Here is a 223824-nt window from a genome sequence, read left to right as displayed (position 1 = left end):
GGCAGGTTGCACTGGAGGAAGGGTTGGAGAACGCCTTTGCCTTTCCCGGCTTTGTCCCCGCCTACATCCGCCCGCTGTTCTGCCGTGGCATCGGACCGTTCCGCTGGTGCGCATTATCCGGCGACCCCGAGGATATCTATAAAACAGATCAGAAGATGAAGGAGCTATTCCCGGACAACACCCACTTGCACAATTGGCTGGATATGGCGCGTGACCGTATTGCCTTTCAGGGTTTACCCGCGCGCATTTGCTGGATCGGTTTGGGTGATCGCCACCGCGCCGGGCTTGCCTTCAATGAAATGGTGGCAAGCGGCGAACTGAAGGCGCCTGTGGTGATCGGACGGGACCATCTTGATTCAGGGTCGGTCGCCTCTCCCAATCGCGAAACAGAGGCGATGAAAGACGGCTCTGATGCGGTGTCGGACTGGCCGCTTCTGAACGCGCTGGTGAATACCGCAAGCGGGGCCACATGGGTCAGCATCCACCACGGCGGCGGCGTAGGTATGGGGTTCTCCCAGCACTCGGGCGTTGTAATTTGCGCTGATGGCACCCCCGAGGCCGCCAAGCGGATCGAACGTGTGTTGTGGAACGATCCGGCCAGCGGCGTCTGGCGGCACGCTGACGCTGGCTATGAAGACGCAATCGCCTGCGCGCGCGAAAATGGCCTCCGACTGCCGCGCATTCTGGGAAACTAAGCCCGCGCAAAGCGTGATCCCAACATTCAGGACCAACCAAAAGAAAAATCAATAATTCAAACCCAACAAGGAGAAATGACATGGACAGACGGAAATTTCTGGCAACAGCAAGCATTGGTGCAGCGGCAACAACGCTCGCGGCCCCCGCCACCGCGCAGGACGTGCGTGAGTGGAAACTGGTATCTGCCTGGCCTAAGAACCTGCCCGGACCGGGTGTAGCGGCGCAAACGCTGGCTGATCGCATCACAACGCTTTCGGGTGGGCGGATCAATGTGACGCTTTATGCAGCGGGCGAAATCGTCCCGGGCAATGGGGTTTTTGATGCGGTTTCTGAAGGCACAGCCGAACTTTATCACGCGGTACCTGCCTATTGGGGCTCAAAATCCAAAGGCATTTTGCTGTTCGGCTCACAACCCTTTGGCCTGCGCGCTGATGAGCAATTTGGCTGGATGTATCATGGCGGCGGTCAGGCGCTGTATGATGAAATGTACGGACGTTTCGGGATCAAGCCGTTCTTGTGCGGCAACTCCGGCCCACAGTGGGCAGGCTGGTTCAAGAACGAGATCACCTCTGTCGAGGACCTTAAAGGGCTGAAATTCCGCACCACAGGGATCGCGTCGCAAATGGCGGCTAAACTGGGTATGGCAGCCGAAGCCATGAGCGGCCCCGCAATGTTCCAAGCACTCCAGACCGGCGCGTTGGATGCAGGAGAATTCATTGGCCCGTGGACAGATTCCGCGCTCGGTTATTATCAAGTTGCGCCCTACTACTACTGGCCCGGCGTGGGCGAGCCTTCCTCCGCAGAGGAATGCGGCGTGAATTCAGACGTGTTCGCGGAGCTGCCGGATGACCTGAAAGAAGTCGTCACGCAGGCATGTCAAGGTCTCTATAACCCTGTCTGGACCGAGTACATGACGAAGCATGCGCAATCCCTGCAAACTCTGGTTTCAGAGCACAATGTGAAGGTTCGTAAGCTACCTGACGATGTGATCGCAGCCATGGGTGTGGCGGCAGAAGAGATTATGCAGGAATATCTTGCCGATGACGATGAACTAGTGGTGCGCATCACCGAAAGCTTCATCGCCTACCGCGATCTGGTCGGCGGTTATATGAGCTATGCCGACAATGGGCAGATGAATGCCCGCGCGGGTGTGTTCGGCTATTAAGCCTCTTGCGATGCGCAGCGATTGTGCTGCGCATCGCTACCTAAAACACTGGGGGCGAAGATGCTTTTGATCGCAGATGCAATTGACCTAATGAACCGCGTTGTCGCCAGCCTTGTTCGATGGCTTGCCCTGATTATGGTGCTGGTACAGTTTTGCATTGTAATCGGGCGCTATGTCTTCGGCTTCAATTCGATCGCGGCCCAAGAAAGCGTGCTGTACATGCATGCCACCCTGTTCATGCTTGGCGCCGGTTACACCTTACTGGTGGACAAACATGTCCGCGTTGACGTTTTCTATGCCAAGGTTGGCGATGCCGCCCGCAGGCGCATTGATGTGATGGGCCACCTGTTTCTGCTGATCCCCTCAATGACAGCCCTCCTGTATTGGTCCTGGCCCTCTGTTCGAAACTCATGGCGGATACTTGAGGGGCCGATATCTGTCGGCGGGATCGAGGCCGTCTTCCTGCTCAAATCTCTCATTCCTGCCTTTTGCATCCTGATCCTGCTACAGTCAGTGTCTTCGCTGGTGCGCTTGTTTCATGGAGAACGCACCGCATGATCGAATATCTTGACCTGATTATGTTTGCGGCTCTGATGGTCGCCGTACTTTCAGGTTTTCCCGTTTCGTTCAGCATTGCCGGTGTTGCCATCGGCTTTGCCTATTTAGGCTGGATGCTGGGGGTTATGGATGTTTCGCTGCTGGGCGCATTGGGCCAGCGTGCATACGGCCTGATTGGCAACCAGGTGTTGATTGCCATTCCTGTCTTTGTGCTGATGGGCGCGATCCTTGAAAAAAGCAAAATCGCCGAAGACCTTCTGGACACGATGGGACGCTGTTTCGGACAGCTGCGCGGGGGCTTGGGAATTTCCGTGGTGCTGGTTGGCACGCTACTTGCTGCCTCCACCGGCATCGTCGGCGCAACTGTTGTCGCTATGGGGATGATCGCCCTGCCCTCAATGCTGCGCGCTGGCTACAACCCTGCCTTGTCTGCCGGCATCGTGTGTACAGCCGGTACGTTGGGGCAGATCATCCCTCCCTCCACTCTGCTGATCATTTTGGCGGACGTGATGTCGAATGCCTACCAACAGGCGCAATACGAGCAGGGAAAATTCGCCGTCGAAGCCCTGTCAGTTGGCCAGTTCTTTGCCGCGGCGATGCTTCCGGGGCTGCTGCTGGTCGTGTTGTATCTTCTGTATATCCTGATCCGAGGCGCACTACGCCCCACTGACATGCCCCCCGCAGACTTCGGCCTTGCCCGCCCCGACCGTCATGAGATTGTCGCGGCAATTGTTCCGCCAGTATTGCTGATCTTCGCGGTGCTCGGCGCGATTTTGGGCGGCGTCGCCACCCCGACCGAGGCAGCCTCCGTTGGAGCGGTCGGTGCCTTGCTGATGGCGGGACGCCGGATAGGCATAAACCCCAGGCTGATCTTGATCGGGGCTGTGGCGCTGGTTCTTCTGGGCTTGCTCGCAGGGGCATATCCGGTACGGCTGCAACGCAGCGACAACGGTGTGCTAGAATGGGTGATCGGGGCTGTCTATGCGTTATTGGCAATCATCGGCCTTGGTGCTGTTGTGCTTGCTCTACGCGCCGCCATCCGAACCAAGATCATACATGAGGCCGCTACCTCGACCTTGACGATGACCGCGATGATCTTTGCGACCATCCTTGCTGCCGGCTTTTTCTCACTGGTTTTTATCGGGCTGGGTGGAGAGGAGCGCGTGGCACATCTGCTTGAAAACCTGCCCGGCGGACCAAATGGCGCGCTACTGTTTGTGATGCTCTTTGTCTTCGTGCTTGGCTTTTTTCTGGATTTCGTCGAAATTTCCGTGATCGTTTTGCCAATGGTGGCCCCGTCCCTCATTATCATGGGGCATGATCCGATCTGGCTGGGCGTGCTTCTGGCAATCAATTTGCAAACCAGCTTTCTGACGCCTCCGTTCGGCTTTTCGCTGTTTTACCTGCGTGCCGTTGCCCCCGAAGAGATAACCACAGGCCATATCTATCGCGGTGTCGTACCTTTCATTGCGCTGCAAGCCATCGGTATTTTGCTGATCTGGGTGCTCCCTTCCATCGCCACATGGCTGCCATCCGTGCTTTTCTAATCGGGTTCATTCGTTGGCGAATAACCTGACCTGCCCAAAAGCGTGCTACAATCCAGATATCACATGCACATCGACGCACACAAAAGTGAACTAAACAGTTTGCTTTTTCCGGCCGGAGATATAAGTCGAAGAAAGCATTTAATCTACGACATAGGAACAACACATGCGCAGCCATTGGTTTGTAACAGGGGCTCTAGCCTTGATTATTCCGTTTGCAGCAATGGCACAGGAAGACCCAGTGCAGCCCGCGCCCAAACCAGTCAAGTTGATGGAGCTGTCCAGCCAATCGCGCGTTCTGCAACGGCAGTTCTTTGGACAAGTGGCTGCGAAACAAACCGTGGACCTTGCCTTTCAGGTCGGTGGACAATTGCTGGAACTAAGTGCCGAAGAAGGCACCACAATGCCAAAAGGCGCGCTGATCGCACAGCTTGACCTGGCGGGCTACGAACGCGCGGTCGCACAGGCGCAGCTAAATTACGACAAAGCACAACGTGATGCACAACGGCTGGAAAGCTTGCGCGGACAGGCTGTTTCGGCTGTTCAGGTCAGGGACGCGGAGACGCAATTGAGACTGGCGGCAATTGCGCTGGAGAATGCACAAGACGATTTAGGTCACGCCACCCTGCGCGCGCCGTTTGATGCATTGATCGCGCGGCGGCTGATTGCAAATTATCAGACAGTTACAGCAGGCACGCCCGTTGTGCGCCTGCACGACATTTCGGAACTGCGGGTAGACATCGAGGTCCCCGAAGTTCTGTTTCGGCAGGCCGGCGCGGGTGATCGCGTCGCATTCACCGCAGTCTTTCCAGGTGATCCGCGGCGCTTTGCCCTGAGCATGCGGGAATTTGAAACAGAGACTTCCAGCATTGGTCAATCCTATACCATCACGCTGGCTTTTGCCGAAAACCCGGGCGCTTTTGTATTCCCGGGCGCATCGGCAACAGTCTATGCCAGCGCCGAGGGCAAAGCCCCCGATGGCATTGTCCTGCCAGAAACAGCGCTTGTTTACGGACCTGACGGCGCCGCCTTTGTGATGGTGTTTGAGGGAGACACAGTTCGCCAAACGCCGGTAGAGATCGAAATGCGCGAGGACGGGCAGATTTATCTGGTCGATGGTCCATCGGATGGCACGCAGATCGTCATGACAGGCGCTTCGCAATTGCGTGACGGCCAACAGGCGCGTCCTTTCACCCGCATCGGGGAGTAAGCACATGTCCATCGCGCGCGCCTCTATCGACAAAGCGCTGATCACCTGGATCCTGATGCTGGTCTGCCTGTTGGGCGGCATCTGGGGTTTTGCCACGATCGGCCGCCTCGAAGACCCGTCCTTCACCATCAAGAATGCAATCATCATCACGCAATACCCCGGCGCAACTGCCGAACAGGTGGCGCGAGAGGTGTCCGAGCCCATCGAATCCGAGATCCAGAAGATGGGTGAGATCGATTTTATCACCTCATCCAACAAACCCGGCGTCAGCCGCATTTCGGTGAACATTGAATCAACCTTTGACGGCACCGAATTGCCGGCGATCTGGACAAAACTGCGCAACCGCGTGGCCGATGCCGAACGAAGCCTGCCTCCCGAAGCTGGCACACCTATCGTCAATGACAACTTTGGCGACGTGTTTGGCGTTTTCTACGCTGTCACTGCACCCGGCTTCACCGATGCCGAAGTGCATAACATCTCGGAATATCTCCGGCGCGAGTTGCTGGCAGTGGACGGTGTAGCAGATGTGGCCGTTGCCGGCCTCCCCTCCGAGGCGATTTATGTAGATGCAAGCACTTCGATCATGACCAACCTTGGCATAGGCCCCTCAGCCATCGCGGGGGCACTGGCCAACACGGATTCGCGAACGACGTCCGGCAGTATTGTGCAAAACGGGCAAGACATTCGCATTCAGGCCCCCGAAGGGTCTGACACAGTGGACGAAATCGCCAATCTAACGATCGGAATCGGTGGCGATGTGATCGACCTGCTCGACCTTGCCTCGGTCAAGCGTGACCGCGTGAAAGAACCGACCGAGATCATCCGGTTTCAGGGTGAGGAAGCGTTCACTCTGGGCGTTGCCGGCAAGGCAGACCTGAACATTGTTGATGTCGGAGATCGTGTGGACGCACGTCTGGCAGAAATCATGCGCGATGTGCCAGCGGGCGTAGAGATGCACCCGATCTACCAACAGCACGTTGTGGTGGATGAAGCATCCAATGCCTTCCTTCTGAACCTCGCGATGTCCGTCGCAATCGTGGTGATTGTGCTTGCGCTTTTCATGGGTTGGCGTGCTGCTGTGGTTGTAGGCGTTACGCTATTGCTCACGGTGGTAGGCACCATCTTTATGATGGCCATATTCGGAATTGAAATGGAGCGGATATCGCTCGGCGCGCTGATCATTGCCATGGGGATGTTGGTCGATAACGCCATTGTGGTGGCCGAGGGCATGCAGGGGGACATGGCGCAGGGCAAAAACGCACGCGACGCTGCCGAAGATGTGGCCACCAAGACGCAAACACCGCTACTGGGGGCGACAGTCATCGGTATCATGGCCTTTGCAGGTATCGGGCTTAGCCCTGATGCGACCGGTGAATTCCTGTTCTCGCTGTTTGCTGTGATCGGGATTTCGCTGCTTCTTTCATGGGTGCTTGCCATCACTGCGACCCCTTTGCTTGCGCATTACTTTTTCAAGGTAGGCACCTCGCAAGGTGCTGACCACTATAGCGGCCCGATGTTTCGGGCCTACCGCAGCGTGCTCTCTGTTGCGTTGAAACTGCGCTATCTGGTGATACTTGGGCTGCTGGCGATCACGGTTTTGTGCTACATCGGGTTTGGTCAGGTAAAGCAGCAGTTTTTCCCCGACAGCAACACGCCCCTGTTCTACGTGCACTACAAGCTGCCCCAAGGGGCCAGTATCCACCGCGTGTCCGAAGACATGCAAGTGCTGGAGAACTGGCTGGCAGATCGTGACGAAGTAAAGTCGGTAGCAACCTTCATCGGCGGCGGCGCGACACGCTTTATGCTCACCTACGCACCCGAGGAAGCCCTACCCACCTATGGTCACCTGATCATCCGGACCGACACGCTTGAACAAATTCCGCCTTTGCGCGCTGATCTTGAAGCCTTTGGCAGGTCCACGCTGACATCAGGTGAATTCCGCACCGAACGGCTGGCGTTCGGCCCCGGTGGCGGCGCACCTATTGCAGCGCGGTTTTCCGGCCCTGATCCTGTGGTTTTGCGGTCTTTGGCGCTGGAAGCCGAAAAAGCCCTGCGGGGGGCTTCGAACCAGCTGCAAGACCTTCGCACTGACTGGCGCGAACGCGAGTTTGTGATTGTGCCACAATTTGCTGACGAGCGTGCAAAAGCGGCCGGTGTTGGCCGCGATGATCTGGCCCAGGCATTACAGTTTGGCACAGACGGAATTCAGGTCGGGTATTATCGGGAGGAAGACCGCCTTATCCCGATCATCATGCGCTCCGACAGCGCTGCAAACGAAGGCGGCGCGCATCTGGCTGATCTGCCGGTCTACTCGGATGCTGCCGCTACCTATATTCCGGTTGCCCAGATTGTGGACGGTTTCGGATGGGAGGCGCAGAATACCTTCCTTGTCCGCCGCGATCGGGTGCCGACAATCACCCTTCAGGCCGGCGTCCCTGCAGGCGTGAACGCCTCGGCTGTGTTCAACCAGATTCGCGGTGCAATCGAAGCCGTTGACCTGCCCGAAGGCTACACGCTGGAATGGGGTGGCGAATACGAAAGCTCTACCGACGCGCAGGCCTCCCTTGGTGGCCAGCTACCCTTGTCGCTTATCATCATGGTGCTGATTTCGGTCCTGCTGTTTGGGAGAATCCGGCAGCCATTGATCATCTGGCTACTCGTCCCGATGAGCGTGAATGGCGTTGCTCTGGGGCTTCTGGGCACGGATCTGCCCTTCTCGTTCACGGCACTTTTGGGGCTACTCAGCCTATCAGGTATGCTGATCAAAAACGGGATCGTGCTTGTCGAAGAGATCGACCTTGTGCGCGCAGATGGCGTGCCATTTCGCGAGGCAATCCTTGATGCGTCAACTTCGCGCTTGCGCCCTGTGGTACTGGCCGCAGCAACGACAATCCTTGGTATGATCCCATTGCTGTCGGATGCTTTCTTTGCCTCTATGGCAGTTACGATCATGGGCGGCTTGGGCTTTGCCTCGATCCTGACCCTCATCGCTGCTCCTGTGTTCTACTACAGCTTCTTCCCAACCGAACGAAAAGAAGATGCGATGGCGTCAAAGTCTGCCTGACGCCATCGTCCGTTGCTCCAGAAGCGCTGTCTGACGTCAGCGCCTATGGGTCCAAATAGCGTTATTTGCTAAGAGAAGGTTTGTTGCTCATCGTAACCACTGAGGAGTGAACAATGAGAAAGACAACGAAGAGCCCCGGCGAGACGATCGTCAAAGATATCAAGCGCGCGACGCGCAAAGAAAATTGCAATAGGCTCATGTCGGTAGGCTCGAAGTGTAGGGCACAATGAGCGGTTACAAATATAAAGGTAACTCAATGTCGGAATCGGTGGACTTCAAGAATTTCAAATTCGAGGTGGGTGATGCTATATTTATCCAGACGCAGAGATCGGTCTAATTTCCATCTAGGTTCAGTTGATTTCTCGTATCGGGTTCAACACGGGGCTTGAAGAACTGGCATTCATTTCTCAAGGAGAGGTGATTACTTTGGGAGAAGACGGCAGTTTTAAGGATGCGGATGGAAAGATTCGCAAGCCGCTTTCTGTAGCAAGAAATAGAGAGCTCTTAGTTATGTTTGCCGACTAAAAAGGTGCCTGACAGGTTCACTATCAAGAAGTTCTTTTTGCCGGGTAGGATGGTGGATAGGAAGTTTTCTGAAATTATTATAAAGATATAGAGCGCGCTAGGGGCCGTAGTGGCGGAGACGAAGGGATTCGAACCCTCGAGACCCTTCCGGGCCTACTCCCTTAGCAGGGGAGCGCCTTCGACCACTCGGCCACATCTCCGCTGACCCGTTTAACGGCGGGTTTAAAGGAGAGCAAGGGGGTTTTGGGGCCTAATTTATTTAGGCGCTCAAGGCCGGTCTTTTCACACCCCATAACACGTCAATGGTTAGGACTTATCAGCGACTTGTGTCTTGCGAACACTCGGATAGCGGGTGCGGTTACAGCACCCTTACGATGGAAAACCTTTATGCGCTGCTCTCTATCAAAGCAAACAGCCAAGACGAACTCGTGCCAATATGAACTAACGCTTGGCAATGCTATTTGACCCAGTCGCTCACTTTGATCGGCGAGCAACAGGATTTGCCATCCCCCCCGAAGTCGGCCGAGCGGCTTTGGGAGGGGGACAAATTGAGAACTCTGCGATTGGGAGCCTTTCAGCTAAACCAACCCGCCTAGTTTAAGTATTGAACAAGAAGTGCAGCACGTCGCCGTCTTTGACGATATAGGACTTGCCCTCAGCGCGCATTTTACCCGCTTCTTTCGCAGGGCCCTCTCCGCCCAAGCTGACAAAATCATCATAGGCGATGGTTTCTGCGCGGATGAAACCTTTTTCAAAGTCACCGTGGATCACGCCAGCCGCTTTGGGTGCAGATGTACCTTGCTTGATGGTCCAGGCGCGGGCCTCTTTCGGGCCCACGGTGAAGTAGGTTTCAAGGTGCAGCAGTTCGTATCCAGCCCGGATCAGCCGGTCCAAGCCTGCTTCCTCAAGGTTCATGTCGTCGAGAAACATCTGGGCGTCTTCAGCATCAAGCTGGCTGATTTCTTCTTCGATCTGGGCGGAAATCACGACGGCGGAGTTACCCTGGGCCGCGGCCATTTCGGCCACAGCATCGGACAGCGCATTGCCTTTGGCCGCATCGTCTACGCCGACGTTACAAACATAGAGAACCGGCTTGGTGGTCAGCAATTGTAGCATCCGCCACGCTTTGGCGTCGTCTTCGTCGATCTCGACAGTGCGCGCGGGCTTGCCATCCTCAATTGCGGCTTGCGCAGCGGCCAGAAGACGGTCTTGCTGCACAGCATCTTTATCGCCGCCCTTGATTTTACGCACGAGGCCCGCGCGGCGCTTTTCGATGCTTTCCAGGTCGGCAAGCATCAGCTCAGTGTCAATGGTTTCGGCATCGGCAACGGGATCAACGCGACCTTCAACATGGGTCACATCGCCGTCTTCAAAACAGCGCAACACATGGGCGATGGCGTCTGTCTCACGGATGTTGGCAAGGAACTGGTTGCCCAAGCCCTCCCCTTTTGAGGCCCCCTTCACCAGGCCCGCAATGTCTACAAATGTCATGCGTGTCGGTATGATGGATTTTGAGCTAGCGATCTCGGCCAATTTATCAAGACGGGCGTCCGGTACAGCAACCTCACCCACGTTCGGTTCGATCGTGCAAAAAGGGAAGTTGGCAGCCTGTGCAGCAGCCGTCCGGGTGAGTGCGTTGAAAAGCGTCGATTTGCCAACGTTTGGCAGACCCACGATACCCATTTTGAAACCCATGATAGTATCCCCTTATGCGTTTGCGCCGTGTTAGGGGAGCCGCGCGCGCTGCGCAAGGGTAAGCGGCATATGACCGCGTGCTGGCAAATAGAAATTTCTGGTCCGGTATTTTGCAGAAACCGCGCCCTGCTCCGCGCGTTGCGCATTGATTTCCACGCGCGAATTGGGCATTGCAGCTTTAACACTTCAAAAAGGCCGCTGTTATGACCCGCATTGACGCAAAATTCGCTGACCTCAAGGCCAAGGGCAAAAAAGCTTTTGTCTCTTATGTAATGGCTGGTGATCCGGATTTTGACCGCTCTCTGGAGATTGTGCGCGGGCTGCCTTCGGCCGGTGTGGACATCATCGAATTGGGCCTGCCCTTTACCGATCCAATGGCAGACGGCCCTACCATCCAGTTGGCTGGACAGCGCGCGCTGGACGGCGGCATGACCCTCAAACGCACGCTGCAACTGGCGACGGAATTTCGCAAGGACGATGACACCACACCAATCGTGCTGATGGGCTATTACAATCCGATCTATTCCATGGGCGTGCCAGTTTTTCTGGAAGCAGCCAAAGCAGCCGGCATCGACGGGCTGATCGTCGTAGACCTGCCACCTGAAGAAGACAGCGAGCTGTGCCTGCCGGCACAAAAAGCAGGGCTGAACTTTATCCGTCTGGCCACCCCCACCACCGATGACAACCGTCTCAAGCGCGTGGCCCAGAACACCTCCGGCTTTGTCTACTATGTTTCGATCACAGGTATCACTGGCGCCGCTGAAGCGGACGCAGGCGATGTATCACCTGCCGTTGTGCGCATCCGTGAGGCAACTGGACTGCCCGTGGTCGTAGGGTTTGGCGTAAACACGCCCGAAAAATCCCGTACAATTGCAGAGGTGGCTGATGGCGTCGTAGTAGGCTCCGCCATCGTCAGCCAGATCGCGGCAGGCAAAAGCACCCAAGAGATCCTAGCCTTTGTAAAAGCACTGGCCGACGGCGCTCACTCAGCCTGAGTGGTCACCCTGAGCTCCCCCTTTGAAGTGGTCCGCCCCTATAGTTAGGAAAGCGGAGCACCAGAGATGGCCATTAAGAGGCCCATGCCCGGATTGATGCAATCAGACTGATCAGTGTGACTGAACAAACCTATTACCACTGGAAGAAGAAGTACGGTGGAATGGGCACAGAACAACTCAAGGAACCGAAGCGGCTACAGAAAGAGAACGAATGCTTGCGGCATGCGGTTTCAGACCTGACACTGGACAAGCTAACATTAAAGGAGGCCGCATCGGGAAACTTCTGAGCCCTCGCGCAGGCGGGCCTGTATCGATCATGTGCGTAGATGGTTCAAGGTTTTTGAGCGACGGCTTTATCGCGTTCTGGGCCAACACCGATCCACGCAGCGACGGTTAACACGTGGGCGTGCTGACCAAGACCGCGAACTGACAACCCAAGTAGGGGCGGCTCTCGCTCAATGATGGATCGTGTGTCCGTTTTCGTTCCGAGCATCGCAATCACGTCTGGTCGTACGATTTTGTGCATCACCGGACAGACGACGGCAGAGCCTTTAGGACACTCAACATCGTGGATGAACACAGCCGGGAGTGTTTGGCGATCCGTGTGAAACGGAAACTGAACTCGACAGAAGTCATTGATGCGTTGACGGACCTGTTAATCCTGCGCGGCGTGCCAAACTATATCAGGTCGGACAATGGCCCGGAGTTCATCGCTGAAGCGGTCCGGGGTTGGGTCAAGGCTGTTGGGCAAGAACTGCCTACATCGAGCCCGGATCACCCTGGGAAACGGTTATTGCGAAAGCTTCAACGGCAGAATGCGAGACCAATTGCTGAACGGCAAAATCTTTTACTCAATGCGTGAAGCCCAAATCATCATCGAAAACTGCAGGAAAAATTACAACACCAAACGACCACACAGTGCATTGGGTCACCGCCCACCTGCGCCAGAGGCCATCGGTTCGATGAACCAAAGGTAAATCATGCACAACTTTCGATTTGGACCACTCAAGTGGGGCGGCTCTGGCGCGACCCCTTACACTGCAACTACTCTCGCGCCTGACATCACAAGTCCAATCAAGTTCACAAGGAATGAAGCAGACATTCTTCGTGCTAAACAAAAGTCCGATCCGGCCTAGGACCTAAACATAAGCATAAGCATAAGCATAAAAATTGAACCGTTGATCTGCGCACCTCAAATTGGTAAACAAACATGACCAATAGTACCGGAAAGCTGTCATGCCCGTCATCACCAATATCGACGACCTCAAACGCCTTCACCGCCGCCGCGTGCCAAAGATGTTTTATGACTACGCAGAAAGCGGCAGCTGGACCGAACAGACCTTTCGCGAAAACACCTCCGACTTTGACCAGATCCGTCTACGCCAGCGTGTGGCGGTTGATATGTCGGGGCGCAGCACAGCCACAAAGATGATTGGCGAAGATGTCGCCATGCCCGTGGCGCTGGCCCCTGTTGGCCTGACCGGGATGCAGCATGCTGATGGTGAGATGAAGGCAGCCCGCGCGGCAGAAGCTTTCGGTGTTCCCTTCACGCTTTCCACCATGTCCATCAACTCAATCGAAGACGTGGCCTCCGCGACGAACAAACCTTTCTGGTTTCAACTTTATACCATGCGGGACGAAGATTACGTCAGCCGCCTGATCGAACGGGCCCGTGCCGCGAAATGTTCGGCTCTTGTGATCACGCTGGATTTGCAAATCCTCGGCCAACGTCACAAAGATATCAAGAACGGGCTGACCGCTCCGCCGAAACTGACACCGTCTACCATCGCCAATCTGATGACAAAGTGGCGCTGGGGCATCGACATGCTGCAAACCAAGAACCGCCAGTTCGGTAATATCGTCGGCCATGTCGATAACATCTCCGATGCATCTGACCTTAGCGCGTGGACAGCAGAGCAATTCGACCCAACCCTCGACTGGTCCAAGATTGCCAAAATCAAGGAACAATGGGGCGGCAAGGTGATCCTCAAGGGCATTCTGGATGCCGAGGATGCCAAAATGGCCCTGCAAGTGGGCGCCGACGCGATCATCGTTAGCAACCATGGCGGACGCCAGCTAGACGGCGCGCTCAGTTCAATCCGTATGCTGCCGTCGATTCTGGATGCGGTTGGTGATCAGATCGAAGTCCACCTCGATAGTGGCATCCGCTCCGGTCAGGACGTGCTCAAGGCGATGGCGATGGGGGCCAAGGGCACCTATATCGGGCGCGCTTTCATCTACGGCCTTGGGGCTATGGGTCAGGCGGGCGTCACTCGCGCGCTGGAAGTGATCCATAAAGAGCTTGATACAACAATGGCCCTCTGTGGCGAAACACAGGTAGGAAATCTGGGTCGGCACAACCTGCTGGTACCCAAAGGGTTCGAGGGCGACTGGCAGGACTGATGCTCGTCTTTTCCGAGCAAAACCTCGTGCTTTTTTCAGTACCCAAAACCGGCTCGACCGCGATGGAAGTCGCGCTCAAGCCTTGGGCCGACATTGCCTTTTACAAGCACCGCAAGCACACACCCGTAGGAAGGTACCATCGAAAAATCGCACCATTCCTGCGCGAGGCCTATGCTCTGGAGCCCGAAACAATGGCTGTGATCCGCGCGCCGCTGGAGCATTTGCGCAGCTGGTATCGCTATCGCGCATCGACACTTCCGGTTGATTTTGACGGATTTGTTCAGGCTGTCTTATCGCCCTCCCCGCCGGACTGGGCCCGGATCGGCAACCAACTCAGCTTTCTGACAAAACCGGATGGCGTTCTGGGCATCACGCACCTCTTCACCTATGAGAGCCAGCCCGTGCTGCGCGGGTGGCTCTGCTCACGCATGTCGGCTCATATCACCTTCAAACCCCAAAATGTATCCCCGCACGTCGCGACACCGATCACTCCTGATACCCTCGCCTTCTTTGACGCACAGTACGCCGATGAAATAGAGCTACACGCACGCGCTACAGCCGCAGGCGGTCACCTTGAAACCCGCTCCTGACCTCATTTCTTTTGGCTGCAAATATCCCGGGTGAATTGGCCTGCCAAGGCCAAGGGGGCAGCGCCCCTACCCGACCGGCAGGCTTTCTCATATCTCTCTACATTTACTCTTTCCCCGAAACCGATTCCCGTCTATACGCGCGACTTCACGCGGGGATACAGCCTTGGAGGATTCCCGCCCTAGATATATTGGAGAATTACTATGGCCGGAGAGATCCCAGATCTTGAAGTTCAGGAACGCACGGGGACAGGCAAGGGCGCCGCTCGTCAGGCACGCCGTGATGGTTTGGTCCCTGGAATTGTTTTTGGTGGTGACGTTGACCCGCTGCCGATCCAGTTGGATTTCAACAAACTGCTGACCATGCTGCGCAAAGGCCGCTTCAAGGCGACTTTGTTCAACTTGAAAGTCGAAGGCCACGATGACGTGCGCGTCATCTGCCGCGACGTTCAGCGCCACGTTGTCAAAGACCTGCCAACACACGTCGACTTCATGCGCCTCAAGCGCACCACAAAGATCAACCTGTTCATCAACGTAGAAGTTGCTGGTGAAGAGGAGTGCCCAGGCCTGAAAAAAGGCGGCACACTGAACCTTGTGCGTCCAGAAGTTGAACTGGTTGTGACCGCGGCCGACATCCCGGAAAGCATCGTTGTGGACATCTCCGAACTGGAGATCGGCGACAACGCGACAATCTCGAATGTCAAACTGCCAGCAGGCTGCAAGCCGGTTATCGATCGTGACTTTGTGATCGCTCAGGTTTCTGCACCATCCGGTCTCGTTTCTGCGGAAGCTGATGAAGATGGCGCCGAAGAAGGCGAAACAGAAGTGACAGAGGGTGGCGAAGAGTAATCTTCGACACTTTTGTCAAAACGATAGAAACGGGGTCGCTCTTTTGGGCGGCCCCGTTTTTCTTTACTCAGTTGACGTTACGAGCCTATCCTGAACTATGAAATCAACGCCTCCACCCCATCCTGACATCGGCGGTACACTTGCGCGGGCGCAGGGGCGCAGTGTTACGTGGCTGGCGTTATTTGCGCCGCCCACCCTCGCCTATCTTGTCGGTGTTTTCTACGTTGCCCGCAGTGTACGTCGGCCCTCGACATTTCTTGGGCTAACCGCCAACAGCGCAGAAGCAGTGCTTGTTGATCTGCTCTGCGCCATAGCGCCGCTGCTGATCTTGATTGCGTTTTACATTCGCCATCTAAAGCACCGTGATGTTGCGCAGCGGTCTACGTTTGTCGCAACTTATGCCCGCGATCGGCTGGTGAAACCCCGCAGGTACCCCGGATTGGTTTACCGCGTGCAGGATGCGCAGATGCAGATTGTTTGGAACGCTGATGGCGCAGTACACAACGGCACAGCCTATCCGCTGCTGGAGGACGATCAACTTTTACCTTTCCGTCCCGATCACTTCATCAAGACAGGCGTGCCTTAAAATACGCTGCCGCTGGACGCTGCCCTGCCCGCTCAATATGATGCGGGACAAGCAACGGAGCAGCATATGAAACTGATTGTAGGTCTCGGAAATCCAGGGGCAAAATACGCGCGCAACCGGCACAACATCGGCTTTATGGCGGTGGAACAAATGGCTGCGGATTATGGCTTTCCGGCATGGAAAGGCAAGCATCAGGGCAGCGTGACGGAAGGCCGCTTTGGCAGCACCCGCGCGGTACTACTGCGCCCCGAAACCTTCATGAACAAATCCGGTGACAGTGTCGCAGCCGCCATGCGCTTTTATAAGCTTGAACCAGAAGACGTGATTGTTCTGCATGATGAGCTTGATCTGGCACCCGGCAAGGTCAAATTCAAAATGGGCGGCGGGCATGCAGGTCATAACGGGCTGCGATCGATCCACAGCCATCTGGGGCCGGACTATGCCCGCGTGCGACTGGGTATCGGCCATCCTGGGCATAAGGATCGCGTGCCGGGCTACGTGCTACATGACTTTGCCAAGGCAGATGCCGAATGGCTGGACGATGTCCTGCGCGGCCTCAGCGACGGCGCGCCCTATCTGGCTGAGGGCGACACCGCCAAGTTCATGAATGCCGTTAGCCTGCGCACTGCGCCGTCCCGCCCATCGACAGGCACCAAAGGACCAGCCAAATCCAAACTACCAACAACGCCGGATCACCGACCGGCCGAACCGGCACCAAAAGCCACGGATGAGCGGTCAGCATTGCAAAAGCTGATGGAGCGCTTCAAGTGAACCTGCTTGAGGCGTTTCGCCATCAAGCCTTGTCCTGCGCCGCACTTGGCAGCCCTTTCATGGCGCAACTTCTCAACGTTTTGGCTGACAACTGGCCCCAAGAAAGCGCCTTGGCCAAAAAGTTTGCAGGGTTCGACGGCGACATCGGGCCTGCCGGCCATTCTTTGCCGCTGCGCACAGCAGCAGGCCTGCACGCACTGGTGCTCACCCGCAGGGATGCGGGGCTGATTGCGGTTTACCCACCGAACCAGCCAAGCGATTCTGCCGTGCGGGATGCTGTTTTGAACGCGCTAGAGACGCACACCGCCTTTTTGGATGACTGGACCAACAGCCCGCCCCAAACGAACGAAGTCCGCCGGTCTGCAGCACTTATTGCGGGCGCGCAGGTGGCTGTTTCACATTTTGACCTGCCCCTGCATCTAAGCGAACTGGGTGCGAGCGGCGGGCTTAACCTGATGTGGGATCATTATGCGCTGGAACTGTCTGGCACGCGCTTCGGCCCCGACATGCCCGTCCTGACGCTGACACCGGATTGGACAGGCGCCATGCCCCCTGCGCGGACGCCGAGGATCGCAGCGCGTGCGGGTGTCGACCTGAACCCGCTTGATCCGCAACGCGGCGATCATCTGCTGCGCTTGACTGCCTATCTTTGGCCCGACCAACCAGAACGTCTGTCCCTTACCCGTGCCGCAGCCTCCGTCATGACAGCGCAGATCGACACCGGTGATGCCATTGACTGGTTGTCGCGGCGACTGGCGTCTGCGCCACAGGGCCGCCTGCATCTCATCCAGCACTCAGTGGCTTGGCAGTATTTCCCCGCCGCCGCGCAGGCCAAGGGCAAAGCCCTGATCGAAGCCGCCGGCGCGCGCGCCTCTCGGGACCGGCCGCTTGGGTGGCTATCCATGGAAAGCGACGGAGATACGACAGGCGGCAAGGGCGCAGCCCTAACCCTGCAGCTTTGGCCCGGAAACATCACCTTCGATCTGGGGCGTGCTGACTTCCATGGGCGCTGGATCAACTGGCACTATGATGACGCCACGCTCCACTGAATTCCGCTGGCCTGTCGTTGACCGGCATGTTTGATTGGGCGGCATCAGACAGGGAGCAAAAGCATGAACAGCGTCGTTAAGTGGGTCGTTCGAATCTTCGTTGTATTGGTTCTGGCGGCTGTGGCGGTCGGCCTATGGCAACGCGAACAGATCACACGTTTGCTTGCGGTCAATTCACTGTTCTCCGAAGAGAAAATTGTCCGCAATTTCTCCCATATGAACGCGGCCTTCCTCACCGCTCCGGTCTCACGAGGTACAGGCCCCACAACCGCGTTGCCCTACGGCACCGATGCGGCCTTGCCAGCCGAGGTTTCTGATTGGGTCACAGCCCGTGACGTTACCGCGCTGGTTGTCCTGAAGAACGGTGAGATCGTGCATGAAAGTTACTACAAGGGTACCACCGCTGAAGACCTGCGCATTTCATGGTCGGTCGCGAAAAGCTATCTTTCGGCTCTGATAGGTGTGCTGGTCGAAGAAGGCGCGATTGCGTCGCTTGATGATCGAGTCACTCAATATGCCCCTTCTTTGAGCGATGGCGCTTACGACAACGCTACCGTGCGCAACGTGCTGAATATGGCCAGCGGTGTCGTCTTTGACGAAGATTACCTTGATCCGAAATCCGACATCAACCGGATGGGCCGGGTGCTGGCGCTGGGTGGTAGCATGGATGATTTTGCTGCTGACCTGAACGAGACGTTCGCGGCATCAGGCGCAGGGTGGAAATATGTGTCCATCGACACTCATGTACTCTCAATGGTCGTACGCGGTGCCACGGGACGCCCGATTGCAGAGCTACTGAGCGAGAAAATCATTGCGCCGATGGGGTTGGAATATGCACCATATTATCTAACGGACGGCTTTGGCACCGCTTTCGTTTTGGGGGGACTGAACCTCACCACACGCGACTATGCGCGCATGGGCCAGATGTTTCTACAAAACGGGTTTTACAACGGTCAGCAGATTGTACCCGAAGACTGGGTCGCGGCCTCTACCACTGCTTCTGCCCCGACAGCCGACGGTGAAATCGGCTATGGTTATCAGTGGTGGATCCCGAAAGGGTCCGTGCCCGGTGAATTCATGGCCCGTGGTATATACGGCCAGTACGTCTATGTTAATCGTGCGAAGGGCATTGTGATCGCCACAAACGCGGCAGACCGCAAGTTTCGCGAAGACGGCGTTGCGGACCAAAACGTCGAAATCTTTCGCATCATCGCAAACAATATCTAAGGAGAGCCTTATGGAACCCGAAGAAAGCATCAACGTCGAAGGCGGCACATTGGCGCTTTGTGGCAGTGATCCTGTGACAGGTTTCTTCCGTGACGGGCATTGCAACACATGTGCTGCAGATCAAGGAAGCCACACCGTTTGCGCGGTGATGACGGCAGAGTTTCTAGCGTTCTCTAAATACGTGGGCAACGATCTGTCCACCCCAAACCCTGCCTACGGCTTTGCCGGGCTCAAACCCGGTGATCCGTGGTGCCTGTGCGCCGGACGTTTCATGCAGGCCGCTGAGGAAGGCTGTGCGCCGCAGGTGCATCTTGCCGCGACGCATATCCGCGCGCTGGAAATTGTCCCGCTAGAGGTTCTGCGCACGCATGCAACAGGAAGCGGCGCATGAGGCAAATGCGCTTCGCTTGCCTATTGGCTTTAATCACCGGCGCCGCAACTGCGCAGGACATAATACCGCAAGAGCAGGCAAGGCTGGACCGCTTTGAGCGTATAGCAGGAACCGCTGTTCTAGGGGCTTTGGCCGGAGGGAAGGCAGAGGATGTTGCGGCACTGACATCTGCGTTGTCGGGCAAACCTCAGGTCGCCTTCGATCCGTCGCTTCAGGGTGAGTGGCGCTGCCGCACGATGAAGCTTGGCGGTATTTCCGAGTTAGTTGTTTACACCAACTTCACCTGCCGCATGACGCTCGACAACACGGGCGTCGCGTTTGAAAAAGTCTCCGGTTCTCAACGCACGTCGGGTCGGATTGAAATGCGGGACGGCCGCGCTGTCTATCTTGGGGTCGGGTACGTCTCAAGCGGAACACCGCAAAGCTACGCCGAACTTGACCCTACATTTGAGGGCAACGGGACAATCACACCGGATGTTGCTGTGTTCGAGCGTGTGTCCGACACCCGCGCGAGATTGCTGTTTCCCGCGCCGGTGAACGAAAGTGATTTCGATATTCTCGAGCTCACGCGATAGCAGGGGCACACGGCCCCTGCTAAAAACGTTCTAGGCGAATTCGCCCATCTCAAAGCCAAGTGCCTTTGCGACGGTGAAGATATCCTTGTCGCCACGGCCACACATGTTCATGCAGATGATGTGGTCTTTCGGCAAGGTTGGTGCGATCTTCAGAACATGGGCCAAAGCGTGCGATGGCTCTAGCGCCGGTATGATACCCTCAAGCTCACAACATTTCTGGAACGCAGCAAGCGCTTCTACATCTGTGATCGAGACATATTTTGCGCGGCCAATATCATGCAGCCATGCATGTTCAGGTCCGATTCCGGGATAATCGAGGCCCGCAGAGATCGAGAAGCCCTCAAGAATTTGGCCGTCATCGTCTTGTAGCAGATATGTCCGGTTCCCGTGCAGCACGCCGGGGCGACCGCCGGTCAGCGACGCACAATGCTCCATCTTGGCGTTCACGCCTTTCCCCCCTGCCTCGACACCAATGATGTTGACCTCTTTGTCGTCAAGGAAGGGGTAGAACAGGCCCATAGCGTTGGAGCCGCCACCGATGGCCGCGATCAGCGTATCGGGCAAGCGGCCTTCAGCGCGTTCCATCTGTGTACGGACTTCTTTGCCGATAATGCTTTGAAAGTCGCGAACCATAGCTGGATAAGGGTGCGGGCCTGCAACTGTGCCGATGCAGTAAAACGTATCGCGGACGTTGGTCACCCAGTCACGCAATGCGTCGTTCATCGCGTCCTTTAGCGTGCCACGACCTGAGGTGACAGGAATGATCTCCGCCCCCAGCAGACGCATACGGAAAACATTGGGGGCCTGACGCTCTACGTCGTGCGCGCCCATGTAGACCACGCATTTGAGGCCGAACTTCGCGCAGACGGTCGCGGTTGCAACACCGTGCTGGCCGGCACCTGTTTCAGCGATGATCCGCTTTTTGCCCATCCGGCGCGCCAGGATGATCTGTCCAAGCACGTTGTTGATCTTATGCGCGCCGGTATGGTTCAGCTCGTCGCGCTTCATATAGATCTTGGCACCGCCCAGCTCTTCGGTCAGGCGCTCGGCGTGATAAAGGGGGCTTGGACGGCCTACGTAATGTTCCCACAGGTCGTCCATTTCAGCCCAGAAGCTGTCATCCGTCTTGGCCTTGTCGTATTCGGCCTGAAGTTCGAGAATCAGGGGCATCAATGTTTCAGAGACAAAGCGGCCACCGAAATCACCAAAGCGCCCATTTTCGTCTGGGCCTGTCATGAAACTGTTGAAAAGATCGTTTGCCATAGCGCATCTGCCTTTCGGGAAATCTGTTGGCAACAGCAGTATCGCCCAAGCGCGCAATGGTAAAGAAGGCATCCCGCCGCATTCGTAGCCAAGACAGGTCGCCATCGATGGCGCAAATTCCGTGCGCAGGTTTAGCATGATAAAGATGCGAGAACGGAAGATGAGGCGACCGGGCACGTTACCCGCACCGACACCGCCTGACTGCCCGAGACTTTGGTTCGTCAGGCGCTCAGCGCAGCCTGCACCAAATCATGAATAAGCTTGGCGTCTTTCACGCCCGGACTGCTTTCGACTCCGGATGATACATCAACCTGTCGTGCGCCAGTGCGCCGGATCGCCTCTGCAACGTTGTCGGGCGTAAGCCCCCCCGCCAGCATCCAAGGGCAGCGCCAGACGCGTCCCGCCAAAAGCTGCCAGTCAAAGGCCAGACCGTTTCCGCCGGGCAAATCCGCGCCTTTCGGCGGTTTGGCATCCACCAGCAATTGATCAGCCACCCCTGCATATAGATCAAGCTGCGCCAAATCGGCACGGTCACCCACACCAATTGCTTTCATAACGGGCAGCCCGTAACGCGCTTTTACCTGTGCCACACGCTCGGGGCTTTCAGAGCCGTGAAGCTGGAGCATGTCCAGTGGCACTGTCTGCGTAAGCGCATCCAGCATATCGTCATCCGCGTTCACCGTCAGCGCAACCTTGCACACACCAATGGGCACATGGCCTGCAACCTGTGCTGCGGCCTCGAACGTCAAATTGCGCGGTGATTTGGGAAAGAATACAAAGCCGACATAGCGCGCGCCAGCATTTGCCGCAGCCGCAACATCTGCCTGCGTGCGCAGACCGCAAATCTTTACCGATACGTCAGCTGGCATGCGTTTTTAGCTGGCTTGATCCAGCAGAGCGAGGACCTCGTCCTTGCCTTGGTGCTTTTCTGCGCGAAGCTTGTCCAGTTCACGCTGAAGGCGGCGCATTTCGCGCGCTTGCTTCGCCGCTTCGGCGCGCTCGCCGTATTCGCGAATCCATTCCCAAACGAATCCAACCAAAAGCCCAGCCAGAATGCTGCCCAGGATGACGACAAACAGTGGCAACTGGATCGACGGATTCATTGCAAAAAGACCCGACACCTCCGCAGGCAACACCTGAAGGGAAACGATTCCCCTGTTTGCCAGTGCAACAGATACAAGAGCCACCGCAAAGATGGCGATACATAGATAGCGGACGTAGCGCATTAACTTTTCCCGTTTAGCCGATCACGGAGCAACTTCCCCGTTTTAAAAAACGGTACATGTTTCTCTTCGACATGAACAGTCTCACCGGTACGTGGATTGCGACCTACCCGCGAATCCCGCTTCTTGACAGAGAATGCGCCAAAACCGCGAAGCTCAACCCGATCACCACGCGACATGGCCGTGGTTATCTCGTCGAATATGGTATTCACGATCCGCTCTACATCCCGTTGATACAAATGTGGATTGTCGTCTGCGATCTTCTGGATCAATTCGGACCGGATCATATTTTTCCCCCGCAGTTTTTTTTGCGTAATTATGCAACCACTATAGGAAAGAACATACGCTGCGCAAAGTGATTGGATTAGCGTAAGACGCAAAATTTGCTGCATAATTGGGAAAATAATGCCCATTTTCCGAAACTGCGGCAGCTCACTCATCCAATTCGCTGATATTCCGCGACGTTACGTCATAAGCATCTAAGCGATTCGCATCAAAAAAGCCCCGCGCATTTCTGCGCGGGGCTCTCTTTTTTTCAAAAGGCATACGCCCTTTGATATTAGTCGTCGGTGGACTTCAGCGCCGCACCAAGGATATCGCCAAGCGATGCACCGGAGTCGGAGGAACCATACTGCTCCACGGCTTCTTTCTCTTCCGCGATTTCACGCGCTTTGATCGAAACGCCAAGACGGTGTGCTTTTGTGTCGACGTTTGTGATGCGTACATCAACTTTATCGCCAACAGAGAAACGCTCTGGGCGCTGCTCGGCACGGTCACGCGACAGATCGGAGCGGCGGATGAAGGCTTTCATGCCTTCGTATTCCACTTCGATGCCACCGTCTTCGATGGAGGTCACAGTCACAGTCACAACGGAACCGCGCTTCACGCCGCCCACTGCTTCTGCGAACTTGTCGCCGCCAACACCTTTGATGGAGAGCGAGATACGCTCTTTCTCGACGTCGACTTCGGAGACAACGGCCTGAACCATGTCACCTTTGCGGTAGTCTTGGATCGCTTCTTCGCCGCGCTGGTCCCATGAGAGATCAGAGAGGTGAACCATGCCGTCGATGTCGCCGGGAAGACCAACAAACAGACCGAATTCGGTGATGTTTTTGACTTCGCCTTCAACTTCGGTGCCTTCTGGGTGTGTTTCAGCGAACACTTCCCATGGGTTGCGCATGGTCTGCTTGAGACCAAGGGAAACGCGACGCTTGGCGCCATCGATTTCCAGAACCATGACTTCGACTTCTTGCGAAGTAGACACGATTTTGCCCGGGTGTACGTTCTTCTTGGTCCAAGACATCTCGGACACGTGAACCAGACCTTCAACACCTGGCTCCAGCTCAACAAAGGCGCCGTAATCGGTGATGTTGGTCACGCGGCCAGTGTGGGTGGATTCAAGTGGGTATTTCGCGGCAACCAGATCCCATGGATCTTCCTGCAGCTGCTTCATACCAAGGGAGATACGGTGTGTATCTTTGTTGATCTTGATCACCTGAACCTTGATCGTTTCGCCGATGGCGAGGATCTCGGATGGGTGGTTCACACGGCGCCACGCCATGTCTGTCACGTGCAGCAGGCCGTCTACGCCGCCAAGGTCCACGAACGCACCGTATTCGGTGATGTTCTTGACCACGCCGTCAACTTCCTGACCTTCGGTCAGGTTGCCAATAACTTCGGCACGCTGTTCGGCACGGGATTCTTCAAGGATCGCACGACGCGATACAACGATGTTACCACGGCGACGGTCCATTTTCAGAACCTGGAACGGCTGCTTCAGACCCATCAATGGGCCGGCATCGCGCACGGGGCGCACATCAACCTGAGAACCGGGCAGGAACGCAACAGCGCCGCCAAGATCCACAGTAAAGCCACCTTTGACGCGGCCAAAGATTGCGCCATCGACGCGCTCTTCTGCGGCGTAAGCCTTTTCCAGACGGTCCCATGCTTCTTCACGGCGCGCCATCTCACGGGAGATAACAGCTTCGCCGCGAGAGTTCTCTACCTGACGGAGGAACACTTCGACTTCATCGCCGACTGCAACTTTAGGGGTTTCGCCTGGCTCGGCAAATTCTTTAAGCTCGACGCGGCCTTCCATCTTGTAGCCTACGTCGATAATGGCTTGGCCCGCTTCAATCGCGATTACCTTGCCTTTGACAACTGAACCCTCTTCGGGCGTGTCCATTTCGAAGCTTTCGTTCAAGAGTGCTTCAAACTCGTCCATCATATTCGCCATGTAGCGTATCGTATCCTTTTGAAGTGTTTTCTGGCCGTGCGGTTGTCTCCGCCGGTCTTGAGTGAAAATTGGCCTTTGGGTCGTAAGATCCGGTCGGAATAAAGAAAGAGGGCCGGAAGACTCCGACCCTGCCCATATATCTCGCCCGGAACCTGTATCTGCCCCTTAGACAAGCGCGCGTATAGAAGATTTACGGGCGCAGCGCAAGGGCTCGGGCGGCCTAGCGGGTGCGCTTCGGCCAATGGACGCTCACTTTTCAAATAGTTCGCGCATCTACGTATTTTCTGCGACGAAGGAACGTTGCTGGCCCACAGACCTCAAGCTTTGTGCAAACGCAGGGCTAAATATGGACATGAGTTAGCCTGCCAAAACATCAAAAAAGGAATCGCAACGCCCAGTGTTACAGAATCCGCTCAAAAGTCCTGCATGCCCGGCCCAGCGAAAGATCAACGCCCTGATCTTGTTAGCATTGCGAACTATTTTTCGCGCACCATTCCTGTTGTGACACCAGCCATAATTGATGACGTGCTCAGAGTACTCGGTCCCAAAGGCAAACGCGGCAGCTGATCCGCCTATCGTCGAACACTTCCCGCGCCATTTACCCGCTTGAGTTCAATTTCGTGATAAAGGCGCTTCTCATCGCCCTGCCATGATCACTTGCGCAGGGTGCACAGCGCGCTACCGAACAGTAGAAGGCGCTGCCCAAAACACAGTGTTATGCGCAACCAATCGCGCTGTTAGTGACCGGATGTTGTGTGAAAAATCCAGCCTCGCCACGTCCTGCGACGAAGCAATTGTCGCGGTGCGGCCCGGCCATAAATTTCACGTGGTTGAGTATCCCGCCACATCCGCCAATCCTCAATCGGAATTCGGGGGCTATCCGTACACGCACTGCGCCGGGCTTTGGTGTTCAGGTGTTTGCACAGATTAGCGAAGATGTTGGCGGGCTTCGTGATCCGATTGTCGTAATGGCATCTCAAAACGACGGACTGCTCAGCCTTTCGAGCATGATAAACCGAAGCGCAACGCATTTCGGCGCCGTGATACCCCAACATGCCCTAACAGCAAGCAGCAAAGCCACGCTGAAAGACGCGCGCTTTGCTGCTCATATCTGGTCCAGCAATCATATGATTGCCTTCAGATCATCCGAAATGATCGGCTATCTCAACGCATTCGAGACAACCACGCCCGAAGCGCGTTAAGCTTCGGTCGGGCCACCCGCTTCTTTCCATCCCGGGAAACCGCCAATGTTGGTGACGTTGGAGTACCCCATATCTTTCAGCGTTTTGCCGGTAAGGGCAGCCTGCCCTCCTGCACCACAGATCAGATAGATCGCGGCATCCTTTTTGAAGATAGGATTATACAAATCTTCCATTGCCGGATCGGCGCGAAATTCGATCATGCCACGTGGCACGCGGTGTGCACCAGCGATGGTGCCGCTCTTGTCGATCTCAGCACTGTCGCGCACGTCAACAAAAAGGCCCTGCCCTTCGGCATGTTTCGCGATGGCCTCTTTTGCATCCATCGTTGGCACTACGGCATTGGCGGCGTCGAGGTAGTCTTGAGCGGTTTTCATTTTGTTTCCTTTGGTTATCTTCTCTTTGGATTTGAGATGACTTTGCCAATGGAAATTTCAAGCCTTACTCGCGCCAGTGATCTGCGATCCACTTGGTTGGCAACATAAATCGGCGCAAATGGCGGAAGCGTTTCTTGAAGTGGCGCGGCCCCCGTATGGCCCGCATGATATGTTCCCACCGCGAACGATCACCCTCTTCTGGCACCCAGCGCCCCAAAAGCGCGTCTGGCGGATTTGGGGTTGCCGGAAAAATGATCACTCGCGCATCACGGGGCAATCTGGGTGCAATGAAATAATTGAGCGGAAACAACGGCACGCATTGCGTACGGAAATGCCGGACCCAGGATTTCGGCCAGAATTTGATCCCACCCGGAGCATTACGCGTCACAAACCGCTGTTCGAACGTGTATTTGTCAGCAACCCCCTGCGGATCGGCGCCAAAAACCTCAAGCAGTGGCGCCAGTTTCCCCACCGGAAACCGGAAAATCGAGGTCTGACCAAGCTTTTCAAACGGCGTTGTCGGATTGCGCGCCAGAATGACATCGTCCGGGTCACCATATTCGAAAAAGCCATCAAGGCTTCCTGTGATGACCAGATCCAGATCAAGAAAGAGGACTGGACCATCCACCCCTTCAAGCGTTTTGTTCCACAGCCGCGATTTGGGCCATTTCCCTTTGGACTGAGGCATCGAAATATTGCTAGGCGGCAAATCCTGACAGATCACTTCAGGACGGATGCCCTCACGATTGTCCGTAAAGCATGTCAAAGTGAAGTCGCCGCTGATGTTGCGCGCGCACATGCCATATAGCCGGTTGATGTAGGGAGGACCGTATTTCGTGCCCCAGTTAATGCAGATGATCTGCTTTTTCATCTCGGTCATTTGCATTTCCCTAGTTCTATCATTTCTTACATCATACAGAAGCAGTTCAAAGCAGTCGCCCGATTAAACGCGCTTTTCCTGAATTACCGTAATCGCCTGCGCAACTGCCTGCTCTATGGACAAATCAGACGTATCGATCACCACCGCGCCATCCGCCGGGCGCAAAGGTGCCTCGACCCGCTCCATATCACGCGCGTCGCGGGATTTCACATCCGCCAGCACCGTCTCGTAGCTGTCGGTGATGCCTTTCGCCGACAACTCAGCAAAACGGCGCTGCGCGCGCACTTCTGCACTGGCAGTAACAAACAACTTAACAGCAGCTTCAGGGCAAATGACCGTTCCAATGTCGCGCCCATCAAGCACTGCACCGCCTGCGCGCGTAGCAAAACTACGTTGAAAATCAAGCAACGCCGCACGTACTTCGGAGATCACCGCAACCTTGCTGGCCGCCTGTGCCACTGCAGGCGTGCGCAAGCTATCATCATCCAGATCATCAGACATAAGCGATTGCGCCGCTTCAATGGCGTCCATGCCTGCCAGCACCTTGGCACCAACTGCGCGGTACAACAGACCGGTATCCAGATGCGCAAAACCGAAATGTGCAGCTACTGCCTTGGACACTGTACCCTTGCCTGCTGCTGCCGGTCCGTCAATCGCTACTGAAAACCCGTCACCCATTGCGGCACACATCGGCCCCCAAAGAGGCCATCAGCGGTTCGAATATCGGAAAGGACGTCGCGATTGGTCCACCGTCATCCACCTGTACCGGCGCATTAGAGGCCATCCCGAGGATCAGGAATGACATTGCGATACGGTGATCCAGTTGGCTGGCGCAAATCGCGCCGCCGGCGACATTGCCGTGGCCCGCACCGGTCACAATCCACCAGTCTTCACCTTCTTCAACATCGATCCCATTCGCTCGCAAGCCCTTGGCCATCGCATCAATCCGGTCACTTTCTTTCACGCGCAACTCTCGCACGCCGCGCATAACTGTCTGTCCCGTCGCATAGGCTGCCACGACACTCAGAACCGGGTATTCGTCAATCATACTGGCTGCCCGTGCTGGTGGCACTTCGATACCCCGCATATCAGGTGAGAAGCGTGCGCGCAGGTCTGCGACAGGCTCTCCGCCCTCGATACGCTCGTTCTCATAGACCAGATCAGCGCCCATCTCGCGCAGGGTGGTGAAAAGACCGGCCCGTGTCGGGTTCAACCCGATCCCTGGAACCAAAACGTCAGAACCCGGCACGATCAACGCCGCACAAACAGGAAACGCAGCCGAGCTTGGATCGCGCGGCACTTCAATATGCTGGGCGCGTAGCTCGGGCTGACCGGTCAACGTGATCTCACGGCCTTCGTCGGTTTCGCGCACAGAAATTTCCGCGCCAAACCCTTCCAGCATCCGCTCTGTATGGTCACGCGTGGCCTCTTTCTCGATCACCACAGTTTGGCCCGGCGCGTTCAGCCCTGCCAGCAACACAGCCGACTTAACCTGAGCCGAAGGAACTGGCACAACATACCGTACGGGAACAGGCTCCCGCGCGCCGACCAATGTCATCGGCAAGCGCCCTCCGTCACGCCCGACAGCCTGACATCCGAACAGCGCCAACGGGTCAGTGACCCGCGCCATCGGACGCCCGTTCAGACTCGCATCTCCGGAAAAGGTCGCCGTAATAGGCTGGGTGGCCATTGCCCCCATAATAAGGCGCACACCGGTGCCCGAATTGCCGCAATCAATCACCCCGGTCGGCTCGGCAAATCCGCCCACACCAACACCTTGAACAGACCAGCGGCCGTCACCGTGATCCGTCACCTGCGCGCCGAACGCCTGCATGGCCGCAGCAGTATCAAGAACGTCCTGCCCTTCCAGCAGACCGGTGATCGTCGTCTCGCCGACACACATCGCCCCAAGGATCAACGAGCGATGGGAAATCGACTTGTCTCCCGGCACATCCGCAGTGCCGCGTAGCGGCCCACAGGCAGTAGACGTCATTGGAATAGCAACACCATGGCCCGACATGTTAGCGCCCTCACTTTCATTCCAGAACCTTCTAGCCCGCCAGTCAATGCAGGTCCATGCCGACCCTATTTCTTTTGGCCAAAAATATCCTGGGGAGTTTGAGAGGTGAAACCCCTCACGCCATCCTTAGCATCACACGCGCCGGAACGTCAGGTAGTGCGGCACCCGCCCTTCGCGAAGCGCCTTTTGCTCATAGCGCGTCGAAATCCAGTCATCCCAAGGTTTGCGCCAATCTTCAGGTCCCTCGGCCAGCCATTCAAAGCCAAAGCGCGGAACTTCCTGCAGTGTCTGGCGCACATAATCCTCAATATCAGTCGCTACGCGAAAGATCGAACCGGGCTTCAAGACGCGGTGCAGTGGTACCAAGTGCTCTTCCGTGACAAACCGGCGGCGGTGATGCCGCGTCTTGGGCCATGGATCAGGATACAACAGAAACGCCTTCGAGATGCTTTCCGCAGGCAGGACGTCGAACATATCGCGCACATCACCTGGATGAACTTTGACATTCTCCACACCCGCGCGCCGTATCTTGCCGAGCAGCATCGCAACGCCGTTAATATACGGCTCGCAGCCAATGATACCGGTATCAGGGTTCTGCGCCGCCTGATGTACCATATGCTCACCGCCGCCAAATCCGACCTCAAGCCAGACTGGCTTACCGTCAAACATCGCGCCCGTGTCCAACAAGTTGCGCTCGGGGTTGCTTTCCCAATCCACAGCACCTGGTGAAAGAGGTGCAAGATCCTCATCAAGATACCCCTTCTGGGATTCCTTGAGGTTATGGCCCTTCAGGCGGCCATAGAAATTGCGTCGGGGTCTTACTGGCGTACTCATGCCCGCGCATGTAGCGGGGTTGGCGCGGCGCTGCAATACTCGCCATTGATACCTTTCATTAACGATCTGTCGCTTATGCTGGACAAACCTTCCAAGGCAGGAGCCGCACAATGCATCACCCCACCTCAATCAAGCCGACAGCGTTGCAACAGGCTGCCACCGCCCCTGTCTTCGCCAGCATCCTTATTGTGGACGACGAGAAATTTGATCGTACCCGCCTGAAAAGGCTCTGCCACGAATTTGATTTTACGACTCATGTCGCTGAGGCAGACAGCCTTGAAGCAATGCGAATCATCCTGAAAAAAGATCGCTTTGACATGATCCTGCTGGATTATCATCTGCCGGACGGCACCGGACTGGATGGCGTTGAGCTGATCCGCGCGGATCACGTTAATCGGACTGCTGCAACTCTCATGATTACCGGAACAGAACAGAATAACATCGCGCTCAGGGCACTCAAACTGGGGTTCAGCGACTACCTGACAAAAGACGAGATTTCAGGCGAAACCCTCAACCGTGCGGTCATCTCAGCCCTTCAGAAGTCACAGCTTGCACGCGGGATGGCGGTATCGGTCAGCAAGCACGATGAAACACTACAAAGCTTTTCACGCAAATGCGCACACGACATCAAACCCATCGTTAGCCGGATGATGCGCCAGATGCGCACATTGCGCGACATCGACAAACTTGAACCGGAAGACGCGCAAGAGCGTGTTGAACGGATGGAGGGATCGCTCCGAAGGCTCTGGTCGTTTCTTGACGATCTGGATGATATTGGCGCGGCCAAAACCACTCACACTCCCAGCATACCGTCTTCACGCGGGCCGCAAACGCTGCCGATATCGCGAATTAATGCAATGGTTCCGTCAGAAAGACCTGGCAAGCCGGAGACAAAACCGGTCAAGCCACCGTCCATATTTCGACGCCGCCCCGACTAGGGCGGCGTCCTAGATCAAATCGCTTTCTTGATCGCGTCAACCAGATCAGTCCGTTCCCAGCTAAAACCGCCATCAGCTTCTGGCGCGCGGCCAAAATGCCCGTAAGCTGCAGTACGCTGGTAGATCGGTTTATTCAGCCCAAGATGGCTTCTGATGCCGCGTGGAGTAAGATCCATCACGCCCGCTATTGCGCGCTCGATCGCTTCTGCCTCGACCTCACCGGTACCAAAGGTATCACAATAGATCGAAAGCGGCTTGCTCACCCCGATGGCATAGCTCAGCTGGATGGTGCATTTTGACGCCAACCCGGCCGCAACAACGTTCTTGGCCAGATAGCGCGCAGCATATGCCGCAGACCGGTCCACCTTTGTTGGATCTTTCCCCGAAAATGCACCGCCGCCATGAGGTGCGGCACCGCCATAGGTATCCACAATAATCTTGCGGCCTGTCAGGCCGGCATCCCCGTCCGGGCCGCCAATGACGAATGTGCCTGTTGGGTTCACCCACCAGTCGGTCGCTTCTGTAATCCAGCCTTCGGGCAGAACTTCACGGATATAGGGTTCGACGATTTCACGAATATCAGCGCTGGTCTGGTTTTCGTGTGCGTGTTGGGTGCTCAGAACGATTGAACTTACGCCGACCGGCTTACCCCCTTCATATCGCACGGAAAGCTGGGATTTCGCGTCAGGGCGCAGTGTAGGCTCTGTGCCGTCTTTGCGCACCTCAGCCAGACGGCGCAAAATCGCATGGGCATAATGCACTGGTGCCGGCATCAGCTCTTCGGTTTCGTCCGTGGCGTAGCCGAACATAATACCCTGATCGCCTGCGCCTTCATCTTTGTCGGCAGATGAATCTACGCCCTGCGCGATATGAGCGGATTGCTCATGCAGCAGGTTGGTGATCTCCACAGTCTCGTGGTGGAACTTGTCTTGCTCGTAACCAATATCCTTGATGCAGGCGCGCGCGATTTCATCGATACGACCCATATAGGTATGCAGCTTGGCCCGGTCAGACAGCCCGACCTCACCGCCGATAACAACCCGATTGGTCGTAGCGAAAGTCTCTGCCGCGACACGTGCCTCGGGTTCTTCGGCGAGGAACGCGTCCAATACCGCATCGCTGATCCGGTCACAGACTTTATCCGGATGGCCCTCGGAAACAGATTCCGAAGTAAAAATATATGATTTGCGGGACATGAATGAGCTCCATTAAAATTAAAGCACCACGTCAGGAAGCCGTTGTGGTGCAACGCGATAGAAGTAAGCTGCGCGACCTAAAGGGTCAATCGTTATTCGGTCTTTTTAAGTCTAACAACCACACGCCGCAGCACCATGCCTCCTATCAACACCGCCAGCAGCACGACCCAAGGCGTGTCACCCGTCCTGCTATAAAGCGTCGGGGCAAGCGGCAGAGGCAAGCGTGCATCAATAAAGCCCGCCTCCCCCAGATCAAGGCTTTGCAATATGCGGCCACGCGGATCAATCATAGCTGAAATACCGGTATTAGCCGCACGCGCTACCGGCAGCCCCTGTTCAATGGCCCGCATGCGCGTTTGCGCCAAATGTTGTTGAGGCCCAGCATATTTTCCGAACCATGCGTCATTGGTGGCATGGATGATGAAGTCCGGCCGTTCTGGTGCTGCATTCACATCATGGGCAAACACAGCCTCATAGCAGATCAACGGCAAAGCGCGGCCCAAAGGGCCGAGATCCATCAGCCGTGCGCCCGGTCCCGCGCTGAATCCAGCACCGTGCTGCGGGGCCATACCGTAAATACCAAAGCGCGCCGCAAATTCGCCCAAAGGGACAAATTCACCAAACGGGACCAGATGATGCTTGTCATAAATCTGGGTCACCTCCCCCTGAGGGCCCAGCAGCACCAGCGCATTGAAAAATCGTTGCCCTTCGCTGCGTTGCGCACCAAGGATGACGGGCGTACCACCAGCAGCAAAACTGATTTCTTCTAAAATAACCTGACTGCGATTCAGGCTCCATGGAATGGCCGTTTCAGGCCAAATGATCGCATCGGGCGCTTTGCCTTGCGCAGGTGCCGCAGAAAAACTCAACTGGCGCTCATAAAAAACACCTATCTTTTCAGGATCCCACTTTTGGTGTTGTGGTGCGTTTGGCTGAACCAGCCTCAGCATCTGATCCGACAGCGATGCAGGCTGCGACAGCGGTGGAAGAAGGACAACAAGACCCAGCGGCACCAGATAGACGACACGCCCCAACCACGACCATCGCGCGAGCGCCGCGATACCAACAGCGGCACCAATTACCACAAAGTTCAAACCGTGCGGCCCGATCCATGCAAGGGTCTGCCCCAAAAGGCTGCCTACCATCGCCTGTGAGGGGGCAGCCCAAGGAAATCCGGTAAAGATATAGGCGCGCAGCAATTCGATAGCAGCCCAGCAGGGAATCAACGCCCAAATCCCCGCAGACAGCCGCCGCGCCGACCAGAATGCAAGGCTCCAGAAAAGCGCCCCTCCAGTTGCCATCAAGACAACAGCAAACGGGGCCATCCAGCCGTGCCTTGCGGCATCTACCATGAAAGGCGAGACGATCCAGTGCAGTGCAACTGCGAAATAACCGAAACCAAAGGCAAAGCCAGAAACAGCCGCCATGCGCGCGCTTGCCGCAGGATAGCTTAGGTGAACGGCAGCCCCCATGGCTGCGAGCATTACAAGGGAAAGATCAAAGGGCGCCTGCCCCAACGCCGCCAGAGCCCCCAGGATCACGAGCGGAAGGGCCCGCATCAGGCGGGAGCCCCTCCTGAATGTGCGCCGTTCATCCGCACACGCAGCCGTTTAATCCGGCGCGGATCTGCGTCCATCACCTCGAATTCGGGGCCATCGGGGTGTACCACGACCTCTCCGCGCGCAGGCACGCGACCAGACAACATGAAGACAAGACCGCCCAAGGTGTCGATCTCCTCCTCGTCTACGTCATCATGATCGGTCAGCGACAGGCCGACTTCGTTCTCGAAATCAGCCAAAGGTGTTTTGGCAAGCGCAAGGTATTGTCCCGGCTTTTCCTCGGACCAATAAACGCCTTCCTCGACATCGTGTTCATCTTCGATCTGCCCGATCACCTGCTCGATCAAGTCTTCGATCGTGACCAGACCATCAACGCCGCCGTATTCATCAATCACCAGCGCCATATGTCGGCGTTCGGCTTGCATTTTTGTGAGCAGCACACCGATCGTCATCGACGGAGGCACAAATACCAGCGGACGCAGCATTTCTGTCAGGTCAAAATTCTTTGGTTTTCCGTTGAAGCCGAACTGTAGCGCCAGATCCTTGAGGTGCGCCATGCCAACGGGCGTGTCCAGCGTGCCGTCATAGACCGGCAGACGCGTCAGGCCGCTATCCTTGAAAACTGCAACCAGCTCGTCCATCGTCGATGTAACGCTGACCGCCACGATATCCGCTTTCGGTATCATCACGTCGTCTACGCGCATGCGGCGCAGATTTCCCATGCCGGTCGCTCCCCGTTCGCTTGTCAGCGCAGAGGATTGCTTGCTTTCATCGGTGTCCGAGGGGCTAAGCGCACCAATCACGCGGCTAAAGAAGCCGCTTCTGCCGCTATCGGCATCGCCCTGAGTGCTGATGTCTTCGGAGGGGAATTGCTCCTGCGCGCTTTGCGCAGCGTTAGATGGTCCGTCAGTGTCGCCCATTGGGTCCTGTCTTTGGAAACGGCGCAACTGTGGCACCTGTGATCTTGTCGTCGGCATTATATGGGTCATCCAGACCAAGATTGCCAAGAATTTCGACCTCTAAACCTTCCATAAGCGCCGCATCGCCGTCAGTTTCGTGGTCATAGCCCAACAAATGCAACACTCCGTGTACAATTAGGTGGGTCAGGTGGTCTGCGAAAGGCTTGCCTGATTCGACAGCTTCACGCGCACATGTGTCATAACTCAGCGCTATATCGCCCAGTTCGATCATCCCGTCGAAGCCCGCTTCGGGTGCTGGCGGCGTCTGCCCTTCGGCGGGCGGAGCAAGCGATTGAGCGGGCCAGCTCAGCACATTTGTCGGAGTCGGCTTGCCACGAAACTCGGCATTGAGTTCGGCAATCCGCGTGTCATCACAGGCTAGCAAGGTGACCTCACAATCGTCTGGGTCAATGTGCACATGGTGCAAAGCAGCGCGCACTGCGGCTGTTGCCAGCGCAGTGAGCGGGTCAGCCTCCCAAATGGGGGCCTCAATCACAATATCAAGCGTATCCAAAGTGATCTATCCGTCGGGGTGCAGCGCGCGTTCGGCTTCCACTTCATACGCCTCGATGATGGCCGCAACTAACGGATGGCGCACCACATCTTTAGACGTGAAATAGTTGAAGCTGATTTTCGGAATCTTGTGCAACAAACGTTCCGCATCAGCAAGGCCAGACGCCTGACCGCGCGGCAAATCGATCTGGGTGCGGTCGCCAGTGATCACCATGCGCGACCCACGCCCGAGACGCGTCAAAAACATCTTCATCTGCATCGTGGTAGCGTTTTGCGCCTCGTCCAGTACAACGAATGCGTTGGACAGCGTACGCCCGCGCATGAATGCCAGCGGCGCGATCTCGATCGTCTTTTCTTCGCGCAGTTTGGCCAGTTGTTTGCCCGGCAGGAAATCATTCAGCGCATCGTAAAGCGGCTGCATGTAAGGATCGATCTTTTCATCCTGCGTGCCTGGCAAAAAGCCCAGCCTCTCACCCGCCTCTACTGCGGGGCGGCTGAGGATGATCTTGTCAACCTTACCTGACAAAAACATCGACACCCCCACCGCCACAGCAAGATAGGTCTTGCCCGTGCCTGCGGGTCCAATGCCAAAGGCCATCTCGCTGTCGAACAAGGCCTGCACGTATGCTTTTTGCGCCTCTGTCCGCGGTTCAACCCGCTTCTTGCGGGTCTGGATTTCGATGGCTTGACTGATCGGCATCTCGATCTGGTCGCCGTCGCGTACGCCGGTTCCCTCACCAGAAGTCCCCATTCGCAGGATCATATCCACGTCCGCAGGTTCAACACCACGACCGCCTTCAAGACGTGCGTAAAGCGCTTGCAGAACTTGCGCTGCACGCTCAGTTGATGCGGCCTCACCCAGCAATGTCAGAAAATTGCCGCGCCGCACTATCTGGACATCCAGCGCCTTCTCGATGGCTGCCAGATGCTGATCAAAAGGACCACACAGGTCGATGAGCAACCGGTTGTCGGGAAAATCAAGCACGGGACCAGGCGGGCCGGTCTCAGGCGTAAGCAGATCGGATGGGGGCAAAAGCAAGTCCTTTCAAGCGCTGGGAACTGAGAGATAGGGCGTGCCCACAGGTATTGCCAGTGGGTGCAAAGAAAAAGGGGCCGTAGTGTTAAACACTACAGCCCCTCGAGATCGTGTCGCACAGGTCAATGTCAGACCGGGTCGCCAATGAGGCCGGTGGCGCCCTTCTTGAAGTCACCTGCGGTATACGTAGGGTCTGCTACGCCGGAACAGACAGGCTTACCGTATTTATCCAGCCGCGCGGACAGATAGCCTTCGACACCGTCGTCGATGATCCAGTGGTCACACCCGTTCGGGTCAACCCAGATGCCCGCTTCAAGCTGGCTCAGGTGCTTTTTATCAAGCCCACGGTCAAAGGTTTTGTCGGGACCGTTTTCGGTCATTTGCAGATCTTCGCAAGCCGTAACAAGCGTCGCCAGACCAACAAGCGCAGTGATTTTGAAGAGTTTCATGTGCTTATTCCCTCAACGAATACAAATGATTTCGACGCGGCGGTTCTTTGCCATGCCAGAGGTCGTACCGTTCGACGCGGCCGGCATACGCTCTCCGTAGCCGCGAACATCGGCAATACGTGCGCCTGCGGACTGGGCCACTTTCGCAACCGAGTTAGCACGGTTCAGCGACAGGCGCATGTTGTATGCATCGGATGCGCGGCTGTCGGTGTGGCCGGTGATGATATAGCTCACAGCCTCGTTTTTCGTAAAGAAATTCCGCAGGCGGGTCTGACCGCTTTTGGAAATACGGGCGCTGTTTGTGGCAAAGAACTGATCGCTTTGCATCACACCGCAGACATTACCACGGTGACAAACCGGAATACCCTGACGGTTGGTGTGCGGGCTCATGTATCCTTCAACACCGTCATCCATCACCCAGTGCTCGCACCCGTCTGGATCAACCCAGATGGTGGGAATGTACTGGCCTTTATCACGACCGGATTGCGATTGCGTTTGGGCGTTCACTGCTGCGCCCTGCAGCGCCAGTGTCGCAACAAGAGCGGCACCTGCGGCGATACGAATGGTTTTGAAAAGTGTGTTTACCACAGCTCTTTTCCTTTTTCTGTTCCCCTGAGGGCCTACCGCACATGACACAACACACACGCAACTGCCTCCATATTTTGTTAAGTTAGGCAAAACTTTCCACCGTGGAAAGGACAATATGGCAGATATGGTGTGTCGAGACAGGATTATCGCTATTTAGCCCCCTATTCGCGCGGTCGGGCGCCTTGCCCCGGAAAAACCGCTCGGCGTCAGTGCAAAAATCAGGACAAACTGCTATTTAAGCGGGCATCTCACGGCACCCGTCCAATTGGACAAGCGGCATAAACAGGTAAAAAGTCCGCCTCTAAGAGACCTAGATTTCAACGGCGGTAAGCGAATTGGTCATTGCGCGGGTTATACGAACGCGCACGACATCGCCAATTTGCGCCGTTGCATCATCGATATGCACCGAGTGCAGATATTCGGACTTACCCAACATCTGACCAGAATTGCGCCCCGCCTTTTCAACAAGAACCGACACATCACGGCCGACCATGCTTTCTTGAATGGCACGCTGCTGCCGCGTGATGAGCGCTTGCAGACGTTGCAGGCGCTCGTCGGCCTCAGCCGGGTCAACTTGCGGGCGCGCGGCTGCTGGTGTGCCGGGGCGTGTCGAATATTTGAAGCTATAAGCGTAGCCGTAGCCCACCTCTTCTACCAGATCCATCGTTGCCTGGAAATCAGCCTCGGTCTCTTCGGGGAACCCTACAATGAAGTCGCCGGACATCATGATATCGGGACGCACATCCCTGATCCGCTCAATCAAACGCAGATAGCTTTCGGCGGTGTGACTGCGGTTCATCCGCTTCAAGATGCGGTCAGAACCGGACTGCACAGGAAGGTGCAGATAAGGCATCAACTTTGGCGTGTCCGCGTGGGCGGCAATCAGATCATCATCCATGTCGTTGGGGTGAGAGGTGGTATAGCGGATACGCTCCAACCCGTCGATTTGGCCCAGCGCACGGATCAGTTGCGCCAAGGTCATACCGCCGTGGTAAGCGTTGACGTTCTGGCCCAGCAAGGTGACCTCCCGAACGCCCCGTTCGACCAGCTCTTGCGCTTCACGCAAGACGCGGTCAGCAGGGCGCGATACTTCGGCACCGCGGGTATAGGGCACCACACAGAAGGCGCAGAATTTGTCGCAGCCTTCCTGAACGGTCAAAAAAGCCGCCGGAGCGCGCAACGTTTTGGTACGCCCCTTGAGGTGTTCAAACTTATCCTCTTCGGGGAAATCGGTATCCAGCGCGGTATGGCCTGCGCGCACGCGTGCCTCCATCTGTGGCAGCCGGTGATAGGATTGAGGACCGACAACCAAATCCACAGCAGGCTGGCGGCGCATGATCTCGGCCCCCTCGGCCTGCGCAACACATCCCGTCACCCCGATCTTAAGATCGGGCTTCAAGTCTTTCAAAGGCTTCATCCGGCCCAGTTCCGAATACACTTTTTCGGCCGCCTTTTCGCGGATATGGCAGGTATTCAGCAGGATCATATCCGCGTCTTCAGCAGTGTCTGTCTGCACATACCCTTCAAGGCTCTCGGCCATCCGTTCGCTGTCATAGACGTTCATCTGACAGCCATAGGTCTTGATAAAGAGCTTTTTCGGAGCGTCGGTTTTCGTATCAGACATGGGATGGACCTGGCGGTTATTATGCGTGAGGGGTTGATGCGCGGACTATCAGCGGCAGCAGCATCTTGCAATGCACGGCGATTTAACCGATTCTACGCCAAAACCCAATGATGCAGGACCTGATGCGCTATACCTCGCTTGATCAACTTATCGCGGCAAAAAGCACGGCCATTGCAAAAGGGCCGCTTGCGGTTGTGTTGGTTGAGGATGATATCGAGGTCGATACAACCCTACGACATCATATCCAGCTAGGTTTCACGCACGTTCTGGCCCTGATGCCTGCCCAATTCGACTTGCCTCGCGATTTGCAAGAAACAGTACACCGCGTCGACTATGACTGCTCACGTGACGGGGCGACAGAAGACGCCATAAACGCGATCATCGAAGCCGCGCCGAGCCAGTGGATTTTCTACTGCTACAACGCCGAATACCTGTTCTTTCCGTTCTGCGAGACGCGCGCCATCACAGAGATGCTTGCCTTTCACAACGAAGAACGGCGCGATGCAATGCTCACCTATATCATCGACCTTTATGCCGATGACCTTGAGTCATATCCCCACGCAGTATCGTTGGAGCGTGCGCATCTGGACCGCTCAGGCTACTACGCGCTTGCGCGACCCGATGCCGCCAACCACTCCCACCCGAAAGAGCGGCAGCTGGACTTTTTCGGCGGGCTGCGCTGGCGCTTTGAAGAACACGTGCCCCCCGCGCGCAGAAAGATTGACCGCATCGGCATCTTCCGCGCCAAACCAGGGCTCAAGCTGCGCGATGATCACACTTTTTCAGATGAAGAATACAACACATTCGCCTGCCCATGGCACCACAACATCACCGCCACGATCTGCTCTTTCCGCACAGCAAAGGCGCTAAAGACCAATCCGGGCAGCAGATACGACATCAATACATTCACTTGGCACAACTCGGCACCGTTTGAGTGGCACTCGCGGCAGTTGCTGGATTTAGGATTGATGGAGCCTGGGCAGTGGTTCTAGACCGAAGGCGGCACAAGTCCTCAGGTTTTCGGCGCGTCGCGACGAAACCGGATGGACTTAACGGATACCGGCAAAATTCCGGATATAGCCGGCCTAGCCGTTCATTCCGATATGCCGCGGTTGATCTTAACACCGCTACTAACTGAATGTTCGTCGGCGGCTGGCGTTGTCGCAGGAATGCGCATGATACCCGAACTTTCCTGCGTCCGTGCCTCTTCGCTGCCGATCGCATCACTTTCAGCAGCTTGCGAACCGCTTAATGCAGCCGCAGCGCGCTGCTCATCACTCGCGCCGATCACCGTGAGTACCAGATCATCCACCATAGAGCGCAGTTGCGGATCAGTCCTCAACGCCAAGATCAAACAGGCAGACAGTCCAAATCCGATGATCCGCCCCGCGATACGTGCCTTGCGCGCCCGTGAGCGGCGGTTGACCATCCGCTCTTCGCGGTATGTTTGTGCAAATGTCATCCTGCTGCCTTAAGCCCAAATCACGGCTATATTTTGGCAACGTTTCCAAAAACCACGTGCAGCCCGCCCCGCCACGCACTAGACCCGTATCTATGAATGAACCCCAAACCTTCGAAATCTTTCTCGCAACCGTCCCCGGACTGGAGCAGATGCTGTGCGACGAAGCACTTGAATGCGGCTTTACCGGTGCTGTCGCAGTGCCGGGCGGCGTGACTTTTCAGGGCGGCTGGCCTGACGTTTGGCGGGCCAACCTGTGTCTGCGCGGCGCCACGCGCGTCTTGGCACGGATCGGCGGATTCTTGGCCTTTCATCTGGCGCAGTTGGACAAACGATGCCGTAAATTTCCTTTTGGTGACCTGCTGCGCCGCGATGTCCCCCTGCGCGTGCAGGTCACGACAAAAGCCTCCAAGATTTATCATGCAGGCGCCGCGACCCAGCGGGTTGAGACGGCACTGCAAGACACCCATGGTTTGACGCTGGACCCGGAAGCGACGCTGGTCCTGAAAGTCCGCATAGACGATAACAATGTGCTTTTCAGCATCGATACCTCGGGCGAAAGCCTGCACAAGCGCGGCCACAAAGAGGCAGTGGGCAAAGCGCCGATGCGCGAAACTCTCGCCGCGTTGATGCTGCGGCAAGCGGGCTACACGGGGAACGAACCCGTCGTCGATCCAATGTGCGGTTCAGGCACCTTCGTGATCGAAGCCGCAGAGATCGCGGCCGGTTTGCTTCCAGGCCGCAGCCGCAACTTCGCGTTCGAACAATTAGCCAACTTCGATGCGGCGATCTTTGAAAAGATGAAAGACGTCACACCAACCACACCGAAAGCACATTTCTACGGATCTGACCGTGACGCCGGAGCGATACGCATGGCGCAGGCCAACGCAACCCGCGCAGGAGTGGACCACCTCACGCATTTCACCAACCACCCGGCAGGAGAGCTGACACCCCCGCAAGGACCGAAGGGGCTGGTAATCGTCAACCCACCCTACGGTGCCCGCATTGGCAACAAAAAACTGCTCTACCCGCTTTACGGAACGCTGGGCCAAACACTGCTCACACGTTTCAAAGGCTGGCGCGTAGCGCTGGTGACCAGCGAACCCGCATTGGCAAAAGCCACCGGCCTGCCGTGGAAGCCCCAAGGTCCCGCCATCCCCCACGGGGGGATGAAAGTCTGGCTTTGGCAGACGCCGCCACTTAGATAAGATGAAACTCTTCCAAGGATACGCCCCATGACTCATATCAACGTCGCAAATGTTACATTTGGCAATGACCTACCTATGGCCCTTATCGGCGGCATGAATGTTCTAGAAAGCCGCGATCTGGCGATGCAAGTCGCGGAAGCCTACGTTGAAGTGACCACAAAGCTCGGCATCCCTTACGTCTTCAAAGCTTCCTTTGATAAAGCCAACCGTTCATCGATCCACAGCTATCGCGGCCCGGGTATGGAGGAAGGCCTTAAAATCTTCGAAGAAATCAAAGCGACCTTTGGCGTTCCTGTGATCACCGACATCCACACCGAGGCCCAATGCGCCCCCGTGGCCGAGGTCTGCGACATCCTGCAAGTGCCTGCGTTTCTTGCGCGCCAGACCGATCTGATCGCCGCAGTTGCCGCGACGGGCGCGGTGATCAACGTGAAGAAGCCACAGTTCATCAGTCCACCGCAAATGAAGAACATCGTCGAAAAACTGCACGAATGCGGCAACGACCAAATCATGCTGTGCGAACGCGGCGCCTGTTTCGGTTATGACAATCTGGTGGTTGATATGCTGGGCCTGCGAACGATGCGCGATGTCTCGAACGATGCTCCGATCATCTTTGATGTCACCCATGCTTTGCAGATGCGCGACCCGGGCGGTGCGGCTTCCGGAGGCCGCCGCGCGCAGGTTGCCGAGCTTGGCCGCGCAGGTCTTGGCGTCGGCCTTGCCGGCCTATTCCTCGAAGCACACCCGAACCCGGATGAGGCACTTTGCGATGGGCCCAGCGCTCTTCCGCTGGACAGACTCGAACCGTTCCTTGCCCAAATGAAAGCCGTCGACGACGTGGTCAAATCACTGCCACCGCTCGATATCAGCTGATTCAGGCTAATCTGCCAATTTCTTTTGGCAATATATATCCCGGGGAATCCTTGGCCCTTGGGCCAAGGATGGGGCAGAGCCCCGCCTTTTCAGGCGAGACAATGCGTCAGCCAACAGTTAAAGGTTTTCGGCCTGTGGCATCCCAAGAACATGATAACCGCCATCAACATGGATGATTTCGCCCGTGGTGCAAGCACCCGCGTCAGACGCCAGATACACCGCAGTTCCGCCTACGGCCTCCAACGTCGCGTTCGCGCGCATCGGGGCGTTCATGTCGGTGTGTTTGTACGTCTTGCGCGCGCCGCCAATCGCGGCACCAGCCAGCGTTTTCATCGGTCCGGGAGAAATTGCGTTCACCCGGATACCTTCTGGCCCCAGATCGTTGGCAAGGTAGCGCGTAGCACTTTCCAATGCCGCTTTGGCAACGCCCATCACATTATAGTTCGGCACAACCTTGTTGGAGCCCTGATAGGTCAGCGTAAGCAGCGTGCCGCCATTCTCAACCATCAAAGGATGCGCGCGCCGCGCCACTTCAATGAAGCTGAAAGCAGAGATATCCATGGAGTGCTTAAAGTTGGCACGGCTGGTGTTCAGAAAACGTCCCGTCAGCTCGGACTTGTCTGAAAATGCGATCGCATGGACCACGAAATCAATCGTTGGCCAGCGCGCACCAAGCTGGTCAAAAGCCGCATCAAGAGAGGCGTCATCGGTGACATCTACATCAACCATGAAGTCAGAGCCGACACTCTCGGCCAATGGCCGCAGGCGCGTACCGAATGCTTCACCCTGATAGGTGAAAGCCAGCTCGGCCCCCGCCCCGGCCATCGCTTTCGCGATACCCCATGCGATCGAACGTTCATTCGCGACGCCCATGATCAATCCGCGCTTACCGCTCAGCAATCCACTCATAACCTTGATCCTTAACCGTTATACTTTGAAAGGATCATTGATCCGTTGGTGCCGCCAAATCCGAAAGAGTTGGTCATAACGGAATCAAGCCCGGCGTCATCAACCCGTTCCAGCGCAATCTCCGCAGGGTCCAGCCGCTCGTCCAGCGTTTGCACGTTGATCGACGGGGTAATGAAGTCATCTTCCAGCATCAGCAGGCAGAAGATCGCCTCCAACGCGCCGGCCGCGCCCTGCGCGTGACCTGTCATTGATTTGGTTGAGCTGACAGGTGGTGTGCTGCCTTGGCCAAAGACACGGCGCACGGCCTCGATCTCACCCACATCGCCTACAGGCGTGGAGGTGCCATGTGCGTTGATATAGCTTACCTTGCGGCCTTCTGGCAGCGATTGCAGTGCAAGGCGCATCGCGCGCTCGCCGCCTTCTCCTGAAGGCGCAACCATATCGTGACCATCAGAAGTCGCCGCATATCCTGTTACTTCGGCATAGATCTTGGCGCCACGTGCCAGCGCGTGCTCAAGGTCTTCAAGCACGACCATGCCGCCCCCACCAGAGATCACAAAGCCGTCGCGATCCTGATCGAACGCGCGCGAGGCCAGTTCAGGTGTATCGTTATACTTGCTGCTCATGGCGCCCATGGCGTCAAACAAACACGAAAGCGTCCAGTCCAGCTCTTCACCACCTCCGGCGAACATCACGTCCTGTTTGCCCATCATGATCTGCTCTGCCGCGTTGCCGATGCAATGCAGTGATGTCGAACACGCCGAGGTAATGGAGTAGTTGATGCCTTTGATCTTATAGGCGGTAGACAGGTTCGCACTAACTGTCGAGCTCATGCATTTCGGGACAGCAAATGGTCCGATACGCTTTGTCGCACCCGTGGTTTTCACAACCTCGTGCGCTGTCAGCATGGCCGATGTGGATGGCCCACCGGAACCAGCCACCAGACCGGTGCGCGGGTTCGAGATGATATCATCGGACAGACCTGAATCCTCGATGGCTTGCCCCATCGCCAGATAGGCATAGGCAGCACCAGGCCCCATGAAGCGGTAGGTGCGCTTATCGATATGCTCTGCCGGATCGATCTTGAGCGTTCCGGCGATACGGCTGCGGAACCCGTGCTCTGCCATTTCGGGCGAAGCGACGATACCACTTGTACCGGCCTTGAGCGATGCTTTGACCTCGGTGGCATTGTTCCCGATGGACGAAACAATCCCCAAACCTGTGACGACGACGCGGCGCATATGCAGCACTCCCTGATTTATTCCTCGCCCCTTCTTAGGCCAGCGTGGCGCGCAGGTGCAAGCGGGTAGCGCGTTGGCGCCTGTGGGGACCAGTCGGAACTTACCCGCCTTACCGCGTGTTGACCCGACAACAAGAAAAGGAATCCGAAATGTCCAAGTTCACCACAATGAATCCCGCTACCGCCGAACCCATCGCCCATTACACCCAGATGAGCGAGGCAGAAGCCATCGCCGCCGTGGATGCCTGTCACTCCGCTTTTGAGGATTGGCGTCTGCTAAGTCACCAAGAACGCGGTACGCACCTGAAAGCCATTGCGCAGAAACTGCGCGACAGCAAAGAGGAGCTTGCAAAATTGATGACCCAAGAGGTCGGCAAACTCTACAAAGACGGCCTGACAGAGGTCGAACTTTGCGCGCGCATCTTTGAATACACAGCAGAAAATGGTCCCGAAGCGTTGAAGGACGAAGAGCGCACACACGCTGGCGGCAAGAAGCGTGGCATCGTCACTTATCAGCCCGTTGGGGTGATCTATTCAATCCAGCCTTGGAACTTCCCACTTTATCAGCCCGTACGCGTGCTTGCTGCGAACCTGATGGCGGGCAATGGCTGCGTCCTGAAACACGCAGAAATCTGCACAGGCAGCGGTCTGCGCCTGCGTGAACTGTGCATCGAAGCAGGTCTGCCGGAAAACATCTTTAAAGTCATCGTTATCAACCACGATGTAAGCGACACTCTCATTGGCTACAAAAAGGTGCGCGGCGTAACCATGACAGGATCTGACGGTGCTGGCCGCCACATCGGCGCCAAAGCTGCCGAAGCATTAAAAAAGACTGTGCTGGAGCTGGGTTCCAACGACGCCTACCTTGTGCTTGAGGACGCTGATATCGAAACAGCGGTTAAATTCTCGGTCATGGGCCGTCTATACAATAACGGTCAGACCTGTGTGTCAGCTAAACGCTTTATTGTGGCGGACAAAGTATATGACGCATTCATCGAAGCCTACGTTGCACAAATGTCAAAGATTCCGATGGGCGACCCAATGGATGATGAAACGAAACTGGGACCACTATCGAGCACGGAACAGCTTGAAACCGTCCGTGATCAGGTCGAAAAAAGTGTAGCCAACGGTGCCAAAGTGCTCTGTGGTGGCGAAGTACCTGACCGTACCGGTGCCTATTACCCCGCGACAGTTCTGGGCGATGTGACCCCCGGCATGCCTGCATATGATGACGAAATCTTCGGGCCGGTTGCAGCGGTAATTCGTGCCAAAGACGATGAAGACGCCATGCGCATTGCAAACGATAGTCGCTACGGTCTGGGCGGCGGGATCTTCTCGCAAAACGAAGAGCGCGCGATTGAACTTGCACGGGTTCATTTCGACACAGGCATGATCCGCATCAACTCTTTCGGCGCGGCAGATCCAAACATGCCCTTTGGTGGCGTCAAGGATTCTGGCTATGGCCGTGAACATGGCGGTTTCGGCATGAAAGAGTTTGTGAACGCCAAGGCAGTGTTCCTGCCGTCATAAGCAGCGGAAAGTTCAGAAGAATAAGGGCGCACGTTGATTATGTGCGCCCTCGAATCCTATAGGAGAATAACACCATGGCTATGAATGTACTTGTCGCCGGTTCAACCGGCAAAACCGGAAGCCAGCTTGTTGCGCAGATCAAGGAGATGGGCCAAACTCCCTTGGCACTTGTGCGCGAAAGCTCTGATACCAGCGTCCTTCCAGAGGGCGTTACCACGCGGGTCGGCGATTTGACCGATCTAGACGGTGATGTATGTGCGGATGCGGATGTCGTCGTGTTTGCGGCAGGCTCGGGTGGAAGCACAGGGCCAGAGATGACAGATAAAGTGGACCGTGAAGGCGCAAAACGCTTGATCGATATCGCAGCAAAGTCGGGCGTAAAACGCTTTGTCATGCTCAGCTCTGTCGGGGCAGACAATTCAAACCCCAAAGGTGATCTTGCCCATTACCTTGAGGCAAAGCACGCCGCCGATGAACATTTGAAGGCGTCCGGGATGACCTACTCCATCCTGCGCCCGGTTGCGCTGACGGACGGAGACCGATCGGACAGCATCAAGTTGGGGTCTGACGTGGATAAATCTGCGCAAGCGCGCCGCGCAGACGTTGCATACGTCTTGGCCGATGCAGCTGTAAACGGCACCCACGATGGCAAAGCGCAGGACATGCAATCAGCCTAAAGCGCGTTTTGCCCTAGAATGTGCCCTGCCCAGTCCCGTTGCCTTAATGGCATACCGGACCGGAGCAGGGCATTTTCATATCAGCTTTCTGACAAAGCGACCTTCATGTCCTTGACCTGATAAATGACTTCGCCGTCTGCCTCGACGATGCCGTCAGCAACACCCATGGTGAGGCGGCGCGTCTGGATTGCTTTGGTGAAGTCGATTTTGTAGGTCAGCATTTTGCGATCAGGGCGGACCATACCGGTGAGCTTCACCTCGCCTACGCCCAGCGCATAGCCACGCCCGAGCCAGCCGCGCCAGCCAAGGTTGAACCCCGTCAACTGCCACAAACCGTCAAGGCCAAGACAGCCGGGCATGATCGGATTGCCAGGAAAATGGCACTCAAAGAACCACAAATCCGGATTGATATCGAACTCGGCCACGATGTGGCCCTTGCCATGTGCACCGCCATCCGCCGAAACTTCGGTAATACGGTCCATCATCAACATGGGAGGTGCCGGCAATTGCGCATTGCCGGGGCCGAACAATTCGCCACGTGCGCATTTCAGCAGGTCTTCTTTGTCAAAGCTGGTGGGGTAATCTGCCATCGGGTTGCTCTCCTGCGCATCTTTGTAATGGGGCCCAAGTAACACTCTGCCCAGCCAAGCTGCAAGGGCGCACCGCGTCCCATTAGACACATGACCAGTCCCAAAGCTGCTGTTTTCGCGCCGAACCCGGCACTCCCGCCATCTATCGCTGCATTTGCAATTGAAAATCAGAGCCATCGCCCCCTATATTAGATGGTAGTCCGCAAAGAGGTCCGACATGTCTGATACCCATCTGGAAACCGGAACCAAATGGCTTGCGACCGCAGGGTTGCGCCCGACGCGCCAGCGTTTGACACTGGCGTCTCTTCTGGTCGGCGATGGCCAGCACCGCCATGTAACAGCAGAGAGCCTTTTTGAAGCCGCCAAAGATGGTGCGGACAGCGTCTCGCTTGCGACGGTTTACAACACGTTGCGTGCCTTCTGCGATGCGGGCCTGCTGCAAGAAGTAACCGTAGACGGTTCTCGTAGCTATTTTGACACGAACACACACGATCATCCGCACTTCTTTTGGGAAGACGAAGCACGCCTGACTGATGCTCCTTCCGACCAACTGGTGATCGCGCAGCTGCCGGACGCGCCAGAAGGTGCCGAGATCGCAAGCGTGGACGTCGTGATCCGCCTGCGCAAAAAAGCCTGATGCCCCACCCGTTGGTGACGCAAAACTGCATCGACACCTATCAACGGGATGGCGTCGTGATCATCCGCGGATTATTTGCAGATCACGTTGAGACCCTGCGCGCAGGGGTCGAACGCAACATCGCAAAACCCGGCCCCTACGCCTCCAATAACGACAAAGCAGGTGAGACCGGCCGTTTTTTCGACGACTATTGCAACTGGCAGCGCATCCCCGAATTCCAAGAAGTGATCCAGACCTCAGCGGCAGCCGAGGTGGCAGCCGACTTGATGGGCTCCAACAGCGTGCAACTCTTTCATGATCATGTTCTGGTCAAAGAACCGGGGACCTCCATGGCAACGCCGTGGCATCAGGACGGTCCCTACTACTTTGTCGAAGGACGCCAAACCGTCAGCTTCTGGTCCCCGCTCGATCCTGTGACAGATGCAACACTGCGCTGCGTGGCAGGCTCACATATGTGGGAAAAACCCGTTCTTCCCACCCGCTGGGCCAAGAATGAACCTTTCTTCGATCCGGCCCCCTATATGCCGGTTCCAGACCCGGATGCCGAAGATATGGACATCCGCGAATGGCACATGGCGCCCGGTGATGCTGTCGCCTTCAACTATGGAATACTGCATGGCGCCCGCGGCAACTCTTCGCAAAGCCGCCGCCGCGCATTTTCGCTACGCTTGCTTGGCGATGATGCACGCTACACACAACGCCCCGGGCCTACTTCGCCGCCATTTCCGGGTCACAACATGACGCAAGGCCAGACTCTCCGAGAGGACTGGTTCCCAATCCTGCTACGGCGCCCGTAAGAAAAAAATGCCGCCCAGAACTCTGGACGGCATCCTATTTCTTTTGGCTGAAAATATCCCGGGGGGCCTGTGCCTTCGGCACGGGCGGGGGCAGCGCCCCCTACCCGGCCAATTCCTCAAACGGCGTCGATTTTCACCAGTTCGATATCAAACTGCAAATCTTTGCCTGCCAGCGGATGATTTGCGTCCAGCGTAACTGTCGCCTCATCCACTTCAACCACAGTCACCGGCATAGCCTGACCGTCCGGTGTTTGCATCTGCAGCTGCAGGCCGACTTCCAGTGGAATTTCCGCCGGGATGCCTTCGCGCGGCACAGCCTGACGCATGTCAGGGTTCACCTGACCGTAAGCATCATCCGCACCGATGCTGACTACTTTCTTGTCACCCACCTGCATGCCGGGGATCGCTACGTCCAGACCCGGGATGATCTGGCCGGAACCCACAGTAAACTGCAAAGGGTCGCGCCCTTCCGAGCTGTCAAAAGTCGTCCCATCCAGTAGCGTACCAGTATAGTGCAAATGTACAGTGTCGCCTGCCTTAACTTCGGCCATGTGTTGTCTCCAGTCTGATAGGGAAAATGTGGCGGAGGCCGCGTATCTGCGCAGGTGCTCCGAAAGATGGCCATACCTTTTCAAGCCACGCACAAAACCACAACCCCCTTTTCACCCTTTTCCACATGCCTGCCCCATGCCACTGTGCAGACAAATAACCCCAAACCGTGCGGAGCCCCTATGCCCATCACCACCTGCATCTTTGACGCCTACGGCACGCTTTTCGATGTGGCAGCCGCCGCACGGCAAGCCGCATCAGAGCCTGACTTTTCCGCCATCAAAGACGACTGGCCCGCCTTGGCCGAACACTGGCGTCTCAAACAGCTTCAATACAGCTGGCTGCGCGCCATCACAAACGCGCATTGTGATTTCTGGCAAGTCACTCAGGAAGGTCTGGATTGGGCTCTGGAGAAAACCGGCCACGGGGGCGATGCGGCGCTGCGCGAACGCCTGTTGCAACTCTATTGGGAGCTTGGCGCCTATGCGGAGGTGCCAGCCATGCTGCAAACTCTCAAGGCGGCGGGTTTGAACACCGGCATCCTTTCGAACGGATCTCCTGCGATGCTGCGCGGCGCTGTAGACAGCGCAGGTATAGATGGCGCGCTGGATGCACTTTTGTCGGTTGAGAGTGTTGGCATATTCAAACCTGACGCGCGGATTTATGATCTGGTCGGTCAGACCTTCGGCTGTGCCAAAGACGAAGTGCTGTTTGTATCGTCAAACGGTTGGGATGCGGGCGCGGCAACCGGCTATGGATTTACCACAGCTTGGGTAAACCGCGCAGGCGATCCTGTCGACCGGCTTCCGTGGACACCTGCACATATGCTCACTGATCTGACCGGCATTCCGGCATTGGCTGGTGTGTGATGGCGACATTTACCAGTTCCGATGGCCTGTCGCTTTACTATACCGATGAAGGTGCCGGCCTGCCGATCCTGTGCCTTGCAGGCCTTACCCGCACCACCGCTGACTTTGACTATGTCACACCGCATCTAGCGGAGCACCGGCTGATCAAGCTGGACTACCGCGGCCGTGGGCGCTCTGATTTCGATCCCGAATGGACGAATTACACTTTGCCGGTGGAATGCCGCGATGTGACAGAATTGCTTGACCACCTTGGCTTGGAAAAAGTAGCGATCCTTGGCACCTCGCGCGGTGGGCTCAACGCGATGGGGCTGGCAATGGGCGCAAAGCAACGCCTGCTGGGCGTGGCGCTGAATGATGTCGGGCCCGTGATTGCGCCTACGGGAATGGAGACCATCAAGAACTACATCGGGCGCAACCCTGCCGCCAAGACACATGAAGAAGCCGCCGAGGCCATGGCCCGCGCCTTTCCCGAATTCAGCAACGTGCCAGAAGGCCGTTGGCTGGAGGAAGCGCAAAAGCACTACACTCAGGATGCAGAAGGCTTGCACATCACTTATGACAAGCATCTGCGCGATGCCGTTCTAGCCGCTGGCGAAAAGATGATGCCGGACCTGTGGCCATTCTTTGACGCGCTGACAGACCTACCGCTGGCACTGATCTGGGGCTTGAATTCAAACCTGCTGACCGAAGAAACGGTAGCGGAGATGCAAGAACGCCGACCCGACATGATCTTGGGCCGCGTGCCCGATCGTGGCCATATTCCGTTTCTGGATGAACCAGAGGCCGTCGCCGCCCTGCATAAATGGATCGAGACTATCCGATGAACATCGACATGATCCGCGCTGCCGCGAAACGCATCGACGGGTTTGCCCAGCGCACGCCTCTGCTTACCTCACGCTTTCTTGACGCTATCGCGGGTCGCCGTGTCTGGGTCAAACCCGAATGTCTGCAACACACTGGCAGCTTCAAATTCCGTGGTGCCTATAGCGCCCTGTCTGCGATGGATGAAAAGACCCGTGCGCGTGGCGTGATCGCTTTTTCTTCTGGCAACCATGCGCAGGGTGTTGCGCTGGCTGCCAAGATGCACGGCACCAATGCGGTGATTATAATGCCGTCCGATGCACCAGCGCTTAAAATCGCCAACACAAAAGCATATGGCGCCGAAGTGGTCCTATACGACCGCACAACAGAATCCCGTGACGAGATCGGTGCGCGCCTGAGCGAAGAGAGAGGTCTAACGCTTGTCAAACCTTTCGATGATCCACAAGTGATTGCCGGTCAGGGGACCTGTGGTCTGGAAATCGCCGAAGACGCCAATGCACTGGGTATCAAAAACGCTGACGTTATCGTCTGCTGCGGCGGCGGCGGGCTGACCTCTGGTATCGCCCTCGCGTTAGAGGCTGATGCCCCGACCCTGCGGGTACGTCCGGCGGAACCTGCGGGTTTTGACGATGTGGCCCGCTCCCTGCGCGCAGGCAAGATCGAACGCAACCCGTCCCTATCCGGCAACATATGTGATGCGATCATTACCCCCCAGGCAGGTGACCTGACATGGCCGCATCTGCACCGCCTGTGCGGCCCCGGTCTGGTAGTGTCAGAAGATGAAGTCCTTGATGCCATGGCGCAGGCGTTCTTGCGGCTCAAGGTGGTGGCGGAACCGGGGGGCGCCGCCGCGCTTGCCGCAGCACTTTCGCGCAAGGACGAGATTGAGAGTGAGGACGTGATCGTCACCATCTCGGGTGGCAACGTCGATCCGGCCATGTTTGCCCGCGCGCTGGAACGTTTATGACGGATTTTACGCTCTCCAGCTTTAACGCAAAGAACCTGATCGGTCCGAACAGTGAATATTACCGCTTCCAGTCCTATACGCCTGAGGAATACGCATGGAAGCGCGACTGGCTGGCAGACCAAATGGTCACATTGGACGCCGATATCATCGGCTTTCAGGAAATCTTTGATGAAGAAGCCCTTCGTGATGTCATAGGCTTGGCAGATACCTACGGTGCTGCCCACAATGACTTTTCCCTGCCGGATGGCACCAAACGCTATCGCAAACGCGCGATATTTACGAAGCTTGCCTATGGCAGCTACCGTGACGCCGAGATCGTGTTTGCCCCCAATATGAATGACGGTGCGCCGGGCGAACGGCGTCCCGGGCTCGCGGTGCTGTCGCGCTTTGGCTTTGCCGAAGATCCGGAGATCATTCAGGATCTTGGACGCCCTTTGGATATACCATTTTCAGATGATGGTGAGGACGGCGGATTTTTCCGCATCTCTCGTCTAAGCCGCCCCATCCTTAAGGTACGCATACCGGTCGGAGATCAGGTAATCACGGTCTTCAACTGCCACCTGAAATCGAAACTAGGCGAATTCATCCGCCCCGCGAACGGTGCCCCCGCACCAGAGGCCGATCTCACCGACTATGATCCGGTGGGTCGCGCGCTGGGATCGGCCCGTGCAGCAATGCGGCGCATGGCAGAAGCATGGGTTCTACGCGGCGCGATTGTGCAGGAACTGCAATCAGGCAATCCCGTCATTGTTCTGGGCGATCTGAACGATGCACAGAATGCTGTCAGTTCTGAGATCATTTCCGGCGAGATACCGTTCAAGAACTATGCGTGGATGCTGCGCCATGATGCCCAACACGCAGCAGATCGGTATTCCGACGAGGAGTCCGTGCAGATCACCGAAGACATTCAATCCGTGCGTCTGCATTCGGCGGAAAAACTGTTCGTGCGCAAATCGCTACGCGACATGGTTTTCACCACCGCCTTCGGTGGCGTGTATGAAAGCATCGACCAGATTTACATGTCACGCCACTTCTTGCCCGAAAGCAGCGATTCCATCGGCGAAATGACCTATTTCAGCGTGCTCAATGACCATCTGACGGATGGCAGCCACGCTGAAGCACCCTACAACAAACTCGCCTCCGATCACGGTCAGATCATGGCCCATATCACTCTGAAAGGGGACGCATAATGCAATTGTTCGACGCCGGAGATGTCCGTATTCACTACCGCGTAGATGGCCCTGCCGACGGGGCGCCGGTGGTATTTGCCAATTCGCTGGGCACAGACATGCGCCTGTGGGACCCGATATTGCCCCTTCTGCCCGAAGGGCTGCGCATCATCCGCTGGGATAAACGTGGACATGGCCTGTCGACCATCCCCTCAGGCCCTTACAAAATGGGATCGCTGATTACTGATTGCGAGCGGCTTCTTGACCACCTCGAAGTGAAGGAATGCGTTTTTGTCGGCCTTAGCATCGGCGGCATGATCGCCCAGGGTTTGGCTGTCAAACGACTGGACCTGATCCGCGCAATGGTGCTGAGCAATACGGCCGCGAAAATCGGCAATCCACCACTTTGGGATGAACGGATAGCGGCGGTACGTGCGGGCGGCGTCGAAAGCTTGGCGGATGCGGTGATGGAGCGGTGGTTCTCTGCCGAATTCCGCGCCAAACCTGAGTTGGAGTTGTGGCGCAACATGCTCGTGCAGCAGGCGGATGACGGCTATGCCGGTTGCTCCGCTGCGATTTCTGGAACGGATTTTTTCACGCCGACAAGCGGTCTACGCCTACCCTGTCTGGGCATCGCTGGCTCTGAAGACGGCTCCACTCCGCCCGATCTGGTACGTGAAACGACCGATCTGATACCCGCCTCGAAGTTCCACCTGATCCGGCGTGCAGGCCACCTGCCCTGCGTCGAACAGCCAGAAGAATTCGCGCGTATACTGGGTGACTTCCTGAAAAGTGTAGGGCATGTCTGACCAGACACCCGATGGCGCGGCCCATAAAGGCCTCCGCACTTAATACCACCGACACAGACGGAGCGAACGACCCAATGGCAGCAAGTGTTTTTGACAGCCCCCTTTACGCGCATTTGTTCCCTACGGGAGAGGCCGGCCGACTTTTTTCGGACACCGCTGCAATCCGCGCCATGCTGCTGGTCGAAGGGGCGCTTGCCAAGGCGCAAGGCGCACAGGGCATCATCCCCGAGCTAAGCGCAAAGGCCATTCAGCGCGCCACCCTTGAGATTCAGGTCGACCCGGGTGCGATTGCAAAAGCCACTGGCGAGAATGGGGTGAGCGTGCCCGGCCTAGTGGCCGCATTCCGCGCAGAGATGAACGCCCCCGAGCACGCGCAATTCGTGCATTGGGGTGCCACATCGCAAGACATCATAGACACCGGTCTTATGCTGCGATTACGGCAACTTTTATTGCTCGCTGAAACAGATCTGCGCAGCATCATAAAAGCTTTGGGCCAGAAGGCTGCGCAACACGCCGATACACCAATGGCAGGCCGCACATATGGTCAGCAAGCCACGCCAACCAGTTGGGGCGCTGTTCTGGCTGATTGGGGGCATTCGCTATGCGATCTATTGGAGGCCCTGCCCGCGCTCCGGTCATCATCGCTGTTTGTATCGCTCTCTGGTGCTGCGGGAACGTCCGACGCTTTGGGTCCGGATGCAGCCCAAACCCGCACAGCACTTGCCGAGGGGTTGGGCCTGAACGATCCGGTGCGCAGCTGGCATGTAGACCGCGGCCCGATATTGAGGATCGCTGACTGGCTGGCACAAGTCACCTCCGTACTGTCCCGTATGGGCGCGACCCTGATCTCACTGACAGGGTCAGAGACAGCCGAAGTCCGTTTGGGTGCTGCAGGGGCGTCTTCTACGATGCCGCAGAAACAAAACCCGGTTGCCCCGTCGGCGTTGCAGGCGCTGGGCCACCAGATGACTGGCCTGCGCGCGGCACTTGCCCCTGCTACACAGCACCTAAACCAGCGCGATGGCGCTGCATGGTTTACAGAGTGGATGGTCCTGCCGCAAATCGCGCTTACCGCTGCATGCGCCCTACAACACGCCAAGGTGTTGGCCGCTGGCATTGAGCCGGATGCGAACCGTATGGCGCAAACTCTGAAAGGCGGGCTTGGCCTGATCCACGCCGAAGCTCTCAGCTTTGCGCTGGCGCAAACCATGCCACGCCCGCAAGCACAGGCCGAGACAAAATCCCTGTGCAGCAAAGCACAAGAAACAGGGACCGAACTGGAGGCGATTGCACGTGCGGCGCATCCTGATTTGCCGGACGGTCTGTTTGACGCCGGGCAGGCGCTGGGCCTTGCACCAAAAGAGGCACGCGATTTCGCTGCACGGGTCAAGGCACTATAGTAAAATGCGCCTTCCGGTTATTTTCATTCTGCTGACGGTGATGATAGATGCCATGGGCATTGGTCTGATCATCCCTGTGATGCCCGATCTCATCCAAGACGTGGATGGCGGCTCTTTGGCCGAGGCCGCGATCTGGGGCGGAATTCTGTCAACCACTTTCGCCGTTATGCAATTTCTGTTCGGTCCGGTGGTCGGTGGGCTGTCAGACCGGTTTGGACGCAGGCCGGTGCTATTGATCGCGCTTGCGATCATGGCCCTGGATTATGTTTTGATGGCCGTTGCCGGCACCATCTGGCTGCTCGTTCTCGGGCGGGTCATCGGGGGCATTACGGCAGCCACACAAAGCACTGCTTCGGCCTATATGGCTGACATCTCGGCGCCGCACGAACGCGCGGCGCGCTTTGGCTTGGTGGGCGCGGCTTTCGGGGCGGGATTTGTTCTGGGTCCGCTTCTGGGGGGACTGTTAGCCGAATACGGCACGCGCGCCCCGTTCTGGCTGGCCGCTGTTCTGGCAGGATCAAACGCGATATTCGGTTGGATCGTGCTGAAAGAGACGGTGACAGATGCCACGCGCCGCGCCTTCAACTGGCGCCGTGCCAACCCGCTAGGCGCTTTGCGCGCTTTGGGGCGACTGCCCGGCGTGACACGTCTTTTGGTGATCTATTTCATCTATCACGTCGGTTTTGCGGTTTACCCTTCGGTCTGGCCCTATTTCGGCAAAGAACGATTCGACTGGACCCCTGCGACAGTGGGGCTATCGCTGGGCCTATTCGGAATCACGATGGCCTTGATACAGGGCGGACTGATCCGGCCAATCCTCAAGAAACTAGGAGAGCGCGGAACCGTCATTGCCGGCCATCTTTTCAGCATCGCCAGCCTCATCCTGATCGCAGTCGTAAGTTCCGGCACGTGGGTGCTGCTGCTGACACCGCTGGCATCCATGGGTGGGATCATACCGCCGGCACTTCAAGGGATCATGTCCGCGCGTGTGGCTGACGATGCTCAGGGAGAGTTGCAAGGCGCGCTCACATCAGCTTCGGCCTTGGCGATGATCCTTTCGCCATTGGTGATGACCTACACCTTCGCACAATTCACTGACGCGCAGGCGCCGATATACCTGCCGGGGGCACCTTTCTTGCTGGCGGCCGGGCTGAGCACGGTCGGCTTGGCCGCCCTGTTGATCGGGACCCGGCGCAGTAGTTGACGTGACGTAGATCGTAAGGTTCCGAAAATACCTTGTCGGCAGCCATTATCTGCGCAAGGCTGCCGAAAACTAGCCAAAGGAAGTTCCATGCAAAAGATCAAAGCTGCCGTATGCCATGAGTTTGGCGCTCCGCTGAAGCTCGAAGAGATCATTCTGCGCGCGCCGGAAGCAGGCGAAATCAAGGTTGATCTGGACGCGGTTGCCATCTGCCATTCAGACATCTCATTTGCCGAAGGTGCATGGGGCGGATCGCTCCCCGCTGTTTACGGGCACGAGGCTGCTGGCAAGGTCAGTGCTGTGGGTACGGGTGTCAACGGCATCGCGGTGGGTGACAACGTGGTTGTCACGCTGATCCGCTCCTGTGGCACTTGCCCCACTTGTGCGGGCGGCGCGCCGACACTGTGCAGCACGCCATACGATGGTGACAAAGGGCCGATCAAAACAGCCGACGGCGGCACGCTGCATCAGGCAATGGCGTGTGGCGCTTTCGCCGAAGCAGTGGTGGTTGACCAACGGCAGGTTGTGAAAATCGGCAATGACATTCCAATGGAATGTGCAGCACTAATTGCTTGCGGCGTGATCACTGGTGTGGGCGCTGTGGTAAATGCCGCAGGGCTTCGCGCTGGCCAGGATGTGGTCGTGATTGGTGCGGGCGGTGTTGGCCTCAATGCGATCCAAGGCGCGCGTATTGCTGGTGCGCGGCGGATTGTGGCCGTGGACATGAGCGAGGAAAAACTGGAAGTTGCACGCGAATTCGGTGCAACCGATGGCATCCTCGCGACCGAGGCCAAACCGTGGACAGCCGCGAAACGCGCGATGGGTCGCGGCGCAGATGCTGTGATTGTCACCGTTGGCGCAATTCCTGCCTATGACACCGCCCCAAGATACCTTGCCTTTGGTGGCAAGGTTGTGATGGTCGGCATGCCCCACTCTGGCCAGAAGTCATCTTATGAGCCGGTCGTCCTCGCCGCTGTAGGTCAGGGCATGGTGGGCTCCAAAATGGGCGATGTCGTTATTCAACGCGACATTCCCTGGATGGTCGATCTCTATTCACAGGGGCGTCTGAAACTGGACGAACTGATCTCGGGTCGCTGGAAGCTGGAACAGATCAACGAAGCAATTGCCGACACCAAGACAGGCGGCGCGCGGCGCAACGTCATCTTGCTTGACCGCTAGGCGGCAGACCAAAAACAAACAGCACAAAACAGAGAGTGACCGGATGCACTTAAAAGATTTGGACATCATCGTCACAGCACCGCCCGCACCGGGCTGGGGCGGACGGTATTGGATACTGGTTAAACTGACCACGGCATGCGGGATTGTCGGCTGGGGGGAATGTTATGCCTCTTCAGTTGGGCCAGACGCCATGCGCGGTGTGATCGAGGATGTGTTCGCGCGCCATATGGCCGGAGAAAATCCCGAGAACATCGAAATGATGTTCCGGCGCGCATATTCGTCCGGCTTCACACAGCGGCCTGATCTTACGGTCATGGGCGCGTTTTCCGGCCTTGAGATCGCCTGCTGGGATATCTTGGGAAAGGCCCGTGATCGCCCTGTTTATGCGCTGCTCGGTGGGGTGATGAACGAACGGGTACGCGCCTATACATATCTCTACCCGCTACCACACCATTACATAAACACCTTCTGGGCCTCGCCCGAGATGGCCGCGGAATCCGCGCTTGATGCCGTAAACCGCGGTTTTACAGCCGTGAAATTTGATCCTGCCGGCCCCTACACGCGCCGCGGCGGCCATATGCCGGCGATGAGCGATATCTCGCAATCCGTCGCCTTCTGCCGTGCGATCCGCGAAGCTGTCGGCGATCGGGCTGACCTGCTGTTCGGCACACACGGCCAGTTCACCACGGCAGGTGCGATACGGCTTGGTCAGGCGCTGGAACCCTATAGCCCGCTTTGGTACGAAGAACCCATTCCACCGGATAGTGTGGCCGAGATGGCAAAGGTCGCAGGCGCTGTCCGCATCCCCATCGCCACAGGAGAGCGTTTGACCACCAAGGCAGAGTTCGCGCCTGTCCTGCGCGCAGGGGCTGCCACGATCTTGCAGCCTGCTCTGGGCCGCGCCGGTGGCATCTGGGAAATGAAAAAAGTCGCGGCCATGGCCGAAGTCTATAACGCGCAGATGGCACCGCATCTCTATGCGGGGCCTGTGGAATGGGCCGCCAATATTCATCTGGCGGTGAGCATCCCCAACCTGCTTATGGCTGAAACGATAGAAACACCCTTTCACGACCAGCTCATCAAGGGCAGCATTCGGGTAGAGGACGGTTTTATCACCGCCCCAACGGCACCCGGTCTTGGGATAGAAGTGGACGAAGACCTTGCACGGGCGCATCCGTATACCGGAACCGGCTTGCATCTGGAAATGCGAGAAGAGCCTTGCGACTACGTCAACGGCAACTGCTTCGAAGGGGGGGCGCCTGCGCCGCGCGACTAGGGGTTCAGTTGACGGCTGAGGAAATCCAACCAGTTCTCATGCGCGAGCTTGGCAATCAACGCCTCTCCATAGCCGGCGGCGCGCATGGCATCCAGCAGCGCAGGCAGATTCCCTGCATGGGACATGCCCTGCGGCATCGGCGCACCGTCAAAGTCAGAGCCAAGCCCGACGTGGTCTTCTCCTGCGACAGCGATCAGATGATCAAGCTGTCGCAGGCAATCCGTCAGCGTGGCTTGTCCCTGTGCCCAACCATCATCACTTAGATACAGACTGGCAAAATTGAGACCAACCATGCCGCCGGTTTGCCCGATTGCGCGCAACTGGTCATCGGTCAGGTTGCGCGCGTTTAGTGCCACAGCACATGCATTTGAATGCGTCGCCACCAGCGGCAGGTCCTCTTCTGCCACATCCCAAAACCCCCTGAGCGTCAGGTGGGAGGTATCGACCATGACCCCCATCGCCTTACACTTTGCGACCAGCGCCTGCCCCGCACTGGTAAGCCCACCCCCCGTATCTCCATCCGTACCATGTGAAAACGGCACACCCTCACCAAAGATGTTCGGGCGCGACCACACAGGCCCAAGCGAGCGTAGGCCCATCGCATGCAGGGCATCCAGCTCCCACATCTCGGGACCGATGCAATCAGCCCCTTCCAGATGCAGAACGCAGGCGATTGGGTCGCTGACGAAAGCGCGCCCCAATTGCGCGGTAGATGTGCAAATCTCGATCTGTCCTGCGGCGTGAAGCTGCTGCGCTATCCCGGCCTGCGCGATAACCGGCTCCAACGCCTGAGCGGCTGGCATAGCGGGAGCAAGTGGCAGTGCCACTCCTCCACCGTCGAAAATAGTGAAGTCGAACGCGCGTTTTTCTACTGACGAATACAGGGCAAAAAATCCACCGCTCAATCCGCCGGCACGGGCGTGAGGGGTGTTCACATGGCCGACAGGTTTTGCAAACTCGCCGACCGGATCAGTGGTGGTGCCCCAAAGCCTGCTCAAGGCATCATTGTGCCCATCAAAAATCTGCATGATCTGCTCCTTATCGGTCCGGCCCGCGATCTGCATATTCTTTGAGAGTTTCCTCAAGTACGTCAATGACAGCTGCCAAGTGACGATTTCCAGAAACAAAAAAACCCGCGCAACAGACGTTGCGCGGGAAGTATGTACTCAGGAAAAAAATCGTTACTGGGGATAATTCTTAGAAAAACGCCTGTAAGCCAGTTTGCGCACGCCCGAGGATCAGCGCGTGCACATCATGCGTGCCTTCGTAGGTGTTGACCGTCTCAAGGTTCATCATGTGCCGGATGACCTGAAACTCACCCGAGATGCCGTTGCCGCCGTGCATGTCACGGGCGTGGCGCGCAATCTCAAGCGCTTTGCCGCAGTTGTTGCGTTTGATGATGCTGATCATTTCAGGCGCGGCATTGGCCGCATCCATCAAACGACCAACCTGCAAGGACGCCTGCAAGCCAAGGCTGATCTCGGTCATCATATCGGCAAGCTTTTTCTGGAACAACTGGGTCTGTGCCAACGGTTTGTTGAATTGGTGGCGATCCAGGCCGTATTGACGCGCAGCGTGCCAGCAGAATTCGGCCGACCCCATCACACCCCAACTGATGCCGTAACGTGCGCGGTTCAGACAGCCGAACGGGCCTTTCAAACCTTGGACATTAGGCAAAAGCGCATCTTCGCCCACTTCAACATTGTCCATAACGATCTCACCGGTGATCGACGCACGCAGCGAAAGCTTGTTGCCGATTTTGGGTGCGCTGAGACCTTTCATCCCTTTTTCAAGGATGAAGCCGCGGATCTTGCCGCCATGCTCTTCCGACTTCGCCCAAACAACAAACACATCCGCAATCGGCGCGTTTGAAATCCACATTTTAGACCCTGTCAGCTTGTAGCCATTGGCGGTCTTCACGGCACGTGTCTTCATGCCTGCAGGGTCGGAGCCCGCGTCAGGTTCTGTCAGCCCGAAGCAACCGATAAACTCACCCGAGGACAGTTTCGGCAGATATTTCTTGCGCTGTGCTTCGGAGCCATAGGCATAGATCGGATACATAACCAAAGACGACTGAACCGACATCATCGAACGGTAACCGCTGTCCACACGCTCAACTTCGCGGGCGACCAGACCGTAAGAAACATAAGAGCCGCCCAGCCCGCCGTATTCTTCTGGCACGGTGACGCCCAGCAGGCCCATGTCGCCCATTTCGCGGAAGATACCTGCATCGGTTTCTTCTTCGGCAAACGCCTTGATCACGCGCGGCTGAAGTTTTTCTTGCGCATAGGACCGCGCGCTTTCCATGATCATCCGTTCGTCTTCTTGCAGCTGATCGTTCAGACGCAATGGATCGGACCATTCGAAAGCACCCAGATCAGGTGCGTCTTTGGCTTTGAGAACTGGTGTTTCGGCGTTCATGTCGTATCCTTTCAAAAGGGAACTGCGATATGCGTTGGGGGACTTATTGCATATCAGCTGCCAAAGTTCTAACGATGCTTAATCCTCAACCTATGAGTTTTAATCATACATGATCGCTCCGCGCCGTTATTTGCCATCTGTCTCTGCCCTGCTTGCCTTTGAGGCGTGCGCAAGGCTGGGCAGTGCCACGCAGGCCGCAACAGAGCTGTCGCTAACGCAGTCCGCGATCAGCCGCCAGATCAAGGCACTTGAGGGCCAGTTGGGGGTTCAGCTGATGTCGCGGCAGGGTCGGCGATTGATTCTGACGCAGGCAGGCACGGAATATGTACGCGAAGTACGCGAAGTATTGGGGCGTCTGGCGCAGGCGTCGCTGAACGCGGCAACGGAGCGGCAGTCAGGCGTACTGACGCTCGCCATTTTGCCGGCCTTCGGGATGCACTGGCTGGCGCCGCGGCTGTCTGATTTTTCATCCGAGCACCGTGAGGTAACGGTGAATCTTTCTACACGGCTGCATCCCTTTGCATTGGGCCCAAGCCCGTTTGACGCGGCGATTCATTTTGGCCACGAAGATTGGCCCGGTGTGCATTATCTGCCTTTGATGCCAGAGATCGTTGTGCCGGTCTGCGCGCCGGACCTTGTAGGCGCACCATTTGACACCCCCGCAAATCTGCTGGGTCACCCGTTACTGCACCTTGAAACACGCCCCCGCGCTTGGGCGCGCTGGTTCGAGGCTGTGGATCATCCCTGCGATCCGCCCCACGGCATGATGTTCGACCAGTTCGCCACAATGGCACAGGCTGCCTTGCACGGGCTTGGCATTGCGCTTCTGCCCACGTTTGTAGCTGAACCGTACCTGCGCGATGGTCAGCTTATCCTTGCTTCTGACAAGACAACCGAAAGCATTGGCAGCTATTACCTTGTCTGGCCTGATGACCGCCCGGCACCGCCGCCCCTGCTGGCCTTTTGCGACTGGCTCAAAGGACAGACAGAGGCCGAATGATTGGCCTGAGAATGGTTAATGAAGTGCGCGCCTTGCCTAACTTCGGCCACATTCCATCCGTATAGCAATCCTCTGTGACGGTGGGGGCCGACACCAAGGAGCATCGCAATGCTTAACAAGATTTTGATGCGCGCAGCTTTCACCGCGGCTGCGCTCACAGTGACGGCAGGGGCATCCTCCGCCGAAAACTACCGCGTCCTTATGATGGATTACGCGTTTTTCCCTGACATTTCATATGTTCAGGACGGTGATACGCTCACCTTCGTGAACATGTCGGGCATCACCCGCACGATCGCATCACGCGACGGGTCGTGGGCGACTCCTGAACTGATTGACGGTGCAGAGGCAACAATCACTGTCGAAAAAGGTATGTTCAACACGTACCAGACCCGCATTGACGGTGTTGGCGGCGCTGGCGTGATTGCGAACTCCACCGGTACAGGCGACAACGTCACTGACGTGACGGACGGCTCAACGGGTATCGACGGTCAAGACGCCGAAGAAGGCACGATCATCGGCAAGATCAACTTCGCCGAAACTCCGGCCATACAGACCAACTAAACCACTTCGGGAATACCCGCGATAACCAAAAAACCTCTAGCGCATTACGCGCATGAGGGAAACGGTTTCGTGAAACATTCCCGAAATGCGCCCCCTTGATCGGTGTCGGTCAAAAGGCAAAGCCCCGCACGCCATATCAGGTGCGCGGGGTCTTCAGGCCTTCCGGCTCCCACGGTTCGATCAGTTCGGGACCAGACGCGCGGTTGGAATTGACCGCACGGCTTACGCGGTGCCAGTGCAAGGAATCATCATCGGCGGCCCGCATCAGCGGCGCGGCCCCCTTTCCCATTTCGCCCAACCAAAGCGCCCAATCGTCGGGTTCAACAATGACGGGCATACGGTGGTGGATTGCTTGCATAGGCTCGTTCGCGCCAATCGTCAGCGCGGCGACGGTGCGCAGTGTTTCCCCGTTTTCCGGATCTTGCCAAGCCTGCCACAACCCTGCAAAGGCCAACGGTGCGCCGTCACGGCGGGTGATATACCACGGATCACGCGCCCCGCTTTCATCTTTGGTCCATTCATAAAAGCCGCTGGCAACCACCAGCACGCGCCGCGCATGCACCGCAGAGCGGAAGGCGGGTTTATCCAGCACAGTCTCGGCACGGGCGTTCATCAGCAGCGGTCCATCGTTCGGTTTTTTGTACCATGGCGGGATCAGCCCCCAGCGCATGGCCTCCATCCTTCTGGGTTGCTCTGGACCGCCAGTGATCACAGCAATCTGGTTCGTCGGACAGATGTTATAGTTCGGCCCCTCTGGCAGGGTATTTGCAGGCTCCGCCGCAAACACCTGCGCCATGGCTTCGGGCGGTAAGGTCAGGGCCATGCGTCCACACATTTCCGTCTCCTCCAGCTGCGTCTCTTTTCACACCCTACCCCAGAGATCGCTTGAATGTGAATGCGCAGAAAACGGGTCGCTTTGCGTAGCGCAGCCTTGTCATAGATAAGGAAAGGAGCACCGATATGACAAACTTGGCCTACCAACCTATTGCCACAGCAATCGTCGACGCTTTGCGTGCGGGGGGCCCCGATGCATATGGCATGCCGCCCGAGCACGCCATCTCGGACGGTCAAGGCAATCCATGCCGTCACTGTCTGTGTGATATCGAAAAGGGGGCGGCAATGTTGATCGTCGCTCACCGTCCCTTTGACGGCCTTCAGCCCTATGCCGAAACCGGGCCGATTTTCTTATGTGCCGATGATTGCCCCGCCTACAGCTACAGCGTTCCACCCCCGATCCTGACTACGCGCGACGACTACCTGCTTAAGGGGTACACATCGGATCAGCGCATATCCTACGGGACTGGCAAGATTGTTCGCGCGGCGGATGTCTCCAACTATGCAAACCACTTGTTAGAGCAGCGCGGGATAGCCTTTGTCGATGTGAGATCATCACGCAACAACTGCTTCCAGCTACGCATCACCCACGCATGAAAAAAGGGCGCACTCTTTTCAGAGCGCGCCCTAGGTCGTTCAATTAATCGCGACTTATTTCATCTTGATACGGCCATCGGTAAATGGCTTGTAAGGTGCGTTTTCCGCAAGATACTCGGCTGTGACATCAGCGACGTCGGGGCCAAAGTCATAAGGGTTGGTCGCGGTTTTGAACATCGCATAACCGTCCCCGCCATTGCGCACGTAGTTGTTGGAGACGACGCCGTAAACCTTGTCTATCTCTACAGGCGCGCCTGCGATCATCACATCGGACACACGGCTACCGACCTCTGCTGCAGCGTCGAAGGTATAGCTCATACCTGCCACCTGCGGGAAGCGACCAGCGGCTTCTTCAACCTGGCTCACGCCGTTCTCAAGCGCTTCGACCAAAACCGCACCGGTAACCTGAAAAGTTGACAGCGTGTTCTGGAACGGCAGCACGGTCAGAACATCGCCCATGGTGACTTCGCCCGCATCAATAGAGGCACGAATGCCGCCACTGTTCTGGATGGCAACGTCGATTCCCTGATCGGCGACCCGTGCAAGCATCGCATCGGCAATCAGATTCCCCATGGAACATTCCTGCGCACGGCAAACCGCACGATCACCGCCGATTGGTTCGTTTGTTTCGGCGACAACTTTGGAACGTAGCTCCTCCAACGGCACGGCAAGCTCTGCTATACGCGCCAGCGTGTCCGCGTCCTCGGCGAAGGATGCGTCGATCAGGATCGGCTCACCCTTGGCTTCGGTAAGGTTGCCTGCATCGTCAAAGGTGACATTCAGCTCACCCAGATATTTGCCGTAGGCATATGCCTGCACAATCGCAGTGTTGCCGACCATTGTCGGATATGGCCCTTCAGCCTTCTCATTGGTGTTGCTCAGCAACGTGTTGGAGTGGCCGCCGACGATCACATCAACGCCCGTTGTCTCTGCCGCGACTTTTTGGTCAACCGCATAGCTGGAGTGGCTAAGAACGATGATCTTGTTCACGCCTTCTGCGGTCAGTTTGTCCACTTCGCCTTGCACGGCGGCAACCGGATCAGAGAAGACCACATTGTCACCCGGGCTGGCCAGTTCATCCGTGTCCTGAGGCGTCAGGCCGATCAGGCCAATCTTTTCGCCGCCGCGTTCAATCACGATTGATTTCGCCAGCTTGTCAGCCAGCAAAGGTTCTGCGCTGACATCCGCATTGGACATCAGGATGGGGAATTTGATCTCGGACATGAAAGACGCCAGCACTTCTGGACCATCATCAAATTCGTGGTTGCCCACGGTCATGCCGTCATAGCCGAGCTTGTTCATCATCTCGGCGGCCATCTTGCCCTTGTAGTAGGAGTAGAAGAGCGTGCCTTGAAACTGGTCGCCGCCATCTACAAGCAGCGCATTGTTCGTCCGGCCGCGCGCTTCTTTGATAGCGGTCACCAGACGTGCCGTTCCGCCAAAGCACTTGCCTTCGGTGTTGTCTTCCGCGCCGCACGGTCCGTCATATTTGCTGATCGGTTCAAACCGCGCGTGAAAGTCATTCGTGTGCAGGATCGTGATTGAATAATCAGCGCTGGCCATACCTGCTGTCAGGCTTAGGGCGGCGGCGCTCAAAAAGAATCGGTTCATAGTTTCCCCCAATGGAATGTGTGGGCACATGGTGGCGCGTGCGCGCGAAGCTGTCAAAGATGATAACTACCTTGCGTTGCGTCAAGGCGGGGTGACTGCCCAAAGCGCAGGCACTGCCTTGGCCCTTGACCCCTGCGGCGCGGAGCGGCATCACAGCGGCTATGCTTATATTTAAAATCTTCCGCACCGATGAATGGCAAAGCCTGCGCAACCATGGCGAAACCGAAGGCGCGCCCATTGATCTGGCCGATGGCTACATCCATTTCTCAACCGCCACGCAGGCCGCTGAAACCGCGGCCAAGCATTTCGCCGGAGCCGAGGAGTTATTTCTTGTCGCAGTAGAAGCCGAGACATTGGGTGATGACTTGAAGTGGGAAGTATCGCGGGGAGATGCCCTGTTCCCCCACCTGTACCGCAAGCTGGCGATTGCCGATGTCGTGTGGGCCCAACCTTTGCCGCTGGTCGATGGGGTTCACCAGTTCCCTGCGGGTCTGGAAGAAGCGGCACAATGATCACCTATAGCGATACAGACCGCGAACAGTTCGAGATTTTCAAGTCGCAAGACCGTGACGTCCCGATAAATATGCTTAACCTCGTGCAGTTTTTTGACAAGGCCGAGTATCCAGCTGATCATTCCCTTGCGGGTCAAGACCTGACCGGTGCACAGGCCTATGCCAAATACAGTGAAACCAGCAGCCCGGTACTGGCCCGCGTCGGAGGAAAGGTTATCTGGCGGGGCGGTTTTGATGTCGCCCTGATCGGCGCTCCGGATGAAACATGGGACGCGATGTTCATCGTCCACTTCCCGAAAGCCGCTGCATTTCTGGCGATGGTAACAGACCCCGAATATAAAGAATCTGTCATCCACAGGCAGGCGGCCGTCCTGAACTCACGCTTGGTCCGCACGCGGCCCCTGCCCCTGTCGGATGTATTCGGATGAGCGCGCTGATTGAGGCGATGGGCCTAAGCGTGCTGCGCCGCTTTGATCCCGAAGTAGCACACGGCCTTGCCATCCGTGCCTTGCGCGCAGGCCTGACACCGCGCCCCGGACCCGTCAGCACCCCGCGCCTTGCGGTAGAGCTGGCAGGCATGCATCTGCCCAATCCGGTGGGCCTTGCGGCCGGCTTTGACAAGAACGCCACCGCTGTCGAGCCTCTTAGCGAAGCAGGTTTCGGGTTCATCGAAGTTGGCGCAGCGACACCTTTGCCACAAGCGGGCAATGACAAGCCGCGGCTGTTTCGCCTGACCGAAGACCGCGCCGCGATCAATCGCTTTGGATTCAATAATGACGGGATGGAAGCAATCTGTGCCCGTCTTGCGGCCACACCGCGCACCATTCCTGTCGGCCTAAATCTGGGTGCAAACAAAACAAGCACGGACCGCGCGGCAGATTTCGCCCGCGTCATGGAGGCCGCACGGGACCACGTGGATTTCGCTACGGTAAATGTGTCTTCCCCCAACACCGAAAAACTACGCGATTTGCAAGGCAAAGCCGCACTCGCCGGTTTGTTGGAGGGCGTAATGGCTGTGCGCGGCACCACGCCCGTCATGCTGAAAATCGCACCAGATCTAAGCGAGAGCGAAATCGCAGATGTGGCACAAGTGGCCCAAGACGCGGGCGTTGCTGCAATCATAGCGACCAACACCACGCTTTCACGCGAGGGGCTGCGTTCCGCCCATAAGGAAGAAGCCGGAGGTCTCTCTGGCGCGCCCCTGTTTGAAAAATCCACGCGCGTGCTTGCGCGTCTTTCGACCCTGACTGATGTGCCGATCATCGGGGTTGGCGGCATCGGCTCCGCCGATCAAGCCTATGCGAAAATCTGCGCGGGGGCATCCGCCATACAGCTTTATACAGCACTGGTATTTGACGGGCTATCGCTGGTGGGTGAAATTGCGCGCGGCATTGATGCGCGCTTGGCACAAGACGGGTTTGGTTCGGTTTCCGAAGCTGTCGCCAGCCGCCGCAAGGAGTGGCTATGATAACGCTTTGGCATAATCCGCGTTGCTCTAAATCGCGTCAGACCCTCGCCTTGATCGAAGCGGCAGGGAAGACGCATATAGTGCGCAAATACCTAGAAGACACACCCACCGTTCAAGAGCTTGAGCAGGCCCGTGAGGCGCTTGGCGTCACGGCGATCGAGATGCTGCGACCCAAAGAGAAACTGTTCAAAGAACTGGGACTGAAGCGCACTGATGATGACACTACCCTGCTTGCCGCAGCGTCGGCCAATCCGATCCTGATCGAACGCCCGATCGCCTTTGATGGCACCCGCGCCGTCATCGGTCGGCCGCCGGAGGCTATTCAGGCACTTTTGTAAACGCGGATCGCTGAAATACTCTACGCACCGGCCGCGCGTTCAAGTGACGGGTACCGCGCCCCGAGGGTCAGCCCACGAGCGACGAACGATATCAGCATGGCCAGCCATAGCCCGTGGTTGCCAAAGGTCGGCACCAGAAGCAGGACACAGGCAGCGTAAACGCCAAAGGATAGTGCCATCATATTGCGCATGTCACGGCTGCGGGTTGCCCCCACGAATATACCGTCCAGCATAAAGGCAGCGCAGCCAATAACCGGCATCAGCACCAGATAGGGCAGATAGATGCGCGCCTGCTCTCGCACCTCGGGTGCGGTGGTCATTATGTCCACAATTCCCGGCCCAAACAGGGCAAAACCAACGCCCATGCACGCCGCCGCAGCCATGCCCCACCCCGAAGCAAGTAACGCGGCGCGGCGCAAATTCGTCCGGTCTCCGCGACCGAAGGCCTTTCCAACCAATGCTTCGGCCGAAAAGGCAAAACCGTCCAGCGCATAACTTACGATCATCATGAACTGTAGCAGCACTTGATTGGCTGCCAGTGTCACATCACCCTGCCCTGCGCCCATGAACATGAAGCTCACAAAAATTGCTTCCAGCAGCAGTGAACGAATAAGAATATCGGTATTCACCCCCATCATACGGCGCCAGCGCACAGCATCAAAAACGCGGTCCCATGCCCGCCACGCGACACCGGCAAAGGCCGCCCGACAGAACCAAAGCCCCAACGCAAGGCCGCTCCATTCCGCGATCGCTGTGGCAAGGGCCACGCCCTGCACTCCCCAGCCCAGCCCAATGACGAACCACAAATCAAGGGCAATGTTCAGGCCGTTCATCCAAACCTGCAACACCAGCACAGAACGGGTGCGCTCTTGTGCGATCAGCCAGCCGGTGATGCCGTACAGCCCGATGGCCGCTGGCGCCGACCAGACCCGCAGCGCCATATACTGACGTGCCAGCCCCTCAACCTCTGCACTGGCAGGTGAGACCTGAAAAGCAGCCCAAAAGAGCGCCCCTTGCAAAGCGATAATTGCAATTCCGGCGCCAATCCCGATCATCAGCGCACGGGTCAACAAGGCCGCAACTTCGTCGGTGTCGCCCTGCCCCTCAGCCTGAGCGGTCAGCCCCACCGTGCCCATACGCAAAAAGCCGAAGACCCAATAAAAAGCCGACAGCACGACTGCCCCGATGCCGACTGCACCAATCGGAGCAGCCAACCCGATCTGACCGACCACACCGGTATCCACAGCCCCCAAAATTGGGACCGTCGCGTTCGACAGCACGACGGGCACCGCAATGTTAAGCACGCGTTTGTGGGTTAGTTTGACGGTCGCAGCTTCAGTCACGAGGGGCAGGCATGACGAAATGCCCCATCGCCTCTGCATAGAGGCGCGCGCGGTTGTCCTGCCACGCCTCAACCTGAACCGACGCATACCGTCTGCCCGCGCGGGTGATGCGTGCCCGTGCATAGGCGTCGCGCGGAAGACCTGTTCGCAGATAATCCACAGTGAAATCGACGGTCTTTGGCTGACGTGGCAAATCTTGCGGCGCGCAATCGGTCAGGTCCAGCTTGCCCGCCTCCAGATCCTCCCAAAGATAGGACCAGTTCAGCGTCATCACCGCTGTCACTTCCAGAAAAGCAGCCGTTGCACCACCATGAAGCGCAGGCAGCAAAGGATTGCCGATCAGTTCCTGCTTGAAGGGCATTATGCCAGTAAGCTCGTCTCCGCGCCGCTCAAATTCTATTCCCAGAAAGCGGATGTAGGGAACTGCGCCAGCAAGTGCCGCAAGGGCTGCATCGCGGCGCTGCTTGACGACCTGGACCGGCTCGGGGCGTTTGCGATCAGTCATCGTTTGTCCTCCACGGTAAAGGCGCCTGTGGCCGTGGCCACCGGATTCTCAGTATCATCATCCAGTGCGACCGCGCGCACAAAGGCAACCGAGCGGGTCATATGATAACATGTCGCCCGCGCCGTGATTGTCTGGCCCGGGGTCGCAGCGCGCATATAGTCTATCCGCAAATCAATCGTGGCTGTGCCGCCCTTGTTGTCGGGGTGCGACATCACCGCAGCGCCGCAGCATGTATCCATCAAGGCAGAGACAGCCCCGCCGTGGATCACGCCTGTCACCGGATCACCGATCAACTCAGTCTTGTAGGGCATCCGGATCGTCGCCACGCCGGCACCCATTTCCTGTGGTTCCATCCCTAGCAATACGGAATGGGGCAATGCTTCGATAAACTGGCGCGCCAGCGCTGTCAGGTCGACCATGTATCCTCCTTGCGCGGCATAAATTGTCCCGCTTTTCCCGCCCTTTACAGCAGCAGCTTACACAAAGGGCAATAGGAACCGTTGCACATCCCGCGTGGGGCTTTTAGCGTAAGAGACCGGAGGACCTTTCAGACATGAGCGACGATACCCGCCTGACATTCAAAGAGATGTGCGCAAAATTTGACGTAACGCCACGCACACTGCGGTATTATGAGTATATCGAACTGCTCTCGCCTGACCGCGAGGGGCGTACGCGGTTTTACGGTGCACGCGAACGCGCGCGGATGGAGTTGATTCTGCGCGGACGCAGTTTCGGATTTTCGTTGGAAGTTATCCGCCAATGGCTACTGATCTATGAAAACGAAGGCACAGTCGCGCAAATGCGGGCTTGGGTAGACATGGCAAACGGCCAGCTTGAAGAGCTAGCCGAGAAACAGCGCCAACTAAACGAAGCCCTTAGCGAATTGACGCGCCTGCGTGACGAAACGCTTAAGGCGTTGGGCGACAACGCTTAATCAGCAGGCCGGATACGACCCGCGGCTTTTTCAATCCTGCACGCGATCCCCATAAGCTCTTCGACTGTTGAGGCCGAGGCCCGTGTGGCCATTTCATAGGCGACTGTTTCAACAATCTTCGCAGCGGCTTCAAGATACATGTCAAAAGCTGCGGGATCTTCGCGCTTCGGACGCGTTGCGTCAAAAACAAGTGTCGGCATATCTTTCCTTCCGCAAAGCTAAATCAAAGTGGCGTCGGCGCCGCTTGAAATAGTTTGAAGGGAACTACAATGCCTGTCTCTACTTTTGAGAGACATTCGCGTGACAGCGCATAAACGCGCAGGTTTTCGCCAATACCGAGAATTTTTTAGGCGAAAAACGACCTACCCTCCAATTGACGTGACGTGACCAAAGGTAACCCTAGAAACTGACGTCACGTATCACTACGTAAGCGTTCCCAAAGGCGGTATCGGGTGTCATGCCAATAATCCAGCCGCGATCCATTGGAACAGTGAGAGCATTATGAGTACTGATACACTTACAATTCGCGAGATGTGCGACACCTTTGACGTCACACCCCGGACCTTGCGGTTTTATGAAGCTAAAGAGCTGCTTTTCCCGCAACGGATTGGCCAAAAACGCTTGTTCACCAAACGCGATCGCGCGCGGCTGAAGCTAATCCTTCGCGGCAAGCGCTTTGGCTTTTCGCTTGAGGAAATCCGCCAGCTGTTGGACCTCTATTACAAAGGCGACGGACAGCTGAGCCAGCTTGAGCAAAGCTATGACCTTGCCTGTAAGCGCCTTGAGGATCTTGAGCGCCAACGCACCGAAATTGATAGCGCGATCGACGATCTGCGCGACCAGCTAAAATGGGGTGAGAAGATGATCTCATCCCTGCGTCAACCGCGAAAGGCCGGCTGACGCACACCATTGTTCATACCGTTTCAGGGAGAGAGACCACTATGCCAACATACACCGCCCCCACGAAAGACATGCAGTTCGTTCTGCACGATGTTCTGAAAATCACCGAAGCCTCCACACCGGGCTATGCCGATCTTGAGCCTGACTTCACATCGGCGATTCTGGAAGAAGCGGGCAAGCTGACCTCCGAGGTTCTGGCACCGCTGAACCCAGTCGGTGACAAGGAAGGCTGCCGTCTGGAGAATGGTGTTGTCTACACGCCAACCGGCTTCAAAGAAGCCTTCGAGAAGGTAAAAGAGGGCGGCTGGCCCGGTCTGGACATGCCAGAAGAATACGGCGGGCAGAACATGCCATACGTCATCGGGTCTGCCGTGGGCGAGATGTTCTCGGCCGCCAATCAGGCGTTCACCATGTATCAGGGCCTGACCCACGGTGCGGCCTCTGCGATCCTTGCCCACGGTTCGGACGAGCAAAAAGACACGTATCTGCCCAAAATGGTCAGCTGCGAATGGACCGGCACGATGAACCTGACAGAGCCGCACTGCGGCACCGATCTGGGCCTGATGCGCACGAAAGCCGCCCCACAGGCGGACGGCTCTTACAAAATCTCCGGCCAGAAGATCTTTATCTCCTCGGGCGAACACGACATGGCCGACAACATCATCCATCTGGTTTTGGCCAAGATCGAAGGCGGCCCTGAAGGCATTAAAGGTGTTTCGCTGTTCATCGTTCCAAAGTTCAACGTGAACGAGGACGGCTCCCTTGGCGCGCGCAATGGCGCGACAGTGGGCTCCATCGAAGAAAAAATGGGCATCCACGGCAACTCCACCTGCGTCATGAACTATGACGAAGCCACAGGCTATCTGCTGGGCGAGGAGCATAAAGGTATGCGCGCCATGTTCACCATGATGAACGAAGCACGTCTGGGCGTGGGCATGCAGGGTCTGGCTCAGGCCGATGTCGCCTACCAGAACGCGCTTGCCTATGCCAACGATCGCCTGCAAGGCCGTGCGGTCACCGGTGCGGAAGCACCAGACAAGCCTGCCGATCCGCTGATCGTCCACCCTGACATCCGTCGCTCACTGATGGATCAGAAAAGCTTTGTTGAAGGCGCGCGTGCGTTCATCCTCTGGGGTGCGACAATGATCGATGCGTCCCATCGCGCGGATGACAAAAACGCAGACGGCCTTGTGTCGTTGCTGACCCCGGTCATCAAGGGTTTCCTGACCGATGTCGGCTATGACATGACCGTCAAGGCCCAGCAGGTATACGGCGGCCACGGCTACATCGAAGAATGGGGCATGTCACAGTTCACCCGCGATGCGCGCATTGCGATGATCTATGAAGGTGCGAACGGTGTTCAGGCACTTGACCTGGTGGGCCGCAAGCTTGCTCAGGATGGTGGCAAGCACGTCATGGCCTTCTTTGAACTGGTAAAAACCTTCTGCAAAGATAACGCCGGTCAGGACGAAGCATTCGACAAAGACTTCATTGAACCGCTGAAAGCGGCGTCAAAGGACCTGCAAGCTGCTGGCATGTACTTCATGCAGAACGGCATGAAGAATCCGAACCACGCGCTGGCCGGCTCCAATGACTTTATGCACATGTTCGGTCACGTATGCCTTGGCCTGATGTGGGCGATGATGGGCAAAGCGTCTCGCGAAGCCTTGGCAAGCGGCACGTCGGACGCCACGTTCCATGAGACAAAGCTGGCGACCGGTCGCTACTACATGGCACGCCAACTGCCTGCTACGGCCCTGCACCTGACCCGCATCCAGTCGGGCGCGGACACGGTCATGGCATTGGAAGCGGCAAACTTCTAAGCTGGTCGGGCGAGGGCACGGTGTCCTCGCCCACCCTTTACGGAGAGACCATGCCAAAACGCTTTCGCCTGACCCGCCGATTTCCTGTCGCCATGACAGAGGATGGTTATCGCCGCCTCAAAAAGTTCAGCGTGGACGCTGGTTTGGATGAAGGGGAAGCCCTGTCGTTTCTGTTCGAAAACTTCTCGTCCGTGATGAACGAGGAAAACCTGATCGCAAGGCTACGGCTGTTCAATTCGGAGCTAGACGACCGCAAAAGATAAGACTTGCCGGAGGGAGAGACCGGCATTTCTCAGCACCGCGCAATCCTTTGCGCATGAAGACAACGGGAGACATAGAATGGTCGGCAAATATATCATCGCCGCAGCTCTTTTCGTCGCTGCATGTGCGGCGCCCTATTCTTTGGCGGTTGATGACCGCGCTGCTATTTCCACCCGCATCACCAGTTTTGAACGCGCCGTCGTTGCGGGCAATTCCTCTGAAATTCTTAGTGTCATTCCTCCGCGGATGATCACCGCTATTGCGGCCAAGGCGGGACTCACCGAACAAACCTTGCGCGGCGAGATGGCAAAGGCCACACGTGACGCAACCCGCGACGCTGATGTGATTTTTTTCGACATTGCATTGGATCAGGCAACATTCCAGACGACAGCCAGCGGCCGTCCCTACAGCCTGATCCCGACACAAACCGTTATTCAGGCTTCGGGCAACCGCTCGAAGCTACAATCCAACACCTCCACCCTTACGCTGAAAGATGACGGCGTATGGTACCTCATCCGCATTGATGACGCTCGCCAGATTGCACTGCTCCGCGAAGTGTATCCGGACTTTGAAGGTGTCACCCTGCCCATAGGCACGACGAAAGTGATCGACTAAAAATGAATGATTTTGCCCCAAAAACATCCGCATGGATGACTGAAGAACACCAGATGCTTGCTGAAATGACAGCGAACTTCATCAACACGGAATGGGCACCGCGCTTTGAAAAATGGCGCAAGCAATCCCAGATGGACCGCAGCACTTGGAACGAAGCGGCTGAACTTGGCCTGCTCTGTCCTTCCATTCCAGAGGAATACGGCGGGGCCGGTGGTGATTTTGGCCATGAAGCCGCTATTCTGATCGAAGCCGCCCGCGCCAATCTAGCGAGCTGGGGCACGGGCATCCATTCGGGAATCGTCGCCCACTATGTCTTGGCTTACGGCACCGAAGAGCAAAAGAAGCGCTGGCTGCCAAAAATGATCTCGGGCGAGATGGTCGGTGCTCTGGCAATGACAGAGCCTTCAACCGGATCGGATGTGCAATCAATCAAGACCAAGGCCATCAAGGATGGTAACGCCTACCGCCTGTCTGGCCAGAAGACCTTTATCACCAACGGCCAGCACGCCGACTTGATCATCGTTGCAGCTAAAACGAACCCGGCCGAGGGGTCCAAGGGCGTGAGCCTTGTGGTTGTCGAAACCGAAGGCGCCACAGGTTTCCAGCGTGGCCGCAACCTTGAGAAAATTGGCAAGCATGCATCTGACACGTCCGAGCTGTTCTTCGACAACGTCGAAATTCCGCCGGAGAACATCCTTGGCGGCGAAGAAGGCAAAGGCTTTTACCAGATGATGCAGCAGCTCCCCCAAGAGCGGTTGATCATTGCCTGCGAAGCCGTTGGTGCCATGGAAGGCGCAGTCGCGCGCACCATCCAGTATTGCCAAGAACGCGAAGCATTTGGCGGCCCCCTCACCCAGTTTCAGAACACCCGTTTCAAGCTGGCCGAATGCAAAACCAAAACAATCGTTGCCCGCGCATTTCTGGATCAATGCATCGCAGAACATCTGCGCGGTGAATTGACCGTAGATCGTGCAGCCATGGCCAAATACTGGTTGACCGATACACAGGGCGAAGTCCTTGATGAATGCCTGCAACTTCACGGCGGCTATGGCTTCATGCAAGAATATGCCATCGGAGAGATGTGGACCGACGCCCGTGTTCAGCGGATCTATGGTGGCACAAACGAGATTATGAAGGAACTGATCGCGCGCAACCTCTGACGTTTCACGCAAAGCCAGATGCTTTATCCCCCGCGGGCCTTCCCGCGACCATGACCAACAACAGGAACCGGACTTATGACAATCAAACTTTACTGCTTCGGCGAAAGCGGCAATGCGTATAAGGCGGCCCTCGCTCTGGAACTCTCTGGTCTGGATTGGGAGCCTGTTAAGGTGGACTTTTTTGGTGGCGAAACACGCACGCCGGATTACCGCGAGATGATCAACAATCTGGGCGAAGTGCCTGTGATGGTCGATGGTGACGTCAAGCTGACGCAGTCGGGCGTCATTCAGGATTATGTCTCTGAGAAATCAGGCAAGTTCGGCGGCAAAGACGCAGCCGAACGCCGCGAAATCCTGCGCTGGGTTCTCTGGGACAACCACAAGCTCAGCTCGATGGCTGGCATGACCCGGTTCTTGATGAACTTCTTGCCCGCAGACAAACAACCCAAAGAGGTCATTGCCTTCAATCAGGGTCGGCTCGCCGCCGCCTATGACCTTCTGAACGCCCACCTAGAAGGCCGAGACTGGATCGTGGGCGACAGCATAACCAACGCCGACCTCAGCTGCTGTGGGTATCTCTATTATCCCGAACCTTTCGGATTTGACCGCAGCGCGTATCCGAACATCGACGCTTGGCTGACACGCCTCTCTGAAACACCGGGCTGGAAAGCCCCCTATGACCTGATGCCCGGTTCTCCGGCAGATCGGGCCTGATCGTAATCGGCAGGGGCACACAACTGCGCCCCTGCCCAACTCATAAAAGCATGCACATTGTGTGTGCCCCAAGACAAGTCATCGAAAGGACTATCAAATGACCGAAGCATATATCTATGACGCTCTGCGTACGCCGCGCGGCAAAGGCCGCAAAGACGGCGCCCTGCACGAGCTGACATCCCTGCGCCTGAGCGCGCTCACGCTGAACGCCGTGAAAGAGCGTAACAACCTTGAAGGCCACGCAGTTGAAGACGTGATCTGGGGCAACGTCACCCAGGTTATGGAACAGGGCGGCTGCCTTGCGCGCTCTGCCGTGCTTGCCTCCGACCTTGACGAACGCATCCCCGGCCTTGCGATCAACCGATTTTGCGCATCCGGCATGGAAGCTGTAAACCTTGCAGCCAATCAGGTACGCGGCGGGGCCGGCATGGCCTATATCGCTGGCGGCGTTGAGATGATGGGCCGCGTGCCTATGGGCAGCGACGGAGCAGCTATTGCTGCGGACCCAAGCATCGCGATGAACCAGTACTTCGTGCCACAAGGTATCTCTGCTGATATCATCGCGACCGAATACGGGTTCACCCGTGACGAGGCAGACCAGCTTGCTATCGCATCGCAGCAGCGTGCAAAGAAAGCATGGGACGAAGGCCGTTTTGACAAATCCGTCATCACCATCCGTGATCAGAACGGTCTCGAAATCCTGAGCCATGACGAATACATGCGCCCGCAGACTGACATGCAAAGCCTTGGCGCGCTGAACCCTGCGTTCCAGCAAATGGGTGAAGTCATGCCGGGCTTCGACAAGGTCGCATTGCTCAAATATCCGCATCTGGAAAAGATCAACCACATCCACCACGCTGGTAACTCTTCCGGTATCGTTGATGGTGCGGCTGCCGTGCTGATCGGCAACAAGGAATTTGGTGAGAAATATGGCCTTAAGCCGCGCGCACGTATCCGCGCAACGGCAAAAATCGGCACCGACCCCACCATCATGCTGACCGGTCCGGTTCCAGTGACCGAGAAAATCCTTGCCGATAACGGTATGAACATCAAAGACATTGATCTGTTCGAAGTAAACGAGGCGTTTGCCTCTGTTGTAATGCGCTTCATGCAGGCCTTTGATGTGGATCACGACAAGGTCAACGTAAACGGCGGCTCCATCGCGATGGGTCACCCGCTGGGCGCGACCGGCGCGATGATCATCGGCACGCTGCTGGACGAGCTTGAGCGCGCGGACAAAGAGGTGGGTCTTGCCACGCTCTGCATCGCATCTGGCATGGGCGCCGCCACCATCATCGAGCGGGTATAAACGTGGACGAGGCGACCTTTGCCATAATAGGGGAGCGTCTTACAAAGGCGCTCCTCTCCGGGGATTTCGATCTTTATCAGCAGGTGATGGGCCTGCCGATCACGATCGAACCCAGGGGTGCGGCCGCCTATACGATCACCAATCCCGAAGAGCTGCGGTGCGATTTCGACCTGTATCATCAGGCTGTCCTGATACGCCGCATTACGGACATCTACCGCAAGGTCGAGAGTATCCAGAAGATACAGGAAAATCGTTTTAGCGTGGCCTGTCTGATGCATATCCTCGTCGGTAGCGAGTATGTCGTCGAACCGTTCCACAGCACGATGACACTGTCCGAAACACCGGAGGGCTGGCGCTTCTATCACATCTACAGCCCGCTCCGACACATACAATGGACGCTCGGGAAAACCGATCTCTGATCGGGCACCGGGCCTTTCCGAAAAATTCGCCAAATGGAGGCAACAATGACCGACTTCACCATGAAAACAGACGCCGAGGGCATCGCCACGATAACCTGGGACGTTGACGACAAATCCATGAACGTCATGTCCGTGGAAGGCCTTGAAGAACTGGACGCGCTAACCGATCAGGCGCTGGCTGACGATGCTGTCAAAGGGATCATCATCACCTCTGGCAAAGAGGGCTCTTTCGCGGGCGGAATGGACCTGAACCTGCTAGCAAAAATGAAAGAAGACGCAGGCGACGATCCCGCCCGCGGCCTCTTTGAAGGCACGATGCGCATGCACAAACTGCTTCGCAAGATCGAGCGCGCAGGCATGGACCCGAAGACGAACAAGGGCGGCAAGCCGGTTGCTGCTGTTCTGCCCGGCACCGCCGCAGGCATCGGGCTTGAACTGCCATTGGCCACGCACCGCACGTTTGCAGCCAACAACCCCAAAGCACGCATCGGCTTGCCCGAAATTCAGGTTGGCATTTTCCCGGGTGCCGGCGGCACCACGCGCCTTGTGCGCATGTTGGGCGCTATGGCCGCTTCTCCACTATTGCTCGAAGGCAAAATGCTGTCGCCTGATGCCGCTAAAAAGGCAGGGATCATCAACGAGGTCAGCGATGACCCAATGGCAGATGCCCGCGCGTGGGTTCTGTCGGCCACGGATGCCGACATCCTCAAGCCGTGGGATGCCAAAGGCTACAAAATGCCCGGTGGCGCCCCCTATCACCCTGCAGGCTTCATGACATTTGTTGGCGCGTCTGCGATGGTCAACGGTAAGACTAAAGGCGTCTACCCTGCCGCCAAAGCGTTGCTTTCAGCAGTTTATGAAGGCGCGCTCGTGCCATTCGACACTGCTCTGAAGATCGAAGCACGCTGGTTTACATCCGTTCTGATGAATCCGACCTCCTCTGCGATGATCCGTTCGCTTTTCCTGAACAAGGAAGCGCTGGAAAAAGGCGCTGTGCGTCCCGAAGGTATCCCTGACCAGCGCGTCAAGAAGCTGGGCGTACTGGGTGCGGGCATGATGGGTGCGGGTATCGCGCTCGTTTCCGCACAGGCTGGCATCGAAGTTATGCTGATCGACCGCGATCAAGCTGCTGCCGACAAGGGCAAGGCCTACTCCGAAGCCTATCTGGACAAAGGCATTACCCGCAAGAAAGGCACAGTGGAGAAAAAAGAAGCGCTGCTATCTCTCATCACAGCCACGCCTGATCTGGACGCGCTCAAAGGCTGCGATCTGATCATCGAGGCCGTGTTTGAAGACCCCAAAGTGAAAGCGGAGATGACCCAAAAGGTCGAGGCCGTGATCCCCGAGGATTGCATCTTTGCTTCCAACACCTCGACTTTGCCGATCACCGATCTGGCAAAAGCATCAAGCCGTCAGGAACAGTTCATCGGCATCCACTTCTTCTCTCCTGTTGAGCGGATGTTGCTGGTCGAGATCATCAAAGGTGCCAACACAGGCGATCGCGCGGTGGCAAAAGCGCTCGACTATGTGCGCCAGATCCGCAAGACACCGATCGTTGTTAACGATGCGCGCTTCTTCTACGCAAACCGCTGCATCATCCCATACGGTGGCGAAGCGAACCGCATGATCACCGAAGGCGTGGCACCTTGGTACATCGATCAGGCCGCACAAATGCTTGGCTTCCCTGTTGGTCCTGTCCAGTTGGGCGATGAGACTTCGGTTGATCTGGCCACCAAGATCATGCGCGCCACGAAGGCCGCGATGGGCAACGCCTATCCTGCCTCCGAAGCGGACAATCTGATTGTCTGGCTCGAAGAGCAGGGCCGCTTGGGCCGCAAGTCCAAAGCGGGCTATTTCGACTATGACGAAAAGGGCAAACGTCTGGGCTACTGGAAGGGCATGCAGGACAAATACCCGCTGGCCGAAGAGCAGCCTCCGCTGCAAGACGTCCAAGACCGTCTGATGTTCGTCCAGGTGCTGGAAGCAGTCCGTGCGCTGGAAGAAGGCGTTCTTATGGATATCCGCGAAGGCGATGTCGGTGCGATCCTTGGCTGGGGCTTTGCGCCTTGGTCCGGCGGCCCCCTGTCATGGCTCGACATGATCGGGACACCTTATGCGGCTGAACGCTGTGACCAACTTGAGGCGCAATTCGGCGAGCGGTTCAAATGCCCTGACCTGCTGCGCGAAATGGCCGAGAAGAACCAGACGTTCTATGGCCGCTTTGGCCCGAAGGCTGCCAAAGCAGCCTAACCAACGGACCATAACCAATCAAAAGGGGCGCTTCTGGCGCCCCTTTTTCGTACCTGCTGCGAAACTTCAATGCCCGTGGGAACAGACACTGGAACACAGAAAAAGGGGCCGCTTTTGCGACCCCTTTAAGACCATAGGGAATGGTTGAATTGCTAAAGCTTTGCTAAGCGTTGGTCTTAGAGAGAGGCGCGGAATCCTTCGAACGCGGCCGCCTCTTCCAGATTGTCTTCAAGACCGATGTGGAATGCCAGTTCCTCTGCTTCTTCGCCAGTCAAGACCACGTAGGTTTGATCACCAGCCTCAAGGAATTTGTCCAAAGTCGACATATCCGCAGGGCAATGGATAAGCGCCCCACCTTCGGCATAGATAACTTCGTCATGGTCAAAATACACGGCAACCAGTTCGACCCGCTGGATCGGCTGACGGCGGTGGATACCGCGTAGCCCGACAAGGTTATGCGCGGTCATGATGGCAAACGGATCACCCTTAAGGTCCTGTGCTACATCACTTTCGATCATCACGCCTTGGTCCGGCAGCAGCACCAGTTCTTCGCGATTGCCCAGCGCCCCTTCAGGAATGACAACGGGCCACATCATGTCGGCCGTTTCAGGTGCGTCCAGCCAGACGTGGGCACGACGGATTTCCGTGATCTCCTGCATGCCGTTATCAAAGGTCAGAACCTTATCGCCAACAGCGAGTGCATCAATTGCACGCCAGCCCAGATTGCTGGCAACCCGCGTGCCGATCATCAGACCATGGCTCAATGTTGCCATACATCCATCATATGCGCCGCTCATCTCAACTGCGCGGTGTACAGGTTGTTGTGTTTTTGCACCCAGTCCAAACATCGTTTCCATTCCCCTTAGTCTGCACCCTCTTTGTGGTGCGTTGTTTTGTTGGAACCACTTTTCGTGATTCTCAGGGCAAGTAAGCGCCATGATTGGGGCTGATTTGCGGCATTGTCCCCATGCTGAGGTACAATTCAGCCGAAAGGCCTAAGATTTGGTTGATTATTCGGACAATCCTACACGTGAAACTGGAAGAATTAGGTGCGAACCACGGATTTTTCCGTCTCTGCCGCCGCATCAAATCAAAGAAATGTGATTCCTTTGCTAGTGTTCGAACCGGTAGCCAAATTGCGCAATATCCGCCGCGCACATCTGCGCCACGCGTTCGCGGCTCTCTTCGGTATATGACACGCGGTAGTCGGTCAGCCGCGTACTCCGGTTTACGTGCGGCATGTCCAACTTGAAGCCCAAATGCGCCTCAAGCGGCGCAATATCCTGCGTTAGATGCTCAAGCCGGATAAATAGATCCGCGCGCTCGCGCCCTTTGGCATCAGTCACATATGAGGTCGCCGGAGAGTTGGTAAAACTTTGCGCAATGATCGGCTGGGCGACAAATGTCTCGAAATCAAGCCGCTTGGCGAGGGCGACGGATGGATGGTCAAAGCTTTGGGCCTGTAGCCAATGATAATAGCTCACCATCCGGTCCCAAGGGTTGCGCACCATGGTAAAGATGAACAGCGCATCAAGTTCATCTTCCTTCACAAGCCCATCCAGATCAGCAAGAGTGGCGTGTTTCCATAACCGCCCCGCAGAGGTGACCCCGTCAGTCCGCTTGCGCCGCTGCCGCGCCTTAGGCGTATCGCCCAGCATGATATCATCCTTCATGGCCCGCGCCTCTAAAGCCAGCGACATAGAGGTGCCGCCCGTCTTTGGTGCATGGATGAACAGATAGCCGCGGCCACGAGACAGGATCATGGCGCGTCCTCGGGTACTTTGACTGCACGCACAGGCATTGCCTCCTTGGTGCGTAGGGTGATCACCATACCGGCCCCCGCAATCATCGCCATCCCAGTCAGCGCCATCGGATTGACTGTTTGACCCCAAAGTACCCAAGCCCAGAAGCTGGCGAACACCAACAGTGAGTATTCGAAAACGGCGACATATCCTGCATCGCCCAAAAGGTAGCCGCGAAAAATAAGCGCGATCCCGATCATGGACCCGACAGCCTGCACCGTGATCCAGAACCACATGGCAGCTGTCAGCGGCACCCAGCCCCGTTCAACAAAACCGTCAAACCCTTCGGGCCCGCCGACAGGCAACACGACCAGACCAACGGCACCGAAAATGGTCAGCATCCCGAAGAAGCCCGCCGACAGCGCAATGGTTCCCTCCTGTGCGCACCAAAGCCGTGTGACAACAGCCCCGATGGCATACAACATCCCGGCCACAATCGGCAGAAATGCAACCGGATCCAACGCGCTTGGATCAGGCTGAATCACCAAAAGAGCGCCGACAAAGCCAAGAAGCACCCCCCCAATCCGCACAGGTCCAACCCGCGCGCCCTGAAATACGACCGAAATCAACAGCACAAACAGCGGCGCCGTGAACAGTCCTGCCACCACGACACCGATCGGCAGCACAGAAAGGCAGCCGAAATAGATAAGCATGGCCGTGGCCGGAAACAGGCTGCGCCCCAGCACCGCCCGCCAGCTTATCGGCCTGATCACGCCAAAACCCATCCCTGCGATCAGCCCCAACATCACGAGCGCCATGATCCCGCGCACCATATGGAACTGCCACAATGAACCGGTTTCAGAGATGTACGGCACAAAGTTATCGGTGATACCCAGCGTAAACATTCCACCAAGAATAGAGAGCGCCGCAAGTCCTGGCCGCAACGTGGTATCACTCATCCTAAACGCCCCTACCCCTCAGCTTCACCATCTTGGTGATTGCATATTTCCGCTCCCTGCATATCGTGCTGGGACGTATGCGCAATAATCTTGTCAGGGAGGGCTGCAAATGGGCTGGATGAAAGACGAAACCGGGTTGGAGAAATGTGCCGCCAATTATGTTCCTCTCAGCCCGCTGTCCCATCTGCGGCGCGCGGCCGATGTCTTTGCCGGTCATACAGCGGTAATCTACGGGGACCACCGCGTCACCTATGCACAATATCACGCGCGGTGCAGCCGGCTTGCCTCGGCGCTGGCGGGTATGGGCGTAGGAAGCGGGGATGTTGTCGCCACACTCCTGCCCAATACACCCGCACAGGCAGAGGCACATTTCGGCGTGCCAGCCTGCGGTGCCGTGCTGAACACCATCAACACACGGCTGGACGTCGACACAGTGAGTTACATTTTTGAGCATGGCGGCGCGGTCGTTGCTCTTGTCGATACCCAGTTTATCGAACTTGCAGAGGCAGCCGCTTTGCGCGTGGAGGGGGATAGCCCACGACTGATCGAAGTACCCGATGCGGCTGCGGGCTTTCCCGCGACGGGGCGTCATCCCGTCTATGAAGATGTGCTTGCCGGTGGCAATGAAGATTATGACTGGATCATGCCACAGGATGAATGGGAGAGCCTCGCGCTGAACTATACATCCGGCACCACGGGGCGGCCCAAAGGCGTGGTGTATCATCACCGCGGCGCCTACCTGATGACCATGGGCACCGTGATCAGCTGGCGCATGGTATTGCACCCTGTGTTCATGCAGATTGTGCCTTTGTTCCATTGCAACGGATGGAACCACACATGGATGATGCCCTTGATCGGAGGCACCCTTGTGTGCAGTCGGGACATTACGGCCAAAGCTATCTTTGACGCCATCGCAGATGAAGGTGTCACCCATTTCGGCGGTGCGCCTATCGTGCTTAACATGATGGTCAACGCCAGCGATCAGGAACGCCGCACGTTCACCCATATGGTCGAGGTTTTCACCGCAGGGGCCCCGCCTGCACCTGCCACATTAGGCAAAATCGAGGCTTTGGGGTTCAACGTCACCCACGTCTACGGCCTGACCGAAACCTACGGGCACGTGACAGAATGTATCTGGCGTGCGGCAGATTGGGCAAATCTGGATAAGAAGGCGCTCGCTGCATTGAAATCGCGGCAGGGCGTCGCGATGCCAATGATGGAACATATCACCGTCATGGATGAAAACATGACCGAAATTCCCCGCGATGGCACCACGCAGGGAGAGATCATGATTCAGGGCAACTCGGTGATGAAAGGATATTTCAAGAACCCCGAAGCCACGTCAGAGGCTTTCAAAGGCGGGTACTTCCATTCCGGCGATCTCGCCGTTCAGCATGATGACGGCTATATCCAGATTGCCGACCGCGCCAAGGACATTATCATTTCAGGCGGCGAAAATATCTCCTCTGTCGAAATCGAAGGCACATTGATGGGGCATGATGCCGTTATGTTGGCGGCAGTGGTGGCAAAACCGGATGAGAAGTGGGGTGAAGTGCCCTGTGCCTTTGTAGAGCTCAAACCCGGAGAATTCGTGGACGAAGCAACCCTGATCGCCTTCACCCGTGAGACACTGGCAGGTTTCAAAGCGCCCAAGAAAGTCGTATTTCAAGAGTTGCCGAAAACCTCGACCGGCAAAATCCAGAAATTCGAGCTGCGCAAACTCGCCGCGACGCTTTAGACCAGCAGCGGCCTAAACCTCTTTTTCGAAGCGCCAGATGCTTACCGGCTTGGGACCGGACGAAGTTTCGACCTCCAGTTCTTGCTCGCCTGTATTTTGCCAGCCGCACTTTTCATAAAATCGCGCAGCCCGGTCGTTGCCGACGCTACACGCCAACCACACGCGCGGCTTGGGCAGCAGCGCCTCGGCCTGCGCCATCATCCCCTGTGCCAGCCCGCTACCCTGATGACCGCTTCCGACGTAAAACTGATACAGTTCGTCCCCCTCAATCATAAAGAACCCCGCCAAAGCGCCGTCTACCTCAGCCACATAGGTCTGCGGCAAATGCGCCTTGGTGCGGGCGTCAAATTCGGCGGCGACGCGCGAAAGCACCAAATCTGCCTCTACCACGGCCGCGTGTGCACTGTGCCATTGCGCATGCCATAGTTTTGCGATTGCCCCGATGTCATCTGTCTTTGCTGGTCTGATCTGCATTGTGTCCTCTGGCATTGCCCTGCCCCACTCAAATGCTAATGTGCAATTATAACAACCCCGAGCAGACACCCCGATGACCGCGTTAACCAAATATGACCGCCTTGAGGCCACAGGCCTCTGGCGCCCTGCCCCTGACGGGCAGCGGCGCGAGGTGATTGTATCGATCGGGAATGCGACACTGATGATTTCTGACATGAATGATCAGGCGATCGCGCATTGGTCGTTAGCCGCTGTGGCCCGTTCCAACCCCGGCACCCTTCCCGCCATCTATCACCCGGACGGCGACGACGGTGAAACGCTTGAGCTTCCCGAGGACGAAACAGCGATGGTGGAAGCCATTGAGACCCTGCGTGCGGCAATTGCCAAAAGTCGCCCCCGTCCGGGGCGCTTACGCTGGTTGGGGGTTGGACTTTCCGGCGCAACGGTTGCAGGGCTGATGATCTTCTGGCTGCCCGGTGCGATGCGGGACAACACCCTTCGCGTTGTGCCACAGGTCAAGCGCGAAGCACTTGGTGTTGCCCTGATCGAACGGATGGAGCGGGTGACCGGTCCGCTTTGCAATGATCCCGCGGGTTTGCGCGCGCTGCGCCGCCTTGGCGGTCGGCTTGAAACAGTTAAGCTGGCGGTGGTACCGGCCTTGGGCCGCCCTGCATTGCATCTGCCCGGCGGCGTGATTGTGCTGGACCGTTCGGTGTTCGAGGATTGGGAAGAGCCCGATGTTGCGGCCGGCTATATTCTGTCCGAGCTTGCTTTGCAGGTCGAGCGTGACTCGCTCGCGGAATTGCTGGATGTCGTGGGACCATGGGAGAACTTCCGCCTGCTCACAACCGGCGATGTTTCTGACGCCGCACTGGATTCCTATGCTGAACATCTGATGACCAACCCCAGATCAGAGCCAGACACGACAAACTTGCTTGCGCTTTTTGAAGCTTCCGATGTTCGCGCGACCCCATATGCCCGTGCGCGGGATATCACGGGCGAAACCGTGCTTGCCTTGATTGAAGGCGATCCGATGCAGGGGCAAAATACCGAACCGCTCATCGCTGACAGCACGTGGTTGCGCCTGCAAGGTATCTGCGGCGGATGAGCCGGGCCGATGTGCTGGTGGCAGCGGCCCTTTCACCACTCTTATTGGTTCAAGCGATACTTCTGCGTAAACGCGCCTTGCGCCTGCCAGAGGCGAGCGGCCCCAGGAAAGGCCGCAGCGGCCAAGGCCCTGATCTTGGAGTGCTGATTATCGGTGACAGCTCTGCGGCAGGTGTGGGTACAGACACGCAAGATAGCGCCCTTACAGGGCAACTTGTCTCTTCCCTTGCTGCACATCACACAGTTGACTGGCAACTGATCGCCAGTACCGGTGCGACAACGCCGACGACGTTAAAGCGTTTGGAAGAGGCTGAGTTGCGCGCTTTTGACGTAGTGATTGTCGTCTTGGGCGTGAACGATGTTACACGTGGTGGTCCGCTGGTAGGTTGGCTCCGTTCCCATCGTAAACTGCGCGCGTTGCTACGCGACCGGACTGGCGCACAGCGGCTCTATATATCTCAGGTTCCGCCTATTGGTGCTTTTCCACTGCTCCCTGATCCGCTGCGCTGGCTGTTGGGGCGGCGCGCCCTGCGGTTTGACGCAGCGCTACTTACGGCAATCGAATCTGAGCCTGATTGCGCCTATGTGCCCCTCCCCGAGACGCTGGATTCACGCGACATGGCTGAAGACGGCTTTCATCCCGGACCCGTCATTTATGCCGCTTGGGCAAAAGAAATGGCCCGCCGGATCCTCTCCGACAGGCCATCCCGTTAAACAGTTGAATGTTCCTAGCGCGCCGTGGCGTTGAACCCTGCACTGCGCAAGCGGTTGATGACACGTTTCACATCACGCTCCCCTGCGAACGGGCCTGCGATCACAAGACGCGACGTTTGACCACCGCGGTTCGAAACGCCGATCCGCACCGGAAGACCCATCCGCTGGATTTTCTTCGCCTGACGCTGCGCTGAAGCCGCATCAGAGAACCGGCCCACCTGAACGTAACCGCGACCAGCCACTTCAGCCTTGGGCTGTACACGCTTGGCCGTGGCCTGGGTTGAAGCCTTGGGTGCGGTAGAGCGGCTGGAATAGACCGGTTTACGCGGCACAGTCGCCACGCGCGCCTGCCCCGGCTCTGGGTCAACTATGCTGGTCACAGAACGCACGATCCGCTTGAGCGTTTGCCCGTTACGTTTGACGATTGTCACCTCGCCCAATTCACGCTGTTGCTGCACATAATCCGTGTAAGGGTAAACCAGTGGCACAGAGGCCGTCACGTCAGCGCCACTGGCCTGATTGATCAAACGGCGCGGCACGGTTGATGTCCAGATCATGGTCATCGCTTTATGACCTGCCAAAGACTGCTCTGCACGGTTCGGGTTCAGGCGATCATCTTCCCAAACGCTTTTATAGCCACTTGGGACTTTGACATTTGTTGTATTCACACGGTTCACCGCGACGTGCCGCGGCACGATCCGTGTGGTCGGGGAGACCTGCACAGGGCGTTGCGCAGTTGCCGCATTTCGTTGCGAAACCTTTGCGGTGGCTGCTCGCGGTGTGGGTGCGCTGGAAATACGTGCGCCGACGATGGGCGCCGCTTGCGGGCCACAACGTACCGCAGACCTCCCTGCCCGCATGTATTGCTGCGCAATCGGTGACCGATTGGGGCATGCTGTTTGTCCCGCTACCGCAACCCGGGATGTTTTCAGAACCGGGGCCGGAGCCTGCATTGGTTTTTCAACGATCAGCGGCGCTTGCTGCGCAACCTGACGCACGACTTTGGGCTTCGGTTTGGGCTTGGGGGCTGCGGCCACTGCCTTCGGCTTTGGCTTTGGCTTGGCTACCGCTTTTGGCTTCGGCGCGGGTGTGGGATTTGTAATCTGCGTCACAGCGGCCGTCTCTACCGGCTCCGGTGGTGGTGTCACTTCACCTGCGAAGGTCGGCTTGAACCCGCAGACGCCGGTACGCTTGCGCGTGACACGCGGCACCCAGGACACGTTGCCGTCAATACCTGCACGAATGAACACACAGCCTTGGCTGTCGACGTATTGCTTGCCCTTGTAAGACGTCGGCGGGAACTCTGACGGAGTGCTGCCTGGAAAACTTTGCGCCGAAAGCGCGCCGATGCTGCCAGACCCCAAGATTAATGCGATAGTGACAAGTCTAGTTAGTTTCATGAGAGCCCCCACAGAATATTGTGGCAGAATGTCAAACCAAACCTGTTGAGTAAAGCGATTGCGTGAACAATCGCCTCAAATTTAACAGATTAGCTGGCATTTAAGACTCACCTGAACCATTCCAGCTTGCGGCTGGATCGATACGGGCGAGCTGATGTGCTATTTGGTGCCGAACATCCGGTCACCCGCATCACCAAGACCAGGCATGATATAACCCAACTCATTCAGGCCATCATCGACGGATGCGGTGACAATTGGCACATCTGGATGCGCTTCTTTCATCCGCTCGATACCCTCGGGTGAGGCAAGCAAACACAAAAAGCGAATATTCGTCGCGCCGGCTTCTTTGAGCAAATCAATAGCGGCGACGGATGAGTTGCCTGTCGCCAGCATCGGGTCCACGGCGATAACCAGTCGGTCATCCATGCCTTCGGGCACTTTAAAATAGTATTGGACCGGCTTCAGCGTTTCTTCATCGCGGTACAGACCAACAAACCCTACCCGCGCCGAAGGGATAAGCTCCAGCACACCGTCCAGCAAACCGTTACCGGCGCGCAGAATGCTGATCAGGGCAAGCTTTTTACCATCCAGCGTTGGCGCATCCATTGTCTGCATGGGCGTTTCGATCTTCTTGGTCGTCATCGCCAGATTGCGCGTGACCTCATAGGCCAAAAGCTGGCTGATCTCGCGCAGCAGCTGGCGGAAGACCGCCGTGGGCGTATCGCGGTCGCGCATGATGGTCAGCTTATGCTGTACCAGCGGGTGATCCACTACGGTGAGGTATTGATCGCTCATTTTGGTCTCCTTGCTGTCCGGCTCAGGGCACGTCTACCCCCAGATGCGCCGCAACAAAAGCCGCTACATCCACAAATCCGATCTGACCCAGTGAACCCGCTCCGGCACCGGCCACTAGAACCGGCACCCGCTCTCTCGTATGGTCAGTGCCGATCCATGTCGGATCATTGCCGTGATCGGCAGTCAGCACCATTATATCACCTTCGCGCAGCTGCGCGATCAATGTGCCGATTTCCTTGTCAAACCACTCCAACGCGCGGGCGTAACCAGACACGTCGCGGCGGTGGCCATAGAGGCTATCGAACTCAACAAAATTGGCAAAGGTCAGGCTGCCATCTGGCGCATCACGTACGAGATCGCCCAAATGCTCCATCAGTTTTGCGTCAGGGCCTTTGCGCACCTCATCAAAGCCCTGCATTGAAAAGATGTCGCCGATCTTACCCACGGCAAAGCAGGTCCTTCCTGCATCCTGCACCCAGTTACTTAGCACCGGACGCGGCGGCATGATCGCAAAATCGCGCCTGTTCGGTGTGCGGGTAAAGCCCGTAGCGACATCCCCGACAAAGGGGCGGGCAATCACGCGGCCTACCCGCATCTCATGCAGCATGGGGGCGATATCCGCGCACAGCTTCAACAGGCGGTCCAACCCAAAGGTTTCTTCGTGCGCCGCAATCTGGAAGACACTGTCTGCCGACGTATAGCAGATCGGGTGCCCCGTGCGCATATGCTCGGCGCCCAGTGCCTCAATGATCGCAGTGCCGGGGGCGTGGCAATTTCCCAGAATTCCGTCAGTGTCCGCAGCCGCACAGACCTTGGCGATCAGATCTGCGTCAAAGGAATTTTCGACACGTTCGAAATAATGCCAGGCCCAAGGAACGGGCAGCCCCGCCAGCTCCCAATGACCTGATGGCGTATCTTTTCCGCGTGAGACTTCGGTCGCAGCACCCCACGTTCCCGTCAGGGGTACGTCAAATGTCGGGATATCTAGACCGCTGGCAGCCTTGATTGCCGGACCAATGCCCAAGGCCGCCAAGTGAGGCAGATGAAGCGGACCGCTGCGCCCTTCTTCGGCAAGCCCCTTGGCGCAGGCCTGTGCGATATGGCCCAGCGTATTGGCGCCAGTATCCGGCACATCTCCGTTAAAGAATGTATCCGCATCAGGCGCCCCGCCAATGCCAACCGAATCCATGACCACCAAGAATGCACGTGTCGCCATCAACCTATCCGTTCTACAATCAATTCAGGCGTGCTTGTGGCGGCATCACCCAATGTGATTGCCGCACGTACAGCAGCCACCGCGCGATCAGCCTGCATTGGTCGGCTTGCGTGAACAACCGCCAGCGCCTGCCCCTTTTCAACCCGCGTGCCCAAGCGAATGACATCCGAAAGCCCGACCGCAGGATCAACTGGATCACTTTCCACCACACGTCCACCGCCCAGCGCGACGACGGCAAGGCCTAATGCTTCTCCGTCAATAGACTGCACAATGCCGCCTTCGGGCGCTGTGACTTCGCGCATGACCGTCGCCTCTGGCAGGAAACGACGCCAGCTTTCAACGAAATGAACGGGACCGCCAAGAGCGGCGATCATTGCACCGAACCGCTCAGCGGCGCGGCCATCTGCAATTGCGGCCATGATCTTCGCAGCGCCGTCATCGGCGTCTTTTGCCAGTCCGGCGCCCGCAAGCAACACACCGCCAAGAGCCGCGGACAGCTTTGCCATGGGGCCTTCAGACTCGCCGCCCAGAACGCGCATCACTTCAGCCACCTCCAACGCGTTGCCAAGGCTTGGCACCAACGGTTGGCTCATGTCGCTGATCAAAGCGCGTGTCGGGCAGCCTGCCGCATTGGCCGTGCCAACCAGCGCCTGCGCCAAGTCGCGCGCAGCACCAATATCTTTCATAAACGCGCCGGAGCCCACTTTGACGTCCAGCACCAGCCCTTCCAGCCCTGCCGCCAGTTTCTTACTGAGAATCGAGGCGGTAATCAGATCTAGACTGTCCACCGTAGCGGTCACATCGCGCACAGCGTAAAGCCGCTTGTCTGCCGGTGCGATGTCACCTGTGGCCCCGACAATAGCGCAGCCAACCTGTGCCACAACCGCGCGCAGCCGCGCTTCGTCCAGCATCACGCCAACACCGGGGATCGCCTCAAGTTTGTCCAAAGTCCCGCCCGTATGGCCCAAACCACGTCCGGAAATCATCGGCACATATGCACCACACGCCGCCAATGCGGGCGCGAGCACAAGGCTCACGCAGTCGCCCACCCCCCCGGTGGAATGTTTATCAAGTACCGGCTTGTCCAAATCCCACGTCAAAACATGCCCCGAGGCACACATCGCCCGCGTCAGTGCCACACGTCCGACTTCGTCTAGCCCGTTCCGGCAGACGCCCATGGCGAAGGCACCGGCCTGCGCATCGCTCAGCCGCCCGTCCGCGAGCCCTGCCGCAATCCACGTCAGCTCGTCAGCTGCGAGTGGTTCATCATGGCGTAGCTTGGCCAATATACCGCGCGCGTCCATTCAGCGCCCCAGAAACGAGGGATCAAAAGCACCGGGCAGCAGATCAGAAATACTCATCGCCTGCTCCACGCCCTCGACCGTTGACATGGTCACCACCACATCGCCTGCGCCAAATTCAGCCAGTTTCTGGCGGCAGCCCCCGCAGGGCGTCACTGGCAACGGAGACCCAGCAACAACATAAGCTTCGGTAAACGATGTTTCGCCCGCAGCAATCATCGCGGCAATTGCCCCCGCTTCGGCGCAGGTGCCTTCGGGATAGGCCACGTTCTCAACATTGCAGCCGCTGTAAATCGTGCCGGATGCGCCCCGCAGCGCTGCGCCTACCTTGAAATTTGAATAGGGCGCATATGCTTTTTCCCGCACCGCAACCGCGGCCTGCCGCAAGTCTGTCATTGTCATCTCCTTGGTCTTTGGCAGTCCACCCTAGCGCCGCCCGCCCTGAGAAGCGACGGTTTTTCGCACAGTTTTCTTCCCCGCTTTGAGAAGATCATTTTTTGAACGATATGCGCACATTATCGCTGCTTTCCAACAGATAGCCCGCAGCCAGCCGTGAAATCCCCGCTGGTGCTTTCTGCAAAATAGTTTAGTGCTAAACTAAATCCAGAAATGAGGTCCGCCACATGTCCGACAACAGCTCAACCCGTCAGGCCGCCCTTGACTATCACGCGTTTCCCAAGCCCGGCAAACTAGAGGTTCGCGCGACCAAACCACTGGCGAACGGGCGTGATCTGGCCCGCGCCTACAGCCCCGGCGTGGCTGAAGCCTGCATTGAAATCGAGAAAGACCCGTCCACTGCCGCACTTTATACCAGCCGTGCGAATCTGGTGGCGGTTGTCACGAACGGCACCGCAGTGTTGGGATTGGGCAATATTGGCGCCTTGGCATCGAAGCCGGTGATGGAGGGTAAGGCGGTCCTGTTCAAAAAATTCGCGGGCATTGATTGCTTTGACATCGAGGTAAACCAGTCAGACCCTGAAAAGCTGGCCGATATCGTTTGCGCCCTTGAACCGTCGTTCGGTGCGATCAACCTTGAAGACATCAAAGCCCCCGATTGCTTTACTGTTGAACGTATCTGCAATGAGCGCATGAACATTCCAGTCTTTCATGACGACCAACACGGGACCGCTATCGTCGTAGGCGCTGCGGCGACCAACGCGTTGTTTGTGGCTGGCAAGAAATTCGAAGACATCAAGATCGTCTCGACAGGCGGTGGCGCAGCGGGAATCGCCTGCCTGAACATGCTTCTGAAACTCGGCGTGAAGCGCGAGAATGTCTGGCTGTGCGACATTCACGGGCTGGTTTATGAAGGCCGCACCGAAGATATGAACCCGATCAAATCCGAATACGCGCAGAAAAGCGATCTGCGCACGCTGGATGATGTGATCGACGGCGCGGATATGTTCCTCGGACTATCCGGCCCGAATGTACTGTCACCGGAAATGGTTGGACGCATGGCTGACGCCCCGATCATTTTCGCCCTTGCCAACCCGAACCCTGAAATAATGCCGGATGCCGCACGCGCGGTCTCTCCCAATGCGATTATCGCGACGGGTCGCTCGGACTTTCCCAATCAGGTGAACAACGTCTTGTGCTTTCCGTTCATCTTCCGCGGCGCGTTGGATGTCGGCGCGACAACCATCAATGACGAAATGAAGATCGCTTGCATCGAAGGCATCGCGGCGCTGGCGCGCGCCACCACCTCGGCCGAAGCCGCTGCCGCCTATCAGGGCGAGAAGCTTTCGTTCGGGGCGGATTATCTGATCCCCAAGCCCTTTGATCCACGTCTGATCGGTATCGTGTCATCTGCCGTAGCGCGCGCCGCGATGGAGACAGGCGTCGCCACTCGCCCCATTGCAGATCTGGACGCCTACAAAGCCAATCTTGACGGGTCGGTCTTCAAATCTGCGTTGCTGATGCGCCCTGTATTTCAGGCTGCGCGCACATCTCCACGCCGCATTGTCTTTGCCGAAGGCGAGGACGAGCGTGTCCTGCGCTGCGCCCAAGCGATGCTGGAAGAGACAACCGAGCGCCCGATCCTGATCGGTCGCCCCGAAGTGATCGAGCGGCGGATGGAACGTGCGGGCCTTGATCTCAACATCGGCAGGGATGTGGACGTTGTTAACCCCGAGAATGACCCGCGCTACCGCGACTATTGGGAGACCTACCACAATCTGCTCGCGCGGCGCGGAGTGTCGCCCGATATTGCCCGCGCAATTATGCGCACCAACACGACGGCCATTGGCGCGGTAATGGTACACCGCGAAGAAGCGGATAGCCTGATCTGCGGGACCTTCGGGGAAACCCGCTGGCATCTGAACTATATTGATCAGGTGCTGGGTCGCGACGGTCGGCGCGCGCATGGTTCCCTATCGCTGATGATCCTTGAGGATGGTCCGCTGTTTATCGCGGACACACAGGTCCATCAGCACCCGACGCCTGAACAGCTTGCAGAAATTGCGATTGGTGCGGCACGGCATGTGCGCCGCTTTGGTCTGACCCCGAACATCGCGATGTGCTCACAAAGCCAGTTCGGCAATCAGGGCGAAGGCTCCGGCAGCCGTTTGCGTCGTGCAATCCGCATTTTGGACGAAGGCAACCATGACTTCTGCTACGAGGGTGAGATGAACATCGACACGGCCCTTGATCCGGAACTGCGGGCGCGCCTGTTCCCGGATAATCGCATGCAGGGTCCCGCCAACGTGTTGGTCTTTGCCCATGCCGACGCGGCGTCCGGTGTGCGTAACATCCTGAAAATGAAGGGGGGCGGCCTGGAAGTCGGGCCGATCCTGATGGGCATGGGCAATCGCGCGCATGTGGTCTCCCCCTCAATCACGGCACGTGGATTGCTGAACATGGCAGCCATCGCAGGTACGCCAGTTGCCGAGTACGGCTAAATAGAAAAAGGCGGGGGTTTTGCCCCCGCCAACCCGTTCACTTCTTGCGCTCCACCAATGCCGTCAGGCTTGCCGCTTTGACAGCGGCTGTCTGGGCTTTGGCCACTTCTTTTACGCGGCGTTTGGCTTGTTTGTCTTTGTTAGCGCGCTTGTCGCCCATCGGTTTTGACCTTCTTGAGGTTGGATGAAGGCATTATGCCTACACCTGAACTCAGCAAAGCAAATTTGCCGCGGGAAATCTCATCCATTTTCGACAATGACATTCAAATCCGACAGACACAAAAATGGATCTACCCGGATCATTTGCAGGAAGGTGGTGTAAATTAATTTACTTAAACCCCGCCTATTTTGCGTATTACGCTTGCCGCCACTACCCGCCTGCGCCTAACAATTCGACATTCATCAGGGAGGGATACGCGATGGGATACGCCGAGGTTTACAAAGCAGCAGCCGACAATCCGGAAGCATTCTGGCTGGAGCAAGCACAGGCAATCGACTGGATCGAAGCCCCCACACGCGCGCTATTCGAAAAAGGGAATGACCTTTATGAATGGTTCGCCGACGCCAAGGTGAACGGCTGTTACAACGCCGTAGACCGCCATGTTGAGAACGGTCGCGCAGATCAGGCCGCAATCATCTATGACAGCCCGATCACAAACACCAAAGAGACCATCACCTTCGCTCAGTTGCAAACCCGCGTTGCAGCGCTTGCCGGTGCGCTGGTGGCCCAAGGTGTCACAAAGGGTGACCGCGTTATTATTTATATGCCAATGGTTCCAGAAGCGCTTGAAGCGATGCTGGCTTGTGCCCGCATCGGTGCCGTGCATTCTGTCGTCTTTGGCGGCTTTGCGGCAAATGAGCTGGCTGTCCGAATTGACGATTGCACCCCAAAAGCGATCATCGCTGCATCTTGCGGTCTGGAGCCAAACCGCATCGTGCATTACAAGCCCCTGCTAGACGGCGCGATCGAACTGGCCGATCACAAGCCTGACGCCTGCATTATCCTGCAGCGCGAACAGGAGGTTTGTGACCTGATTGAGGGCCGCGATTATGAATGGAACGCAGCGATTGCTCTTGGCACCCCTGCGGAATGCGTCCCTGTCGAAGGCAACCACCCCGCCTATATTCTCTACACGTCTGGCACAACAGGCGCGCCGAAGGGCGTAGTGCGCCATACTGCGGGCCATTTGGTGGCCCTAAACTGGACGATGAAGAACATCTATAATGTTGACCCCGGTGATGTGTTCTGGGCGGCGTCCGATGTGGGCTGGGTCGTGGGCCACAGCTATATTACTTACGGGCCGCTGGTTCACGGCAACACCACCGTTGTGTTCGAGGGCAAGCCGGTCGGCACCCCCGATGCCGGCACTTTCTGGCGTGTCATTTCCGAACACAATGTGCGGAGTTTTTTTACCGCCCCTACCGCGATCCGTGCCGTCAAACGCGAGGACCCAGAAGGGCTAGAGGTTGCGAAATACGACCTGTCCTGTCTGAGGGCGCTATATCTGGCTGGTGAGAGAGCCGATCCAGACACCATTATCTGGGCTCAAAAAGTGCTGGGCAAGCCAGTTTATGACCATTGGTGGCAAACCGAAACCGGCTTTACCATTGCCGGCAATCCTGCCGGACTTGATGCTCTACCCGTCAAAATCGGTTCTCCCACTGTGCCAATGCCAGGATATAACGTGCAAATTCTGGACGAAGCAGGTCATCAGCTACCCGCGGGTGAACTTGGGGCGATTGCCATCAAACTCCCCCTGCCCCCAGGCACTCTTCCCACCCTCTGGAACGCCGAAGACCGCTTTCGTAAAAGCTACCTGACAACTTATCCAGGTTATTATGAGACGGGCGATGCTGGTATGATCGACGAGGACGGTTACCTCTACATCATGGCGCGCACTGATGACGTCATCAATGTCGCGGGTCACCGCCTGTCGACGGGCGCAATGGAGGAGGTCCTTGCCGGACACCCTGATGTGGCCGAGTGTGCGGTGATCGGTGTAAGTGACGCCCTGAAAGGTCAGGCACCTATGGGTTTTGTCTGCTTAACCAAAGGTGTGAATCGCGATCACGCAGAGATTACTGCAGAATGCGTAAAGCGCATTCGTGACCAGATTGGTCCGGTGGCCGCTTTCAAATTGGCATTGGTCGTGGACCGGCTGCCCAAGACCCGTTCAGGTAAAATATTGCGCGCGACGATGGTTAAAATTGCTGACGGGGAAGACTTCAAGCTTCCGGCGACCATCGATGATCCCGCCATTCTGGACGAGATCAAGGAAGCGCTTCAAACCATCGGCTTTGCAAAAGCCTAAAGGCGCATTTCAGCATTTCGCTCAACGCGCACAAAAAAACGGCCCCAAATTGGGGCCGTCTTCTTTTGTAAGTGTACTGGTCCTAGCTGACCTTGGATGCGAATGTATCCACCTGCTTTTCGGCTTCTTCTTTGGCGATACCGTACTTCGCCTGAATTTTACCGATCAGTTGATCCCGGTCGCCTTCAGCTTCGGTGATCTCGTCATCTGTGAGATCGCCCCACTCTTCTTTGATCTTGCCGGTCATCTGAGTCCAGTTACCTTTGATTGTATCCCAATTCATCGCTGATCTCCTTTTGATTTCTTTAACTCGGCCCAGCGCACATCATTGCGTGCTTCGGCCTCTTCATTGAAATAACGCGATGACAAAGGGTTCGTTCCGCTGAAACAAAAAGAAATCCGGCGCTACCAGAGGACAACGCTTCTGGGGCGGCCGTCTACGTTGGAGAGCGTAAGCGCCTTATATCAGCCGTCCGGTTCTCCAGAAATTCAGGTGAACTGTTCCGAGATCAGCCGCTCTTCCAGACCATGGCCCGGATCGAACAAAATCTTGTGGATAATGCTCGGTTCTGACCGGATTTCCACCCGCGCGACGTCCCGATAGCTGGTGCCATCCGCGTCCGCCATAACGGGACGTTTTTCAGGTTCCAGAACGTCGAAGCGCACAAGCGCGGTCTTGGGCAGAAGCGCCCCGCGCCAACGACGCGGCCGGAAGGCCGCCACAGCAGTCAGCGCCAATACATCCGCTCCGATAGGCAGGATCGGGCCATGTGCGGAATAGTTATAGGCCGTCGATCCGGCAGGCGTCGCCAAAAGCGCACCGTCACAGACCAAAGCCTGCATCCGCAGACGACCGTCGACGGTGATCTGCAACTTGGCCGCTTGCGGACCCTGACGCAGCAGCGCGACCTCGTTGAGGGCAAGGGCGTTCGATATCGTGCCATCCATATGCGTGGCCGTCATCGACAGCGGATTGATCTCGGCCTCTTCTGCCGCAGCCAACCGTTCACGCAGATCATTTTCGGCGTAGGTATTCATCAGAAACCCGATAGTTCCACGATTCATGCCATAAACTGGCGCAGGCAAGGACTGGGTTTCATGCAGTGTTTGCAACATGAAACCATCGCCCCCTAGCGCAACGATGACGTCCGCTTCTTCCGGCGGGACATCGCCATACCGCCCGATCAACACTGCGCGTGCGGTTTGTGCCACAGGCGCTCTGCTCGCCAAGAAGGATATTTTTTGGGGCATTGTGTTTCCGATCTGCGCCGCTTTCCCCGCAGAGAAACACAATATTCCCGTGCGCACCAGCGCTGGCCGACTAATTGCGCTCTAGCGACAAAATGTCAGGTGCGCTGCGCACGGGACGCATCTATCTCGAGTTCAGTCGTTTTCACGTCTTCACCCCTGCGTGCGTTTCCGATACGAAACAGGGCAACAGGACCCCACGCTCAAGGAGCCAACCACATGTCACCCAATACAACCGAATTCTTCACCCGTTCGCTGGCCGACACCGATCCAGCCATCGCAGATGCAACGGCAAAAGAACTTAACCGCCAGCGCACCGAGATCGAACTGATCGCTTCCGAGAACATTGTCTCTGCTGCCGTCATGGAAGCGCAAGGCGGCGTGATGACCAACAAATACGCCGAAGGCTATCCGGGTCGTCGTTACTATGGTGGCTGTGACTATGTGGACATCGCCGAAGAACTTGCGATCGAGCGTGCCTGCAAACTGTTCTCATGCGAATTCGCAAACGTGCAGCCCAACTCAGGCTCACAGGCGAACCAAGGCGTGTTTCAGGCACTGCTTCAGCCCGGCGATACAATTCTGGGCATGTCCCTTGATGCAGGCGGCCACCTGACCCACGGCGCCAAGCCGAACCAGTCCGGCAAATGGTTCAACGCCATTCAGTACGGTGTGCGCAAAGAGGACAACCTGCTTGATTATGATCAGGTGCAGGCGCTTGCGACCGAGCATCAGCCGAAAATGATCATCGCAGGTGGCTCCGCCATTCCCCGCCAGATCGATTTCAAACGCATGCGCGAGATCGCAGACAGCGTTGGCGCGTATCTGCACGTGGATATGGCCCACTTCGCGGGTCTGGTTGCAGCCGGAGAGCACCCCTCCCCCTTCCCACACGCCCATGTTGCGACAACAACCACCCACAAAACCCTGCGCGGCCCGCGCGGCGGCATGATCCTCACCAACGATGAAGCGTTGTCAAAGAAGTTCAACTCAGCCATTTTCCCGGGTATTCAGGGCGGCCCGCTGATGCACGTCATCGCGGCCAAGGCCGTAGCATTTGGCGAAGCGCTCCAGCCGGAATTCAAAAGCTACATCAAACAGGTCATCAAGAATGCGCAGGCGCTGTCCGACCAATTGATCAAAGGCGGTCTGGACACGGTCACGCACGGCACTGACACGCACGTACTGCTGGTAGATCTGCGCCCCAAAGGCGTCAAAGGCAACGCGACTGAAAAGGCCTTGGGCCGCGCGCACATCACTTGCAACAAAAACGGCGTGCCGTTTGACCCTGAAAAACCGATGGTTACCTCCGGCATCCGGCTCGGTTCGCCCGCCGGTACCACACGTGGCTTTGGTGAAGAAGAATTCCGCCAGATCGCCGACTGGATCATCGAAGTTGTCGATGGCCTTGCGGCAAACGGTGAAGAAGGTAACGCTGCGGTCGAAGCCAAGGTAAAATCAGAAGTCGAAGCCATGTGCGCCCGCTTCCCGATCTACCCGAACCTCTGATAGCAACGCGCTGTCGCACAAAGACGAAGGCCCCGACGGAAACGTTCGGGGCCTTTCGTTTTCAGGCGACCAAAGTCAGGTATGCGGACGATGCAGACGCCCGGCCAAGGTCCGGTTCCAGATTCGACAGGCTCCTTGCCCAGAGCTTCATGATTACTGTGAGGAGTCTCGAAAACATCAATATCGCCAGTTCGTTGTTTTCGCTTTGATAAGAGACTGTTTAGAGGCATGGCCTTGAGCGATAACAATTCGATAACACCGACCTTGCAGACGCAAAGCACGTGTGACGTAATTGTTCCGCATGCTCAGGTTGATTTAGCAGTACATTTACTGGATTCAAACAGGCTAAAAAGCAGAGCCAGTCGGTTGCTTTGTCAAGTTCCTGCACTGATTGTTCATACTTATCCCGTATTCGACTTCTACTTTGTAGGCTTACTGTCTCCGGGATACCGATTACAATGGCAACGATATTCGACCTGTTCGAAGTAACGAGCATCAGCGCGGATACCACGTATTCAACAGCGGCAGGAAACCTTCTCGGTGTCGTTGATAATGTCGATTCAAGCGATCTGAACGACGGTGAGTTCGATATAGGTGACAGCATCCTGATCGAGGGGGTTTCCTACACCATCGACCAAATTAAAGAGCCATTCAGCAGCGGGCGTTTCACGCTTGGGGATGGCACGAACCTCAGTTTCAATCCCCAGAGCGAAAGTAATCTTGACGCCATCTTTCTGACCGTGTCGAACGGCGGCGATGTCCGGCATTTCATAATCCCGAACGACAGCTACGGCGACATGAATGTCGAGGAGATCCGTACCGGCAGCCTCAACGACGTGGCAGGTTCTGATGCAGCTCTCGTCTCAACCACAGACAATCAGGTCAACGCGGTCTGCTTCGCCGCCAACGCTATTATCCAGACTGCCGCAGGCGGTGTTCCCGTCGAGCACCTTAAGATCGGTGATCCTATATGGACACTCGACAATGGGCTTCAGAAAATCCAGTACATCATTTCAATGAAGCTCGATTTCAGCATCGCTTCCAAAAAGTTGAAGCCAATCGTCTTTGAACCAGACTCCCTTGGCCCCGGGCGGCCAAGCCAACAGCTCTCTGTCTCGCCTCAGCACCGAATGTTGGTGACGACGGAGACCGGAAACACCGTACTGGTTCCAGCCAAGGCATTGACCGCGCGCAAAGGTGTGCGTGTTGCGCGTGGCAAACGCACAGTGACTTACTTTCATCTCGTATTTTCTAGACATGAGATTGTCCGCGCAAGCGGCACGCTAACAGAGAGCCTATTTCCCGGTCGTATGACCTTGCAAATGGTCCCGAAAAAATGCCGCGTCGAGATACAAGAAATCTTCGGGCGTGAGTTGCTGGACGAATTCGACGCTTCTGAGATAGCTGCCCGTCCGATTTTGCGCGTTCAGGACGCTAAAAGGAACGCTCTGACTTTTGGATAGGTTTTCTATCTTGTTGTGTCCTGCGAAGTTCAGGAACTTTAGGCATTACTTGTAACCAATCTATCTATCAAAATAGCCGTCATGCGCTGCTGTCGCTCAAATGACTGTCATGCGCTCATAGCTGCCATTCAACACTCGAACCTATTGTGTCCCTTTCCTGAACGCTCCAATTGTTGCACTCTGAGATTACGTAACATCCCCGTAAAAACCGAACTGAGGTTTCCCATGATCATCCATCCTGCAGGTTCCCGCCCCTCTGGCAAAGGCCCAGCCGAGTATTTCACCGGTACCGTGCGTATGGACCCGCTGATCACCGCGCCCGAGCCTGCCCGCTTGCGCGGCCTGACAGTCACGTTTGAGCCGGGCGCGCGCACCGCTTGGCACACGCATCCGCTGGGTCAAACTTTGATTGTCACCGCAGGTCTGGGTCTGGTGCAGCGCGAGGCCGGTCCGGTTGAACAGATTCGGCCCGGCGATACCGTCTGGTTTGAACCCGGAGAAAAACACTGGCATGGCGCTGCACCTGACGTGGCCATGACCCACATCGCGCTTCAGGAAGAGCTGGATGGCTCTGCTGTGACGTGGATGGAACATGTCACAGACGCACAATACGCGGGCTAGACGAATCCGCGCCACCAAAGCCAGACAACAAACAGCACTGACACGGCGATAATATTGGCAACAATGGCACCAGCCAGACCAAGGAAGCGCGCCTTGCGCCTCTCGCTCACATCAATCGCCTCCAGGTGCGCACACATAGAATCGTACGCCTGTTGGACTGACTGGGCATCGACTTGGCGCGCTGTCTTGGGGTTATGGGCCAACATCTCGGCGCGCATCAATTCCGCGCCCCACTTACGCACCCGTCTGGGCAATCGCCTGCCCGCACGGCGCAAGCTCTGACGCAGATCACGCCCGCGCACATCCAGTTTTTGCTGCATCAACCCGCGCAACTTGCGCGACTTGGCGGCCATATCCTTATCCGTGATCATAAAATACTGTCTAAGCTGCTGGCCTTGGCGCTGCAATGGCGCTAGGCCTTGGGACATGTTGAGCTTTATCGAACACGGGGAAAACGCCCCCGATACGCCGCCTTTGGTGATTGCCCACGGCCTTTATGGATCGGGACGCAATTGGGGTGTGATCGCCAAACGGTTGGCTGACACACGCCGCGTGATTACGCCGGACATGCGCAACCACGGTAACAGCCCGCGTGAGACCACCCAAAGCTATGAAGACATGGCAGATGATCTGGCCGAACTGATTGAGAAAATCGGCGCACCGGTTGACCTGTGTGGTCACTCCATGGGCGGGAAAGCAGCCATGGTCATGGCACTGCAGCACCCACATCTGCTGCGCCGCCTCATCGTCGCAGATATCGCGCCTGTCCCCTACACCCACAGCCAGTCTCATCATATTGCGGCAATGCGTGCCGTCGACCTAGACACGCTCACGCGCCGATCAGAAGCAGCCGAGCAACTGGCCGCTCAGGGGGTAGAGCCTGCACTGCAAAGCTTTTTCACCCAGTCGCTGGACGTAGCCGGGAAGCGTTGGCGGCTGAACCTTGATGTGCTTGAAGCAGAGATGGACAAGATCATCGGGTTCCCAGACATAACAGGCAGCTTTGACAAGCCCGCACTGTTTTTAACCGGCGGAGACAGTAACTATGTCCGTCCCGAGGATCGCGAAACCATCAAACGGCTCTTTCCTGCGGCGCGATTTGCCAAACTGCCGAATGCGGGTCACTGGCTCCATGCGGACCGGCCCCGCGCGTTTGAGGCTGCCGTTCGCACATATCTGGACGCCTGAGCGCAAGACCGGAATTACCCTGAAATTTCATGCCCTAAATTTCGAAGAAATTTCACCTCTGTCAACTGTGTACAAACTGGCGGATGATTCCGCCTTGCACCCGCTGTCTCCATGCCTATAACCCACAACAATTTGCATATTATAGGGGTCCGGAACCATGCCGAAGAGAACCGACATCAAGTCGATCATGATCATTGGCGCAGGACCTATTGTCATCGGACAGGCCTGCGAGTTCGACTACTCCGGCGCACAAGCCTGTAAGGCGCTGAAAGAGGAAGGCTACCGTGTCATCCTCGTCAACTCCAACCCTGCCACCATCATGACCGATCCGGGTCTTGCCGATGCGACATATATCGAGCCGATCACACCGGAGATCGTCGCCAAGATCATCGAGAAAGAACGCCCCGACGCCCTGCTGCCGACAATGGGCGGCCAGACTGGCTTGAACACCTCGCTCGCCTTGGAAGAGATGGGAATCCTTGAGAAATTCGGCGTCGAGATGATTGGCGCGAAGCGCGAAGCCATCGAAATGGCAGAAGACCGCAAGCTTTTCCGCGAAGCCATGGACCGCCTTGGTATCGAAAACCCTAAGGCGACGATTTGCACCGCCCCGAAGGACGCACACGGCAAGAAAGACCTCGCCGCTGGCGTAGCACTCGCGCTTGAAAGCCTTGAAGAGATCGGTCTGCCCGCCATTATCCGGCCTGCTTTCACCATGGGCGGCACTGGCGGTGGCGTGGCCTATAACCGTGAAGATTACGAATTCTTCTGCCGCTCCGGCATGGACGCGTCCCCGATGGGTCAGATTCTTATTGATGAGTCGCTGCTCGGCTGGAAAGAATTCGAAATGGAAGTCGTGCGCGATACTGCCGACAACGCCATTATCGTGTGTAGCATCGAAAACGTAGACCCGATGGGCGTCCACACCGGCGATTCCATCACAGTGGCGCCTGCCCTGACGCTGACTGATAAAGAATACCAGATCATGCGGAACCACTCTATCGCCGTGCTGCGCGAGATTGGCGTTGAGACGGGTGGATCGAACGTGCAATGGGCCGTAAACCCTGCCGATGGCCGCATGGTTGTCATTGAGATGAACCCGCGGGTTTCACGCTCTTCCGCGCTTGCGTCCAAGGCCACGGGCTTTCCCATTGCCAAGATTGCCGCGAAGCTTGCCGTAGGCTTTACGCTGGACGAGCTGGACAATGACATCACCGGCGTAACCCCTGCCAGCTTTGAGCCGACCATCGACTATGTCGTCACCAAGATCCCTAAGTTCGCGTTCGAAAAATTCCCCGGTTCCGAACCATATCTGACGACAGCGATGAAATCCGTGGGCGAAGCCATGTCCATTGGCCGCACAATCCACGAAAGCCTGCAAAAAGCGCTGGCTTCGATGGAATCAGGCCTCACCGGTTTCGATGAAATCGACATCCCAGGCGCGCCAGACAAGGCCGCCATCACCAAAGCCATTTCCAAGACAACGCCTGACCGGATGCGCACCATTGCCCAAGCAATGCGCCACGGCATGTCTGATGATGACATCCACGCGACCACGATGTTCGACCCTTGGTTCCTTGCCCGTATTCGCGAGATCATCGAGGCAGAAGAAGACATCCGTAAAAACGGCCTGCCCGTTACCGAAGACGCTCTGCGCGCGATCAAGATGATGGGTTTCACCGACGCCCGGCTTGCCAATCTTACGGGCCGCGATGAAGACAATGTACGCCGCGCGCGCCTGAACCTTGGTGTGAAGGCTGTGTTCAAGCGGATCGATACCTGCGCTGCAGAGTTCGAGGCCCAGACGCCGTATATGTATTCCACTTACGAAACCCCCATGATGGGCGATGCCGAATGTGAGGCACGGCCGTCCGAACGCAAGAAGGTTGTCATCCTTGGTGGTGGTCCGAACCGGATCGGCCAAGGGATCGAATTTGACTATTGCTGCTGTCACGCTTGCTACGCACTGACCGACGCGGGCTATGAAACGATCATGGTCAACTGCAACCCAGAGACTGTTTCGACTGACTATGACACCTCGGACCGCCTTTATTTTGAGCCGCTGACATTCGAGCATGTGATGGAAATCCTCCGCGTCGAGCAGGAGAACGGGACGCTACACGGCGTTATCGTTCAGTTCGGCGGCCAGACCCCGCTGAAGATCGCTCAGGCGCTGCACGACGAAGGCATTCCGATCCTCGGCACCACGCCGGACATGATCGACCTTGCCGAAGACCGCGAACGCTTTGCCGATCTGGTGCAGTCACTGGGCCTTAAACAGCCGCACAACGGGATCGCCCACTCGGATGCCGAAGCATTCGAGATCGCCAAAGATATCGGCTTCCCACTTGTGATCCGCCCGTCCTACGTGCTGGGTGGCCGTGCTATGGAGATCGTCCGCGATCAAGCCAATCTTGAACGCTACATCTCCGAAGCCGTTGTCGTCTCTGGCGACAGCCCCGTGTTGCTGGACAGCTACCTTTCCGGCGCGGTTGAACTGGATGTCGATGCGATCAGCGACGGCAAAGAGGTGCATGTCGCCGGTATCATGCAGCATATCGAAGAAGCTGGCGTGCACTCTGGTGACAGCGCCTGCTCGCTGCCGCCCTACTCCCTCTCGAAAGAGATCATTGCCGAGGTAGAGGTCCAGACCAAAGCCCTTGCAAAAGCGCTGAACGTTGTCGGCCTGATGAACATCCAGTTCGCGGTCAAGGATGGCGAAATCTACCTGATCGAGGTCAATCCGCGCGCATCCCGCACTGTGCCCTTTGTTGCCAAAGCAACCGACAGCGCCATCGCGTCAATCGCCGCGCGCATCATGGCGGGTGAGCCATTGTCCAACTTCCCGCAGCGCGCGCCTTACGACGCCGCAGCGGCCTATGACGACGTGTTACCGCTGGGTGATCCCATGACATTGGCTGATCCCAATATGCCGTGGTTTTCGGTCAAAGAGGCTGTTCTGCCCTTCGCGCGCTTCCCGGGCGTTGATACAATTCTAGGCCCTGAAATGCGGTCTACCGGCGAAGTTATGGGCTGGGACCGCGATTTCCCCCGCGCATTCCTTAAGGCGCAAATGGGTGCCGGAACCATGCTGCCACGCAGCGGCACGGCCTTCCTGTCGATCAAGGATGACGACAAGACTGCCGACGTCCTCACCGCCGCCCGCATCCTGATCGAGCAATCCTTCAAGATCACCGCAACACGCGGTACCGCAGCGTGGCTGTCCGAACATGACATCCCCTGTGAAATCGTGAACAAGGTGTACGAAGGACGCCCTGACATCACCGATATGATGAAGGACGAGCAAATCCATCTGGTTATGAACACGACCGAAGGCGCCCAAGCGGTTGAAGACAGCAAGAGCATCCGCTCCATCGCGCTGTTTGATAAGATCCCCTACTATACAACGGCTGCCGGCGCGTACGCTGCGGCGCTCGCGATCAAGGCACAAGCCGAAGATGAGATCGGCGTAAAACCCTTGCAGGGATAACCGGACCACCCAATCAAAATCCCCGCAGCAAGTGCGGGGATTTTCTGCAAAGGCAGCTTAGGTAGTTTTCCAGAAATTCTCCAACAGGGCGCTAATCACTCAAGCTGTCTTAACAGATTGCGCCCTTGTGAGAGCCGTCGAGGTTCTCACATTTCGTTTTACAAACCCCTTCAATCCTTCAATGCATCGCTCACTTGGGGTGATGCCAGCGCAGCTTAGAACAGTCTGACCATCACGCGATGCGGCCCAACGGGCAATGCTTTCAGCACCATTGCCGCGCTTCTGTTCGTCCAGAATAGCATCATCCAGCGCCGCTAGTACAACTGCCGCGAATAGTTTCCGGTGCGCGTCGCCTGTATGATTGAGGTTGGTATTTATCACCTGCTTCTCCCCTTTTTCCTTTGGGTTTTTAATATCGCCTTCTAGTGGCACACTGGCAACTTTAAGGAGAGTTGCGGCTATTATTTGCACGGGATGGGTGATCAATGCGGCAACATCTGGGTGCTTTTAAGGCGCCCCTTGGCGGCTCGACTTAATCAGCGCTCTGTTCATCCGCCCCCAGCCCGTTTGCAAAAGAGCGCCCGACTGCCCGAACGGTTATAAACAGCCGATCTGCTTGTCTCCGGAGGTTCCAATTCGCCATAGGCACAGATTGAAAAAGCAGATAGAACATCCTTCACATCAGGCGAGCAGGCGTATGCAACCGACGCCGATTGAAATGCTTATCCACGGAAACTTCTGGGTATAGGCGGCTGATATTAGAGAGGAAAACGAGATGTACACACCTGCAATCACCGGCTCGGGCATTTTCACCCCGTCCTCGGTTATCACCAATGCTGAGTTGGTCGAGACATTCAACGCCTATGTGGACATCTACAATGCTGAGCATGCATCAGAGATTGCTGACGGCTCCTTGCCAGCCAAAGAACACTCATCCGTTGAGTTCATCGAGAAAGCCTCAGGCATCGAGCAGCGATATGTTATCGACAAAGAAGGTATTCTTGACCCTCACGTGATGCACCCGCTGTTGCGACAACGCGACGATGACGAACCATCCCTAATGGCGGAAATGGCCCTGGACGCGGCAACCAAGGCGCTTGAGCAGGCCGGTAAGACAGCAGCAGATGTGGATGCTGTCATCTGTGCGGCCTCCAATTTAGAACGGGCGTATCCCGCTGTTGCGATCGAAATCCAGCAGCTTTTGCACATCAACGGTTTTGCGTTCGATATGAACGTCGCCTGCTCCTCTGCTACATTCGGCATTCAGGCCGCCGCCGATATGATCCGATCCGGCTCCATTCGCAGTGCGCTGGTTGTGAACCCTGAAATCTGTTCTGCGCACCTCGAATGGCGCGACCGCGATTGCCACTTTATCTTTGGTGACGTCGCCACCGCCGTGCTTATTGAGCGGGCAGAAAATGCCGATGGCCCATATTTCGAGATCAAATCAACCCGGTGCGCGACGGAGTTCTCGAACAATATCCGCAATAACAACGGCTTCCTGCGCCGGTCCCGTCCCGATGGTGTGGCGGACCGCCGCGACATGCAATTCATGCAGAACGGGCGCAAAGTTTTCAAAGAAGTCCTGCCGATGGTCAGCGACCATATCGCCAATCATATGGCTGCAGAAGGTATCGATTCATCCGATCTGAAACGCCTATGGCTGCATCAGGCAAATAAATCCATGAACGATTTCATTGGCAAAAAGGTCCTTGGGCGCACGCCAGAGCAAGGTGAGCAACCCAATATTCTACAGGATTACGCCAACACTTCATCGGCGGGATCAATCATCGCATTTTCCAAGTATTCCAATGACCTTGCAGACGGCGACAAAGGCCTGATCTGTTCGTTCGGAGCAGGCTATTCTGTGGGATCGGTGATTGTGGAAAAGCACGGCTAGATATCTTTGAGCGACACCCGCTTATGAACTTCTGCCGCGCTTTCTACGCGCTCTGAATACCGATCAACCAGATAGTCGGCGCGGCCACGGACCAACCATGTAAACTTTACCAGTTCTTCCATGACATCGACGATGCGTGCGTAGAAGGGACCGGCAGGTAGACGCCCGGCCTCGTCAAATTCAAGCCATGCCTTAGGGATGCTTGATTGATTGGGGATCGTGACCATCCGCATCCAACGCCCCAGTATCCGCATCTGGTTGACCGCGTTGAAGGATTGGGACCCGCCGGAAACCTGCATGATCGCCAGTGTCTTTCCCTGCGTCGGGCGAATACCGCCCTGCAACGACAGCGGCAACCAATCGATCTGCGATTTCATAATACCCGTCATGGCCCCGTGCCGCTCCGGGCTTGACCAAACCATCCCTTCTGACCAGACGGCCAGATCGCGCAGCTCTAAAACTTTTGGGTGATCAGGCTCGGCATCGTCCGGTTGAGGTAGCCCGCGCGGATCAAATATTTTCGTCTCACACCCAAGATATCGCAAGATTCTGGCGGCTTCTTCGGAGGCACGGCGCGAATAGCTTTGTGGGCGCAGTGAGCCATAGAGCAGCAATATACGTGGCTGATGCCCATCATCATTCGGAGATTTCAGCAGTGCGACATCAATTTGAGACAGCGCATCGCGGACAAGCGCAGGAAGGTCTTCAGACACTTTCGTCTTCAAGATGCAGCTTCATATCCACCAGCACCTGCTGCAGCATCGTTGTCTCTTTCAACAGCCGCTTGGCTTCGTTGATGGTAATTTTGCCATCTGCAATGGACTGCTGATATTCAGCCATCAACATCGCGAACCGCTGGCTCAACGCGATAACATCTGCGTTAACGCCGCCTTTGGAAACATCGTTCGGCCGACGTTCATCAAACCCTAGATGCGCACCTGAAAGCTCTGCGAGCGCTTGTGTCAAATGCGGATAACCCGCCGCTTCTTCAAGTGCCGCAACGGAATCGACGGGCATGAAGCGATCAGCATGTTCATCATGGTCCGAATAATAGCGGCCCAATGTCGCTTTTGACTTACCTGTGACTTCACAAGCCACTTCCACACCCACAGCTTTCACCAAGGATTCTGTATGCTTTTTCAAATAGCTGCCGGCTGCGCCCATTGCGGTACCCTTAATCGTGCCAAGTCTTGGCATAATATATAGATCATATCTTCTTAGTCCTAGTGCAATCTCGCTTTCAACATGTCAACTGGCCGCAGTTTGACTTGCAATGGCGCTTTTGAAACCGATAAATACCCGAATGGCTAAACTTTACTTCAATTACTCCACCATGAATGCTGGCAAATCGACGGTTCTATTGCAAGCGGCGCATAACTACCGTGAGCGTGGCATGGTGCCATATCTGATGACAGCACAGCTGGATAATCGGGCTGGTGAGGGGCGGATCGCCTCGCGAATCGGCATCGGTCAAGACGCCGACACCTATAGCGCCGATGAAGACCTCTTTGCGAAGATCGCAACCCGGCTGGAGGCTGGTCCCTGCGCATGCATTTTTGTGGATGAAGCGCACTTCCTAAGCGACACACAAGTGTGGGAGCTTGCCCGCGTCGTTGACGATTTGGGCGTGCCCATCATGTGTTACGGCCTGCGCGTGGATTTTCGCGGACAGCTTTTCCCCGGTTCGGCAGCATTGCTCGCACTATCAGACGAGATGCGGGAAATTCGCACAATCTGCTACTGCGGAAAGAAAGCGACCATGGTCGTCCGGCAAGATTCAGAAGGCCAAGTGATGCGCGAAGGGGCGCAGGTTCAAATCGGCGGGAACGAAGCCTATGTGTCGCTGTGCCGCCGTCACTGGCGCGAAGCAATCGGCGACCGTTAAACCGAGTTTGGCAATGGATCGCCGCGGAAGAAAGCTTGCAAATTCTCAACCGCCATCCTGCCCATATCCACACGGACCTCCGCGGTAGACGTGCCCATATGCGGCAATAGGACAACGTTATCCAACGCGCGCAAAGCATCTGGTACAGCCGGTTCAAATTCGTAAACGTCCAGCCCGGCACCGCCAATAACACCGCGCTGCAACGCATCAATCAGGGCTTTTTCTTCGACCACATCACCACGCGCGATATTGATAAGGCGGGCATGAGATTGCATTGCGCCCAGCACTTGTGCGTCGATCAAATGGTGGGTCTCGGCACTTCCGGGTACAGCTGTGACAAGCACATCAACATTGGCCGCCAAATCTATCAGATCACTTTGGAAAGCAGCGTCAAAGTCCAGCTCCTTTGGGCTGCGTCCGTAGTACTGAACCTTCATGCCAAATCCGAAGTGGCACCGCCGCGCAATCGCCTGCCCGATCCGGCCCATACCAACAATGCCAACAGTTTTTCCTGTCAGATGAAGCCCAAGCATTTGTGTCGGATGCCAGCCTTCCCATTGCCCAGCGCGCACAAGCCGTTCACCTTCGCCTGTGCGCCGCGCGCTCATCAGCATAAGGGTCATGGCAATATCTGCTGTGGCGTCCGTGACAGCACCGGGCGTATTCGTCACAACGATGCCAGCAGCTTTGGCCGCAGCCACGTCAATGTGGTTATAGCCAACGCCGAAGTTCGCCAATATCTTACAACGTGCCTGTGGCACATCCGCAAACATTTGCGCTGAAAACTGGTCGCCCAAAGTGCATAACACCCCATCAAACGCGCCCAGCGCCGAGCGCATCTCGTCTGCCGACAAGGGCGATGTTTGATCGCGCCGCGTAACGTCCAAACCTTCTAACAGCGGATAAACTGCCTCTGGCAAGACTCTGGATACCAATACTTTTTTCAATGCATTCTCCCACCGATGGGCGTTTCTTGATCGGGGCCCACCAGAACCACCGCGCCGCTTTCATCCGGTACGCCCAGAACCAGAACCTCTGACATGAATGGCCCGATCTGGCGCGGCGGGAAATTCACCACAGCCATCACCTGCCGCCCGATCAATGCGTCGGGCGTGTAGTGAACGGTAATCTGCGCGGAAGTTTTGCGCACCCCGATCTCTTCTCCGAAATCGATCCACATCTTGATCGACGGGTTGCGCGCTTCGGGAAACGGCTCTGCTTTAATCACGCGGCCAGTTCGGACATCCACCTTCATGAAGTCATCGAATGCTATCTCAACCACGGGCAAGCTCCCGCGAGCGATCGGCAGCAGCAGCGACCGCCCGCCGCATGAGCGCTGGAAACCCGTCTTTCTCGTTCATCAAGACTTCAAGCGCAGCTTGTGTTGTGCCGTTCGGGCTGGTGACGTTGATCCGCAGTTGCGCGGGATCTTCATCCGCGGCCATCGCCAGCGCACCTGCGCCAGCCACAGTTGCCCGCGCCAGTTGCAATGCCATCTCAGCGGGCAACCCCTGCTCTTCACCGGCGGCGGCCATTGCTTCGATCATATGGAAAACATACGCAGGGCCAGATCCACTCACACCGGTTACCGCATCAATTTGGGATTCCTCGCTGAGCCGCACGACTTCGCCAACAGCGCTTAGCAGCAATTCCGCCTCATCCAGACCCTTTGCCCCTGCATGGTCATTGCCGATAATGGCTGTAATTCCGCGCGAAATCGCTGCGGGGGTGTTGGGCATGGCACGCACAACAGGTGTGTTTGCGCCCAGCGTCTTTTCAAAGAATGCGATCGGCGTGCCTGCGGCGACACTGACAAACAAGGTGTCGCTATCGCCCATTTCTTTGAGGGTTGGGAGAGCTTCGGCCATCATCTGCGGCTTAACCGCGACCAATACTATGGCAGGATTGGCAGGCAAGCTTGCGTTGATGTGAACGCCAGTGCCGCGCAGCCAGTCAGAGGGATGAGGATCCTGAACCCAGACAGACGCGCTTGGCAGTCCCCGCGCCAGCCAGCCTTCGAGCATGGCGGAACCCATTTTTCCGCAGCCCAGCAGTACCAGACCATCGTTAGCAATACGTGAATTCTTCATTCCATCCCCCTTTTTCGTCAGGGAACAGGATTACGCGCGCCCGTAAGCCTCTGCAATGGCGACTTGCAGCGCTTGCTTCGGAGTCTGATCACCCCAGACAACAAGCTGCACAGCGGGATAGTAACGCTCAGCGCTCATCACTGCGGCGCCGATCATTGTATCGATTTGCTCCGGCGAAGCCACCTGCCCACCAGACAACACAAGTCCGTAACGATAGACCATCATCTGCTGTTCAGCCCAGTAGGTGAAGGCACCGGCCCAGCAACGATCATTCACATCGTTGAGCAATCCGTAAAGCGCTGGCAGTTTATCCTCTGGCGGCTCCATCTCGAAGGTACAGATCAGACGCAATGTTTCATCATAATCAGACCAGGCTAGCGTGACCGAGTAAGTCCGCCACTGCCCTTCGACAGTCATGGCAATCTGTTCGTCAGATATACGGTCAAAATCCCATTCGTGATGGTTTGCCAATGTCTCGACGATGTCGATGGGGTGAATGTCATCTTCCAGATACTGCTCGGACAGGGCCATTTTGCCACCTCTTTTGTTATTCCCAGAGCAGTTAGGCAGATCGTCGCCCCTGTACTTTGGGTGCTTACGCTATAGAACGCGGGTTTGCCTCTGCGCCCTACAATATATGGTGGCAAGCATGATAGGGTCTGGCAAGCCTTTTTCTGGGGATAACCACAATAAGCGGTGGATAACCCCAAAATATTGCGGAAATTAACGTTTTCAGCCCAAGATACAGACAAGAAGCGGGTATCGGGTCACCCAATAAAGGTGATCAAGCGATACCCGTAAGATAGGAAATCAGATGTGCGGCAGCACGTTCATGTGATCAGAATTATCTGATCACTTTGTCTCAAGCGCGTCCAAACGTGCCTTGAGCGCTTCATTCTCTTCGCGCGCTTTTTGGGCCATAGCCCTTACAGCGTCGAACTCTTCACGCGTGACAAAGTCGCGGTCAGCCAGCCAGCGGTCCATCATACCCTTCATGGCATTCTCGGCTTCGTCCTTCGCCCCTTGCGCAACGCCCATAGCATTGGTCATGATCTTGCTCAGGTCGTCGAAAATTTTATTGCGGGTTTGCATAGGGGTCTCTCCACTGGATCTTTGCTCTATATGGGGTGACCTGCGCCGCCATGCAAGGTTGACTTCCCCGCTCAGCCGCGCTCAATCACCGCATGCATGCTCTCATCCCATTCCCCGACATCTCACCCGAGATTATATCCATCAGCCTGTTCGGCATGACATTTGCGCTGCGCTGGTATGCGATGGCGTATATCGTCGGAATTCTGCTGGGCTGGCGTCTGGTTCTACGCGCGGCAAACACACCGCGGCTGTGGCGTGGCGACAAATCTGTCATGACACCAGCACAGATCGAAGACCTTCTGACATGGGTGATCCTTGGTGTAATCCTTGGCGGCAGGCTCGGCTATGTTCTATTTTATCAGCCCGTATATTACCTGAGCAATCCGGCGCAGATTCTGCGCGTATGGGAAGGCGGGATGTCCTTCCACGGTGGCGCGCTTGGGGTGATTATCGCGGCTTTCCTTTATACGGGGCGGCACCAGATCGCGCGGATCAGCGCCGGTGACCTCGTCGCTCTTGGCATTGCCCCCGGTTTGCTTTTGGGCCGGATCGCCAATTTCATCAACGCAGAGCTTTGGGGCCGCCCGACCGATTTGCCATGGGGCGTCGCCTTTCCAACCGAAGCGGCACAATATTGCCCCGATGTGATTGGCATCTGCGCGCGACATCCTTCGCAACTTTATGAGGCCGCTCTTGAGGGCTTGATCCTTGGAGCTCTGCTCATCTGGCTTGTCTGGAGGCGCGGCGCATTCAAGACACCCGGCCTCGTGATGGGGACGTTTCTTGCCGGTTACGGGCTGGCGCGGTTCGCGGTCGAATTTGTCCGGCAGCCCGATGCCCAGTTCGTCACTGAAAGTAATCCGTTGGGCCTGGCTTGGCAGGTAGGTGGCTACGGCTTAACCATGGGGCAAATTCTTTGCCTGCCGATGATTGCCGTAGGCGTATTCTTTATCTTGCGGGCACGGCCGACAGCATGAGCTTGCGCGACCTTTTAATTTCGCAAATCCGTGCGCAGGGGCCGATGCGCCTGGATGACTATATGACCGCTTGCCTGCTGCACCCCGAACACGGCTATTACACCACCCGCACCCCTTTCGGTACTTCGGGCGACTTTATCACCGCGCCTGAAATCAGTCAGATGTTCGGAGAGCTGGTGGGTCTCGCCCTTGCACAGGCTTGGCTGGATCAGGGGTCACCCGCCCCCTTTACGTTGGCCGAATTGGGGCCCGGCCGCGGCACCCTCATGGCTGATATGCTGCGCGCATCCGCCCGTGTGCCGGGATTCCTAAAAGCCGTTGATATCGTTTTGCTAGAAGCCTCTGCCGCCCTGCGCGACGTGCAAGCGGACACTCTAAAGACCTACTCACCTCGCTGGATCGACAGCATCGAAGCATTGCCAGGACAGGCGACGTTCCTTGTTGCAAACGAGTTCTTCGACGCCCTGCCAATTCGGCAATTTGTTCGCGATGGCACGCGCTGGCGCGAGCGGCAAATCGGCCTCAAAGACGACGTGCTTGCCTTTGGCCTTGGACCGGCCCAACCGCAACCGACCCTTAACGAACGTCTTGAAGACACCCAAGATGGCGACCTTATTGAGGATTGCGCCATGGCGGCCCCCATCCTAGCCACGCTGTCCGCCCGTATTGCGACATATGGAGGTGCCGCGCTGGTGTTTGATTATGGGGATTGGCGCACGCTTGGAGATACCCTGCAAGCCGTACAAAACCACGACAAGACGGACCCGCTTGCCGATCCCGGTCATGCCGATCTGACTGCCCATGTGGATTTCGAAGCATTGCTGCGTGCCGTCCCCCCCTGCACGCCCAGTCGGATCACCCCGCAAGGCGTCTTTCTAGAACGGCTCGGGATTACGGCACGCGCTCAAACGCTTGCCCAAACGCTCAGCGGTGCAGCGCTGGAGACACATGTCGCTGCGCATCGCCGCTTGACGCACCCGCAGGAAATGGGAAACCTGTTCAAAATATTCGGAATCGTGCCGCAAGGCTCAGCCATGCTACCTGGATTGGAAACATGACACTTGAAATCCTGACCTCGGACGCGCTGCCCGTCAAACACGGCTTCTTTACCCGTAAGGGTGGCGCATCTTCAGGCGTGTTCGCTGGGCTCAACTGCGGCCAAGGGTCCACTGACCAATCCGAAATTGTCGCAATCAACCGCACCCGTGTGGCCGAAGCGATGGGAGTACTGCCCGAGCATCTGGTGGGGGTTCACCAAGTCCATTCTGCCACGGCGGTTACTGTTGATGCGCCGCTGACCGAAAAGCCGCGCGCAGATGCTTTGGTCACACGCACGCCGGGCATTGCGCTATCGGTCTTGACCGCTGATTGCCAACCAGTGCTTTTTGCAGATGCCCAAGCCGGCGTAATCGGCGCCGCCCATGCAGGATGGCGCGGCGCATTGGACGGCGTTCTTGACGCGACAATCGATGCGATGGAAGCCTTGGGCGCACGCCGGGATCACATCAACGCCGTTATCGGACCCGCCATCAGCCAGCGCGCCTATGAAGTGGGGCCAGAGTTCCTTGACAGCTTCATGGCGGAAGACCCCGAATACGCGCGCTACTTCATCAACGGCAATGGCGACAGAATGCTGTTCGACCTTCCCGGCTTTGGCCTGAACCGATTACGGGCTGCAGGCGTGGGCCATGCCGAATGGACCCGCCACTGTACTTTCTCCGATCCGGACAGGTTCTATTCCTATCGGCGCACCACCCACGCCAAAGAGGCCGACTATGGCCGACTGATTGCAGCCATCAGTCTTTGATCTTGGCACAATTGGGGCGCTTCAGGCCCAAACTACGCCCAGATCCAGATACCCAGCGCCGGAAACAATGGCTGGAATTGTTGCCAAGACACGCACAATCCGCAGTAAAACCGCTTATTTTTAGGGCGTTTGGGAAATAAGGTCACAGCGCCTTATTCTACCGAGCAATTAGTGCAAATTTTCCAATTTTTTCTGCCAGACGCCCCAAACCAGCCAGATTGGCCCCTCATATTCAGTCTCAAGCAGGGCAATGCCCGATAACAAACTGACACCGAGGACCCGACCCATGAAAACCAATGCACGCTTCATCAAATCGATCACAAAATCAGCGGCCGAAAATGACACAGTGATGCCATGGGCCCGCGGTAGCCGCCGCGCAGAATTCATTGCCAAGCGCCGCGCCGCGCAAGAGCCACAGCGCAAAAGCGCCTGATCCCCCTTCCCCCCGGTCTCAGACCTTCTGTCCCCTCGTAAGGTCTGAAATCAACTGAAACCCTCCCTGCGTCGAATCGCAGGGAGGGTTTTTTTATTTCAGGCCAAAATGTGGCAGCCCATTAATCCATAAAGAAACAAAACATCTCAAATTGAAGGGATTGATGCCCTGAGGTTGCCAAATGTCATGCAACCTTTGACAATGAGGCCGAAACAAGGCGAATTAGGCCTCACGAAAGACACGAAATGACCCAGATGTTATTTCCGTCGTTGTCGGTGGGGGCCGACGAAGGATGTGACAACCAAATAGGTGACTCGCATGACGCTTACTGCCAATCCAGCTGCTGGCCGTCCGGCCGCGCGTAAAACAGGGTACGGAATGATGACATCTTCCATGCCGCGATCCGCCACCGATCCAATGGTGATCGCGCAGATACCAAAACGCACCTACGAAGTCGCCGCCTTGCGCGAAGACGGCTCACTTTACATTGGCCAAAGCACTGCACCTGCGATCCCGCTGTTCGAGAGTGCTTTTTCTGCAATGACTCATGGAAGTCTGGTGAATACCACAATGGGGCTTATCGCTGTCGAAGATTTGCAGCCAGGTGATATGGTGCACACAAGCACTGGCGAGGCGGCGGAATTGATCTGGATCGGGACGTCAACCTTTAGCCCGGCAGACGCGGGCAAGCGCACGCCCTTGGTGCGGATCATGCCCGATGCCCTAGGGCAGTCGCGCCCCGAGCGTTCGCTGACCGTTGGTCCGGGTGCACGCATGCTGCACACACCTCCCGCCCTGCGAAGCCTGGCCGATGGACGCCAGTTGCTGACGCCCGCACACAAGCTGGTAGACGGGGTGAATGTAATCGAGATTACCCCGCCAACGGCGACACGGATGTTCCACATCTGCCTGTCACGACATGCAGTGATTACAGTTGACGGGATTGAAATGGAAACGTTCCATCCGGGCGCACAAGCGCCACGCGAAGTCAGTCATTCCCTGCGCGACCGCTTTATTTCGCTGTTCCCGCGCATCAGCCATTTGTCAGATTTCGGTCCTTTGGCACACCCACGGGTGCCGGATATGGATCAACACTAACTCTCTCAGAGCGGAAGGATCAGGCCTTCACGCTCAAACGTTCCTCCAAAACGTTAAACGGGACGCCAGGGTCATCCTTGGCGTTCCGTATTACCAATGAGGTCTTCACACTGGCCACATTCGGTGCCGTCAAAAGCTCCCCCGTCAAAAAGCTTTGAAAGCTCGACAAATCTGGGGCAACACATTTGAGCATAAAGTCCACTTCGCCGTTCAGCATGTGACACTCGCGCACCAAAGGCCAAGCGCGACAGCGATCTTCAAACGCAGACAAATCTGATTCTGCCTGACTGCTGAGCCCTACCATCGCAAAAACCTGAACCTCGAACCCTAGCTCGCGCGCATCTACGTCCGCATGGTAGCCACGGATGTATCCCTGCTCTTCCAATGTGCGCACGCGACGCAGACAGGGTGGCGCAGAAATACCCACACGCTTGGCCAGTTCTACGTTGGTCATCCGCCCGTCAGCCTGCAACTCTGCCAAGATTTTCCGATCTATCGGATCAAGTCGCGTACCAGCCATATATCCCCCAGTGAATTTGCGATTGTTATACAGATAACACAGTCACACGCAATATTGTTTCACGCCGGCGCAAGATTAGAAACCTGCCTCCGCCTGAGAACTGCCGGACATCACGTGCTTTTGTCCGCCTGACTGCCTAATCAACCTTATGTGCACCATCGCTGGGCCGCAGAGGGGTTTAAGACTTCTGAAGGCGGGTATATATCCCTGCCAACACAGATTCATGCAGAAAAGAGCACACCATGGCCGAGACACGCAAAACCAAGCTTTTGATCATCGGCTCCGGCCCCGCAGGCTATACGGCCGGTGTCTATGCCAGCCGCGCCATGCTTGATCCGATCCTTGTGCAAGGGATTGAACCCGGGGGCCAGCTGACCACAACAACCGAGGTTGAAAACTGGCCCGGCGACGCAGAGGTACAAGGCCCGAACCTGATGATCCGCATGGAAGAGCATGCGCGCAAGATGGGTACCGAGATCATCGGTGACATCATCACCGATCTGGACCTCAGCAAACGCCCCTTCACTGCGATGGGCGACAGCGGCACAACCTATGTCGCCGATGCCGTGATCCTTGCAACTGGCGCACGCGCCAAATGGCTAGGCCTTGAAACAGAAGAGAAGTTCAAAGGATTTGGCGTATCTGCCTGCGCCACCTGTGACGGCTTCTTCTATCGCGGTCAGGAAATCGTGGTCATCGGCGGCGGGAACACCGCCGTTGAAGAGGCGCTGTTCCTGACGAACTTTGCCTCCAAGGTCACCCTGATCCACCGCCGAGACGAACTGCGCGCTGAAAAGATCCTGATCGATCGCCTGATGAAAAACCCCAAGATCGAGCCGCTGTGGTTCCACCAACTTGAAGAAGTTTACGGCACTGACAGCCCGCTTGGCGTTGAAGGCATCAAGGTCAAGAACACCAAGACAGATGAGATCACGGACATCCCCTGCAAGGGCGTTTTTGTTGCCATTGGCCATGCGCCGGCCAACGAATTGGTTAAGGACACTCTTGAGACACACATGGGCGGCTACGTGGTCACCAAGCCGGACAGCACCGAAACATCGATTCCCGGCGTTTTCGCAGCGGGTGATTTGACGGACCACAAATACCGTCAGGCTGTCACCAGCGCAGGCATGGGCTGCATGGCCGCACTAGAAGCCGAGCGTTTCTTGGCAGAAGTCGAAGATCAGGCGTAACAACACTCAGAAGCGGAAGAACCCCATGACAGCTAAGACACGCATCGTTGTATCCAGCGATCACGCCGACATCGCATTGCGCCAGATGATCGCCTCTCACATCGCCGAACGCGGTTGGGAGGTCGTTGATATCGGCCCTACGACCGCTGAAAGCACGGATTACCCAAAGCATGGCGAAGCGGCTGCGCGCCGTGTGGCATCAGGCGATTGTGCGCTGGGTGTCATTCTTTGCGGTACCGGACAGGGTATCATGATGGCCGCTAACAAGGTCGATGGCATACGGTGCGGTGTCTGCTCTGACACGTTCTCTGCGCGCATGATCCGCCAGCACAACGATGCGAATATACTGTCCATCGGGGCGCGTGTTGTCGGTGCCGGTCTTGCGATTGATATCGTCGATGCGTTTCTAGACGCCGAGTTCGAAGGCGGGCGCCACGCGACACGGGTTGATATGATCAAGGCGCTAGAGACCTCTCGCTGATCCGATCCGGTCCGGCAGCGTCATTTGTTGCCAAACTCACACAATTGGCTCAATGCCGCCGATGACAAAAGATTGTTCTTTGATGAACGCATCTTCTCCCCTATGCGTTCACGCGTGAACAATACTTGAGTCGTCCCAATGGCAATGTCGCCCGCAAAAATCACCTCCGAGCAGGAGGACCAGTTGTTCCGGCTGCTTCGGCAGCTGGACGTTGCGCATGACCTGTCCCAACGGGCGATGGCTTCGGCCATTGATATTTCACTGGGTCGGCTGAATGCGCTGCTGCGCACAGCCACCGAAGCGGGACTGGTGAAAATCAGCGAACGCGCAGGCCCTGATAAACGCGCACGCTTCACCTATTCGATCACTTCGCGCGGCGCAGCGGAGAAAAACCGCCTCACCGATCAATTCTTAGCCAGAAAATTTATGGAATACGACGCATTGCATGCGGAACTGACTGGCACGACATCGGGCGTCACGCCCTTTAACAACAGGACCAAACTGATGGAACACAACCTTTCCCCAATTCCCGAGCTCTACGTTTCATACGATTCAGCGCAAAAACTGAAAGTCGAAGCGGCCGATCTGGTAAGCCATGATCTGACGCCTCGCCAGATTTGCGATCTGGAACTGTTGATGAATGGTGGGTTTAACCCGCTCAAAGGCTTCCTGGGGCAAGCCGACTATGACAGCGTTGTTGAAAACATGCGTCTGGCAGATGGCAGCCTGTGGCCCATGCCGATCACGCTTGATGTCTCCGAAGAGTTTGCCGGCAAGCTGGAAATTGGTCAGGATATCGCGCTGCGTGATCAGGAAGGCGTGATTCTTGCCACCATGACCGTCACGGACAACTGGGTACCGAACAAAGCGCTTGAAGCCGAAAAAGTATTCGGCGCAGATGACGATGCGCATCCAGCCGTGAACTACCTGCACAATCAAGCGGGCAAAGTATACCTTGGCGGTCCGGTCACCGGCATCCAGCAACCTGTTCACTATGACTTCAAAGCCCGCCGTGACACGCCAAACGAATTGCGCGCCTACTTCCGCAAAATGGGCTGGCGCAAGGTAGTTGCCTTCCAGACACGCAACCCGCTGCACCGCGCGCACCAGGAACTGACGTTCCGCGCGGCACGCGAAGCGCAAGCAAACCTGCTGATCCACCCTGTCGTTGGCCTGACCAAGCCAGGCGATGTTGACCACTTCACCCGCGTACGCTGTTACGAAGCAGTGCTGGACCAGTATCCACAAGCGACCACTTCAATGTCCCTGCTGAACCTCGCCATGCGTATGGCTGGCCCGCGTGAAGCAGTTTGGCACGGTCTGATCCGCAAAAACCACGGCTGCACACACTTCATCGTTGGCCGCGACCATGCGGGCCCCGGCAACAACTCAAAGGGTGAAGATTTCTACGGCCCCTATGATGCGCAGGACCTGTTCCGCACGCATCAGGAAGAAATGGGCATCGAGATGGTCGATTTCAAACACATGGTATGGGTACAGGAACGCGCCCAGTACGAAGCCATGGACGAGATCAAAGACAAAGACGACGTAACCATCCTGAACATCTCGGGCACCGAACTGCGCCGCCGTCTGGCCGAAGGTCTGGAAATCCCCGAGTGGTTCTCCTTCCCCGAGGTGGTCAAGGAACTACGCCGCACCAAACCACCACGTGCCAGCCAAGGCTTCACCGTGTTCTTCACGGGCTTCTCCGGCTCAGGTAAATCCACAATTGCCAATGCTTTGATGGTCAAACTGATGGAGCAAGGCGGCCGCCCTGTGACATTGCTTGACGGTGACATCGTGCGCAAAAACCTCAGCTCAGAGCTCGGCTTTAGCAAAGAGCACCGCGATCTTAACATCCGCCGCATCGGCTATGTTGCCTCCGAGATCACCAAGAACGGCGGCATCGCGATCTGCGCACCTATCGCGCCTTACGCGACCACCCGTCGCGCGGTGCGCGAAGACATCGAAGCATTCGGCGCGTTTGTCGAAGTGCACGTTGCGACCTCAATCGAGGAATGTGAACGCCGTGACCGCAAGGGCCTCTACAAGCTCGCACGGGAAGGCAAAATCAAAGAGTTCACAGGCATCTCCGACCCTTACGATGTACCGCAGAACCCAGAGTTGAGCGTTGAGACCGAAAACGTCGATGTCGACAACTGCGCGCACCAAGTGCTGCTCAAGCTCGAGAGCATGGGCCTGATCAAAGGCTGATAGCCACATCGATGACCAAAGCATGGGCCAGCCTTTCGGGGCTGGCCTTTTGCAGTTATGGCTAGGGCGGATTTGGAATTTCGGACGGAACATCGCAGCCTTTCAGACCCAGCTTGCAGCGGCCCAGATAGACAGCGCGCGGCAGAGGCGTGCATGGCCGTCCGTGCCCCCCCTGCTCGCCGCAGCATCACCAGATCCGGCGATATTGGTACCGCTCAAAGACCACCACACCTTACGTTTGGAAAATGCCAGCGGTGAAAAACGATGCTTGCGCGTGGCGCGGGTCAGCGTAAGCTACCATCCAGAAAATAAGGAGTTACGCCAAGATGAAAATGCATCGGATAGCAGGAGTAGCAGCGCTTGTAGCGCTTTGTGCGGGCGCTGTTGTGGCAAGCCCCCTGAAATTGAAACCTGCGGACCCGCAGCCTGAAAACGTGACTGCCGGACTGGCAGTTGACTACGCCTTCCCCGACGATGTGAAGTCACTGCGCGATGCGTACATCGCGCTTGGGATCGGTGCAGAGCCGGGCACGCCTTTGGTTGGGCTGGATTATTTAAGCACTGAAAGCGAGCCTTACGCGCTTACTTCCGAGCAAGAAATCCGGGTTGCGGCACGCATCAAAGGTTATATTCGCTTCGACGCGGCAGGCACCTATACGCTTGAGACCTACTCCAACGACGGGGTGGAACTCAGCATCGGCGGAAGCGAAGTCGCGAAGGTAGATGAGAAACGCGCCTGCGATCCGGTCGGCGCTGTAGAGGTAAGTGTTCCCGAAGCAGGATGGTATGAGCTTGAGGCCCTGTACTGGCAACGTAAGGGCGGCAGCTGCCTGATCATGGAGTGGGCTGCCGAAGGTGGCGAGCTGAGCACCGTCCCGAATGAGGCTTTTGGCTACAAGTAAGACTGACAAACTCGCGGGAGGCGACGCAAAAGGCATGTGTGCTCATGCGTTGCCTCCCCCACGCGCATCAACGCTAGGGCCAAACCAGCTTCACCTCCCACGTCAAATCTACGAATGGTCGGCTCATGGTGGCACTATCCGCTAAAAGCACATGCGCCCTTAGTCCAAATAGACCTGTCCTGACATCACAAGCGCGCCCTGCCCCGACACTTTTACGCCTGTTATCGCGTTGCTTGGTCCCAGAACTTCGATCTGCGCTTGCCCCGGTCGCCCCATGCCATGGCCCTGTTCAGCCTTGAATTTTGGGGTGCCGATAAGATCATTTGCCCAAAGATAGGCCGCCATGCATCCGGTTGCGGAGCCGGTGAAAGGGTCCTCTGGCGGGCTGGGCGGAGCAATAAGCAGACGACTAAACGTATCACCGTCCGTCGTAGCACCTTCCAGACACACCCAAAAAGGCTCCATAATGTCAGAGGCATCGTGCCCCAGCGCCGAAGCGTAAGCAGCAAGCCCGTCGATATCCAGCGCCACACGGTCTAAGGTGGCGCGATCCTTCACAACGGTGATGCAGAACGGCAGGCCAGTGGAAACAATCTGCGGTTTATGCAGGATGTCGTCCGCCGAGAGCCCACCCACGCGTGCCACAAGCGCTGCATCAACCTGCTCACCAAATACAGGGGCGATCTGGGTCATGGTCACGCGGTCGCCTTGCACCTCCACGGGCACCAGACCAGCCGCAGTTTCGAGCACTAGCGGTCCGTCTGAGATCAAACCGCGGCGACGCATCGCAACCACTGTGGCCACGGTCGGATGACCCGCAAAAGGGATTTCGCGGCTCGCAAGAAAATATCGCACACGGATATCAGCCAGCTTTGACGGACCAGTGAACGTACATTCGACAAGGGATGTTTCCCGCACATAGGCCATACAGGTGTCATCGCTAAGGTTTGCGCCTTCATGAACCACAGCGCAACCGTTGCCGCCAAAGGGCACGTCTGTAAATGCATCGACCCAGTCAAACTCAAACGGCATCTGCAATCTCCAAGAAACAAAAAGGGGCCGCAACTATGCGACCCCCTTAGCATCTCTCAATGACCGGTACGGTCAACCGTTTTAATGTACCAATACAGGCGCGTAGTTATGCTCCCGCGCAAGGACAAACGCCAGTTTGCGGTCCCCGACAAGCGCCAGTTGCTGGCCTTCTGCATCATGCACAGCGTACAGGTGTTCGAGCCCTTCTGCCTGATCGCGCACTTCGCGGGGCAGATCGGTCACAGCGATCGTCTTGACGTATACCGTCCGATCCGCTGGCCCTGTCATATCATTATTTTCCATGTCTTACCCCTTTCGAATGTTGATCGTCTGAACGACCGTTTCAGGCTTTGCTTGTGTCAGATCCACATGCAGCAGACCGTTTTCCATCAGCGCTTCGCCCACTTCCACACCATCAGCCAGCACAAAACTGCGCTGGAACTGGCGCCCTGCGATACCGCGATGCAAGAACACACGGCCTTCGCTGTCGTCATTCTGCCGCCCCCGGATGACCAACTGGCGGTCTTCTACGGTGATCGACAAGTCACTCTCGGAAAAGCCGGCGACAGCGAGGGTGATGCGGTAGCTCCGGTCCGAGGTTTGTTCGATATTAAAAGGCGGGTAGCCCTCGTTTCCAGCTTTTGCACTGCGCTCCAGCACACGCTCCAGCTGTTCAAATCCCAACATATGGGGATATGATGCAAGTGTTAGTTTCGTCATCTGCGACACGTCCTTATCATCTCAAGCGACAGTCCTGTGGCGTCCCGCGATGGCAACGACACAACGTTAATATGGGAATTGGTTGCAAGCTGTGCAAGGGCTAGGCGGCACAGCAGTTAACGCATATGCTTAGAAGCCTAAATATCAGCCAGAATCAGAGCCTCCATGAACGAACAATCAGACCTGTCCATGAAAAATGACGAGGTACTGCGGGTAGAACTGGAAGTATTCCGCCATGAGCATCGCGATCTGGACGATGCAATCCGCGCCTTAACAGAGCGAGGAACGGCAGACCAACTGACCTTGCAACGGCTCAAAAAGCGGAAACTGCGTCTGAAAGACCGGATTGCACAAATCGAAGATCGCCTGACGCCGGATATCATCGCCTGAAGGGCCCGCCAAAGCCAAGATTCGCGAAACTCCAATTTCTGATTTTTTGCTGAAATTTTGCCCGCTCAGCCGCATTGCCCCGCCGCGACGAATGGCTATAGTGACCGCTTACTTTCTTCTGACGCAAAGGCCTTAGCGCTATGAGCACCCCCCCTGTCGGCATTATTATGGGCTCTCAATCTGATTGGTCCACCATGCGCGAAGCTGCCATGCTTCTGGATGAACTTGAGATCCCGTACGAGACGCGCATTGTCTCGGCGCACCGCACGCCTGATCGTCTTTGGGAGTACGGCAAGACAGCTGTCGATCGTGGGCTTCAGGTTGTCATTGCCGGTGCTGGCGGCGCCGCACATTTGCCTGGCATGATGGCGTCAAAAACACGTGTGCCGGTCATAGGCGTACCCGTTCAAACCAAAGCTTTGTCGGGCGTAGATAGTCTTTATTCCATTCTGCAAATGCCGCGCGGGTATCCTGTTGCCACCATGGCGATTGGCGCTGCGGGGGCTGCCAATGCTGCGCTCATGGCTGCTGGTATCCTTGCTTTGCAAGATTCTGAATTATCCAAACGTCTGGATGCTTGGCGTTCAGCCCTCTCTGCCTCTATTCCGGAAGTGCCCACTGATGACTAATCCTCTCCCCACCGGCGCCACCATTGGTATTCTGGGTGGCGGCCAGCTTGGCCGTATGCTTTCGGTCGCGGCATCGCGTCTGGGCCTGCGCACCCATATCTATGAACCCGGAGCCAACCCTCCTGCGGCGGATGTTGCCCACTCTGTCACGACAGCACGTTATGATGACGTGGAAGCGCTGACCGCTTTTGCCCGCTCCGTGGATCTGGTGACTTACGAGTTCGAAAACATCCCGACAGAGGCGCTGGATATTATCGAGGCGATCACGCCGATCCATCCCAACCGGCAGGCATTGGGCACCTCCCAAGACAGGCTTGTCGAAAAGCATTTTCTCCAAGTTCTGGGCCTTTCAGTGGCCCCATTTGCCGATATTACGGATGCGGCCAGCCTGGATGAAGCTGTTACCAAGATAGGCACCCCCGCAATCCTGAAAACGCGGCGTTTCGGCTACGATGGTAAGGGCCAATCGCGCCTAAAGGCGCCACAGGATGCCGCCTCAGCGATTGCCGATATGGCAGGCGCACCCGCCGTGCTCGAAGGTTTTGTGACGTTTACATCGGAAATATCGATCATTGCCGCGCGCAATCCGCAGGGTGAAGTAGCCTGCTATGATCCCGGCGAAAACATCCATCGCGATGGCATTCTGCACACCACCACGGTACCCGCCACCATCCCGTCCCGCTTGCGCACAGATGCGGTTCTGCTTGCCGCGAAAATCCTGAATGCGCTCGACTATGTAGGGGTCATGGGTGTCGAGCTTTTTGTGACACCCGAAGGGTTGATCGTGAATGAGATAGCCCCCCGCGTCCACAACTCGGGCCACTGGACGCAAAACGGCTGCGCGGTTGACCAATTTGAACAGCACATCCGCGCCATTGCGGGCTGGCCGCTGGGCGACGGCAGCCGGTTTGCCGACGTGGTGATGGAGAACCTGATAGGCGATGATGTTGAAAAGGTTCCGGCCCTGTCGAAAGAACCCAATTGTGCGATCCACCTCTACGGTAAGGTAGAAACAAAATCGGGCCGGAAGATGGGCCACGTAAATCGTGTCAAAAAGTCAGCCTGAAGGCCATGTCACGGGCAGCTATTTCATGAAACGGTTGGCGACATCGCCACTCATGTAGCTGACACGCCCCTGAACAAACGTGGCCGATACGCGTAGGCTTTCACGGTCCAGCACGACGATATCGGCACGTTTGCCAGCCTCTAGCACGCCTCGATCATTTAATCCCAGCATTGCCGTGGGCCCGGCCGAGACAAGGCTCCAGGCGCCAGCAAGATCGCGCATACCGTTCTGCCAAAGCATCAAAGCTGCACGTCGCGCGCTGGGGTAGTGGTAATCCGACGCCAGCGCATCACAATACCCCATCGCGATCAGATCAACGGCAGAAACATTTAGGTTATGGGACCCGCCCCGCACAACATTGGGCGATCCCATCACAACGATGCCGCCCTGCTGTGCCGCAGCCTCTGCCGCTTCCAGCGTCTCTGGAAATTCAGCGACACGCACACCACGGGACGACCAAACGGCACGACCCTCAGCCGTGCTGTCATCATGGCTGCCCATTGTGATCTGTGCATCCGCCAAGCGCGCGCAGAGCGCATCCAGCGCAGCGGGCACCTCATCCCTGCGCGCCTCCATCGCCTGCATCATCGCCAAGTGTTTTTCGGGGCTGCGCCGCGCTTTTAACGCTTGAGAAACAAGCCTGCGTGGCTGCCTACCGTCCTGCAACCGATCGTGAGGCAGGTGATCATTGAAGACAATGTAGCCAAGCCCCCATTCAGCCATCCGTTCGGGCAGCGTATCGAACAGATCAAGTTGATAGGTCTCAAACCGCAGCTGACCACGTAGATCCGTTACCATCCCGGGCGCAACATCCCGCAGATGACTAAACACCTGCTCGGCGAACTCCAGGCTCCGCACGCCACCTTCCCAGCTGACGAATTGCGCCAAAGTAGCTGTCGTTATTCCATTCGCAGCAAGCTCTGCTTCGACAGCCATCAACCCTTCGGCCATCTGCTTCATCGCGCCACGGCGCGGTGCAAGGTGTCGCTCAAACCCGTCGCCGTGAACATCTACGATACCCGGCAAAACCAGATAGCCGGACAAATCTACCGTTCGCCCGGCTGGCGCATCCACAATCAAACCATCCGCAAAGGACAGCCTGTCCCGGTGCAGACCTGACGGCCCAAGCACCTCTGCTCCGGTCAGATCAAGGTTTAACATCCGACCCCTCACTTCCGAGCAAACATTCAGCTTCGGGACAGCCCAGCTGCTCCAGCACAGCGCCCAGCAGTGTCAGCTCAGGGTCGAACCGGCCCGTCCGCAAAAAGTTTACGGTTTGCGTAATAACGCGGGGGTTATTCATCATGAACGTATGCGTCACGGGCAGCGTCAAGTGCGCTTTCATCCCCCGAACCCGTGTTGATTGTACCGATACCTTGCCATCATCCGGCCCTGGCAAAAGGGATGAGAAATAGGGATTGAGCGATTGCGACCCCGCGATCACACCCAATTCGAAATCCACCGGCGGCAAGCTGCGTGGCAAAGACTTTGAACCGGTGCCAAGCTGCATTCCAGCAGGCCCGTTGATCCAGTCAAAAGCAATGACATCGCGCAGGTTATCGACCACTTCGCTGCCTTGATTGGGTGGCGAGAGCATCACGACGCGGCCAATCCTGTCATTTCCCACCTCGGCTACCCATTGGCGCAACAGAATCCCCCCCATAGAATGGGTTACAAAATCCACTTTCTCGGTTCCACAGTTCGCCACTGCATCGGGCAATGTGATGCGTGTCAGCTCTTCGACCGGGGCTTCGGTAGAGGGGTAACCGGGGCGTACAACACGCCAACCTTCCGCCTCAAGCGCCGCCTCCATCAAGGCGAAAGAGGTCTCTGTTCGGGCAAGCCCGTGCAGCAGGACAACGCAACGCGCCTCCGCAGTACTTGCCGCCATCCACAGGGCGCATATGATCGCAATCAGTCTCATGCCACGCTATGTAGTGCCAATCCACGCAGTTGTAATCCCCCAACGCTTCGTCACTGAAAAAGGAGCGCCCAAATGCCTCAAAGCACGCCTCCGCGCCTCGCTGTTCGCGCAATTATCATGCATCAAGACCGGCTGCTGCTGGTCAATGCCTGGCCAGAAGGCAAAAGCGATCTGATGTGCGCTCCGGGTGGCGGCGTGGAACGCGGCAGCGCGCTGCCAGACAATCTTGCACGCGAGGTTTTTGAGGAAACCGGCTTGCGCATCGAAGTTGGCGCACCGTGTCTTGTGAACGAATTTCACGATCCTGACGGCAGCTTCCATCAGGTCGACGTTTACTTCCGCTGCACTCTGATCGGCGAAGCGACGCTGGACCACAGCTGGCTGGATGTAGATGCCATCGTCACAGATCGTCGATGGGTCAGCCGGGCCGAGATGCGCACCCTGCGGGTAAAGCCAGACAGCCTATCGGCCGTGGCCTGGCAGGACGCGGACGCCCCGATGTACGACCCACTGGAACCAATCATCGCCTAGCGGTGACAGCCCAACCTATGCCGCCCAAAACCAGCAATGACGCCATAATAACCTTTGCAGAAATCGTCTCTCCGAGCAAAAGCGCGCCAGCGACGATCGCAATGACAGGCACACTTAGCTGAACGACAGCCGCAGTGGTACCAGGAATCTGGCGCAACACTTTGTACCAAAGCGCATATCCCAATCCCGACGTCAGCGCGCCCGATAGCACAGCCAAAACTACTCCTGTTATGTCTGCGTGCGTCTCAATACCGGTAAGCAGTAGCAGCAAGCAAATTAGCGGCAGGCATAAAATGAAATTAGCAGCTGAGGCCGCAAGCGGATCGGCAGTGCCACGCCCCGCAATCGAATAGACGGCCCACCCCAACCCCGCCAGAACCATCAGGCCTGCGCCAATCGGATCTGTCACGCTCCCCGCACCGGGCCAAAGCACCAGCACCAAACCGCTGAAAGCAATTGCAGCACCAGACAGCTGCCGCACGTCAGGCCGCTGACCAGTCATAGCGGAATGAGCGAACATGGTGATTTGCGTGACGCCGAACAGGATCAATGCGCCAAGCCCCGCATCAAGGCTTAGGTACGCGAGTGAAAACCCCGCCATGTAGACAGTCAGGCTGAAAGCGCCGACAACTCGCGTAGGTCGCATCAGCGGCAGTGCCCCGCCGCGCCACATTACCAGTGCGCCCAGCATTATGGCACCCGCCGCAACTCTTACGATGGCAAAGGCCGTCGGGCCAAGGTGCCCGCCCTCTACCGCCGCGCGGGTAAGGACGGAATTCGCAGCAAAGGCGCACATCGTTAGGGTGATTATCAAGAAAAGCCGCATGATACGCCCCTACCCCGCCGAACACGTCCCGCCAAGCCCGTATTCAGCACATCGGCCTAACGTAATATAAATTCATCGTCATCATCCAGGCTGGCAAGCAATGCATCAAATTTGCTGTGATCTTGCATCGCCCATGCTGTTTGCCGTTTCATCACTGCCTGAGTGTACTGATCCTCGAACAAGGCAATCACAGTACCCTGCACCTCGCGGTCTTGCAAAGCTGCGGTAAGCTCCTGACAGATCACCTCTTGTCAGTGGGCAGCCTGAGCCACCGCATTCTGTTGAACCGAAGCCGTCTGCGTTGCGCCCGCCATAGCATAGAGGGGCTGGTCCGGTGTGATAGTGTCCTTAGTCAGATAGTCGTGACAGCCGTTTCGCCTCGCAGCCACTGCGGTCTCCATATCACTGTCGCTGGTAATCATGATGATCGTGGCGCCGCTGTTATGCTGGCTGTTTTGGATATGAGTGAGAACATCCAGCCCGCCACTCTGCGGCAATCAGTCAACTATCAGGATCAGGTCAGATGCTTCTTCCGCCACTTCGAGCTTCGGCTAGGGGATGTCGCATAATTCTTTGGGGGAAAGCATCAGCTTGGTTTTCCAGCTTTTCCGGCGGATGCGGGCCCGGTCAAATCGGCTATCATCCGCCAACAGGGTTTTGATGATCGGTGGTTGGTATCGCCCTTCAGGATCTAAGTATTCAACTGGCAATGACACGTGATGACTCTGGTCACATTCTCCCAATATTGCCCAGCTTTGTCAGGGCAAATCAGGGCGTGCTAAAAACCGATAAACGCATGACCCGCGGAGATGATATTTCATCAAATTCACTACATATGTAAGGCTTACCAACATGGCTAACCACGCGGCACCAGCACGTCTACACGAAGACCACTGTCCTTTTCGGACACCTCAGACAGGCTGATCTTTCCACCGTAGTGTTCAGCAACCTTCCGAACATTCGCCAATCCCATTCCTGTTCCCTCGACCTCATCGCGCGGCCGAAGCGTTGTCATGGCGGATAAAGCTTTCGAATGAAATCGCGCCGGGATGCCCGGACCATCATCACAGACGGTGATGCGGATCATGTCCCCTTCGGGACGTGTTGTGATCTTCACCTCTCCGCTGCCGGTATCATGATGTTTAACAGCATTTCCAATCAATGCGCTCAGCATCAGCAGCGCATCCTGTTCACCCATCATGACATCCTTGCACTCCAACTGATGTTCCAGAGTGATCCCTTCGGGCACCTTAAGGCTAGCCATGACGTCTTCCAATGCCACGCCAAGGTCTACACGCACGATGTCTTGCATGCGGCCAATACGGGAATAGGCAAGTAAATCCACCAACATACGGTCAAGACGGGCGGTATGGCGGTTCATCATCGAAATGGTATCCAAAACGGGGCCGGTAAGCTCCACCCCCGCCTCGTGCAAATCTTCCGCGATCCATTGCGGCAACTCCAACAGAGCCCGCACTGATGCTCTGACGTCGTGACTCATCAGGTAGATGAAATCATCAACATCCTGTGTTTCAGTTTTCGGCCCCTCCGAAGAGGCCGCTTGAGCAAGGCTCGCCGTGCGCATGATATGGTACCTTTCTCGGCAATTCGCCCAACAGATACCAACTGAACCCTTTATTCGCGGTTAATGGCACAAAAATAGAAAACTGCCCTCTAAACGGAACAAAGGGCCCGCGAGGGCCCTTTGCTTTTTGATTTGATCGGTGGGTAGCTTTCCCGCGCGGCGATTTCCGAAGAAATTCGCCACTAGGAGTGCAACACATCAGCTAAGCTGATGTGATTACATCATGCCGCCCATGCCGCCCATGCCACCCATGTCAGGCATGCCGCCACCGGCGCCGCCATCTTTGGATGGACGATCAGCAACCATTGCTTCGGTTGTGATCAGCAGGCCTGCAACAGATGCCGCATCTTGCAGCGCTGTGCGGACAACTTTGGCAGGGTCAATGACACCAAACTTGAACATGTCGCCGTATTCTTCGGTCTGGGCGTTGAAGCCGAAAGTAACGTCGTTGCTTTCGCGGATTTTGCCCGCAACAACAGAACCGTCAACACCGGAGTTCTCGGCGATCTGGCGCAGAGGCGCTTCGATTGCGCGACGGATGATGGCGATACCGACGTCCTGGTCAGAGTTCGCACCCTTCAGGCCATCAAGCGCTTTGCCACCCTGGATAAGGGCAACACCACCACCAACAACTACACCTTCTTGAACAGCAGCGCGTGTCGCGTTCAGTGCATCGTCAACACGATCTTTACGCTCTTTGACTTCTACTTCGGACATGCCGCCAACGCGGATCACAGCAACACCACCAGCCAGTTTGGCTACGCGCTCTTGCAGTTTCTCTTTGTCGTAATCGGATGTGGTTTCTTCGATCTGGTTACGGATCTGGGCAACACGCGCTTCGATCTCGGCCTTTTCGCCTGCGCCATCAACGATCGTTGTCTCGTCTTTGGTGATTTGGACTTTCTTGGCGGAACCCAGCATGTCCATTGTAACGGACTCAAGCTTCATGCCCAGATCTTCGGAGATCACCTGACCACCGGTCAGAACTGCAAGGTCTTGCAGCATGGCTTTGCGGCGATCGCCGAAACCAGGTGCTTTGACCGCAGCAATTTTCAGGCCGCCACGCAGCTTGTTGACAACCAGAGTTGCCAGCGCTTCGCCTTCAACATCTTCGGAGATGATCAGCAGTGGCTTCTGGGACTGGATAACCTGCTCGAGCAGTGGAACCATTGGCTGGAGGGAAGAAAGCTTCTTCTCGTGCAGCAGGATGATTGCATCTTCCAGCTCGACAGTCATTTTGTCGGAGTTGGTCACAAAGTAAGGGGACAGATAACCGCGGTCGAACTGCATGCCTTCAACAACATCGGTTTCTGTTTCCAGACCTTTGTTCTCTTCAACAGTGATAACGCCTTCGTTGCCGACTTTTTGCATTGCGTCTGCGATCTGGCGACCGATTTCAGCTTCGCCGTTGGCGGAGATCGTACCAACCTGAGCAACTTCGTCGCTGTCGTTGACAGGGCGTGCTGCTGCGATGATGGCTTCAACGACTTTGGCTGTTGCCAGATCGATGCCGCGCTTCAGGTCCATCGGGTTCATGCCCGCTGCAACTGATTTCATGCCTTCGCGAACGATGGCCTGAGCCAAAACTGTGGCGGTTGTTGTACCGTCGCCAGCTTCGTCATTGGTGCGGGAAGCAACTTCCTTAACCATCTGTGCGCCCATGTTCTCGAACTTGTCTTCCAGTTCGATTTCTTTGGCGACAGATACACCGTCTTTTGTGATGCGTGGGGCGCCGAACGATTTGTCCAGAACCACGTTACGGCCTTTGGGGCCGAGTGTTACTTTAACCGCGTCTGCCAGGATGTTCACACCCTTAAGCATTTTGTTACGCGCGTCTGTACCGAATTTGACGTCTTTTGCAGACATATTCAAAGTCTCCTAAATTGGGTTGATGGTCAGCGTGTCATGTGGCGGCTATGTAGCCAGCCTGTCCTGTGATCAGGACAGGATCCCCATGATGTCGCTTTCTTTCATCATCAGCATTTCTTCGCCGTCGACGGTAACTTCTGTGCCGGACCATTTGCCGAACAGGATTTTGTCGCCAGCTTTTACGGCAGGTGCGATCAACTCGCCGCTGTCTTTGCGTGCGCCTTCGCCCACGGCAACAACTTCACCTTCGGAAGGTTTCTCTTTTGCGCTATCCGGAATGATAAGCCCGCCAGCAGTTTTCTCTTCGCTTTCAGTGCGCTTAACCAGCACGCGGTCGTGAAGTGGTTTCAATGCCATCTTTGTAGCTCCTTGATGCTCAAAGTTATCTCATAGGACCAGCCCTTCACCTGAAGCAGCCAGCCGTTATCACTCACCTTGGTCGAGTGCTAACGAGCTGTACTTAGGGATGCGCTACGAGCGAGTCAACAACGATGCGTGCAAAATTCAACCGCATCCGGCAGTGATCAATCAGCAGCCAGCACCCGTGAGGCCACAGCAACGGCTTCAGCACCGGCAGGCGTGAGGCCGTAAATGCCTTTTTCGACTTTCTCGAACCAATTGTAATGATTGTCGCGCATCATGGCGGTCGCCCGTTTCACGCCCGTCTCGCGCGCGACATCTGCGCCCTTACTGGCACCCACTTCAAACAAATACATGGCAAGTTTAACAGCGTCCTGCCGGTAGGCTGTAACAAGCCCTGCCCGCGTTTGGCCACCGTCGTTCGGATCACCTTGCCGCCGGGCAAATTCACGCAGCAAAGTCGCCTTGCGCTTGGCATTCTTGCGCGGCGCGTATGGCCCCGGGTCACAATGCACAGATACCAGACCATCTTCGATCCGGACAGTCATCAGGCCTAGCCCCAACCTACGCGCAAGCGTTGTATTGGCCTTGACCGCCTTATAAAATGCCTTTCCGGGCTTATGAGCAACTGCAAGATAAACGTCATCACTCACCTTCAGACGTTCAACACACTGATGGATGAGGGCGAGAGAAAATCCGAGCTTGAGCTCGACGACAACCGGAGGCTCGGCGCCGCGCACCGCGACAACATCGGCCGCGCCAACCTCTGCCTTCACGACATATCCCTGATTCTCCAGAAAGGATTTCACAGGAGGGTAAAGATCGGTTTCTCGGGTGCTCATGCGCGCCACGTTATCACCATTCCCAAACGGCCTGCGACCCCTTAATCTGGCAGCATGACACGCGATGAACTAACCGCATTTTGTGCCGCCTTGCCGCGCACCACCCATGTGGTGCAATGGGGCAATGCGGACGTTTACAAAGTCGGTGGAAAGGTCTTTGCCATCATCGGGCTGGGCCAAACAGGCGATACCGTCACCTTCAAGACATCGCATATGGCCTTCGAAATCCTGTCTGACAGTCCGGGCCTGCGCCCTGCCCCCTATATGGCCTCTCGCGGGTTGAAATGGATACAGCAATACGAACAGCCCGGCCTGTCGGACGACAGCTTGCGCGACCACATCCGTGCCTCTTACGATCTGGTGGCCGCCGGACTAACCCGCAAACTGCGCGCTTCCCTCGGTCTTTAGCGGCGTCAGAGTATGCGGGAAAGTCTGTGCGCAAAGCCTCTTTGGGGGTTTGTCCCCCGTGACACCGCGCTTGATCCTGTTATAAGGCGCAAAAATCGCCTTATTTCTCTACAGGAGCGCATCATGTCTACCCTCGTTTTTGGCCACAAGTCCCCCGACACCGACAGCACAGGCAGCCCGATCATCTGGGCATGGTACCTGAACGAAATCATGGGTGTAGACGCCAAGCCGGCCCTGCTGGGCGAGCCGAACACCGAAGCGTTGTTCATGCTGGACCACTGGAAACTGGACAAGCCGGAAATCATCTCTGACGTTGCTGACGATCAGCCGGTTGTGATCGTGGACACGAACAACCCAGCGGAATTGCCAGCCAACATCAACAATGCCGACATCCAAGGCATTGTGGACCACCACAAACTGGTTGGCGGCCTAGAGACAAAAGGCCCCATTCACATCGTGATCGAACCTGTCGCTTGCACCGCCACAATCATGTGGAAAATGATCGGCAAAGATATGGCGCAGATGCCTACCGAAATCAAAGGCGCGATGCTGACCTGCATTCTGTCTGACACGCTGGAATTCCGTTCCCCGACAACCACGCAAGAAGACAAAGCCATCGCATGGTCGCTTGCCGAAGATCTTGGCGTGGACATCGCCGCATACGCAGCGCAGATGTTTGCAGCCAAATCCGATGTATCCTCCTTCTCCGAAGCAGAGCTTTTGCGGATGGACAGCAAGGAATACGAAGTCGGCGGCAAGCAATTCCGCGTCTCCGTGCTTGAAACAACTTCGCCAGCATCTGTGCTGGACCGCAAAGACGCACTGATGGCTGCTATGCCCGGCGTAGCCGAAGAAGATGGTGCCGATCAGGTGCTGCTGTTTGTGGTCGATATTCTCAACGAAGAAGCCACAATGCTGATCCCCAACGAACTGAGCAAATCCGTTGCCGAGAAATCATTCGGCGCGACAGTATCAGGCGACACGGTCGTTCTTCCCGGCATCATGAGCCGCAAAAAGCAGATCATCCCGAACCTCAAAATCTGACCTTATTGGCGGATCTGATCCGTACCATGGCTCCCTTGGCAACAAGGGGGCCTTTTCTTTGCCTGACGCAGACGTGCTCACGCCTCTTTGCTTCACCGGCCTGCTCCGGTATCTGGGGCATAACCTAGCCAACAGGAGCCTTCACATGACCCGCATCATCAACGCCCTTTCCGAGGTCTCTGCATCCTATGATGCCCTCTTTGTGGATCTGTGGGGCTGCGTCCATAACGGGGTCACCGCGATACCCAGCGCCGTTGCGGCGTTGCAAGAGTATCGCAAGACTGGCGGCAAGGTCATTCTAGTGACCAACTCACCGCGCCCGCGCGCAGGTGTCACCAAACAGCTTGTTCACTTCGGGGTACCCGTAGACGCCTACGATGCGATTGCGACATCCGGCGATTCCGCACGTTCGGCCATGTACCGCGGCGTGGTCGGAACGAAAGTCTGGCACTACGGTCCTGTAACCGACAGCCGCTTTTTCGACCCACTGGAAATTCTGGAGAACCCTGTGGAAATTTCTCGCGTTCCGCTGGAAGAGGCCACCGGTATCGTTTGCACTGGTCCGTTTGATGCGGAGGCAGAACCGGAAACATGGCGCGCAGACCTTGAAAAGGCCTTGGCGCGCGACCTTAAGCTGCTCTGCGCCAATCCCGACATTGTCGTTGATCGGGGTGAAATCCGTGAATGGTGCGCGGGGGCCGTTGCCAAGATGTACACCGAAATGGGCGGAGAGAGCCTCTATTTCGGCAAACCCCACGCGCCGATCTATGATTTGGCCCGTCGCCGTCTGCATAAACTGGGCGACAGCATTGCTGACGAACGCATTCTCGCCATCGGTGACGGCATCCTGACAGATGTGAAAGGCGCTATTGATGAGGGCATTGATTCTATTTTCATCTCCGGCGGGCTAGCAGCTTCTGAAACAAAAACCGTGACCCAACCGGACGAACAGGCGCTAACAGACTTTCTTAAAACGGAAAAATACGATCCAACCTTCACGATAGGTCACTTGCGTTGACCAACTTTCCCCTTGCATTTCTGCGCGTGCAAAGTAATTAAGTTGCCAATAGGGCGTCGCCCTCGAACTTTTATTACGCAGAGGGAAAGCATGTTGGACAATCTTCCACGCGGCACCATCGTCATTGAAGACATTGAAATCGGTATGTTCCGGTACCTGCGCAAGCAGGTAACAGACGAAGATATCGAAATGTTTGCGACTATTTCAACCGACCGGAATCCTGTGCATCTGGACGATGATTATGCGCAAGACACTATTTTTCAGGGCCGTATCGCCCATGGGATGCTGACTGCCGGCCTGATTTCCGCGGTCATCGGAGAACAGTTGCCCGGCCACGGCACTGTCTACCTTGGTCAGACGATGAAATTCCTGCGCCCCGTACGCCCCGGTGATACCGTTTATGCCGAGGTAAGAGTAACCGATATCGATCCGGCCAAACGCATCGTGAAGATGGATTGCCATTGCTCTGTCGAGGGCAAAAAGGTGCTGGTAGGCGAAGCAACGGTTCTGGCACCGTCGCGCAAGTTCGACTGACCTTGCACGCATCCGCAGGGGCCGCTACTCAAGGCCCATGCGGATCATTTCTGACTATCAATTCGTAGAAGAAACAGATCGTGGCGCCACCGCCGCGATCGGTAACTTTGATGGGGTACACCTTGGCCACCGATCGGTGATCGAGATGGCGCGCGACGCCGCCCCGGATGCCCCTCTTGGTATTGTGACGTTCGAGCCGCATCCGCGCGCTTATTTCGCCCCAGACGCGCCGCCCTTCCGATTGATGAGCAGCGCAGCGCGCGCCTCTCGCCTTGCGAAGGTTGGTGTTGAAAAGCTGTACCAGTTGCCATTCAACACGGCACTTGCCTCGCTCACCCCTTTCGAATTTGCGGATAAGATTTTGCATGATGGGCTGGGCCTGCGGCATGTCGTGGTCGGTGCCGATTTTTGCTTTGGCAAAGGGCGTGCTGGAACAGCGAAAGATCTACAAAGCTTCGGTGAACAGCTGGGTTTTGGTGTGACCATCGCACCGCTGATGGCGCAATCCGAACAAACAGTTTCCTCCACGGCGATCCGTCGCGCCCTTTCTGATGCCCGTCCACGTGATGCTGCTGCGATGCTGGGTCACTGGCACCGTATTGAAGGCCCTGTCATCGGCGGGGAACAACGCGGTCGCGAGCTTGGTTATCCTACGGCCAATATGTCCATTGATGGGCTGCACCCGCCTGCCTTTGGTGTCTATGCTGTGCTGGTGGATGTCCTTGAAGGACCACATACAGGTAGCTACCACGGCGTCGCCTCTATGGGTGTGCGGCCAATGTTTGGCGAAAACAAACCGAACCTGGAAACCTTCATTTTCGATTTCAAAGGTGACCTGTACGGCACTCCGCTTTCGGTTGCCTTGGTCGACCATTTGCGCGGCGAAGAGAAATTCGACAGCCTTGATGCGCTCATCACACAAATGGACGCCGACAGTGCCCGTGCCCGTAGCATTCTGGCCGCACTATGAGTGATCCAATCGACCGCAACGGCCTTGGCAAACGCTTTTGGGAGCGCAAGCCGCTTAAGTCAATGAACCCCAAGGAGTGGGAAGCACTGTGTGACGGCTGCGGCAAATGCTGCCTGAACAAGCTTGAGGATGAGGACACAGGTGAAGTCGCACTCACCAATGTCGCATGTCGACTGCTGGATGACGCGACATGCCGCTGCGCGCAATATGAAATCCGTCACCAGTTCGTGCCAGATTGCATCGTCATGACCCCCGAAAATATCGACGACCACGCCTATTGGATGCCCCAGACTTGCGCCTATCGCTTGCTCTGGAAAGGGGAACCATTGCCTGATTGGCACCCCCTGATCACCGGCACCGCCGAAAGCGTGCACAAGGCCGGCGTTTCCATGCGCAACCGTACGGTCAGTGAATGGGAAACCGCATTCGAAGACTGGGAAGACCACATCATTGAGGAGCCGCTTTAATGTTTTTCGCCTCTGACAATTCCGGGCCTGTTCACCCAAATATCATGCAGCGCGTGATGGATGCAAACAACGGCTATGCCATGCCTTATGGCAAAGACGAGATCATGGACGAAGTCCGTGAGGGTATCCAAAGAACTTTTGAGGCACCCAATGCCGCCGTCTATCTGGTGGCGACAGGCACAGCTGCCAATTCAATCGCATTGGCCTGCTACACCCAACCTTGGCAGACTATTTTCTGCGCCCAGTACAGCCATATCGAAGAAGACGAATGCAACGCGCCTGAATTCTATGCAGGCGGCGCCAAGCTCACGCTCATTCCCACCGATGACAAGATGACGCCTGACGCCCTATCCGCAGCCATCGCGCGCCGCCCTACGGGCAATGTCCACATGGCACAGGCTGGTCCCGTCTCTATCACCCAAGTAACAGAGTTCGGATCGATTTATTCGCTGGATGAGCTCCGCGCATTAACGTCTGTAGCCAAGAGTGCGGGGCTACCTGTTCACTTGGATGGGGCGCGTTTTGCCAACGCAGCGGTCGCACTGGATTGCACAGCAGCCGAGATGACGTGGAAGTCAGGTGTCGATGTGGTCAGCTTCGGCGGCACCAAAAACGGCTGTATGGGGGTTGAGGCCGTTGTCTTTTTCGATGAGGCAAAAGCATGGGAGTTCGAGCTGCGCCGCAAACGTGGCGCGCATTTGTTTTCCAAGCACCGTTACCTTTCGGCCCAGATGGCCGGTTACCTACAAGATGATCTATGGCGCGACATGGCACGCAGCGCCAATGCAGCCTGCGCGCGTCTTGCCGCGGGTTTGAAACAAAATGGAGCAGAGATGCTTCACGAGTCGCAGGCAAATATGATCTTCGCACGTTTCCCACGCCGCGTGCATCAAAAGCTTCAGGCGGCTGGGGCGAAATACTACGTGCTTGATGGCGATGTCGCGTCAGGTGACGGCGATGCTCTGCTCGCCGCGCGCCTTGTTTGTGACTGGTCAATGACAGATGAGCTCATCAACCAGTTTCTTAGCCACTTTTAGATCCCTAGCTGCGCGCCAGAAGCGCGCGGATCGGTGCAACGACACACTCAGGATGGGTAACGGGCAACATGTGCCCGACCCCTTCGATCACCACACGCTCTGCGTCTGGCAAGCGTTTCTGGAGCGCGATGTTTACCTTTGCGCTTAGTGCCGGTGACTGATCCCCCTCAAGCAAAAGCGTCGGCATCGCGGCTTGCGCCAGACGCCCCCGTGCCAGCATCCCAGCACTATCCTTGAACAGGAACTCGGAACTCGCGGGCACAAAATGTACCAGGCGCGTCATGTGTTCACGCAGCTTCTCTGGCACCTCATCCCACGGGGTGCCGTCACCCCAGCCACGGTTGAAAACCCGCGCCGCTTCCCGTTCATCACCCGCAGCAAATGCAGCATCCATTTCGGCATTTCCGCGCTTATACTCTTCAATCAGCCCCGGCTCATCAGCGGCGGCGACGGCAAAGAACACCGGTTCGATCAGCGTTAGACTGCGCACCAATCCAGGATTTTCCACCGCCAGACGCAGGGCAACAGTTGCACCGAAGGAATGGCCGATCAAATCCATCGGCTCTTTCATCAATGCGCGGCCCATAGCGGTGGCAACGTCATGCACATTGCCTGTCCGGTCCCAGACACCGGATTTTCCGTGACTTGGCAAATCATAGGCCAACAAGCTTAAGTCATCTTTTAGCGCTGCTGCGACACCGCGCCACGCGCCACTATGGCTAAGCGTGCAGTGAATAGCCAACGCGCGCCGCGAGGCCCCCTCGTACAGGTGGGTATGTGTATGAAGTGTCACAGTTTTCCTTGCAAATAGAGGTCCAAATCCGCGATCCGGTCTTGTCCCCAAAATCGCTGGCCGTCAACGATGTAAAATGGCGCACCGAAGACACCGGCCGCGATCGCGTCTTCAAGGTTATTGGTGTAGGTCTCAGCACCTTGGAGCAGGCCGCTGTCAGACAGCGAAGGGTCAAATCCAGCCTCTTTCAGACATGCGCGGATCACTTCATCCTCGGCAATATCTTTGTCTTCGGCCCAGACAGCGCGTGTGATGATATGCGCAAGCAATCCCAAATCACCGCCCCCTGCGTTTTGTGCTGCGATAAATGCATAAGCCGCTGGTGCACCGTTGGTTGGCCAATGGGCGGGCTTGATATTGAAAGGCAGTTCAAGCTTCTTTGCCTGACGTGTCAGTTCCTGCGCGCGGTATTCGATACGGCTGATGTGCCGGTCTTTCGGCATCACCCCGCCTGTTCGCCCAAAGGCCTGCGGCAAATCGAACGGTTTATAGTTGATGGTCGCGCCATTTTTCGCAGCAACCTCTTCCAAACGGGTCCCGGCGAGGTAGCAATAGGGAGACAACGTAGCAAAATAATAGTCGATTTGGGCCATTTGGACCTCCTGATGGGTGTGTCGGCTTTGCCTGACCCTAGGCACATGTTAATCGGTGTTCAACGTAACGATTCTGTTAAACCGCTGCCACGGAGCACCCCCCACATGCGAAGCACCCCAGAGCCAAAGCTGATTTCCGGCAATGCCAATATGCCACTGGCAAAAGCCATTGCGCGGCGGATGTCGCTTCACCGCGGGGTCAACGTCGGATTGGTGGATGCACGGGTCGAACGGTTTAATGACGGTGAGATTTTCGTTGAGGTATTCGAAAACGTCCGCGGTGAAGACATGTTCATCATCCAGCCCACTTCGAACCCCGCCAATGACAATCTGATGGAACTGGTTATCATGGCAGATGCGCTGCGCAGGTCTTCTGCCCAACGTGTAACGGCCGTCCTGCCCTACTTTGGCTACGCCCGTCAGGATCGCCGCACAAAGGCCCGCACGCCCATCACGGCGAAGCTGGTTGCCAACATGCTGGTCGGTACAGGCATCGAGCGTATCCTGACGATGGATTTGCACGCCGCACAGATTCAGGGCTTTTTCGATATACCCGTGGATAACCTGTATGCATCGCCGGTCTTTGCGCTGGATATCAAACATGCTTTCAAGGATCAGATGGAAGATCTGTTGATCATCTCCCCTGATGTTGGTGGCGTTGCACGCGCACGCGAACTGGCCAAGCGTCTCAACGCTCCTCTGGCTATCGTGGACAAGCGCCGTGAAAAAGCCGGCGAAGTGTCTGAGATGACCGTGATCGGGGACGTGAAGGGCAAAACATGTATTATTGTCGATGACATCTGCGATACTGCCGGAACACTTTGCAAAGCTGCGGAACTCCTGATGGATAGCGGAGCAAAGGAAGTTCACGCATATATTAGCCATGGCGTGATGTCCGGTCCTGCTGTCGAACGTGTCACAAATTCGGTAATGAAATCTCTGGTGATCACCGACAGCATCCAGCCGACAGACGCGATCAAAAAGGCGCCAAACATCCGCATCGTTCCGACCGCACCGATCTTTGCGCAGGCGATCTTGAATATCTGGAACGGGACGTCTGTTTCCTCACTGTTCGAACAGGACACGCTGGGCCCGATCTACGACGGCATGTACACGTCAGACTGATCTTGAACTGTCTTCCAAAACCTAATTTTTGACCCACCCCGAACGGGCTTTCTTTCAAGAAAGCCCGTTAGCCGACATCCCACGCATCGGCGTCCTCAAGCTCTCCAAAAGCTGTCCAAGCGATACGCACACGGGCAACCTTGGTATCGCCCCAGGTGCGGAAAACCATGTCAAAGCCCTTTTCCGTCACTGCCTCTGCCGACACATCAGCGCGTAAAACCGATCCTGCATCCATATCCCAAAGGGAAATGGACAACTGAACAGTTGGCTCACTCAGGTATTTTTCCGAAAACTTGATCCGGCGACGCCGTTCGCGTTGGCCACGGCCTGTCCACATCTCGCCGCCATCTTCAAAATCTTCGAATAGGATTTCGTCGCCGCTGTCCACGCCAACAATCAGACTACGCAATTTCTTCATAATGAGCTTTCCTGTGAGGCCACGGCAGCGGAGTTAAATTCAATTTATGGTAAAATATCTGGACTGTGAAACGCAAAAGGCCCCGCCTAACGGCGGAGCCTCTTTAAGTCTGTAGAGCGGGTCATTCCTTAGCGGTCAGGCCCATATGCTCACCCATTGCGACCATGTCGGACAGCAGCTTGGCTGCGTCATCCACTGGACCGGGTTCATTTTCGAATTCCGCTTTCACCTTGCTGTAGGTGTTTTTGGCTTCTTCCATGATCTCGTTCATAGTCTCTTGGGTCATGTCTTCTCTGGCCAGAGCACGCTCTGCCAGAACTGATACGCCCTTAGCTGTGATTTCAGCGAAACCGCCGGTCACAACATACTGGGAATGGCCATCAGGGCCATCCACGGTCAGGATACCCGGACGCAGAGTGGTGATGGTTGGCGCATGATCGGGCATTGCCGTCATATCGCCATCCGTCCCAGGAATCTGCACCGAAGCCACTTGAGCCGAGGCAAGGCGCCGCTCAGGCGACACCAGATCGAATTGCATCGTGTCTGCCATTACAGGGTCTCCTTAAGCAGCGTCAGCCGCCATTTTCTCGGCTTTCGCCTTCACTTCTTCGATGCCGCCTACCATGTAGAACGCACCTTCTGGAAGGTGGTCATACTCACCGGCAACAACAGCCTTGAACGAGGCTACAGTCTCGGACAGTGGAACCTGCTTGCCGTCTGCGCCGGTAAAGACTTTCGCAACGTCAAACGGCTGGGACAAGAAACGCTCGATCTTACGTGCGCGGGCCACGGCCAGTTTGTCATCCTCGGAAAGTTCATCCATGCCCAGAATGGCAATGATGTCCTGCAAGGATTTGTAACGCTGAAGAATCTGCTGAACGTCTGTCGCAACCTTATAGTGCTCTTCACCGATAACCAGCGGATCAAGCAGACGCGAAGTGGAGCCCAGCGGGTCAACCGCAGGATAGATGCCTTTTTCCGAGATCGAGCGATCCAGAACTGTTGTCGCGTCAAGGTGCGCAAACGATGTGGCTGGAGCAGGGTCGGTAAGGTCATCCGCAGGAACGTAAACGGCCTGAACGGACGTAATCGAACCGGACTTCGTGGAGGTAATACGCTCCTGCATCGCACCCATGTCGGTTGCGAGTGTCGGCTGGTAGCCAACCGCGGAAGGAATACGACCCAACAGAGCGGAAACTTCGGAACCGGCCTGTGTGAAGCGGAAGATGTTGTCCACGAAGAACAGAACGTCTGTACCGGATTGGTCACGGAACTGCTCGGCCAATGTCAGACCTGTCAGGGCAACACGCATACGCGCACCTGGAGGCTCGTTCATCTGACCGTAGACCAGTGCCACTTTGGACTCTGTCAGGTTGTCAGGAACAATAACGTTGGATTCGATCATCTCGTGGTAAAGGTCGTTACCTTCACGCGTACGCTCGCCCACACCCGCAAAAACGGAGTAGCCGGAGTGCACTTTGGCGATGTTGTTGATCAGTTCCATAATCAGAACTGTTTTGCCAACACCGGCACCACCGAAAAGACCAATTTTACCACCCTTGGCGTATGGCGCCAGAAGGTCGATAACTTTGATGCCTGTTTCCAGAACTTCGGATGTTGTCGCCTGCGCAGCAAATTCTGGTGCGTCTGCGTGGATCGGGCGGCGCTCTGTTGCTTCAACAGGGCCTTTTTCGTCGATGGCTTCGCCAACAACGTTCATGATGCGGCCCAGTGTGGCGTTACCAACAGGCACGGAGATAGGCTCGCCGTTGTCTGTTACTTTCTGACCACGAACGAGACCTTCGGTCGCGTCCATCGCAATTGTGCGAACAGTGTTTTCGCCAAGGTGCTGAGCAACTTCAAGGATCAGGTTCTTGCCCTGGTTTTCAGTTGTCAAAGCGTTCAGAATCGCTGGAAGGCCATCCTCGAACTGTACGTCAACGACCGCGCCGATGACTTGGGTGATTTTGCCGACTGCTTGTGCCATGTCGTATTACTCCAATATCTTACAGCGCTTCCGCGCCGGAAATGATTTCGATCAGCTCGTTGGTGATGACGGCCTGACGGGACCGGTTGTATTCGATTGTCAGGTCTTCGATCATCTCGCCCGCGTTGCGCGTCGCGTTGTCCATTGCGGACATCCGCGCGCCCTGCTCGGAGGCACCGTTTTCCAACAGCGCCGAGAAGATGGCCGTTGCCACACCACGCGGCAGAAGATCAGCGAGGATCGCCTCTTCGGAAGGTTCGTAATCGAACAGCGTTTCGGGCGCAGAGGCCTCTTCCGCTTCGATCTTCGCAGGAATGATCTGCAATGCTGTCGGGATCTGGCTGACCACGTTGACAAACTCTGCATAGAACATTGTAGCGACGTCGAATTCACCTTCGTCAAAACGGATCAGCACGTCCTTCGCGATGCCCTGCGCATCGGTGAACCCGATACGTTTGACTTCGCTCAGATCGATGTGCCCCACGAAATGCTTGGACAGATCCCGCTTAAGCTGGTCACGGCCCTTCTTGCCAACGGTCAGGATTTTCACCTGCTTACCTTCGGCAATCAGCTTTTGCGCATGTGCACGGGCCTTCTTGGCGATGTTGGCGTTGAAGCCACCGCAAAGGCCTTTTTCGGCTGTCATAACGATCAGCAGATGTACATCATCCTTGCCCGTACCGCTTAGCAGTTTGGGCGCGGAATCCAGTCCACCGACAGACGCCGCAAGCGACGCCATGACCGCGTTGAAGCGCTCCGTGTAAGGACGGGACGCTTCAGCCGCTTCCTGCGCGCGGCGAAGCTTCGCCGCGGCAACCATTTGCATGGCCTTCGTGATCTTACGGGTGTTTTTCACACTCGCGATCCGGTTTTTAAGGTCCTTGAGATTGGGCATTGCCTATCTCTCCTTAAGCGAAGTCAGCAGCGAACGCGTCGAGAGCCGCTTTGATTTTATCTTCCAGCTCACCTTTAACCTTGCGGTCATTGTTGGTGATATCTTCCAGAAGGTCGGCATTTTTGCCGCGCAGGTGCTTCAGAAGGCCCGCTTCGTAGCGGCCAACGTCTTTCACATCCACTTTGTCCAAGTAGCCGTTCGTACCTGCGAAGATTACGCATACGATTTCGGCATTGGTCAGCGGGTTGTACTGCGCCTGCTTCATCAGTTCTGTCAAACGCGCACCACGTGCCAGCAACTGCTGTGTGGATGCATCAAGATCGGAACCGAACTGAGCAAATGCTGCCATTTCGCGGTACTGAGCGAGGGACAGCTTCACCGGACCAGCAACAGAAGACATCGCTTTTGTCTGGGCAGAGGAACCAACACGCGAAACCGACAGACCTGTGTTCACAGCTGGGCGGATGCCTTGGTAGAACAGTTCGGTCTCAAGGAAGATCTGACCGTCGGTGATGGAAATCACGTTGGTCGGAATAAACGCGGAAACGTCGCCACCCTGAGTTTCAATGATAGGCAGAGCTGTCAAAGAACCGTTGCCTGCGTCGTCACCCAATTTGGCGGAACGCTCAAGCAAACGAGAGTGGAGATAGAAAACATCACCAGGATAAGCTTCACGCCCGGGCGGACGACGAAGAAGAAGTGACATCTGGCGGTAGGACACAGCCTGCTTGGACAAATCATCATACACGATCAGGGCGTGACGGCCATTGTCGCGGAAGTGCTCTGCCATAGCTGTCGCGGAATAAGGTGCGAGGAACTGCATTGGTGCAGGCTCGGACGCTGTCGCGGCAACAACGATGGAATATTCAATCGCGCCTGTTTCTTCGAGCTTTTTAACCAGCTGGGCAACAGTGGAACGCTTCTGGCCGATCGCAACGTACACGCAGTACATTTTCTTGCTCTCGTCGTCGCCGGCAGCTTTGTTTACCTGTGCTTGGTTCAGCATCGCGTCGAGCGCAACAGCTGTTTTACCAGTCTGACGGTCACCAATGATCAATTCGCGCTGGCCACGGCCAACAGGGATCATCGCGTCTACGGACTTCAGACCAGTTGCCATTGGTTCGTGAACGGACTTACGCGGGATGATGCCCGGCGCTTTGACTTCGGCGAGGCCACGCTTGGTGGTGCCCAGCGGGCCCTTGCCGTCAATCGGGTTACCCAGACCGTCAACAACACGACCCAGCAGTTCGTCACCGATTGGCACGTCCACGATGGAGTTCGTGCGCTTGACGGTGTCGCCTTCTTTAATGTCACGGTCGGAACCGAAGATAACAACACCAACGTTGTCCGCTTCAAGGTTCAGGGCCATGCCCTGAATACCACCGGGGAATTCAACCATTTCACCAGCCTGAACATTGTCCAGACCGTATACACGCGCGATACCGTCACCAACGGAAAGCACGCGGCCTACTTCGGCTACTTCAGCTTCCTGACCAAAATTCTTGATCTGGTCTTTCAGGATCGCAGAAATCTCTGCAGCTTGGATACCCATTTATCCGACCTCTTTCATTACATTCTGAAGGGAATTGAGCTTCGATCGGATCGACGTATCGATCATTTTCGAACCTACTTTAACAATCAAACCACCGATGAGTGCTTCATCCACGGATTGGTGTAGTGTCACGGTCTTACCGGTTGTCTTCTTAAGCGACGCTGCCAGTTTGTCGGCCTGCGTCTTGGTCAGTGCCTTCGCGGAAATTACATCCGCAGTCACTTCACCTTTATCTTCGGCGATGATGTCGCGCAGGTTCTGGACCAGCTGCGGCAGCACAAACAGGCGCCGCTTTTGCGCCATTAGTGCCAGCGTGCTGGCGACCATGGGCGACAGTTTCATCTTTTTTGCAATCGCAGTAATGGCCGCGCCCTGCTGATCACGTGTGTAGATCGGAGAGTTGATCAACGCACGGAAATCATCGCTTGTGGTCATTGCTTCATACAAAACGGTCAAATCCGCCTCAACGGCTTTAACCTTTTTGGCCTCTTTGGCCAATTCAAAAACGGCTGTCGCATAGCGTTGCGCGATGCCGGTGGAGATCGAAGCTGGTTCGGACACGTCCATCCTCTCATACGTCATGCCGGTGGGGCGCAATTGCCCGGCACCGGTCTGGTGGCGCTGACGGGGACTTGCCCCAAGCGGTTAAATCATGGGCGATGTAGCAGACCGTTCTAATTGCCGCAACACGCTATCGTGACGTCGCATATTGCGCCTTGCCCTAGATTTCAAGGGTTTGGCCGAACTGCGGCCTTTTGCCCACGTATTAATTTCCCGCATTTCATTATTTTTAGCCAACTTTTTCGATTCTAGGCAATGAATGAAAATTTTGAGGTACGGCAAAAATCATGAGAGAATCCCCGACACCGCATCGCCTGAACCTTCTGCCTTTGGTCCGCCCTGCCCGCTTTGCTAATGACTGATGCCGCAATGTGGCGGATTCTTTTTGTTGCTGGACGATCAAAGGAGGCCTGTCGGAGCCCCCTTTTTACCCAACCACGTACCTTGCGATTTTGGGTGTTGGCCGCTTTTTACTGGAACTGCTGCAGAACAGCCTGCGAAACAAACTCGATACCAGCAGTTTGGATACCCTTACCATTCTCTTCCACACGTCGGATGAGGTAGCCCCCATATGGGGACATAACCAATACTACCGCTGCCTTAAGCTTCAGTGATCTGCGCTTGTGCGGCGCCATTGAATGTTAGCCTGCAGATATAGCAGTGACACAACCCTGACAGTTAGATTAAACAGGTTTTGCTTCCGGAGCCATCACGCCAATCGGGTTGCGGACGCGCTTGCGGGCGACACGACCCTTTGGCGGATAAACCAGCTTGGTCGCTTCGACCATGAAGGCGCCACCGGCAACAATGCTAGGCACCTTGCGGCCCACTTGTTCGAACAAACCGCCTGATTTCATCCACATCCTTTTACCGGATGGAAACTGGTATAATGCGCCCACGTGACGCTCTGGCAGGAACTGGTGTTTGCGCAACTGCGCGTCCAGCTGACCCGGAGAATATGGCCGCCCGTAGCCAAACGGCGTTCGATCCCTTCGCGCCCAGAGACCCGCGCGGTTCGGTACAATAAACAGCGCTTTCCCCCCCGGCCCTAACACGCGCCAACATTCCTCAAGCAGATCCGAGGGGCGTTCGCAGGTTTCCAGACCGTGGAGCAGAACCAGTTTATCTACATGCCCCGTTTCGATTGGCCAAAGGGTTTCCTCTGTCAGAACAGACGTATTCGGCATCCCCGCCGGCCAAGGCATAACGCCTTGCGGCCCCGGCATCAGCGTAATCACCCGCCGCGCGTCAGCCAGATAAGGCCGCAGTAACGGTGCGGCAAACCCGAATCCGACCACTGTCTGCCCCTGCGCCTCTGGCCAAAGCTCCAGCATCTGGCCGCGCAAGGATTTCTGCGCCGCACGCCCCAGCGCACTGCGATAATAGAAGTTGCGCAAATCCTGCACATCAAGATGCATTGACAGGGCCCCTCATTGCGCCATTCTGTGCTACTCTAACCCAGCAAAGGACACTTGCCCATGCCCTCGGAAACACATGAGACAGATCAACACACGCTGGTGACGATTGCCTGCCTGTCAGACAATTATGCATTCTTGTTGCAGGACAAGAAGTCTGGCGAAGTAGCATTGATCGATGTGCCCGAAGCGGCACCAATCAAGGCAGAGCTGGCCGCGCGCGGCTGGAAGCTGAACCAGATATGGCTGACGCACCACCATTATGATCACGTCGATGGGCTGCCTGAGCTGCTGTCTGACTATCCAGCGCCCGTTTACGGGGCAACTGCTGACGCCCACCGCCTTCCAGATCTGGATGTGCAGCTTGGGGAAGGCGATCATTTCTTTCTGGGCGATACAAAAGTAGAAGTGATAGACGTCTCGGGACACACGCTGGGTCACATCGCCTTTTACGTGCCCGCCGCACGCGCAGCGTTCACTGCTGACAGCCTCATGGCTTTGGGATGCGGGCGATTGTTCGAGGGGACGCCGGATCAGATGCACGCAAGCCTGAGCAAAACGTCTAGCTGGCCAGACGAAACCCTGATCTGCTCCGGTCACGAATACACGGCATCCAACGCGAAATTCGCCCTTACGGTGGATCCTGACAACGCGGCCCTAGTTGAACGTACCGCACAAATCGCGAAGATTCGAGCCGAGGGTGGCTTTACTGTCCCCTCGACACTTGGCCTTGAGCGGGCCACAAACCCGTTCCTGCGCAGCCACGACACACAACTGCGCAACGCATTGCGAATGCCAGAGGCGGATGACAAAGAGGTTTTCGCCGAATTACGCGGCCGCAAAGACCAATTTTGACTTCACACTGTCCGGGCAGAAGTTTTATTGCCCGGAAAATGGGGCCGGATACTTTAAAAGGATTCGTTCATCCCCATCTGTTAGGGATAACAATTCACCTGTTGCCGCGACGACTCAAACCGCGCTGAAAACACCATCACATTAAGCTCGCTGAAATAAATGTGACAACTTTATTTCAAAAAAGACTTGAAGCTGGGCAACTATCAACCAAACTCTAATACTATCAGGCCATGGTCGGATCGCAGGCGCTGGCATCTCTCACGCCCCACCGACCCCTATCGAAAAGGAGCACAAAAGTGCCTTCATTCTCGACCACTCTTGAGCAGTCCATTCACGCAGCCCTTGCGCTCGCGAATGCACGCCGCCACGAATTCGCCACGCTGGAGCATCTGCTGCTTTCGCTGGTAGACGAGCCTGATGCACTTCAGGTCATGAAAGCCTGCTCTGTCGATGTAGAAGAGCTGCGCGATACCCTTGTCGAATTCATCGACGAAGACCTCAGCAATTTGATCACTGATGTCGAGGGGTCGGAAGCCGTACCAACGGCAGCCTTCCAGCGCGTTATCCAGCGCGCGGCCATTCACGTGCAGTCGTCAGGCCGCACCGAGGTGACCGGCGCAAACGTGCTTGTCGCCATTTTCGCAGAGCGTGAAAGCAATGCCGCCTACTTCCTCCAAGAGCAGGATATGACCCGCTATGATGCGGTTAATTTCATTGCGCATGGCGTTGCAAAAGACCCTGCCTACGGCGAGGAACGTCCTGTTGCCGGCGCGCCGGAGCACGAAGAAGAAGCTCAAGGCGTAACAGACGGTGACAAAAAAGAATCCGCGCTCGCGAAATATTGCGTGGATCTGAATAAGAAATCTCGCGATGGCGATGTCGATCCCCTGATCGGGCGCGATAGCGAAGTAGAACGCTGTATTCAGGTGCTGTGCCGCCGCCGGAAGAACAACCCGCTGCTGGTGGGTGATCCCGGTGTTGGCAAAACAGCGATCGCTGAAGGTCTTGCTCGTAAGATCGTTGCAGGTGAAACACCTGAAGTATTGGCAAACACAACGATCTTCTCGCTCGACATGGGCGCACTGCTTGCTGGTACACGTTACCGCGGTGATTTCGAAGAACGGCTGAAAGCTGTTGTGACCGAGCTTGAAGATCACGACGATGCAGTTCTGTTCATTGATGAAATTCACACCGTTATCGGTGCAGGCGCCACGTCTGGTGGGGCGATGGATGCCTCAAACCTGCTGAAACCTGCGCTGGCTGGTGGCAAATTGCGGACCATGGGCTCAACCACATACAAAGAGTTCCGTCAGCACTTTGAAAAGGATCGCGCGCTTGCACGCCGGTTCCAGAAGATCGACGTGAACGAGCCTTCGGTAGAAGATGCACAGAAAATTCTCAAAGGTATCAAACCGTACTTTGAGGATCATCACAGCGTCAAATACACGGCCGACGCAATCAAGACTTCGGTTGAGCTTGCACATCGCTATATCAATGACCGCAAACTGCCAGACAGTGCGATCGACGTTATCGACGAGGCAGGCGCAGCCCAGCATCTGGTTGCAGCGTCCAAACGCCGGAAGACAATCGGTACAAAAGAAATCGAGGCCGTTGTTGCGAAAATTGCGCGCATCCCGCCAAAGAACGTCTCAAAGGACGACGTTGTTGTTCTGAAGGATCTCGAAACCTCGCTCAAACGCGTTGTGTTCGGTCAGGATAACGCCATTGAGGCGCTGTCTTCGGCGATCAAACTGGCGCGTGCCGGCCTGCGTGAGCCCGAAAAGCCGATCGGTAACTACCTGTTCGCAGGGCCGACAGGTGTGGGTAAAACCGAAGTCGCGAAGCAGCTTGCGGACGTACTGGGTGTGAAACTCCTTCGCTTCGACATGTCGGAATATATGGAGAAACACGCTGTCAGCCGCCTGATCGGTGCCCCTCCCGGCTATGTCGGTTTCGATCAGGGTGGTATGTTGACCGATGGTGTTGATCAGGATCCGCATTGCGTCCTGTTGCTCGACGAGATGGAAAAGGCGCATCCTGACGTCTACAACATCCTGTTGCAGGTGATGGATCACGGCAAACTGACCGATCACAATGGCCGCACAGTGGATTTCCGCAATGTGGTATTGATCATGACTTCTAACGCCGGCGCATCCGAGCAGGCGAAAGAGGCGATTGGTTTTGGCCGTGACCGCCGCACCGGAGAGGACACCGCAGCGATTGAGCGGACGTTCACACCGGAATTCCGCAACCGTCTTGATGCAGTGATTTCCTTCGGGGCATTGCCGAAAGAAACCATCCTGCGGGTTGTCGAGAAGTTCGTACTCCAGCTTGAAGCCCAGTTGATGGATCGCAACGTGACCATTGAACTGAGCAAGCAAGCAGCAGAATGGCTCGCTGACAAAGGCTATGATGATAAAATGGGTGCGCGCCCTCTGGGTCGCGTCATCCAGGAATACATCAAAAAGCCACTGGCTGAAGAGTTGCTCTTTGGCAAGCTGGCCAAAGGCGGCGTAGTCAAGATCGGCGTTAAGAAAGGTGAGCTTGATATCCAGGTGGACGGGCCAGACAGCCCGCGCCTGACCGGGAACAAGCCACCATTGCTAACAGCAGAGTAATGCGATCCGGTCTTTTGACCCTTCTCTCTCTCGCCGTGCCAGCCACGGCGGGAGAGTTATCACTTTCATCCCCCATTGATTGTGATCTAAACGGTCCCTGTTACATCCAGCAATACGTGGACCACGACCCGTCCAAAGGCGCGTCGGATTTTGCCTGCTCTGGCCTCAGCTATGACGGCCACAAGGGGACTGATTTCGCTTTACCAAGCTATGATATGATTGATGACGGCGTCGATGTGCTGGCCTCGGCGACCGGCGTTGTTGCAGGTTTGCGCGACGGGATAGAAGACGTTCGTTTTAGCCGCGACCGCGCAGCCGCCCTGAAGGGGCGCGAATGCGGGAACGGGGTCGTGCTGCGCCACCCAGATGGATGGGAAACGCAATATTGCCACCTACGCCAGGGATCGGTCACCGTTGTGCGCGGTCAGACAGTACAGAAAGGGGATGTGCTGGGGGAGGTTGGTATGTCCGGACGGGCAGAATTCCCACATGTCCACTTGTCGGTCCGGCACAAGGGCGCGGTAATCGACCCATTTGATCCCGACGGCACCATCACCTGCGGCGCGGTGGAAACCGATACACTCTGGACAGACCTGCCCCCCTACCGCGCAGGCGGGATCGTTAACATTGGCACCAGCGGTGCGGTCCCGGATTTTTCAGACATTCGCGCCAATACAGTCATGGGTCCCGATGAGAGCAGTGACGCCTTGGTAATTTACGCGTTTCTGTTCGGGACACAAAAAGGCGACGTTATCCATCTGGTGCTTGAGGGTCCCGACGAAACCGTGATTAAAAAAGACATTCAGCTGGAGCGGTCGCAAGCGCAGTCTTTCCGCGCAATTGGCAAGAAACGTGGTAGAAAAAACTGGCCCAAAGGCGATTACACAGGAACTGCAACCCTGCTACGACAGGATCAGATTATCGACAGCCAAAGCCTGTCTCTTTCCCTGCCCTAGCCCTATTTTTCAGTAAACTTCAGCTCGATGCGACGGTTGCGCGCGCGCGCTTCGTCAGTGTCATCGGTGTCCACCGGCTGGTATTGTCCGAATCCATTGGCCGAAAGCCGATCAGGCGGAATACCCAGAAAATTCGCCATATATTTCACAACCGACAGCGCCCGCGCCTGACTAAGCTCCCAGTTATCGGCAAATTCCCCGAAACCGGACAGCGGCTCATTGTCCGTATGCCCATCCACGCGAATAACCCAGTCGATTTCGTCCGGGATATCGGCAGCCACGTTGCGCAGGATATCCGCAACTTTCGCGATCTCGCGCGTACCTTCGCCGGACAGCTCAGCGCCACCCGGCGGGAACAGAACTTCGGAGCTAAAGACAAAGCGGTCCCCTTCAATCCGGACGCCTTCCTGCGCGCCCAGAACGCTCCGCAAACGGCCAAAGAACTCGGACCGGTATTGTTCAAGGTTCTTTGTCTCCTCCTCAAGGCGCGCGCGCTCTGCGGCCTCAAGCTCGGCTCGGCGCCTCTCTTCTGCGGCGACCCGCGCCAATGCGGTGTTCAACTGGCTACCCAGTGATTGAAGCTCGACCTCTCGTGCAGTGTCCTCTGCGATTGCAGTATCCAGCAGCCCTTGAAGGTTGCTTAGCTGCGCGCGCAAGGCAGCGACCTGCTGGTTCAACAGTTCTGTCTGGCGTTGCGCAGCGGCTGAAGTTTCCTGCTCCTGCGCGAGCTGCGCCTCGGCTTGGGCCAGCAGTGCTGCGCGCCGCTCCGCTTCACTTTGGGTGTCAGAGACCGCCCCTTGCGCAGCTAGCTTTGCCGCTAAGGCTGCTGCCAGCCGCGTACGCAAATCTTCAATCTGTGTGCCGGTTTCGGCCTCAGTTGTTCCAAGCTGCGATTCCAGCGCGGCAATTCGCGCCTGCGCCTCTTGCAGGCTCACTTCAAGCGCTGTCTGCGTATCTTCTGCATCACCCAAAGCGGCGGTCAGTCGCAGGTCCAGCTCCTCTTCGGCTGCCCGCGCAGCGGCCAACAACGTCAGTGTCTCTTCCGCCCGCTTGCGCTGCGCCTCAAGCGAGAGCGTCATCGCAGTCAGCTCCGTGTCTGCATTCTCCAACCGCTTGCGCAAGGCCTCTGCGGCGGCAGCTTCAGCCAGCTTTTCCGCTTCCTGCGCGCTGAGTGCTTCTTGGGCCGCAGTCACCTCGGAGCTGAGTGCAGCCACCTCGTTTTGTGCATCAGCATTGCGGGCGCGCAGATCGGCCATCAACGCCTCAAGCGCTTCTCGGCGCGCGGCAGCCAATCGCGCGGCTTCTTCCTGTGCATCTACTTCTGAACGGCTTGCCGCAAGGGCAAGGTTCAGCGCCTCCTGCTCACTCAGCAAAGTAGCCTCACGGGCTTCCAGCTCTGACACTTGCCCAAGAGCTGTATCGCGGTCCGAAATCAGGGCCGCCACTTGCGCCTCGAAACTGGTCAGGCGCGTTTGGGCATTGCTCAACGCCTCCGCTTGTGCAGCACGTTCTGACTGCAAGCTGGCAATAAGCGTGTCTTGCTGCGCCGCCCGCGTTTGCGCGTCCGTCAAAGAAGACCGCAACGCCCCCACACGCGCCTCCAGATCAGTATTGGATCGTCGTTCAAGCCCGAGTGCTTGCGCCAGCGCTGCTACCTCGGAGGATAGTTCGTCCAGTTCGGTTTCCTGACCGGAGATCTGCTCTGTAAGTACAAACTGCACCACCATAAAGATCGTCAACACGAACATCAGCACCAGCAAAAGGCCGGTCATCGCGTCTACAAATCCGGGCCAGATAGACGCCTGAAACCGCGCGCCGGTGCGTCGCGACAGCGCCATGGCTAGCGGTCTCCGTCGTCGGGTTTAATCGGCTCGCGCATGCGGCGCGGTTCGGTGCTGCTGCGCGGGGAAGACAAGGCTTTCGTCAGATAGGACAGCTCTTGGCGCAAGTCCGCCATGGTTTCCTGCCGACCCGCCGAAATTTCTTCAAGGATACGCAGCATTTGAACATCGATCGAGCGTAGCCGCATCCGGCTTTCAGCGTCAGGTCCGTGGGATTCCGGCGCCGCATCAGGCCGACTCTCCAGTGCGGCAATCATCCGTTCCTGACCATCCGCAATCCGGTCAAGTGCATCCGAAGATCCGCCCTGATCACCCAACTGCACGGCCATTCGTTCAATCGCCGTGGCCAGACTGCCCAACTGCAATTCGACCTCAGCACGGCCCGCTTCGGAGCGGCTGAACATGTCTTGCATGCTTTCCATTTGCTCGGCCATGTGGTCGACCATACCCGCCATGATGGCTTGTTCCGGCGAACTATCATCCCCTGATGCAAACCCGACCCGCGTGATCGAGCTGAGCCAGTCTTCAAGTTCTTGGTAAAAGCGGTTTTGCCCGTGACCCGCAAAAAGCTCTAGCAAGCCAACAATAAGCGAGCCTGCAAGTCCTAGCAGCGATGACGCAAAAGCCACCCCCATACCGGCAAGTTGCGATTCAAGACCTGTCATCAAGCGGCTGAACACATCAGTGCTCGACTCACCGGCCTGCGGTGCAAGGCTGCGGATGGTGTCCACGATCGCAGGGACTGTTGTCGCCAGACCATAGAAAGTACCCAGAAGGCCCAGGAAAATCAGTGTATTGACGATGTAACGCGTGATCTCGCGTGCTTCATCTATACGGGTTGCGACAGAATCAAGGATCGAGCGGGTTGAAGATGCGCTCACTTGCATGCGCGGACCACGTGTGCGCAACAAGGCAGCCAACGGCGCCAACATTTGCGGCGGCGCGTCGCTGGGCGTATCGTTGTCAGAGGCGAAATTCTCGATCCACCTGACTGAGCCGATCAGTTGCAATACCTGATAAAAGCAGGCCACAACGCCGATCAGGAAGACGAACAGGATAAATCCGTTCAGATAGGGGTTCGCCTGAAACACCGGCAGCACCCGCGGCAGCGCCACGAAGATGCCAAACCCTGACAGGCCAAGAACCAGCAACATCAGAGTGATCTGACGCACAGGCTGAGAGAATTGCGGTTTTGCCTCGCGGTCTGGTTGCGCCATGCGCCCCTGCTCCTGACCTTATTGTTTGTCCCTACAGCTTAGCCTGAAATTCTATCAAACCAAAGGGTTTATACCGCGATCTCACGGACCCTTGTTGCCAGCCACTCCAGCGCCGGGTCGTGCAAACCGACAGACATCAGATGCTCTGCCGTATTGTAGAGGTATTCGGTATTTGGACCACGTCCGCCGATAGCGCGGGCAATGATCTGTGCCTGTTCTTCTAGCGCAAGATCACCGCAGTACTGCTCGTGTGTTTCATCAATCACATAGACCACTGCGATCACTTCGCGCCCGTCCACCAGTTGCACCGTCAACTCTTTTTCCACATAAGCCGAAGAGATAAGTTCACGTTCCCGCAGGTAGGTCAGTGTTTGATCCTCCAGCCCCGCTGTCACCTCAAGGGCCACCCCCTCGCAGGCTTTGCCTAGCTGCTGGTCAAGTGCCAGCACAAGGCCTGGCGCCTCTTCTGTTCCGCGATGATGGATCGAGCGCATACAGAATGAGCGGGCATAATCGGGCAAAGTCCCGATGACGCTTTGCGCGACCTCGAACCCTGGATTCCAAAGCAGACTGCCATAGCCGAATACCCACATACTCATCTGGTTCTCCTGTGTTGAGGCAGGTAAACCCCATCAAGGCGTCGATGAAAAGGGGGCATGTCCCATGTTACGCAGAGCAGCAAAAATCCTTATCCCTATCGCTGTAATATGGAGCGGTTGGTGGTACATCGCGACCTCGGGCATGCAAACCAGCCTGAACGCTTGGTTCGATGCGCGCCGCACCGAAGGTTGGCAGGCGCAAACAGGTGATATGTCACGGGCGGGTTTTCCCCTGCGGATAGCAATGGTCATGTCAGACGTCACTCTGGACGATCCCGAAACCCAAGCCGCCCTTCACGTGCCTCTGCTCACGCTCTCAACGCCCATCTACTGGCCCGGCCACGCGACTTTGCGGTTAGGCGATGTGCCTGCAACCTTATCAACTCCGCAGGCTGAGCTGACTTTCGACTCACAAGGGACTGTTGCCGCACTTCGGTTGCAGCCGGGCCCTGCCTTGCAGCTTGATTCCCTACACGGGTCGAGCAGCGCAGTCGCAATTACACTCGATTCCGCTGATATGCTGCGCATTGACACATTGCGCGCCGACGTTCAGCAAACAGCAGATATTCAGACGTATGACATTGATCTTGATGCCGTCGGTTTTACGCCGGGCATGTTGATGCGTGACGCCCTGCGCCTGCCAGATAGCTGGCCAGAGCGATTTGATACACTTGTTGCCAATATGACTGTCAGTTTTGATCGCCCGTGGGATCGCAGCGCACTGGAAGATAGCAGGCCACAACCAACTGCAATCAAGGTCGATCAAGTTGATATCATCTGGGCTGATCTGAACGTATCTCTCACCGCAGACTTACAAGTAGCCGCAGGTGGCATTGCCTCTGGCACTCTTAAATTAAAAGCGAAGAATTGGCGCCAGATGCTTGATCTTGCCAGCACAAGCGGTGCGCTATCCGCGCGAATCCGGCCACAGATCGAAAGCGGTCTGACGCTACTGTCGGGTCTTTCGGGCAGCCGTGACAGTCTGGATATGGAAATTACGATTGATCAAGGCCGGATGCGTATGGGGTTCATCTCGTTGGGCACAGCACCCCGCCTCATACTTCGTTAACGGCAGTAACTTCCCGACCGGTAGCGCGCCGTGTCAAAGTGGAAGTGATCAAGGTGAAACCGGTTTGCCTTTGGCCCAAGCACCGTGCCGAATGGTCCGCACGCTTCGGCGTGCATGCGACGGAGCGCTTTGCCGCTACTACCCGAGGTCCAGTTGCGCAACACTGTAATCTCGCTTCCGTTGGCCAAACGGAAACCCGATATGTCGATCGCGCGGCCCTTGCCATGTTCGGATATCTTACCGGTTTTAGAGTTGTTGCGTCGACGGCAGGCATAGTGCGCAGCGACTGTGATTTCACGCAGACCGCCGCCTTTGCCTGAAAGCGCAGGTATGGCGCTGCCATCTACCCATGTCTTTAGCGCGCGAGCTGTGCCGCAGTCCATCGTGGATTTCATGCTCAACCGCACACCAGATATTGACGAAACGCTTACTGCGTCGTCCAAACCACAGCCTGAAACTCGGCCAGGCACGCGCCCGACTGCCGCGCCTTGAATGGCCGGATCGCCACAGACCGCCCCTGCAGCCAGCGCCTTTTGCTTGCGCCGCAGTTCTTGCGCTGCCTTGGGTGAGCGGAACACAGGGCGCAAGGATTTAAAAAAGCCGCCCTGCTTATTCTCTTGGGCTGAGCGGTCAATCGTGTCATCAGCGGAGAAGTTGCTTGCGGCACTTTGCGGGCGCGCTTCGGGCCGTGCCGAACTATCCGGCCCCGCACAAGACACCGTCGCCATCACACACAGCAAGACCGCAAGCCTGTTCATGTTTTGCGGCCGGGGCTTCGACCAAAATCGGGCGCGTCCGTGTCTTGGCCAGCTTCGATGATCCCGCGCCGGATGGCGCGTGTGCGGGTGAAATAGTCGAACAGGTGATCACCATCGCCCTGCCGGATCGCACGCTGGAGCGCAAAAAGCTCTTCAGTGAACCGGCCCAGAATTTCAAGCGTAGCCTCTTTATTGGTTAAGAACACATCGCGCCACATGGTGGGATCCGAAGCGGCAATACGGGTGAAATCCCGGAAACCAGCCGCTGAATATTTGATCACTTCGCCATCGGTCACACGGCGCAGATCATCTGCTACGCCAACCATCGTGTAAGCGATCAGGTGTGGCGCATGGGACGTGACAGCCAGAACCAGATCATGATGATCGGCGTCCATTTCCTCGACGTTGGCGCCCAGCCCTTCCCAAAAGCTGCGCAAGCGTGCGATGGCCTCTGGGTCACTGCCTTCGGGCGGGACCAATAGGCACCAACGGTTATCAAACAGCTCTGCAAAACCTGAACGCGGACCGGAATGTTCGGTCCCTGCCAACGGGTGACCTGCAATAAAATGCACGCCGTCAGGCAGATGGGGCATCACGTTATTAATCACGTCCCCTTTAACCGAACCCACGTCAGTGACGGTTGCACCGGGTTTAAGGCTACCTGCGATCTGCTCCATAACCTTGCCCATGACACCCACTGGCACGCAAAGCACAACCAGATCGGCGTCGCGCACCGCGTCATGGATATCGTCGTAGACCACATCACACAGCCCGATTTCACGCGCAACTTCACGTGTCTCGGCAGAGCGGGCAAAGCCGGTGACTTCTTTCGCCAATCCAGCCCGTTTCATTGCCCAGAACATGGACGACGCAATTAGCCCAAGGCCAACCAAGGCCACGCGGTCATACATTTGTGGCATTGGTCAGGCTTCCTTGAATTGACGCACAGCATGGACCACGCGGCGGCATCCACTTTCATCACCTACCGTGATGCGTAGACAGGCAGGCAGGTTATACCCCCCAACACGGCGCACAATAAGCCCCTGAGATTGCAAATGCAGGTCGCACGCTTCGGCTTCGCTTTGTGAGGCAAACCGCGCAAGGATGAAATTCGCCATCGACACGTCGGACGGCACGCCGATCTCGGCCAAGGCATCCGCCATCCAGACACGCCAACGCGCATTTTCAGCGCGGCAGTGATCCACATAGGCCACATCACGTACAGCCGCCTCAGCCGCCGCGAGGGCCGAGTTGCTGACGTTGAAAGGACCACGTACACGGCTTAGCACGTCAATAACGTGAGCGGGACCATATCCCCAGCCAACGCGCAAACCACCCAACCCGTAGATCTTGGAGAAAGTCCGCGTCATCACCACATTCTGCCGCGCATCAACCAGTGCGGCGCCGCCATCGTAGCCTTCAACATATTCGGCATACGCACCGTCCAGCACCAACAGCGCTTGCGCAGGCAGGTTGTCGGCCAAGCGCATAATATCGCCCTGCCCGATCATCGTGCCTGTCGGGTTGTTGGGGTTGGCAAGAAAGACCAGTCGCGTTTTTTCTGTGCAGGCCGCCAAAATCGCATCGACGTCCGTGACCCGCTCATGCTCCTTCACCTCAACAGGTGTCGCACCTGCGGCCAGCGCCGAAATCCGGTACATGGCGAAACCATGTTCTGTGTGAATAACTTCGGTGTCCGGCCCTGCATAAGCCTGACACAGAAACGTAATGATCTCGTCCGATCCGGCACCGCAAATGATCCGCGCAGGATCTATCGCATAGACCTCTCCGATGGCCGCACGCAGCTCGGCATGGTCAGAGCTTGGATAACGGTGCAGCTCGCGCCCTGCACGTTCGTATGCCTTCAGCGCGGCAGGAGACGGACCAAAAGGGTTTTCGTTCGAGCTGAGCTTGAGCGCGTTATCCTGCCCCGCCACATGCGATGCCCCCCCCTGATAGAGAGAGATATCCATGATGCCGGGTTGGGGCGTGATCATTTGTGTCATAACAGGACTCTTTAATTGTTGCGGCCCTTTTAACCGTTCAGCCCTCCGGCAACCAGACGCGATTTGCACCCGCGCGATTCTGCCGCTCCATCATGACCACCAGCAAAAGAAAGCGCCCCGCCGGAAATCCGGCAGGGCGCTTAAAATTTCGTAACCTGTGGTGGCGAAGATTAGTTCTTCGCGTAGAATTCCACGACGAGGTTTGGTTCCATTACGACAGGGTAAGGAACATCGCCCAGCGTAGGTGTGCGCACGAATGTCGCTGTCATTTTGGAGTGATCCGCATCGATGTAGTCTGGCACATCGCGCTCGGCCAGCTGTGTGGCTTCGATCAGTGCAACCATCTGCTTGGAACGGTCACGCACTTCGATCACGTCGCCCTCTTTTACACGGTAGGAAGGGATGTTCACGAGCTTGCCGTTCACGCGCACGTGGCGGTGGTTCACAAACTGGCGTGCAGCAAAGACTGTTGCAACGAACTTGGCGCGGTAGATAACCGCGTCAAGGCGACGCTCCAGCAGACCGATCAGGTTTTCACCTGTATCGCCTTTTACACGCTCGGCTTCGCCATAGATGCGACGGAACTGCTTTTCGGTCAGGTCGCCGTAGTAGCCTTTAAGCTTCTGCTTGGCGCGCAGCTGGATACCGAAATCGGAAATCTTGCCCTTACGGCGCTGACCATGCTGGCCGGGGCCATATTCACGACGGTTTACTGGTGACTTTGGACGGCCCCAGATGTTTTCGCCCATACGGCGGTCAATTTTGTGCTTGGCAGCGGTGCGTTTAGTCACGGCTGTTCTCCTTATAAGGCCCGAATGGGCGGTAAAGGGCGTTGTCCTTTGAGTTTGCACTCCGACAGGGTTTCCTTTGCAGGATCCACCAACACCAACGAAGTCGCGCTTATACGGAGGAACGAAGGGGAGTCAATGCGCAACCGGAAGCAACGCGTCTTCTTTAACTCAGTCAGTGCGGCGCTTTTGCGCCAAACCCGTCACAAGAGTGCGGTAGTTATCCAGATAAGCCTGCCGCGAATAGCGCTCAAGCCCAACGGTTGTGCCCTGCTGGTACTGCGCGGGTTGCCGCAAGATCCTGCGCATGGCATCCGCAATCTGCGGTATGTCACCTCGCGCGACAAGCTCTCCGTTAACGCCCGGTTTGACCATTTCCCGCGGACCATAATTCACGTCATAGGTCAGCACCGGACAACCTTTGGACAGCGCCTCAAGGATAGAAAGGCCAAAACCTTCGGTCGTGGTCGGATACACCGAAGCAATCGCATTCTGAAACACGTCTAGGGGGTTATCAGTATAACCTGCCAACTTAACCCTGTCGCCACAGCCCAATGCCGTGATCTGTGCTTCAAGCTTCTGCTGCCCAGCACCAAGACCGTAGATAAGATAATCAACCTGCGGGAACTCATCTTTGATCTGGCAGAATGCCGAAATGCATTCATCAATCGGCTTGCCCACCAGCTCCAACCGCGACACCGTCACGAGATGTTCACGCGCACCGCCGTCCGCACGGTCCGTTTCGCAAACATGCGGCACGACATGCACATCCGCTGATGGGATAACATCCTCCTCGATCTGCGCCTTATGTACGTTGGTCGACGTAACGATTGCTTCTCCCTGAAAGTTCTCGATCAGGAATTTCGACCGTGGCACGATACCGCCTTCGGGCCCCCGGTGATCGGCATGCAGGAATAACGCACGCTTTGCTTGCGTTGCAGGCGATAGATACGCGGACGTCACACCATCGAAAAACATCACTGCGTCCTGAAAGTCAGCCATTTCAAACAGGTTACGCACGAATACGCGCGACGTACGACAAAATTGGCCTGTAATCAGGTTTTTCCCGATCTCGAATTTGCGATCTCTGGTTTTGAGCCAGCGTATAGGAATAGCGTTCACAAAATCCGTCGTCTCAACTGTCCCGTCCAACTTACGCTGCACCATTTGGTGAACGGCACCATCAATCAATGTGTAAAGCATGGCACCCAAAGGATGTTCAACGGTACGTTTCGTAACACTGCCAATCGCCGTTTGTTTGGATTTATCCACCATCACAGCGACACCGTCACGATAGTAAACTGTTTTGCTTGGCTTCACCTCAATCTCATCTGGTTCAGGAAAGTCCGAAAAGGGAGCAGTGCCCGCGGCCAGAGCTGCGTCGTAGCAAGCCTGCGGCAAGGTCAACAGACGCACGCGGGGTACCAGCGTACCATTCGATTGCAGCTCGGCGAAGTTGAGCTTTTGTCGTGGACTATGGTCGAGGTCCAACAGAACGGGGTCAAACTCCTCCATTTCGGCCAAGGCGTTGAGGCGATGGTAGACCGCCTTTACCTTGCCACCACCACCAAGGCCGATACGTTCAAATATGCTAATGACCTGCGTCATACCGATCAGGAAGCGGCAATTGCTTGGCCGCTACCTGACAGATGCGCTGCATGATTTATCTGTTCGACCAGAACATCATATCGCGCGCGCGTACCGTCACTCAGGAACGGAAACCATTTAGACAAGATTACCTCTGTTTCTTCACTGCTTGCAGGAACATGGCTATTGCGGATGTGGGGCATCGCCATGCTGATCGGCTCAGAGTCGTGGCCGTCGATCTTGATCGAGATATAGCCCATGCCGGAATTATCCACGATCGCAGGAAAGCGTTTGTGAAGCGCGTTATGGCCAAAGGAAAAAATCGTTCGCTCGCCGTGCACGCGAATGGCCGTGCCCATGCTGTTGAAGGGCAGATTGGCCTTATAGATCACCATGTCGGCGTCATCTGCATAATTGGTAATGACCAGCCCGTTTGAGCGTGAATAGCTGATTGGCAGCCTGTCACCGAGGCGGGTCATAAACATCCGCAATTCCTGCACATAATCGCGTGACAAACAATCATCGTCGTCAATGCGAAACTGCACCAGCGGATGACCCGCTTGGGCATTCAGTTCTGACAGCCTTGGCCAAATCGCCTCATGGACCGTCACCTCGGAAGAGACCAAAAGCTCAAGATGGGCGTCTTGGGCACAAATTGCGCGGAGCCGGTCCAGATAAACCTGCGGCATGATATCGGAGGTTAGGATTAAACAGACAAAGTTACTGTCAGACTGCCCCCGGAGCGACGGCAGCAGAAAGTTCTCGAACAGGTAAAACCGCAACGCCATACGCGCTGGGGTATAAAGGCTCATCGCGTTTTCGTTGCGCATCTTCTTAATCTGCTCGGGCGTCTTGGCCGCGCGCGAAAGCCGCCAGTCGCCTTTGCCGCAAAACGAAAACCGGCAAATGCCGATGGCCGGCTCAAGTAGATAGCTCACTGTAACATTCTCCTCTGAACACCGCCTGTTTTGCGCACACTTATATAGTCACGCGCGGTTTCATCGATGTCCAGCCGCTAAGGGTGCGATGCGGTATGCGCGTCAGCACCTACAACTTACTGTGCACCTGCTCGCGCCAGCCATCTATCCGTGACTATATCGGGTGACTATAGAACAGCCTATCGGCGGGTTTCGCTGTTTCCAATTGGCACCTATTCTCTGGGATCAGCGCGCCAGTTTAGTCACCGCAGCATGGCGCGGGCATCCGGTTATATGATCGTTGACCAGCCCGCATGCTTCCATCCATGCGTAAACGATTGTCGGACCGCAAAATTTGAATCCGGCCTTTTTGAGGTCTTTTGAAACCTGTTCGGACAGAGATGTTTTTGGCGGCACTTCCGCCTGAACAGAAAATTGATTCTGCAAAGGCACGCCGCCGACATACCTCCACATGAAATTGGCAAAGCCCTGTTCCGCTTCTATGCGCTGCCATGCCTGCGCGTTGGTGATGGCAGCTTCGATTTTGCCTCGATGCCGAATGATGCCAGCATTGCCCAGAAGGCGCTGCACATCCGCGTCTCCCCACTTTGCAATCACGTGCGGGTCGAAACCTTCGAAAGCCTCTCGAAAAGCGTCTCTCTTTTTAAGAATTGTGATCCAGCTTAAACCAGCCTGAAAGCCGTCAAGGATAAGCTTTTCCCACAATGCGCGACTGTCATATTCCGGAACGCCCCATTCTGTATCGTGATAGTCGATGTATATCTGTTCGGGTCCTGCCCATGCGCAGCGTGTCATGTCTGGTCGCCCCCGTATTGGATACATTTGGTGCAAAATTGACCGTTTAACACCTTATTAGCGGGGCGGGTGCAATGTCCACCTACCCGCCGGGCTTGCGCCGGCCTGCAGCAAAGGACCTTCCCCGTGAAAGGCATTCACAAACGCAAAATGGCTGACATCCCGCCTGGCGGCGAAAGCCCGCTGGACTTCGCGATGGTGCAACAGGCCCAAGGTACTCTCGAGATGGTGAAAGAGGCCATTGCACATAATCAAACTCTGCTGGCCTTCCAGCCGGTGATGCGCAGCAGTGCGCAAGCGCAGGTCGGATTTTACGAGGGCTTGATCAGGGTGCTGGACGCCACAGGCAGGGTGATTCCAGCCGGCGCCTTTATGGACAAGATTGAAGACACAGAAACCGGCCGCGAAATTGATGTACTGGCCTTGCGCCACGGCCTCACCACGCTCCAGAAAAATCCGGGGCTGCGTCTGTCGATCAACATGTCGGCCCGGTCTATCGGTTTCAGGCCCTGGATGAATTGCCTGAACCGCTTCATCAATGAGTCTCCGGGATTGGGAGAACGGCTAATTCTTGAAATCACGGAAAGCTCGGCAATGATGGTGCCAGAATTGGTGATCGATTTCATGCATCGCTTGCAGTCCAAGGGTATCTGCTTTGCGATGGATCGTTTTGGAGCGGGAAAAATGACGATCCGTTACTTCAGGGACTTCGATTTTGACATCGTAAAAATTGACGGCCAGTTCATTCGCGGCATCGCACAGAGCCCTGACAATCAGGCACTTACCCGCGCTTTGATGGGCATTGCGCATGAATTCGAAATGGTCACCGTTGCGGAATCCGTGGAAACAGAAGCCGATGCAGCGCTGGCTGTCCAAATCGGCATTGATTGCCTTCAGGGGTACTACTTCGCAGCCCCCACAACCCGCCCCGACTGGACACGCAAAGAAGGGTCGCGCGAAAGCGCCTGACACGGATACGCGGCAGACTTCTTGCCGCGCGGGGTCCTGTGCGGTATCCAAAGGCACAAGGTAAAGGCAAGGCATCGCAACCTATCGCCACCGCTCCTTTACCAGCGTCATATTGAGAGGACCGCATTCCATGACAAACGTCGTTATCGCCTCGGCTGCCCGTACAGCAGTTGGCAGCTTTATGGGCTCTTTTGCCAACACTCCTGCGCACGATCTGGGCGCAGCAATGCTAAAGGAAATTGTCGCACGCGCTGGCATTGATGCCGCCGAAGTCTCGGAGACAATCCTCGGACAAGTTCTGACAGCTGCCCAAGGCCAGAACCCTGCGCGTCAGGCCCATGTTAATGCCGGCCTACCAATCGAATCCGCCGCGTGGTCGATCAATCAGGTTTGCGGCTCCGGCCTGCGCGCCGTGGCGCTGGCTGCACAGCATATCCAGCTGGGCGATGCCGATATCGTTGCCGCAGGCGGCCAAGAGAACATGACAATGTCACCCCATGCCCAAGCCATTCGCGCGGGTCAAAAGATGGGCGACATGAAGTTCATCGACACAATGATCAAAGACGGGCTGTGGGATGCCTTCAACGGCTACCACATGGGCCAGACAGCTGAAAACGTCGCAGCGAAATGGCAGATCACCCGCGACCAGCAGGACGAATTCGCCGTCGCCTCGCAGAACAAGGCTGAAGCCGCCCAAAAAGACGGCCGCTTCAAGGATGAGATTTTCGCCTACACGGTCCCGGGCCGCAAAGGGGATACCATTGTAGACGCCGACGAATATATCCGCCACGGCGCCACCATGGATGCCATGGCAAAACTGCGCCCCGCTTTCACCAAGGATGGTTCCGTAACCGCCGCCAACGCGTCTGGCCTGAATGACGGTGCCGCAGGCGCGCTGCTAATGAGCGCGGACAACGCAGAAAAGCGCGGCATTGAACCACTCGCACGTATCGCGTCCTACGCTACGGTTGGCCTCGACCCGTCGATCATGGGCGCAGGCCCCATCTATGCATCCCGCAAGGCGCTTGAGAAAGCAGGCTGGAAACCGGAAGATCTGGATCTGGTCGAAGCTAATGAAGCATTCGCGGCACAGGCATGTGCGGTCAACAAGGACATGGGCTGGGATCCGGCGATTGTGAACGTCAACGGCGGCGCGATCGCAATTGGTCACCCCATCGGCGCATCCGGTGCCCGCATCCTGAACACCCTCCTGTTCGAGATGAAGCGCCGCGGCGCCAAAAAAGGTCTCGCCACACTGTGCATTGGTGGCGGTATGGGTGTTGCTATGTGCCTCGAACGGCCCTAAAACGATCCGGCGCGCAATTTTATTGCGCGCCACCACAAACCGAAGCAACAACATTACCACACGGATTTCATCGGGAGAATCACAATGTCGCGTGTCGCACTAGTAACAGGAGGCAGCCGCGGGATCGGCGCTGCCATTTCCAAAGAGCTGAAATCAAAAGGCTATACCGTTGCCGCCACATATGCAGGCAACGATGAGGCAGCAGCAGCATTCACCGCCGAAACAGGTATTAAAACCTATAAATGGAACGTGGCTGACTACGAAAGCTCAAAAGACGGCATTGCGAAGGTCGAAGCGGAACTGGGCCCGATTGAGGTCGTCGTCGCCAACGCAGGCATCACGCGTGATGCGCCCTTCCACAAGATGACACCAGAACAGTGGCATGAAGTGATCGACACGAACCTTACCGGCGTGTTTAACACCATCCACCCGATCTGGCCCGGCATGCGCGAGCGCAAGTTTGGCCGCATTGTAGTGATCTCTTCGATTAACGGTCAGAAGGGTCAGTTCGCTCAGGTAAACTATGCAGCGACCAAAGCCGGCGATCTGGGCATTGTAAAATCGCTCGCTCAGGAAGGTGCGCGCGCTAACATCACAGCGAACGCGATCTGCCCGGGCTACATCGCGACCGAAATGGTTATGGCTGTTCCCGAGAAGGTGCGCGACAGCATCGTCGCGCAAATCCCGACCGGTCGCCTTGGCGAGCCCGAAGAAATCGCACGCGCCGTGTCCTTCCTTGTGTCGGACGATGCGGGCTTTATCAACGGGTCAACGATTTCCGCAAATGGCGGGCAGTTCTTCGTCTAACGGCAAGTTCTGTGACGGAGCAAAAAATGCGGGGCCGGAGGAGTGATCCACCGGCCCCGTCTTATTCCGTAAGTCAGCGTGCACGCCACCAGCGGAAAATCCTTAGCGACGCAGTGGGCTGCGAAGCCATGCAAAAAAATCTGCCATCATGCGGCCGCGTGCAGCATGAGCGTTGAACATTGCGTTGCGCGCAGCGGGGTTTGTTGTGGCTTCAAACATATCTCGTCTCCTGTCTGTGATCCGCGTTGGACCAATGCATCTTTCTTGAACTCAATATGAGGCCCGCCAACACAACTGACAAACGAGACTTTCCAATGCCTCAGTTAAGTTATACTTAACTGAGGCATGTCTAATCGCCTGCCTCCCCTTACCGCGCTGCGTGCCTTTGATGCCGCCGCACGGCATATGTCTTTTGCGAAAGCAGCAGCTGAGCTGAACGTCACGCCAGCCGCATTGTCATTTCAGATAAAGTCTCTTGAAGAACATCTTGGTGCTCCGCTTTTCCGACGACTGAACCGCGCGGTCGAGTTGACGGAGGCCGGAACCGCCCTATCGCTAGGGGCCGCTGAAGGTTTTCAAACTCTTGCTACAGCATGGAGGGCAGCGCAGCGTACACAGGACACGCAAACGCTTACCGTCACCGCAGGCCCCGCTTTCACTGCAAAATGGCTGGCTCCGCGCTTATACGAGTTTGCCCAAGCTCATCCCGAGGTCGAGCTACGATTTGCCGCCTCACTTAATCGGATGGACCTGATGCGAGATAACGTGGATGTGGCTATCCGCTTTGGCACCAATCCGGCACCAGAGCTTTACGACCTGCCACTGGCTGAGGAATGGGTCATGCCGGTGATGACTCCGGCGCTTGCTGCTAAATATCCGACTGTCGAAAGTTTGCATCACGCACCGATCATCTTTGACGATTCGATTAACTTTCTGGATTCAGCGGTTGGATGGGCGGCTTGGTTTACGGCAATGGGCGCACCTTTTTCACCAACCTTGGGGCCAAGATTTTCACAGGCTGACCATGCTATCGATGCCGCCCTCGCAGGTGTCGGCGTGGTGCTAGGAAGGCGCGCGCTGGTGGTAAAGGATTTGGACGAAGGAAGGCTTGTCGCGCCTTTTCCCACCGCGCTTTCCACGGGGGCAAGGTTCAGTTTTTTGTGCCTGAAAGGTATGGAGAACCGCCCCCAGATCGCGGTCTTCCGAGACTGGATTCTGGAAGAAATTGAAAAAACTGCTCATATCACCCGCAGCTTGACCATATTGGATGCCTCCGACTCATGAGGCATTCACATGATTACTGGCAATCAAATTTTATTGGCTTTCTCAATCACCTCTTGCCGCTTCCGAACAAATCGGACTGCCAAATGCCACTTTCTTCGCGGCAGCACATCGAAGCATTCAAAGTGCGGGTCTACGCCGACTTTGAGCCGTGATCGGTGAAACTGGCTGCGCGCTGGATTACAGCGCGCAGCCAGTCATTAAAGTGAATGATTAACTGGACAAGCGGCTGATTTCTTCTTTCAGGCGCATCTTTTGTTTCTTCATGTCGGCCACTTTCAGGCCATCTATTCCGGGTGCACGCTGTGCGACTTCGATAGCCTCACTCATGTCACGGTGCTTCTTCATCAACGTCTCGAGATGTGCGTGAACGGTCATACTTCCTCCAGTTGTTAAAAGTGCAAATTCAGTGAAGCATGATCTCATTTCGAAGTCACGCCGCCCTGCAGCATAACATGCGAGGTGGTAAACAATTCCTTAATGGAGCTTAAAAAGCCAGCGCAGCCCCTTTGCGCAAAGCGTTTCGCACTTCTGGCGTATACTGATCACCGTCGCGATGGCGGTCGCCGCGATGCAGAATGAGGGGTGCATGCAGGCGGAAATCCGCACGCCCTGACTTGCGCGCACGTAAAATCACCCGCTCTGCCGCACGTCCTTCGCGCGCCGCTAACGGTAACACCTCAATACTGCCCATGTCAGCTGGCAAAGCAGCCAGCAAATCCGGAAGACGTTCTGCCCTGTGAATCACGTGCATCTGACCCTTCGGCACCAATCGCTTTGCCGCCGTGGTTATCCAGACCTGAAGCGGAGTCTGCTCCCCCAAGGCGGCTTCGCGTGCAGGATCACTGGCAGCGACAGATGCGCCGCGGCGCCAATACGGAGGGTTGGCGAGTACGTGGTCAAATTGTCGCTGTCGCAAAGACAACGGCAGCGCGGAAATATCTGCGGTGACTACTTCCAGCGCGGCCCCGCCGTTACGTGCGGCAAGCGCCGCGTAGCTGTGCTCACGCTCCACCCCCGTCAGCACCAGCCCCGGAACGCGCGCGCCCAGACACAACACAGCGGCCCCCACGCCACACCCCAATTCCAACACGCTTTGCCCCGAAACCGCAGGTATTGTGGCTGCAAGCAGAACGGGGTCCACACCCGCACGGTATTCCTGCGTTGGCTGCCACAGGTGCACCAACCCGCCCAGAAAGGCGTCACATGTCAGATTGTCGTCGCTCACAGGCCCAACGGTATCTCGTTGTCGCGCATCACCCGCAGGGCTCTGTCATGATCATCACGGCGCACCATCAGTCGGCGCGGGAATATCCCGATGCCTCCTTCGAGGATGCTCATATTTACGTCCATCTGAAAGCAGTCTATATCCTCGCCTTGCAATAGGGCTGAGGCAAAGGCGATGATCGTAGGATCGGTGCTGCGCAGGAGTTCTTTCATAGTAGTGATGTAATCTGGGGGCCCTCCCCTTGTCGAGCGCTAGGATGCGGGAAAAATATGAGCACCGGGACAATCCAGAAACCCCACGAACGTCTTGCCGAAGCTTTGGCAGGAGACATGGCAGCCGTGAGTACGCTCATTCGCGAACGTATGGCCTCAGAGCACGCGCCACGCATTCCTGAAGTGACGGCGCATCTGGTTGAAGCAGGCGGCAAACGTCTGCGCCCAATGCTGACGCTGGCTGCCGCACGCCTGTGCGGCTATCAGGGCCCCTACCATATTCATCTGGCCACCACTGTCGAATTCATTCACACCGCCACGTTGCTGCACGATGATGTCGTGGACGAAAGCGCGCAGAGACGCGGACGCCCGACGGCGAACCTGTTGTGGGACAACCAGTCTTCGGTGCTCGTAGGTGATTATTTGTTTGCCCGCAGCTTTCAGCTGATGACTGAACCCGGTTCGATGCGGGTCATGAAAATACTGTCAAATGCCGCTGCCACAATCGCCGAAGGCGAAGTCCTGCAACTGACGGCGGCGCAGAACCTCAAAACGGACGAGAGCGTCTATCTACAAGTTGTGCGCGGCAAAACTGCTGCACTTTTCTCCGCGGCGACCGAAGTTGGCGGCGTGATTGCCGACGCCCCTGAAGCCACGGTAAAAGCGCTGTTTGACTATGGCGATGCTCTGGGAATAGCGTTCCAGATCGTTGATGACCTGCTCGATTATCAAGGTGACAGTGCGGCAACTGGCAAAAACATCGGTGACGATTTCCGCGAACGCAAGCTGACGCTGCCCGTTATCAAGGCCGTCGCACGTGCAGATACCGAAGAACGCGCCTTTTGGGTCCGGACCATCGAACGCGGCAAGCAGGAAGAAGGCGATCTGGACCACGCACTGGCCCTGCTGAACAAGCACGGTACGCTTGCAGCAACGCAGGCAGATGCACTTGAATGGGCCGCAAAGGCCAAAGCAGCCCTTGCCCCCCTACCCCAGCATGACATCAAGGACATGCTGACAGATATCGCAGATTACGTGGTCGCGCGCATTACCTAAGCACCTTGCCAGAGGCGACCCACCAATTTGGGTTTGCCTTTACAATTTCCGCGGCATGCTTAGCTGCGCCCGATTGATACAGTCCAAAGCACGTAGCACCTGATCCGGACATACGCGCAAGAAGCGCACCGTCCAACGCCTCAAGTACCTGGCTGATTTCCGGCGCTATTTCACGTGCAGGCGGTTCCAGGTCATTGCGTTGTGCTTGCAGCCAGTGACAAAGCTCTTCAGCCGTTTCGAAATCAGGCAAGTTGTCAGGCATTGGGGCATTCTGCTTTGACTGCAATCCGGCAAAAACCGGTCCAGTCGGCAGAACAGTTCCGGAGTTCACCAACACGATTTCCAACTCAGGCAAAGGCGTCAGCGGCTCCAGCATTTCGCCAATCCCGCGCATCCGCTGTGGCGTCATATCGAGGCAGACCGGCACATCAGCGCCAAGCACCAAAGCACGCTCCGCCCCGCCAAACATGCGCAACACTGCAGCAGCATCAGAAGACCCTCCCCCGATACCCGCGCCATGCGGCAAGTTTTTCTCAAGGCGGATGTGACCTGTCCATCCGGCCAGCTCGGCTGCCTGCCAGATCAGGTTGCGGGTATCCGACGGCACGCCTTGGGCGAACGGCCCTGTGACAGTGATCCGCATCTGCGGGCCTTCCTCGAACCACAGCCGATCTGCCACATCTGCGAAGACCACCAAACTGTCCAACAGATGGTATCCGTCAGTACGTTGCCCCGTGACGTGGAGCGACAGGTTGATCTTGGCCGGCGCAATCGCCTCAGTTGTCATGAGCGACCTTCAACGGGTCAGCACCTTCTTCTTGCAGAACCGCATCAAGCCCGACTTCAAGCTTCCGGCGAATGCGGTCGGGTTCGGCTTCAGTATCACTCGACGCGAATTCGATGAAGGAAAGCGCACGTTTCCATTGGAACTGCGCTTCGCGCTTGCGCCCTACGGCCCAATATACATCGCCCAAATGGTCATTTACGACGGGATCAACAGCCTCCAGCTCAACCGCACGCTCCATCTGCACCACCGCTTCGTCATAACGACCAAGGCGATAGTAAACCCACCCAAGGCTGTCGACGATGTAGCCGCTGTTCGGGCTGGCTGCGACCGCGCGTTCGATCATATCCAGCGCTTCGTCCAGTTTTCGCTGCTCCTCCACAAGCGAATAACCAAGATAGTTCAGCACCTGCGGCTGATCGGGATTGATGGCAAGCGCCGCGCGGAAGTCATCTTCGGCGGCCTCTTCGTTCCCGTCTTGCGAATGGGCAATACCGCGTGAAAAGTACAAGAACCAGGCACGGTTATCGCCCTCGCCCGTCAAATCAAGGGCTTTGGTGTAAGCGACTATCGCAGCCTGATCCTCATCCTGAGCGCGCAGAATGTCACCCAATGTGGAATGAACGACTGCCAGATCACCGTGGCTGCGCGTCAGTTGTTCAAGTACCTCGATCGCTTGATCGGCCTTCCCCAAACGGCGCAGGGCGGCGGCACGGCCCAATTCAGCCACGTGAAAAGCCGGATCTTTGTCATCCACGCTGCGGTACTCGGCGATGGCCAACGGATGTTGCCCTAGCGCTTCCAGCAGATCGGCTGTCAGCAACACGGCATCCACATGCTCGGGGCGCAAATACCGTGCGATCCGCGCATAGAGCAGTGTGTAATAGTCGTTTGCTTGCTCAGCCCGAAGCAAGGCTGCGAAAGTATAAAACACCTCCGCAAGTCCGGCGCGCGCGGTGGGTGCCTGACTAAATGGAAGCGTCTCACCGGCGGTCAGTTTGTCGATAATTGTATCAAGCTCGGAATCAGTCGCGCCACTGAATGCGTCGGTGATGGCTTTTACAGCATCGTCATTGCGCCCCAGTTGGGACAGGATTTCCACCCGCGCAATAACGCCGCGACGGGTCCGAGCTGCGGCACCCGGCGCATCCTGTTCGAACAACGCTTCGGCTGCTTCGTAATTGCCAACGGTCCCATAGGCCAACGCCTTGTGGTACATGACTATGCCGCGCATCCCCGCATCTGTCGAAATGGAATCAAACTGGGCCATGGCAGCATCCACATCGTCCGATCCGATCAACGCCCAAGCCTTCACCAGCCCGTCCACCCACGGGCTAATACCATCGGTCTGGATTTCTTGCGCCGCAAGCTCGGCATAGCTGCCGTCATCCACCAACCCTGCGGTAATCACCATCCGCGCCGCCTGTGATCGTTGTCCGGTGGTTTCGATCGCTTTTGCCAGCGGCAATGCACGTTCAATGTTGCCCAAGGCCAAATAGGCCAACGTGGCACTATCCATGAGCTCTACGTTTTCAGGGTCACGCGCCAGAGCTGCGGCGTAATATTGCGCCGCTACCGCATAATCATTGCTGCCAGCAGCGCTGCGGCCCGCCAGATAGGATCCGGCCAGAGACTCTGCCGTAAGCGGCGCAGGTGCCCCAAGAGAAAGCGTCAGCCCAAGGGCCGCGATGCTTACAGATGTCAGAAATTTTTGCATGTGCTGTGCCTCGTTCTTTTGGCAAGCACGCTAGCATGTTTGCGCGTCCGCGCAATGGCGGCCCCCCGCCTGAATAGGCAGGAAGCCGCGATAATTGATCACATGTTCGGGTAGTTCGGCCCGTCACCGCCCTGCGGGGTCGTCCAGACGATGTTCTGGCTTGGATCTTTGATATCGCATGTCTTGCAGTGAACGCAGTTCTGGAAGTTGATCACGAAACGGGGATCTTTGCCGTCTTCTTCTACAAATTCGTAAACGCCTGCGGGGCAATAACGTGCCGACGGGCCTGCGTATTTGGCCAGGTTCACATCCACCGGCACAGATGCGTCTTTCAGTGTCAGGTGCGCGGGCTGGCTTTCCTCATGGTTGGTGAAGGAAAACGCAACGTTTGTCAGGCGGTCAAAGCTAAGCTTCCCATCCGGCTTGGGATAGTCAATCTTCGAGTGCTTGGACGCCAGCTCGGTCGCGTCTGCATCGGATTTGCCGTGCTTCAGCGTGCCCATGAGCGACCCACCGAACAGCGTGTTGCACCACATGTCAAAACCACCAACAGCCAGCGAAGCAACAAGACCGAACTTTGACCAAAGCGGCTTTACGTTGCGGACTTTATAAAGGTCCTTGCCGATTGGACCGCTGCGCACATCGTTCTCGTAGTCGGGCAGTTCATCACCTGAGCGGCCCGCCTTGATCGCCTCATAGGCGGCTTCGGCTGCGGCTTTGCCGGACAGCATCGCATTGTGGTTACCCTTAATGCGCGGCACGTTGACCATACCAACAGAACAACCCAGCAGCGCCACACCGGGTGCTACCATCTTGGGCATCGACTGATAGCCGCCCTCGGTGATCGCGCGCGCGCCGTAAGCGACACGTTTGCCGCCCTTGAGCAGCTCTGCCACCATCGGGTGATGCTTGAACTGCTGGAATTCCATGTACGGGAACACATGCGGGTTCTTATATCCCAAGTGAACGACGAAACCGACGTAGACCTGATTATTCTCAAGATGGTAGATGAACGACCCACCGCCCGCTTTCTTGCCCAGCGGCCACCCCATTGTGTGGGTGACGGAGCCCTCTTTGTGCTTGGCCGGGTCGATTTCCCAGATTTCTTTCATGCCAAGGCCGTATTTCTGCGGCTCTTTGCCTTTGGCCAGATCGAACTTTTCGATCACTTGCTTGCTGAGACTGCCGCGCACACCTTCCGACAGGAAGACGTATTTGCCATGCAGTTCCATGCCGGGCTCATAGCTAGGGCCCGGTTTGCCGTCAGCACCCAGACCCATTTCGCCCGCAACCACGCCTTTAACTTCGCCGTTGTCACCATAGACCAGTTCGGAACACGCCATGCCGGGGAAGACTTCCACGCCCATTTCCTCGGCCTGTTCTGCCATCCAGCGGCAGACGTTGCCCATGGAGACGATATAGTTGCCGTGGTTGTTCATCAGTGGCGGCATCGGGAAGTTCGGAATGCGTACTTCACCAGCGGCGCCCAGCGCGTAAAAGTTGTCTTCGATCACAGGCACGTTCAGCGGCGCGCCTTTTTCTTTCCAGTCGGGGATCAACGCATCAAGGCCGCAAGGATCCAGCACCGCACCGGACAGGATGTGCGCGCCAACTTCGGAGCCCTTTTCCAGTACGACAACGTTACAATCAGCGTCCAGTTGTTTCAGACGGATCGCGGCCGACAGACCCGCAGGCCCCGCTCCGACGATCACAACATCATATTCCATCGCTTCGCGTTCAATCTCGGCCATAGTAGGCGCTCCCTCTGCGTCAAAAACGGTTTGAATTTGGGTATCGAAGCGCGCATGTCTTTGCAATCACGACGACGCGTTAATAGCGTCACAGGTAGCTGTTTTTATCAAAACTGCTGATTTCCGGTTACAAAAGCACTGCATCAGCACTTCCCAATACTGTCACCGACCACATTCGAACCCTCCGGTGGGCAGCAGATGAACCGATCCAAAAACTGTACCTGCGCAACGGCTGCATAAAACCCGTCGGCAATCCCGCGCCCACGCACCCTCCGTATCCCCTTGCATTTGACGGCCAACTTGGGTCAGGTAAGAGCAACGCAAACACGCGCCCCGAAACATCTTCGGGGCGCGCCTTAGTATTACGGACAGACACGCCATGGAAAAAATTCCGATGACCCGCGCCGGCCACACGGCCCTCGAGACCGAGCTGAAGCACCTCAAAACCGTTGAGCGCCCTGCCATCATCAAGGCGATTGCCGAAGCGCGTGAGCATGGTGACCTGTCCGAAAACGCCGAATACCATTCTGCTAAAGAAAAACAGTCTTTCATCGAAGGCCGCGTCAAAGAGCTTGAAGGCGTAATTTCGCTCGCCGACGTGATCGATCCCTCAAAGCTTTCCGGCGCGATCAAGTTTGGTGCTAAAGTGACCTTGGTTGACGAAGATACCGACGAAGAAAAAACCTATCAGATTGTGGGCGAGTATGAAGCCAACATCGAAAAGGGACTGCTGAACATCAAATCCCCCATCGCGCGTGCGCTGATCGGCAAGGATGAGGGCGACAGCGTTGAAGTCCGCACACCAGGGGGCGAGAAATCCTATGAGGTTCTCAAGATCGTTTACGCCTGAACGGAGCGCCAACAATGTCTGACGCGCCCCCTCCCGAACAACATCGCCCCAGCGCACAGGCGGTTGAAACTCGTCCATCAACGCCAAAGACGTCAGCCTCGCGCCCTACACCCCTTGGCATTTACGACAAGGCACGTGGCGAAAGCATCACTGGAATAGAGGTCATCGCGATAGCGTTGTCCGCGATTTGGCTGCTTGGCTGCCTGATTTTCTTTGTCTTCATGCCTCAGCCGGAGGCTGTAGAAGGCCAGGGCGGCCTCCGGTTTCTCATGACCATGCTTGCCGTGTTTATGCCAGTTGCGATGATCTGGGTTGCCGCCACTGCGGCCCGTGCCAGCCGCGTCATGCGCGAAGAAAGCCAGCGCTTGCAGGCAGCCATCGACGCTATCCGCCATGCCTATATTTCCCAGCAGCAAAGCGGGCGCATTAGCACAGAACCCTCTGTCAGCCGCAAACTTGACGAGATCGCAGCGGCCACACGCAAAACAGAAACAGCGCTAGCCACTTTCTCCACCCGCCGCGAGGAATCGCCGCGCATCAGCAAGCCAGTCGCGGAACAAACAAGTCACGATCAGGCCAGCCTTGCCCTTGGTACGCCAAGCGCAGAGATGGAACCGCCCGTAGAAGGGGATGACCTGATACGCGCGCTCAACTTCCCCGAAACTGCGGAAGATGAGGAAGGCTTTGCCGCGCTGCGTCGTGCCATGAAGGACCGCAATGCAGCGCAGCTTATTCAGGCGGCGCAGGATATACTGACACTGCTAAGCCAGGATGGCATCTATATGGACGACTTGCGCCCTGACCGTGCCCGCCCCGAGATCTGGCGGATGTTCGGGCATGGTGCGCGTGGCCGTCCCATTGCCGCCTTGGGCGGTATCAGGGATCGCTCATCGCTTGCCCTTACGGTTGGCCGGATGAAGCAGGATCCGATCTTCCGCGATGTGGCACATCACTTTTTGCGCCGCTTTGACAAACTGTTTGCGGATTTTGAAAAAGTCGCCACCGATGCAGAGATTGTTGCTATGGCCGACACGCGCACCGCACGTGCATTCATGCTGCTTGGCCGCGTTGCAGGAACCTTCGACTAGGGGCAGGCCTGCGCGAGGTTCTGTGCATCAAAAACAGCCTCCAGAATAACGCCTTGGGCGGTCTCGAAGATCGCCGCAGCGCCCGCCATTTCGCCCCCGGTTACACGAATCTGCCCTAGATCGGAAGTCCTTAGTCGGTCGTCCACATCAATTGAAAATGCCGCCTGACCGCCTGCACGCCCCTCACGCAGGGCGACAGTCAGGACTTCTGCCCCATCGGTGACGGCAGCCCCGTTAATGCCCCCCTCATCACGCAGCGGCTGGAACACTTCTACGCCTGTGCCCCCCTGCGCGGTATCAAAGATCAGCCGTCCCTTAGACCCGCGCAGATCAACCGTCACACCGCGCAGATCCTGCGCGCCCACAGAAAGTTCGAACCGATCCCGCGGAGCACTCTCTATGAATCTCAGCGATGGGCCGTCACACTCCGCAGCCTGCACCGCGCCCGTCAGAATTACCCATGCGATTGTTTGTCGCCACATTGCCTGTGTTCCTAAAGTCCAAAGCTGCCAAAAGGAATAAACCGCACCATATCACCGGTTTGAATATCCCGCGCCTTTTCATCTAGCTCAACAAGCCCTTCTGCCCAGCTCAAACCGCTGATCCTTCCAGAGCCCTCGGAAGGAAACACCTCGGCCATGCCACCCCGCATGCGCGCGCGCAAATACTCGCGACGGCCTGCTTTCTTGTTCTTTGTGAATGCGGCAGGCACGTCAAAACCTTGCGGTGTGGTCCAATCTGCCCCTGCCAGTAGCGCCAGTGCAGGGCGTACAAATACCAAAGAACAGACCATCGCAGCCACGGGATTTCCGGGCAAGCCAAACACTGGCACTCCTTCCCAGACCCCCAATGCAAGCGGCCTTCCAGGCTTCATCGCGATGCGCCACAGCGCCATCCCCCCTGCCTCTGTCAACAGGGCGGAGACGTGATCCTCATCTCCCGCTGACGCGCCACCACTGGTGATGATCGCGTCGACTTGTCCAGCAGCCCCGTCGAGCGTGGCCCGCAGGGCAGCACGGTTGTCAGGTGCCCGCCCCAGATCGACAGGAACGTGATGCAACCCTTCGAGAAGGGCCAGAAGCATGGGGCGGTTGGCATCGTAAATCTGACCCGCTCGCGCAGGATCACCCGCTTCGGCAAGCTCATCTCCGGTAGACAACACACCCACCCGCAGCGGTTTACGCACTGCGACTTCGGCAACACCTGTTGCAGCCAACAATGCCAGATCGGCAGGTGTTATCTGGCGCCCGCTTCGCAGGACCACATCGCCGACCTCGACGTCCTCTCCCGCGCGGCGGGTATTGGCCCCTTGCTTCAGCGCGCCAGTGAAGGAGATATGGCCGTTCTGAACCAACACATCCTCTTGCAGGATAACCGTATCAACGCCGTGCGGTAAGGCCGCCCCCGTCAACACACGGATCGCCATACCCGCCGGAACCTCTACCGGAGCGTCCCCCGCAGCAGCACGGCCAGCCACCAACGGCAGATTGTGTGCGCCCTCCCCGCGCCCACCGGCAAATCCATAGCCGTCCACCGCTGTATTGGGCAGCGGCGGGTTTGCCCGCAAGGCGACCAGATCACGCGCTGCAATCCGCCCCGCAGATTGTCTTAGCGGTAGGGTCTCGATTGAGGTGACCGGCAAAAGTCTGCTCCGCAGCAGCTCCAGCGCTTCGTTGACAGGGGTCCAGTGCACGCCTTGAGGCAGGGCAAAGCAGTCATTCCGTAGCGTCGGAACCTCTTGAACCAAAGCGCATAGCTCTTCCGAGAGACCCGTACCAAGTATCCACGCTTCCTCCGCTGATATCTCAGGCACATCGGCCATATGATGGGACAGTTGGTCAGCAGGCAGCCGTGCCAACGCATCGGCCAACAGACGTACCTGAACACGATCCCGGATCGGGTCTGCGTCCTCTTGGAGCAAGGCAGACTTGACTGCCTTTTCGATCAATCCCGGCCATATCTCGGCCAAGACGACAGACGCATCGCTCCAAGCCTCTAATGGCCAAACCCGCGCGCCTGTCTTTCGACGCAGCCTATTCAAGACAGGTAGGCCCATCATAACCTGCCCACCTACTGTCGGCGGAAAGGCAAGCTGGAAACACGATGATGCCGCTTTCGCCAATTGATCGCATGCCCGCTTTTCTGGCACCGTGTCAAAGGTGATACCTTCTTTTCGGTACGGCACACCGGGCCATTTATCGCGGTGCAACTTACCCCAGAAAGGGCCTGCCCCCGTGAACATCGCGTTGAGCGTTTCTGCAACTTCGAAGCGGTTGTTGCTCCCGTCTGGCGCATCGGTGATCCGCGTCTCGAACCAGTCCCACAGGGCGAATGGATCATCTGACCCTGTGACATGTCGGGCAAATCCTTTGGGATAGCCGAAGGGGAAGTCAAACGCGCACAACAGCCGCCGCCCAGCCGCTGTTTCCTGCTCGATCAGATCAAGGACCGTCAGCTCGGCCTCTTGGCGAGAGCGGCAGTAAACCGGTTCAAGTGATACGCCTTCGCGTGTGATACCCAACCAGATCGCATCTTTGCGCGGAGTCGGGCCTGCCCGCTTTGCGGCCGACCAATCCGCGACAAGGATTGTGTCGAAAGGCCTCACAGGCCGACCTCTCGCAGGATGAAATCCGCGACCGCCTTTGTGTCATCAAGATCAAAAACCGGTAGATCAAGGTGCAAGGGGGTATCACTGGCGACACCACGCACTGTTGGATCATCCGGCGCAATCAACGGATTGCCGGTGACCGCCCGGTGCGCTTCGATTTTCGGGTGTGCATCGCGTTTATATCCTTCGACCAGAACCAGATCTACAGGGGCAAGCTGTGTCAGCAACTCTTGCAGAGAAGGCTCTGGATCGCCCCGCAATTCATGCATCAATGCGATCCGGTTGCGTGAAGCAAGCAAGACCTGCGAAGCCCCTGCCTCGCGGTGGCGAAAGCTGTCCTTGCCCGGATGATCCACATCAAAGCTGTGATGCGCGTGTTTCACCGTCGACACGGTAAAGCCACGACTGGTCACCTCTGTCACCAGCCGCTCCATCAAGCCTGTTTTGCCGGCGTTTTTCCAACCAACAATGCCATAAAGCCTCATAACATCCGCTCCGCTTGGGCCAAATCCTCGGGGGTGTTTACGTTAAAGAACGTGTTTTCATCGGAGAACAGCGCCTCACGGCCACCGTGCGTATCTGTCCACAACACCACCTTGCGCAGCCCACCCTCAAGCGCGCCGCGCAGGTCGTCCCGCAATGCAACGGGCCAAAGACCAAAGGTGGGATGGCGCACGCGGCCCCGTTCCGGATCAGGCGTTGAGGCAAGGACAAGGGGATGTGTCATACCCTCAGACGCAAGTAGCAATTGCGGCACCAGATCGCAGGGAAAGAAGGGTGTATCAGCGGCCGCTGTCACTATGGTGTCAGCCCCCTGCGTTGCGGCCCAATCAAGCCCAGCTAGCACACCGGCTAGCGGCCCGGCAAATCCTTCGATGCTGTCTGCAATAACGGGCAAATCAAGCGCAGCAAAACGCGCCGGATCGCCATTGGCATTCAAAGCGACCTGTGCCACCTGCGGAGATAACCGCGCCTCTACTCGTGCCAACAAGCTTTGCCCGCCCAATATGCGAAGGCCCTTATCGCCACCGCCCATGCGCGTTGCCTGTCCACCAGCAAGTATCACTCCTAAAGGCTGCTTCAACGGGACGCCTCCGAACATTGCTGTGCGCCTGTCTCAAAAGTGTCCATGCATGAAAAACCGCCAAGCCGCCGTAAACCACTTGTGTCAGCCACGGAACGCACCACAGCGCGACAACGCAGAACACTCATGACGCGCTCTTACGGCCTGCGCGGCGCGGCTCGTCTGCGATGGCGGCGGGATCAGCGTCCCGCAACAAGCGATCTTCACCGGATAGACACATGAACCGACGCCCCTTCATCCGCCCTATCAAGGTTAACCCTACCTGTTGGGCGATCTCGACGCCCCACGCGGTAAAGCCAGAGCGTGAGGCAAGTACCGGTATTCCCATCATTGCTGTTTTGATCACCATCTCGGAAGTGAGGCGGCCAGTGGTGTACAGGATCTTGTCCTCCGCAGTGACCTTTTCGGCTAGCATCCAGCCCGCGATCTTATCCACCGCATTATGGCGGCCCACGTCCTCCATATAAACCAATGGACGGTCCGCACAACAAAGGACAGTACCGTGGATAGCGCCCGCCTGCAGATAAAGGCTGGGTGTCCGGTTGATTTTGGACGATAGCGCATAAAGCCATGAAGTGCGTACAGGTGTTTGCGGCAGCACAACGCCATCCAACCCTTCCATCATGTCGCCAAAAACGGTTCCGACCGCGCATCCACTGGTGCGCGTTTTTCGGCGCATCTTGTCTTCGTAATCCGTCTTTCGCGCCGTGCGCACGACCACGGTTTCAAGCTCTTCATCGTAATCCACGCGCGTAATCTCATCGCTGGTGCGCAGCATGCCCTGATTGCGCAAAAATCCCAGCGCAAGGTATTCAGGGTAATCACCGATCGTCATTGCCGTGACGATTTCTTGCGCATTCAGGTAGATGGTCAGCGGGCGCTCTTCGACCACGTTGATTTCTTGGCGCTGGCCGTCATGATCCAGCCCGGCAACCCTGCGCGTGAGGCGTTGCGCGTCTGGGTCGGGCGCGATCAGATATTCGGAAAGATCTTGAAGTTCAGCCAATTGCGTCCCCCTCGGCAAACCGCTACGCATTAAAGGTAATCTAAGGGCATCGCATGACCACTACCACCCGCAAATCCCCGTACCGCCAAGGAATCATCGACAGTAGCCCCTTCATTCTTGTGATCATCCCCTTTTCGACACTGTTCGGGGTGCTCGCGACAGAGGCCGGCCTGAATGTGTTTGAGACGATGGCATTTTCCGTTGTTGTTATCGCCGGGGCTGCACAATTCACTGCCCTGCAGTTGCTGCAAGAGAATGTGCCGACAGCGATTGTGCTGATCTCTGCTTTGGCCGTGAACCTGCGGATGGCGATGTATTCGGCCTCGCTGACGCCTTACATCGGGTCCGCTCCACTTTGGCAGCGTGCTCTTTGCGCCTATTTGACGGTCGACCAATCCTATGTCGTGGGCGTGGCCAAGTTTGAGCGTGAACCGGATATGACCGTGGCGCAGCGGGTGAACTATTTTCTGGGAGCCGTGACGCCTATTGTTCCGCTGTGGTATTTGTTCACCCTTGCCGGTGCGATGCTGGGCGCGCAGGTGCCCGACAGCTGGGCGCTTGATTTCGCCATCCCGATCACCTTCCTGGCGATGATCGCGCCGATGTTCAGGACTGCGGCCCATGTGATGGCAGCGCTGGTTGCTGTCATCGTCGGCCTGTTGGCCGCCGGTGTCCCCTACTCGTTAGGTCTGATCATTGCGGGGATCGCCGGCATGATGGCTGGCGCACAAACCGAAGTTTGGCTTGAACGGAAAGGGATGAAGACATGATCGAAACTGGCACGCTCTGGACCGTGATCATTCTGCTGGGTATCGGCAGCTTTGGTCTGCGCTTTGTCTTTACCGGCCTTGTCGGGGACCGCGCGATGCCTGACTGGCTGCTACGTCATCTTCGCTATACCGCTGTGGCGATTTTGCCTGCGCTCGTGGCCCCGCAAGTTGTCTGGCCCGCCGCAACGGACGGAGCCTTTGACATCCCGCGCGCAACGGCAGCTGCGGTGACACTGGCAGTTGGATTGTTCACAAAAAATGTGTTGATGGCAGTGTTAAGCGGCGCTGCAACGCTTTACGGGCTGCTCTATTTACTTGGGTAGCGCCCTAACACCATCAAGCACGTTGCCCTCATCATCCTCATAAAGACGGGTGGTTACCACGCCTTCGATCTCGGCCATCTGTTCCATCAGTTTCACCGGAGAAAACCCGGTTCTAATGGACTGAAAGCCAGGCACCTGCCGAATCAGCGAAGATGTTGCGCTGGCACACAGGGCACTTGGCACAGGACCGTTTGATTGCACCAGCTGCAAGGCACGTGCCGCTTGCGCCGGCGTGACCTCGATTTCCTGACTAACAACGTGGAAGGTCGTGCGGGCGTGCGCAGACTTATACCAGCGAACCCATTCCGGTGACATCCCGTACAGAACATCGCCACGTTCCGGCACATCCTCATGCAAGAAAGAGCCTGCTGGATCAAAAAGGACCGATTGCGTGCTTTCAACCAACAAAGAAGAATGTGCGCCCGCACCTGTGCGGTTGTTAATCATGGTTAACAAGGTAAGCCGTGTTGGACCGCCATTGGAATACACGGCGGCCTCGATCGCATCCGCTTGCGATTCCTTACCCTTTTCAGAGCAACCAGCAAGAACGGCAGCCGACAGCGCGACTGCCAGAATTGACTTAATCATAAGAAAAAGCGTCCGATCAGCGGGCGAAAATCGCCATAAAGACCAGAATACCGATGATCACAATGGTCGCGCGAGTCACGAAAGTGACAAAGCCATCGAACGTCTTTTCCTGCGTCTCAGTATTCATCGTGCCATGTTCATGTTCGGCCATCTGTATGTCCCTTTCGTCATCTTCGGCTGTGTTGCGCAGCAGTTACGGCATTTCGCGCGCTCTGTCACGCCGGATTTGGTGGCTGTGTCCAAGATGCCGCGCTTATGCGTCACCTTGTTCAAGATCCTGGATCAGCTTGAACCCTATCCTCTTGGGGGCAGCTGTCTCAACCGCTTTTGGCAATGCACGAAACAAAACGCTTAGCTGGCTGACGTGCTGGACAAGCTGCATCTTATTGCCGGTCTGGTCCACGCCGTAAAACGTCACGATGTCCGGATCAAAATACCCCATACCTTCGATCCGCAAAACACCCGCATCGGTGCCCGCGAACCCCATGGCGATCTCATGGCCATCATCCAGCCCTTCCTCAAATTTCTTGAGGTAGAGAATTGTACGTTCATACGCCCATTGCGCCGGTGATTTCTGCGCGACCGGCTTGGCGGTGACGCCCTTGGGCATCGGCTGATCCTGTGCGTTTTGTGCATCGGGGTCACTATGGACCTCATGCATATGCGGCATCGCATCCGCCTCAGCGGCTTCTGCGGCTGTCTTTATCAGGTCATCCATGGCTTATCCCTTACGCTGATACAGCCACGCGCCGTCCTCGCGTTTCGTGCGGATAGCATGGCCTTCCTGATGAAGGTGGCTCAAATGCGCAAAGGCTTCAACCAGTGCGAGGCCATATTCTGCCTCACCTATCGCTCTCTTGAACAGCGGTGGAAAAACTTCGCCAGCAGTTTTCGGGGTGTCGATATAGGCCAGCAGGCGTTTAAGCGCACCGTGGTGATTGTCGATCAGTTGCCGCATCCGCGTGGGCAAGCCCGTAAAGGGCAATTTGTGCCCGCCCAAAACCAGATTATCCGCGCGCCCCAATGGCGCCAACCGCTCGCAGGCTTCCAGCCATTCACCAATCGGGTCGGCCATTGGCTCAGTCGCATAGACACCCACGTTCGGGCTGATCGAAGGCAATATCTGGTCACCGGCAATCACCAGATTGTCGTCGCGGCTCCAGAAGGTCGCGTGCTCTGGTGCGTGGCCATTGCCCATGTGAACCTCCCATGTGCGCCCGCCCATGGTGATCACGTCGTCTTGCTTTATCCGTGTATAGCCTAGCGGCAGCGGTGCGACGATATCGGCGAAATTGAAGGGGCGTTCGCCCGCGCGCTTATCATAAATAGCGCCATCCATGCCCGCAGACCGGTAAAAAGACAGACTCTCGGCGTTTGGAACTTCGTGAACGTCCAGCGTTAACATGCGGGCCGTCAGCCATGCAGTGCGCGTGGTAACAAGTTCGGCGCCATGGTCAGTCTGGAACCAGCCTGCCAGCCCGATATGATCGGGATGATGGTGAGTGACAACAACGCGGCTGACGGGCTTGCCACCTAACGGGCCTGCCATGATCTCTTGCCAAATCGCCTTGGTCTTTTTCGAGGCAAATCCGGTGTCTATGATCGTCCAGCTATCCCCTTCGTCCAGCGCATAGACATTCACATGGTCGAGCTTCATCGGAAGCGGCAAGCGCATCCATAAAACGCCAGGGGCGACTTCGATGGCCTCCGTGCCGCTTGGCGGCGTTTCCCACGGGTAGCGCAAACCTTTGGGTGCCTGATCTTTCATCAGACTGCCAATTCTTCGCCAGTAAGGGCGTAAAGATCTTCAGCACCAGCCTGTGCGTGGGCAAGCAGTGCCGCATGCTCTGGCAGCATCCGCTGGATGTAGAAACGCGCAAGTTTTTCACGTGCGCCGCCACGGTCGGCAACCGCCGCCTTCAGGTGAAGATGCGCACCCAGCACCCGTGCGAATGCATGCAGATAAGGGACAGCACCAGCAAAACGCTCTTGCAGGTCGGTCTGTGAAACGAGCCATTCCGTCGCTTCCCGCATGCTTTCACATGCCTCCCAGACATCCCCCGCAAGACGCGGGAATACAGAGCGGGCATCCTCTACGTCCTCGGCGATTTCATCCAAAAGGGCCATCGCCGCCTCGCCGCCATCCATCATCTTGCGCGCAACCAGATCCATAGCCTGAATACCGTTCGTGCCTTCGTAAATCGCAGTCACGCGAACATCGCGGCAGAACTGGGCGGCGCCCGTTTCTTCAACGAAACCCATCCCGCCATGCACCTGCAAGCCCATATCAGCCACAGCGATACCGGTATCCGTGCCGAATGCTTTGGTGATCGGGGTCAACAGCGCAGCGCGGGCTTTCCACGCTTTGTCACCCGTTGCGCGCGCCATATCGATGGCCACCGCGTTACATACCGCAATTGCACGGGCTGCGAAAATCTCGGCTTTCATCGTGGTCAGCATGCGGCGCACGTCCGCATGACCAAGGATCGAATCCTTCGGGCCAGGCGTCGGGCTCTTGCCTTGCTTGCGGTCCTGCGCATAGGCAAGCGCGTGTTGGAATGATGCATCAGCCACGCCGATCCCTTGTCCACCAACACCCAGACGCGCATTGTTCATCATGGTGAACATCGCATCAATGCCCCCCTGCTCTTCTCCGACCAACCAGCCGGTAGCCCCGTCATACTGCATGACACAGGTTGGGGATCCGTGCAGGCCCATTTTATGCTCAAGGCTTACCACACTCACGCCATTGCGCTGGCCCGGGTTTCCTTCCGCGTCGGGCAAAAGCTTGGGCACCAGAAACAGGCTGATCCCTTTGACGCCCGCCGGAGCGCCCGTTAAACGAGCCAGCACCAGATGGCAGACATTGCCGCCAAGATCATGGTCGCCCCAAGTGATATAGATTTTCTGCCCCGTGATCGCAAAAGTACCATCACCGTTGTCTTCGGCCTTTGTCGTCAACGCACCTACGTCCGAGCCTGCCTGCGGTTCTGTCAGGTTCATGGTGCCAGTCCATTCGCCACTGATCAGCTTTGGCAGGTAAAGGTCTTTGAGCGCATCACTGGCGTGATGCTCCAGCGCTTCGATCTGGCCCTGTGTCAGCATCGGACAAAGTTGCAACGACAGGCACGCGCCGCTCATCATATCGCCGACAGCAGCTGTCAGAGCCATGGGCAGCCCCATGCCGCCATATTCGGGGTCGGCCGACATGCCTACCCATCCGCCCTCGGCAATCGCCTTGAAACCCTCGTCAAAACCGGGAGACGTCCGCACCACCCCGTTTTCAAGATATGCGCCTTTTACATCCCCAACGCGTTGCAGAGGAGCAAGAACCTCTTCGCAAAGCTTGCCTGCTTCGGTGAGGATCGCAAGGGTGACGTCAGCCGTAGCATCACTAAACCGTTCGGTGGCGCGCAAGGCGTCCAGCCCGACAACATGGTCAAACAGGAAATTGTAGTCTTCAACAGGGGCGCGATACGTCATAATAGTCTTTCTCACAAACTAGGGCGGTTCGGCGAAGCAATAGCATCCTTCAAAGAAGAATGCCTGCATATTGTACGATGAACAGCCACCGGACCAAGCACAATCAAAACGCCGCGTCAAAGCTACAGGAGCAGGCAATGTCCCCAGCAACCCTTCGGCTACATCCCGATACAGAGGGGCTGGACCGAGCAGCAAAGCTTTTTGCCAGTGGGGCGCTTGTCGCTTTTCCTACAGAAACTGTCTACGGGCTTGGCGCGGATGCCACGCAGGGCAAGGCCGTGGCCGCGATCTATGAGGCCAAGGGCCGCCCGTCATTCAACCCGCTCATCGTGCATCTGGCCGACACCGCAGCAGCCCAAGCCCTTGTGGAGTGGAACACACAGGCGGATATTCTGGCTCGCGCATTCTGGCCGGGGCCGCTCACACTTGTCCTGCCTTTGCGCGCGGATCACGGGCTGTCGCCTCTGGTCACAGCGGGGCTGCCCACAGTAGGCCTGCGGGTACCGGCCCATCCAGCAGCCCGGGCGTTGCTTGCAAAATTTGGTGGGCCGGTTGCAGCACCATCGGCCAACCCCTCGGGCCGGATCAGCCCGACGACGGCCGATCATGTGCTGGCGGGTCTGGACGGACGCATCGCCGCCGTTCTGGACGACGGACCCTGCACTGTCGGGCTGGAAAGCACCATCATCGGATTTGATGGCCCACATGCCGTGCTGCTGCGTGAAGGGGGCCTTCCGCCAGAACCGATTGAGGCCGCCCTAGGTTCCCGGCTTATCCAGCCAAGCGGTACGACCATCACCGCCCCGGGACAAATGTCATCCCATTACGCCCCACGCGGCAGTTTGCGTCTTAATGCCACAAGTGCAGGCGCGGGCGAGCATATGCTGGGCTTCGGGCCGGTGAAAGGTGATCTGTCCCTGTCAGAAAGCGGTGATCTAGTTGAGGCTGCGGCAAATCTATTTGGCCACCTGCACCAGCTTGATACGTTGGGAGGCCCGATCGCCGTAGCACCAGTGCCCATGAACGGGCTCGGCCGCGCGATTAATGATCGCTTGCGCCGTGCTGCCGCCCCCCGTGACTAAGCACGGCCAGAAGCGGAAGACAGGGTAAGAGGATCTATGCCGATGCTCTGAAGCGCGGTTTCCCACAAGGTCTCACGATCTGCCGAAAAGACCAGTTCCGGCGTTGCAGGCGCTGTGAGCCATCCGTTTTCCGCGATCTCTGCGTCCAGTTGGCCAGCCCCCCAACCCGCATACCCCAATGCAAACAGAAACGGTTCAGGGCCAACACCAGTGCCGATGTCTTTCAGGATATCTTGTGTGGCGGTCAGAACATAGCCACCAGGAATAATCAAAGGTTCCGGTGACTGCCGGCTTTCGTCCATGTGCAAAACAAAGCCACGTTCGATTTGCACCGGCCCGCCGAAGTACACGGGGTCTTGCAGAACGACTTCAGCGCTCCCCATGTCCATCCGCTCCAACACATCCGCGAGCGTCATGTCGTCCAGATACTTATTAACGATAAAGCCCATGGCGCCTTCTTCGGAGTAGGCACACAGAAAAACAACAGAGCGGGCGAACCTTGGATCACCCATCCCCGGCATCGCAATCAGAAGCTGTCCTGCCAAATTCATTTCATACCTCCAATCACACCTTCGCCCCCACTGTGACGAGCGGGACGGAACGCTGCAAGCACCATAAGCGAAACATGTCTGACTGACTTGTGACTTGGCAAACAGATCAAGCGGGGCCACATAGAGAAGATGATAAAGCACTTCCTTCTGGCCACCACGCTATTTGCCCTTGTCTCACCTGCTGCAGCAGAAGATCCCGTTGGTCTGCCCGTGACCGCGCACCTCATTGACGGTTGGCAACAGGCGGACGGTACCCGCATCAGCGCCATTCAACTGACGCTTGCGCCTGGTTGGAAAACCTACTGGCGTGCGCCCGGTGATGCAGGCATCCCGCCCGAATTCAGCTGGAAAGGCTCACGCAACTTGCGCGGCGTCTCGGTCAGCTGGCCAACACCGAAGGTATTTGAGCAGAACGGTATGCGCTCTGTCGGGTATAGTAATCAGGTGGTACTGCCCCTTGCCATTGCCCCCAAGCAGGCAGGCACACCGATTGATATCAACCTGCACATGGACATCGGGGTCTGCAAAGACATCTGTGTTCCGCAAACCCTGTCGCTATCCGGCACTCTGGATGCCAAAGGCAGCGCGCCTGTTGCCAGCATTGCTGCGGCTCTAGCAGAACAGCCCTACACCGCGTCCGAGAGCGGCGCAAAAGGTGTGACCTGCGCGCTCAGCCCGTCCGAGGACGGGTTGAAGATCACCGCCAAACTTGCCCTGCCCTCCACTGGTGGCCCGGAGCATGTGGTGATCGAAGCAGGACGCCCCGATATCTGGGTCTCTGAACCCGTCACAAGCCGGTCAGGCAACATTCTGACTGCCAGCGCAGAGATGGTATCGAACGGAGCGTCAGGCTTCGCCATCGACCGGTCTGCTATCCGCTTTACGGTTTTGGGATCTTCGCACGCGGTTGATCTGCGTGGCTGCACACCGGGCTAAGCTGGCGCTATTCGCCGGCGACCATGCGACGCTTGCGCAGCATCATGACCAACGCGCCCAACACATAGCCAAATACCGCAACAACCGCGGCACCGCTTATGAACAGCACGAACCCTGCGGCCATCGTCGACAGGCGGGCCAACATCGGAAAGATCGCAGCAACAGGCGCATAAAGACTGCCCCACAATGCAGCATAGCCCAGCGTCAACGCGCCCCAGCCCAAGATCAGCAGCCACAAACCTGCCAACCCAAGCTGCAAGCCACGCGCCCGCGCACGCAGTCCGCGGCGCATTGCTGTGATCTGCCGCCCCACGTCATGCTGCATAGCGATCAGCGCGGGCACGACCAGCAGTACCAGCAGCATGCCGAAGCCAAGACCATACACCAGTGTAATGACCGTCGGTTTTAAAAATTGCGCCTGCTGGCTGCGTTCGAACAACAGCGGTGCCATGCCCAGAACTGTTGTCAGCGTTGTCAGCATCACCGGCCGCAAACGGTCTGCCGCCCCGTCAATGATGGACGGAAATAAGCCACGCTCAGCGGCATATTCGTCGATTGTCGTCACCAGCACGATGGAATCGTTGATGATGATACCCGTCATGCCCAACAGCCCAACCACGGTAAACATGCTCAGCGGCACGTCCCACGCGTTATGACCGTAAATCGTTCCAACCAGTCCAAAGGGGATGATGGCCATGACCACCAATGGACGGGTCCAGCTCCCAAAAACCCATGCGAGCACCAAAAGAATACCCGTCAGACACAATATCAAACCGGTCAGCGCATCGGCAAGAAACTCGTTCTCCTGCTCGCTCAAACCAGCGAGACGATATTCGACCTGTAGCTCGGAAGCGATGCGCGGCAGGATATCCTCGGCCAATGCCTGATTGATTTCAGAAGCGCGCGCGGCATCATCCTCTGAAATGTCGCCCGTCACCGAGATCAGCCGGATACCATTTTCGCGCCGTACGGTGCTAAAGCCCGTGCGCTGCTGCACACTAACAATGTCGCCCAGCGCCACATAATTTCCCGCTGGCGTGCGCATTTGCGTGCGGTCCAGAAAATCGGCTGTCAGCTCGCCCTCCGGCAGCTCCACCCGGATGGTGGCAGAGCGCGGCCCATCGGGATAAGTAGCGGCCTCGATCCCTCCCAGACGGTTACGCAACACGCGGCCCAACTGGTCAATGGTGAAACCCAGTGCCTGCCCCTGCGGCGTCAGATCAAGAATCAGTTCTTCTTTGTCGTAGGCCAGATTGTCCTGCAACGCGCTGACTTCGGGATATTGCAGCAAGGCAGCTTGCAGCGCTTCTGAGGCATCCTTCAGCGTTTGTGTCTGCGCCCCGTAGAATTGCACATCCAGCGCGTCTCCGCCCGGTCCAGAGCGCCAGCCACGAAAGCTCACCGCTTCTGCCAGGGGATGGTTCACCACCTCATCCTGTAGCTGCGCAACAAAAGCGAAGCTTGAGTAGGGCCGCAGGTCAGCGTCAATCAACTCGATAGATATCCCCCCGAGCAAATCACCGTCTTTACCTTCGGCAGCATCCAAACCCCGTCCGCTGTTACCGCCAATTTGCGCCATGACATAATCAAGCGGATTTACCCCGTGCTCGGCCTCCAGTTGCGCGGCAACTGCGTCTGTTGCACGCTGCATTTCGCGCATCATCTCGATGGTATCGGCACGTGTGGCGCCTTCGGCCATGATAAAGTTGCCGGTGACCGACCCGCGTTCAGGCGCGTTAAAGAACCGCCACTGCACATCGCCACGGATAAACAGCGAAATCTGGCTCGCCAGTACAACAATGACCCCCGCCAAAACAGCATAACGCGCTGCAATCACCCCCGCCATGAAGGGGCGGAACAGCCGCTCGCGCACCCAGACGAAGCCCCCATTCACCACGACTGACGGCGTATCGATTCCGTGTCGCCCAACAGCCTGAACAAGCGCGCGTAACCGAGCGGGGCGGCTTAGCAAATAGCCGATCAAAAGAACCAGCGTCACCCCGGCAAGCGCGACTGCGCTGCCCGATAGCAAGCCATAGGCCTGCGTCACATCTGCCCCTGTCAGCCAAAGGAAGCTGTAGATCACACCAAAAATCAGCGCAGTTATCAGGACCGTTGTAACGATTGCGCTGACAATTCCGCCCAGCACCAGCTTTACCATCGAAAACTTTGCACGTTTTTCAATGCCGGCAAGCGCGTGATGCATGTGGTTCGGCAAGATCAGAAAACATTCGATCAACGATGCAATTAGAACGGCGATCACTGTAAAAGGAATGTCCGCGATCAACCCGCCAAAGCGCCCTCCAACAGCCACAAGCCCGAAAAACGCAATGACCGTGGTCAGTGTGGCGGCGAACACTGGCATGGCCATGCGCTGCGCAGCTCCTTCGGCGGCCTCAGCCGCGCTCATCCCGCCGAGGCGATACCGGTGATCGGCATGCTCCCCGACAACGATGGCATCATCAACCACGATACCCAAGGTGATGATCAGACCGAAAAGCGAGATCATGTTGATGGTCAGACCGCCCAGATACATGAAGGCAATCGCGGCGCCCATCGCCACAGGAATACCCGCAGCGACCCAGAAAGCCGTGCGCGCATTCAGAAACAGAAACAACAAGGCCATCACAAGGCCAAGCCCAACCAGCCCGTTATCAATCAGCAGATCAAGGCGGCCGGTAATGGCCTCTGCACGGGTCCGGATCAGCTCTACCGAAACGCTGGCGGGCAGGCTTGACTGTAGCTCTGCCGCGACTGCCTCTACCTGTTCCTGAATGCCAATTGCATCCCCCCTGTCAGAGCGGTCCACCCGAACGGTCATGGCCGGATCTTTGCCGACGAAAAAGCTCATGTTGCGGTCGATACCTTCAGAGAAAACTGCGGCGACATCACCGACCAGCAGTTTGGACCCATCGGCATTGGAGCGCAGCGTAATGCCTGCAATCTCTTGCGGCGTGCGTTTGGCTGTACCGGTCCGCACCCGCGCATTGGCGCCGTCCACATCGCCCGCTGGGTCCGCATCGACCTCTGCCGCAATGACAGCCGCTATCTCTGCCATTGTAACGTCATAGGAAACAAGCTTGGACGAAGGGACTTCCACCAGTGTTTGCGGTGCCGCGACCCCCTTAATGGTGGTCCGTGTCACCCCTGCAGCAAACAGTCGGGTGACAAATTCATCCGCGAAGCGGCCCAATTGTTCGGGGGCGACAGGGCCGGTGATCACAACGTCCGTCACGCGATCACGCCATGCGCCACGCCTTACGGTCGGCTCCTCTGCTTCTTCGGGTAGGGTCGTGATCGCATCCACCGCAGTTTGAACATCGGCCGCTGCGCGCGCCATATCCCAATCTGGTTCGAATTCCAGTGTGATGACGCTGTTCCCCTCACGTGAGGAACTATTCGAACCTTCTACACCCTCGATCCCCAGTAGCGCTGTCTCCAGCACTTGGCTGATAGCTTCATCTACATCCTCGGCGCCAGCGCCCGTCCAAACCGTACTGACCGAAACATTATCCACAATCACATCGGGAAAGAATTGGGCCCGCATATTTGGTGCAGCCGCAAATCCAGCGACCAACATCAGCACCAGCAACAGGTTGGCCACGGTTTTGTGGCGTGTGAAATACGAAAGGATACCGCCGGCGGTTTTGGGAATTGCGCGCGCCATCGCTTAGCCTCCCATCCGGCTTTCGATCCGTTCGACCATCTGGGCCGGGACCTGACGTTCGGCCAGTTGCGCCAACACGCGGGCTTTTGCTTCTTCTGGCATCCGGGCGTTGCCTTCGATAAATGCCACCAGTTTTGCGCGCCTCGCCTCTGTCAGCTCCAACATCTCAGGCTCTGACTGCTTCTGTGTGCTTTTGCGCAATGGTTTGACCGCGATACCTGCCCCTAACAGGGGTGAACGCGCCTCGACCACTTCGCGGCCGAGAATATCACCGCGCACCAACACGTCGTCACCTACCCTACGCAATATTTCTACAGTGATGGCTTCAAGCCTGTCTTCAGCCGCAAGCACCAAGACATTACCACCGGCATCCACAGATGAGGCTGGCAGGCGGATCACGTTCTCAAGTGCGGGCTCTTGCACCTGCACGGTAACAAAATCACCCGGTTTAAAGCCGCTCACGCTATTGAGTGACGCGAAAACAAGCCGACCGGTCAGCCCCTCGCCCGCTGCGGCGGAGGTGCGCGTCACGAAACCGCGTGCCTCAAGATCAACGCCAGCAACGTCAAGCGTCACACGCACTTCGGCCTTCAAAACCGCACCGCGTTCATCCAACAAGCGCGCGTATTGAGCTGTGGACAAGCGAAACGAAACCTCGAGATCATCGGGATCTATCAGCTCTGCCAACCTTTCGTTGGCGCTGACCAAGCGACCTTCGACCACTACCGTAGCACTGAGCGTGCCGTTGAAAGGCGCAGTAAGAATCGTGTCGTCCAACCGACGCTGTGCTTCGGCAAGCGCGATTTCCGCCCGAGCCGTTGACGTTGCGGCCTGATCCACACGGGCCTCTGCTTGCGCGACAGCCTGACGGCGCGATAACACCGCCTGCCGCGCAGCCGAGGCTGCAAGATCTGCTGTTTCTGTTGCCGCCGCTGTGCCAACGCCACGACCCGCAAGATCCGATTGCCGCTTGGCGGCTTTGTCGCGCAAATCGGCCTGATCCTGCGCGGCGGCTAGTTCATCACGCGCCAGTTCAAGGCCGCGCGCGGCATCGCGTCCTTCGGCCTGCGCATCAGCGAGGTCGGCTTCAGCACGCTGCACTGCGGCCTCGGCGTCTACCGGATCAAGCTGCACCAGAACATCGCCAGCGCGCACTGTGCCACCGTCCTGGAATTCATCCGCAAGACCAATCACTCGACCGCCTTCTGCTGCGCGCAATTCCAGCGTACGGCGGCTGGCGATCTCACCAAAGCTTTCAATAAAAGGTGTGTGTGTTCCAGATTCGGCTGTGATGACGTTCACAGTAAAAACACGCTCGCGAGCCGGCGGCGCGGCAGGACTGTCAGCCATGCGCGTTTGCACGGCCCCACCGATCATCTGAACCGCCCAAACCAGCAAGCCCAGAGTCACAGAGGCCAAAAACAGGCCGATCATACTTTGTCTCAAGAACCGCATTATCAATCCGATATGGTCATTACGTTATTCAACCCAGCGCCTCACAAACGAGTGCCACGTAAGTTTATACGTGCGACGCACGGATTTCCGTCACTTTTTCGATAGCAGAAAAGGACCAGTCGTTATTTTCTGCGATGATGCTCATCTAAACGTGGCAAAATTTCTACAAAATTGCAGGGGCGATGTCGGTAATCGAGCTGCATAAGAAGAATTTCATCCCATGCATCCTTACAGGCGCCAGGGCTGCCGGGCAGTGCAAATAGGTATGTCCCGTTCGCGACCCCGCCAGTCGCGCGCGACTGCACGGCACTGGTTCCGATCTTTTGCATCGACACAATCGTGAAAACCGTCCCGAAAGCATCAATCTCTTTCTCATACACGTCACGGTGCGCCTCTACCGTGACGTCGCGGCCAGTCAGGCCCGTCCCCCCGGTAGAAATCACCACGTCGATCTGTGGATCGGCACACCATGTCCGCAATTGCTCTGCGATGTCCGTCCGCTCGTCCTGTACGATTTTCCGCTCTGCAAGATGATGGCCCGCCGCATCGATACGCGCGACCAGAACGTCGCCGGAGCGGTCTTCGGCCATGCTGCGCGTGTCCGATACCGTCAGTACGGCAATGCGCACCGGTATGAATTCTTTGGTCTCGTCTATCTTGCTCATGTTCTACTCCATCACGGCCAGCCGCGCGGCCAGAGCGGCGTAAATGCTGCCGGTAACATAGCCCAGAACTTTGCTAGAACCGACAAGCCGCGCACCCAATGTTCCCGCAAAAGCACCGACCAAACCGTTTATCACAAACCCGCCCAGCGCAATCATCGCCCCAAAGGCAAGGAATTGCAAAAATACTGGTCCTGCCTCAGGCACAACAAACTGTGGAATGAAGGCAAGAACGAACCAGATCACTTTGAAATTGCTCAGGTTTGTAAAGAGGCCTGCGCGAAATGCGCGCAGGGGACGCATGCCTTGCGCGCCCGCTTTCATCTTACTGCTGCGGAACGCCTGCACCGCGAGATACAAAAGATATGCAACTCCGATCCAACGGATAACCTCGAACGCCCAAGGAAATGCGGCGACGACTGCACCCAGCCCAAGGCCCGCTACAGTAACATGCACCAAGGAGCCAACGCTGACGCCCGCACTTGCGGCCCAAGCAGACGCGCGCCCCGAACGCAAACCTTGCGCGAGACACAACATCATATCCGGCCCTGGCGTTACATTCAGCGCAAGCGCCGCAGGGATAAAGGCCAGAAGGATAACGGGATCAATCATTTCTCAACCGTAGCTTTCAAACTCAACAGATCAGCCCAAGCCTGTCTTTTTGCGTCAGGATTGCGCAAAAGATATGCGGGGTGAAACATTGGCAAGGCGGGCTTGCCGGAAACCTCTTGCCATTGACCGCGTAGACGCGCGATGCCGCGCTTACCCAAAAGCGACTGGCAGGCCCAGTTGCCCATAAGCACCAGCGCTTTGGGGTTGGCCAGCTGAATATGACGCTCCAGAAACGGCTTCATCATCGCAATCTCTTCAGGCTTCGGATCACGGTTATGCGGCGGACGCCACGGCAGGATGTTTGTAATATAAAGCGGGGCATCCTTGCGGTCGCGCCCCATGTCAATGGCAGCGAACATTCGGTCAAGCAGTTGCCCCGACGCGCCTACAAACGGGCACCCGGTGCGATCTTCTTCGCGGCCAGGTGCCTCTCCGACAATCATCACGGGCGCTCCGGCGATACCATCCGAGAACACCATCTTACGGGCACCGCGCTTGAGATCACAAAGATCAAAGGATGTCATCGCTTCGCGCAGTGCCTCCAGCGTGTCGGCGGCTTGGGCTGCTGCCTGCGCTTCGGCGACTGCATCGCGTTCTTTGGTTTTGACGGGCCCTCTGGTCAGATGCGGCTTTGCCGCTTGCTGGTTAGGCTTGGCCAGCTTTTCAGGCAAGGCATAGCGGTCCACGGCGACATCACCGATGCACTCATCCGCGCCCAGCTCCATCTGCCACTCCAAAAGCGCGCGCGCCGTATGAAAGTCCACTGATTCCATTCTTGCACTCTACGCGTGCTCACACCGGATCGAAATGCCCCATGCACGGCTTCTTGCCCGCCTGCCCATGCATCCCTATAACGGCGCAAACAGCGTAAGGTTTCGACATGAGTTTTGCCCACCGCCACCTGCTTGGCATCGAGCCGCTGCATCCTTCAGAGATCACCACAATCCTTGATCTTGCCGACAGCTATGCAGAGTTGAACCGCAAGCCAGACAAGCATGGTTCGGCCCTGAAGGGTCTTACCCAGATCAACATGTTCTTCGAGAACTCGACACGAACACAGGCCAGCTTTGAAATTGCAGGCAAGCGTCTGGGGGCGGACGTCATGAATATGGCGATGCAGGCCTCTTCGATCAAAAAGGGCGAGACCCTGATTGATACGGCCATGACCCTTAATGCAATGCACCCCGATTTGCTCGTGGTACGTCATCCGCAATCGGGTGCGGTCGATCTGCTCGCCGAAAAAGTCAATTGCGCGGTGCTGAATGCAGGCGACGGCCGACACGAACACCCGACCCAAGCGCTGCTGGATGCTCTGACGATCCGTCGCGCCAAAGGACGGTTGCACCGTCTGTCCATCGCGATTTGCGGCGATATCGCCCATAGCCGTGTGGCACGCTCCAACATCATTCTGCTGGGCAAGATGGAAAACCGCATCCGCCTGATCGCGCCTCCTACGCTGATGCCTTCCGGCATTGGTGAATTCGGCGTCGAGGTTTTCGACAATATGGAAGAAGGCCTCAAAGACGTGGATGTAGTCATGATGCTTCGCTTGCAGAAAGAACGCATGGATGGTGGCTTTATCCCCAGCGAGAGGGAGTATTACCACCGATACGGGTTGGATGCAGACAAGTTATCCCATGCCAAACCCGATGCCATTGTGATGCATCCTGGTCCGATGAACCGCGGCGTAGAGATTGACGGAACGCTTGCCGATGACATCAACCGCAGCGTCATTCAGGATCAGGTTGAAATGGGTGTTGCGGTACGTATGGCAGCAATGGATTTGTTGGCACGCAATCTGGCAGAAAATCGCGCATGAGCACATCAGGGTTCTGGGATAACGTACTGGAGCAGGACGAAACGCTGCTGTGGGCGGGCCGCCCCAAACCACGTTTGCATTGGCGCAACTGGCGGCTTTACGGTCCTGCCCCGATGGCCGCTGCAGGTCTGCTTGCGGCGGCATGGTTCATCCTTGCGACCTACGGAACAGCAACAGATATGTGGCTGTTGGTGCTGCCTGCCCTGCTGGTGATCATTCCGTTGCGCACGACGGCGCAGCAGCTCAAGGTATATGCCGCGACCCGCTATGCGCTAACGGATAAGCGCGTGCTGTTCTTTCATGTAGGCAGTGCTGAAACCCGCGTGAAAGTACATCCGTGCACAGCCATCACCGATCCAAGAGTGAAAAACACCGCACCGCCCAGCGTCAGCTTCTTGCGTTATAAGACTGCAAAAGAGCAAGAGATCGGGTTTGAGTTCATCGAGGGCACGGACAGCCTCTTGCCGCACCTTACACCACCGGAAGACAGGTTATCTGAATGATTGAGATTGCCAAAACCGAACATAGTGTCATCCGCGTCTTTGCGGTATCTCGGCCAATGTCCGAAATGGCGCGCGCACTTAAGCAGCAACCGAAGAAATCTCTCGCGTCTGCCCTGCTGAACCATCCGGTCGAAGATGATGATTTCGAACTATTCGCGCTTTCCGACCTCACGGGTGTCGGCCTGCCACAATATTTGTTGGACGGCTACGATGTTGACCGGGCCGCGATCCGCGCGGATCGGGCAAAGCTTGAAGCGTTGGACGGATATGTGTTGCTGCTGTTCTCACGCGTAAGTCAGGAAGCGGATGTGGTTTTGCACCCGCTTCCTGAGCTAACGCTTATCGGCAGCTACGCAGATCCAAAAGCCCAACACGCCGCAACTCCGATCGCTGCCCAAGCGGCAAAGCCTTACTCGGGCACGTCGCCTTCGCCCAAAGTACCCGGGCGGTCCCGTGTCGGCAGTGCGCTAACCGCAGTGACTGTGCTGCTGGCCCTTCTCATTATATGGTGGATACTCTGATGCAAGAACCCAAACCCGATCCCAAGATGTCTGGCCGCATTGCGATGATTGCCCTGATTGTGGCTTTTGCTGTCGCTGGTGGCATGGTCTGGATGGCAGGATGAGCGAACCGCTCGCTGCATGGTCGCCGGCGCTGCCGGTCTTTATCCGCCGCAGTGTTATTGTGGGCGTGATAACCTTGTGCGTGCTGGCCGCAATTGGGCTGGCCATAGGGATCGCCACCGGTTCCTGGGTGGTCCTTTACGTGGCGCCTGTACTGGCATTGGTTTACAATATCGGGTTCGAAGACCCCTCGCGGTGGCGCGTCGCACGGCAAAATCGTTGGTATCTACGCTCTGACGCGATCATCCAGAATGGCCCTGAGGGCGAGGCACGCATCCCGCTTGCAGACATCATGGACGTGCGCACAAGACTGGGCTGGAGCGTCGTTCTGTTTCTCAAAACAGGATTGCGCGTGCGCATCGCCTATATCGCAAATGCATCAGATGTCGCCAAACAGATCCTTGCTGCACGGGACCGGCTGGTACCATGAAAATTTCCCGGGTCAGCAAATCGTTTCATCAGTCTATCGTGAAGAGCCAGTCCTTCGCCCATATTGCCGATGCCGAGAAAGTGCACCACCTCATGCAGCAGATCCAGAAAGAGACGCCATGACGCTTCATTTCATCAATGCCACCCTGATAAATCCGGAAAACGGGACCGAGCAGACAGGCTCGCTTAGCGTCGAAGACGGGCGCATTACGGCTGTAACTGCTGGCGGTATCGCCAATCCTAAAGGGCAGATTGTGGATTGCGGTGGCAAATACCTCGCCCCTGGCATTGTCGATCTGGGTGTAAAGGTTTGCGAACCCGGTGAACGTCACAAGGAAAGCTACCGATCAGCGGGATTGGCGGCAGCCAAGGGTGGCGTGACCACGATGATCACGCGTCCGGATACGGCCCCCGCCATCGACAGCCCCGAAACGCTTGAGTTCGTCACCCGCCGCGCCAATGAAACCGCGCCTGTCAATGTCCTTGCCATGGCAGCACTGACCAAAGGCCGTGAAGGCCGTGAGATGACCGAGATCGGTTTTTTGATGGATGCCGGTGCCGTGGCCTTTACCGATTGCGACCATGTGGTGAGCGACACGCGCGTTTTCTCCCGTGCCCTGACCTATGCGCGCAGCTTGGGCGCGCTGGTCATTGCGCACCCGCAAGAACCGATCCTCAGCCGCGGTGCAGCGGCGACATCGGGCAAGTTTGCCTCACTCCGCGGCCTGCCTGCTGTTTCTCCTATGGCTGAGCGGATGGGGTTGGACCGCGACATAGCGTTGGTCGAGATGACAGGCGCACGCTATCACGCGGACCAGATCACCACCGCCCGTGCGCTGCCCCCGCTAGAGCGCGCCAAACGAAACGGTTTGGACATAACTGCCGGTATTGGCATTCACCATCTGACGCTCAACGCGTTGGACGTTGCCAATTACAGGACGTTCTTCAAACTGAAGCCACCCTTGCGTGATGAGGAAGATCGATTGGCGATGGTCGAAGCCGTTGCATCAGGATTGATTGATATTGTGTGTTCGATGCATACCCCCCAGGATGAAGAAAGCAAACGCCTGCCTTTTGAAGAGGCGGCATCGGGCGCCGTGGGACTTGAGACGTTTTTGCCAGCAGCGCTGCGGCTATGGCACGCCGAGATGATCACGCTGCCAGAACTGTGGCGGGCTATCTCGTTCAATCCAGCAAAGCGGCTTGGCCTTCCCTCTGGTCGACTGACCGTCGGCGCGCCTGCGGATTTGGTCATGTTTGATGCTCATGCTCCTTTTGTGCTGGACCGTGCCACCCTATTGTCCAAATCCCGCAATACCCCATTTGACGGGGTGCGCATGCAGGGTAAGGTTCTGTCAACTTATGTCGCCGGCGCTTGCGTCTATACTGTCTGAACTGGAATTATCACTATGCCGATGTTTGAAAGCTCTATCATCGTTCTGCTGTTTTGGGCGGTCTTTGGATACTTGCTGGGTTCAATACCCTTTGGTGTTGTTGTGGCCCGTGCGATGGGACTGGGCAACTTGCGCAACATCGGCTCTGGCAACATCGGGGCCACGAACGTGCTGCGCACCGGATCAAAACCTGCTGCAATTGCGACGCTGCTGCTGGATGGTGCGAAAGGCGCTGTTGCGCTGCTATTTGCGCGCGCCATTTCGAGCGAGGATGCTGCACAGCTTGCGGCGCTGATGGCCATGATCGGACACTGCTACCCCGTTTGGCTGAAATTCAATGGGGGCAAGGGCGTCGCGACCTTTCTTGGCATCCTGCTGGCGCTCGCTTGGCCTGTGGGCGTAGGCGCCTGTCTGGCTTGGCTGATTGGCGCTGCAGTATCGCGCACTTCTTCTATCGGAGGGCTGGTTGCCGCCGCTTCGTCAAGCATTCTGGTCATGGTGACGGGTTTTGGCTCCGCCTATATCCTTTGCATTTTGCTGACGCTTATCGTGTTCTGGCGCCATCGCGCCAACATAAGCCGTATTCGCGCAGGGACAGAGCCGAAAATCGGCCAAAAGGGATGAGGTGCGCCGCGCCTGACGGATTTGCCAACTGCTTGCGCGCGCTTCCAACAGGAACATCAACCGGACAGGCAAACGGAATCCGGTACACAAGCACCCGCTCAGATTTTAACGAAGGCAGGTCGATCAAACTGGTAGCAGAAGCGTTGGACGGGTCTGACTATATCAGTCTGAATTTCTATGACCTTGCCGCTGGCGGCCAGTTGGCACCGTGCGAAATGCCCCACGACAAAGTCATTGATTTCGTAATGCGCTATCAGCCTGATTTGGAGAGCCACTCATGAAACCAATTGCCTTTCTTGCTGTTGCCCTTCTTACAGCGCCTGCCAGCGCAGAGACATTTAGCGTAACTCTGGGCGGAAAATCTCTGGGGCAGCTCAACTATTCAGAATCAGGCACCACGCGCAGATTAACCTCTACCGTAGACAATACGCCTTTGGGCGTCTTCAACGGGACCTTTGCCGGAACAAGCACAGGTAGCGATAACAAAAGCAGGTTTACGGGCGAAAGCAGGTCATCGAGAAAACAGCGCACTGTGAAGGTCAACATTGCGCAGGGTCGTGCAACGGCAATTGATATCACGCCAAAAGATGAGCAGACCGAACTTTCCGAAGCCGCCCGCGTGCCTGCAGGCGTGACTGACCCTGTTCGTGCAATGGGCCAGCTGTTCCGCGCCAAAGGATGCCCTGCCCCCATACAGATGTATGACGGGCGACGCGTTGTCTCTATGCGCTCGGACGCCGGAACGAAAACAGGTAACACACTGACTTGCACCTTACGCTACAAGGTCATCGCTGGACCGGGACACCTGTCACCGCTCGGCATTTCATCCGCCAAGATGCAGCTGAACTATGCGACATCCGGCGACAGGCAAACTCTACAGGAGATGAAAGTTTCTTCGGGTATTTTCAGGCTCAGCCTTGATCGGAAAGACTGACCCGCTTCGTTCAAATGCGACTAACCACCGCCGTGATGCCTCTTAGTATGGGGCTTATGTTTGACGGCTGTCATCAATCTGGGCACTTTTGACTGCTGAAGCGGAGCGGCTTACTTTTAGCGACTTGGTTCAGGCGTGACCTTCGCCCCGGGATGTGCTGACTTCTTCGGCCAACTCCATGACTGCTTGCGCCACGGGTTCTATACAATGTCGCTACACGGCCCCTTGGGCGCTGTGTCCTTGTCTGAAACTTACCCAAGCGGCCAAAGAAGGCCAGCTGTGAAAGCTAGCCCAGCGTGTTCGCCGCAAACTCAACACAATCCGCCCCTTTTTGCGCCACGTGACCGCGTCAAAATACCTTAAAATCAGCAAGGAAAGTGTCATGACAGGACCGTTGGCCGCGCTCAATCTGGCGTTTGTGCATATCTTCAGCTTCAAGGGGCGCGCAACGCGAGCGGAGTTCTGGTGGGTCACGCTGGTCTTCACAATTCTAGGTGCGGTAGCGGTTGGCGCCGATGCCATGATGATTACGGCGGTCACAAGCAGCGGCGATCCGGCTGCAATCTACGGTTTGCGCCCGTTCGATTTCTACACAACCTATTACAGCCTGATAACGGCCATCCCGTTCACCACACTATCGGTACGGCGCTTGCATGATGCGGGTTTCTCCGGTTTTTTCTGGCTTCTCAATGTAGTGCCATTCGTCGGACCGGTCGCCCTATTCGTGATGTATTGCTTGCCGTCCAGCAACAAAACCTCAGTGCACGGCACGCCCAAAGGGCCGATTGCCGGCCCCGCAGGCAAACCTGTTTCCGTAGATGTTCACAAGCGCGCCATGCAAGGATACGCCACGCTGTTCAACAGCGAAAAGCCTTTGACACCGGAAATGCAGGCTGCACGAAAAGCTGAGATTTCGGACTACTACCGTAGCAAAGTCCTAAAACCCACTTCGGCAGCCTGACACAGTTTTCAGTAAGAAAAGTCCGCGTAGATCCGGCTGATATCGCCTTTCCATTCACCATGATAGCAATCAAGAAGTTCATCAGCCGGCGTTTTGCCGGTCTGGATGCTTTCCTTAAGCGCATTAAGAAAATGTGTCTCATCCGGGACAAGCCCGCCTGCACCGCTGCGGCCGCGGGCTTTTAGTCCGGCCTCTGACAAGGCGACTGCCTCGCGTGCGATATCGTGCATCTTAATGCCATTCACCTCAGCTTGAAGCCCGTCTACCGAAGCCGCGACGCGTAGCGCCTCACGCGTTTCGGCATCCCAGCCTTTGACCAGATCCCACGCGCCATCAAGGGCTGTCTGATCATACATCAAACCAACCCAGAAGGCAGGCAAGGCGCACAGACGCCGCCAAGGCCCACCATCGGCACCGCGCATCTCAATGAACTTCTTCATTCGTGCTTCGGGGAATGCAGTGGTCAGATGATCGGCCCAATCGCTAAGCGTTGGCGTTTCGCCAGGCAACGCGGGCAACTTGCCCGCCATGAAGTCACGGAAGGACATGCCCAGTGCATCGACGTATTTGCCGTCTCGGTAGACGAAATACATTGGCACATCGAGTGCATAGTTTACCCAAGCCTCGAATCCGAATCCTTCATCAAAAACAAAAGGGATCATACCGGTACGGGCATTATCCAGATCGCGCCACACGCGGCTGCGCCACGATTTGTGACCGTTGAGCTTGCCTTCAAAAAACGGAGAGTTCGCAAATAGCGCTGTCGCAACCGGCTGCAACGCAACCGCGACGCGCATCTTTTGCACCATGTCCGCTTCCGACCCGAAGTCGAGGTTGACCTGAACCGTGCAAGTGCGGCGCATCATAACGCGGCCCATCGTGCCTACCTTCGTCATGTAATCATTCATCAGCTTGTAGCGGCCCTTGGGCATCAGATCCATCTGCTCATGGGTCCATTCGGGTGCCGCACCCAAACCGATAAAGCCGACACCAATCTCATCGGCCACATCTTTGACCTCACGCAGGTGGGTGTTCACCTCGTCGCATGTCTCATGGATGGTCTCGACAGGAGCGCCGGACAGCTCCAGCTGTCCACCCGGCTCAAGCGATACATTTGCCCCGTCTTTTTCAAGGCCAATCAGCTTGCCGCCCTCTTCTACAGGGGCCCAACCGTGCTTGTCACGCAGCCCTTCAAGCATCACGCGAATTGAGCGTTCGCCCTCATAAGGCAGCGGCAAATGAGTGTCTTTGCAGTAGCCGAATTTCTCATGCTCGGTGCCAATGCGCCATTGGTCCTTGGGCTTACAACCATCGGCAAGGTATTGCGCCAATTGGTCAAAATTTTCGATCGGGCCGCCGCCGGATTGTGGAATAGACATGCTTGGCACTCCGCTTAGGGTTCGGTCCGCAGCCTTGCGGAGATTCTCTTGGTCGTCAATGCAGCAGGGTGTGGGCCGGACGCAAGGGTTTGCGCTCCCAAATCACAACTGCGTGGCCCTTTCCGGAACGCAACTCTGCCAACATCCGCTCTGTACGCAAGCCCGGGAGCCGCGCAAATGCATCAAAAAGCGCATCAGACCCCGCTGCATTCACCGGAATCAATACTGCTGCCTGCCCCGGGGCCTCCAGCCGCCAATGTGCTGGCACTAACGACATATCAAGCGTCAGACGCTCCAACGATTGCAGGGCCATCACACCACCAGTTAGCGGACCAAAGTAGGAGATCTGCCCTTCATCGACCTGAACCGCACCGGGACCATCCCCCGGACCGCGAAACCGTGCGCGTTGCACGCCAACAAAGCACAGCGCGGCGCCCCCCAGCACCAAAGCCCAACCGGGCACCGCCAATAAACGCCCCGGCCCAACAATCCACCATAGGCCCAGCAGCATCATCGCTACTGCGACCAACACCTCGCGCCAGCGCCACAACAGGGCTTTCGCTTCAGGTCGGAAAAACATCACGTGTTCCTTTTATCAAAACCGGCTCTTTGAGCATCGCCAGAGCATAGCTTCCGATGCGGCGAAAACCGATCCGCTCATACCCGCGCGCAGCCACAGCGTTCGCGGCGAAAAGAATCGCTGCCATAACCCCCTCTAGGCGCAACTCAGCCAGTTGAACGGCAACAACAGCGCCACCGAATCCCCGCCCACGATACATGGGCGGCACATAGACGCCTCCGATTTGTACCGTCGTGCCAACCGCTGCGTTCACTGAGGTCATTGCAACCGGCGTTCCGTCAATAATTAGCAAGCGGGCCGCATTGTTCGCGATGAAAGCCTCTGCCGCAACGGCCCCCGACATGCCGCCTGCAGGCATCATTCCTGTGTCTTGGGCAAATCCGTCAAACCAGCCTGCCAAAAGCGATGCATCCTGCGCGACAGGTCTGCGCAGAAGGAACTGAGCCGTGTCAGGCAAGATCAGATTGTCTAGCTGAACATGATAGAGTGGATCAATGTCACGTACGCTAAAACATTCTTCTGCCAAGCCCAAAGCACTGATCCATGCGTCCACCTGCTCGGGCACGCCCGTCATTCCTGCAATCTTCCGCCCTGCCAGCGCACGCGCCGCCGCAAACCAGAAATCATCCTTTGCATCAGGGGCCTGACACATGAGGTAGCCACCGTTGGAACATCCCACAACACCAGTTATCCCGTCGTTTGCATACAGCCAGAATGTGGTGCCATGCCGGTGTGAACAGTTCTCAACGCCGTGTACTGCCAGATTACCGCGCAGGAACATCGACGTTTCCGCATGCCGCGCCAGAAATGCCTCAAGCCCGGCAGCATCTGCCTGCACAGCCTGCCGCAACTGTATGTCTACAGCCATCAGGACCAGTCGCCATAGGTCTGCTGCCAGACCGTCATCGCCGCCACCGCCGCTGTGTCGGCCCTGAGAATCCGTGGCCCCAGCGACACCGCAACAGATACGTCCAATGCTTTCAGCTTAGCGCGCTCGCGTTCCGAGAACCCGCCCTCTGGTCCGATAAAGATCGCCCAAGGCCCAACCGCACCAGCAACGAGCGAGGAAGGGCGTGACGCGGCCAGCGCCTCGTCACAGAACATAATCTGGCGGCCTGCATCCCAATTCTGAAGCAAACGGTCGAAGCGAACCAGATCGGCCACTTCCGGCACGAAGGTTCCACCGCATTGCTCCGCAGCTTCGACGGCATGAGCCTGCAAACGATCGCGCTGGATACGACCTGAATTGGTGAACTCCGTCTGCACAGGTACGATCCGCGCGGCGCCCATCTCGGCGGCTTTTTCAACAATGAAATCGGTGCGGGCCTTTTTGATTGGTGCAAAGCACAACCAAAGGTCGGGGGGCATCTGCAACGGTTTAGTCTGCTCGATGCACGCCAGCATACCGCCACGCTTTCCGGCCTCAACGACCTCAGCGCGCCATTCGCCATCACGCCCGTTGAACAGGAGCACATGTCCCCCCACTGACTGCCGCATAACCCCAAAAAGGTAATGCGCCTGCGCACGGTCCAAAGGAACCGATTGCCCATCCCCCAAAGGGTGCTCTACATACAATCTGATTTTCGCGTCCATAAGGATGGATATATGCAAGACAACGCCCCACCACCAGAGCCTCCGGAAGATGGCGTGGTTGCAGACGCATATGCGCGCAACTGGGTCGACCTGTATGCACCTGCCGCCGCCCGGCCTTACCTGCGCTTAAGCCGTGCTGACAGGCCCATTGGCACATGGCTTTTGCTGCTACCGTGCTGGTGGGGTCTGTCGCTGGCAATGCTTTATGATGGCCAGATGCGCTGGTTTGATTTGTGGATTCTCATCGGCTGCGCTGTTGGCGCGTTCTTGATGCGCGGGGCTGGCTGCACATGGAATGACATTACAGACCGCGATTTCGACGCGCAGGTAGCGCGTACAAGGTCGCGGCCGATTCCGTCCGGTCAGGTCAGTGTCAAAGGCGCCACTGTCTGGATGATCGCGCAGGCACTCATATCATTTGCGATTCTGCTGTCTTTCAATGGTGCTGCAATCCGGTTGGGAGTTCTCGCGCTGATTCCCGTCGCAATCTATCCCTTCGCGAAACGATTCACGTGGTGGCCGCAGGTTTTCCTCGGGCTTGCCTTCAACTGGGGGGCTCTGTTGGCCTGGACTGCGCACACAGGACGGCTCGATGCACCGGCCGTGGTGCTTTATCTGGCTGGCATTGCATGGACGCTGTTCTACGATACGATTTACGCGCATCAGGACACCGAAGATGACGCGCTGATCGGCGTTAAATCGACTGCAAGGCTGTTCGGTGAGAATTCCGGCCAATGGTTGCGCCGATTCTTGATGGCCACCGTCGGGTTGATGGGCATCGCTGTCATTTATGCTGCGTTACCGCAGGCTTCTGTGTTGGCGATGGCCGTCGCCCTTGCCGGCCCGTGGGCCATGGGCTGGCACATGGCATGGCAATTGCGTGGCCTCGACATTCACAATCCGAAAAAAATGCTGCAATTGTTCAGGGTCAATCGCGACACCGGCATGATTCCGCTGTTGTTTTTTGTCGCAGCTCTGTTCCTTTGATTGCACCAAGCCCGCCAGCGGCGTAGTACCATGCCTAATTATTGAACTGTTACGAAAGTGCCCATGCGCCTCTCATCACTGCTTACAATATTCCTGACCTTCGCCGCTGCCGCTGTTGTGGCCCTTGTGGCGGCGAACTTCTCTGTCAGCCTTATCGAGGACTCATCTGAGATCGGCGTGCGTGACGCGTTGGATGAAAAGGGTATGACTTGGGCAGAGGTGGAGGCGAACGGTCTTCAAGTCTCGCTGTCGGGCACTGCACCTACCGAAGCTGTCCGCTTTTCCGCGCTTACGACCGCAGGTTCTGTCGTAGACGCCGCGCGCGTGATTGATGACATGGCTGTAGCCGCGCAGGAGGCCCTTGCCCCGCCAAAGTTTTCAGCGGAAATCCTGCGCAATGACAGTGGCCTTTCGGTCATCGGGCTGATTCCGACAAGCACCGACAAAGACTATGTGATCGCGCGTTTTAACAGCCTTGAGGGATCGACAGGCGTTACCGACCTGCTGGAAACTGCCGACTATCCTGCGCCTGAAGGCTGGGACAGCGCGCTTGATTTTGCACTGTCATCAATGAGCAGCCTACCCCGCGCAAAGGTATCAGTTCAGCCCAACCGCGTAGCGATCACAGCCATCACGGACAGCCCGCAGGAAAAGGCACGACTGGAGCAGAACCTGCGGCGCATGGTTCCGTCCCAAGTAACTTTGGTTCTTGATATTGCCGCGCCTCGTCCTGTGATTACACCTTTCACCACGCGGTTCCAGATCACCGAAGACGGCGCCAGCTTCGACGCCTGCTCGGCTGACACCGACACTGCCGCCGAGCGGATCATCACAGCCGCAAAAGCAGCAGGTGCACAGACACCGCGCTGCACTGTTGGCCTCGGCGTACCCACACCCAAATGGGCCGATGCTGTGACGGCCTCAATCAATGCTTTGGCCAAACTGGGCGAAGGGTCTGTCACAATCGTAGACGCCGACATCACTTTGTTGGCGTCCGCAGGCACCAGCCAGTCAGATTTTGACAACGTTGTGGGTGAGCTTGAGAATGCATTGCCGGGTGTTTTTGCCTTGCAGGCGAAATTGCCACAGGCACAAGATCCAAACGCCGGTCCGCCAGAGTTCAACGCAACGCTTAGCCCAGAAGGCCAAGTACAGCTGCGCGGTCGGGTCAACGATGATGCCCTACGGGAGCTAACGACAAGCTTTGCGAAAGCACGCTTTGGTTCCGACAATGTTTACACAGCAACCCGCGTCGTCGAAGGCCTGCCGGCCGACTGGACAACCCGCGTTCTTGCCGGACTGGAGGGTCTGGGTAAGCTCAGTAATGGTTCGCTAACTGTGACGCCTGACAACATCGTACTCACGGGCAATACCGGCAATCCCGACGCATCGACCGAGCTTGCTTCGCTCATGGCTGGCAAACTGGGTGAAGGCAGTCAGTTCGATGTGAACGTAACCTATCAGAAACAGCTTGATCCTGTGCTAGGGCTCCCCACGCCTTCCGAATGCGAGGCAGAGATCGGCGCGATCGTCGCTGCGGGTAAGATCAACTTTGAACCGGGTTCAGCTACTATCGACGCTTCTGCTTTGGGAACGATGGATGATATTGCCACGATCTTGAAACGATGCGGTAAATTGCCGTTGGAAATTCAGGGCTATACCGATAGCCAAGGCCGCGAAGAGATGAACCTTGCTTTGAGCCAAAGCCGTGCCGAATCTGTTTTGAACGAATTACGCGCGCGGCGGGTTGTGACCGGGACCTTCAAAGCGGTAGGATATGGTGAAGAAAACCCAGTAGCCAGCAACGACAGTGAAGCGGGACGCGAAGCAAACCGCCGTATCGAGTTCCGACTTATCCGCCCCGACACTGTTGCAACGCCGGACGAAACAACGCTGGAAAACGCTTCACAAAGCAGCGATACAGCACCGAATACGCCGACCGAAGAAAGCGCCAACGAATGAGCCGATTTGAATTTGTCCTTGCGACCGCCATCATTCTATTTGTTGCCTTCTGCATGGGCTGGTTCGCCAATTGGCTACTGCACCGCTTCACGCGGGTTGCCGCAGATGATGTGGCGCAGCTGGACCGGATGAGCCAAGAGCTGCATGAAGCAGAAGAAACGCGCGACCAAGCGATCACGTATCTGCAGCAGCGCGAGGCGGAGCTGACAAATCAGCTATCCCAGACCGAGGCCGAATTGCGCGCCGCGATGGATGGATTGCGCGACGCGCGCCATGAAGCAGAGGAAATGCGCGCCTACATTGACAGCCAGCGCGCAGGTTAACCGCCGTCCCTATGGAACGGTCAGACAGGCACAATGTGCGTGTTTGCTGATTTGATGGGAAGTGCTGCCCAGTACCAAAGCACTGAAGTTCCCCAATCCGCGCCGTCCTGTCACGATCAGGTCTGCACCGGCTTTTTCCGCTCGGTCCAATACATCCTGACCTGGATCACCGTGACCGATATGGGCTTCGACATTTTTCACCCCTTCTTCGGCTGCAATCGCCAAGGCTCGTTCGGTAAGCTTTTCCGCCGCTTCGCGCAGCAGTTCCTGCTGGGCCGCATTTGGTCCAACATAAAACCCCGAAATCGCATCTGCCGCATAGGTCACAGTTTCATCCCTTGGAGTATGGACGATCTGGAGCTTGGAATTTGCTTCTTTAGCGAGACCGCAAGCGACCCGCAGCGCCCGATCGGACGCCTCTGAACCATCAACGCCTACAACAATTGACTTAAACACGCCGTATCCTCCTGTGAATGTATGAAGAAAGCATAACAAGCTCAGGCTATTTCATCCTTGATTTGGATCAAGGCCAATTTGGCTACCAGCGCGTCAACGCCGCTTCGTCTTCGTCGGTAGCTGCAACCCAAGCGGCACCTGTGGCCGATATTTCACGCTTCCAGAATGGCGCCCGGGATTTCAGATAGTCCATCAAGAACATCGCGGCCTCAAACGCATCCTTGCGATGCGGCGCTGCTGTAGCAACCATCATGATCATCTCGCCTGGTTGAAGGCGCCCGTATCGGTGGATGACCAAGACATCGCCCAACCCGAACCTTTCGACTGCGTTTTGCGCCATAGCGATGATCGCTTTTTCGGTCATGCCGGGATAGTGTTCGATCTCCATCGCGTCCATGCGGTCATCAGGCAAGTCGCGCACAACACCCGTGAAGGTGACAATCGCGCCGATATCGCTGTGCCCTGCGGCAAAGGTTGCCGTTTCCGCGCCAAGATCGAACATCTCTTCCTGAACGGAAATCCGCATATTATCCGCCCGTCATCGGTGGAAAGAACGCAACTTCGCGCACCCCTGCAAGCGGCGCATCAAAATCAGACAATTCCTGATCAAGCGCTACGCGAAGCGCCGAGAGATCCTCGAAGGCGGCTGCATAGCGTTCTTCACGCGCACGCAATTCTGTTACAAGATCAGCAACTGTGCCCGCATCTGTTTGCACCGTTTCGCGCGGTATTCCGATACGTTCGCGCACCCATGCAAAATATAATACGTCCATCACCGGCCCTCCTTGAGATGTGGCAAAGCTTTCATCAGGTAATCCCAGCCTGTCACGGCTGTAAGCGCCGCTGCCAGCCACAAAAGCCAGTGCCCGATGCGGCCTGACCACTCCATCGCGACAACCTTCCAGTTCAGGCCCAAAACGTCTTCTTCTTTACCTTGCAAGATGTCTTGAACCAGCGCTTCGTCCATTCCCAAAATGCTCATCCCCAGATAGTGTTCAAAAACACCCTGACTGAATAGAACCGCGATCGCGGTCATCTGAAGCGCTGTTTTCCACTTCGCCAATCTTGTGACTTTCAGTGTGCCAGCTGTGTCGCCCAGATACTCACGCAGGCCGGAAACAAACACTTCACGGAACAGGATGACTGTTGCCGGCAACACCAGCCAAGCGGACCAGCTTGAGAAAGCGATAATCACCATGAGCGCGATCACAACCATCGCCTTATCCGCAATGGGATCCAGCATCGCGCCGAGCTTGGTTTCTTGTTTCCAGGCACGGGCAAGATAGCCGTCTATCCAATCGGTCGCCGCCGCTGTTACAAATAACACCAACGCGAACCAATCAGCATAAGGTCGCGTAAAGTACAAAAACATCACCGCCACTGCGGGCGCTGCAAGCAACCGCAAAACCGTGAGAATATTTGGCAAATTCCACTTCATATTGGCACCCTACACCGCTCGGCAATAACGTAAAAGCGCGAAGGCTTTGAAGTCAGTGTGCACAGAAAGAAAATCCTATTTCGCCAGCCATCATTCGCTCACAATTCTTCGCGAAAGAGCGTGAATATGCACGGCAGCTCACCCTTTTTCGTGGAAGTGGGCATAGATCGTATCTGCTAAGGCATCGGATACCCCCTCGACCGCCTTAAGATCATGCAGATTTGCCCGGCTCACGGCCTTTGCAGACCCGAAATGCGCCAGTAATGACCGTTTGCGGGCCGCGCCCACACCCGGCACATCATCCAAAGGTGTCGCGCCAACGGACTTTGCCCGTTTTGCCCTGTGCGTTCCGATCGCAAACCGGTGCGCTTCATCCCGCATCCGCTGGATGAAATACAATACCGGATCATTGTGCCGCAGCGCCATGACAGGCTTGCCTGTGCGGTAGAATTCTTCTTTGCCCGCATCGCGGTCGATACCTTTGGCCACACCCACCATCGGGATGTCTTCAACGCCGAATTCTCGCATGATTTCGCGCACAGCACTCACCTGCCCTGCACCGCCGTCAATCAATAACAGATCAGGCCAATGGCCTTCCCGCCGCTCCGGGTCTTCCTTAATCAGGCGCTTGAAACGGCGTGTAAGGACCTCTTTCATCATGCCAAAGTCATCACCGGGCGTCAGGTCATCACCGCGGATATTAAACTTGCGGTACTGGTTTTTGATCATTCCTTCCTGCCCCGCGACGACCATGGCCCCCACAGCAAAAGAGCCCTGAATGTGGGAGTTATCGTAAATTTCGATCCGCTCGGGAACTTTGGGCAGTTCAAAAACATCCGCCAACCCCTTGAGCAGCTTGGTCTGAGTTGCACTTTCCGCCATCTTACGGGCCAGACTTTCGCGGGCATTGCGCAATGCGCCGTCCACAAGCTCCGCCTTCTCACCTCTTTGCGGCACTAATAACTCGACCTTACGGTTGATCTTGGTCGCCAACGCATCAGCCATCAGATCAGGGTTCTCGATCTCATGGCTCAGGATCAACTGGCGCGGCGGGTCCCGCTGGTCATAGAACTGGCCGATGAATGCCTCCAGAACCTCGGCTGCGTCTACGTCATCGCCGATGCGCGGATAATAATCGTGGTTACCCCAGTTCTGACCGGACCGGATAAAGAACACCTGAACACAGGCCTGCCCGTCCGACATGTGTAGCCCGATGATATCAGCCTCTGACACGCCTTTTGGATTGATGCCTTGCGTGGTTTGGACCTGTGTCAGTGCCTTGATCCGGTCGCGCAGGGCCGCTGCACGCTCGAACTCCATTGCGTCGGAGGCTTCCGCCATCTCGGCGGCAAGACGTGTCTGGATACCTGTGCTTTTGCCCGAAAGGAACTTCTGTGCGTCCTCAACAGTCTGGCCATAGGCTTCGGCGCTGATTTTTCCGACGCAAGGGGCCGAACAACGTTTGATCTGATGTTGAAGGCAAGGACGCGTGCGGCTGTCAAATTGGGAATTGGAACAGTCTCGCAGCAAGAAAACGCGCTGCAACTGATTCAGCGTGCGGTTCACTGCACCAGCGCTCGCGAAAGGACCATAATAAGATCCCTTCTCTTTCTTTGCGCCGCGGTGTTTTTTGATCTGCGGGTAGTCATGGTCGCTTGTAACCAGAATATTCGGAAAGCTTTTATCATCACGCAAAAGCACGTTAAACTTGGGCTTGAGCTGTTTAATCAGGTTCTGCTCTAGCAGAAGCGCCTCGGTTTCTGTCCGCGTCGTCAGGAACATCATTGAGGCAGTATTGGAAATCATCCGTGCGATGCGTGGACTGTGTCCACTGGGCCGCGCATAGTTGCTAACACGCGCCCGCAAATTGCGCGCTTTGCCTACATAAAGAACACGACTTTCGCTATCGAGCATGCGGTAAACACCCGGAGAACCATCCAGAGTTTTGAGGTATCCTTGGATAACCTCATAGCCCGTAGGCTGGGTCTGCTCCGCTTCAGTCATGCGCTTTTGATTCTCCGTTTCTCTTCACGTTTTAGCAGGTGCATCAACCGTAAACATGTCCCCGTTTCCTGTGGATAAGTCTGCTGATAACTTTTGGAGTTTCCGATTTTTCCGTTACATTCTAAACGCTTCGTTAAAATGTCTAATTTTTAGGCACATATCTAAGTTATTGCTTTTGTTGTTTATTTTAATTTCAGTTTTGTAAAACGACAGCAAGAGGCTCAAAAATGTAACAAATCGCCTTGTTTACGGGCGAACGTGCAAAACTTTGCAATAAGAGAATTCTATTCTACCCCTAATACGTCCGGTGTCTTCCAGCCAAGGTGCTGCCCGCCATCTACGCACAGCAGTTGCCCCGTCACGGCTGGCGCATCCAGGAAGTAGCCCAACGCCGCGGTAATGTCGGACGGGTTGGCGCCGCGTTCAAGAATAGTAGCGGCGCGTTGACCGTCAAAATGAGTGCGGGACTGGCGACTTCCCTGAAGGGTCGGTCCCGGACCGATAGCATTGACGCGAATGTGTGGCGAAAGCGCCTGCGCGCTGGTTTGGGTCAATGCCCACAAGCCCATTTTGGCCAAAGTATATGTCATAAACTCTGGTGTCAGTTTGCGCACGCGCTGGTCCAACATGTTAACGATTAGACCGGCTGAGATGGGTTCCTCTGCATCATCGATTGTGGCTTCGAGCCCTTGCGCGACCATTGCCTGACTCAGGACAAAGGGGGCCCGCAAGTTGGAGTTCATGTGCCTGTCCCAACTGTCGCGCGTGGCCTTTTCCAGCGTGTCATATTCAAAGATCGAAGCATTGTTGATCAGACAGGTTATCGGTCCACCAAGGGCGTCGGCTGCAGCAGGCAGCAGCCCTTCCATTTCGTCGAGGTTCAGCAAATCAGCCTGAACCGCTAACGCGCGTTGCCCCATCGCCTCGATTTCCGAAACGACCTCACTGGCACCGTCGGCAGAACTGGCATAATGAACCGCAACGTCGAACCCGCGCTGCCCCAGATAAAGCGCCATAGCACGGCCAAGACGCTTACCCGCGCCGGTAACTAATGCTCGTTTCATTTTAGAACCCTCAGAATGCCAACACGACTATTAGATAGACGGCATATAGTACGCTCAGCACAATTCCCCATAGGCGCGTGATATTTTGGCCCAGATAAACGACAGGGATCAGCAGCAGCGACGCCCCCAGCATGACCCACAAATCAAATCGCAAGAAGGCAGGGTCGACTTGGATGGGGCCAACAAGCCCTGCAATCCCGATGATCGCCAGCAGATTGAACATGTTCGATCCGATGACGTTACCAAGAGCAACATCCGCCTGTCGCCGCAAGGCGGCCATGACAGTGGTAGCAAGCTCTGGCAATGACGTACCAATCGCAACCAGCGTCAAGCCGATCACTGTATCGCTCACGCCGAATTCCTTGGCGATGATTGTTGCGTTATCCACCAACAAAGAAGCGCCCAGCGGCAAGCCAATTAGTCCAAGCAACAAAAACAGCCCGATACGCCATCCCGGCATGTCCGGGTCCACGCCTTCAAGATCGCCCTCATCCACTGCCGCGGCATCCGCTTTCTGGTGCGCGCGCGCGTCACGCGCGGCATCATACAGCATCGCAGCCAACGCAACCAGCAACGCAATAGAGGCAACCCAGTCAAAGACACCCCGGTAGGCCAAGGCAATAAACAGGATCGTCGCTGCGATCATATGATTGAAGGACTTTCGGGTATTACACTCGGACGTGTGCATGGTTGCAAGCAAGGCAGGGATGCCCAAAACCAGCAGAATATTGGCAGTATTCGACCCGACGACGTTGCCCAATGCGATGCCCGGCACATCATCCAACACAGCCTTGATCGAAATCAGAAGCTCTGGCGCAGAGGTGCCGAAGGCCACAATGGTCAAGCTTACGATCAGGGCAGGAATGCCGATTCGAAGGCTCAGGTTAACAGCGCCCTTTACCAGCGCATCCCCCGCCAATAGCAGAATCAAAAGCCCAAGCCCCGACAGCAACCAAGCAGTCATCATCCCCGTTTCCCTCCACAGGCACAGGGCCCTTTACCAATTCGGTAGCGACCGCAGCTTTTGCATTTGCGCTGGGTCAACGTCTTTCCGCCAATCCAGTGCATCTTGCCAAACCAGCCAAGCACACCAATAAATACTAAGAATAGAGCGACAATCTTCAGGATCATGTCAGAGCCCGAACCGTGCGAATTGTGCGCGCTCTTCGATACCATGCAATGCATCGCCAACGATACGGGTCCCAAAGCGGCTTAGCAGTCCCTGCTTTACACCATAGCGGCGCAATTTGACCTTCTTGCCGAAGCGTTCTTTCAAGAATGGCGTGATATGTCCGATACCGTCGATCAGGCCAACTTCTATCGCCTTACGCGCCAGCCAGACCTCACCAGTAAACAGATCACGATCTTCCACCAGTTTGCCACTGCGACGGGCAGTTACGTGTTCTTTGAAGTTTGCGTGAACGTCCTCAAGCAGCTCTTTCAGACGCGCGACATCTTCTGGCTTTTCCGGACGAAAGGGATCCAGCATCGATTTGGAGTTCCCGGCGGTATATACCCGCCGCTCTACGCCGTTCTTCGCCATCAGTTCATGCAGGCCAAAACCGGCAGAGATCACCCCGATCGACCCAACAACAGAAGACGTATCTGCATAAATTTCATCTGCAGCAGCAGCAAGCCAGTAGCCACCCGAGGCGGCAACATCTTCAACGAAGGCGAACACAGGAATGTTCTTTTCTTCGGCCAGCCGCCGGATACGCGCACCGATCAATGATGACTGCACGGGGCTGCCACCGGGTGAGTTTACCTCAAGGGCAACTGCAACGGGCTTACCCCTTGCGAATGCCTTTTCGATTACCGGCCCGAGGGTTTGGTCATTTATCGCCCCGCGACCCGAAGTGCCAATCATGCCAGACAACCGGATTACCGCAACTGTCGGGTTATTCTTAATGAAGGGAAGCCATTGTTTCATGGTCCACATGTAGAGCCCTGTGCGCCTCGCAACAAGGAGGCTTTCTACGATTATTGCCGGATACGCCAGCCTGTTTTGAAAATCCACCAGATGACCGACAGGCAGAGGGCGGTAAACGCTGCAATCGCAATCAGGCTCATCCCGATCGGAACATCAGCAGCCCCGAAGAACGACCAGCGGAAGCCCGAGATCAGGTAAACCACCGGATTGAAATGAGAGATGACCTGCCACACTGGTGGAAGCATAGAGATTGAGTAGAAGGAGCCGCCCAAAAATACCAGCGGCGTGATTATCAGTAACGGCACAAGCTGCAACTGTTCAAAATTTCCGGCCCAAATACCGATGATGAACCCCATCAGCGCAAAGCTGATACACGTCAGCACAAGAAATCCGAACATGGCAAAGGGGTGCTGAATTTCAAAGTCTACAAACAGATAAGCTGTGGCAAGAATGATAACCCCGATGAACAACGCCTTTGTAGCGGCGGCACCGACATAGCCCATGACGATTTCCAGAAAATTCACCGGTGCTGACAGAAGCTCGAATATCGTGCCGATAAACTTGGGAAAATAGATACCAAAGCTCGCGTTCGAAATCGACTGTGTGATGACGCTTAGCATGATCAAGCCAGGCACGATGAAAGCAGCATAGCTGACGCCTTCGACTTCCTGAATGCGGCTACCAATAGCGGCCCCGAACACAACAAAGTACAATGAGGTCGACAACACGGGAGAGATGAAGCTTTGAGTTATGGTGCGGAAAAACCGCGTCATTTCAAATACGTAGATCGATTTTACAGCGGTCCAGTTCATCACGCATCTCCCTCCTTCACGAGGTCTACAAAGATATCCTCAAGACTTGATTGCCGCGTCACCACATCGCGCAGCACAAGCCCTTCGGCTGCGACCTGCGATAACAGCTTGGTGATGCCGGTGCGTTCGCTTTTGGTGTCGTAGGTGTAGATCAGCGCATTACCATCGTCGCTGAGCCTAAGCGCGTCTGAAACAAGGCTGTCAGGAATTTTCGTGATCGCCTCGGAGAGCTGGACCTCTAGTTCCTTCCGGCCCATTCGCGCCATCAGCTTGTCTTTCTCTTCGATCAACAAAATTTCGCCCTGCGCGATGACGCCAATGCGGTCGGCAATGGCTTCGGCTTCTTCAATGTAATGCGTTGTCAGGATGATGGTCACCCCGTCCCGCTTAAGATCGGCGACGATCTCCCACATATCGCGGCGTAGCTCCACGTCCACGCCTGCTGTGGGTTCATCAAGGAACAGCACGCGTGGTTCGTGGCTCAGCGCCTTGGCGATCAGCACACGCCGCTTCATACCACCGGACAAAGCGCGAATCTGGCTGTCACGTTTATCCCATAAGGAAAGTTGGCGCAGGATCTTTTCGATCAACTCCGGGTTGGCTGGTTTGCCAAATAATCCACGTGAGAATTTGACGGTGTTTTGCACCCGCTCAAACGGCTCGAGGTTGATCTCTTGTGGGACAAGCCCAATCATCGCCCGCGCGGCACGAAAATCGGTGACGGTGTCATGTCCGCCCACTTTCACACTACCCGACGTGGCAGTCGTAATGCCACATATCGTCGAGATTAGTGTCGTTTTCCCCGCCCCGTTGGGGCCAAGCAGCGCGAGGATTTCGCCTTCGTCAATCTTAAGATCGACCCCCTTGAGCGCTTCGAAGCCGTCTGAATAGGCTTTGCGCAGGGCTGTCACATCAACGATCGCTGTCATGGCTGTCTCCGGTTTGTGGTTGCGCTACCTAAACCTGATTGCAGCCCCGCAACAAGTGTTGCGCCGCGTCAGGATTTCAAGCGCCCGAACCAGCCCTTCTTTGCTGCAGGCTCTTCGCTGCTTTCCGCGGCATCAGGATCGACAGGACCTTCAAGGGCTTCTTGCAGATTATTAAAGAACTGGTCCGCCATCTTTTTTGCAAAGCCATCGATAATCCGGCTCCCCAACTGCGCCAGCTTGCCGCCAACCTTGGCCTCGACATCATAGCTCAGCTCGCAACCGTTTTCAGTTTCGACCAGCCGCACATCAGCGCCGCCCTTTGCGAATCCTGCTGCACCGCCCTTGCCTGCACCCTCGATACGCAGGGACGTATTTGGCACCATATCGCTGATCGTGACCTCCCCCGCGAATGTCGCTTTTACCGGCCCGACCTTCTGTACAACTGTTGCCACGAAGCCCTCTGCAGGAGAGCCGGCTACCTCTGTCGCACCCGGCACGCACGCCTTCAACATGTCCGGATCCAGCAAGGCGGCATAGACCTGTGCAGGCGTGGCGGCTATCTGGCGGGTGTCGGACATTTGCATCGGCGAAGTCTCCTGAATTGATCACTTTGTACGCTATGAATTTTTCTGGACAGCTGCAATGATATTGATGAGGGTGCACACATGAGCCAAGCCCACAACCGTGCAGGTCTCGCGATAGGTTTTGTCCTATTCGGAGTCTTCTGCATTTCACTCAATGACATGCTTATTAAGCAACTTTCCAGCGGGTATCCGCTGCACCAGATCGTTTTCATCCGTTCACTAATCGGGCTTATGGTCAGTTGTGTCTTTCTCCAGTTTGAGGGCGGATGGGTAGCCCTACGCACGGATAGACCGTTACTGCATGTTATGCGTGGTGTGCTGGTCGTGATTGCGAACATGTCTTATTTTCTGGCGCTCGCTGTGCTGCCTCTGGCGGATGCAACCGCCCTTTTCTTTGTCGCACCTTTGTTCATCACACTGCTTTCAATACCGCTACTGGGCGAAAAAGTCGGGCCACTGCGACTGGGCGCGGTGCTTGTCGGCTTCATCGGCGTGGTGATCATGCAGCGCCCATGGGAAACATCAGATAGCATGAGCATTTCTCGGATTGTGCTGCTGCTACCAGTTCTGTCCGCGCTGACCTATGCGCTCAACCAGTTGATGACACGCAAACTGGGCGTAAAAGCGCCGGCTTCTGCCCTTGCCATCTACATCCAGGCCGTTTTCCTGGTGGTTTCGCTGGTGTTTTTCTGTGTCGCCGGAGACGGGCGGTTTGCTGCGAACACCTCGAACGCGTCACTCCAGTTTCTGCTGCGCGCATGGATCTGGCCCGCGCCCGAAGATTTCTGGGTACTTGTGGGGCTGGGTCTGAACGGTGGACTTATCGGTTACAGTCTCAGTCAGGCCTACAGGCTGGCAGATGCTGCAACCATCGCGCCTTTCGAATATATCGGCCTGCCGCTCGCTGTCTTCTGGGGTTTGATGATTTTCGGAGACCTGCCAAGCTGGGAAGTCTGGACGGGCATCGCGCTGATCCTGTCCTCTGGCTTGTTCGTATTTTTCCGCGAACGTGCGAAAGCCAGAACAGTCACCAAGCGCCCCGTGGCGCGACGGCACTAACCCCTAAGCTTCCAGATCAATAACAATCTTGCCTGTGGCCTTACGGGTGCGCAGCAAATCAAGCCCCTCATTCGCCTCTTCGAGTGGCAGAACATGACTAACATGCGGCTTGATCTTACCCTCAACGTACCAGCCGATCAGAGTTTCGAAACTGTCGGTCAGGGCCTTCGGGTTCAGCTTTGCATAGCCACCGATATACAGGCCAAGCACTGTCATATTCTTGACCAGCAAAATGTTTGCGGGAATCTGAGGGATATCTCCGCTCGCAAACCCCAAAGGCAGCAGCCGCGCGCCGGGATTGCACGCCCTGAATGCCGCATCAAATTGCGCACCACCGATGGGGTCATAGAGCACATCCGCGCCGCCCCGCGCTTTGACAGCCTCTCGGATATCGTCGGTCTCAGAATCGATCAGATGATCCGCGCCAAGCTTTCTGCAAATCTCCAGTTTTTCTGCCCCCCGCGCGCAAGCAATCACTTCCGCCCCCATGAGCTTACCCAGTTCTACGGCAGTCAGGCCAACCCCACCCGACGCCCCCAGAACCAAAAGCCGCTCACCCGGTTTCAGATGCGCCTTATCCTCAAGCGCCAGATGGCTGGTGGCATAGGTAATCAAGAAAGCGGCAGCATCTGTGAACGACATATTGTCAGGAAGTGCCACACATTTGTCTGCTGCAACGGCGGCGTAATCAGCCAAACCGTCACGCCCACTGTAGGCCGCAATGCGTTGCCCTTCTTGAAAACCGGTTACCCCTGCGCCAACCGCATGGACTGTCCCGGCCATTTCCATGCCCGGAGTAAACGGCAGAGAAGGTTTCTCCTGATAGGTCCCCTTGATCGCCAGCGTATCGCCAAAATTCAGGCCACATGTTGCAACCCGAATAACCACCTGCCCTTCTTTCGGCTGTGGGATGTCCAATTCCCTAAGGCTAAGCGGGGAATCATAGGCAGTCACTTGCATGGCGCGCATCGGCTCAAATCCTTATCTGTCAGCACAGGAAAGAGTGTCCTGCCATTGTCACAATATCAAGACGTTACCCCACGACGTGGGCGTGTTTAGGGCATGATCGCCGTCCGGATCGCAAATGCGACAATGCCCAAAGCGCCAACGCTGAGAAGCCAGATCAGAATAAACCACCCCACCTGTTTCAGCATCAGTGATAGCCCTCAGCCGGATTAACCTTGCCGCGGAAAACCCAGTAGGCATAGGCGGTATAGGCCAGGATCATTGGCACCAGTACAACCGTCCCCACCAGAGTAAACCAAAGGCTTTCATCAGGGGCTGCAGCCTCTGCGATCGTTAGTGAGGGTGGTACGATATGGGGATAAAAGCTTATCCCGATCCCGACATAAGCCAAGACAAATAGCGCCTGCGCATACATGAACGGAGCTATCTCACGCTTCCCGCGCAAGCCAAAGAACAGCCCTGCTATCGCGGCCAAAACCAGAAGCGGTACAATTGCACTGAAGACTGCCGTGGGCCATGCGAACCAGCGACTGAAATAGGCCGCATCAAGAAACGGCGTCCAAAGGCTGACCAGCCCCATACAGATCACTGTGCCAATCGCCGCTGGCCATGCAAGGCGACGCATGTGGCTCTGGATACGTCCTTCCAGCTTCAGATTGAGCCATGTTGCACCAAGCATCGCGTAACCGATCGTGACTGCGATGCCGCAGAG

At 56.7% G+C, this 223824-nt stretch carries 237 protein-coding genes, 1 tRNA gene, 1 pseudogene and 1 riboswitch (2 of these 240 cut by a window edge); of the genes and pseudogenes, 113 read left to right on the top strand and 126 right to left on the bottom strand.

Features of this window, described 5'->3' with window-relative positions; translation table 11 throughout:
* The 6 genes from hutU to K3757_RS04585 all read left to right on the top strand — a co-directional run.
* On the top strand, positions 1–695 hold the final stretch of the coding sequence (gene hutU, locus K3757_RS04610; RefSeq protein ID WP_259999795.1) for a urocanate hydratase. Its footprint begins 991 nt before the window's first position; 695 of the gene's 1686 nt are visible here — the last part of the coding sequence; its start codon lies beyond the left edge, outside the window; its stop codon occupies positions 693–695.
* Positions 696–775: 80 nt separating this feature from the next.
* A complete protein-coding gene (locus K3757_RS04605) occupies positions 776–1861 on the top strand; it encodes a TRAP transporter substrate-binding protein (RefSeq protein WP_259999794.1) in 1086 nt (361 codons plus the stop codon).
* A 60-nt stretch (positions 1862–1921) separates the two neighbouring features.
* The gene (locus K3757_RS04600) at positions 1922–2419 is read left to right on the top strand and encodes a TRAP transporter small permease subunit (RefSeq protein ID WP_259999793.1); all 498 of its coding nucleotides are present in this window, start codon (positions 1922–1924) and stop codon (positions 2417–2419) included.
* Positions 2416–3966, top strand: a complete 1551-nt coding sequence (locus K3757_RS04595; protein ID WP_259999792.1) for a TRAP transporter large permease subunit — start codon at positions 2416–2418, stop codon at positions 3964–3966. The genes K3757_RS04600 and K3757_RS04595 overlap by 4 nt, the downstream gene beginning before the upstream one ends.
* 163 nt (positions 3967–4129) lie before the next feature.
* Positions 4130–5173, top strand: coding sequence for an efflux RND transporter periplasmic adaptor subunit (locus K3757_RS04590; RefSeq protein ID WP_259999791.1), 1044 nt, complete (start codon positions 4130–4132; stop codon positions 5171–5173).
* Positions 5174–5177: 4 nt separating this feature from the next.
* Complete coding sequence (locus K3757_RS04585) at positions 5178–8237, top strand: efflux RND transporter permease subunit (protein ID WP_259999790.1); 3060 nt, start codon at positions 5178–5180, stop codon at positions 8235–8237.
* A 635-nt stretch (positions 8238–8872) separates the two neighbouring features.
* Here the strand turns inward: K3757_RS04585 and K3757_RS04580 are convergent.
* A tRNA-Ser gene (locus K3757_RS04580) sits at positions 8873–8962 on the bottom strand.
* 397 nt (positions 8963–9359) lie between these two features.
* Positions 9360–10457, bottom strand: a complete 1098-nt coding sequence (gene ychF / locus K3757_RS04575; protein ID WP_259999789.1) for a redox-regulated ATPase YchF — start codon at positions 10455–10457, stop codon at positions 9360–9362.
* A gap of 203 nt (positions 10458–10660) precedes the next feature.
* Here ychF and trpA point away from each other — a divergent pair, with 203 nt between their 5' ends.
* From trpA to K3757_RS04520, 11 genes and pseudogenes are all read left to right on the top strand, one after another.
* Positions 10661–11452: a tryptophan synthase subunit alpha gene (gene trpA, locus K3757_RS04570; protein WP_259999788.1), complete on the top strand. Its 792-nt coding sequence runs from the start codon at positions 10661–10663 to the stop codon at positions 11450–11452.
* A 95-nt stretch (positions 11453–11547) separates the two neighbouring features.
* Positions 11548–12429, top strand: a pseudogene (locus K3757_RS04565) (IS3 family transposase); the annotation flags it as partial.
* A gap of 259 nt (positions 12430–12688) precedes the next feature.
* On the top strand, positions 12689–13855 hold the full coding sequence (locus tag K3757_RS04560; protein ID WP_259999787.1) for an alpha-hydroxy acid oxidase: 1167 nt from the start codon (positions 12689–12691) through the stop codon (positions 13853–13855).
* Positions 13856–13881: 26 nt separating this feature from the next.
* Positions 13882–14445, top strand: a complete 564-nt coding sequence (locus tag K3757_RS04555) for a hypothetical protein (RefSeq protein ID WP_259999786.1) — start codon at positions 13882–13884, stop codon at positions 14443–14445.
* Positions 14446–14646: 201 nt separating this feature from the next.
* Positions 14647–15291 carry a 50S ribosomal protein L25/general stress protein Ctc gene (locus K3757_RS04550; protein WP_259999785.1) on the top strand — a complete coding sequence of 215 codons (645 nt, stop codon included), beginning with the start codon at positions 14647–14649 and terminating at the stop codon, positions 15289–15291.
* A gap of 97 nt (positions 15292–15388) precedes the next feature.
* The gene (locus K3757_RS04545) at positions 15389–15877 is read left to right on the top strand and encodes a hypothetical protein (protein ID WP_259999784.1); all 489 of its coding nucleotides are present in this window, start codon (positions 15389–15391) and stop codon (positions 15875–15877) included.
* A gap of 66 nt (positions 15878–15943) precedes the next feature.
* A complete protein-coding gene (gene pth, locus K3757_RS04540; RefSeq protein WP_259999783.1) occupies positions 15944–16648 on the top strand; it encodes an aminoacyl-tRNA hydrolase in 705 nt (234 codons plus the stop codon).
* Positions 16645–17697: a DUF2332 domain-containing protein gene (locus tag K3757_RS04535; RefSeq protein ID WP_259999782.1), complete on the top strand. Its 1053-nt coding sequence runs from the start codon at positions 16645–16647 to the stop codon at positions 17695–17697. Before pth ends, K3757_RS04535 begins: the two co-directional genes overlap by 4 nt.
* A 63-nt stretch (positions 17698–17760) precedes the next feature.
* Positions 17761–18924 carry a serine hydrolase gene (locus K3757_RS04530; RefSeq protein WP_259999781.1) on the top strand — a complete coding sequence of 388 codons (1164 nt, stop codon included), beginning with the start codon at positions 17761–17763 and terminating at the stop codon, positions 18922–18924.
* A gap of 10 nt (positions 18925–18934) precedes the next feature.
* Positions 18935–19315, top strand: coding sequence for a DUF2237 family protein (locus K3757_RS04525; protein WP_259999780.1), 381 nt, complete (start codon positions 18935–18937; stop codon positions 19313–19315).
* On the top strand, positions 19312–19890 hold the full coding sequence (locus tag K3757_RS04520) for a DUF4893 domain-containing protein (protein WP_259999779.1): 579 nt from the start codon (positions 19312–19314) through the stop codon (positions 19888–19890). Before K3757_RS04525 ends, K3757_RS04520 begins: the two co-directional genes overlap by 4 nt.
* A gap of 30 nt (positions 19891–19920) precedes the next feature.
* Here the strand turns inward: K3757_RS04520 and trpB are convergent, their stop codons facing one another.
* The 5 genes from trpB to rpsA all read right to left on the bottom strand — a co-directional run bounded on the left by trpB (position 19921) and on the right by rpsA (position 24612).
* Positions 19921–21153, bottom strand: a complete 1233-nt coding sequence (trpB, locus tag K3757_RS04515; RefSeq protein ID WP_259999778.1) for a tryptophan synthase subunit beta — start codon at positions 21151–21153, stop codon at positions 19921–19923.
* Positions 21154–21374: 221 nt separating this feature from the next.
* A complete protein-coding gene (locus K3757_RS04510; RefSeq protein WP_259999777.1) occupies positions 21375–22022 on the bottom strand; it encodes a phosphoribosylanthranilate isomerase in 648 nt (215 codons plus the stop codon).
* Between the two features lie 6 nt (positions 22023–22028).
* A complete protein-coding gene (locus K3757_RS04505) occupies positions 22029–22379 on the bottom strand; it encodes a LapA family protein (protein ID WP_259999776.1) in 351 nt (116 codons plus the stop codon).
* Positions 22379–22663 (bottom strand): integration host factor subunit beta, encoded by a 285-nt coding sequence (gene ihfB, locus K3757_RS04500; RefSeq protein WP_259999775.1) that lies wholly within the window; start codon positions 22661–22663, stop codon positions 22379–22381. The genes K3757_RS04505 and ihfB overlap by 1 nt, the downstream gene beginning before the upstream one ends.
* Before the next feature lie 272 nt (positions 22664–22935).
* Entirely contained in the window at positions 22936–24612 is a 1677-nt protein-coding gene (rpsA, locus tag K3757_RS04495; protein WP_259999774.1) for a 30S ribosomal protein S1, read from the bottom strand.
* Between the two features lie 740 nt (positions 24613–25352).
* On the opposite strand from rpsA, the gene K3757_RS19085 reads away from it, so the two are divergent.
* Complete coding sequence (locus K3757_RS19085; RefSeq protein WP_409202569.1) at positions 25353–25814, top strand: alpha/beta hydrolase; 462 nt, start codon at positions 25353–25355, stop codon at positions 25812–25814.
* Here the strand turns inward: K3757_RS19085 and K3757_RS04485 are convergent.
* The 5 genes from K3757_RS04485 to K3757_RS04465 form a co-directional block, all read right to left on the bottom strand.
* Positions 25811–26188: a rhodanese-like domain-containing protein gene (locus K3757_RS04485; protein WP_259999772.1), complete on the bottom strand. Its 378-nt coding sequence runs from the start codon at positions 26186–26188 to the stop codon at positions 25811–25813. The two genes, K3757_RS19085 and K3757_RS04485, sit on opposite strands and share 4 nt — an antisense overlap.
* A gap of 64 nt (positions 26189–26252) precedes the next feature.
* Positions 26253–27059, bottom strand: coding sequence for a glycosyl transferase (locus K3757_RS04480; protein WP_260001180.1), 807 nt, complete (start codon positions 27057–27059; stop codon positions 26253–26255).
* A 72-nt stretch (positions 27060–27131) separates the two neighbouring features.
* Entirely contained in the window at positions 27132–27746 is a 615-nt protein-coding gene (gene cmk, locus K3757_RS04475; RefSeq protein ID WP_259999771.1) for a (d)CMP kinase, read from the bottom strand.
* Positions 27739–29088 (bottom strand): 3-phosphoshikimate 1-carboxyvinyltransferase, encoded by a 1350-nt coding sequence (gene aroA, locus K3757_RS04470; RefSeq protein WP_259999770.1) that lies wholly within the window; start codon positions 29086–29088, stop codon positions 27739–27741. The genes cmk and aroA overlap by 8 nt, the downstream gene beginning before the upstream one ends.
* A 132-nt stretch (positions 29089–29220) precedes the next feature.
* Positions 29221–29922 (bottom strand): tRNA (guanosine(46)-N(7))-methyltransferase TrmB, encoded by a 702-nt coding sequence (locus K3757_RS04465; protein WP_259999769.1) that lies wholly within the window; start codon positions 29920–29922, stop codon positions 29221–29223.
* 110 nt (positions 29923–30032) lie between these two features.
* On the opposite strand from K3757_RS04465, the gene K3757_RS04460 reads away from it, so the two are divergent.
* Complete coding sequence (locus K3757_RS04460; RefSeq protein WP_259999768.1) at positions 30033–30860, top strand: response regulator; 828 nt, start codon at positions 30033–30035, stop codon at positions 30858–30860.
* A 14-nt stretch (positions 30861–30874) separates the two neighbouring features.
* Here the strand turns inward: K3757_RS04460 and metK are convergent, their stop codons facing one another.
* The 8 genes from metK to miaB all read right to left on the bottom strand — a co-directional run bounded on the left by metK (position 30875) and on the right by miaB (position 38784).
* Positions 30875–32056 carry a methionine adenosyltransferase gene (gene metK / locus K3757_RS04455; protein WP_259999767.1) on the bottom strand — a complete coding sequence of 394 codons (1182 nt, stop codon included), beginning with the start codon at positions 32054–32056 and terminating at the stop codon, positions 30875–30877.
* A gap of 5 nt (positions 32057–32061) precedes the next feature.
* Positions 32062–32110: riboswitch (SAM-SAH riboswitch) on the bottom strand.
* Between the two features lie 38 nt (positions 32111–32148).
* On the bottom strand, positions 32149–33615 hold the full coding sequence (lnt, locus tag K3757_RS04450) for an apolipoprotein N-acyltransferase (RefSeq protein WP_259999766.1): 1467 nt from the start codon (positions 33613–33615) through the stop codon (positions 32149–32151).
* Positions 33615–34535 (bottom strand): hemolysin family protein, encoded by a 921-nt coding sequence (locus K3757_RS04445; protein WP_259999765.1) that lies wholly within the window; start codon positions 34533–34535, stop codon positions 33615–33617. Before K3757_RS04445 ends, lnt begins: the two co-directional genes overlap by 1 nt.
* Entirely contained in the window at positions 34522–35088 is a 567-nt protein-coding gene (ybeY, locus tag K3757_RS04440) for an rRNA maturation RNase YbeY (protein WP_259999764.1), read from the bottom strand. Before ybeY ends, K3757_RS04445 begins: the two co-directional genes overlap by 14 nt.
* A 6-nt stretch (positions 35089–35094) precedes the next feature.
* Positions 35095–36120, bottom strand: coding sequence for a PhoH family protein (locus tag K3757_RS04435; RefSeq protein ID WP_259999763.1), 1026 nt, complete (start codon positions 36118–36120; stop codon positions 35095–35097).
* A 131-nt stretch (positions 36121–36251) separates the two neighbouring features.
* Positions 36252–36572 (bottom strand): hypothetical protein, encoded by a 321-nt coding sequence (locus tag K3757_RS04430; RefSeq protein WP_259999762.1) that lies wholly within the window; start codon positions 36570–36572, stop codon positions 36252–36254.
* A gap of 12 nt (positions 36573–36584) precedes the next feature.
* Positions 36585–37160, bottom strand: coding sequence for an OmpA family protein (locus K3757_RS04425; RefSeq protein WP_259999761.1), 576 nt, complete (start codon positions 37158–37160; stop codon positions 36585–36587).
* Between the two features lie 310 nt (positions 37161–37470).
* Positions 37471–38784: a tRNA (N6-isopentenyl adenosine(37)-C2)-methylthiotransferase MiaB gene (gene miaB / locus K3757_RS04420; RefSeq protein ID WP_259999760.1), complete on the bottom strand. Its 1314-nt coding sequence runs from the start codon at positions 38782–38784 to the stop codon at positions 37471–37473.
* Positions 38785–38906: 122 nt separating this feature from the next.
* On the opposite strand from miaB, the gene K3757_RS04415 reads away from it, so the two are divergent.
* Entirely contained in the window at positions 38907–39776 is an 870-nt protein-coding gene (locus K3757_RS04415; RefSeq protein ID WP_259999759.1) for a glycosyltransferase family 2 protein, read from the top strand.
* Positions 39777–39877: 101 nt separating this feature from the next.
* Here the strand turns inward: K3757_RS04415 and K3757_RS04410 are convergent, their stop codons facing one another.
* On the bottom strand, positions 39878–40246 hold the full coding sequence (locus tag K3757_RS04410; RefSeq protein WP_259999758.1) for a hypothetical protein: 369 nt from the start codon (positions 40244–40246) through the stop codon (positions 39878–39880).
* 92 nt (positions 40247–40338) lie between these two features.
* Between K3757_RS04410 and K3757_RS04405 the strand changes: the two genes are divergently transcribed.
* Positions 40339–41451, top strand: coding sequence for a class I SAM-dependent RNA methyltransferase (locus K3757_RS04405; protein WP_259999757.1), 1113 nt, complete (start codon positions 40339–40341; stop codon positions 41449–41451).
* 27 nt (positions 41452–41478) lie between these two features.
* Positions 41479–42324, top strand: coding sequence for a 3-deoxy-8-phosphooctulonate synthase (kdsA, locus tag K3757_RS04400; protein ID WP_259999756.1), 846 nt, complete (start codon positions 41479–41481; stop codon positions 42322–42324).
* A gap of 117 nt (positions 42325–42441) precedes the next feature.
* Here kdsA and K3757_RS04395 read toward each other — a convergent pair whose 3' ends face one another.
* Positions 42442–43233 carry an enoyl-ACP reductase gene (locus K3757_RS04395; protein WP_259999755.1) on the bottom strand — a complete coding sequence of 264 codons (792 nt, stop codon included), beginning with the start codon at positions 43231–43233 and terminating at the stop codon, positions 42442–42444.
* An 11-nt stretch (positions 43234–43244) separates the two neighbouring features.
* A complete protein-coding gene (fabB, locus tag K3757_RS04390) occupies positions 43245–44474 on the bottom strand; it encodes a beta-ketoacyl-ACP synthase I (RefSeq protein WP_259999754.1) in 1230 nt (409 codons plus the stop codon).
* 149 nt (positions 44475–44623) lie between these two features.
* Here fabB and K3757_RS04385 point away from each other — a divergent pair, with 149 nt between their 5' ends.
* Both K3757_RS04385 and K3757_RS04380 read left to right on the top strand, forming a co-directional pair.
* The gene (locus K3757_RS04385; protein WP_259999753.1) at positions 44624–46003 is read left to right on the top strand and encodes an NAD-dependent succinate-semialdehyde dehydrogenase; all 1380 of its coding nucleotides are present in this window, start codon (positions 44624–44626) and stop codon (positions 46001–46003) included.
* An 80-nt stretch (positions 46004–46083) separates the two neighbouring features.
* Positions 46084–46680: an SDR family oxidoreductase gene (locus tag K3757_RS04380; protein ID WP_260001178.1), complete on the top strand. Its 597-nt coding sequence runs from the start codon at positions 46084–46086 to the stop codon at positions 46678–46680.
* 80 nt (positions 46681–46760) lie between these two features.
* On the opposite strand, the gene fabA is transcribed toward K3757_RS04380, so the two are convergent.
* On the bottom strand, positions 46761–47270 hold the full coding sequence (fabA, locus tag K3757_RS04375) for a bifunctional 3-hydroxydecanoyl-ACP dehydratase/trans-2-decenoyl-ACP isomerase (protein WP_259999752.1): 510 nt from the start codon (positions 47268–47270) through the stop codon (positions 46761–46763).
* Between the two features lie 217 nt (positions 47271–47487).
* Here fabA and irrA point away from each other — a divergent pair, with 217 nt between their 5' ends.
* Positions 47488–47907 (top strand): iron response transcriptional regulator IrrA, encoded by a 420-nt coding sequence (gene irrA / locus K3757_RS04370; RefSeq protein WP_259999751.1) that lies wholly within the window; start codon positions 47488–47490, stop codon positions 47905–47907.
* Positions 47907–48704, top strand: a complete 798-nt coding sequence (locus K3757_RS04365) for a phytanoyl-CoA dioxygenase family protein (protein WP_259999750.1) — start codon at positions 47907–47909, stop codon at positions 48702–48704. The genes irrA and K3757_RS04365 overlap by 1 nt, the downstream gene beginning before the upstream one ends.
* A 116-nt stretch (positions 48705–48820) precedes the next feature.
* On the opposite strand, the gene K3757_RS04360 is transcribed toward K3757_RS04365, so the two are convergent.
* The gene (locus tag K3757_RS04360) at positions 48821–49255 is read right to left on the bottom strand and encodes a peptidylprolyl isomerase (RefSeq protein WP_259999749.1); all 435 of its coding nucleotides are present in this window, start codon (positions 49253–49255) and stop codon (positions 48821–48823) included.
* 180 nt (positions 49256–49435) lie between these two features.
* Between K3757_RS04360 and K3757_RS04355 the strand changes: the two genes are divergently transcribed.
* From K3757_RS04355 to K3757_RS04315, 9 genes are all read left to right on the top strand, one after another.
* On the top strand, positions 49436–50122 hold the full coding sequence (locus K3757_RS04355) for a haloacid dehalogenase type II (RefSeq protein ID WP_259999748.1): 687 nt from the start codon (positions 49436–49438) through the stop codon (positions 50120–50122).
* Positions 50122–50946, top strand: coding sequence for an alpha/beta fold hydrolase (locus tag K3757_RS04350; RefSeq protein WP_259999747.1), 825 nt, complete (start codon positions 50122–50124; stop codon positions 50944–50946). Before K3757_RS04355 ends, K3757_RS04350 begins: the two co-directional genes overlap by 1 nt.
* Complete coding sequence (locus K3757_RS04345; RefSeq protein ID WP_259999746.1) at positions 50943–51911, top strand: threonine/serine dehydratase; 969 nt, start codon at positions 50943–50945, stop codon at positions 51909–51911. The genes K3757_RS04350 and K3757_RS04345 overlap by 4 nt, the downstream gene beginning before the upstream one ends.
* A complete protein-coding gene (locus K3757_RS04340) occupies positions 51908–53101 on the top strand; it encodes an endonuclease/exonuclease/phosphatase family protein (protein ID WP_259999745.1) in 1194 nt (397 codons plus the stop codon). Before K3757_RS04345 ends, K3757_RS04340 begins: the two co-directional genes overlap by 4 nt.
* Positions 53101–53889, top strand: a complete 789-nt coding sequence (pcaD, locus tag K3757_RS04335; RefSeq protein ID WP_259999744.1) for a 3-oxoadipate enol-lactonase — start codon at positions 53101–53103, stop codon at positions 53887–53889. Before K3757_RS04340 ends, pcaD begins: the two co-directional genes overlap by 1 nt.
* A 74-nt stretch (positions 53890–53963) precedes the next feature.
* Complete coding sequence (locus tag K3757_RS04330) at positions 53964–55289, top strand: lyase family protein (RefSeq protein ID WP_259999743.1); 1326 nt, start codon at positions 53964–53966, stop codon at positions 55287–55289.
* A gap of 4 nt (positions 55290–55293) precedes the next feature.
* Complete coding sequence (locus K3757_RS04325) at positions 55294–56493, top strand: TCR/Tet family MFS transporter (protein ID WP_259999742.1); 1200 nt, start codon at positions 55294–55296, stop codon at positions 56491–56493.
* A gap of 87 nt (positions 56494–56580) precedes the next feature.
* Positions 56581–57669: a zinc-binding dehydrogenase gene (locus K3757_RS04320; protein WP_259999741.1), complete on the top strand. Its 1089-nt coding sequence runs from the start codon at positions 56581–56583 to the stop codon at positions 57667–57669.
* Positions 57670–57712: 43 nt separating this feature from the next.
* Entirely contained in the window at positions 57713–58945 is a 1233-nt protein-coding gene (locus tag K3757_RS04315) for a mandelate racemase/muconate lactonizing enzyme family protein (protein ID WP_259999740.1), read from the top strand.
* Here the strand turns inward: K3757_RS04315 and K3757_RS04310 are convergent.
* Entirely contained in the window at positions 58942–59973 is a 1032-nt protein-coding gene (locus tag K3757_RS04310; RefSeq protein ID WP_259999739.1) for a dipeptidase, read from the bottom strand. The genes K3757_RS04315 and K3757_RS04310 overlap by 4 nt on opposite strands.
* Positions 59974–60142: 169 nt before the next feature.
* Complete coding sequence (locus K3757_RS04305) at positions 60143–61366, bottom strand: acyl-CoA dehydrogenase (RefSeq protein WP_259999738.1); 1224 nt, start codon at positions 61364–61366, stop codon at positions 60143–60145.
* 109 nt (positions 61367–61475) lie between these two features.
* Here K3757_RS04305 and K3757_RS04300 point away from each other — a divergent pair, with 109 nt between their 5' ends.
* Positions 61476–62366, top strand: coding sequence for a LysR substrate-binding domain-containing protein (locus K3757_RS04300; RefSeq protein ID WP_259999737.1), 891 nt, complete (start codon positions 61476–61478; stop codon positions 62364–62366).
* 108 nt (positions 62367–62474) lie between these two features.
* Positions 62475–62927: a hypothetical protein gene (locus K3757_RS04295; RefSeq protein WP_259999736.1), complete on the top strand. Its 453-nt coding sequence runs from the start codon at positions 62475–62477 to the stop codon at positions 62925–62927.
* A 136-nt stretch (positions 62928–63063) separates the two neighbouring features.
* On the opposite strand, the gene K3757_RS04290 is transcribed toward K3757_RS04295, so the two are convergent.
* Positions 63064–63762: an SOS response-associated peptidase gene (locus K3757_RS04290; RefSeq protein ID WP_259999735.1), complete on the bottom strand. Its 699-nt coding sequence runs from the start codon at positions 63760–63762 to the stop codon at positions 63064–63066.
* A gap of 125 nt (positions 63763–63887) precedes the next feature.
* Between K3757_RS04290 and K3757_RS04285 the strand changes: the two genes are divergently transcribed.
* Positions 63888–64358, top strand: a complete 471-nt coding sequence (locus K3757_RS04285) for a DUF1203 domain-containing protein (RefSeq protein WP_259999734.1) — start codon at positions 63888–63890, stop codon at positions 64356–64358.
* A 54-nt stretch (positions 64359–64412) separates the two neighbouring features.
* Here K3757_RS04285 and K3757_RS04280 read toward each other — a convergent pair whose 3' ends face one another.
* Positions 64413–65969 carry a bifunctional UDP-sugar hydrolase/5'-nucleotidase gene (locus tag K3757_RS04280; RefSeq protein ID WP_259999733.1) on the bottom strand — a complete coding sequence of 519 codons (1557 nt, stop codon included), beginning with the start codon at positions 65967–65969 and terminating at the stop codon, positions 64413–64415.
* 161 nt (positions 65970–66130) lie between these two features.
* Here K3757_RS04280 and K3757_RS04275 point away from each other — a divergent pair, with 161 nt between their 5' ends.
* The 4 genes from K3757_RS04275 to arsC are packed head-to-tail and all read left to right on the top strand — an operon-like array spanning position 66131 to position 68287.
* Complete coding sequence (locus K3757_RS04275; protein ID WP_259999732.1) at positions 66131–66481, top strand: DUF952 domain-containing protein; 351 nt, start codon at positions 66131–66133, stop codon at positions 66479–66481.
* Complete coding sequence (locus tag K3757_RS04270) at positions 66478–66909, top strand: DUF1330 domain-containing protein (protein WP_259999731.1); 432 nt, start codon at positions 66478–66480, stop codon at positions 66907–66909. Before K3757_RS04275 ends, K3757_RS04270 begins: the two co-directional genes overlap by 4 nt.
* Complete coding sequence (locus tag K3757_RS04265; protein ID WP_259999730.1) at positions 66906–67949, top strand: quinone-dependent dihydroorotate dehydrogenase; 1044 nt, start codon at positions 66906–66908, stop codon at positions 67947–67949. The genes K3757_RS04270 and K3757_RS04265 overlap by 4 nt, the downstream gene beginning before the upstream one ends.
* Positions 67946–68287 carry an arsenate reductase (glutaredoxin) gene (arsC, locus tag K3757_RS04260; RefSeq protein ID WP_259999729.1) on the top strand — a complete coding sequence of 114 codons (342 nt, stop codon included), beginning with the start codon at positions 67946–67948 and terminating at the stop codon, positions 68285–68287. Before K3757_RS04265 ends, arsC begins: the two co-directional genes overlap by 4 nt.
* A 20-nt stretch (positions 68288–68307) precedes the next feature.
* Here the strand turns inward: arsC and K3757_RS04255 are convergent, their stop codons facing one another.
* The 3 genes from K3757_RS04255 to K3757_RS04245 are packed head-to-tail and all read right to left on the bottom strand — an operon-like array spanning position 68308 to position 70554.
* Positions 68308–69630 (bottom strand): MATE family efflux transporter, encoded by a 1323-nt coding sequence (locus tag K3757_RS04255; RefSeq protein WP_259999728.1) that lies wholly within the window; start codon positions 69628–69630, stop codon positions 68308–68310.
* Complete coding sequence (locus tag K3757_RS04250) at positions 69623–70135, bottom strand: PaaI family thioesterase (RefSeq protein WP_259999727.1); 513 nt, start codon at positions 70133–70135, stop codon at positions 69623–69625. The genes K3757_RS04255 and K3757_RS04250 overlap by 8 nt, the downstream gene beginning before the upstream one ends.
* Positions 70132–70554, bottom strand: a complete 423-nt coding sequence (locus K3757_RS04245; RefSeq protein ID WP_259999725.1) for a PaaI family thioesterase — start codon at positions 70552–70554, stop codon at positions 70132–70134. The genes K3757_RS04250 and K3757_RS04245 overlap by 4 nt, the downstream gene beginning before the upstream one ends.
* A 134-nt stretch (positions 70555–70688) precedes the next feature.
* Between K3757_RS04245 and K3757_RS04240 the strand changes: the two genes are divergently transcribed.
* A complete protein-coding gene (locus K3757_RS04240) occupies positions 70689–71069 on the top strand; it encodes a MerR family DNA-binding transcriptional regulator (RefSeq protein ID WP_259999723.1) in 381 nt (126 codons plus the stop codon).
* Here the strand turns inward: K3757_RS04240 and K3757_RS04235 are convergent.
* Positions 71066–71269, bottom strand: coding sequence for a hypothetical protein (locus K3757_RS04235; protein ID WP_259999721.1), 204 nt, complete (start codon positions 71267–71269; stop codon positions 71066–71068). The two genes, K3757_RS04240 and K3757_RS04235, sit on opposite strands and share 4 nt — an antisense overlap.
* A 301-nt stretch (positions 71270–71570) precedes the next feature.
* Here K3757_RS04235 and K3757_RS04230 point away from each other — a divergent pair, with 301 nt between their 5' ends.
* The 9 genes from K3757_RS04230 (at position 71571) to K3757_RS04190 (ending at position 80520) form a co-directional block, all read left to right on the top strand.
* Positions 71571–71969 (top strand): MerR family DNA-binding transcriptional regulator, encoded by a 399-nt coding sequence (locus tag K3757_RS04230; protein ID WP_259999718.1) that lies wholly within the window; start codon positions 71571–71573, stop codon positions 71967–71969.
* Between the two features lie 41 nt (positions 71970–72010).
* Positions 72011–73792: an acyl-CoA dehydrogenase C-terminal domain-containing protein gene (locus K3757_RS04225; RefSeq protein WP_259999716.1), complete on the top strand. Its 1782-nt coding sequence runs from the start codon at positions 72011–72013 to the stop codon at positions 73790–73792.
* A 50-nt stretch (positions 73793–73842) separates the two neighbouring features.
* Positions 73843–74055 (top strand): hypothetical protein, encoded by a 213-nt coding sequence (locus K3757_RS04220; protein WP_259999714.1) that lies wholly within the window; start codon positions 73843–73845, stop codon positions 74053–74055.
* Between the two features lie 76 nt (positions 74056–74131).
* The gene (locus K3757_RS04215) at positions 74132–74668 is read left to right on the top strand and encodes a hypothetical protein (RefSeq protein ID WP_259999711.1); all 537 of its coding nucleotides are present in this window, start codon (positions 74132–74134) and stop codon (positions 74666–74668) included.
* 2 nt (positions 74669–74670) lie between these two features.
* On the top strand, positions 74671–75828 hold the full coding sequence (locus tag K3757_RS04210) for an acyl-CoA dehydrogenase family protein (RefSeq protein ID WP_259999709.1): 1158 nt from the start codon (positions 74671–74673) through the stop codon (positions 75826–75828).
* 75 nt (positions 75829–75903) lie between these two features.
* Entirely contained in the window at positions 75904–76542 is a 639-nt protein-coding gene (locus tag K3757_RS04205) for a glutathione S-transferase family protein (RefSeq protein WP_259999707.1), read from the top strand.
* Positions 76543–76639: 97 nt separating this feature from the next.
* Complete coding sequence (locus K3757_RS04200; protein ID WP_259999705.1) at positions 76640–77851, top strand: acetyl-CoA C-acetyltransferase; 1212 nt, start codon at positions 76640–76642, stop codon at positions 77849–77851.
* 2 nt (positions 77852–77853) lie between these two features.
* The gene (locus tag K3757_RS04195; RefSeq protein ID WP_259999703.1) at positions 77854–78270 is read left to right on the top strand and encodes a hypothetical protein; all 417 of its coding nucleotides are present in this window, start codon (positions 77854–77856) and stop codon (positions 78268–78270) included.
* 45 nt (positions 78271–78315) lie between these two features.
* Entirely contained in the window at positions 78316–80520 is a 2205-nt protein-coding gene (locus K3757_RS04190) for a 3-hydroxyacyl-CoA dehydrogenase NAD-binding domain-containing protein (RefSeq protein WP_259999701.1), read from the top strand.
* A 176-nt stretch (positions 80521–80696) separates the two neighbouring features.
* Here the strand turns inward: K3757_RS04190 and K3757_RS04185 are convergent, their stop codons facing one another.
* From K3757_RS04185 to K3757_RS04175, 3 genes are all read right to left on the bottom strand, one after another.
* Positions 80697–81377, bottom strand: a complete 681-nt coding sequence (locus K3757_RS04185; protein WP_259999698.1) for a Hint domain-containing protein — start codon at positions 81375–81377, stop codon at positions 80697–80699.
* A gap of 255 nt (positions 81378–81632) precedes the next feature.
* A complete protein-coding gene (locus K3757_RS04180) occupies positions 81633–82283 on the bottom strand; it encodes a sulfotransferase family protein (RefSeq protein ID WP_259999696.1) in 651 nt (216 codons plus the stop codon).
* Positions 82280–83221 (bottom strand): DMT family transporter, encoded by a 942-nt coding sequence (locus tag K3757_RS04175; protein WP_259999694.1) that lies wholly within the window; start codon positions 83219–83221, stop codon positions 82280–82282. Before K3757_RS04175 ends, K3757_RS04180 begins: the two co-directional genes overlap by 4 nt.
* Positions 83222–83330: 109 nt before the next feature.
* On the opposite strand from K3757_RS04175, the gene K3757_RS04170 reads away from it, so the two are divergent.
* Positions 83331–84959 carry an AMP-binding protein gene (locus K3757_RS04170; protein ID WP_259999692.1) on the top strand — a complete coding sequence of 543 codons (1629 nt, stop codon included), beginning with the start codon at positions 83331–83333 and terminating at the stop codon, positions 84957–84959.
* Between the two features lie 12 nt (positions 84960–84971).
* Here K3757_RS04170 and K3757_RS04165 read toward each other — a convergent pair whose 3' ends face one another.
* Complete coding sequence (locus tag K3757_RS04165; protein ID WP_259999690.1) at positions 84972–85433, bottom strand: GNAT family N-acetyltransferase; 462 nt, start codon at positions 85431–85433, stop codon at positions 84972–84974.
* A 73-nt stretch (positions 85434–85506) separates the two neighbouring features.
* Between K3757_RS04165 and K3757_RS04160 the strand changes: the two genes are divergently transcribed.
* Both K3757_RS04160 and K3757_RS04155 read left to right on the top strand, forming a co-directional pair.
* Complete coding sequence (locus tag K3757_RS04160) at positions 85507–86520, top strand: hypothetical protein (protein WP_259999688.1); 1014 nt, start codon at positions 85507–85509, stop codon at positions 86518–86520.
* Complete coding sequence (locus tag K3757_RS04155; RefSeq protein ID WP_259999686.1) at positions 86517–87233, top strand: SGNH/GDSL hydrolase family protein; 717 nt, start codon at positions 86517–86519, stop codon at positions 87231–87233. The genes K3757_RS04160 and K3757_RS04155 overlap by 4 nt, the downstream gene beginning before the upstream one ends.
* Before the next feature lie 14 nt (positions 87234–87247).
* On the opposite strand, the gene K3757_RS04150 is transcribed toward K3757_RS04155, so the two are convergent.
* The 5 genes from K3757_RS04150 to K3757_RS04130 all read right to left on the bottom strand — a co-directional run bounded on the left by K3757_RS04150 (position 87248) and on the right by K3757_RS04130 (position 92341).
* Positions 87248–88633, bottom strand: a complete 1386-nt coding sequence (locus tag K3757_RS04150) for an SPOR domain-containing protein (protein WP_259999685.1) — start codon at positions 88631–88633, stop codon at positions 87248–87250.
* A 159-nt stretch (positions 88634–88792) separates the two neighbouring features.
* A complete protein-coding gene (upp, locus tag K3757_RS04145; protein WP_259999683.1) occupies positions 88793–89428 on the bottom strand; it encodes a uracil phosphoribosyltransferase in 636 nt (211 codons plus the stop codon).
* 22 nt (positions 89429–89450) lie between these two features.
* Complete coding sequence (locus K3757_RS04140; protein WP_259999681.1) at positions 89451–90644, bottom strand: phosphopentomutase; 1194 nt, start codon at positions 90642–90644, stop codon at positions 89451–89453.
* Positions 90644–91948, bottom strand: a complete 1305-nt coding sequence (locus K3757_RS04135) for a thymidine phosphorylase (RefSeq protein ID WP_259999679.1) — start codon at positions 91946–91948, stop codon at positions 90644–90646. Before K3757_RS04135 ends, K3757_RS04140 begins: the two co-directional genes overlap by 1 nt.
* On the bottom strand, positions 91949–92341 hold the full coding sequence (locus tag K3757_RS04130) for a cytidine deaminase (RefSeq protein ID WP_259999677.1): 393 nt from the start codon (positions 92339–92341) through the stop codon (positions 91949–91951). It abuts the gene before it with no gap.
* A 227-nt stretch (positions 92342–92568) separates the two neighbouring features.
* Between K3757_RS04130 and K3757_RS04125 the strand changes: the two genes are divergently transcribed.
* Entirely contained in the window at positions 92569–94842 is a 2274-nt protein-coding gene (locus K3757_RS04125) for an NADP-dependent malic enzyme (protein WP_259999675.1), read from the top strand.
* 37 nt (positions 94843–94879) lie between these two features.
* Here the strand turns inward: K3757_RS04125 and K3757_RS04120 are convergent, their stop codons facing one another.
* Complete coding sequence (locus K3757_RS04120; protein WP_259999673.1) at positions 94880–95002, bottom strand: hypothetical protein; 123 nt, start codon at positions 95000–95002, stop codon at positions 94880–94882.
* 259 nt (positions 95003–95261) lie between these two features.
* Here K3757_RS04120 and K3757_RS04115 point away from each other — a divergent pair, with 259 nt between their 5' ends.
* On the top strand, positions 95262–97154 hold the full coding sequence (locus tag K3757_RS04115) for a propionyl-CoA synthetase (protein ID WP_259999671.1): 1893 nt from the start codon (positions 95262–95264) through the stop codon (positions 97152–97154).
* Positions 97155–97236: 82 nt separating this feature from the next.
* On the opposite strand, the gene K3757_RS04110 is transcribed toward K3757_RS04115, so the two are convergent.
* The gene (locus tag K3757_RS04110; RefSeq protein ID WP_259999669.1) at positions 97237–97437 is read right to left on the bottom strand and encodes a CsbD family protein; all 201 of its coding nucleotides are present in this window, start codon (positions 97435–97437) and stop codon (positions 97237–97239) included.
* Between the two features lie 206 nt (positions 97438–97643).
* Positions 97644–98405, bottom strand: a complete 762-nt coding sequence (locus tag K3757_RS04105) for an NAD kinase (protein WP_259999667.1) — start codon at positions 98403–98405, stop codon at positions 97644–97646.
* Between the two features lie 216 nt (positions 98406–98621).
* On the opposite strand from K3757_RS04105, the gene glyA reads away from it, so the two are divergent.
* The 3 genes from glyA (at position 98622) to K3757_RS04090 (ending at position 101995) form a co-directional block, all read left to right on the top strand.
* On the top strand, positions 98622–99911 hold the full coding sequence (gene glyA, locus K3757_RS04100; RefSeq protein ID WP_259999665.1) for a serine hydroxymethyltransferase: 1290 nt from the start codon (positions 98622–98624) through the stop codon (positions 99909–99911).
* A gap of 458 nt (positions 99912–100369) precedes the next feature.
* Positions 100370–101374 carry a Hint domain-containing protein gene (locus K3757_RS04095; RefSeq protein ID WP_259999663.1) on the top strand — a complete coding sequence of 335 codons (1005 nt, stop codon included), beginning with the start codon at positions 100370–100372 and terminating at the stop codon, positions 101372–101374.
* 225 nt (positions 101375–101599) lie between these two features.
* Positions 101600–101995 carry a cupin domain-containing protein gene (locus K3757_RS04090; protein WP_259999661.1) on the top strand — a complete coding sequence of 132 codons (396 nt, stop codon included), beginning with the start codon at positions 101600–101602 and terminating at the stop codon, positions 101993–101995.
* Here K3757_RS04090 and K3757_RS04085 read toward each other — a convergent pair.
* Positions 101992–102423 carry a hypothetical protein gene (locus tag K3757_RS04085; protein WP_259999659.1) on the bottom strand — a complete coding sequence of 144 codons (432 nt, stop codon included), beginning with the start codon at positions 102421–102423 and terminating at the stop codon, positions 101992–101994. The two genes, K3757_RS04090 and K3757_RS04085, sit on opposite strands and share 4 nt — an antisense overlap.
* Between K3757_RS04085 and K3757_RS04080 the strand changes: the two genes are divergently transcribed.
* Together K3757_RS04080 and carB are read left to right on the top strand one after the other, a co-directional pair.
* Complete coding sequence (locus tag K3757_RS04080; RefSeq protein ID WP_259999657.1) at positions 102422–103183, top strand: alpha/beta fold hydrolase; 762 nt, start codon at positions 102422–102424, stop codon at positions 103181–103183. The genes K3757_RS04085 and K3757_RS04080 overlap by 2 nt on opposite strands.
* Positions 103184–103340: 157 nt before the next feature.
* Complete coding sequence (gene carB / locus K3757_RS04075; RefSeq protein ID WP_259999654.1) at positions 103341–106673, top strand: carbamoyl-phosphate synthase large subunit; 3333 nt, start codon at positions 103341–103343, stop codon at positions 106671–106673.
* Between the two features lie 99 nt (positions 106674–106772).
* On the opposite strand, the gene K3757_RS04070 is transcribed toward carB, so the two are convergent.
* Positions 106773–107054: a DUF6280 family protein gene (locus K3757_RS04070; protein ID WP_260001177.1), complete on the bottom strand. Its 282-nt coding sequence runs from the start codon at positions 107052–107054 to the stop codon at positions 106773–106775.
* Between the two features lie 394 nt (positions 107055–107448).
* Here K3757_RS04070 and K3757_RS04065 point away from each other — a divergent pair, with 394 nt between their 5' ends.
* Positions 107449–108573 (top strand): beta-ketoacyl-ACP synthase III, encoded by a 1125-nt coding sequence (locus K3757_RS04065; RefSeq protein WP_259999652.1) that lies wholly within the window; start codon positions 107449–107451, stop codon positions 108571–108573.
* Here the strand turns inward: K3757_RS04065 and arsH are convergent.
* Both arsH and K3757_RS04055 read right to left on the bottom strand, forming a co-directional pair.
* Positions 108570–109286 (bottom strand): arsenical resistance protein ArsH, encoded by a 717-nt coding sequence (gene arsH, locus K3757_RS04060; protein WP_259999650.1) that lies wholly within the window; start codon positions 109284–109286, stop codon positions 108570–108572. The genes K3757_RS04065 and arsH overlap by 4 nt on opposite strands.
* Positions 109279–109737: a hypothetical protein gene (locus tag K3757_RS04055; protein ID WP_259999648.1), complete on the bottom strand. Its 459-nt coding sequence runs from the start codon at positions 109735–109737 to the stop codon at positions 109279–109281. Before K3757_RS04055 ends, arsH begins: the two co-directional genes overlap by 8 nt.
* Before the next feature lie 139 nt (positions 109738–109876).
* Between K3757_RS04055 and K3757_RS04050 the strand changes: the two genes are divergently transcribed.
* Positions 109877–110458, top strand: coding sequence for a thymidine kinase (locus K3757_RS04050; protein ID WP_259999646.1), 582 nt, complete (start codon positions 109877–109879; stop codon positions 110456–110458).
* Here K3757_RS04050 and K3757_RS04045 read toward each other — a convergent pair.
* The 5 genes from K3757_RS04045 to K3757_RS04025 all read right to left on the bottom strand — a co-directional run bounded on the left by K3757_RS04045 (position 110455) and on the right by K3757_RS04025 (position 113640).
* Entirely contained in the window at positions 110455–111405 is a 951-nt protein-coding gene (locus K3757_RS04045) for a D-glycerate dehydrogenase (protein ID WP_259999644.1), read from the bottom strand. The two genes, K3757_RS04050 and K3757_RS04045, sit on opposite strands and share 4 nt — an antisense overlap.
* The gene (locus K3757_RS04040; RefSeq protein WP_259999642.1) at positions 111402–111740 is read right to left on the bottom strand and encodes a tRNA-binding protein; all 339 of its coding nucleotides are present in this window, start codon (positions 111738–111740) and stop codon (positions 111402–111404) included. The genes K3757_RS04045 and K3757_RS04040 overlap by 4 nt, the downstream gene beginning before the upstream one ends.
* Positions 111733–112548, bottom strand: a complete 816-nt coding sequence (gene proC, locus K3757_RS04035) for a pyrroline-5-carboxylate reductase (RefSeq protein ID WP_259999640.1) — start codon at positions 112546–112548, stop codon at positions 111733–111735. Before proC ends, K3757_RS04040 begins: the two co-directional genes overlap by 8 nt.
* A gap of 30 nt (positions 112549–112578) precedes the next feature.
* Positions 112579–113079, bottom strand: coding sequence for a YbjN domain-containing protein (locus K3757_RS04030; protein WP_259999638.1), 501 nt, complete (start codon positions 113077–113079; stop codon positions 112579–112581).
* Positions 113080–113400: 321 nt separating this feature from the next.
* Positions 113401–113640: an accessory factor UbiK family protein gene (locus K3757_RS04025; RefSeq protein WP_259999636.1), complete on the bottom strand. Its 240-nt coding sequence runs from the start codon at positions 113638–113640 to the stop codon at positions 113401–113403.
* A 92-nt stretch (positions 113641–113732) separates the two neighbouring features.
* Here K3757_RS04025 and lgt point away from each other — a divergent pair, with 92 nt between their 5' ends.
* The 5 genes from lgt to K3757_RS04000 all read left to right on the top strand — a co-directional run bounded on the left by lgt (position 113733) and on the right by K3757_RS04000 (position 117955).
* Positions 113733–114617, top strand: a complete 885-nt coding sequence (gene lgt, locus K3757_RS04020) for a prolipoprotein diacylglyceryl transferase (RefSeq protein WP_259999634.1) — start codon at positions 113733–113735, stop codon at positions 114615–114617.
* Positions 114614–115675, top strand: a complete 1062-nt coding sequence (locus K3757_RS04015; RefSeq protein ID WP_259999632.1) for a class I SAM-dependent methyltransferase — start codon at positions 114614–114616, stop codon at positions 115673–115675. The genes lgt and K3757_RS04015 overlap by 4 nt, the downstream gene beginning before the upstream one ends.
* A complete protein-coding gene (pgeF, locus tag K3757_RS04010) occupies positions 115672–116424 on the top strand; it encodes a peptidoglycan editing factor PgeF (protein WP_259999630.1) in 753 nt (250 codons plus the stop codon). The genes K3757_RS04015 and pgeF overlap by 4 nt, the downstream gene beginning before the upstream one ends.
* Before the next feature lie 286 nt (positions 116425–116710).
* On the top strand, positions 116711–116857 hold the full coding sequence (locus tag K3757_RS04005; RefSeq protein WP_259999628.1) for a hypothetical protein: 147 nt from the start codon (positions 116711–116713) through the stop codon (positions 116855–116857).
* Positions 116858–117175: 318 nt separating this feature from the next.
* Positions 117176–117955, top strand: coding sequence for a Hint domain-containing protein (locus tag K3757_RS04000; RefSeq protein WP_259999626.1), 780 nt, complete (start codon positions 117176–117178; stop codon positions 117953–117955).
* A 19-nt stretch (positions 117956–117974) separates the two neighbouring features.
* On the opposite strand, the gene K3757_RS03995 is transcribed toward K3757_RS04000, so the two are convergent.
* On the bottom strand, positions 117975–118475 hold the full coding sequence (locus K3757_RS03995; RefSeq protein WP_259999624.1) for an Lrp/AsnC family transcriptional regulator: 501 nt from the start codon (positions 118473–118475) through the stop codon (positions 117975–117977).
* Between the two features lie 242 nt (positions 118476–118717).
* Here K3757_RS03995 and trxB point away from each other — a divergent pair, with 242 nt between their 5' ends.
* The 4 genes from trxB to K3757_RS03975 all read left to right on the top strand — a co-directional run bounded on the left by trxB (position 118718) and on the right by K3757_RS03975 (position 123265).
* Complete coding sequence (trxB, locus tag K3757_RS03990; RefSeq protein WP_259999622.1) at positions 118718–119668, top strand: thioredoxin-disulfide reductase; 951 nt, start codon at positions 118718–118720, stop codon at positions 119666–119668.
* Positions 119669–119693: 25 nt separating this feature from the next.
* Positions 119694–120149 (top strand): ribose 5-phosphate isomerase B, encoded by a 456-nt coding sequence (rpiB, locus tag K3757_RS03985; protein WP_259999620.1) that lies wholly within the window; start codon positions 119694–119696, stop codon positions 120147–120149.
* Positions 120150–120287: 138 nt separating this feature from the next.
* Positions 120288–122363 carry a bifunctional sulfate adenylyltransferase/adenylylsulfate kinase gene (locus K3757_RS03980; RefSeq protein ID WP_259999619.1) on the top strand — a complete coding sequence of 692 codons (2076 nt, stop codon included), beginning with the start codon at positions 120288–120290 and terminating at the stop codon, positions 122361–122363.
* A gap of 326 nt (positions 122364–122689) precedes the next feature.
* Positions 122690–123265, top strand: a complete 576-nt coding sequence (locus tag K3757_RS03975) for a PA14 domain-containing protein (RefSeq protein WP_259999618.1) — start codon at positions 122690–122692, stop codon at positions 123263–123265.
* 159 nt (positions 123266–123424) lie between these two features.
* On the opposite strand, the gene K3757_RS03970 is transcribed toward K3757_RS03975, so the two are convergent.
* The 3 genes from K3757_RS03970 to K3757_RS03960 all read right to left on the bottom strand — a co-directional run bounded on the left by K3757_RS03970 (position 123425) and on the right by K3757_RS03960 (position 125017).
* Entirely contained in the window at positions 123425–124297 is an 873-nt protein-coding gene (locus K3757_RS03970) for a PhzF family phenazine biosynthesis protein (protein WP_259999616.1), read from the bottom strand.
* Positions 124298–124378: 81 nt separating this feature from the next.
* Complete coding sequence (locus K3757_RS03965) at positions 124379–124600, bottom strand: DUF1150 domain-containing protein (RefSeq protein ID WP_259999614.1); 222 nt, start codon at positions 124598–124600, stop codon at positions 124379–124381.
* 3 nt (positions 124601–124603) lie between these two features.
* A complete protein-coding gene (locus K3757_RS03960) occupies positions 124604–125017 on the bottom strand; it encodes an Hsp20 family protein (protein ID WP_259999612.1) in 414 nt (137 codons plus the stop codon).
* Positions 125018–125182: 165 nt separating this feature from the next.
* On the opposite strand from K3757_RS03960, the gene K3757_RS03955 reads away from it, so the two are divergent.
* The 3 genes from K3757_RS03955 (at position 125183) to K3757_RS03945 (ending at position 127102) form a co-directional block, all read left to right on the top strand.
* A complete protein-coding gene (locus tag K3757_RS03955) occupies positions 125183–125407 on the top strand; it encodes a YdcH family protein (RefSeq protein ID WP_259999610.1) in 225 nt (74 codons plus the stop codon).
* Positions 125408–125547: 140 nt separating this feature from the next.
* Complete coding sequence (gene purE, locus K3757_RS03950; protein ID WP_259999608.1) at positions 125548–126036, top strand: 5-(carboxyamino)imidazole ribonucleotide mutase; 489 nt, start codon at positions 125548–125550, stop codon at positions 126034–126036.
* A complete protein-coding gene (locus K3757_RS03945) occupies positions 126029–127102 on the top strand; it encodes a 5-(carboxyamino)imidazole ribonucleotide synthase (RefSeq protein ID WP_259999606.1) in 1074 nt (357 codons plus the stop codon). The genes purE and K3757_RS03945 overlap by 8 nt, the downstream gene beginning before the upstream one ends.
* Before the next feature lie 18 nt (positions 127103–127120).
* On the opposite strand, the gene K3757_RS03940 is transcribed toward K3757_RS03945, so the two are convergent.
* Together K3757_RS03940 and K3757_RS03935 are read right to left on the bottom strand one after the other, a co-directional pair.
* On the bottom strand, positions 127121–128263 hold the full coding sequence (locus K3757_RS03940) for an alpha-D-ribose 1-methylphosphonate 5-triphosphate diphosphatase (protein WP_259999604.1): 1143 nt from the start codon (positions 128261–128263) through the stop codon (positions 127121–127123).
* Entirely contained in the window at positions 128250–129026 is a 777-nt protein-coding gene (locus tag K3757_RS03935; protein WP_259999602.1) for a triacylglycerol lipase, read from the bottom strand. Before K3757_RS03935 ends, K3757_RS03940 begins: the two co-directional genes overlap by 14 nt.
* Before the next feature lie 72 nt (positions 129027–129098).
* Here K3757_RS03935 and K3757_RS03930 point away from each other — a divergent pair, with 72 nt between their 5' ends.
* The gene (locus K3757_RS03930) at positions 129099–129557 is read left to right on the top strand and encodes an NUDIX domain-containing protein (protein ID WP_259999600.1); all 459 of its coding nucleotides are present in this window, start codon (positions 129099–129101) and stop codon (positions 129555–129557) included.
* Here the strand turns inward: K3757_RS03930 and K3757_RS03925 are convergent.
* The 7 genes from K3757_RS03925 to K3757_RS03900 all read right to left on the bottom strand — a co-directional run bounded on the left by K3757_RS03925 (position 129547) and on the right by K3757_RS03900 (position 135039).
* Positions 129547–130383 (bottom strand): DMT family transporter, encoded by an 837-nt coding sequence (locus K3757_RS03925; RefSeq protein WP_259999598.1) that lies wholly within the window; start codon positions 130381–130383, stop codon positions 129547–129549. The two genes, K3757_RS03930 and K3757_RS03925, sit on opposite strands and share 11 nt — an antisense overlap.
* 56 nt (positions 130384–130439) lie before the next feature.
* The gene (locus K3757_RS03920) at positions 130440–130601 is read right to left on the bottom strand and encodes a hypothetical protein (RefSeq protein ID WP_259999596.1); all 162 of its coding nucleotides are present in this window, start codon (positions 130599–130601) and stop codon (positions 130440–130442) included.
* A 33-nt stretch (positions 130602–130634) separates the two neighbouring features.
* Complete coding sequence (locus K3757_RS19080; RefSeq protein WP_409202568.1) at positions 130635–130880, bottom strand: response regulator; 246 nt, start codon at positions 130878–130880, stop codon at positions 130635–130637.
* 359 nt (positions 130881–131239) lie between these two features.
* A complete protein-coding gene (locus K3757_RS03915) occupies positions 131240–131968 on the bottom strand; it encodes an ATP-binding protein (protein WP_259999594.1) in 729 nt (242 codons plus the stop codon).
* Positions 131969–132184: 216 nt separating this feature from the next.
* Complete coding sequence (groL, locus tag K3757_RS03910; protein ID WP_259999591.1) at positions 132185–133834, bottom strand: chaperonin GroEL; 1650 nt, start codon at positions 133832–133834, stop codon at positions 132185–132187.
* A 72-nt stretch (positions 133835–133906) separates the two neighbouring features.
* A complete protein-coding gene (gene groES, locus K3757_RS03905) occupies positions 133907–134194 on the bottom strand; it encodes a co-chaperone GroES (protein WP_259999589.1) in 288 nt (95 codons plus the stop codon).
* A 167-nt stretch (positions 134195–134361) separates the two neighbouring features.
* A complete protein-coding gene (locus K3757_RS03900) occupies positions 134362–135039 on the bottom strand; it encodes a DUF2161 domain-containing phosphodiesterase (RefSeq protein ID WP_259999587.1) in 678 nt (225 codons plus the stop codon).
* Between the two features lie 54 nt (positions 135040–135093).
* On the opposite strand from K3757_RS03900, the gene K3757_RS03895 reads away from it, so the two are divergent.
* The 7 genes from K3757_RS03895 to K3757_RS03865 all read left to right on the top strand — a co-directional run bounded on the left by K3757_RS03895 (position 135094) and on the right by K3757_RS03865 (position 140517).
* Positions 135094–135447, top strand: a complete 354-nt coding sequence (locus K3757_RS03895; protein WP_259999585.1) for an MmcQ/YjbR family DNA-binding protein — start codon at positions 135094–135096, stop codon at positions 135445–135447.
* A 123-nt stretch (positions 135448–135570) separates the two neighbouring features.
* Entirely contained in the window at positions 135571–136491 is a 921-nt protein-coding gene (locus tag K3757_RS03890) for a manganese-dependent inorganic pyrophosphatase (RefSeq protein WP_259999583.1), read from the top strand.
* 145 nt (positions 136492–136636) lie between these two features.
* Complete coding sequence (locus K3757_RS03885) at positions 136637–137509, top strand: TIGR01459 family HAD-type hydrolase (RefSeq protein WP_259999580.1); 873 nt, start codon at positions 136637–136639, stop codon at positions 137507–137509.
* A gap of 90 nt (positions 137510–137599) precedes the next feature.
* Positions 137600–138043: a MaoC family dehydratase gene (locus K3757_RS03880; RefSeq protein ID WP_259999578.1), complete on the top strand. Its 444-nt coding sequence runs from the start codon at positions 137600–137602 to the stop codon at positions 138041–138043.
* Positions 138044–138080: 37 nt separating this feature from the next.
* On the top strand, positions 138081–139013 hold the full coding sequence (locus K3757_RS03875) for a bifunctional riboflavin kinase/FAD synthetase (protein WP_259999576.1): 933 nt from the start codon (positions 138081–138083) through the stop codon (positions 139011–139013).
* Positions 139010–139480 (top strand): YcgN family cysteine cluster protein, encoded by a 471-nt coding sequence (locus K3757_RS03870; protein WP_259999574.1) that lies wholly within the window; start codon positions 139010–139012, stop codon positions 139478–139480. Before K3757_RS03875 ends, K3757_RS03870 begins: the two co-directional genes overlap by 4 nt.
* Positions 139480–140517 carry a low specificity L-threonine aldolase gene (locus K3757_RS03865; RefSeq protein WP_259999572.1) on the top strand — a complete coding sequence of 346 codons (1038 nt, stop codon included), beginning with the start codon at positions 139480–139482 and terminating at the stop codon, positions 140515–140517. Before K3757_RS03870 ends, K3757_RS03865 begins: the two co-directional genes overlap by 1 nt.
* A gap of 4 nt (positions 140518–140521) precedes the next feature.
* Here the strand turns inward: K3757_RS03865 and K3757_RS03860 are convergent, their stop codons facing one another.
* Together K3757_RS03860 and K3757_RS03855 are read right to left on the bottom strand one after the other, a co-directional pair.
* Positions 140522–141310 carry an alpha/beta fold hydrolase gene (locus tag K3757_RS03860; RefSeq protein ID WP_259999570.1) on the bottom strand — a complete coding sequence of 263 codons (789 nt, stop codon included), beginning with the start codon at positions 141308–141310 and terminating at the stop codon, positions 140522–140524.
* Entirely contained in the window at positions 141307–141903 is a 597-nt protein-coding gene (locus K3757_RS03855) for a 2-hydroxychromene-2-carboxylate isomerase (RefSeq protein WP_259999568.1), read from the bottom strand. Before K3757_RS03855 ends, K3757_RS03860 begins: the two co-directional genes overlap by 4 nt.
* A gap of 105 nt (positions 141904–142008) precedes the next feature.
* Between K3757_RS03855 and K3757_RS03850 the strand changes: the two genes are divergently transcribed.
* Positions 142009–143028, top strand: a complete 1020-nt coding sequence (locus K3757_RS03850) for a ribose-phosphate pyrophosphokinase (protein ID WP_259999566.1) — start codon at positions 142009–142011, stop codon at positions 143026–143028.
* A 67-nt stretch (positions 143029–143095) separates the two neighbouring features.
* Here K3757_RS03850 and K3757_RS03845 read toward each other — a convergent pair whose 3' ends face one another.
* From K3757_RS03845 to K3757_RS03815, 7 genes are all read right to left on the bottom strand, one after another.
* Entirely contained in the window at positions 143096–143446 is a 351-nt protein-coding gene (locus tag K3757_RS03845; RefSeq protein WP_259999563.1) for an H-type lectin domain-containing protein, read from the bottom strand.
* 121 nt (positions 143447–143567) lie between these two features.
* On the bottom strand, positions 143568–143996 hold the full coding sequence (locus tag K3757_RS03840; protein WP_259999562.1) for a F0F1 ATP synthase subunit epsilon: 429 nt from the start codon (positions 143994–143996) through the stop codon (positions 143568–143570).
* A gap of 12 nt (positions 143997–144008) precedes the next feature.
* Complete coding sequence (gene atpD / locus K3757_RS03835; protein ID WP_259999559.1) at positions 144009–145433, bottom strand: F0F1 ATP synthase subunit beta; 1425 nt, start codon at positions 145431–145433, stop codon at positions 144009–144011.
* A 19-nt stretch (positions 145434–145452) separates the two neighbouring features.
* A complete protein-coding gene (locus tag K3757_RS03830; protein WP_259999557.1) occupies positions 145453–146328 on the bottom strand; it encodes a F0F1 ATP synthase subunit gamma in 876 nt (291 codons plus the stop codon).
* A 13-nt stretch (positions 146329–146341) separates the two neighbouring features.
* Positions 146342–147880 (bottom strand): F0F1 ATP synthase subunit alpha, encoded by a 1539-nt coding sequence (gene atpA, locus K3757_RS03825; RefSeq protein WP_259999556.1) that lies wholly within the window; start codon positions 147878–147880, stop codon positions 146342–146344.
* Positions 147881–148441: a F0F1 ATP synthase subunit delta gene (locus K3757_RS03820; protein WP_259999554.1), complete on the bottom strand. Its 561-nt coding sequence runs from the start codon at positions 148439–148441 to the stop codon at positions 147881–147883.
* Between the two features lie 683 nt (positions 148442–149124).
* Positions 149125–149859: a class I SAM-dependent methyltransferase gene (locus K3757_RS03815; RefSeq protein ID WP_259999552.1), complete on the bottom strand. Its 735-nt coding sequence runs from the start codon at positions 149857–149859 to the stop codon at positions 149125–149127.
* A 60-nt stretch (positions 149860–149919) separates the two neighbouring features.
* Here K3757_RS03815 and gloB point away from each other — a divergent pair, with 60 nt between their 5' ends.
* The 3 genes from gloB (at position 149920) to K3757_RS03800 (ending at position 154285) form a co-directional block, all read left to right on the top strand.
* The gene (gene gloB / locus K3757_RS03810) at positions 149920–150711 is read left to right on the top strand and encodes a hydroxyacylglutathione hydrolase (RefSeq protein WP_259999550.1); all 792 of its coding nucleotides are present in this window, start codon (positions 149920–149922) and stop codon (positions 150709–150711) included.
* A gap of 296 nt (positions 150712–151007) precedes the next feature.
* Entirely contained in the window at positions 151008–153329 is a 2322-nt protein-coding gene (gene clpA, locus K3757_RS03805; RefSeq protein WP_259999548.1) for an ATP-dependent Clp protease ATP-binding subunit ClpA, read from the top strand.
* Positions 153329–154285, top strand: a complete 957-nt coding sequence (locus K3757_RS03800; RefSeq protein WP_259999546.1) for a M23 family metallopeptidase — start codon at positions 153329–153331, stop codon at positions 154283–154285. The genes clpA and K3757_RS03800 overlap by 1 nt, the downstream gene beginning before the upstream one ends.
* A 2-nt stretch (positions 154286–154287) precedes the next feature.
* On the opposite strand, the gene K3757_RS03795 is transcribed toward K3757_RS03800, so the two are convergent.
* The 3 genes from K3757_RS03795 to K3757_RS03785 all read right to left on the bottom strand — a co-directional run bounded on the left by K3757_RS03795 (position 154288) and on the right by K3757_RS03785 (position 157942).
* Positions 154288–156123 carry a peptidoglycan -binding protein gene (locus K3757_RS03795; RefSeq protein ID WP_259999544.1) on the bottom strand — a complete coding sequence of 612 codons (1836 nt, stop codon included), beginning with the start codon at positions 156121–156123 and terminating at the stop codon, positions 154288–154290.
* Between the two features lie 2 nt (positions 156124–156125).
* Positions 156126–157343: a biopolymer transporter ExbB gene (locus K3757_RS03790; RefSeq protein WP_259999542.1), complete on the bottom strand. Its 1218-nt coding sequence runs from the start codon at positions 157341–157343 to the stop codon at positions 156126–156128.
* Between the two features lie 68 nt (positions 157344–157411).
* Positions 157412–157942 carry a gamma-glutamylcyclotransferase gene (locus K3757_RS03785; RefSeq protein WP_259999540.1) on the bottom strand — a complete coding sequence of 177 codons (531 nt, stop codon included), beginning with the start codon at positions 157940–157942 and terminating at the stop codon, positions 157412–157414.
* 64 nt (positions 157943–158006) lie between these two features.
* Between K3757_RS03785 and K3757_RS03780 the strand changes: the two genes are divergently transcribed.
* Positions 158007–159011: a DUF2125 domain-containing protein gene (locus K3757_RS03780; RefSeq protein ID WP_259999538.1), complete on the top strand. Its 1005-nt coding sequence runs from the start codon at positions 158007–158009 to the stop codon at positions 159009–159011.
* Here the strand turns inward: K3757_RS03780 and K3757_RS03775 are convergent.
* The 7 genes from K3757_RS03775 to K3757_RS03745 form a co-directional block, all read right to left on the bottom strand.
* Entirely contained in the window at positions 159008–159769 is a 762-nt protein-coding gene (locus K3757_RS03775; RefSeq protein ID WP_259999536.1) for an extensin family protein, read from the bottom strand. The genes K3757_RS03780 and K3757_RS03775 overlap by 4 nt on opposite strands.
* Entirely contained in the window at positions 159766–160689 is a 924-nt protein-coding gene (locus K3757_RS03770) for a prephenate/arogenate dehydrogenase family protein (RefSeq protein WP_259999534.1), read from the bottom strand. Before K3757_RS03770 ends, K3757_RS03775 begins: the two co-directional genes overlap by 4 nt.
* A 3-nt stretch (positions 160690–160692) precedes the next feature.
* Positions 160693–161775 (bottom strand): histidinol-phosphate transaminase, encoded by a 1083-nt coding sequence (hisC, locus tag K3757_RS03765; RefSeq protein ID WP_259999532.1) that lies wholly within the window; start codon positions 161773–161775, stop codon positions 160693–160695.
* 170 nt (positions 161776–161945) lie between these two features.
* On the bottom strand, positions 161946–162566 hold the full coding sequence (gene rpsD / locus K3757_RS03760) for a 30S ribosomal protein S4 (protein WP_259999530.1): 621 nt from the start codon (positions 162564–162566) through the stop codon (positions 161946–161948).
* 168 nt (positions 162567–162734) lie between these two features.
* On the bottom strand, positions 162735–164171 hold the full coding sequence (locus K3757_RS03755; protein WP_259999528.1) for a glycosyltransferase: 1437 nt from the start codon (positions 164169–164171) through the stop codon (positions 162735–162737).
* A 5-nt stretch (positions 164172–164176) separates the two neighbouring features.
* Positions 164177–165088 carry a putative rhamnosyl transferase gene (locus K3757_RS03750; protein ID WP_259999526.1) on the bottom strand — a complete coding sequence of 304 codons (912 nt, stop codon included), beginning with the start codon at positions 165086–165088 and terminating at the stop codon, positions 164177–164179.
* A gap of 225 nt (positions 165089–165313) precedes the next feature.
* Positions 165314–165883 (bottom strand): DNA-3-methyladenine glycosylase I, encoded by a 570-nt coding sequence (locus K3757_RS03745; RefSeq protein ID WP_259999524.1) that lies wholly within the window; start codon positions 165881–165883, stop codon positions 165314–165316.
* Between the two features lie 126 nt (positions 165884–166009).
* Between K3757_RS03745 and K3757_RS03740 the strand changes: the two genes are divergently transcribed.
* The 4 genes from K3757_RS03740 to K3757_RS03725 all read left to right on the top strand — a co-directional run bounded on the left by K3757_RS03740 (position 166010) and on the right by K3757_RS03725 (position 170249).
* Positions 166010–166852, top strand: coding sequence for an EAL domain-containing protein (locus K3757_RS03740; protein ID WP_259999522.1), 843 nt, complete (start codon positions 166010–166012; stop codon positions 166850–166852).
* 130 nt (positions 166853–166982) lie between these two features.
* The gene (locus K3757_RS03735; RefSeq protein WP_259999520.1) at positions 166983–168158 is read left to right on the top strand and encodes an acetyl-CoA C-acetyltransferase; all 1176 of its coding nucleotides are present in this window, start codon (positions 166983–166985) and stop codon (positions 168156–168158) included.
* 84 nt (positions 168159–168242) lie between these two features.
* Positions 168243–168965 carry an acetoacetyl-CoA reductase gene (phbB, locus tag K3757_RS03730; RefSeq protein ID WP_259999519.1) on the top strand — a complete coding sequence of 241 codons (723 nt, stop codon included), beginning with the start codon at positions 168243–168245 and terminating at the stop codon, positions 168963–168965.
* A 345-nt stretch (positions 168966–169310) separates the two neighbouring features.
* The gene (locus K3757_RS03725) at positions 169311–170249 is read left to right on the top strand and encodes a transcriptional regulator GcvA (protein WP_259999518.1); all 939 of its coding nucleotides are present in this window, start codon (positions 169311–169313) and stop codon (positions 170247–170249) included.
* A gap of 210 nt (positions 170250–170459) precedes the next feature.
* On the opposite strand, the gene K3757_RS03720 is transcribed toward K3757_RS03725, so the two are convergent.
* The 3 genes from K3757_RS03720 to K3757_RS03710 all read right to left on the bottom strand — a co-directional run bounded on the left by K3757_RS03720 (position 170460) and on the right by K3757_RS03710 (position 171686).
* A complete protein-coding gene (locus tag K3757_RS03720; RefSeq protein WP_259999517.1) occupies positions 170460–170624 on the bottom strand; it encodes a YdcH family protein in 165 nt (54 codons plus the stop codon).
* A gap of 109 nt (positions 170625–170733) precedes the next feature.
* A complete protein-coding gene (locus K3757_RS03715; RefSeq protein ID WP_259999515.1) occupies positions 170734–171474 on the bottom strand; it encodes a tRNA1(Val) (adenine(37)-N6)-methyltransferase in 741 nt (246 codons plus the stop codon).
* Positions 171471–171686, bottom strand: a complete 216-nt coding sequence (locus K3757_RS03710) for a DUF2007 domain-containing protein (RefSeq protein WP_259999513.1) — start codon at positions 171684–171686, stop codon at positions 171471–171473. The genes K3757_RS03715 and K3757_RS03710 overlap by 4 nt, the downstream gene beginning before the upstream one ends.
* Before the next feature lie 57 nt (positions 171687–171743).
* Between K3757_RS03710 and K3757_RS03705 the strand changes: the two genes are divergently transcribed.
* Positions 171744–172742, top strand: coding sequence for a polyprenyl synthetase family protein (locus K3757_RS03705; protein WP_259999511.1), 999 nt, complete (start codon positions 171744–171746; stop codon positions 172740–172742).
* On the opposite strand, the gene K3757_RS03700 is transcribed toward K3757_RS03705, so the two are convergent.
* The 3 genes from K3757_RS03700 to K3757_RS03690 form a co-directional block, all read right to left on the bottom strand.
* The gene (locus tag K3757_RS03700; protein ID WP_259999509.1) at positions 172735–173529 is read right to left on the bottom strand and encodes a 4-(cytidine 5'-diphospho)-2-C-methyl-D-erythritol kinase; all 795 of its coding nucleotides are present in this window, start codon (positions 173527–173529) and stop codon (positions 172735–172737) included. The two genes, K3757_RS03705 and K3757_RS03700, sit on opposite strands and share 8 nt — an antisense overlap.
* Positions 173519–175243, bottom strand: coding sequence for a tetratricopeptide repeat protein (locus K3757_RS03695; protein WP_259999507.1), 1725 nt, complete (start codon positions 175241–175243; stop codon positions 173519–173521). The genes K3757_RS03700 and K3757_RS03695 overlap by 11 nt, the downstream gene beginning before the upstream one ends.
* Before the next feature lie 98 nt (positions 175244–175341).
* Positions 175342–176994, bottom strand: a complete 1653-nt coding sequence (locus tag K3757_RS03690) for an electron transfer flavoprotein-ubiquinone oxidoreductase (protein ID WP_259999505.1) — start codon at positions 176992–176994, stop codon at positions 175342–175344.
* Between the two features lie 379 nt (positions 176995–177373).
* Between K3757_RS03690 and greA the strand changes: the two genes are divergently transcribed.
* Positions 177374–177844: a transcription elongation factor GreA gene (gene greA / locus K3757_RS03685; RefSeq protein ID WP_259999503.1), complete on the top strand. Its 471-nt coding sequence runs from the start codon at positions 177374–177376 to the stop codon at positions 177842–177844.
* Between the two features lie 14 nt (positions 177845–177858).
* Positions 177859–178932, top strand: a complete 1074-nt coding sequence (locus tag K3757_RS03680) for a hypothetical protein (RefSeq protein ID WP_259999501.1) — start codon at positions 177859–177861, stop codon at positions 178930–178932.
* Here K3757_RS03680 and K3757_RS03675 read toward each other — a convergent pair.
* The 5 genes from K3757_RS03675 to K3757_RS03655 all read right to left on the bottom strand — a co-directional run bounded on the left by K3757_RS03675 (position 178929) and on the right by K3757_RS03655 (position 183660).
* Positions 178929–179414, bottom strand: a complete 486-nt coding sequence (locus K3757_RS03675) for an aggregation factor core (protein WP_259999500.1) — start codon at positions 179412–179414, stop codon at positions 178929–178931. The two genes, K3757_RS03680 and K3757_RS03675, sit on opposite strands and share 4 nt — an antisense overlap.
* Before the next feature lie 11 nt (positions 179415–179425).
* A complete protein-coding gene (glp, locus tag K3757_RS03670; RefSeq protein WP_259999498.1) occupies positions 179426–181537 on the bottom strand; it encodes a gephyrin-like molybdotransferase Glp in 2112 nt (703 codons plus the stop codon).
* On the bottom strand, positions 181534–182025 hold the full coding sequence (gene mobB / locus K3757_RS03665; protein WP_259999495.1) for a molybdopterin-guanine dinucleotide biosynthesis protein B: 492 nt from the start codon (positions 182023–182025) through the stop codon (positions 181534–181536). Before mobB ends, glp begins: the two co-directional genes overlap by 4 nt.
* Positions 182022–182624 (bottom strand): molybdenum cofactor guanylyltransferase MobA, encoded by a 603-nt coding sequence (gene mobA / locus K3757_RS03660; protein WP_260001176.1) that lies wholly within the window; start codon positions 182622–182624, stop codon positions 182022–182024. Before mobA ends, mobB begins: the two co-directional genes overlap by 4 nt.
* A 124-nt stretch (positions 182625–182748) precedes the next feature.
* Complete coding sequence (locus K3757_RS03655) at positions 182749–183660, bottom strand: formate dehydrogenase accessory sulfurtransferase FdhD (protein ID WP_409202567.1); 912 nt, start codon at positions 183658–183660, stop codon at positions 182749–182751.
* A gap of 23 nt (positions 183661–183683) precedes the next feature.
* On the opposite strand from K3757_RS03655, the gene K3757_RS03650 reads away from it, so the two are divergent.
* Both K3757_RS03650 and K3757_RS03645 read left to right on the top strand, forming a co-directional pair.
* Positions 183684–184400, top strand: a complete 717-nt coding sequence (locus tag K3757_RS03650) for an AzlC family ABC transporter permease (protein ID WP_259999491.1) — start codon at positions 183684–183686, stop codon at positions 184398–184400.
* Positions 184397–184723, top strand: a complete 327-nt coding sequence (locus K3757_RS03645) for an AzlD domain-containing protein (RefSeq protein ID WP_259999489.1) — start codon at positions 184397–184399, stop codon at positions 184721–184723. The genes K3757_RS03650 and K3757_RS03645 overlap by 4 nt, the downstream gene beginning before the upstream one ends.
* On the opposite strand, the gene K3757_RS03640 is transcribed toward K3757_RS03645, so the two are convergent.
* The 5 genes from K3757_RS03640 to K3757_RS03620 form a co-directional block, all read right to left on the bottom strand.
* Positions 184712–185311, bottom strand: a complete 600-nt coding sequence (locus tag K3757_RS03640) for a hypothetical protein (RefSeq protein ID WP_259999487.1) — start codon at positions 185309–185311, stop codon at positions 184712–184714. The two genes, K3757_RS03645 and K3757_RS03640, sit on opposite strands and share 12 nt — an antisense overlap.
* A 16-nt stretch (positions 185312–185327) precedes the next feature.
* Positions 185328–185462 (bottom strand): aa3-type cytochrome c oxidase subunit IV, encoded by a 135-nt coding sequence (locus tag K3757_RS03635; RefSeq protein WP_259999485.1) that lies wholly within the window; start codon positions 185460–185462, stop codon positions 185328–185330.
* A 102-nt stretch (positions 185463–185564) separates the two neighbouring features.
* Positions 185565–186029, bottom strand: a complete 465-nt coding sequence (locus K3757_RS03630; RefSeq protein ID WP_259999483.1) for a DUF6173 family protein — start codon at positions 186027–186029, stop codon at positions 185565–185567.
* Positions 186030–186032: 3 nt separating this feature from the next.
* A complete protein-coding gene (locus K3757_RS03625; protein WP_259999481.1) occupies positions 186033–187079 on the bottom strand; it encodes an MBL fold metallo-hydrolase in 1047 nt (348 codons plus the stop codon).
* On the bottom strand, positions 187079–188794 hold the full coding sequence (locus K3757_RS03620) for an acyl-CoA dehydrogenase (RefSeq protein ID WP_259999479.1): 1716 nt from the start codon (positions 188792–188794) through the stop codon (positions 187079–187081). The genes K3757_RS03625 and K3757_RS03620 overlap by 1 nt, the downstream gene beginning before the upstream one ends.
* Before the next feature lie 137 nt (positions 188795–188931).
* Here K3757_RS03620 and K3757_RS03615 point away from each other — a divergent pair, with 137 nt between their 5' ends.
* Positions 188932–189876 (top strand): L-threonylcarbamoyladenylate synthase, encoded by a 945-nt coding sequence (locus K3757_RS03615; RefSeq protein ID WP_259999477.1) that lies wholly within the window; start codon positions 188932–188934, stop codon positions 189874–189876.
* Here the strand turns inward: K3757_RS03615 and K3757_RS03610 are convergent.
* A complete protein-coding gene (locus tag K3757_RS03610; protein ID WP_259999475.1) occupies positions 189873–190427 on the bottom strand; it encodes a YqgE/AlgH family protein in 555 nt (184 codons plus the stop codon). The two genes, K3757_RS03615 and K3757_RS03610, sit on opposite strands and share 4 nt — an antisense overlap.
* Before the next feature lie 129 nt (positions 190428–190556).
* Between K3757_RS03610 and K3757_RS03605 the strand changes: the two genes are divergently transcribed.
* Entirely contained in the window at positions 190557–191363 is an 807-nt protein-coding gene (locus K3757_RS03605; protein ID WP_259999473.1) for a protein-disulfide reductase DsbD domain-containing protein, read from the top strand.
* Positions 191364–191370: 7 nt separating this feature from the next.
* On the opposite strand, the gene K3757_RS03600 is transcribed toward K3757_RS03605, so the two are convergent.
* From K3757_RS03600 to K3757_RS03580, 5 genes are all read right to left on the bottom strand, one after another.
* A complete protein-coding gene (locus K3757_RS03600; protein ID WP_259999471.1) occupies positions 191371–195030 on the bottom strand; it encodes an efflux RND transporter permease subunit in 3660 nt (1219 codons plus the stop codon).
* A 3-nt stretch (positions 195031–195033) separates the two neighbouring features.
* The gene (locus K3757_RS03595; RefSeq protein ID WP_259999469.1) at positions 195034–196485 is read right to left on the bottom strand and encodes an efflux RND transporter periplasmic adaptor subunit; all 1452 of its coding nucleotides are present in this window, start codon (positions 196483–196485) and stop codon (positions 195034–195036) included.
* Between the two features lie 122 nt (positions 196486–196607).
* Positions 196608–197150, bottom strand: a complete 543-nt coding sequence (moaB, locus tag K3757_RS03590) for a molybdenum cofactor biosynthesis protein B (protein ID WP_259999467.1) — start codon at positions 197148–197150, stop codon at positions 196608–196610.
* Between the two features lie 3 nt (positions 197151–197153).
* The gene (locus K3757_RS03585; protein ID WP_259999465.1) at positions 197154–197759 is read right to left on the bottom strand and encodes a LysE family translocator; all 606 of its coding nucleotides are present in this window, start codon (positions 197757–197759) and stop codon (positions 197154–197156) included.
* Positions 197756–198532, bottom strand: coding sequence for a uracil-DNA glycosylase family protein (locus tag K3757_RS03580; RefSeq protein ID WP_259999463.1), 777 nt, complete (start codon positions 198530–198532; stop codon positions 197756–197758). Before K3757_RS03580 ends, K3757_RS03585 begins: the two co-directional genes overlap by 4 nt.
* Before the next feature lie 107 nt (positions 198533–198639).
* Between K3757_RS03580 and K3757_RS03575 the strand changes: the two genes are divergently transcribed.
* From K3757_RS03575 to K3757_RS03535, 9 genes are all read left to right on the top strand, one after another.
* Positions 198640–199578: an aspartate carbamoyltransferase catalytic subunit gene (locus K3757_RS03575; RefSeq protein ID WP_259999461.1), complete on the top strand. Its 939-nt coding sequence runs from the start codon at positions 198640–198642 to the stop codon at positions 199576–199578.
* The gene (locus K3757_RS03570) at positions 199575–200081 is read left to right on the top strand and encodes a hypothetical protein (RefSeq protein WP_259999459.1); all 507 of its coding nucleotides are present in this window, start codon (positions 199575–199577) and stop codon (positions 200079–200081) included. The genes K3757_RS03575 and K3757_RS03570 overlap by 4 nt, the downstream gene beginning before the upstream one ends.
* Positions 200078–200602 carry a hypothetical protein gene (locus K3757_RS03565; RefSeq protein WP_259999457.1) on the top strand — a complete coding sequence of 175 codons (525 nt, stop codon included), beginning with the start codon at positions 200078–200080 and terminating at the stop codon, positions 200600–200602. Before K3757_RS03570 ends, K3757_RS03565 begins: the two co-directional genes overlap by 4 nt.
* A gap of 100 nt (positions 200603–200702) precedes the next feature.
* Complete coding sequence (locus K3757_RS03560) at positions 200703–201134, top strand: hypothetical protein (RefSeq protein ID WP_259999455.1); 432 nt, start codon at positions 200703–200705, stop codon at positions 201132–201134.
* Positions 201135–201252: 118 nt separating this feature from the next.
* Complete coding sequence (pyrC, locus tag K3757_RS03555) at positions 201253–202527, top strand: dihydroorotase (protein ID WP_259999453.1); 1275 nt, start codon at positions 201253–201255, stop codon at positions 202525–202527.
* A 15-nt stretch (positions 202528–202542) separates the two neighbouring features.
* Positions 202543–203151 (top strand): glycerol-3-phosphate 1-O-acyltransferase PlsY, encoded by a 609-nt coding sequence (gene plsY, locus K3757_RS03550; protein WP_259999451.1) that lies wholly within the window; start codon positions 202543–202545, stop codon positions 203149–203151.
* A complete protein-coding gene (locus K3757_RS03545; protein ID WP_259999449.1) occupies positions 203148–203432 on the top strand; it encodes a hypothetical protein in 285 nt (94 codons plus the stop codon). Before plsY ends, K3757_RS03545 begins: the two co-directional genes overlap by 4 nt.
* Positions 203429–204085, top strand: a complete 657-nt coding sequence (locus K3757_RS03540; RefSeq protein ID WP_259999447.1) for a hypothetical protein — start codon at positions 203429–203431, stop codon at positions 204083–204085. The genes K3757_RS03545 and K3757_RS03540 overlap by 4 nt, the downstream gene beginning before the upstream one ends.
* A gap of 382 nt (positions 204086–204467) precedes the next feature.
* Positions 204468–205046, top strand: coding sequence for a DUF805 domain-containing protein (locus K3757_RS03535; RefSeq protein ID WP_259999445.1), 579 nt, complete (start codon positions 204468–204470; stop codon positions 205044–205046).
* Between the two features lie 8 nt (positions 205047–205054).
* On the opposite strand, the gene K3757_RS03530 is transcribed toward K3757_RS03535, so the two are convergent.
* From K3757_RS03530 to K3757_RS03515, 4 genes are read right to left on the bottom strand one after another with little or no spacing between them, the layout of a single operon-like run.
* Positions 205055–206425: a glutamate--cysteine ligase gene (locus K3757_RS03530; RefSeq protein ID WP_259999443.1), complete on the bottom strand. Its 1371-nt coding sequence runs from the start codon at positions 206423–206425 to the stop codon at positions 205055–205057.
* Between the two features lie 55 nt (positions 206426–206480).
* Positions 206481–207008, bottom strand: a complete 528-nt coding sequence (locus K3757_RS03525; protein ID WP_259999441.1) for a hypothetical protein — start codon at positions 207006–207008, stop codon at positions 206481–206483.
* Complete coding sequence (locus K3757_RS03520) at positions 206989–207873, bottom strand: GNAT family N-acetyltransferase (protein ID WP_259999439.1); 885 nt, start codon at positions 207871–207873, stop codon at positions 206989–206991. Before K3757_RS03520 ends, K3757_RS03525 begins: the two co-directional genes overlap by 20 nt.
* A complete protein-coding gene (locus tag K3757_RS03515) occupies positions 207873–208598 on the bottom strand; it encodes a 16S rRNA (uracil(1498)-N(3))-methyltransferase (RefSeq protein WP_260001175.1) in 726 nt (241 codons plus the stop codon). Before K3757_RS03515 ends, K3757_RS03520 begins: the two co-directional genes overlap by 1 nt.
* A 12-nt stretch (positions 208599–208610) precedes the next feature.
* Here K3757_RS03515 and ubiA point away from each other — a divergent pair, with 12 nt between their 5' ends.
* From ubiA to K3757_RS03500, 3 genes are all read left to right on the top strand, one after another.
* On the top strand, positions 208611–209585 hold the full coding sequence (ubiA, locus tag K3757_RS03510) for a 4-hydroxybenzoate octaprenyltransferase (protein ID WP_259999437.1): 975 nt from the start codon (positions 208611–208613) through the stop codon (positions 209583–209585).
* A 63-nt stretch (positions 209586–209648) separates the two neighbouring features.
* The gene (locus K3757_RS03505) at positions 209649–211547 is read left to right on the top strand and encodes an OmpA family protein (RefSeq protein WP_259999435.1); all 1899 of its coding nucleotides are present in this window, start codon (positions 209649–209651) and stop codon (positions 211545–211547) included.
* Positions 211544–211870 (top strand): hypothetical protein, encoded by a 327-nt coding sequence (locus K3757_RS03500; protein WP_025059625.1) that lies wholly within the window; start codon positions 211544–211546, stop codon positions 211868–211870. Before K3757_RS03505 ends, K3757_RS03500 begins: the two co-directional genes overlap by 4 nt.
* Before the next feature lie 9 nt (positions 211871–211879).
* On the opposite strand, the gene K3757_RS03495 is transcribed toward K3757_RS03500, so the two are convergent.
* The 11 genes from K3757_RS03495 to K3757_RS03445 all read right to left on the bottom strand — a co-directional run bounded on the left by K3757_RS03495 (position 211880) and on the right by K3757_RS03445 (position 221087).
* A complete protein-coding gene (locus tag K3757_RS03495; protein ID WP_259999432.1) occupies positions 211880–212326 on the bottom strand; it encodes a universal stress protein in 447 nt (148 codons plus the stop codon).
* Positions 212327–212408: 82 nt separating this feature from the next.
* A complete protein-coding gene (locus K3757_RS03490) occupies positions 212409–212852 on the bottom strand; it encodes a molybdenum cofactor biosynthesis protein MoaE (RefSeq protein WP_259999430.1) in 444 nt (147 codons plus the stop codon).
* Position 212853: 1 nt separating this feature from the next.
* Positions 212854–213099 (bottom strand): molybdopterin converting factor subunit 1, encoded by a 246-nt coding sequence (gene moaD, locus K3757_RS03485; RefSeq protein WP_259999428.1) that lies wholly within the window; start codon positions 213097–213099, stop codon positions 212854–212856.
* Complete coding sequence (gene pgsA / locus K3757_RS03480) at positions 213099–213764, bottom strand: CDP-diacylglycerol--glycerol-3-phosphate 3-phosphatidyltransferase (protein ID WP_259999426.1); 666 nt, start codon at positions 213762–213764, stop codon at positions 213099–213101. Before pgsA ends, moaD begins: the two co-directional genes overlap by 1 nt.
* Before the next feature lie 138 nt (positions 213765–213902).
* A complete protein-coding gene (uvrC, locus tag K3757_RS03475) occupies positions 213903–215768 on the bottom strand; it encodes an excinuclease ABC subunit UvrC (RefSeq protein WP_259999424.1) in 1866 nt (621 codons plus the stop codon).
* Positions 215769–216052: 284 nt separating this feature from the next.
* On the bottom strand, positions 216053–216832 hold the full coding sequence (locus K3757_RS03470) for an SDR family oxidoreductase (RefSeq protein ID WP_259999422.1): 780 nt from the start codon (positions 216830–216832) through the stop codon (positions 216053–216055).
* Positions 216833–216842: 10 nt separating this feature from the next.
* Positions 216843–217796: a calcium/sodium antiporter gene (locus K3757_RS03465; RefSeq protein ID WP_260001174.1), complete on the bottom strand. Its 954-nt coding sequence runs from the start codon at positions 217794–217796 to the stop codon at positions 216843–216845.
* Between the two features lie 168 nt (positions 217797–217964).
* The gene (locus tag K3757_RS03460) at positions 217965–218762 is read right to left on the bottom strand and encodes a S49 family peptidase (RefSeq protein WP_260001173.1); all 798 of its coding nucleotides are present in this window, start codon (positions 218760–218762) and stop codon (positions 217965–217967) included.
* A 50-nt stretch (positions 218763–218812) separates the two neighbouring features.
* Complete coding sequence (locus K3757_RS03455; RefSeq protein WP_259999420.1) at positions 218813–219574, bottom strand: ABC transporter permease; 762 nt, start codon at positions 219572–219574, stop codon at positions 218813–218815.
* The gene (locus tag K3757_RS03450; RefSeq protein ID WP_259999418.1) at positions 219574–220503 is read right to left on the bottom strand and encodes an ABC transporter ATP-binding protein; all 930 of its coding nucleotides are present in this window, start codon (positions 220501–220503) and stop codon (positions 219574–219576) included. Before K3757_RS03450 ends, K3757_RS03455 begins: the two co-directional genes overlap by 1 nt.
* Positions 220504–220571: 68 nt before the next feature.
* Positions 220572–221087, bottom strand: a complete 516-nt coding sequence (locus tag K3757_RS03445; protein WP_259999416.1) for a CoxG family protein — start codon at positions 221085–221087, stop codon at positions 220572–220574.
* 81 nt (positions 221088–221168) lie between these two features.
* Here K3757_RS03445 and K3757_RS03440 point away from each other — a divergent pair, with 81 nt between their 5' ends.
* Positions 221169–222146: a DMT family transporter gene (locus K3757_RS03440; protein WP_259999414.1), complete on the top strand. Its 978-nt coding sequence runs from the start codon at positions 221169–221171 to the stop codon at positions 222144–222146.
* A gap of 3 nt (positions 222147–222149) precedes the next feature.
* Here the strand turns inward: K3757_RS03440 and K3757_RS03435 are convergent, their stop codons facing one another.
* From K3757_RS03435 to cydB, 3 genes are all read right to left on the bottom strand, one after another.
* Positions 222150–223115, bottom strand: a complete 966-nt coding sequence (locus K3757_RS03435) for an NADPH:quinone oxidoreductase family protein (RefSeq protein ID WP_259999412.1) — start codon at positions 223113–223115, stop codon at positions 222150–222152.
* Positions 223116–223201: 86 nt separating this feature from the next.
* Positions 223202–223300 carry a DUF2474 family protein gene (locus tag K3757_RS03430; protein ID WP_259999411.1) on the bottom strand — a complete coding sequence of 33 codons (99 nt, stop codon included), beginning with the start codon at positions 223298–223300 and terminating at the stop codon, positions 223202–223204.
* Positions 223300–223824 carry the 3' portion of a cytochrome d ubiquinol oxidase subunit II gene (gene cydB, locus K3757_RS03425; RefSeq protein WP_259999409.1) on the bottom strand. 483 nt of this gene lie beyond the right edge of the window, so the window shows 525 of its 1008 coding nt (coding positions 484–1008); its start codon lies beyond the right edge, outside the window; the stop codon is at positions 223300–223302. The genes K3757_RS03430 and cydB overlap by 1 nt, the downstream gene beginning before the upstream one ends.

This window comes from Sulfitobacter sp. S223 (genome assembly GCF_025143825.1).
Classification (GTDB): domain Bacteria; phylum Pseudomonadota; class Alphaproteobacteria; order Rhodobacterales; family Rhodobacteraceae; genus Sulfitobacter.
Note: the sequence above shows the minus strand (reverse complement) of the source record. Positions and strands in the feature narration are given on the sequence as shown.

Excerpts from the sequence above, each read along its gene's own strand:
- K3757_RS03845 (WP_259999563.1), bottom strand. The coding sequence starts at position 143,446 with ATGAAGAAATTGCGTAGTCTGATTGTTGGCGTGGACAGCGGCGACGAA.
- K3757_RS03435 (WP_259999412.1), bottom strand. The coding sequence starts at position 223,115 with ATGCGCGCCATGCAAGTGACTGCCTATGATTCCCCGCTTAGCCTTAGG.
- K3757_RS03430 (WP_259999411.1), bottom strand. The coding sequence starts at position 223,300 with ATGCTGAAACAGGTGGGGTGGTTTATTCTGATCTGGCTTCTCAGCGTT.
- K3757_RS04460 (WP_259999768.1), top strand. The coding sequence starts at position 30,033 with ATGCATCACCCCACCTCAATCAAGCCGACAGCGTTGCAACAGGCTGCC.
- K3757_RS04150 (WP_259999685.1), bottom strand. The coding sequence starts at position 88,633 with ATGAAACTAACTAGACTTGTCACTATCGCATTAATCTTGGGGTCTGGC.
- K3757_RS03645 (WP_259999489.1), top strand. The coding sequence starts at position 184,397 with ATGATCGAAACTGGCACGCTCTGGACCGTGATCATTCTGCTGGGTATC.
- K3757_RS04315 (WP_259999740.1), top strand. The coding sequence starts at position 57,713 with ATGCACTTAAAAGATTTGGACATCATCGTCACAGCACCGCCCGCACCG.
- K3757_RS04200 (WP_259999705.1), top strand. The coding sequence starts at position 76,640 with ATGACCGAAGCATATATCTATGACGCTCTGCGTACGCCGCGCGGCAAA.
- K3757_RS04585 (WP_259999790.1), top strand. The coding sequence starts at position 5,178 with ATGTCCATCGCGCGCGCCTCTATCGACAAAGCGCTGATCACCTGGATC.
- K3757_RS03770 (WP_259999534.1), bottom strand. The coding sequence starts at position 160,689 with ATGCCACAAATGTATGACCGCGTGGCCTTGGTTGGCCTTGGGCTAATT.
- K3757_RS03870 (WP_259999574.1), top strand. The coding sequence starts at position 139,010 with ATGAGTGATCCAATCGACCGCAACGGCCTTGGCAAACGCTTTTGGGAG.
- ubiA (WP_259999437.1), top strand. The coding sequence starts at position 208,611 with ATGCAAGACAACGCCCCACCACCAGAGCCTCCGGAAGATGGCGTGGTT.
- K3757_RS04545 (WP_259999784.1), top strand. The coding sequence starts at position 15,389 with ATGAAATCAACGCCTCCACCCCATCCTGACATCGGCGGTACACTTGCG.
- K3757_RS04250 (WP_259999727.1), bottom strand. The coding sequence starts at position 70,135 with ATGACTGATCGCAAACGCCCCGAGCCGGTCCAGGTCGTCAAGCAGCGC.
- lnt (WP_259999766.1), bottom strand. The coding sequence starts at position 33,615 with ATGCGGGCCCTTCCGCTCGTGATCCTGGGGGCTCTGGCGGCGTTGGGG.
- K3757_RS04085 (WP_259999659.1), bottom strand. The coding sequence starts at position 102,423 with ATGTCCCAAGGCCTAGCGCCATTGCAGCGCCAAGGCCAGCAGCTTAGA.
- K3757_RS03960 (WP_259999612.1), bottom strand. The coding sequence starts at position 125,017 with ATGACGAAACTAACACTTGCATCATATCCCCATATGTTGGGATTTGAA.
- K3757_RS04295 (WP_259999736.1), top strand. The coding sequence starts at position 62,475 with ATGCTTAACAAGATTTTGATGCGCGCAGCTTTCACCGCGGCTGCGCTC.
- K3757_RS03600 (WP_259999471.1), bottom strand. The coding sequence starts at position 195,030 with ATGGCGCGCGCAATTCCCAAAACCGCCGGCGGTATCCTTTCGTATTTC.
- K3757_RS04345 (WP_259999746.1), top strand. The coding sequence starts at position 50,943 with ATGAACATCGACATGATCCGCGCTGCCGCGAAACGCATCGACGGGTTT.
- K3757_RS03930 (WP_259999600.1), top strand. The coding sequence starts at position 129,099 with ATGCCTCAAAGCACGCCTCCGCGCCTCGCTGTTCGCGCAATTATCATG.
- K3757_RS04385 (WP_259999753.1), top strand. The coding sequence starts at position 44,624 with ATGTCCAAGTTCACCACAATGAATCCCGCTACCGCCGAACCCATCGCC.
- K3757_RS03440 (WP_259999414.1), top strand. The coding sequence starts at position 221,169 with ATGAGCCAAGCCCACAACCGTGCAGGTCTCGCGATAGGTTTTGTCCTA.
- K3757_RS04105 (WP_259999667.1), bottom strand. The coding sequence starts at position 98,405 with ATGCCCCAAAAAATATCCTTCTTGGCGAGCAGAGCGCCTGTGGCACAA.
- K3757_RS04185 (WP_259999698.1), bottom strand. The coding sequence starts at position 81,377 with ATGGAAACGATGTTTGGACTGGGTGCAAAAACACAACAACCTGTACAC.
- K3757_RS04005 (WP_259999628.1), top strand. The coding sequence starts at position 116,711 with ATGAAAACCAATGCACGCTTCATCAAATCGATCACAAAATCAGCGGCC.
- arsC (WP_259999729.1), top strand. The coding sequence starts at position 67,946 with ATGATAACGCTTTGGCATAATCCGCGTTGCTCTAAATCGCGTCAGACC.
- K3757_RS04480 (WP_260001180.1), bottom strand. The coding sequence starts at position 27,059 with ATGAAAAAGCAGATCATCTGCATTAACTGGGGCACGAAATACGGTCCT.
- K3757_RS03815 (WP_259999552.1), bottom strand. The coding sequence starts at position 149,859 with ATGCATCTTGATGTGCAGGATTTGCGCAACTTCTATTATCGCAGTGCG.
- irrA (WP_259999751.1), top strand. The coding sequence starts at position 47,488 with ATGTCTGATACCCATCTGGAAACCGGAACCAAATGGCTTGCGACCGCA.
- K3757_RS03650 (WP_259999491.1), top strand. The coding sequence starts at position 183,684 with ATGACCACTACCACCCGCAAATCCCCGTACCGCCAAGGAATCATCGAC.
- K3757_RS04525 (WP_259999780.1), top strand. The coding sequence starts at position 18,935 with ATGGAACCCGAAGAAAGCATCAACGTCGAAGGCGGCACATTGGCGCTT.
- K3757_RS03500 (WP_025059625.1), top strand. The coding sequence starts at position 211,544 with ATGAGCCGATTTGAATTTGTCCTTGCGACCGCCATCATTCTATTTGTT.
- K3757_RS03580 (WP_259999463.1), bottom strand. The coding sequence starts at position 198,532 with ATGGAATCAGTGGACTTTCATACGGCGCGCGCGCTTTTGGAGTGGCAG.
- K3757_RS04380 (WP_260001178.1), top strand. The coding sequence starts at position 46,084 with ATGAATGTACTTGTCGCCGGTTCAACCGGCAAAACCGGAAGCCAGCTT.
- K3757_RS03565 (WP_259999457.1), top strand. The coding sequence starts at position 200,078 with ATGATTGAGATTGCCAAAACCGAACATAGTGTCATCCGCGTCTTTGCG.
- K3757_RS03460 (WP_260001173.1), bottom strand. The coding sequence starts at position 218,762 with ATGAAACAATGGCTTCCCTTCATTAAGAATAACCCGACAGTTGCGGTA.
- K3757_RS03520 (WP_259999439.1), bottom strand. The coding sequence starts at position 207,873 with ATGGCTGTAGACATACAGTTGCGGCAGGCTGTGCAGGCAGATGCTGCC.
- K3757_RS04600 (WP_259999793.1), top strand. The coding sequence starts at position 1,922 with ATGCTTTTGATCGCAGATGCAATTGACCTAATGAACCGCGTTGTCGCC.
- K3757_RS04550 (WP_259999785.1), top strand. The coding sequence starts at position 14,647 with ATGGCCGGAGAGATCCCAGATCTTGAAGTTCAGGAACGCACGGGGACA.
- K3757_RS04445 (WP_259999765.1), bottom strand. The coding sequence starts at position 34,535 with ATGGGCGACACTGACGGACCATCTAACGCTGCGCAAAGCGCGCAGGAG.
- K3757_RS03620 (WP_259999479.1), bottom strand. The coding sequence starts at position 188,794 with ATGACGTATCGCGCCCCTGTTGAAGACTACAATTTCCTGTTTGACCAT.
- K3757_RS03955 (WP_259999610.1), top strand. The coding sequence starts at position 125,183 with ATGAACGAACAATCAGACCTGTCCATGAAAAATGACGAGGTACTGCGG.
- K3757_RS03630 (WP_259999483.1), bottom strand. The coding sequence starts at position 186,029 with ATGGATGACCTGATAAAGACAGCCGCAGAAGCCGCTGAGGCGGATGCG.
- K3757_RS04395 (WP_259999755.1), bottom strand. The coding sequence starts at position 43,233 with ATGAGTGGATTGCTGAGCGGTAAGCGCGGATTGATCATGGGCGTCGCG.
- K3757_RS04530 (WP_259999781.1), top strand. The coding sequence starts at position 17,761 with ATGAACAGCGTCGTTAAGTGGGTCGTTCGAATCTTCGTTGTATTGGTT.
- K3757_RS04130 (WP_259999677.1), bottom strand. The coding sequence starts at position 92,341 with ATGACAGACTTGCGGCAGGCCGCGGTTGCGGTGCGGGAAAAAGCATAT.
- K3757_RS03830 (WP_259999557.1), bottom strand. The coding sequence starts at position 146,328 with ATGCCCAATCTCAAGGACCTTAAAAACCGGATCGCGAGTGTGAAAAAC.
- K3757_RS04245 (WP_259999725.1), bottom strand. The coding sequence starts at position 70,554 with ATGGTCGACCTGACAGCGCTGGCGCGCCAGTTTATCGAAGCATTGCCC.
- atpD (WP_259999559.1), bottom strand. The coding sequence starts at position 145,433 with ATGGCACAAGCAGTCGGCAAAATCACCCAAGTCATCGGCGCGGTCGTT.
- K3757_RS03720 (WP_259999517.1), bottom strand. The coding sequence starts at position 170,624 with ATGACCGTTCACGCACATCTCGAGACGTTGATGAAGAAGCACCGTGAC.
- K3757_RS04350 (WP_259999747.1), top strand. The coding sequence starts at position 50,122 with ATGGCGACATTTACCAGTTCCGATGGCCTGTCGCTTTACTATACCGAT.
- K3757_RS04125 (WP_259999675.1), top strand. The coding sequence starts at position 92,569 with ATGTCCGACAACAGCTCAACCCGTCAGGCCGCCCTTGACTATCACGCG.
- pgeF (WP_259999630.1), top strand. The coding sequence starts at position 115,672 with ATGACACTTGAAATCCTGACCTCGGACGCGCTGCCCGTCAAACACGGC.
- K3757_RS04560 (WP_259999787.1), top strand. The coding sequence starts at position 12,689 with ATGCCCGTCATCACCAATATCGACGACCTCAAACGCCTTCACCGCCGC.
- K3757_RS03610 (WP_259999475.1), bottom strand. The coding sequence starts at position 190,427 with ATGAATTTGGCAGGACAGCTTCTGATTGCGATGCCGGGGATGGGTGAT.
- K3757_RS04485 (WP_259999772.1), bottom strand. The coding sequence starts at position 26,188 with ATGAAAACCGCTCAAGACTACCTCGACGCCGCCAATGCCGTAGTGCCA.
- K3757_RS03530 (WP_259999443.1), bottom strand. The coding sequence starts at position 206,425 with ATGTCTATTCCACAATCCGGCGGCGGCCCGATCGAAAATTTTGACCAA.
- K3757_RS03755 (WP_259999528.1), bottom strand. The coding sequence starts at position 164,171 with ATGACGCAGGTCATTAGCATATTTGAACGTATCGGCCTTGGTGGTGGT.
- K3757_RS04280 (WP_259999733.1), bottom strand. The coding sequence starts at position 65,969 with ATGAACCGATTCTTTTTGAGCGCCGCCGCCCTAAGCCTGACAGCAGGT.
- K3757_RS03465 (WP_260001174.1), bottom strand. The coding sequence starts at position 217,796 with ATGACTGCTTGGTTGCTGTCGGGGCTTGGGCTTTTGATTCTGCTATTG.
- K3757_RS04430 (WP_259999762.1), bottom strand. The coding sequence starts at position 36,572 with ATGAAACTCTTCAAAATCACTGCGCTTGTTGGTCTGGCGACGCTTGTT.
- K3757_RS04180 (WP_259999696.1), bottom strand. The coding sequence starts at position 82,283 with ATGATCCTGTCTCGTGGCCGCGGCTATCTGTTCATCCATGCACCAAAG.
- K3757_RS04590 (WP_259999791.1), top strand. The coding sequence starts at position 4,130 with ATGCGCAGCCATTGGTTTGTAACAGGGGCTCTAGCCTTGATTATTCCG.
- K3757_RS04605 (WP_259999794.1), top strand. The coding sequence starts at position 776 with ATGGACAGACGGAAATTTCTGGCAACAGCAAGCATTGGTGCAGCGGCA.
- K3757_RS03700 (WP_259999509.1), bottom strand. The coding sequence starts at position 173,529 with ATGACAACTGAGGCGATTGCGCCGGCCAAGATCAACCTGTCGCTCCAC.
- uvrC (WP_259999424.1), bottom strand. The coding sequence starts at position 215,768 with ATGACTGAAGCGGAGCAGACCCAGCCTACGGGCTATGAGGTTATCCAA.
- K3757_RS03570 (WP_259999459.1), top strand. The coding sequence starts at position 199,575 with ATGAGCACATCAGGGTTCTGGGATAACGTACTGGAGCAGGACGAAACG.
- K3757_RS03445 (WP_259999416.1), bottom strand. The coding sequence starts at position 221,087 with ATGCAAATGTCCGACACCCGCCAGATAGCCGCCACGCCTGCACAGGTC.
- K3757_RS04360 (WP_259999749.1), bottom strand. The coding sequence starts at position 49,255 with ATGGCCGAAGTTAAGGCAGGCGACACTGTACATTTGCACTATACTGGT.
- K3757_RS03875 (WP_259999576.1), top strand. The coding sequence starts at position 138,081 with ATGCGGATCATTTCTGACTATCAATTCGTAGAAGAAACAGATCGTGGC.
- K3757_RS04165 (WP_259999690.1), bottom strand. The coding sequence starts at position 85,433 with ATGCAGATCAGACCAGCAAAGACAGATGACATCGGGGCAATCGCAAAA.
- K3757_RS03945 (WP_259999606.1), top strand. The coding sequence starts at position 126,029 with ATGACTAATCCTCTCCCCACCGGCGCCACCATTGGTATTCTGGGTGGC.
- plsY (WP_259999451.1), top strand. The coding sequence starts at position 202,543 with ATGCCGATGTTTGAAAGCTCTATCATCGTTCTGCTGTTTTGGGCGGTC.
- K3757_RS03560 (WP_259999455.1), top strand. The coding sequence starts at position 200,703 with ATGAGCGAACCGCTCGCTGCATGGTCGCCGGCGCTGCCGGTCTTTATC.
- K3757_RS04065 (WP_259999652.1), top strand. The coding sequence starts at position 107,449 with ATGTACACACCTGCAATCACCGGCTCGGGCATTTTCACCCCGTCCTCG.
- K3757_RS03615 (WP_259999477.1), top strand. The coding sequence starts at position 188,932 with ATGTCCCCAGCAACCCTTCGGCTACATCCCGATACAGAGGGGCTGGAC.
- greA (WP_259999503.1), top strand. The coding sequence starts at position 177,374 with ATGGAAAAAATTCCGATGACCCGCGCCGGCCACACGGCCCTCGAGACC.
- K3757_RS04135 (WP_259999679.1), bottom strand. The coding sequence starts at position 91,948 with ATGGACGCGCGCGGTATATTGGCCAAGCTACGCCATGATGAACCACTC.
- K3757_RS03455 (WP_259999420.1), bottom strand. The coding sequence starts at position 219,574 with ATGAACTGGACCGCTGTAAAATCGATCTACGTATTTGAAATGACGCGG.
- K3757_RS03505 (WP_259999435.1), top strand. The coding sequence starts at position 209,649 with ATGCGCCTCTCATCACTGCTTACAATATTCCTGACCTTCGCCGCTGCC.
- K3757_RS04025 (WP_259999636.1), bottom strand. The coding sequence starts at position 113,640 with ATGCAAACCCGCAATAAAATTTTCGACGACCTGAGCAAGATCATGACC.
- K3757_RS03595 (WP_259999469.1), bottom strand. The coding sequence starts at position 196,485 with ATGCGGTTCTTGAGACAAAGTATGATCGGCCTGTTTTTGGCCTCTGTG.
- pgsA (WP_259999426.1), bottom strand. The coding sequence starts at position 213,764 with ATGAAGTGGAATTTGCCAAATATTCTCACGGTTTTGCGGTTGCTTGCA.
- K3757_RS04155 (WP_259999686.1), top strand. The coding sequence starts at position 86,517 with ATGAGCCGGGCCGATGTGCTGGTGGCAGCGGCCCTTTCACCACTCTTA.
- K3757_RS03855 (WP_259999568.1), bottom strand. The coding sequence starts at position 141,903 with ATGGCCCAAATCGACTATTATTTTGCTACGTTGTCTCCCTATTGCTAC.
- K3757_RS03925 (WP_259999598.1), bottom strand. The coding sequence starts at position 130,383 with ATGCGGCTTTTCTTGATAATCACCCTAACGATGTGCGCCTTTGCTGCG.
- K3757_RS04270 (WP_259999731.1), top strand. The coding sequence starts at position 66,478 with ATGATCACCTATAGCGATACAGACCGCGAACAGTTCGAGATTTTCAAG.
- K3757_RS04340 (WP_259999745.1), top strand. The coding sequence starts at position 51,908 with ATGACGGATTTTACGCTCTCCAGCTTTAACGCAAAGAACCTGATCGGT.
- K3757_RS03865 (WP_259999572.1), top strand. The coding sequence starts at position 139,480 with ATGTTTTTCGCCTCTGACAATTCCGGGCCTGTTCACCCAAATATCATG.
- K3757_RS04055 (WP_259999648.1), bottom strand. The coding sequence starts at position 109,737 with ATGGGCGCAGCCGGCAGCTATTTGAAAAAGCATACAGAATCCTTGGTG.
- K3757_RS03895 (WP_259999585.1), top strand. The coding sequence starts at position 135,094 with ATGACACGCGATGAACTAACCGCATTTTGTGCCGCCTTGCCGCGCACC.
- K3757_RS03545 (WP_259999449.1), top strand. The coding sequence starts at position 203,148 with ATGAGGTGCGCCGCGCCTGACGGATTTGCCAACTGCTTGCGCGCGCTT.
- K3757_RS04160 (WP_259999688.1), top strand. The coding sequence starts at position 85,507 with ATGACCGCGTTAACCAAATATGACCGCCTTGAGGCCACAGGCCTCTGG.
- K3757_RS04310 (WP_259999739.1), bottom strand. The coding sequence starts at position 59,973 with ATGCAGATTTTTGATGGGCACAATGATGCCTTGAGCAGGCTTTGGGGC.
- K3757_RS04320 (WP_259999741.1), top strand. The coding sequence starts at position 56,581 with ATGCAAAAGATCAAAGCTGCCGTATGCCATGAGTTTGGCGCTCCGCTG.
- upp (WP_259999683.1), bottom strand. The coding sequence starts at position 89,428 with ATGAGCGATCAATACCTCACCGTAGTGGATCACCCGCTGGTACAGCAT.
- K3757_RS04415 (WP_259999759.1), top strand. The coding sequence starts at position 38,907 with ATGCGCTATACCTCGCTTGATCAACTTATCGCGGCAAAAAGCACGGCC.
- trpB (WP_259999778.1), bottom strand. The coding sequence starts at position 21,153 with ATGGCAAACGATCTTTTCAACAGTTTCATGACAGGCCCAGACGAAAAT.
- aroA (WP_259999770.1), bottom strand. The coding sequence starts at position 29,088 with ATGTCGGGCCATGGTGTTGCTATTCCAATGACGTCTACTGCCTGTGGG.
- K3757_RS03535 (WP_259999445.1), top strand. The coding sequence starts at position 204,468 with ATGACAGGACCGTTGGCCGCGCTCAATCTGGCGTTTGTGCATATCTTC.
- K3757_RS03975 (WP_259999618.1), top strand. The coding sequence starts at position 122,690 with ATGAAAATGCATCGGATAGCAGGAGTAGCAGCGCTTGTAGCGCTTTGT.
- K3757_RS03885 (WP_259999580.1), top strand. The coding sequence starts at position 136,637 with ATGACCCGCATCATCAACGCCCTTTCCGAGGTCTCTGCATCCTATGAT.
- K3757_RS04000 (WP_259999626.1), top strand. The coding sequence starts at position 117,176 with ATGACGCTTACTGCCAATCCAGCTGCTGGCCGTCCGGCCGCGCGTAAA.
- K3757_RS04355 (WP_259999748.1), top strand. The coding sequence starts at position 49,436 with ATGCCCATCACCACCTGCATCTTTGACGCCTACGGCACGCTTTTCGAT.
- groL (WP_259999591.1), bottom strand. The coding sequence starts at position 133,834 with ATGTCTGCAAAAGACGTCAAATTCGGTACAGACGCGCGTAACAAAATG.
- K3757_RS03690 (WP_259999505.1), bottom strand. The coding sequence starts at position 176,994 with ATGGCCGAGATTGAACGCGAAGCGATGGAATATGATGTTGTGATCGTC.
- K3757_RS04110 (WP_259999669.1), bottom strand. The coding sequence starts at position 97,437 with ATGAATTGGGATACAATCAAAGGTAACTGGACTCAGATGACCGGCAAG.
- rpiB (WP_259999620.1), top strand. The coding sequence starts at position 119,694 with ATGACAGCTAAGACACGCATCGTTGTATCCAGCGATCACGCCGACATC.
- K3757_RS03795 (WP_259999544.1), bottom strand. The coding sequence starts at position 156,123 with ATGGCGCTGTCGCGACGCACCGGCGCGCGGTTTCAGGCGTCTATCTGG.
- K3757_RS03515 (WP_260001175.1), bottom strand. The coding sequence starts at position 208,598 with ATGGACGCGAAAATCAGATTGTATGTAGAGCACCCTTTGGGGGATGGG.
- rpsA (WP_259999774.1), bottom strand. The coding sequence starts at position 24,612 with ATGGCGAATATGATGGACGAGTTTGAAGCACTCTTGAACGAAAGCTTC.
- moaD (WP_259999428.1), bottom strand. The coding sequence starts at position 213,099 with ATGGACGTATTATATTTTGCATGGGTGCGCGAACGTATCGGAATACCG.
- K3757_RS04405 (WP_259999757.1), top strand. The coding sequence starts at position 40,339 with ATGAATGAACCCCAAACCTTCGAAATCTTTCTCGCAACCGTCCCCGGA.
- K3757_RS03785 (WP_259999540.1), bottom strand. The coding sequence starts at position 157,942 with ATGAGTATGTGGGTATTCGGCTATGGCAGTCTGCTTTGGAATCCAGGG.
- K3757_RS04215 (WP_259999711.1), top strand. The coding sequence starts at position 74,132 with ATGGTCGGCAAATATATCATCGCCGCAGCTCTTTTCGTCGCTGCATGT.
- K3757_RS04240 (WP_259999723.1), top strand. The coding sequence starts at position 70,689 with ATGAGCGACGATACCCGCCTGACATTCAAAGAGATGTGCGCAAAATTT.
- K3757_RS03745 (WP_259999524.1), bottom strand. The coding sequence starts at position 165,883 with ATGACACGCTGCGCATGGGCAGGACCCGAACAGATATACATCGACTAT.
- K3757_RS03635 (WP_259999485.1), bottom strand. The coding sequence starts at position 185,462 with ATGGCCGAACATGAACATGGCACGATGAATACTGAGACGCAGGAAAAG.
- lgt (WP_259999634.1), top strand. The coding sequence starts at position 113,733 with ATGCATGCTCTCATCCCATTCCCCGACATCTCACCCGAGATTATATCC.
- pyrC (WP_259999453.1), top strand. The coding sequence starts at position 201,253 with ATGACGCTTCATTTCATCAATGCCACCCTGATAAATCCGGAAAACGGG.
- K3757_RS04095 (WP_259999663.1), top strand. The coding sequence starts at position 100,370 with ATGGCAACGATATTCGACCTGTTCGAAGTAACGAGCATCAGCGCGGAT.
- K3757_RS04030 (WP_259999638.1), bottom strand. The coding sequence starts at position 113,079 with ATGGCCCTGTCCGAGCAGTATCTGGAAGATGACATTCACCCCATCGAC.
- metK (WP_259999767.1), bottom strand. The coding sequence starts at position 32,056 with ATGTCCCGCAAATCATATATTTTTACTTCGGAATCTGTTTCCGAGGGC.
- K3757_RS03940 (WP_259999604.1), bottom strand. The coding sequence starts at position 128,263 with ATGTTAAACCTTGATCTGACCGGAGCAGAGGTGCTTGGGCCGTCAGGT.
- K3757_RS03880 (WP_259999578.1), top strand. The coding sequence starts at position 137,600 with ATGTTGGACAATCTTCCACGCGGCACCATCGTCATTGAAGACATTGAA.
- K3757_RS03965 (WP_259999614.1), bottom strand. The coding sequence starts at position 124,600 with ATGGAAAATAATGATATGACAGGGCCAGCGGATCGGACGGTATACGTC.
- K3757_RS03995 (WP_259999624.1), bottom strand. The coding sequence starts at position 118,475 with ATGGCTGGTACGCGACTTGATCCGATAGATCGGAAAATCTTGGCAGAG.
- K3757_RS03470 (WP_259999422.1), bottom strand. The coding sequence starts at position 216,832 with ATGAAACGAGCATTAGTTACCGGCGCGGGTAAGCGTCTTGGCCGTGCT.
- K3757_RS04330 (WP_259999743.1), top strand. The coding sequence starts at position 53,964 with ATGGCAGCAAGTGTTTTTGACAGCCCCCTTTACGCGCATTTGTTCCCT.
- gloB (WP_259999550.1), top strand. The coding sequence starts at position 149,920 with ATGCCCTCGGAAACACATGAGACAGATCAACACACGCTGGTGACGATT.
- groES (WP_259999589.1), bottom strand. The coding sequence starts at position 134,194 with ATGGCATTGAAACCACTTCACGACCGCGTGCTGGTTAAGCGCACTGAA.
- K3757_RS04205 (WP_259999707.1), top strand. The coding sequence starts at position 75,904 with ATGACAATCAAACTTTACTGCTTCGGCGAAAGCGGCAATGCGTATAAG.
- K3757_RS04365 (WP_259999750.1), top strand. The coding sequence starts at position 47,907 with ATGCCCCACCCGTTGGTGACGCAAAACTGCATCGACACCTATCAACGG.
- K3757_RS03900 (WP_259999587.1), bottom strand. The coding sequence starts at position 135,039 with ATGAGCACCCGAGAAACCGATCTTTACCCTCCTGTGAAATCCTTTCTG.
- K3757_RS03585 (WP_259999465.1), bottom strand. The coding sequence starts at position 197,759 with ATGATTGATCCCGTTATCCTTCTGGCCTTTATCCCTGCGGCGCTTGCG.
- K3757_RS04170 (WP_259999692.1), top strand. The coding sequence starts at position 83,331 with ATGGGCTGGATGAAAGACGAAACCGGGTTGGAGAAATGTGCCGCCAAT.
- K3757_RS03490 (WP_259999430.1), bottom strand. The coding sequence starts at position 212,852 with ATGCGGATTTCCGTTCAGGAAGAGATGTTCGATCTTGGCGCGGAAACG.
- K3757_RS04505 (WP_259999776.1), bottom strand. The coding sequence starts at position 22,379 with ATGCGCTACGTCCGCTATCTATGTATCGCCATCTTTGCGGTGGCTCTT.
- fabA (WP_259999752.1), bottom strand. The coding sequence starts at position 47,270 with ATGGCAGATTACCCCACCAGCTTTGACAAAGAAGACCTGCTGAAATGC.
- K3757_RS04465 (WP_259999769.1), bottom strand. The coding sequence starts at position 29,922 with ATGAGTACGCCAGTAAGACCCCGACGCAATTTCTATGGCCGCCTGAAG.
- trxB (WP_259999622.1), top strand. The coding sequence starts at position 118,718 with ATGGCCGAGACACGCAAAACCAAGCTTTTGATCATCGGCTCCGGCCCC.
- K3757_RS03605 (WP_259999473.1), top strand. The coding sequence starts at position 190,557 with ATGATAAAGCACTTCCTTCTGGCCACCACGCTATTTGCCCTTGTCTCA.
- K3757_RS04190 (WP_259999701.1), top strand. The coding sequence starts at position 78,316 with ATGACCGACTTCACCATGAAAACAGACGCCGAGGGCATCGCCACGATA.
- K3757_RS04235 (WP_259999721.1), bottom strand. The coding sequence starts at position 71,269 with ATGCCGACACTTGTTTTTGACGCAACGCGTCCGAAGCGCGAAGATCCC.
- K3757_RS03540 (WP_259999447.1), top strand. The coding sequence starts at position 203,429 with ATGAAACCAATTGCCTTTCTTGCTGTTGCCCTTCTTACAGCGCCTGCC.
- K3757_RS04325 (WP_259999742.1), top strand. The coding sequence starts at position 55,294 with ATGCGCCTTCCGGTTATTTTCATTCTGCTGACGGTGATGATAGATGCC.
- K3757_RS04120 (WP_259999673.1), bottom strand. The coding sequence starts at position 95,002 with ATGGGCGACAAGCGCGCTAACAAAGACAAACAAGCCAAACGCCGCGTA.
- K3757_RS04520 (WP_259999779.1), top strand. The coding sequence starts at position 19,312 with ATGAGGCAAATGCGCTTCGCTTGCCTATTGGCTTTAATCACCGGCGCC.
- phbB (WP_259999519.1), top strand. The coding sequence starts at position 168,243 with ATGTCGCGTGTCGCACTAGTAACAGGAGGCAGCCGCGGGATCGGCGCT.
- miaB (WP_259999760.1), bottom strand. The coding sequence starts at position 38,784 with ATGTCTGATACGAAAACCGACGCTCCGAAAAAGCTCTTTATCAAGACC.
- K3757_RS03800 (WP_259999546.1), top strand. The coding sequence starts at position 153,329 with ATGCGATCCGGTCTTTTGACCCTTCTCTCTCTCGCCGTGCCAGCCACG.
- K3757_RS03935 (WP_259999602.1), bottom strand. The coding sequence starts at position 129,026 with ATGAGACTGATTGCGATCATATGCGCCCTGTGGATGGCGGCAAGTACT.
- K3757_RS03710 (WP_259999513.1), bottom strand. The coding sequence starts at position 171,686 with ATGAAAGAACTCCTGCGCAGCACCGATCCTACGATCATCGCCTTTGCC.
- K3757_RS04050 (WP_259999646.1), top strand. The coding sequence starts at position 109,877 with ATGGCTAAACTTTACTTCAATTACTCCACCATGAATGCTGGCAAATCG.
- ihfB (WP_259999775.1), bottom strand. The coding sequence starts at position 22,663 with ATGATCCGGTCCGAATTGATCCAGAAGATCGCAGACGACAATCCACAT.
- K3757_RS04210 (WP_259999709.1), top strand. The coding sequence starts at position 74,671 with ATGAATGATTTTGCCCCAAAAACATCCGCATGGATGACTGAAGAACAC.
- K3757_RS04015 (WP_259999632.1), top strand. The coding sequence starts at position 114,614 with ATGAGCTTGCGCGACCTTTTAATTTCGCAAATCCGTGCGCAGGGGCCG.
- K3757_RS03850 (WP_259999566.1), top strand. The coding sequence starts at position 142,009 with ATGCGAAGCACCCCAGAGCCAAAGCTGATTTCCGGCAATGCCAATATG.
- K3757_RS03890 (WP_259999583.1), top strand. The coding sequence starts at position 135,571 with ATGTCTACCCTCGTTTTTGGCCACAAGTCCCCCGACACCGACAGCACA.
- K3757_RS03775 (WP_259999536.1), bottom strand. The coding sequence starts at position 159,769 with ATGAACAGGCTTGCGGTCTTGCTGTGTGTGATGGCGACGGTGTCTTGT.
- K3757_RS03640 (WP_259999487.1), bottom strand. The coding sequence starts at position 185,311 with ATGATTAAGTCAATTCTGGCAGTCGCGCTGTCGGCTGCCGTTCTTGCT.
- K3757_RS04595 (WP_259999792.1), top strand. The coding sequence starts at position 2,416 with ATGATCGAATATCTTGACCTGATTATGTTTGCGGCTCTGATGGTCGCC.
- K3757_RS04410 (WP_259999758.1), bottom strand. The coding sequence starts at position 40,246 with ATGACATTTGCACAAACATACCGCGAAGAGCGGATGGTCAACCGCCGC.
- carB (WP_259999654.1), top strand. The coding sequence starts at position 103,341 with ATGCCGAAGAGAACCGACATCAAGTCGATCATGATCATTGGCGCAGGA.
- purE (WP_259999608.1), top strand. The coding sequence starts at position 125,548 with ATGAGCACCCCCCCTGTCGGCATTATTATGGGCTCTCAATCTGATTGG.
- K3757_RS03980 (WP_259999619.1), top strand. The coding sequence starts at position 120,288 with ATGGCAATGTCGCCCGCAAAAATCACCTCCGAGCAGGAGGACCAGTTG.
- K3757_RS04115 (WP_259999671.1), top strand. The coding sequence starts at position 95,262 with ATGGGATACGCCGAGGTTTACAAAGCAGCAGCCGACAATCCGGAAGCA.
- K3757_RS03655 (WP_409202567.1), bottom strand. The coding sequence starts at position 183,660 with ATGCGTAGCGGTTTGCCGAGGGGGACGCAATTGGCTGAACTTCAAGAT.
- K3757_RS03675 (WP_259999500.1), bottom strand. The coding sequence starts at position 179,414 with ATGTGGCGACAAACAATCGCATGGGTAATTCTGACGGGCGCGGTGCAG.
- cmk (WP_259999771.1), bottom strand. The coding sequence starts at position 27,746 with ATGGGTGACGGGTTTTCAGTAGCGATTGACGGACCGGCAGCAGCAGGC.
- proC (WP_259999640.1), bottom strand. The coding sequence starts at position 112,548 with ATGAAGAATTCACGTATTGCTAACGATGGTCTGGTACTGCTGGGCTGC.
- K3757_RS03735 (WP_259999520.1), top strand. The coding sequence starts at position 166,983 with ATGACAAACGTCGTTATCGCCTCGGCTGCCCGTACAGCAGTTGGCAGC.
- K3757_RS04305 (WP_259999738.1), bottom strand. The coding sequence starts at position 61,366 with ATGAACGCCGAAACACCAGTTCTCAAAGCCAAAGACGCACCTGATCTG.
- K3757_RS04090 (WP_259999661.1), top strand. The coding sequence starts at position 101,600 with ATGATCATCCATCCTGCAGGTTCCCGCCCCTCTGGCAAAGGCCCAGCC.
- K3757_RS04510 (WP_259999777.1), bottom strand. The coding sequence starts at position 22,022 with ATGCCAGCTGACGTATCGGTAAAGATTTGCGGTCTGCGCACGCAGGCA.
- ychF (WP_259999789.1), bottom strand. The coding sequence starts at position 10,457 with ATGGGTTTCAAAATGGGTATCGTGGGTCTGCCAAACGTTGGCAAATCG.
- K3757_RS03695 (WP_259999507.1), bottom strand. The coding sequence starts at position 175,243 with ATGCAAAAATTTCTGACATCTGTAAGCATCGCGGCCCTTGGGCTGACG.
- K3757_RS04300 (WP_259999737.1), top strand. The coding sequence starts at position 61,476 with ATGATCGCTCCGCGCCGTTATTTGCCATCTGTCTCTGCCCTGCTTGCC.
- K3757_RS04175 (WP_259999694.1), bottom strand. The coding sequence starts at position 83,221 with ATGAGTGATACCACGTTGCGGCCAGGACTTGCGGCGCTCTCTATTCTT.
- pcaD (WP_259999744.1), top strand. The coding sequence starts at position 53,101 with ATGCAATTGTTCGACGCCGGAGATGTCCGTATTCACTACCGCGTAGAT.
- glyA (WP_259999665.1), top strand. The coding sequence starts at position 98,622 with ATGTCACCCAATACAACCGAATTCTTCACCCGTTCGCTGGCCGACACC.
- K3757_RS04140 (WP_259999681.1), bottom strand. The coding sequence starts at position 90,644 with ATGGCGACACGTGCATTCTTGGTGGTCATGGATTCGGTTGGCATTGGC.
- K3757_RS04230 (WP_259999718.1), top strand. The coding sequence starts at position 71,571 with ATGAGTACTGATACACTTACAATTCGCGAGATGTGCGACACCTTTGAC.
- K3757_RS03790 (WP_259999542.1), bottom strand. The coding sequence starts at position 157,343 with ATGGCGCAACCAGACCGCGAGGCAAAACCGCAATTCTCTCAGCCTGTG.
- K3757_RS03970 (WP_259999616.1), bottom strand. The coding sequence starts at position 124,297 with ATGCCGTTTGAGTTTGACTGGGTCGATGCATTTACAGACGTGCCCTTT.
- hisC (WP_259999532.1), bottom strand. The coding sequence starts at position 161,775 with ATGACACAAATGATCACGCCCCAACCCGGCATCATGGATATCTCTCTC.
- trpA (WP_259999788.1), top strand. The coding sequence starts at position 10,661 with ATGACCCGCATTGACGCAAAATTCGCTGACCTCAAGGCCAAGGGCAAA.
- K3757_RS03450 (WP_259999418.1), bottom strand. The coding sequence starts at position 220,503 with ATGACAGCGATCGTTGATGTGACAGCCCTGCGCAAAGCCTATTCAGAC.
- K3757_RS03840 (WP_259999562.1), bottom strand. The coding sequence starts at position 143,996 with ATGGCAGACACGATGCAATTCGATCTGGTGTCGCCTGAGCGGCGCCTT.
- K3757_RS04080 (WP_259999657.1), top strand. The coding sequence starts at position 102,422 with ATGTTGAGCTTTATCGAACACGGGGAAAACGCCCCCGATACGCCGCCT.
- K3757_RS04265 (WP_259999730.1), top strand. The coding sequence starts at position 66,906 with ATGAGCGCGCTGATTGAGGCGATGGGCCTAAGCGTGCTGCGCCGCTTT.
- K3757_RS04275 (WP_259999732.1), top strand. The coding sequence starts at position 66,131 with ATGCTTATATTTAAAATCTTCCGCACCGATGAATGGCAAAGCCTGCGC.
- K3757_RS03725 (WP_259999518.1), top strand. The coding sequence starts at position 169,311 with ATGTCTAATCGCCTGCCTCCCCTTACCGCGCTGCGTGCCTTTGATGCC.
- moaB (WP_259999467.1), bottom strand. The coding sequence starts at position 197,150 with ATGAGCAAGATAGACGAGACCAAAGAATTCATACCGGTGCGCATTGCC.
- mobB (WP_259999495.1), bottom strand. The coding sequence starts at position 182,025 with ATGAGGCTTTATGGCATTGTTGGTTGGAAAAACGCCGGCAAAACAGGC.
- K3757_RS03705 (WP_259999511.1), top strand. The coding sequence starts at position 171,744 with ATGAGCACCGGGACAATCCAGAAACCCCACGAACGTCTTGCCGAAGCT.
- K3757_RS04220 (WP_259999714.1), top strand. The coding sequence starts at position 73,843 with ATGCCAAAACGCTTTCGCCTGACCCGCCGATTTCCTGTCGCCATGACA.
- K3757_RS03780 (WP_259999538.1), top strand. The coding sequence starts at position 158,007 with ATGTTACGCAGAGCAGCAAAAATCCTTATCCCTATCGCTGTAATATGG.
- K3757_RS04290 (WP_259999735.1), bottom strand. The coding sequence starts at position 63,762 with ATGTGTGGACGCATGGCCCTGACCTTACCGCCCGAAGCCATGGCGCAG.
- K3757_RS04225 (WP_259999716.1), top strand. The coding sequence starts at position 72,011 with ATGCCAACATACACCGCCCCCACGAAAGACATGCAGTTCGTTCTGCAC.
- pth (WP_259999783.1), top strand. The coding sequence starts at position 15,944 with ATGAAACTGATTGTAGGTCTCGGAAATCCAGGGGCAAAATACGCGCGC.
- K3757_RS03575 (WP_259999461.1), top strand. The coding sequence starts at position 198,640 with ATGAGTTTTGCCCACCGCCACCTGCTTGGCATCGAGCCGCTGCATCCT.
- K3757_RS03625 (WP_259999481.1), bottom strand. The coding sequence starts at position 187,079 with ATGAAAGATCAGGCACCCAAAGGTTTGCGCTACCCGTGGGAAACGCCG.
- fabB (WP_259999754.1), bottom strand. The coding sequence starts at position 44,474 with ATGCGCCGCGTCGTCGTCACAGGTTTGGGGATTGTTTCGTCCATCGGG.
- K3757_RS04285 (WP_259999734.1), top strand. The coding sequence starts at position 63,888 with ATGACAAACTTGGCCTACCAACCTATTGCCACAGCAATCGTCGACGCT.
- atpA (WP_259999556.1), bottom strand. The coding sequence starts at position 147,880 with ATGGGTATCCAAGCTGCAGAGATTTCTGCGATCCTGAAAGACCAGATC.
- K3757_RS03680 (WP_259999501.1), top strand. The coding sequence starts at position 177,859 with ATGTCTGACGCGCCCCCTCCCGAACAACATCGCCCCAGCGCACAGGCG.
- K3757_RS03915 (WP_259999594.1), bottom strand. The coding sequence starts at position 131,968 with ATGCGCACGGCGAGCCTTGCTCAAGCGGCCTCTTCGGAGGGGCCGAAA.
- kdsA (WP_259999756.1), top strand. The coding sequence starts at position 41,479 with ATGACTCATATCAACGTCGCAAATGTTACATTTGGCAATGACCTACCT.